We start from the raw sequence: 230686 nt of genomic DNA on the forward strand, positions 1-230686 counted from the left end.
CAAAACCGTCTGGCTGCGCCTTTACCGTTTGAACCTCAAAAGGCATAATACCAGACCAGGTCAAACGCTGCAGTCCATATTCTTCTTTTCCTGTAGACGACCACCCTCTTGAAGTCATACCTACAAGCATGCTGCCATCAGACCCCCAGTTCATCCTCAATATCCCTGACGAAAATCCTTCACGAAAAGGGAATACCATCCCTTGGTAAACACCCTTAACCTTCTCAAGGAATACCCTGCTTATTTTGCTCTGGGCCTGGTCACCTACAAACAGTTGCCCCTTAAAAGGCCCCATATCTCCATTATCTGAATAATTAAGGATTCCAGAAGTTGAATTACCCATGATAGAATGCGGGATCCACACAGAAGGAGTTTTTAATCCTGGTACTCTTTTGGCCACATCGTACTTGGGTTCACCTGTATCCGGAATGTCTTTTTTGCGAAGCTTTACCGGAGAGCCTGGCTGATCAGCCCAGATCAAGCCTGCAGGATTGCCTAAAAAATCACCCTCTTCAACATGCGTGATACTGCCAGAGCCTACCCAATCGCCCTGATTCTCTGCATAAAATATATCACCATTGTTATTCAGAGCGAAAGCCGCAGGTGAACGGAAACCAGTTGCGAAAGGCTTCATCGTAAAATCAGGAGTAAATTTGAGCATCCAGCCATGCCATTTGGACATACTTTCTCCAAAACCTATCCACCCTAGATTTAGGGTAACTACCATATTGCTATCCCTGTCGAGCATAGGGCCATAGGCATATTCATGATAATTGCCCGATAATGGCCAGGAATACATTGTTCGGTATTCATCGGCTTCACCATCACCGTCTAGGTCACGGAGACGTGTAAGTTCAGCGCGTTGAGTAAGGTAAATATCTCCCTTTACATAATTTAAGCCTAATACCTCATGCATGCCATGTGCAAACAGTCGATATTTAGGTTGTTGTCCGTTTTTCATATATGGATTTGTGATAATCCATACTTCGCCGCGGCGGGTGGCAACAGCCAACTCATCGTTGGGTAAAAATGTCATTCCACCAACTTCAAGTGCTATTTCTTTAGGAATAGGAACAGTAACGATTGGAAATATTTGACTTTCTGTTTGTGCATTTGAATTTACTATACCTGCACCTAGTAATAAAAGAGACAATAAGTATTTTGAATTTTTCATTCTTCGATTACCAGATTAGAGAATAGGTTAATGAATCAGTTCCATTGGCCAATGGAGCAAGCAGTTCCTGACCATTTTTTGTTTTTCTTATAAAAGCCTTTGTTTCAGGGGAAACTTTTATAGTATATGCTTTAGTTCCAACGCTATAAGTGTTTTCTTTCAGCGGATCGATAGTTTGCGCTGCAGCAATCCTGCAGTACAGAGGTCCCTTGCTATTGCTAATGCTTATTGTACGGTCTATCCCATTACCTCCGCTTTGAACTACTATTTTATCACTTATATCAGCGCCATTTGAGGAATATAAAAACGTAGGCATTTTGCTCTTATCTAATACATATCCCTTGTTTTGGAGATCATCAAAGCTTATCGAATCAGGCCACACTGCATTTTGATCGGCCAGTGCTGTAATGGCAGGAGCTGCAGAAAGAGGTAACACAGTACCTAAAGGTTTAGCAAGTTGAGGCTCTCCTCTATCCTTCCACATTTCAGTCACATCAAGAAACTGCCCACGCCATACCTGTAATAATGCTCCCTGTTTCAAATCATAAGAATAATTCACCTTCTCGGGAGTGCCCACAGAAATCACATGAGTATGCTTCTTTTCATCAAACATTAGATAACTACGCAATAAATAAGGTTTACTTCCTGCATTTAGGATATAAGGGTTGGCGCTTTGGGCCCAGGTATAAGTTGCACAGCAGGTGAAAAATGCTACACAACACATAACTCGTTTACAGATCGTCATACTTTTATTTGGTTATTAAACAACGAAACAATCGATTGCATAACAAATATAGAAAATTATTGTCTCGCAGAAATAGCTGCGAGACAATAAAATGATTATTTCAAACTCAATTCAATAACCGGAATTTGAAAATTTGGTTTTTTGATTGGTATTTTCAAGACGAGACCACCAGAAATTGATTTGTCTTTATCAGTTAGGAGCTCTGAATTATCATGTAAAAATTGTGCATAAATGACATCATCGCCATATCCATTGAGCATTATTTTGCCATCTTCGGGATATTCAAAAAGATGAACGTAAAGTTTTTTGGTGGTTTTGTTATAGGTAAGCTGGGTTCCCGGTGCAGGTTTAAATTGATCTGGTGCAAAAGTGCATCCGTAAATTGACTTAGAATTGGCATGCATCCAAAGCCCAAGACTATCCAGTGCAGTATTTGCGCGGTTATCAAATTCTCCTCTGGCTGTTGGACCAACGTTTAACAATAAATTACCGCCATTGGCTACTGAGCTAATTAATAAACTCAGCAATTGTTTACTGGTTTTCCAGGTATTTTCATCTCTGTAATAACCCCAGGAGCCTGAAAAAGTCTGGCATGTTTCCCATGTTTTGCCTTTAAATTTGGCTAAAGCTTCGGTACTTACCTGTTCTGGTGTTTCAAAATCTGCCCCGTCTGTATAGTCATCCAAATCCAGTCTGTTATCTACAATTATGCCGGGCTGTAATTTTCTGATTTGCTTTAACAGGTCCACAGAGGCCCAGTCTTCTTTGCCTTTGCCATGCTTACCTGGATATGAAAAATCAAGCCAGAGTATATCAATTTTTCCATACTTAGTTAAAATTTCGGTAACCTGATTGCTTAAATATTTACGGTAATTAACCATATTCCTACCTTTATTCAATGCCAAATATTGATTTTCGTCGTTATTTGCGGGTTTTAAAGGATGATATTCGTCGACTGTGAAATCTGGGTGATGCCAATCTATGAGTGAATAATAGAAACCAATTTTTAAGCCTTCCGCTCTAAAAGCATCAACAAATTCTTTTACTAAATCTCTTTTTGCCAAAGTATTGGTTGCTTTGTAATCGGTAAATTTGCTATCAAACAATGTAAATCCTTCGTGGTGTTTAGTGGTTAATACAACATATTTCATTCCTGCTGCTTTCGCTTTTTTTGCCCATAGTTTAGGCTGAAACTGATCAGGATTAAATTGATCGAAATATTTCTGGTAACCTTCGTTAGTAATGTGTTCATTACTTTTTACCCACTCGTGGCGAGCAGGCAAAGCATACAAGCCCCAATGGATAAACATCCCGAATCTGGCATCTTTCCACCATTCCATTCTTTTGGCTTTTTGCTCTGGAGTTTCATTGCCAATCTTCTTTTGCGCCTGTACGGTTGAGATGATGAGGAGGATTAACATCAAGCCCCACAATAGTTTTCTGTTCATGTTTTATCTGGTTTGTTCAGTTATGTGTATAACAAATTTAGAAGATAAACGGTAGCAGAAATAAATAATATTGGCAATTGATTAAGCTTTTTTGCATAGAAATAATTCACGGTAGTGTGTTAAGGCTATCTTGATTTGACCAACAAGATTTAAAACCTGCTGATTTGTCCAATTTTAAAACGCCGATTGTTATCATCATAAAACAATCAAAATTTAAAATTAATATATGAAAATTGTCGTAATCGGAGGCTCTGGCCTCATTGGAACAAAGTTGGTTAAAACCCTAAGTCAGGCCGGTCATCAGGTATTGGCGGCTTCGCCGGGAACTGGGGTAAACGCTGTTACCGGAGAAGGGCTGGCAGAAGCTTTAGCGGATGCAGAAGTAGTAGTTGATGTGGCTAATTCTCCATCATTTGAACAAAAGGCAGTATTGGATTTCTTCGAAACTTCCGGACGCAACCTGATCGCTGCAGAAAAAGTCGCTGGTGTAAAACACCACGTTGCTCTGTCGGTTGTTGGTACCGACCGACCGAACGCCAACACATATTTTCTAGCCAAACTTGCCCAAGAGAAACTAATTAAGGAGTCCGGAATTCCTTATTCTATCCTTCATGCCACACAATTCTTTGAATTTGTAGACGGGATTGCACAGGCTGGGGTTCACGGAGATCAGATCCATGTTTCGCCAGCGAAGTTCCAGCCCATCGCATCAGATGATGTTGTTGCGGCTTTGGCCGATATTACTGTTGGGGCTCCCTTAAATGGCGCAGCAGAAGTTGCGGGACCGGAAAAAATTGGGCTTGATGAAATCGTAAGGCAATACCTTAGCCTTAAAAATGACAACAGAGAAGTGATCTCAGACGTCCATGCTCCGTATTTTGGTGCAGAAATCAACGATCGGTCTCTTGTGCCCGGGGATAACGCCCGTATTGGCCAGCAAACTTATAGTGACTGGATTCGCAGAGCGGGTAATCTAAGGTAAGTCCAACAGAAATATTTCACAAAATGAGGGTGTCCGAAAAGGTAAGGTCGTCATGCTCACATCGTCGTCTCGAGGCAACGAGAGATGACGATCTTACTTTTTTTAGAAACCCTCTTGTATATTTTCTAAGAAAGCTTTTTTGTACATTTAGCCTAGCTTAAAATTAGCTGAATAACAAAGCATTAAAAATAAGGAATACATTGATGAAAAAATATACGGATACTGCCCAACTATTTCTGCGTATTGCATTAGGACTTGGTTTTCTTTCTGCAGTCCTGGACAGAATTGGCTGGTTGGGCGCCGCAGGACAAGCTAATATTGCCTGGGGCAACTGGGAGTCTTTCCTGCAATACACCCACACCCTACTCCCATTTTTATCCAAACCGATTTCAGATATAATGGGTTTTATTGCAACTGCAGGCGAAGCGCTATTTGGGCTACTGCTCATTATTGGTTTTAAAACCAGGCAATCCGCCATCGGAAGCTTCCTCTTGCTGTTGTCATTTGCATTCATGATGGCCATTACGCTAGGGTTAAAAGCGCCATTAAATTATTCCGTTTTCAGCGCAAGTGCGGGAGCATTTGTACTGGCTATCTTATCGCCCTATCGTTGGAGCGTTGACCATTATCTGGGGAAAGTACCCAAGAATTAAGCAGTCAAGTGTTGAATGTGTCTGGTGATGGTTGTCTTGTCGGCATTTGAATTGGCGAGCAGCAGTGCCTGTCTGTAATGTTGCAAAGCAACTGCATCATCAATATCTGTGTACAGGTTACCCAGCAGTGAATAATAAAAAAGATTTCCGGTAAGTTTCAACTTTTCTGCTTCCACAATAGCCACCGCCTTCCCATAAACCTTACCCAGGGCAAAGGTCCTGTTTAGGGCAACAATTGGCGAATATTTTATGATCAACAGGTTGTTGTAAAGCTGGAGAATTTGTAGCCATTTTTCTGGGGTATCCTCTTTATGGGTATGCCAGTATGCGATGCCAGCTTCCAAATGGTATTTGGTTAGTTGACCGCCATTGGCAGATAAACCTAAATAGTGCTTACCCTGATCAATCAATTCCTGATTCCACAGGCTTTCATCCTGATCGTGGTACAATATGGTTTCTCCATCCTGATTCGTGCGGGCATCAAAGCGAGAAACATGAAAACACATCAGTGAAAGCAATGCATTTACCTCGGGTAGATTGGTTCGCTCCTGCTCCGTTAACAAATAGGCCAGACGCATCGCTTCTGCACAAAAATCTCTTCGGAACGTTGTGTTCTGGGTAGTTGAATAATAACCCTCAGAAAACAACAGATATAAGGTGGTCAGCACGGTATCCATCCGTTCGCTTATTTCAGCAAAACCGGGCTGTTCAATCCTGACATTCACCTCCTTCAACTTCTCCTTCGCTCTTTGAAGTCTTTTATAAACCACTTCTTTACTGGTCAGATAAGCATCAGCGATCTCCTGAATACCAAATCCACAAAGTAAATTCAATGCCAGTGCTACCTGAGATTCGACGGATATCTTGGGGTTACATATCGCAAAGATCATGGCAAGCTGGCTATCCCCAATATTTTTGACAGACAGATCGAGCTCAAATTCTTCCGTTTTAGCGGCATGGTACTGAATCTCAGGAGATAGTTTCTGCTGGAACAGACTATCACGCTTTAAATAATTTTTAGTTTTATTTTTAGCAACAGTGTACAACCAGGCTGTTGGATTTTCAGGTATGCCCTTGGCGCTCCAGGTCTCTGTAGCAGCAAGGAAAGTGTCACTCACAATATCCTCAGCTGTTTCCATATGTGCAATACCAAACAAGCGGCAAAGCACCGAAACGATTTTTTGGTATTCACTCCTGAATAGGTGTGGTATCAGTTCTTGCTGCTCCATGTATCTATAATTACCCTTCAGGATCACTAGCCATCCTTACTTCTACATTTCCGCCGAGTTCGAGAATTGGGCAACTCTGTGCAATTTCGACCGCCTCTTCATAATTTTCTGCTTTAACAATAATTAGTCCGCCAATAGATTCTTTAATTTCCACAAAAGGACCATTGATCACATGCTTGTCTGACTTCACAACTTTCCCAGCGATATCCCAGCGTTGTAGTGGTCTGGCAAGTTTATTCTGCGCAGCAATGCCCCCAAACCAGTTTTGCCACGCTTTAATGGAATTTTGCAATTCCTCAGGAGAGGGCTGAGCTTCCTTGTTGGTAAAATCTCTTCTGAAAATCAATAAAAAATCATTCATATTTCTTTAATTTTGATGTACATACAAACCAATGACAACCCAGTAGGTAAAGTTGGACAATTTTCAGTGGATTAGGAATGTTTATACCCATATGACAAACGAAAATTGACAATTAGACAATGTGAAGGATATTTATATTTAAAAGCCTGTAGCGTTTGGCCATCATCGAACGTTTGTAATTAGACAAAGTAATATCAGATATATGAAACATATACCCCTCCTCCTGTCCACAGGTCTACTTCTTCTGGCCTCGTGCGGTGCGAGCAAAGAACAAAGTAACGGGACCACTTCAACCGCAGATACTATTAATAAAACAGGCACAGCTGCCAATACACAAATGACTGCCCGCATGAGCATGAAGCCGGTTATTAACGCTGGCGACTCTCTTGAGCTTAGGTTCACCGTATATAACCCCTCTGTCAAGCCACAATCGTTCTGTAAATGGCACACTCCTTTTGAACCACCAATGAGCAAATACCTAGATATTAAAGACGATCAGGGTGTAGAAGCCAGGTATCAAGGAGCCATGGCTAAACGCATCATGCCGCCCCCTGCAGATAGCTACATTGAAGTTAAACCCGGCGATAGTCTTGGTGTGAAGGTGAACATAAGCAAAGCTTATCTGGTGGATAAACCTGGTACCTATATCGTTAGCTACAACGCGCAGGGAATTAGTGGTCTTGTTGTTAAAGATTCAATCACTTTCGTCTACAATAAATAAAAATCTGGAAATTAGAGGGTGATCTTAATCAATATAAACAGGTAATGTAAAATAGAAACTTGATCCTTTACCCGGTTGACTTTTTACTTTGATATCACTGCCATGAAGTTTCAGGATTTCTGATACCAGATGAAGTCCAATTCCAAAACCCGAAACATTCTTTAACTGCTCATTTTTTACCCGATAAAAGCGCTCAAACAATCGAGGTTGGTCAAGTGGGTCAATACCTACCCCTTGATCAGTAAAAGTGATTGAAACATTATTTTTTTCACGTGTACATTCAATACACACAAAAGTTCCTGCCAGCGAGTATTTAACAGCGTTACTTAGTAAATTACTTAAAACCTGACTGATTTTCTCCCGGTCTGCATATATCTCCAGGTTAGTGCATCCCTGGTATGTTACGATATGATCGGGAGCGAGAATCCTAGCTTCGGCCATTAAATCATCCAGCAACTGAACTAGCGTGAATTTGGATAGGTTGAGTGACATTTTTCCATCCTCCAGTCTGGAAAGGTCTAAAAAATCATGGATCATTGTGACCATCCTTGTTGTTTGTACCTCTGCCCTGGAAAGTATATTTTCGGTAAATGCATCTGACGAATTCCTTGCCTTGGCAAGAGCCAGCTGTATATAAGACCGCACTGAAGTTAACGGGGTCTTAAGTTCATGGCTGGCAATGGCAATAAAGTCATTCTTACGCTGTTCTTCCAGCTTTTTATCGGTAATGTCACGGGCAATCTTAGATAAACCAATTATTTTTCCACTAGCATTTTTAACAGGTGATATGGTTAAGGAAACATCAATTAGCTTCCCCTGTTTAGTAACTCTTTGGGTTTCGAAATGATCTACACGCTGACCGCTTTTGAGTGTACTTAATATTTTCGGTTCTTCTTCCAACCTATCTTTCGGAATCAATTTCATAATCGACTCGCCAATCATTTCTTCAGCGCAATAACCAAAGATACGTTGGGCAGAAAGGTTCCAACTGGTTATAATCCCTTTAAGGTTTTTACTAACAATTGCATCATCAGAGGAGTCAACGATGGCAGCAAGCATCGCACTTCTTTCTTCGGCAATTTGCAACGCCGCCAGCAATGATTTCTGCTCTTGAATATTTGTATCCAATTCAGTTGAGTCAAGCTGATGCTCATTGGTGTTACTGTCCGCTGCCTTAAAGTTATGCATATTGATCCTTAATGTTCAAACATCCTGCCAATTTATAAAGGAACTTTGAGAGGCATTGAAACTTTCTATAAGGTATGAAAAAAATATTGGTCTATGAAAGGTTATACCCCGCAATAAATTCCTTTCGCAGAATCATGTGCAGATAAGGATAATTTCCAGATAGCTGCTGTCGTTGCTTGAGCTGGTAAAGGAAGTGCCCACCCAGATCAATAATAATGGGACATTTTGCCTGGTACCACACACGATGTGGATGTTTCCAGCAAAAGGAATAGTAGTGGCTGGTCAGTGGTATATTCTTCAGTTCAGGATGGTAGAAGTTTAAAATTTTAGGGGGGGATTTTCTTCCTAGCAAGTCAGACTTTCGGATCATAGAAAGATGATCGTTATTGCAAAACTCAAAGTTGATAAGTTTGGGATGATCCACATCTGGTAAATGCTTTAAAATACGGAAACCCTTGAATTTTTTTCCATTCACTACCCACACCAATTTCGGATAAAAAGTTTCCCTGCTTTCCAGTTCTTCAATACAAATAGGTGAATTCTGGAACTCAAGGGTTGTTCCGCAGGGGGTATATACATCAGCTCGATGCTGTTGTTCCGTAACCTCATCCCAAAAGCAGACTTCCCTGAATGAAGGAGGAAAAGCCATTTTCCAGCTCCTATGCCAAGGCGTTTCCCCGTAAGATCTCAATTGCTGTTTTTCCTGATGGATAATGACAGGTTGGGATGTAATTTTCTCGGGAAACACTAAAGCATTGAAATTCATAAAAAAAAATGCCTTAAATCTTAGCAGGCTCTCAAAATTAAACTAATAATATTAGTATTCAAAAAATTTGATAAAAAATCAGAAATTTTATAAAGCTCAAATAATCCTGACATTAAATATAGAGATGCCTGAATAAGTTATCCAAACACCTTTTTTGCATTGTTAATCGCGGCCGTCAAATCAATGCCTTTTCCCAAGGCACCCTTAAAGAGATCGCCAGTTTCTTTTACCCTATCCACTGCATTGAAGATTGTAAAATCATCCATGGTCATTCCAGGTTTAACTTCATCCCACGCCAGAGGCATGGAAACCGTTGCACCTGGTTTCGGCCTAAGCGAATACGGACATGCAATGGTGGCACCTGGTCTGTTCTGCAGAAAATCCAGATACATTTTTCCTTTACGGCTAGCGATCATTCTTTCTAATGTGGTGAACTCGGGAACCTGCTGGTGCACCAAATTGACAATAATCTTGGCAAACATTTGCGACTGATCATAGTTATACTTTGCTGCAAGAGGGATATAAATGTGCATACCCGTAGAGCCGGAGGTCTTTACATAACATGGTATGTCAATCTGATCCAAAACCTCCTTCACCATTTGCGCCACCTGAATCACCTGATCGAATGTGTTCTTATCAGGATCCAGATCGATCACACAATAGTCTGGATTGTCTGGAGACTGACTCCTGGAAAACCAGGGATTCATTTCTATACATCCTAACGATGCCATCCAAAGTAAGGCTGCTTCGTCGTTGCCCAACAAGTATTCCTTATGTTCACCATCAGCTGTGGTATAAGGAAATGTGTCGGCCCAATCAGGCGCAATCTCTCTAACATCTTTCTGGTAAAAACCTTTGCTATGAATTCCACCTGGAAAACGATTTAATGACATCGGTCTGTCTTTCAAATAAGGAAGAATATAATCAGCCACCTGATAATAGTAATTAAACATTTCTCTTTTGGATACCCCATCTTCAGGCCAATAAAGCTTGCTTAAATGTGTAAACTTCAATTCATGACCTTTTACTTTTCGTACCTGCGTTTCATCTTTAGGGCTAAGCAACGTTTTACGCCCTGTAGCCTTTGGAGGCTTGATCGTGTTATCTTTCATGTCTTTCTCTACTATAGCTTTAGTCTCTAACTCGGTTTCCCTGATCACCTCCTTAGCTTTTTTATCAACGCGCATGCCCTGGAAAGATGGATGGCGGAATACACCATCATCTGTCACCTCTGTAAAGGCGATCTCACAAACCAGTTCGGGTTTAAGCCAGGTGACTTTGATTTTGGATGGATTGGGCCTGAAGCGAGAAGGCTTATTGACATCAGGGATTTCCGAAAATGGACTTTTATTGGTAGTCAATGGCCGGAATTGAGCCATCATTTCTTTTTGCGCTTGATCATTGAAGCCTGTACCCACCTTGCCAACGTACTGCAAATGACCGTTTTCATACACTCCTAACAACAGGGAACTAAATTGCTTGGGCGTATTATCATTTTTTGTGAACCCGGCAACCACCACCTCCTGACGTTTATTGACTTTAATCTTTAACCAATCTTTAGAACGGTTATTTTTAGTGTACAGACTATCTGCTTTTTTAGCAATAATACCTTCCAAACCCATTTTAGTGGCCGCGTCAAAGAACTCGGTGCCGGTAGCCCTAAAGACCTGACTTAGCCTGATCCGATCGTCACCCCGAGGCAAGACTTCAGCTAGCACCGCCTGACGTGCACCGAGTGGAAGCTCAGTTAAATCCTTGCCCTCATACCATATCAAATCAAATACGTAATAGACCAGTTCACCATCGGCCTCACTACGCCAGTTTTGAAGCCTTCCGAAATTAGAAATTCCTTTGTCGTTAATCACCAGAATTTCCCCATCCACCACCATATCGCGTTTCCAGCTTTGTAGTATTTGGAAAATGGGATAAAACTTTTCATTGAACTGTTTATTATTTCTTGAAAGCAGTTGTGCATCGCCATTTTTCAGACAAAAGCCCAATGCCCTATAACCATCCCATTTAACCTCATATATCCAATCGGGATCATCAAAAGGTTCATCTACCAGGGTAGCAAGCATGGGCTTCATGCCTATGGGGATTTTTGATTTCCTGCCTTTTTTCAACAAAGCTTTAACCTCAGTTGAAATTTCAGTTGATATTACTTGTTCATGGCCATGTTGCCAAACCTTATTGCTCGTTTCTTCTATTTGCTCAATCGTCTTTTCCGAAAGCACTGATTTATCTTTCTTAGTAACATCGGTTGCCGAAGCATACTCATCCTTATGTTTGATTAGTAACCACCCATTCTCTCCCATGCCGCTTGTCTTCACCAGCGCATATTCTCCTTTTAATTTGCTGCCATGAAGCATTATTTTGAGTGAACCGGAATGTAATTGCTCCAGTAAATGTTTTTCCTGCGCTTTTTTGCCCCTGATCTTTTCTATAGGTTCGTAAGTTCCTTCATCCCAAACAATTACTGTGCCCCCTCCATACTCACCCTTAGGAATAATACCCTCGAAATTCATGTAATCGAAAGGATGATCCTCTACCATCATGGCAAGACGTTTGGTCTTTGGATCTGTTGAGGGGCCTTTAGGAACAGCCCAACTTTTTAGCACACCATTCATTTCCAGGCGGAAGTCGTAATGCAGACGGGTAGCGTCGTGTTTTTGAATTACAAACTGAAGTCTTCCTGACGCTTTCGCTTTACCTGATTTAGGCTCAGTTGTTTTATTAAAATCACGTTTTTTATGATATTCTTTTAAGCTCATGATCTAAGGTTTGCCAATATCTAACACTTATAACGAACCAAAGTTTTAATCAGGCGGATACAACTGTTTATGATTAATAATAAGGTGTTATCGAAACAGGACCAATAAGTCCAGAAGGCATAACTGTCCAGGTTGAAGCGTCAAAATCCTTGTAATTAATATTCACAAAATTAATCTCATGATAATTCTTCCATTTGATTTTCTTAATATCCATATCTCTGATACGGTTAGCCATCAAATTCACAACTTCGATTTTAATCGTATTTTCACCAGGAATCAGAAATTTTCCTATATGGGCCTGAAAGGGAATGCTCCATATGAGGCCAACTTCCTGTCCGTTTATCCATACCCGGGCACTTTCGTTTACCGTGCCCAAATCCAAGACATATTCCTTTGCAGACTTTGATTCTATATTAAAGGTAGATGAATATACCCCTGTCCCTGCAAATGCAATTGACTTTGGGTCGCCCGGATCAGTCCAGGAGCGTAAAGTGGTCAATGTTTGATCTGCAGGCAATTCAGGGCCTCCCTTAGTAAAATGGAGTATCCATTGCTTATTAAGGGCTATTGCCTTTTCTGGCTTGTCCAAATATACCCAAGAGGTAGCCGTTGTTTTAGGGCTCTTCTCAACTCTTAAAAAAAGAGTTTGGCCTGAACTTATCTGAATCCGTACTTTGTTTTCTTTTTTAGTTGCGGTCCCGATAACCTCTGTCTGTGGATCAAGGATAGTGACATGCCCTTTTTCATTGAGTGAAAGGGTTGTATCAATCAATTTCGAACTGTGATTTACCAAATAATAATATTTTCCGGATGCAATTTGCCTTCTGGTAAACTCCAGACCTGAATCGACAAGCGTTTCTCTTTTGATTTTATTGAAGTTTAAAATTCCTTCAATATTCTTTCCAAGAAAGATAATGCCTTTTCCAGTAACATATTGTTTAAAGCCGGGGGCTGAATTCTTGAATGTTAGTTTTGAAAGGCTTGCTTTCAACCGTCTTCTTCGCTCTTCCAAATCAGATAAACCGGGAACATCCTTGGGTAACTGCTGAAAAATTACCGTAGCTCCATTGTAAGCTAACCCGATAATTTTGTCCAGCGTCTCAGGATTTATCATTTCACATTCAGGAACGATTAATGTTTTATAATCTGCTCCATTTTCTGATGTACTGAGTAGTTTATTGTTGACCGTTGTGTTTCTTAACAACCTGTCTGAGGCAAAGTCAAATGAATAGCCGGCTTTTGAAAGCTGTTTAGATAATTTGTAAAATGAAGTTGAATGTAACCAATTATCTACATCATGAACTTTTAGGGCCATATCCATATCTTTTGAATTATTCCAGACATCATAAATGGGCCAATAGATAAGCAACTCATTGTCTGGTTTTCCACTTTGTAATATTGATTGACATCTGGCTATATAATCGTTCAAACCTTTGGCTTGCGGCCACAGGCTATTATTTGGGTTCATTTCCACTGAGGCATAGAATAACCATCCAGGCCATGGAATATCCGATGGTGAGTATGTTGTTCCATGATAAAATATATGGTTGACACCTGAAAGAAATAGTTGCTCAACTTCGGGCTTGCACTGCGAAAAAGAAGTTTTGAAATGCTCGGTAATCCACGTGAACGTTTCTGATGAAATTAGTGTTTTGCCACCTGTATGCGCTGCAGAAGAAGCAAATTTGCTCATTATTGGATCTGGGTCAACGTTTCTAATATCGCCAGAATCTCTGCGGAGGCCGGCGATAGGAAAATAGCTGGAGCCAAAGATCTCTGTTTCTGGAATATCAACGGCTCCATAAAGATCAAGCAGATTTCCAGGGGAACCATGAGATTGGTTTTTTGTTAAGGATTTGAGGTTATGGGCCCATTTTGTCCAATTTTGAGTGAAGTTTTCAAGTAAAAGTTCATCCATCGTTTCGCGGTAATCTGACTTCAGACGTGCAACGGTTTCTCTTGTATTCTCATTATTTCCACTATCTGCAAGTTCGCGAATGTAATTTTCCAGATTATATCCCCTGTTTTTTTTGAAATGAGCTAAGAATGCTGGCGTCCAGGTAGCACCATATACTTCATAGCTATCATTAAAAAAAGCCCTCACACCCTGGGGTCTTCTCCTAAAAGCATCCGTAAATCTTTTGAGGTAAACATTGACTGAATTGCTATCGAGATGATCTAAGGTGAATCCCTCGCCTCCTGGTGCTGCACGCTTAACTTTTTGATGTGTTTTACCTGCAAAAACGGCGTAAATTTCCCAACGTCCTGAGGCTGGAGACCAGTTTAGTACTTTGTTCACTTGTACAAGAGGAAGGAGATTCAGTACCTCTCCCCTGTCTCCATAGGCCGTTAAGGCCTGCAATTCTGCCAGAACCTGGTCATGTTCTTTAGCCGCAATTACCTCATTTAGCTTTTCTCCTGTATTCAAGATGAACTTACGGATAATGAGTTTTGTAGCCGCATTTTCAGGCTTTATCTGGGGCCCTCCGAAAGGCCAGCCAGTACCAGTATTCATATCTACTCCCATTCCCAGTGAATTTGCTTTAGCAACGGTGAAATGAAGTGCTGATATCCATTCAGGAGAAAGAAAATTGATATACTTGTTCTCAAATCCCACTGCTCCGTAAATCGGCGTAATTTCTACACCTCCAAGTCCTGCCTGACTGTACTGTAACAAAGCCAATTCGAGATCTTTATCGTTTACTGCATTGCCCATCCACCACCATCTTGTCCATGGTTTCATTTGATTTTCTATAATTGGCCAATCGGCGGGTTTTTCAATTCCAGAAGTTTGTGCCTCTGCAGGATTGAAACTCAGCGTACATAAAAAAGTAAAAAGAATAAATATTTTGGTTTGCATTTGATGGTAATTTGATTAAAAACTTGTTAAAAAAACAATTATTCTAAAACTCTTTATCTACGTCTCTAATAATAACACTTCGTTAAAGTAAAAAATTTACACAAAATCATCAAAATAACTGGTTTCTTTTGTCACATATCCATAAGTTTGGTTAACCAAATAATTATGCCTTGATGATGAGAACACAGATTAATGCAGTTACTATTGCAGCTCAGGACTTGCTTGAACTTAAAATCTTTTATATAAATACCTTTGGCTGGGAAATCCAGTCGGAAAGCGCGGATATTGTTATGTTTAGGCTCAAGCATGGTTTGTTGCTAAGCATTTACAAAGCCGATGACCATGCTCGTTATTTAGGTAATGAACCAATTACAACGGAAACCAGGCCTAAAATTTACCTTACCATTTATACGGGATCTTTAAAAGAAACTGATGAGTTGTTTATGGAGCTGGAAAGCAAACAAGTTAATATTGTTAAAAAACCAGCAAAAGTATTTTGGGGTGGTTATGCTGGGATTATAACCGATCCAGAACATAATTACTGGGAGATTTGCTTTAGTCCATTCATTTAATAACAGGTATGATTAACTTTAATGATATACTTAATATTTTATGGTTATTTGGAAAAAAAGGCTAAAAATATAGTTAATCTGTTCCTTTTACAATTTAGACACAAGTAATTGATATACATATTAATAAATATTATTAATGAAAGTAATTATCGATATGAATTCAAAAACCCTACTTCTTTGTATTTAGTCAGATTAAGGGATAAAAATTATCGTCAAGTGATATGTCTTATTTCAGGAAATAATGAAAAACCTGGCGGCGTAAAAAATAAAGATGAGATCCCAGATTTATTTCCCTGAAGACCTCGAAACCAAATTTTTGGAACCATTCCAGATTTCTTGATAAGTAAGTTTCCAGGTAAATTGGTTTTCTCCTGCGGTCGGCATCAGCTATAATCTCTTCCATCAGGTCTGTCCCAATTCCCATATTACTATATTTAGTGTCCACCCCAATGAACCAAATATAATAGCTGTTTTTAGGATGATATCTATTAATGACGTCCCTGCTGTTTAGCACCTCTAGAGCGCTTTTTAATCCAAGTTTTCCAAACAAGAGGTTTAGATCCAACAAGCAGCACCTTAAAGAAAATCTTTTCTTGCCTGGATACAGAACCAAAGCACATGCCTTGCCATCGTCTGAAATAAGTATTTTTCCAAAAAGGGAACAAATTTTGTAAGCATATTCCATTAAATGACTGATACTTACTAGTTTTTTAGCGTCATCCTTAACCATGTAATTAATGCCAGGATTTTGTTCAAATGCATGGGTGAGCATCTCAATAATGAGTTCTTTATCCTTATGTTTAGCTTTTATCATAACCGTACTATTTTAGATTTACTAATGTTATTGAGCCCAACTTAAAATTTATAATGATTAACAGTATCCATCGAGCATATTGATATGAAACTCCTGATACCATTTGTTTTCATGGAATGTAGAGACCTCATAAATGCTATCCCTAGTACTGATTAAGAAGAACTTAATTAAAATATTCAGTGTCATTTTGTTCTTGGATCCAGCAATTCAAGTAATTTATTCTGCAAATCAGCACCCCGTAAACCTTTGGCAACTATCCTTCCTGAGGGATCTATTAAAAAATTACCAGGTATAGATCTTACACCATATAATTTAGCGACATTATTATCCCAATACTTAAGATCTGAAACATGTGTCCATGTCAATTTATCATTTTCAATTGCTTTTAGCCAGGCATCCTTTTTACCTGGCTGATCTAATGAAACACCCAAGACAGTAAATCCTTTGTCTTTGAATTTTTCATAAGCTGCAACCACATTAGGGTTTTCGCGGCGGCAGGGCCCACACCATGAGGCCCAGAAATCTAATAAAACATATTTCCCTTTAAAGTCCGAGAGCTTCACTGGTTTATCATAAATATTATTCTGGATAAAGTCGGGGGCCTGTAAACCAATTTTAGTCCTTTTGGCAGCAGCAAATAGAATTGCAATTTGCTGTCCATTATAAGTTTGACGAATTCCAGATGAGAGGTTTTGATATGTTTTTTCCGCCTCATTCTGTAATATTTCATCGGAAGCCAGTTGTGAAAGCACCGTTAGACTAACAAATGAATTTGGATGTCTCTTTGCAAAGTCCAGATATATAGGGAATAACTCAGCAGAAGTATTGTCATAGCGCTTATAGAATCCGTCAAGCAAGGTTTCATTTTTTTTCTGTTCAACAGTGAACCTGGCATATTCTTCTCCAAGCGAAGTAAGTTTATCCTGCACCTTTTTTGACGCAGCTTTAAGTAAATAGTTATCTGCATTAACTTTTGATCCATTGATAAGGGAGTGCTTCAAAGAGTCAGTACCGGTAAGATTTATAGTTCCAGGTTCGATATAAAATGATAGTACATCTGCCCTATTTCCCTTAATCGCGTCTTTTCTGTAAAGCGTACTTCTTGATGGATCTTTAATACTTCCATTAAAGTTAAATTTTCCATCAGTAACTATTGCTGAGTCTGCTTTGCTTTTCCCGTCCACACTGTAAGTAAGAAAAAGTTTTTCTCCTGTTCGGAGTCCTTTAACCTCTCCATTAAAAGTAAATGGCTGCTGAGCAACAGCTATTAGAGGTAACGTGCCGACAATAAGTAATAATATTTTTTTCATATTAATTGTTCAAAAAGTTTAATACTAAACAAATATAAATAAATACTACTAAATTACTAGACTTTATTAAAACTTCTCTTTCAATAAGAAATTCTGGGTTTGAAGTACCTTAAACTATTTATCGTAATGCCGGAAAAGGTCTGTTTCATAATTTTCAGCCATTGGTTGATCAGGATTATACTTAGGGCTATTCTTTACCGCCTCTACCGAAACATCCACTTCAACCGATGAGTCTGCCCAACTAACCTCTTTTATCCATTTGGGTGAAAGCAGAACTTTTTTTCCCGGAAACCAGCTACCGGTATCTACAATAAGAAAACGGATTCTCCAATGTTCATCGACAATAATATCGGTTACATCGCCTATCTCTCCATCAGTGGCATGAATGTGATATCCTTTAACTTCGCTGATGCTACGCAAGTGAGGATCTCCGGGTTCTTTTTTATTACGCGCTGCGATGGATGCTTCTAAAGGTACTCTGGACTCAATCATTCCCGCCATACCCAGTTGGCCATAAAATCCTCCGCCTGTAGGATCGCCATATGGCCATTCATAGTGGCTGTATAAGGCGAGCTCCTGCTGGCGCGATACCGGCTTTTCCGTATCTATGTTGGGACTGTCTTTAATCTGTTGCTTGGTAAGTTTAATCGGGAAGGACTTGTTTTTCCAATCCGGGTTCTTTAAGGCTCCCGGCGAAATAAGTACTTTACGATCCATTAGCCAACCACCGGTTTTTACAATGAGGTAACGTATGGTCCAGGTTTCATCATCAAAATAGAATTCATCAACTTTTCCAATTTCTCCGTCGGTAGCACCCATAGTGAAGCCGATCAGACTTTTTATATTATGTAGCATAATTTTAATAATTAGGATTCAATAACCATCTCATTTTATAAAACAATTCAGGTTTGGATTTGTTCACCGGGTTTGAATCATAAAAATCTGTATCTTGAATAGATTTAAATAACCTGTTATGAAACTTCTCAAACCCCTGTCGATGCTTTTGTTAGGGCTATTAGCCCTGGGCTTTACCACCCAAAAAACTCCATCCTGGCAAACGCTTTTTAATGGAAGAGATCTGAAAGGATGGGACACTTACCTGGCTCCTGATTATGATGACGCAGGTAAACCTGTCACGGGCGTACCCGTTGGTTTAAATAATGACCCTAAGAAGGTGTTTACAGTTCTAAAACAAGATGAAGAAAATGTCATTCGCATCTCGGGCGAAAGCTGGGGTGCAATCTCTACCAAAAAAGAATATGAAAATTACCACCTACAACTACAATTTAAATGGGGGAATTTGAAATGGGGACAAAAAAAGAATTCGAATAAAGACAGCGGATTGCTATATCATTCGGTAGGTAAATATGGTGCTGATTACGGGTCCTGGATGCGTTCACAAGAATTTCAGATTGATGAGGGTAACTGTGGCGATTATTGGGGAGTTGCTGGTGGTGCAGCAGATATTCCAGCAATCAAAGAAGAAAACAACTATACTTACCGTCCAGAAGGAAAGCTTATTACCTTCCGAGAAGATAGCCAGATTGGTAGATTCTGTAAAAAAAAGAGTGATGCAGAAAGGCCATCAGGTGAATGGAATACAGTTGATTTATATTGTTATGGAGATACTAGTGTCCACGTAATGAATGGCAAAGTAATGATGGTCCTTTATCACAACAAGCAAATCGATAATGGAAAAGAATTACCACTAAGAAAAGGAAAAATTCAAATACAATCGGAAGGTGCAGAAGTATATTATAAAGGAATAAAGATTCAGCAAATAAGCAGTTTACCAGCAACACTCTTGAAATAAATAGGCACTATGGCTAAATTTTAAAACATAAAAGTGATTAACGAAGAACTATACCTATCGACATTTAAAACGACCATCGGGAATTACCATACCATTTCTGAAAAATCCTTTTCATTACTCGTATCGCTAATTCGCATACAGACAGTTAATAAAAATGAATTCTTATTAAAAGAAGGACAGATATCCAAGTCATTATACTTTGTCTGTAAAGGGGCTATTATCGCATATTTTAGTGATGCGCAGGCAAATACTTATAATAAAAACATTTTTCTGGAGCAGCAATTTGCAGGTTCGACCGTTTCTGCATTGCTAAAAATTCCCTCCCAATTTGCATTACAGGCTATAGAAGACAGTACGGTCATTACGATCAATCATGAAAAATACAAGGAGCTTATTGAGCAGCGGGACGATTTGAAAAATTTCTATATTGCTTATCTTGAAAAAAATTGGGTTATAGATAAAGAACGGCGAGAGATATCTATCGTAATGGAAACGGCCAGTGTCCGGTATTTAAAAATGCTGGCAAAACATCCTGGTATCGACAAAAGGATCCCATTACAGCATATTGCTTCACATTTAGGAATTACGCCAACGCAGCTAAGTAGAATTCGAAAGGAAATAAAAAATAAATAGACCAATCAACATATGTAAAGTGAAATTGAAAAACATCAATCTAATTTTGCCGTATGAATCAACAATTGGTCCCCATAGTCGCATTTTTGGGCGGTGTCTTTTTAGCTATTCAAGCAGGGTTTAATGCACATTTGGGCATTTTGCTTAAAAAACCGCTACTGGCTACTATAGCCACATCCTTCAGTAGTCTTCTGTTTGCTTCGGTTTTTGTTTTATTGATTTCAAGCGAAGTCCCAAACACTAGCCTTCTTAAAAAAGTTCCGTGGTATTTATGGTTTACCGGAGGCCTTTTTAGTGTGATCGGCATTAGCTTATATCTTTACAGTATCCCTAAATTGGGGCTTTCTAAAATGATCTCATTTGGTTTGTGCGGACAACTTATTTTTTCGGCCATAGCTACACACTTTGGTTGGCTGAATTTACCATTAGAACCAATAACTTTAAAAAAGATAATCGGAATTACGGCTATGATAGCTGGTATACTACTCATCAATTCAAAATAAGTACTATGAATAAACATGCCTTACTAAACATCAAAAACTTAATTACGCTCTGGGAAAAAGCCAGTAGCCCATTCGAAGGAGTTTTTACCGAAAAAAAAATTAATTATGTGCGCATTCCAAATTCAGACTGGCCAAATCGTGTCTGGCTGAAGCAACAATTAGATGAGCCAGCCTTAAAGGAAATTCTGGAAATTATCACCTCCTCTCCCATTACTTTATCATTTTCGTATTGGGATGATACAGAAAGTACCAGATGCAAATTAATTGAACAATACGGATTTGAGCAAAAATCAGCACAAATTGGAATGTCCATGCGGCTTGACCAAAAGTTTAAAGAAGAACAACGGTTAACTTTTGAGCAGGTGAATGAGTCTGGACAAGCAAAAATCTGGGCGGATTTATATCCTCAATCTTTTAAATACCATATTAGCCCAGAAATACTAATCAAAACATGTAATCATATAACCTATTATACCATTTATCTGGATAAAACTCCGATAGGTACAGTCCTTACCATGCAGACCGAAAATGCAATTGGTATACACGGGCTGGGAATTATTCCACAAATGAGAAAAAGAGGATTTGCTGAAGAAACCATGGTATACCTTTTAAATAAAGCCATAGATAATCAGTCCACATATGCCTACTTGCAAGCTTCAGAATTAGGTAAAAACATCTATCTGAACATGGGATTTATCGTAGATTTTACAATGAGAAATTACATTAAGCAATTGCCTGCAATCTGAATTTAGGTCTCCAAACTACTTCACGGCCTTAAAGCGCGCCAGTGGTGCCATTCTGGCTTTGTTTAAAGATAAATCATCGCCGTTAAGGGTATAATTATCAGCGGCGATTAAGGCTTTGCCCAGACCATTTTCAATCTCCATATTTTCACAAGCCATCATCGTGGACATTCCCTGCGAAAATTTTACCCTTCCATTGTCTTGTAATTTAAACTCACCACCCATTCCATTACAGCCTCCGGATGCAGAATAACGGCCATCACTTTTTTGAAGTAAGATAAATGGTTCTTTGCCATTTATCTTATCTGCAACCGGTTTGCCTGCAAGTTCAACTAACTTCCATTTACGATCTGTAATTTGACTGGTTTCCATAATGTCTTTACCTGTTTGTGGTGCAGATGATTTTTTAAAAGTATTACATGCAGCTAGAGACAGCAGGCACAATGCAAAGGTTAAGTATTGAGTTGGTTTCATACCGATCTGGATTTTAAAGGATAAACAAATAACGTTCAAAAATATCTATTTTAAAAGAGAATTATGCTAAAATATGTCTCTTGCTACCTCGATCCTGCTCTCGATTTTGCTGAATGACAGAAATGTTGTGACTGGGTTTTATGTCAATTTTGTTAACCTTTCACTAACATAACTGATATGTTCTATACCTTTGTACAAAGTTTTTGTATGACTATTCTTTATCAAAGCCAAAATATCCTTATTCGTGAATTCATACCTGAAGACAAGCAATTGTTTGCTCTGCTTTTTGAAGATGAAGAAGTTACCCGATACATTCCTCAACGCTCAACGGCACAATATCTCGAATTGTTTGATAGCACGATAGCCGATTACAGCAAAGGTCCGCTAGGTCGATGGGGAATATTCGATATCCATACCCGAGATTTTATAGGCATGTATCTTACACGACATTTTGAATACGTTGCAGATCAGGTTGAGATTGGATATGTTTTGGCTAAAAAGTACTGGGGGAAAGGTATAGCCAGTGAGGCCAGTAGCGTTTTAATTGACTATTGCTTTAGGCATACAGATACCAATCAGGTAGTTGCTGTAACAGATCTGGACAATACAGCTTCACAAAAAGTTCTTCAAAAAGCAGGCCTTAGGCGTTTAAATAACCTCAAGAGAGATGAACAAGAGTTGGCTTATTTCATGATCGAACGTACCTAGTAACACTGATTCTTGATAATCACTTGGGAGTATTTTGCCAGGATGATAAACCTGATTTATAAAAAAATCCCTGAAATTGATGGACAACTTGTATTGAGATTCTTATCTTGTAACTAGCAGTCCTATATTCACCAAAATCATCCCGATATGGAGAATATAAATGACCACGTGGAGCAAAACATAAAATGATACCTAGTACATCAAAATACTTATCCGAAATTATAAACAGGCTAACCGAAAAAAAGCCTTATGATAAAGTTTCCGGACATACAGATCTCAAAAGTTATATTGGAACCCAATATGAAGTCATTGGTCTTTCAGTACCTATGCAGCGGTCAGTACTAAAAACCGGCTACACTTTCAGCACCTTACCCCTTCCCGATCAGCTTCCTGTTTGGGATGCAATATGGAAAAATGCAGACGTTTACGAAGTACTAAGCCAATGCATCTACTTTATTGAAAGAAACTTGCTAAAACTCGATGTGAAAGGAGTCTGGGAGATCGTACGGTTATGGGTAAAAAAGATTGACAACTGGGCGCATTCTGACGGGCTATCCGATATCTATGCACATTTAATGGAAAAGATGCCAGAGGAGATATACAGTCAGTATGAGCGATGGAACAAATCGGAAAACCCCTGGGAGCGTAGACAGTCACTGGTTGGAATGCTGCTATATAGCAAGAAGCGTAAAACCCTCCTCCCTGCAGTAAAATTGCTGGATATGGTCGTGCCGTTAATTGCTGATAAAGATTACTTTGTTCAGAAGGGGTTGGGATGGGCGCTTAGGGAGATTGGTAATATTTACCCCGATGAAGCAATGGCTTTTCTAAACAAACATGGTACATTTCTTCATTCGGTAGCGTTTACTACCGCTATAGAGAAAATAGACGCTCAGATCAAAGAAACGCTGAAAGCCCGACGAAAAGAACAGAGACGTAAAGTTAAAATGTAACCAGGACTTTTCTGTGTACTGGACTATTCGAAAAAAATTATCATCTTTTTACTTTCAAAATCACGTTTTTAAAGATATTTTACAATTTAATTAATGAGATCAATATGGCTTCAGGTTTTTTTGCGATTTTAGATGATATCGCTGCTTTAATGGATGACGTCTCTGCGGCAGCTAAAATTGCAACGAGAAAAACTGCAGGTATCCTTGGTGATGATTTAGCTGTGAATGCGGAAAAGGCAACGGGATTTCTAGCCTCAAGAGAGATACCAGTGCTTTGGGCAATTACCAAAGGTTCATTTGTTAACAAAATTATTATTGTGCCAATTGCATTATTGCTCAATGCATTTTTTCCTGTCGTGATAAAAATCATTTTAATCCTGGGCGGTTTTTTCCTCGCTTATGAGGGCGTTGAAAAAATAATAGAATATTTTTTTCATCGCAAGAAGGCAGGTCATGAAGTAATTACAGAGGTGAAACAAGATGGTATCGAAGCAGAAAAAGCAAAAGTCAAGTCTGCTGTGATGACTGATTTCATCCTTTCCATAGAAATCGTAATTATTGCGTTGGGGAGTGTTTTGGAAGAAAACCTCCCGATCCAGATTTTAACCGTTTCGGCAGTTGCATTACTAGCTACCGTCGGTGTTTATGGCATCGTTGCCATCATAGTCAGAATGGATGATGCAGGGCACAAATTGATCAAACATTCCAGTGACAAGGGCTTCATTGCAGGAATTGGTCATTTACTTGTTAAATCACTCCCTATTATCATCAGAATTCTGGGCGTGGTAGGAACAATTGCATTGATCTTAGTTTCAGGTGGTATTTTCGTTCATAACATTGAATTTCTACACCATTTGTTACCAAATATAGCCTTGGTCATTAAAGAGTTCGGGATTGGGGTTGTCGCCGGATTGATCGTAGTAGCAGTTATAAAACTCGGTAAGGTAATTTTAGGTAGCTTAAAATCGCGCTGATAAGTAAGTATGTACACCTACAATTTCCCGATCAATATCAAATCAGTAATCATTAAACCATCCTTATCAGGAGAAGCAAAATGTTTTAAGTTGAGTACCTCAAAGTTATTCTCCCTGAAGGCTTGAGTTAAGTAATCTTCTTGATGATAATTTACCCACACCTGATCACCTGTGCTGGATATCTGATATCTCGATTTATTATTATCATCCTCCTCCATTGTGCTCAAATAAAACACACCGCCTGGCTTTAATAAGCCTGGAACATTGGCGATTAGCTCAATAGCTTCCGCACGCGTCAAATACGGTAGGCAAAAACCACAGGTGATTCCATCAAATTTCTCTTCGATCGTATCAATCTCCCGGCAATCCATGAGCTGAAATTTAGCTGCAGGGTTATTAGCCTGGGCGAGTTCGAGCATTTTCGAGGACAAGTCAATTCCCAGAACTTTATAGTCAGGTCTCCTGTTCAGTAAGTATTTTGTGATATTTCCAGGGCCGCAGGCAATGTCTAAAATGCTGGCATTATCAGCCATTACATTATCACAAAAAATACTGAGCAAGTCACCATATGAACTGACGTCCATAAACTTATCCTGATATATTTTTGCCGATTTGTTAAATGCATCAGCCGCCTTTAATATTTTCATATAGTTATCGTTTAAATTGATCTTTGCTCATTGGCAGTAATTCTTCATCTATAATTATAAACGCTTAAACTGTAAAACATATATAAAAAAGACCTCTAAAAGTAGTATATTTAATTGAGCTTTAATTAATTGTAAGATAGTCCTTATGAAAACAATACTGCTGCTTTTTATATGCTGGCTCTTCTTTTCTGGTGGTGATAAATATACCCAAAAGCCTTTGTATCTGCTGGATTATAGTAAGGCAAGTGTCGCAACATGTGGTTCTTTGTCTTCCACAGAAAATACTGATACTGCCGATAACGGTAAATTTATGATGCACCTTCCGGGCTGGGGGCACTATTCTTACCAAATATCAACAGTTAGCGACAGTGCACAGGTTTATTTTGATCAGGGGCTAACCATGTATTATAGTTACCATATGAAGGAGGCACTCGCTTCCTTTAAAGAAGCAGCCAGGTTTGATCCCAACAGTGCCATGGCCTATTGGGGACAAGCATTAGCAATGGGGCCTTACTATAATTCTGCCCACAATTATACCATCCCTAAAAACATATCAGAAGTTTTAAAACTGATGAACCAATCTGCAGACAAGGCATCTGCAAAAGAGCGCGACCTGCTAAAAGTAATGAACCTCAGGTATCCATCATCAGATGCCGATACTGTGAAAACGAAGCTGAACAAGACGTATGTACAAGGTATGAAAGCACTCATTTCCATATACCCCCAGGATGCAGACATTAAAACACTATTTATAGATGCGGTTATGTTGATCCATCCCTGGGACTTCTGGAATAACGACGGGTCAGCAAAAGAATGGACGCCTGAATTAGTGGGTTTATGTGAAAGTGTGTTACAGGAAAACCCCAGACATCCTGCTGCTTTACACTATTATATACATTTAACGGAAGCTTCGCGTAAACCTGAACGTGCCTTGGACAATGCACAGCTGCTTAAAGATCTTTTTCCCGGAGTTGCCCACATGGTTCACATGTCTAGTCACGTGTATCAAAGAAATGGTCTCTATGTATTGGGAGTAGAGGCCAATGACAGCGCAGATGTGAGCCTTGTGCGCTATGATTCGCTGGCCAGGCATCTTTCGCTTAACAAGCATTCGTCGCATTATTTTGCTGTACAGGCCTTTTGCGGGCTGACAGGTGGAATGTATGCTAAAGGAATGCAGGATGCCACAAGGTGCAGAAAAAGTGTTAGGCCAACTTATGAGGATACTTATGCCCAATATTTGTACATGATGCCGAAGTTTACCCTGATAAGGCTTGGTAAATGGGATGAACTATTAAAGGATACTGTGTTGCCCGATGCCCGCTGGACATATGCGGGAATACTGGATAATTTTGCTAAAGGGTTGGCATATGTGTATACAGGTAAACCAGATTTGGCAAGAGGGCAACTTGTTCAGTTGCGTAGTGGAATAACAGATCCCATTTTAAAAAAGAGGCGCATTCCTTTTAATACGACATTACAGGGCGCGCAGATTGCGGAGAATATTTTAAATGCCGTTATTCTATTTGATCAGGAAAAGAATGCTGCCGGCATTAGCAGTCTCAAAGAGGCTATAAAGATAGAAGACGAAATGATTTATGCTGAGCCAATGGATTGGCCGATTCCTGCAAGACAATTTTTAGGTGCTTACTTGTTAAAGCTAAGGAAGTCGGCCGATGCGGCGCAGGTTTACAAAATGGACCTGGAGCTAAACCCAGGAAATGGCTGGTCGTTAATTGGACTGTATCAAAGTTTAAGTGCCCTGAATAAAGTTGCGGGGATAACAACTGAATATAAAACCGCTTACCTTAAGGCATTCTCTGATGCAGAGCAAATTCCACCGGCCTCGGTTTATGGAAGATAGCAATTTATATTACATGGATTCCTCAATTGAACCGACTAAACAAGCAGATTAGGTATTAAATTAAAACCATTTGAATTTTTAAACTGTTTAACTCTTAAAATATAACCATGAATAAATTTTTTAGAGCAATTATAGCTGGCTGGGGAGCTAAAAAGTTAGGTGGGGGCTGTTTGTCCACCATAATCATATTTATTGTAATTTATTCGCTCCTGGGAAAATGCAATCAGAAAACACAGGCAAACTCGCAACCGAAAAAAGTGCAGACTGCTGCGCCTCGATTCAAATAAGAATTCAGGCGATCAAAAAAGTTTGCTGAAAACTTTAAAGTTTCTTAAACGATGAAACAAAGAGGAACCTTATGTTAATGGGTTATTTTTCAATGAAGGTTTTTTTGCATGTATTAAAAATATATGTAAACTTCTTGTTTTTTAATTTGTTGTCATCCATAGAATTAGTAAAATCCTGATGACCATTAAAAACAGTTAATTTAAAAGGAAGCATATGAAATTCACTATAGTCAACCCCACAGATCACACAGCCGTTAGACTCAGGACAGCACCTGAAGATTATAACGGGGAACAAGGACTCCGTATCATTTTCCCGGAAAACGATTCTTTAGTTATGGTCGAAAAAAACGGGCAATGGAATGTAATGGATGAAACGGATATCAATCCTAAACTTATTGAGGCGATAGCTAAAGAGTTGAAACCGATTGCCAGATACACTTGAAAAGAAGTTCTGCATTCATAGATCAGCAAATTGCATATTTGCGTATTCTACAATCTTGCTGGTTACCTCAAGGTTACCGGTTACCGTTTGTTAACCAATAATAAAAAGAAGATCAGTAATTTCTAGTTTTGATCTATTAATCATCAACCATCAAAAACATGAAAAAACTGGATTATTATGTGCTGGACGTTTTTACAGATCAACGGTTTAAGGGAAACCAATTATCAGTTGTTTATATAGAAAATGAGCTTAACCTTAGTCAGTACCACGATATATCAAGGGAATTCGGCTATTCTGAAACTTCCTTTGTCAATTACTCAGAGGAGGAAGGTGTTTTCAAAGTGCGGTCTTTCACCCCGGCAAAATTTGAGGTTGCAGGTGCAGGGCATAATCTTTTGGGTGCCGTCTGTCTGGCATTATTAAAAAAATGGGATATCTTTAAAAATCAACAAGGGACACCCTGGGTATTGATAAAGGATACCCCTATTCCTTTAAAAATCACTAAGGAATCAGAACTGCCTTATGTTGCGATGAAGCAAAGCCCGGCTAAAATAATCGGCAAAGTGCCGGCCAACCTCCTATCCAAGGCACTGGGATTAAAGACTACTGACTTTGACTTGAATGCCTGGGACATCAATATCGTGCAAACAGAAGTTCCTCATTTAATGGTTCCTGTGAAAGATTTGGAAACACTTAAAAATGCTGTTTCCAATAAATCCTTATTGAAAGGCCTATCTGAAAAACTTGATTTTGAAGGTTGTTATTTATTTACTGTAAATGGCATTGAAAATAATTATCTGGCAGAAACAAGATTCTTTAATCCCGGCATTGGAATTGATGAAGATCCTGCCACAGGGACAGCTGCAGGACCACTGGCAGGCTATCTGGAAACGCTTGGCTACATTGAAAAAAACAGAGACTATAAGATCCTGCAGGGGAAATATATAGAACATCCATCTACAATCCACGTAAATGTAGCTAATGACGGGATCTGGGTTAGCGGCTCTTCTGCGATTGTGATGGAAGGTCAGCTTTACTTATAATTGAATGTGGTATTAATCTATTACGCCTATCCTACTGAATGAATTAAAGCAATCGGCACACGCATCAGTAGTGCTCTAAAAAATAAAAGAATTTACTTTGAAATGCAAAGTGCTTTTTAGTATATTTATAGTATGTTTAAAAAGTGATCTGTATGAAAAATCATCAACATTCTCCAGCTCAGCCATCAGTACCAAGATTAACCAGATTCGTTTTGCTGGGTGCAATGATAGGCCTTGCAGTTATCTCCTTTTTTGTATTTGGTGTTGGTCAGCAGAATCCGGCATGGCCAGACAACTGGAGAATTAGACCTCTGCTGGTAGTACCATTAGCAGGTGCTGTTGCAGGGCTCTCCAGTTATTTTACAGTAAGATTTGGCACGAGACTCGGACTGAACAAGATTATTGTGTGGATCCTGGCAATACTGCTTTCTCTATTTGCACTTTGGATCGGCATTATATTGGGGCTGGACGGAACCATGTGGGATTAGCACCTGATCCTAGTCAAAGCAGAAGTAATACTGGTATTTGGTGGGTGAGTGCGATTGTCAACAGAAAAACGTAATTTGGAATATGAAATCGATCCTCGCACTTCTTCTTCTGACGCTCTGCAGTCCATTGATAGGCGCCGCTCAAAAACCTGTAGGCGAAACCAGAGAAGTTACTCTAGCATGGGTAAAACAAAACCTCAGAAATAACGGTCCGAGACTGATCCTTACTGCTGAAAGTTTAGCACAGATCAAAAAGGCTGTAGACAAGGATGAAACTACCAAAGCTTATTACGGATATCTTTATAAAAATGCAGTGGCTCTGTTGGATCTCGCGGTTCTGGAAAGAAAGCTGGAAGGCAGGAGATTGCTTGGAGTATCCAGACAAGCAATTGCACGGATCGGCACTCTCGCCGCCGTTTATGCCATATCAAAAGAAAAGCGATTCTTGGATCGTATAAATACCGAATTGCTAAACATCTGCAATTTTTCAGACTGGAATCCAAGCCATTTCCTGGATGTTGGAGAAATGGCCTATGGGGTCTCCATCGGGCTGGACTGGACACTCGGCGACCTGCCGGAATCTACGATCCAAATGGTAAGGGATGCCCTGATAAGTAAAGCCATAAAGCCCAGTTTGAATGAAAAATTCAATGGTTGGGTAAAAGTGGACAACAATTGGAACCAGGTGTGCCACGGCGGCATTACAGCGGCTGCTGTAATGATTGCAGATCAGGATCCTGCTTTAGCCGCACTATTGATTTCCAGAATGCTCCACAACATTCCAAGAGCACTGAAGGCATACGCACCAGACGGGGCTTATCCTGAAGGGGCATCTTACTGGTCCTATGGCACCAGTTATACATTAATTACAATTAATGTTCTTGAAAGTGCTTTTGGAACTGATTTTGGTATTTCCAATACACCTGGATTTGTGAATAGTGCGCTTTTTGTGAAGAAACTGGTGGGTTCAAGTGGGCTGTATTTCAATTATTTTGATTCTGGCAGCGGTGGAGATGACGGTCTGGAGAACCAGGAATTGCTATTGTGGTTTGCAAATAAGACAGGCAATGATGTCTATTTTGATAGGGGAAAATTTCAAGCGGCCCTAACAAAGTCTGCTACCAGTGGCTATAACAGTTCCAAATTTAACGGGATGGTTCTGATCTGGCTGGCAAAACATAAAAAATCCACAGTGAAATCATTACCTGCAAATTATAAAGGTGATGGAATCAATCCGATTGTTGTGTTTGGCGGAGGAAAGTCTGATCCTAATGGGTATTTTCTTGGGGCCAAAGGCGGTGCAGCAAGTTTAAACCATGGCAACATGGATGCTGGTTCCTTTGTGTTTGACCTATATGGTGTCAGGTGGGCTGCAGACTTGGGGATGCAGAACTACTTTCAGCTAGAGCAAGCTATAGGAGTTACCGGCTTATGGGACAGCAGTCAGCAAAGCAAGCGCTGGACCCTGCTGAGCAAGAACAATTTCGGACACAGTACGCTGACGGTCAATGATGAACTGCACGTGGCTAAGGGTTTTGCACCATTAAGCTACTATAAAGGTAAAGGCAACCGTCCTCAGGCAGGTTTTGACCTTTCTGCTGTATTCAAGGGACAGCTAAAGAGCGCTAAAAGAGATTTTAAGCGGACGGGAGACCAAAGCCTTGAAATCACCGATATACTGGAGTTTTCTGAACAGACAAAAAACGTAACCTGGGCGATGATGACCCAGGCAGATGTTGAAATCATAGCAGGTGGAGTTCTGCTAAAGCAAAAAGGAAAAATCCTAAACGTCATGATCAAGCAGCCCGAGGACGTCCTGATCATGGTGGTTTCCGAAAATCCTCCTCCATTAGACTATGACATGAAAGTAGACAATCTGAAAAGAGTTGAATTTAAGTTTCCTGCTGAACTATTTAAAAGCAAAGGACAAAAGATCGTTGTAGAACTAAAGGGGGAGTAGGTGGCATTACCCTTTAGTTATTTTTCAATTCAAAAGAATTAAAAATCGCTTTCTGACCAGAACCTTTAGCTACAATGCCGGCCCTATACCCCATTCCCCATGGTGCATATTTTGGCGCATCGAATGTTGCAGTATGAAAATTCACCCATTCTGACTGGGGTCTTTTATAAAAGAAATCAATTAGTTTTCCACCTCCGCTGATCTGCATTTTCAATTCAATCAGTCCCTGAGACTGCCCCTTGACTTGTTTGAGTACAAGGTATTTCCCTTCAAGATTATTATATACTGTTATACCTTCTTCAGTAGCTGTTATTCCAATTCCCCCTAACTCACCCGGCCATTTACTTTTGAAAATGGCCCCTGCAAAACAAACCCCGCTTTGTGCCTCAGTAATGACCACTTCTGCAGTAATGCTGAAATTCACGGTTTTAATATACTGCCCTAAAAATGTTCCCAGCTCATGGTTCTGGTTCGTAGATACCAGATGAAGCCCCTTATTGAAGTTCACATCCGGCTTTGGCAATTTCGATGGCCATTGCCAGGCTAGGTTCAGTTTATTGTCTTTTTTAAAATCGTCATAAAAATCCAGTTCTGCTTTTGGTCGGTTTGGAATGGTTGCATTGTGAAGAACCGGCCAGCCATCCGGCCCCATTTTTAATTCCTCAAGTATACCTTCTCTGCCAACAAATACATCATAGTTTTTATTGAACGCATGATAAAGCATAAAGAATCGGTGGTCTGCAGATTCCACCACAGTGCCGTGACCAGGGCAGTTCCATCGTTCATTGCTAACCATTACAGGGTTCTTATCATACTTCTGCCATTTTCCTCCTGCCAGATCTTTTGTACGGGCAATTCCGGTCTTATAGTTACACTTAGCATCACAACACCCTCCTACCGCATATAAACTATAAATGTATTCACCCATTCTGAAGAAACAAGCACCCTCTACCAGAGAGGTCTCCCAAGGTTGGCTGTTTGTGTATACTTTTCTTTTCTCACCCAGCAACTTGGTACGGCTTTCATTGATTTCCTGCACCCATATCCAGCTTTCCTTCCCGCAACCATTTCCATCATTTTTCCAGAAGGCGTAAATTTTTCCCTTGTCCTGAAATTCGAAAGCGTCAATTGCCCCACAATCATCTTCTATAATTACAGGACCATTGTCTGTGAATTTGCCCGTTTCGATTTTATTGGCATCTATCCAGGCTACACCACACTGCAAGCCTGGGTTTCCTTTGACTTTCCTGTTATGCGCGGTATAATAGGCATAAATTCTATGCTGCTTTGCATCATAGGCCAGTTCGGAAGCCCAGAAATTATTTTCCCCCCACTGATCCTTCATATCCTTAAACCCCTCTGGGAAAACATGGTTAACCAATACCCAGTTCTTCAGATCTATCGATTTATAGATGGTAAAATAAGGTGCCCATTCATTAGTAGTTGATGTAGCATAATAAACTTTGCCTATCCTTATAATCGAAGGATCCGGATTGTCACCAGGTAATGCAGGGTTTACCAATTGAACATCAGTAGGAGCAACACTTTTATTTGTATCTTTTCTGTTAACGCCGCATGATAGCAATCCACACATGAAAACAGCACATATTACTGCAGTCTTAATACACCTTATATCCATAAAACGACCATTTATCATTTCACAAATCTATAATTATTTTTCATTTTTTACCCAAATCTATCGTCCCCGGATAAAATGTAACTATTCCTGTGGTAATATCGTGAAGGCCCCCGATGATTCCGATTTGGCTTCCTTCTACCATTTCTTTGAGAATGGGACTGCGCTCCATTATCGATTTAACAGACCTATTAACATTTATAGCGGCTACCTTTTCAACAAATTCACTGTTTTCAGAATTGCGGTTCTCTTTTATGGTCAGCTCATCATCCACAGCGGGCCTGATTTTTGAGAGCAAAGAGGTAAGGTTGCCCATCTCCACATGATCGCAAGCACCTTTAATTGCTCCGCACCTGGTATGACCCAGAACAACGATAATTTTTGCGCCTGCCAGCCTGCAGCCAAATTCCATACTTCCTAAAACGTCCTCATTGATAATGTTACCCGCAATCCGGATACTGAAAATATCACCCAAACCCTGGTCAAAAATTAATTCCGCAGATGTGCGACTGTCTATGCAACTTAAAATTATCGCGAATGGATGTTGACCATCTGAGGTTTCATTCGCTTGCTGTAAGAGATTTCGGTTGATTTTCAGGTTGTTAACAAATCGTTTATTTCCCTCTTCCAATAAATTTAGCGCCATTATTGGTGTTATAGCTTCTTGATCTTCTTTTGTTAACGTTTTCATGCCTGACAATTTTTGTGGTACAATCTAAGAAAAAGTCAAGAAAAATGGGTCTTTACGGTATTTTTAGTTTCTATTTCCGCTTCTTGCCTGTCTAATCGATTGGCTATCTTTAAGATTAAAACGATAAACCCTAGATAAACGATAACGTGAAGCATTGTGGTTACTTATCTGATTATAAATATAATTATCGCCAGTGGTTAAAGTCTTAGTTTTGCGTGTATTGAGTACATTACTTCCATCTAGTGTGATTGTCATTTTATCTTTCAGGCCATTTCTACTTAGTCCGAAATCCAGATAGTGAACAGACCAGGTATGGCTTTGTGCATTGGTTGTTGCACCTGTATAATTGTAACGTAACTGTAAATTCATCATCGTTGATATTTTTGCTTGAGTACTAAACCTTTCTATTGTGGCATTTCCTTTAAAATTAAAATCCTGACCCAGATAAATCCGTTTTGCTGGAACTCATAACCATTTAATTCGGCATTCAGCTGTAACCATTTCCATGGGGTATAAAGTAAAGATAGCTCAAGCCCCTGTCTGATCTCACGGTCAATATTAACAAGAATGGTATAGAATATATCTGTATTCCGATAGGTGTACATCTGGATAATATCAGAGTTATTTTGGTAGTAGACAGAAGGATTAAAGGTTAAATAATTGGATGTTATTTTTTTAACGGTAAACGTTTCCTGTAGCTTAATTGACGCCAGATCCACTCAATTGGTCCATAATTATAGCGCGATAACCACCAATAGCTAAAATAAACCTGTAAGGTATAAATACCTATTGCAAGTGCCAGATAAAACCAGATTGGTTGAGTGTTCCAAATACCTAATCCAAAACCAGAGAAGATGAACATTCCTATCATATTTTGCATCATATAATTGGTTAAGGTCATTCTCCCTATCACCGCTAAACTTGCAAAAAAGTGTTTGCATTTGTCAGTAATGTACAACCAGCATATTATGCAGCAAATACATATCATTGTACTTAAAATTAGCCAGTACTGCATGTTGTAATACTTTTTAGTTGTCCATTTTAACTCTTTAGCAATCAGGAAAAAAGCCGTAAGCAACAAGGTAATTATCAATGAAATCCAGAAAGCTCGTATGATGTATTTTCTCTTGAATTTAAGATCAGCAAAGAAGTTATTTCTGTATAAGGTAAATCCCCATAAAAAACAACAGAACATCACTACATGGACAGTATACAGATAGGGCTTACTGATGATCAAAGCAAAATAGGTGCCTTTAAGGCCAAACCACAGCACATCTGCTAAATTATTGCTTTTATACAGGTAAAATAATGAGCCAAACTGTTTTGAACCCGCATCATTCAAAGAACTTACATAGGAATGAAGTGCTGGAATGGATAACAACAAAATAATGCTTGCGATAAAAGTGGTTTTGGCTGAACTTCGATAAAAGAGCAGCAGCAGCAGTCCTAAAATGGCATAATCTTTCAAGATATCACCAAAGAAGATGGCACTGTTAATTAATGCCAATAGCAAAAGCCAGAACATCCGCCCTGCAAAAAAGCCATATGGATTGTCCCCTTTCTTGCTAATATGGTTCATTAAAACAGCAAAACCATAGCCAAATAAGAGGCTGAGCATGGTCCATGATTTAGCGGCGAAAACGGTCTTTGCAGCATACATTAATATGCTCGTCAAAGTGTCTGGCTTAGGAGTTTCAAAATTTTTGTCAAGTGTAAAAAAATCGTAATAGTTCATTAAAACTACACCAAACAGTGCCCACCCCCGTAGTATATCTACTATTGGCGTGCGTTTATTGAGTTGTAGAGGCTGAGGGGATAGATCGTTCAAGAGCATGTCATTATGATTGTAACCTCACAAATTGTATATAATCCGTATTAACTGGGTTAATGTTGTGCAACTTCATTTCTTTAGCTATTTGCGCACGGTGATAGGTGCCATGATTAAAAACGTGCATCAAAATATCATTAACGGATGTTTCAAAATAGCCAGCTGTCGAGGTTGTGTATTTTATCATCGGGGAATCCTTCGCTTCCAGATATTCCATTTTTGACAAAGCATTTGAACTTTCTTCGAGCAGCATGCTGCATGTTTCAAGATCGTTTACTTGCCATACAGCAATATCTGGTGTAATACCACTAATTCTGCAAACCCATATCTTTTGCGCATTTACGATGTGACTGAACAATATAATACATGATTCTGGAAGCGAATGAGAATTTGTCTTTAAGGCATCTAGCAAAAGTGAATTTGCCCAATTGTTGTATTTGCAGAATTGCTTTAACATAGCAGCTGTTGTTTTATTTATGAATTTAAGATTTTTATGGGAATTTTTATTTTATACTTATTACCTAAATGAAACGGCACTATTGATAAGTTGAGCCTTACAGACAAGTAAATTGAGCCATATAGGAAATAGCAGGTGAATAAAAGTAATGATCTTTGATTCGTTAATACGTAAATTATCAGCTATGGAACAGATCACAAAAATAAACCTCGGCAAAAATGGTCCGCTAGTATCTAAACTCGGATTAGGCTGCATGCGCATGTCCTCGGTTTGGGGAGGCCCGGTAAATGACGAGAAGGAAAGCATCGCTACCATTCAGGAAGCATTAGACAAAGGCATCAATTTTTTAAATACTGGAGACTTTTATGGCAGCGGACACAACGAGCTGCTGATAGGGAAGGCCATCAAAAATAGAAGGAACGATGCGTTCATCAGTGTAAAGTTTGGTGCGATCTTTTACAATGGCCAGTGGATTGGCCTGGACCTGCGTCCAATAGCCATCAAGAATTTTATCAATTATTCTTTGGTACGTTTGGGGATCGATACGATTGATCTTTATCAGCCATGCAGAATTGACAATAGTGTGCCAGTTGAAGACATCATAGGAACTGTCGCAGACCTAATCACCGAAGGAAAGGTGCGCCACCTTGGCGTCTCTGAAATTACCTCAGCGCAATTGCGTGAGGCGAATAGCATATACCCTGTAACTGCATTGGAAATTGGGTATTCACTAGCCGATCGACAGATAGAAAGCGACCTGCTTCCTACAGCCAAAGAACTGGGGATTGGTGTAGTAGCGTTTGCCAATACCGCTGAAGGATTGCTTACCGGGGAGATGACCGCGCCACTTCCAGCTAATGACCACCATAATCACTTTACACGTTTTCAAGGAGACAATCTCATTAAAAATCTGGAAAAAGTTGAAGTATTAAGGCAAATCGCAAAAGAAAAAGGATACAGCCCGACACAACTGGCGATCGCTTGGGTCAACAATCAGGGAGAACACATCATGCCATTGGTAAGCATGAGCCGCAGATCAAGATTGCCAGAGAATATGCAAGCAATGGAGATCATTTTCAGTCCTGAAGAGCTTAACGCCCTTAACGCACAATTTTCGCCCGGGTCGATCCTTGGTGACACTTATCTGCAACGATAATGGCCGGGGCTGCAAAGCCCCGCCTATTTTAATATCTTTACATCATGACCAATCCAACTGAAATAATTCCTGGGGTGATCTTTTATTCCTATTTCTCGGCTCAGAGAAAAGAGAAAGTAGGATTTTTTGAGCATAGTACATTAGTGTTACAGGTTTCAGGGCAGTTTACCCTGGAGACTGCCAGCCAAAAGGTTTCGATGAAATGCGGCCAGATGCTGCTGATACGGAAAAATCAATTGGGAGAAATCACCAAAACACCGCTGGAAGGCCAGGACTATCAAACGATTATCATTTGCCTAAAGGAAGACTTGCTCCGGCAGGTTGCCCTGGAGAAGCAAATAGATACCAGGCACAAATATACTGGTCCGTCCAACGTTCTTATTCCGGAAAATGATTTTTTACATGGCTTTTTCCAATCCATAATACCCTATGTGCGTCATTCGGAAGAAAAGATCACCAGGGATATGGGGATGCTCAAGGTGAGAGAAGCAGTTCAGTTGCTTCTCCATACGCTTCCTGAACTCAAGGATTTTCTATTCGATTTCTCTGAGCCGTACAAGATGGATCTGGAAAAATTCATGCTTAGCAACTTTCACTTCAATGTTCCTGTTGAAAAATTTGCACAACTAACCGGAAGAAGCCTTGCAGGCTTTAAGCGTGATTTTCAAAAAGCATTCAATATGTCGCCCAGACACTGGCTACAGGAAAAACGGTTGACGGAGGCCCGACATCTTATTGAGAATAAGCAAAGGAAACCGTCTTCGATCTACCTTGAACTTGGATTTGAAAGCCTTTCTCATTTCTCTCATTCCTTTAAAAAGAAATTCGGCAAGGCACCTACTGAGGTAATATCTTGATTTTATAACCTCACTCCTACCACTTTTTCAGATAATCTATTTAAAGCTGCAAAGAAATGAAAGGCTGACTGTAACACATACGGGTATCAAACATCATAGTATAAATCAACTAATAACTATGAAAAATAAATTCCTCCTCATATGTGTTTCATTGCTAGTACTACTGGGCGATTCTGCAACAGTTTCGTCCCAAACAAACAAAACACTTTTAACTGACAATCCTCTAGAAGATCATTTGGATTCTGCAATCCAAAAAGCATCAGCCACTTACATGGCTAACCCTGGGACAGTAGGTCTTTCTATCGCCATCTATCAAAATGGACGCAGTTACCATTATAATTATGGAGAATCAAAAAAGGGAACGGGTCATCTTATCAAGACAGATCAATTCTTCAATCTGGGATCTGTAGCGAAAACCTTTATAGGCATAATACTGGCAGAAGCGGTTATTCAAAAAAAAGCAAATTTAAACGACGACATTCGAAAATATTTGCCTGGAGAATACCATAATCTACAATATGAAGGACACCCAGTTAGACTAGTTGACATCGCCAATCACACATCCGCCCTACCAAAATCATCAAGGAATTTCCCTTCAAAAGTAATGGACAGCATAAAAACCCTATCTCTTCCTGGACAACTCAATTTTTTTGAAAGATACAATCAGGACTCTCTGTTAAAAGATATGCATCACTTCCAACTAGATACCATTCCCGGCACCAAATATGATTATAACGGAAACGCAATGACCATCCTGATTCTTTTACTGGAGCGTATTTACCATCAGGCTTATGAGCAGCTAGTCACACAATATCTCAAAATGCATCTTCAGCTTTACGATACCCGAACAAAAATACCCGTAAATCAGTTGAACCGGTTTATACAAGGATATAAAGATGCCTCACGTTCCGTACAGTGGTATGATCTCAAGAATAACATCTCTGCCGAAATCAATACCAATTTATTCTATCCAGGTGGACCCAGCATGAATTCTACCATGGCGGATATGTTGAAATATGTAATTGCCAATGTGAAAGAAAAAGACCCTGCAATTAAGCTAGCCCATCAGCAAACCTTTCTTAAATCAGATGGCACAAGTGTAGCCTTGGGATGGATGTCCGGTGAATACAATGGCAAGCGTTTTCTCTATCATAGCGGACGTACAGGCATTGGATTCAGCACGTTATGTGTCATTTACCCTCACGAAGATCTTGGTATTATGATACTTGTTAATGATACCATTAATCAGGACAATGTATCTGATCTAGGTAATGCTATTAGAGATGCCTTAATGTAAATTTAATGAGGGTTACATCGAATCTTTATCCGCAAATTTTGGAGATTAAAGTTTGAGCTTCAATAGATAGATATCTGCCTCCAATTGATCGCTATCATTATCTTCGCACAAGAGGAATGATAGTTCGTTCTCCGAGTTATACTGTAAAGTAAGCCCCTCAAATTTATGCTGGTCAGAGATTTCTTTTGTGAATATTACTTCCATTGTTTTTACGTCAATACAGCCTATCAGGCTTCCTGAAATTTCACCATCATTATAGGTAGAATTCGTATTTTCCGCTGTCGCTAAAAAGTAAAGTTTATCCCCCACATCAACGACATCGGTAAAACCAGTGCGGATCCCTCTAATTGCTGGGAGCTTTAACTCAGCAAAGGTAATTTTAGCATTTCCGTCTAAATCCTTTCCATGAACAGTAAAAACAATATTCCGTCCAGAGTTTCCATTGCCCCGATTAAAGAAATACCAGGCATCTCCTTTATAAACTACCCCTTCTATATTAAAATTTTTTGCGTTCAATCCAGCTAATACCTGCATGCTTTTGTATAATGAAGATAAATCAAGAACGGAAGTCCTTTCCTTTGTAGCTGAATTAAGCTGAATCATTTTTGTTCGGTGTGCAGTAGATCCGGATCCAAAAAGATAAAATGAATCTCTATAAAAGGCAAGCGCCTCAAAATCTGGTTTGATCTCCTTTTTTATATTTTCAGCCGGGGACTCGCTTAGCGCATAACGCTTTAATGCGGATGATTTGAGCTCATATTCATAGAAATAAGAACTGTTGTCTCCAATGATATAAAGCGATTTGTCCTTTAAAAATAAACCAGATGCAGAACCTATTCCAATAATATGGAATAACAATTCAATTGTAAACCTATTCATTTAACGTTATCAAAGATAACGAATTTAGGTAAGTAAATATGGCCTGCTTCAGTCTTCACAATAATTATTTTAATTACGCTAATTTATCCTTAAATTACGTAAAGACGACAAGAATCTATCATGTCAAAAATTAATTACAATCCGGCGCTCAGGGCGCAGTATCAGGATCTTTTTGATACCTGCATCATTAAATCAGTGAAATACCTCACTGTAGATGCTGTGGTAAATAAGATTCTGACTGGGATGGGCCGTTATCAGGCGGTGGGTGTCCCGTTAAGTATACCATGGTATTTCATTGGCATCGTACATTATATGGAAGGTAACTGTAATTTCAAAACCCATCTTCACAACGGTGATCCCTTAACAGCCAGAACCATTCATGTTCCCCCAGGCAGGCCTATTGGTGGCACAGCACCTTTTACATGGGAATTTAGTGCGCAGGATGCGCTTAAGCTTAAAAAGCTGGAACAATGGCCTGATTGGGATATTCCTGGTATCCTTTATAAGCTGGAACAATACAATGGGTTTGGCTACAGAAATTTAAAGGAGCCCATTCCTAGTCCATATCTGTGGAGTTTCAGCAATCACTATAGTAAAGGAAAATATGTAGCAGATGGACACTATGATCCCAATGCGGTGTCTGCCCAATGCGGTGCGGCAGTTATCTTAAGACGCTTCACTGAAAAACAGTTGATCGATGGCGGTATTGACAGGATCAGTCTAACCAGGCAATTAGCACAAGAAGTGAGCTTTTCACCACTAAAATATGCTGTCAAAGCAGAACAGCTACAGCGGTGGCTGGTAAAATTAGGTGCAATTATAAAAATTGATGGTAAAGCGGGCCGTTTCACAAGTGATGCTTACAAAAATATAACAGGCGAATATCTTTCAGGGGATCCAAGATGATTGCTAAAGTCTATAAATATTGAAGATGCATCTTTAAAGGGACAGTCTGGTGTTTCAACACTGTCCCTCACTGATGATTCGAGAATGGCTATGCTGCTAGTTAACAATAACGCTAATGCTATAATCAATTACAACATTCTCAAAATAAGCCAAAGTGCTGCCATATTTAGAGGCCGAGCCACAATAGAAGCTATAATTGTAGGTATGATAAGGGGTATCATACGGAGCGGCGACTTCTACCCTAACATTATAAGTCCCCTGAGGCACATATAAGTTAGCATAACTATGTGGGCTGGCGGTTACAGAACTATAATAGCCTGAAGAATTACTAACCGTTACCGTTGAATTGTAATAAGTGCCATTTCCAAAGGACACGGTAACGTCAGAGAATGGTACTTTGGCGGTCTTGCTCGTCCATGAGCCACATAAAATAATGGTGCAAAAAATCAGGGATAATTGAATTGCTTTTTTCATAATGGTTTGAAATTTAAGGGTTAATGATTATTATAAAAGATCCTTTATAAAAATTAAGGTCATTGTGGAAAGTTCATCAACACACTTTACCAGCAGTTGTCAGGCTTTATTTTTTAATGCTTTTTAGCCCAATGTTGAGTTTCCGGAATTCATATCTTTGTTCTTGATGGTCGGTTATAGTTCGTTTCGGCATTACAAGTTAATTTTTATTGATGTATAATCCTTGTAACATGTTGCCTGATTATGACTATATTGTATCATCTCAATCCTCCATATACAATCAAAGGATTGTTCGGTTATGGCTTTTTATAAGCAGGCCCAACACTCAGATATCACGGCAGCTAAACTCAGGTTTAACTGGAGCACAGACCTGTTATACTCCTGTAAGGTACTTGTTGATATTATACCGTGACTGAACCATTTGTATACCCTGATGCTAGGAGAGCAAACATCCCGCTAAATTTTATAGCGGCAGTGAATTACCTGGACGCGCGGGACACACAGAGTGGTATCCCGCCGCTTACCCCAGGCACCGAGCGCTACACAATATTTTATTTATTTTTTCTGTTCGGTATAAATTGCTACCCCGTCAATAATGAGCGCGCTAACATACAGAGACATCTGAATATACGAAGTCTTGTCACTGGCCATAAAACTTTCGGCAACATTGCCGCTTATGCCCCCCTTAAAAGCTATTGTTCTGGGTGGCTTTCCCATCTCAGTGGCTTCCATACTTATTGATCCATCTGCCTGTTTAATTTCCCCGGCTATCCATTTTAAAAGAAATGGATCCATATCCTGCTTAAAATCGATACTAACGGTACAAGTACCTGGATCTTTGGCTAAACCTGTGTCCTGGGATTTTGTGTAGGAATACACTACATTATTCAGCAGATAGGTCTGAGCGGTTTTGGTTTCAGGATCAGTCAGCTTTAATTTGATCACCCTTTCTGTTTGCTGACCAAAGGTGTTAAGGGTAAATGCCAGGCATACCAGCATTAATAACCCGCATATTTTTATGTTTTTCATTAGTAGATGTTTACTTTATACAAAAGTATTTCTCTATCTGCCCTGAATCAAGAAATCCGGGACTACATACAGACTACTACATCTAATAGCTGCGTCTACAATACATCTACAAAAACCAGTGATCCTTCATTTAAACGTGTTTTATCTATATTATTCCTCAGACCGGATAAAATTGTCGAGATTATCTTCTTTATCAAGGCCAAACTTTTGCTTGATTCGGTAACGTGCCATACGGATACTTTTGGGTTCGATTCCCAGCCTTGTGGCCACCTCTTTATTGGACAAGCCCATCAGGATATAAGCACAATATTTCAAATCAAGACGGGTAAGTGATTGGTTCGCTTTCTTTTGAAGTCGGTCAAAGAAAACCGGATTGCTTTCAAAAAAATCAGTTTTGAGCTCCTCAAAGTCTTTGTCTATCCTTTTCTGCTGATGTATAATTCGCTTGATCTGTTCATCTAGTGTAAGGTGGCTATCAGTGCTAACCTTTCCCGACAGCAATTCGAGCAATTCATTTTTTTGTTCCATCTGCAGGTTACCTGCCAATACCTCTTTCTGCAAACGTCCCTGGCGTTCCTTAAGCAAAACCTGTTCTGTCTGGAGTTGCATGGCTTCTACTTCCTTCAGCTGCGCCCGTAATTCTGCGGCTCCTTTTTCTTTATCAATGAGTTCCTGTTTTCTGATTGATGCTTTCAGTTTATAATTATATGACCTCAATAAAAAGAGCAACGCTGTTATTCCTGTTAATGCCAATAGGATATAAAAAATATTGCGCTTTTTGGTAAAGGCAGCTTCTTGCTGTAAGTACGCAATTTTCTGTTCCTTTTTTTCAGATTGATATTGTGCTTCCACCTTTTGGATGATATTGATCTTCTCTTCATCAAAAGCCTCTTTATTAAACTCAACATACTGTTTTAAATAATTCAGGGCCGCCTGCTGATCTCCTTTTTTTTCAGCAATATGAGAAAGACCCAGAAACATTCTGGCTTTGGTTAATGGCATTTTTATCACACCATCTGCTACAGCGTTCAATCCTGTCAGCAACATCTTTTCAGCTTCATTATAATTTCCATCGCGTAAAGCGTATTCGCTTTTTAAGCCATAGCAGTTTACCAGGACTTCCTGCAAATTGGTGTTTGTTGCAATCCGGATTGCGATATCAGTATATTTCTCAGCACTGTCTCTGTAGGCATTGGGAAAATACTGGAAATAACTGTTGGCCGTATTTAGCGCAATCGCTGCAGTATTGCTACGGATAAGCAATCTGCCACTTTGTTTTTCAGCCAGTAAGAGTGATTTCTTATAAATGCTTAACGCCGAATCCAATAAATTTCGTTTGTTCGTGTCCAGCTTAAAACGATCAAAATAAGTTTGTCCAATGGTAAAATATGCTGTGTTTAACGCATCTATCTGTTTACTTTTCAGCGCCGTCTGATAACATAGCTCAGCATATTTTCTTTGCTTGTCCGGGTCATTTCCATATCCGTAAAAGCTTGCCAGGTAATGGTATACTGTACTTTCATATTCATAGGCCTGCTGCCCTTTAAAGAAATCAAGTGCTTTCAGGAATTTGGTGATCGCCTTATCATTTTCATCATTTATAAGATCCAGCCAGCCATTTCTAAGTGATACAAAACCCAAGGTTTGCGGGTCTTTTGTCTTTGCGGCATAATACAAGGCGCTATCGCGGCTTTGATAAGCGTGTTTCAGGTCTTTTTTCCAGACATAAAGATGGATCAATGTAGCAAAAGCCATGGCTTTGCCCCTGCCATCTTTCATTCCCGAGCCTATTTGAAGGGCCTTATCAGCGAGTGTAAATGACAGCGGCAGATCTTTCTCAAAATTAGCCTTTGCCAGTTTACAGAGCGTATTTACACGCTCGGACTCAGAAAGGCTGCTTTGTGCCAGCAGGTGATTCAGCGAATCGGTATATATTTTTTGTGCTATTGTCTCTTTCAGAAAAACAAGACAGAAAACTGTGCTGATCAGTAGTGGTTTCAGTGGTAGCCGCATATTCAAAAATATAAAAAGAAATCCTTCTGTGAAACCGGAAATAAGTCTAAATAACTGAATTAAAATCTTTTAAATGTTTTATGTAGTTGCATTGTAGACGCTGCTATCGAAAGCAGTAGTCGGTGTGTAGTCCCGGGTTTGTTGATTCAGGATAGACCGGGGCGTATTTTTGCAGTAAATAAGTATCTGTCAATTAAATTATATATCGATGAAAACTAAGACAATGGCCATTGTAGCCTATTTCACCATCATTGGATGGATCGTTTGTTACCTAGAGTTTAAAAAAGCTACCCAAAAGAGTCGCCTGGTTAATTATCATTTAGGGCAAGCTCTCGGAGTAATGATCACCTCTATTGCATTGAGTATCATTTGCAGCATTATCCTTGCAGTGATTCCCACTTTAGGAACTGTTTTTTACCTGATTATGCTCGTGCCACTGATCCTTCTGTTATTTGGTGCGATCGCGGCCTCCAACGAAGTTGAAAAACCTGTACCCCTGATCGGAAAAATATTTGAGGGAAAATTCAATTTCGCTTCTTAGAAGAAGCGATTTGAATTATTTTTTCAATAACGGTATAACTTTTTCGCCGATTAGCGCTATAGATCTCAATAACTGCTGATGGCTTAGCCCTGCATTATCCATCTGAAAAGTAAACCTGTCAACGCCTCCTAAGGATTCACTGTGCCGTAGCAGTTTTTGGACAACCTGCTCTGGATCACCCAATACCAGCACCCCTTTTGGGCCAGCCAAATGATCAAACTGTGTTCTGGTTACCGCGGGCCATCCACGTTCCCGGCCGAGTTTGGTCCACAGTTCTGCATATCCGGGATAATAATCTGCAATGGCCTGCTCGGTAGTTGCCCCAACATAGCCCGGGGAGTGCAGGCCGACTTTTAAATCCTCAGGGGCGAAGCCCGCGCGGTGTCCTGCTTCACGGTACAAGTCGATCAAGGGGCGGAATCGTTCGGTTTCCCCACCAATTATCGCCACCATAAGTGGTAAACCTAATGAACCCGCCCGTGCAAAGGATTCGGGTGTGCCCCCCACCCCCAGCCAAACCGGCAGTTTATCCTGAAAAGCGCGCGGATATACCGGCTGGTTCTGCAACGGGGGTCTGAATCTGCCAGACCAGCTCACAAATTCCTGATCCCGGATACCCAGCAACAGATCCAGTTTCTCTGCAAACAGCGTGTCATAATCCTTAAGATCAAATCCAAACAGCGGATAGGCATCTATTGCCGAGCCGCGGCCAACGACAAGCTCTGCCCGACCTTTGGAGATCAGATCCAGTGTGGCAAAATTTTGATAGACACGCACGGGGTCAGAAGTGCTTAACACCGTAACGGCACTGGTAAGGCGAATCTGTTTGGTCCTTGCTGCAGCTGCAGAGAGAATCACCGCCGGGGCAGAATCCAGAAACTCCTTTTTATGATGCTCGCCAATACCAAAAACGTCCAGTCCGGCCTGATCGGCCATGGATATCCTGTCCAACAATTGTTCCATTGCCGATGTGCTGCTTAGTGTTTTACTGCCGTACATTGCCGAAGCAAAGCTGTCTATTCCTATTTCCATGTTATCTGTCTGGTTTTAACTCACCCAAATTTACTGCTCCCGAAACTAATGGATATTAACCTATGATAAGAAAATTCATTTTATCAGCTATCTTTTAAAGGCTTTCCAAATCCTGTGTAGCTAGTCGCTGTGTCTGGATCACATTAATCAGATGTAAATAGAATATTATGAGTAATTTTTGCTGAGCCAATTGGTAACTGGGATCCGGGCTCAGTTCTCAGGAAACCGCCGGCGGCTTTAACCCAACTGAAGCCTGTCCGGTCTGAATATCAAAAGGGATTGAGTTGTGGGCGTGAACGATCAGCCATTTTCCGTTAATTTTCTGGTAACAGGTTGTTTCCCGCCAGAACATATCGAGCATTCCCCCCGCTTTCCTGGAGGCAATTACATGGTTCAAATTGTAACAGAAAGCAACATCCTCGCGCACCAAAAGAAAGGGCTCCGCGATTTCAAAGCCAATTGGACCTTCGGCAAACGAACTGAACCAGCTTTCCAGGCGCCTTCTGATTGCATCCAGGCCCGAAAGCTGAAGCGGGTCAGTAACATCAAATGAAATAATCTTGTGAGAATAAAAAGATAAGGTCAGTTCCAGGTTCTTTTGCCTGATTGCTTCAAGCCGTTTATTGATTGTCCATAAAATCTGGGCCTCTTGTGCAGCCAGTAGATTATTATTTGTCATAATATAATTGTTAAATCACAGGTCGTCATTTTTTAGAAAGCCTATTTATAACCCATTAGCAATGGAAATTGTTTTGTCTGTTTCTCTCCGGGATGATGATTATTCTTATTTTACCTGCTATTTGTAAAATTGTATTTATTGCAGTGTGGAGGAGAATATAAAAAAGATAAAAGAAACGGCCCATACAGTCCAGCAGATCGTTCGGTTGATTTGATTATTGAGCCGGTGATTTTTAAATTCCTGAAATATCAGCTCACTGTTGCCCTTTTTTATTAAATACCTTTGAAGGACAACCAGGATGATGACATTGCAGGCTATTATGAATAGTTTGGTCCAGGATCCCATTGTCGTGAATTCCGGATCACCTAATAACCACAGGCCCAATATCAGCCAGCAAATACTAATTTCTACCAGCAGCAGACTTCTGAAATCACCAGCCCGTCTTTTAGGCTTATTCCGGTAGTGATAAAGGAATGTGAAATAGTAGAATCTTAGCAGTTTCATCCTTGATTTTTATTGGTTATGCAAGTTAATAAGTATTCTTGAGATGCCAGTTTCAACTGTCCAAGATCTTTTTGACGGGGCAGTAAATGCAAGCCTAAGCTGACTACATTCGAACTTCAGGGAAAAATTATCTTCCTGTGGCTCGAAATCTTTAACCTATATATTATTATTCTAGACCGCTATTATAATCCTTATAAAATACAGGAATAGATTTCTCAATTGATTTAATCAGCTTAAAAGGCGCGTGTACAAAAATCCGGTCGTTTGTTTGTAGCTGTTTCATAATGCTAGTTAATAATTCATTAGCCTTTAAGAGTTCGAGCTCTTTGTTGATAGAAATCAAATTCGGATGTTTGTTATTTGTGATGAAGTAGATTCCAATATAATCGCTCACAAAATTTGATAATACTGGCATAAAATTGTATTTTTTGGCATTGAGCGTCGAGAAAAACCGCTTCCCGGACCAGAGTGTCCGTGTCGGGTAAGCTGCCTGCAATTCCGCTGAATCACCCCAAGAGGTGGTCATTCCCGGGCACACTTTAGCCGGAAAATTGCACAGAACTAAAAAATGCAGCCAGCAGGTTTTGCGGGAAATACGCATATTTAACTGTGAAATATGCGTATTTCCCGTATTGGGTGCTATCTGTCGAAGAATTATCTTCGTAAAACAGAGAAAAACCGGTTAAATGCTGCCCTGAACAGATGAAAATGAGCTCTGACAGTTGTTTTCTCCGATATATGTGGTTTTTTTTGGGATTCTTTGACCGTTTAAGCCTTAATTATCTATTAAAATTAACGAAAAACATGGAATACAATACCGGAGAGATCGTTGAACTGGCAATTCGGCGACAAGAGTTTAGCATCACTGAGCTATCCAGACATTTACGCGTGAACAGGCGCACCCTATATAACTGGTTTACCAGGAAAGACCTTCACCCGGATTTGATCTTACAAATCGGCAGGATCATAAACTATGATTTTTATCCCGACTTCGAAAATGGCTTCTTTGGCTTTGATCATGAGCATACCCAGAGTATTCCCACCCCTCCCACCCATCAGATGCCTCAGGATTTGACCTTTTACTGGATGGGTAAGTATATTGAGTTACTCGAGGAATATAAAGGATTATTACGAAAAGACAGATCCAGGAAATCCGAAGCCTGTACAGCTGAAGATCATTGAATTAAACCAGTTCAATATCGATTCTATACCCTGCCGGGCAGACAGGCTCGTTGCCCGCAGTCTGCCGCATTTTGTTATAGCCTGTACCGAAGTTTGATATTTCTTCCTATAGCTTTAAGCAGTCCAGGATGATCATTTACTGTCGCATCCACAGCATCCCAGTCCCCCTTTGAATTGCAGGAAAGCTGGTATTCCATATCATTAAAGTTAATCCGGATTGTAGTGGTTTGTCTTGTTATTCCTTTGGTTAAAACTACGTAGGTATAGTCTTTTTCATCAAAAGTGATGCGCATTTGTAGATTCATAATGCCATTATAGCGTAAGAATTGTGGTTTTATTGTGCACTTTATTATTTATTCCGGAAACATTTATGAACGAAGGAAAACAGTTTTTGATTGCCTGCTGGACTGATCTTTCCAGTTGGTTTTTATAAAAATGAAACCCCGGACTGCTATTGTGGCTGATCTGGTGGCTGTTGCAGGTAAATAATGACTCGGAATAGCGGGGTATTGCAAAGTGCCATACCCTACTGCTGCCTTATGTTGTAAAGAAACTCATTGCTATTTTACCCGGCGCGGTTGTTTATGCTGTTTTTAGTTTACCTGCGTAGCAAGACCGTGTACCTGAAACTTTAACAGACCTGTTTTACCCTCATGAGCAGTATACCCTGCTCATTAACCGGTTAGCGCCTGATGAATTTAACTCTGCGGGCAGTTAAACAAAAAAGGACCTGAAAAAGCAGGTCCCTTTATCCCAGATCATAGACTGTTTATTTTATCGACAGGATTTGATAAAATGTGTTTTAACATGTTTTGGGATGCGGAAAATGAACCTCATCCATTCTTTCTTTTACTGTGTTCTATTTTCTCAACGTTTTGAATGCAGCACGCAGTTCCCGGGCAAATAACTGCGGCTCTTCCCATTGAGCAAAGTGACCGCCTTTACTGACCTCATTAAAATAAATCAGCTTGTGATAGCTCTTTTCCGCCCAGCTTTTTGGTGCCTGATAGATCTCACCGGGAAAGACGCTGATGGCCGCAGGGATCCAGATGTCTACTGCGTTGAAATTGTTGGCATTGTTCTCCCAGTAAAGCTGTGCTGCCGATGTTGCCGTATTGGTCAGCCAGTATAAGGATATGTCATCCAGCATTTCCTCTTTAGTGAGCGATTTCTCAGGGTCACCACCGCTAAAGGTCCAGTCTGCAAATTTATCATAGAAGAAGGCAGCCAGCCCTACCGGTGAATCAGATAAGCTGTAACCAATAGTTTGCGGACGGGTCACCATGATACCGGCATAACCAGCTCCTTTGGTATACAGATGATTTAAGGAATTATATGCGGCTTTTTCTTTCCCGGAAAGGCCCTGTGGAGCAGGGCTGCCGCTGGCTAGTAACTTTGCTATATCGGCAGGAACGGTTGCTGGCATATTTACGTGAATACCTAACAAACCTTCGGGTTTTTGTGCTGCCATCCGGTTGGCCACTACAGATCCCCAGTCTCCGCCACTGGATACATAAGTTTTATAGCCCAGACGTTTCATCAAAACATCCCAGGCCCGGCCAATGCGGTCGGCGCCCCATCCGGTACCTGTGGGTTTGCCGGAAAATCCATATCCGGGCATCGAAGGAATCACCACATCAAAAGCATCTTCTGCTTTGCCCCCATAGGCTTGCGGGTCGGTCAGCGGGCCAATGATCTTGGTCAGTTCAAATACCGAACCCGGCCAGCCGTGGGTGATTACCATTGGCAGTGCTTTCGGGTTTTTAGAACGTACGTGGATGAAATGAATGTCTATCCCGTCGATATTGGTGATAAATTGGGGGAAAGCATTTAGCTTGGCTTCTGCCTTTCTCCAGTTGTAGCCAGCACCCCAATATTGAACCAGGTCCTGGATTTTTGCCAGCTGGGCACCTTGTGAACGGTCAGTAACCGTCTCTTTTTCCGCCCACCTGGTATTTAGCACACGCTGACGGAGATCAGCTACTGTCTTTTCAGGAACATTGACATGGTATGAACGTATCAAAGAGGATGCCTCATCGCCTGTGGTGGTCTGGGCAAAAACAGGCGCAGATGATAGCAGCAGCGCAGCAATAAATGTTTTACCCGTAAGGGTGGTCAGTTTCGTTTTCATTATTTTGTCGTTTAAATTTTTTATTTATTAACTCAAAGGTATTTCCGGCTGATGGGCTGGGCGATCTCTAAATGAGCAAAGCGGACGATCTGCCTGCCCAACCAGCCATATCAGACCGCCAGGGCGCGTATACTTATTGCGCTGACCAAGACTTCACCAGCGCGCTCAGATCCCGCTGAAAACTGCCGATCTGCTCATCCTGTGCTACCCTAAAACCCGCTTGTTTCCCGCTGATTATGACGAATCACCAGTAAATTGCTCAAATGCATTATCAGCGCAGTATTTTGTACACCTGACTGTGAGGTAACCGATTGGCTTCAAAGAAATAAGGGCCGGATAAGTAAGCAATCCTGATCCCCGGGGCGTCCTGTCTGATGAGCTGCCGGCCAGCCAGACCATATCATAATCGGATCTGTCTAACCCGCCCCCTGCTTTGTCCTGTTCAACCACTCTGTCATCGTTCCGGGCGGATGAGTGCAATACCTTTGCTGTACAAAAAAAATACAACAGATCAATTAAATGATTTTTTAATTAAGATAAATAAACAAGATGAAAACGATTTTCAGATTACCCGTAACAGCCCTTATATTGAGTCTGTCTGCATTTCTTACACCAGACCCTGCCTTTGCCCAGCAACAAGGCGTTACGCGCACAGAATTACAGCGACATGATATCAGCACCCCCGGTTGGGAGACCCTACAGGCCAGAATAGATTTTGATAAAGGAACAGCTTTTGGTATGCATACGCATCCAGGGGAAGAAGTAATCTATGTACTCAAAGGGACATTTATTTATCAGGTTGCCGGAAAAGGACAGGTAATACTTAAAGCAGGTGATACACTCTTTATTCCTGCCGGTGTGGCTCATTCGGCAAAAAATATAGGAAAAACAAAGGCAACAGAGCTGGCCACATATATTGTTGAAAAAGGAAAGCCCATTTTGGTGAAAAAGTAAACTCATTTGCTTGTTGTCAGCGATCTGAAAAGTTGGGCTGGTTTTATGAAAAATAACCTAAACAACAACTGAAAGCCCTGATGGTTGCTTATCCTAACATCATTGGCTGATTTCACCCGGCCAACCAAAAGGATAAAGCGAATTAGTTGCAGATGTTTAAGATTTAAGCACTGCCCCGACTTGTCAGCTTTTCCAGTGGTGTTTTAGCTCCAATTCCAGTAATTTCTCCCCGGGGATTTTAAGACCTGCCAGCAATTCAGTGCATTCCTTCCACTTAGCTTCATCAGCCAGTACTCTGGCCAGTTCAATTCTCATGATCAAAGCCTCTGCCAGTTCGGCCTTTCTGGCCCCTGTCAGGTACTTTTTCAGGGCCTGATCAAGCGTTTTTGCGGCCGCGGGATAGTCTTCTTTGAAATCCCTTAACCTGACAGCCAGAGCAACTGACTTATTCAGTTGAGTTAGCTTCAGGCTGTTTTCAGCTTGATAGCCGGCCTCGTCGCGGCCCCCATCCTGCAGCACAACTACCGAATTGCCTGAAGGATCGGTAATGGTAAAGCGTGTCTGCGTGGGTTTCATTCTCGAAATCCTTGGCAGACCGGCAGCAGAAACCTTTCCAAACTTAGCCCTAAGGGAATGGGAAAACTCCTGATAAACATTTTGAACATCTGATACCACCACCAGGCAGCCATAATAAACCTGTGAAACATCCATGCCCCTGGTATGTGCAAAATGTAGCTGGTGACCAGCTCTTTCAACAACCGCGTATTTATACGGGTGATCTTGCCGATAAGTAACTGTAAAGCCCAGTGTTTCCCAAAAAGTGAGCGTCGGCTCCGCAGCAAGGTATTTCAGTACAGGTATGGTCAGCCATTCTCTGTTTTTCATAATTTTTACATGGATAAAGCCCAAAGGTACCGCTTGGGGATGGCTTTATTCCTTTATATACTTTTTTCACAGTAAACGGGAAGGCGCCGCAGAAAACTGAAATAAATAAATAAATTTGTTTTATGCAGGAATTCATTCACGATAAAAAACTTTATTACAGCCCGATTGAATTTGCCCTTTCCCATCTGGGCGGCACCTGGAACATTCCGATTCTGCTGCACCTGAAAGATGGTCCGCTCCGATACCGGGAGTTAAAAGCGGGCATTCCGTACATCACAGATAAAATGCTCCATACGCAGCTCAGGACATTGGAAAATAAGCAAATGCTCCTGCGGAATGCTTTCCGAGAGAAGCCCCCGCGGGTAGAATATACCCTGACACAGCGGGCCGTAGCGGCACTCGATGTCATTGAGGCGCTGAGCAAATACGGTGAACTGTTAATGGATCTGGAAGCGGAACACATCAATTCAAAATTTCTTAGCTTTAAGTAAATCAAAGGCAGCTGTGAAAGATTTAATACATAAGCAACAAAAAGAAAACAAAAAACTTAGTGTTTTTGTAAACAAGTGGCACACCCGGGGAAGCGTCTGTGACGAAAAAGGAAACATTACTCGAAAAGTTGATGCTACTGACAGCAAGGTTGTGTTTAAAAGGAAAGAGCCACATCAGCATTACATCAATATTCAGATGCTCGCCAAAAATGGCACGAATGGATGGATATCATTTTATCGGAAACCCATGAGCCACCCAAAAAGAACACAAGTTGATCACAATAAAATTTAGTGTTATGAATCTCAAGACATTGTTTATTATGGCCGCCGTATATCTGGCATTTTCTGGCCTTGGTTTTATTCTGGCACCAAATGTATTCGGCAGAGGAGCCGTTCCCCGGGACGCTTCTGCTGCCCTGATTGCCTATCTGAGGGTTTTCGGAAGCCCCTTGCTGGGAATCGCTGTTTTGGACTGGATGGTGAGAAATGAACATCCATCCAGGGCAAGAAATGCGATTGTTCTTGGCAATATTGTTGGATTTGGGGTGATCGCAGCACTGGATCTCTGGGGACTTTTTCATCAGGCCAGGCCCGCAACCAAAGTGTTTGTGATTATACACCTGTTTTTTGCGATTTCTTTTATCCTGACCGGCTGGAGGAACAGATCCTCAAAACCAGACGGTTTGGAATAGCAAATAATAATTTACAGATTTAGTTATCGGTTGTACCGTACAACCCGAAGATATGGTTGCAATGATTGTTTCAATCATATACCCCGGCGCAACAGGTTTTCAGGGTAAAGGTATAGTTGATTTAAGTTATAATCTATTCATTTTAAATATGGCGCAAATTAAATTGTATGGAATCAGAGAAATAATGCATCCCCGAAGGATAAGGATTTCAGAAGTGTTACACAGCTGCATAGTGGACGCGTTTAAATACCCTGCAGATAAAAAAATACATAGGTTTATTTATTTAGAAAGGGACAGCTTTTTTTATCCCCAGGGCAGGACGGAAAATTATATTATTATCGAGGTCAGCATTTTCGAAGGGCGAACTCTAGAGGCCAAAAAAAGACTATTGCAACTTATCTTTGAGCGATTTGAAAGGGAACTGGAGATTTCGCCGATAGATGTAGAAATAACTATTTTTGAAACACCAATGTCCAACTGGGGCATTCGCGGTAAAAGTGCAGATGAATTGATTTTGGATTATAAAGTTAACATTTAATCCGTTTTTAACTTCTCAAATCACTCTTAGTCATCCCTCATAGCTTATCAAAATCCAGATTGGTTTGGGTTAAAAGCTCAGAAAATCCAGGTCGACCAGTTAATTGGCCACTGGGAACTGAAGGATCTGACAGGCAACAAACGGCAGGAATTACGGCCGCTGTCTAATCCTAATATAGCTTGTCTGTGGGTGAAGGTAATCTGTTCAACCAAATTGTGCATACCACCTTTTAAGCTTTAATATAGCGCCAGAATTCTATTTTTTATATTTATAGAAGTAAACATCTATTCTATCTAATTATATACTTTTTGTTATATAATTGAGAACTGAAGTTCATATTCCCCAGCAGTTCCGCGTAATTCTGACCACTTCAATGTTGCTACTCGTCGTAATTATGCAGTAATTATCATGGATTATTTTCCGATACAAAACTTACTAAATATATTCTCAAGGAGATCATCGGTAGTAACCTGACCGGTTATCTCTCCTAAATAATGTAATGCTTGTTTAATATCCATTGCTAAAAAGTCGGAAGTAACCGGATTATCCAAACCATTGGCCACGCTATTTAAAGCCGCCTGAGTTTTTTGTAGGGCCTCCACATGTCTGATATTGGTTACCATGGTATGACTGTCCGATAGCTTATCACCTACTGCAGTATCATAAAGCAATTGTTTCAATTGCTCAATATACTGATTTTCTTTAGCAGAAATTGCAATAAATTCTATATCTGAAGGAAGCTTAAGCTCCTTTAAACGGTCGCTGTAAGAAAGATCCATTTTATTAGCAACAGCCAGAAAAGGTATACCTGGCTTATGTAAACGGGCAATATCGTCATGAATTTCGGTGACCGATGTATTAACCACATCAAACAAATACACTAATAACGCCGACTGACGAATCTTTTGCATGGTTTTTTCAACCCCAATGGCTTCGATCGTGTCAGTGGCTTCGCGAATACCTGCGGTATCAATTAACCTGAAATTGATGCCATTTATATTCAGCAGTTCTTCAATCGTGTCACGTGTTGTCCCGGCAATCTCGCTGACAATCGCGCGGTCTTCATTTAAGAGCGCATTTAACAAAGTAGATTTACCCGCATTTGGCCTGCCTGCAATTACCGTATTAATTCCCTGTTTAATCACATTACCCAGTTCAAAGGAACGGATGAGTTTATTTAATACAACAGTGATTTTGGCAATCAGCTCCTGCAATTGATCTCTATTAGCAAACTCAACGTCTTCCTCAGCAAAGTCAAGCTCAAGTTCAATCATTGAAGCAAAGTGAATCAATTGCTCACGCAATACATTAAGTTCAGTACTAAAACCACCTCTTAGTTGATTCATAGCTACCTGATGAGCAGCAGCTGAATCTGAAGAAATCAAATCAGCAACAGCCTCTGCCTGAGATAAATCTAATCCCCCATTTAAAAATGCCCTTAAAGTAAATTCACCTGGTTTTGCCGCACTGGCACCTCTCTTTATCAAAAGCGTAATAATCTGCTGAATGATATAATTAGAACCATGGCAAGATATTTCGACAACGTTTTCCTTTGTATATGATTTTGGAGCGACAAATAAACTCACAAGAACCTCATCTATAACAACATTCCCATCTTTAATTAAACCAAAGTGTATAGTGTGAGATTCCTGAGCCAGCAAATCTTTACCACTGAAAACCGAGTTGGTAATAGCTATTGCATCTTTTCCTGAAAGACGTATAACACCTATTGCGCCCACTCCTGGCGGTGTAGATAAAGCAATTATGGTTTCGTTTGTGATCATTTGTTCTGTATGTGTATTGGTTTTATTAAAGGGTACTTTGTTGCAAAACTAGCCAAACATTTCATACCTTTCAGTGTTACTCATTGAAAAATCTAAATACTTTACCTATGACAGACATGCCTCTTACCGTAAAACGATCAATCGAATTATTGGGTCTGGTTTTATTAGTAGCGATCTTAGTAGTCGGCAACAACATTATCATGCCAGTTATTATGGCCTTTTTTATCAGCATTGTCGTGCTGCCAATCTATCGTTTTCTGATCAGAAGAAAACTTCCTGAGGCGGTGGCTATTATCCTCCCTATTTTATTACTGGTGATCCTGATCGGTCTGATCGTGTGGTTTTTCTCTTCCCAGATAGGCATTCTCGTAGATGATTTTCCGCAGATCAAGAACAATGTAAACATTCATCTGAAGTCTTTAAGTAATTGGGTAAGTAACATCAGTCACATCTCCACAACAGAGCAACTTAAATTCATTACCGAAAAAAGTGACGATCTTTTGGGAATGGCAGGTAAGGCTGCAAGCGGGGCTGCAGTTACCTTAAGTTCGGTATTCGTTTTTGTCGGTCTGCTGCCTATTTATATTTACCTGATGCTGTTCTACAAAGATATTTTGCTGCGCTTTATATTTATGTGGTTTAAACCGGAACACCATCCAAAGGTCAAAGAAGCCATTTTTGAGACAGAGGTCATTATCAAAAGTTACCTGGTGGGCTTGTTGATCCAGGTCAGCTATATGACCATATTATTAGGTGGTATTCTGTTTTTTGTAGGAATTAAGCATGCTCTGCTGATCGGGGTGATCTTTGCCATCCTGAATTTGATCCCTTATGTAGGTGCGTTGGTAGGTAATATTATCGGGGTTTTGTTAACTCTTACATCTTCTACCGAACTTTGGCCGGTGCTTACTGTACTGATTGTGATTGCGGTAGTTCAGTTTTTGGACAACAATATACTGATGCCTAGAATTGTGGGCTCAAAAGTGAAGATAAACGCCTTGTTTGCCATCTTAGGGGTGATCATTGGGGGAAGTATTGCCGGTGTATCGGGCATGTTCCTCTCCCTTCCGGTCATTGCAGTATTGAAGGTCATTTTCGACCGGACTGTGATGTTTAAACAATGGGGCGTACTATTGGGAGATGAACGTCCGGCTAAGAGTCCGATGAGTTTTGCGAGCTTCAGGAAAAAGAAACCGATAACGGTTAAAACAGGAACAGAAAAATAAAACTGTTCCCATTGTTTTGGCGCCAGGGCCCTACTGGGGTTTTGGGAGGGCTAATTGCCCTTCGAATGCCCCAGCAAGGCCCTAGCAAAGATCCGCCGCACTTAACTTACCATCAAATCTGAAGCAGCTTTGACTTCATTTCTATTTGGTACAGCCACATATTAATTTTTACATTCTTTCGGGTACAGTAATGCCCAGTATATTCATTCCTGCCTTAAGAATGCTGGCAGTAACAGAACTTAAATTCAGGCGATGTTGCTTAATTGCGCTATCTTCCTCTTTTACAATTGGTGGAACTTCATGATAGAATTTATTGAACATCTTTGCAACCTCATAAAGATAGTTCGCTAAAGTAGCCGGACTATAAGCCTTAGCAGCAGCCGAGATTTCAGATGGGTATTTAGATAATAACATAATCATCTCCAATTCTGTAGCAGTTATTTCAACCTCTGGAGCAATAACTTCTGTAGAATAAGCCCCCTTGCTTAGCAAGGATTTTATGCGTGCGTGAGTGTATTGAATAAATGGACCAGTGTTCCCTTGAAAATCAATAGATTCAGATGGATCAAACAACAAGCGTTTTTTGGGCTCCACTTTTAAAAGAAAATACTTTAATGCGCCTAACCCTATTTGGTTATATAAAGCTTCTTTTTCTTCCTCAGAAAAATTGTTCACCTTACCCAATACTTCAGTCTTTTGTTTGGCTGTAGCCACCATTTCGGCAATCAGGTCATCAGCGTCGACCACAGTTCCTTCTCTCGATTTCATCTTACCGCTGGGTAAATCAACCATCCCATACGATAAGTGGTGTAAGCCTTTAGCCCATGACTTTCCTAATTTTTCAAGTATTAAAAACAACACTTTGAAATGATAATCCTGCTCGTTACCCACTACGTAGATGGACTGATCCATTTTGAAATCATCGTATTTCATCTGCGCTGTGCCCAGATCCTGGGTAATGTAAACGGAAGTTCCATCTGCACGTAAAACCAACTTCTGATCTAAACCATCAGCAGTTAGATCAATCCATACAGAACCATCAGGTTTTTTAAAGAAAACACCTTTCTCAAGCCCTTCATCAACAGTATCTTTACCCAATAAATAAGTATTACTTTCGTAATAATATTTATCAAAATCAACACCCAGATTCTTGTAGGTTACATCAAAGCCTTCGTAAACCCAACCATTCATCTTTTTCCAAAGACCAATAACTTCCGCATCACCAGCTTCCCAATCCTGAAGCATTTTTTGAGCTGCTACAATTAATGGAGCATTCTTTTTAGCTTCTTCTTCAGTTTGTCCGGTAGCTTTTAATGTCTCTATTTCTTTCTTGTATTCCTTGTCAAAAATCACATAATATTTACCCACAAGATGATCTCCTTTTAGGAAAGAACTTTCAGGAGTTTCGCCGTTCCCCCATCTTTGCCATGCCAGCATCGACTTGCAGATATGGATACCTCTATCGTTTACCAGGTTTACTTTAATTACCTCATAACCATCGGCTTTAAGTAGCTCAGCTACAGAGTAACCTAACAGGTTGTTTCTTACGTGACCTAAGTGTAATGGTTTATTTGTGTTTGGTGAAGAATATTCTACCATCACCTTCTGACCATTAGGTTTTATAGATCCGAACTTAGGGCTTAGCAGTTCCTTGTTGAATATGCTTAGCCAATATGAATCAGTAATGGTTAGATTCAAGAAACCTTTAATTACATTAAATGCAGTAACGTCTTGTACATTTGCTACTAAATATTCACCCAGCTCATTCGCTGTCACCTCTGGCGATTTTTTAGAAAGCCTAACCACAGGAAACACCACTATTGTTATTTGTCCTTCAAACTCACTTCTTGTGTCTTGCAGATTGATCTGATTTTCAGGGATGTCCTGATCGTATAATTGCTTTACTGCTGCAATAGTTACAGTTACTATATGTTGTTCAATATTCATGTTCTTATCTTATTTCGGAGCGTTTTTATTCGTTTCTAAAGGCGTTAGTAGCTTTAATCAAAATCTCAAAAGCATGTTCAGCCATTTGATTTTCCTTATCTAATGTTGGATTTACCTCTACAATCTCGAAGCAGCAAACCTTTTGGTTAGTAATCAGCCTGGACATTAAATTACCTGCTTCCCGCTCTGTTAATCCCTGTGCAACGGGAGTTCCTGTTCCCCTGGATGCAGTAGGATCAAGTGAATCCACATCAAAGGAAACGTAGATCATATCGCAATGATCCAGATACTTAAGTGTTTCAATAACAATCCGCTCTACTCCTCTTTTTCTTAACTCGGCTGTAGTAAATATTTTGACTTTATTTTTTTTTAGCAGATATTCCTCAGGTTTCTCCATATCCCTTGCAGAAATCAATACCAAATCGCGGTAATTAATTTTCGGAGCAATATTACCCACATTCTTAAGCTGATACCAATAATTAATAGTTTCCTGATCAAGCGTGTTAACTTTCGACTCCGTATTGTCTTCATCAAGTGCCATGGCAAGCGGCATTCCATGCATGTTTCCAGATGGCGTAGTGTAAGGTGAATGAATATCAGCATGCGCATCAATCCAAATTACCCCTAGTTTAGACTTTGGAAAAGCAGCTTTTATACCCGAAATTGTGCCTGCAGCTGTACTATGATCACCCGCAAGTACTATCGGGAACTCGTTTTTATTTAGTGTAGCATTTACCTCATCGCTTACCCGCTCTACCATGGTCAAAATACCAGAGATCCGTTTCGCAAATGGGCTACCTGTAGTTTCAAGCAGTAAATGGTTCTCATTTGGAACCTCTACAGTTTTATGTTTTTTAAAGAAACGACTGCCAAAGTCCAGCGCTGCAATCTTGATTGCATCCACTCCCAAACTCGCTCCCCGCGTACCGGCGCCAATCTCTGATTTTACTTCAATAATTTTTAAAGTCTTAGTCATAAAAAAAATACGGGTGTATTTTATAAAGTGTTTATCTTTGGCAACAAAATTAACTCATTTTAATTTGCCAAACCCTATAAATAATAGTTCAAAAATATAAAAAATGCAGAGTTACTCCGAATTTCTTGATCTAAGTGTTGGTTTTCCTCAGGAAGGTTTCAGCGTTATAGACGACGAATTATATTTTCAAGATCTAAATCTAATGGAAATGATTGAAACCTATGGTACGCCATTGCGTTTTACTTACCTCCCTTTGATTAGTAAAAAGATCCAGCAAGCCAAGTTGTTGTTCCAAACGGCTATCATCAAGAACAACTATCGCGGAGATTATAAGTATTGTTATTGCACCAAAAGTTCTCACTTCCGTCACATTGTAGAAGAAGCACTTAAAAATGGCATTCACTTAGAAACTTCATCTGCTTTTGATATGCCAATGATTGAGGCATTGGAGAAAAAAGGCGCTTTAACAAAAGACATAACCGTAATATGTAACGGTTTTAAAACGTATCAATACAAGCAGTATATTATCGATATGTTGCATGATGGATATAAAAACATCATCCCCGTTTTAGATAATAAAGAAGAATTTAATCTTTTTGATGATGAGGTTGAATTAGATACGCCATGTAACCTTGGTATCCGGATTGCGGCTGAGGAACAACCGGATTCGCAATTTTATACTTCAAGATTAGGTGTTCGTCTAGAAGATGTAATCGAGTTTTACAACAACAAAATCTCCGCTAATCCAAATTTCAGAGTAAAACTGTTACACTTCTTTATCAATTCAGGTATTACCGATTCTCCTTATTACTGGAATGAATTAGAAAAATACGTTACCCTTTACTGTAAGTTCAAAAAAATTAATCCGGAACTGGATACATTAGATATTGGTGGTGGTATGCCATTTAAAGATTCATTGGTATTCGATTTCGATTACGAATACATGGTAAATGAGATTGTAAAAAGGATTAAAGAGATTTGTGCTGAGCATGATGTTGTTGAACCAGATATTATTACTGAATTTGGAAAGTACACTGTTGCAGAGGCTTCAGGTATTTTGTACAAGGTATTAGGTCGTAAACAACAAAATGATAGGGAAAAGTGGTTGATGCTTGATGGATCGTTCATTACCAATCTTCCTGATGTCTGGGCATTGAACCAGAAATATATTTTACTTCCGGTGAACAATTGGGACGCAGAATATGAAAGGGTAAATTTAGGTGGCATTACCTGCGACGGACAAGATTATTACAATCAGGAAGCGCACATGAATAGTGTGTTTATGCCTAAAACACGTAAAGTACAGTACCTGGGTTTCTTTAATACCGGAGCGTATCAGGAAGTGTTAAGTGGTTACGGTGGTATTCACCACTGTCTATTGCCTAGTCCCAAGCATGTTATTATTCGCAGAAATAGAGATGAAACATTCAACTTTGAAGTATTCGGAGAAGAGCAGAATAGTAAGCAGGTACTTAAGATCCTGGGGTATACCTAGGTTATTAAGTAATTGTTCTTACACTAGTAATCTGCCTGCACATTCATTTGTGCAGGCTTTTTTTACATATTGAAGTTAGTGGCTGAGCGGCCGATACACATAAAATCCCTCCTAATTATTCCCCTTGGGCATCGTCAGTCAAATCCTGTATATCGTTAATCATATCTGGGATTGCACCATGATAGGAATGATCCACACCTGACAAAACTCTCCAATGTCCCTTGGGAATTAACTTTCGGTAGGACTTAAATTGGTGATTAGGGATCACTTCATCGTCCACTGAGTGATAAAAATAAATATTATCCAGCGTACTGAGCTTACCCAATAGATCATCTTCTATTGCATATTCAGAAACATCCCAATTCTGATCTTTCCAATAGGGAACGCCAAATAGGATCATTCCTATTACTTTGTCGGGGACAGGCTGCCTGGTAAAATATTTCAATATAATGGAGGCTCCTAAGGAATGACCGAGGAGAATAACCTTACCCGATAGACTATTGAGATTAGTTGCTAAAATGGCTTCCCAATCCAGGAAGGCAGGATGATCAGTATCCGGCATGGATGGATATGTAATTGTAAACTTATCGCCAAGATTATTCCTCAGCGCATCTATGATTACTTGCTCCTGTCCTGTTGATACATTGCCTGCCCCCTGAATAAATAATATTTCATAACTCATAGACTCTCTTTTATGTAAATGGTTAAATTAAACATACGTTCCTTGCTCCTGTCCGGATTTTTCATACTTTAAGATACACATAAAGCCCTTCCTTGCAAGACATCAAGACTACTTTCGGCGTAACTTTTCAATCAGGACGTCTTTATAAGACACAATCGCTTTACCGCCTCCATGTATTTGAAGCCCTATAAAACCGGATTGGGGAATATTAGGGTCTGTCTCTTTATAATCTATCGTCAGATGTCCATTCAAAAAAATACGGATCCGGTTACCTTCGGCAAGAATCTCAAAATCATTCCAGTCATCTGGCTTAAGGGCTTTTGCTATCAGTGCCGAATCAGGCATAGCTAAGGTTATATTCCTACGGGATTCATCATATAGGCTGGCCCAATAACCCGGACCGATATCACCCTGGTAACCTTTCATTTCATTAGGCGGATTAGTTAATCTTTGACTTCTGAATTGCACTCCTGCATTCACAAATCCCTGGTTACCTGTTAACTTAAATTTCAGACGTAATTTAAAATCGCTATAACTGTCTGAAGTTACCAGGAAATCGTTTTCAGGGACCTCCTGTGATAACGACCCGCCAGTTATTGCACCATCCTTGATCTGCCAGGTTTTAAGGGTGTCGCCTTCCCAGCCATTAAAAGTTTTGCCATCAAAAAGGAGCGTAAAATGCTTTCCTGAAATGTTTTTGTTGGATAATTGGCATCCCGATAGCAAACTCAGTAACAATGCCAAACAAACTATTGAAGAAAAAATCGCAAGACGCATAGGTTGGAAGTGATTTATGAAATGAAAATTTGTAAACTGTCTTGCCCTAATATAGTTATAAAGGTTTATTCTGGGGGGGCTGCAGCGATTGGAATAGATTGAAATTATATCAAAATACCAGAAAACTGCTATTTGATTATCAGCGATGTGGCGTTATCTTTAGGCTTGAAACTAGTTTAACCTAAAACCATAATCATATGCAACGCAGGAAATTTCTCCAGTCATCACTCACAGTTGCTGCAGGCCTGGCGGTAAGCACCACGTCTGCAATAGCGGCTGATCAATATTCAACACAAAAGGAAGTATACCAATGGCGCGAATATGAAATGTGTTTCGGCGCGGATCAGTTGCAACTGGAAAACTATTTTAAGGCAGCTCTTATTCCCGCATTGAATAAATATGGCGTAAAAACAGTTGGCGTGTTTAAGGAATGGACTAAATCAGAACCTGCTAAATTTTATCTACTGACACCTTATTCTTCTGTTGAGAACTACGTATCTGTAGATGCAAAAGTAAAAGCGGATGCAGATTACATTAAAAATAGTACAGTATATAACAGCATACCGGCAAGTAAAGCCTTATATAGCCGTTTCACCTCTTCTTTGATGCTTGCTTTTGACGGTTTTCCTGCAATGGTTATCCCAGCGGCTACATCCCGGATATTTGAATTGAGAACTTATGAAGGCTATAGTGAAGATGCGGTCAAAAGAAAAATTAAAATGTTCAATGAGGGAGAGTTCCCTATTTTTAACAGGGCAGAATTGAATCCAGTATTCTGTGGGGAAGTGATTGCCGGTGATAAGCTACCTCGCCTCACTTACATGATCACATGCAACAGCATGGAACAACGCGACAAAGGATGGGCTGCTTTTGTAGCTGATCCGGAATGGAAAAAATTAGTGTCGGATCCCCAGTATGCAGATACCATTTCCAAGATCAGCAATACCTTTTTGGTACCTACATCATATTCACAGGTATAAGCAAAGCTATTTATATAAAGAGGAGCCACAGTATTTACAGAATAGAGCGTCACTATCATGTCCCTCTTTACTGCAGTTGGGACAGGATTCATATTTATGCTTTTTCTTTCTTGCTGCCAGCGCCAGGTCATGGGTAATTATACCTGTGGGCACTGCAATTATAGCGTAACCGGTAAGCATTACTATGGAAGCAACGAATTTCCCCATTGGCGTTACCGGGGAAATATCCCCATAGCCTACTGTTGTTATCGTTACTATAGCCCAATAAATACTTTCAGGGATATTCGAAAATCCGTTTTCACGTTTTTCGACTAGATACATGATGGAGCCCAGAATTATGGAAAGCGTAAGTACAGTTAGTAAAAAGATGCTGATTTTTCGGATACTATCCTTAAGTGCCTGAGTAAGAAAATTGATCTCTGTTAAGAAATGGCCGAGCTTAAATATCCTGAATACCCTAAGGAGCCGTAACGCCCTGAACACTAGTAAAGACTGGGCGCCGACAAAGAAAATACTTAAATAAGAGGGTAATAGCGCTATCAAATCTATGATACCCAGAAGGCTGAATACGTATTTTATGGGCTGCCTTATACTGATCAGACGCAAAATGTACTCAATGGTAAACAGCACGCAAAATACCCATTCTATGCGATTAAATAGCGTTCCGTACTGTTTGTGGATATGTGCTACACTATCGAGCATAACCACCATTATACTCGTAAAAATGGCGATTAACAATCCGATATCAAAGGCCTTACCGGCTGGCGTATTAGATTCGTAAATAATCTCATGGAGGCTGAAACGCCAGTCTTTTTTATCTTTTAGTGTCATATCTCCTTATTTTATCCTTCGACTGTTAATGGCTTTCACCCATTTTTTGCGTTGGCATTTTTTACATTGATGTATTGAAGTCACGGGAAGTTGTTCCACGTTACCGCAGTATGAACAGGCATATTTTCCGGCCTTTTGTATTTTAACGGTATTTTGTTCAAATAACACGGGCAGTATTGGTAGTCCGTATTTTACCTCTTCGTCCGGATAATAATAGATGCTAATATTGCCTGAGGTTTCTAATATAGCTGTTTCAACTTGTCCCAAATGAGAAATGCTTTGCTGCCTTAATTCTGAAAAAAACTCGTCGTAAGCAAGCCCTTCCCTACCGAATTCTTCAATTGAGAATTCACCATTCTTAATTAAGTGAACACATTTTCCTTCTATCAGGTCATCGAGTTTTTTACTTTTCGCCATTAAATAGGTGGTCAGTCTGTAGGCTCCAACAATTACAGCAAAAACGATTACCGGTACTAATAAGCCAATCTCCTTGTAAAACATCGGATCACCGGCAGCAGAGCCCAAACTTATTATTACCACCAGTTCAAAAACCGAAAGCTGTCGTACACCACGTTTTCCCAATAATCTCAATCCGAAAAGGATGATAAAATACATCACAAGTGTTCGGATGGATATCTCAATCATGAATTCCCAGTTCTCTTTGCCAATTAGGAATCCGGACCAATCTATGGATAATAGCATAATGAAAATTTAGATTTAATTATGCAGTGCAATAACTCTACCAAATAGTTTATTGCTGTTAACATTCCAGCGCCTGTTTTTTATCAAAAGAATCTCGATAAATGGCTAACTTGCTGTTTCATTAGAAATTTATATGGAAGGTAATAAACATTGCATTATCAAAATTTCAGGAGTAATTGTACTCTTAATCTGGTCAGTAACATTTTGCAAAGCACAGCGGTTTAGTGCAGTGGGTTCACATGGTGCTTTAAAAGTTCAGGACGGCAAAATTTTGGATAGCCACAATAAGCCGCCCCAGTTGAGAGGGATAAGTTTGTCGTGGAGTGTATGGGGAGGCAGAAAATACTATAATCCGGAGACAGTAAGCTGGCTAAAGGCAGATTTCAAGGTTAATCTATTGCGGGTCTCTATGGCTGTTGAGCCTGATAGCGGTTATTTGAAAGATCCAATTGGCCAGGAAAAGCTCATTACAGCAGTTATTGAGGCGGCATTAAAAGAAGGTATATATGTTTTAATAGACTGGCACGATCATCATGCCAATGTGAACATAAAGGAAGCAAAAACCTTTTTTAAAAAAATGTCGGCAAAATATTCAGGTGTTCCTAACATTATTTACGAAATATGGAATGAGCCTGAGCGTGTTGAATGGAAAGTGGTGAAGGAATATGCATTGGAAGTTATCGCCGAAATACGTAAAAATGATAAGGAAAACATCATTGTTGTTGGAAGTCCAGCCTGGGATCAGGATATTGATGTCGCTGCAAAAGACCCTATTGAGGGATTCAAAAATATTGCTTACTCCTTTCATTTCTATGCCTCTGACCCTGATCACCAGGAGAAACTGATGAACAAAGCAGATGCTGCCCTTAGTCTTGGACTACCTGTTATGGTGACCGAATGGGGCGTTGGAGAGGCCAATGGGAATGGGGTGTTTGACAGGCAAAAATGTGATAAATGGGTAAACTGGATGGAGCGGCATAAACTAAGTTCTGCCAACTGGAACTTGACTGATAAAAAAGAAACCACTGCGTTGCTTTTACCCTCTGCTTCGGTATCCGGAGGATGGCCCCGGGAAATGCTTACCCCGGCCGGGATTTATATCAGAGCGCTGCTCATTAAGTTAAATAAAAATTAAGCATGTTTTCACCTGCAATGAATTACCGGTGAGAATAAGGAGATAGCCTGATTTCATGATTGGTGCAACAGGAAGTCCATTGCAACACCTGCGCGAGCTTTTAGGAAAAAAAAGAAATATCTATGAGAATAAAAATCTGCCATAAATTGACTTAAATAAGTGTAAATAATACACTGCTCCGAAAGCACTGCCTCAGCGGAAATTCCGGGAATAATTATGCCTTTAAAAATCTTGCGGCCTGTGCATCAATAAAGTAATACCGAACTACCCTATTTTGCCAAACTTAAACCAACCACATCTTGGATAACTGATGATTGGATTGCAAAATAATGTTCCATTTGAGGGGTTAGAACAAATAGTCGTCTTAGAAAACAGTGCACAAAAAAAGCCAATGCGCTTTACATTGGCCCTAAATTATAGAGATGGTGATTTCCTTATCTTGTTATTTCTTGCTTTCCTCGTTATAACTCATCATCCAGTTTATCCCGAACTGATCGGTCAGCATCCCGAAATAGTCTCCCCAAAACGTATTTGCCAGTGACATGGTTATTTTTCCATTTGCGGCCAAAGCATTGAAAATTTGATCGGCTTCTTCTTTGCTATCTGCAGATACAGAAACAGAAAAGTTGTTCCCCTGCACAAATGCCGGTGCCCACTCCTCTGCGCAATCACTGCCCATCAGGATAGAGGCACCTATAGGTAAGGATACATGCATGACTTTGCCTTTATCGGCTTCAGGTACTTTGTATTCTGCGGTTTCGGGCATTTCGCCAAAGCGTCCGATGTAGGTAAATTCTCCGCCGAATACAGATTTGTAAAAGTTAAATGCTGACTCGCAATTTTCATTGAAGTTCAGATAGATGTTTGTTGTTGCCATAGTTTTCCCGTTTTTGGTTAAAATCTCAGTTCAAAATCACTAACAACTTTACATTAAAAACAAGAAATCACTAAAATATTTAGCTTTTTATGGCATGCCGGTAATTTATCATTGATAAAGAAGTTATTCCTGTTGAAACAAAAGTTATACCTTTTTCAGTTTTACACTGCTTTTCGAGCATGAGAGATCTCCGACCATAAGGTAGAACCAGAATAGAGGTTGAAATGCTTTTTTTGAAACCGCTGCGTCACATTCCCATGGCAATAAAGTCAATTTGGCCAGCTCACCTTTCCGGCGAATAAACGTATTTCCAGGGAGAGGGAAAACCGGCCTGACCGCCAAACTCTGGAGGAAGCACATTCGGTGAAAGCAGGTGGTCATGAACCTCTTTTTTTCCACGTAAGCTATGCAACATTTTGCAATCTGCGATGTCTTATAAAGGATTAACAGAGAACAATTATGATAAGAACAATTATTCTGGGCGCTATTTTGCTTCACAGTTATTTAGGTTTTAGTCAGCACTTATCTAAAACCGATTACCTGGAAGATCTGCAATATCTAAAAGATACGCTACCAAAAAGACACATCAATCTGTTTGCGAAGATCAGCAGAGCGGATTTTGATAAAAGTATAGCTACAATTGCATCACGACTGACTGCCCCGGATGATGAGACCTTTACTACGGAGCTTTTTAAACTTACTGTGGCCATTGGCGACGAGCACACCCGCGTGGAACGAGATTTCAGCAAAATAGTACCCATCAGATTTAATAAGTTCGCCGAGGGAATATATGTCACGGCAACCGATACCGCAAATGCCGACATTATGCTCTATCAGCTAACCGCTGTAAACGGACATGCAATCAATGAAGTGGCCTGTCGTTTCAAAGAGGTCATTCAAAGCACGAACCCATCCTATTTTGAGGTGGGATTTCTTCGTTTTATTAATAATCCGGTCATTTTGAAAGGCCTGGGGATCACAGGCAGCACCGATGAGACTACATTTGAATTAACTGCCCCTAATGGCAGAATAATTAAACGCCTCATCAGATCTGTAGCCGGTGAACACGCCGATAATCTACCCTTAGTACAGGTGAAGAACAAGCTGCTCTCCCAAAAAAGAAAGGAGAACTACTGGTATGAGTACAACGCGAAAACCGGCACTCTTTATTTTAATTACAACAAGTGTCAGGAACAGAATTCGTATCCGTTTTCCGCATTTAATGATGAGCTGTTTAGCGCTATTGCCAAAAACAAGCCCCAGCGCCTGGTTATTGATCTGCGTGACAACAGCGGAGGCAACTCCGGTATTTTAATGCCATTTATCCCCCTGATCCGGCAAAGCCATTTGAACAGCAAAGGAAAGTTGTTTGTACTCATTGGCAAGCGAACCTTCTCATCGGCGTTGATGAATGCGGTCACCCTAAAGCAGCAGACCTATGCGACATTGTTAGGAGAAGCAACCAGCGGCAGTGTGAACCATTACGGGGAAGTAAGAGGATTCAAGCTGCCGCATACCAAGATTGTCATCGGCTATTCGACCCGGTACTGGGAAACCTGGAAAGGACATGACGGGCCTTTGATGCCAGACATCCCCGTTAGTTACTCAGTAAAAAATTTTTTAAAGGGAATTGATGAAGCAATAGTTGCTGCTGATAACGCGCAATAAGGTTCTAAAAACTTGGAGAAGGCAAACAGACAACCACCCCATGGCCTAAAAAACGGCCTTTTACCCAATCGTTAAAAACTAACATATAAGCAATATCATCCCAAAAAAATGACAATAGTGAAATCCGCGAATGTTTCTCTGGGATTGCTTAAAACCAAAGCAGTGATCGGTAGGCAATTATTCGGTAATCAAATCAATCACTTTTTCAGGGTCAGCGCCGTTGTTAATACAGATGTCTTCTATAGTTCTTGCTTTCTCAATTAATATTCCGTTCTCTTTTAGTTTTTCAGAGGCCTTAACATAATTGATGTCCAATGCTTTGAAAGCATCTATAATGGGTGCTTTCACTATTTTACCTATCATGATTGTGTCCACCGGCGGGTACAATTTTTCTGAAATAATGAGTGTTACCGATAGCGTAAACGCACCCAGTAGCGCAGGAATAAAAACGCCGTTTTTGAAATGAATTCTTAAGGCTTTCCAATTGATAATGATATGAAAAATGGCACATATAATGAAAAACATATCTAAACATTCGTGCAGGACTTCCGTATAGCCGTCAAACAAATGGAAATACATCAGTAGGCCTGAAAGCCCCACCACAAGAAAAACCAAGGAAATAAAAGGGGTAATATAATTTCTTTTGAGTTTCATAATACCAGAGGCTATTTAGTTAATTTTGAAAATCTGTTTTCAAGATTGATTAACCAATTTTCTCTTTTTTGCTGACTTACAGATTTCACCGAAGTAAAACTTATCCAATTAAGATTTTTGTAACCCATAGTTTTAAAAACACTTCTTAACATTGCTTTACGGATTAAATTGCCAATGAGTAAAGCATACATTATCCTGGGTTTATTCATCGTGGTGATGATTGTTATACCTTTTAGGTTTTTTAATAGCGGAACTAATCCGAAACCTCTTGGATGATGGTCATATACAATTCCGGGACATAGCACCCGGTCAATAAATCCTTTGGTCATTGCAGGCATTAAATCCCACCAGATCGGGAAGATAAAAATCAAGTGGTCGGCTTTTTCCAAACGTTTATTATAATCTATTACTTGGGGGTCAACGGATTTGTGCTCAACAAAGGCTTTTAAGTCTGCCTCTGACATTACAGGATTAAAGCCGTCATTGTCCAGGTGCATAGGGTCAACTTCATGATTTGCATTTTTAAGCCCTTTTGTTACGGCACTTAATATGGCATTGTTATAACTTGTCTGGTAAGGATGATTAAATACGATTACTACTCTCATTTTTTATTTTGCCTGATTTTATATTGCAAAGTTGAGAAGTAGCAAGTGTGTGAACGATAACAATTGTTAAGAAATCCGAATGCGATTCAGGAACACAAAAGTAATCAAAAATTCTGTGGGCAAACTTTATCTCCTGTTTCGTATTCTGCTTAATGAGACAGCGGTAATACCTAAATAGGATGCGATATAATGTTGTGGAATGCGCTGAACAATATGGGGATGTTCTTCAATAAGCTCCTGATAGCGCTGTTGAGGGGTATTTTTAAGATAGGAATAGAAAAGCTTTTGAGAGTTTAAAAGCCGTCTGAATAAATGCGCTTCCAGATCTTTTTTTATTTCAGGCGAATTTTCCACAGCATTTAGAAAATCTGGTTGTGAAATCGTCTGTAAAATACAGGGTTCTAGACTTTCAATGCTGTATAAACTCGGCTGGTTGGTTCTAAAACTTTCAATAGAGGCAACCTTGTCACCTTCAAAGAAAAATTGCGTAGTAATTTCTTTACCATCACTATTAACCCAGGTCCTCAAACAGCCTTTATCAATAAAGAACATCGTTCTTGAAATTTGTCCCTCCTGTAAAAGAGTTGTTTTGGCAGGAACTTTACGCTGCTGAAAAAGATGGTAGAATTTATCCCACTCAGTTGTCATTGTTTACAGTCGATTTAGAATTGCTATTCATAAACAGTACAATTTTACGCAAATTTATCAAATGTTTTTTTTTGATCGCTTTACGTATTTTTAATCCTCCGACCTGTATCACCAGCCAGGAAATTGCCATGGACGGGGGATTGAGTGTATAAGCCTGAACGGCTATTGTAATCGCGGAGCGGGTTTACGTCCCTTTTTTAAAAGAACAAGATAGCACAAATAGGATCCCAAAAATATTCCTGCTACCGTTGCGTAAATATCATAAACGTCGAATGTAAGGCCGGTTCCCTTTTGTGTCATTTCGTGTACAAGAAATCCTGTTAAACCGGTGATGGCAAATGCGGATAACAATAATACCTTGGATTTCTTTGAAACGGGTTTATCAGATGAGCCTTCCACAAGAATAACGATTACTATTGCCATTGACATAAAACCTATCGGTGCGAGAAAATTGGGCAGCCATCCTAATGTTTCACTAAGCAATCCATATTTTCTTCGTCCATATATAGGCCTTAGAAAGGTCCGGATCAATTCATTCAGTATAAAAATCAAAGCCGGAAGAAAAAAAATCAGTCTGTTTTTTTGTCGTGTCATGTTTATTGAAACCTGCAGAATCCCTTCAGCGTGCTGTATCTGAAGGTCTGTTCAATAAAGTTAAGCTTATCACACCTTCTTCCAAAGAAAGTTAATGGTATTTTTATCAACCCGGCTGCACCAATAATAAGTGATGCTGCATTTTATTACCCAAAATCATTTTTTGCAGGTTTTCTGCCCAAAAAACCACCCGACAGGCCATGAAACTTGTTCCGCAGATATGGACTTTCAAACAAGCCGACCGGACAAAGGGATGCCTGCCGGTGTATTAAAATAGTTTAATGCCATTTATTAAAATAGTTTAACGGGGGACAGTTTCAGCAAAACGATCTTTATGGATAACTAAAAGAATAGAATGATAACTAACAAAACAGAAGCAAATGGAAATTTCACAAATTAAAATTACGCCTGACACCTATGCTCCTTTCCGTTTGGCTCAGGGACATCGTGTGGGAGACTTACTATTTATTTCGGGCCAGACCGCTATTGATGATGGGGGCAAGCTGATCGGTCTGGACGACTTTGATGCGCAGGCACAGAAAACCTTTGAAAACCTTGAAAAGGTACTGGTGGCCGGCGGCTCAAGCCTTAAGAACGTCGTCAAGGTAACCATACTGCTGCGTGACATGGCCAATTTCGGAAAGATAGTAGCGCTCCGTGGCAAATACTTCTGTGAACCATACCCCGCAGATACAATTATGGAAGTCTCTTCTCTGTTTTCCAAAGACGCCCTTATTGAAATAGAAGCTATCGCCGTTGCCGATAATGCCGCGGTATGGAAATAAGCAGGTAAGTGAACGGAGACGCTGTCTCCGTTCCTTTTATTTTTTAGCGATCTCTTTACGTATCTGGCTTAGAAAAACAGGCGTTATACCCAGAAATGAAGCGATATGCTTTTGAGCCAGCCGTTGTTCGATATGAGGATAAAGGTCCAACAGCGCGAGATATCGTTCTTTGCCCGACATGCTGATGGCATTCAGCAAACGCTGGTCCTGTGCCATGCTGGAACTTTCATTTAATATCCGCCAGAAGCGTTCCATTTTCGGCATGTTCTCCATCAATTTCTCCCGGCTCTCCAGGTCTATCTGCAGCAACACAGACCCCTCAAGGGTAATGATATTTCGACTTGCCGGCTGTTGCTTTAAAAAGCTGTTTAAATCCGATATCCACCAGTCTTCCATGGCAAAATGCAAGGTATGCTCATCGCCCCTGCCATCCACATAAAAAGACCGGAGAAAGCCTTCACAAACATAGCTTTCATAATGGCATAGCTCTCCTTGTGCAAGCAGATATTGTTTAGGCAGTAACTTTCGCAGCTTAAAGAACGAGCAAATATAATCCTTCTCCTGGCTGTCAAGAGAGATCCGGCGTTCAATGTGCCGTACAAGGCTATTGTAATGTTCTTTGGTGCTTTGCTCTTGCATACTGCTGCCAATTTACAAATTTAAATTAAACCGGTGTTGCCGGTCAAATACCAGGGCCGGTTGTGCTCATTTCTACGATCCGCATCAAATTTATCGTCAAAACCTTTTATTGAAAGCAACCAAACATGTGAGGGCTTGCAATTGTTAATCTTGTACTAAAAAAGGAGAAAAATGGAAAATTCGAGCAATAGTACAGACAAAGATCACCATGATAACACACACCCTAAACCAACAGAGGACGCTGGGGCGCAAATTGAAACGGTAACCCCGGACACAGAAAAGGAAGGCGCTCCTAATGACAGCAAAGTCACCTCCGGGGATACTAAGGGCAGCACTCAAACTGATCAAAAAGAAGAACCAGAAGATCCTCAGCAGAAAGATAAACCTGATAACCAGGGCAATGAAGGGGGTGACTCCGAAAATCCGGAACCTGACGAAGATCAAAATGAAGGGGATGGCCCGGAAATCGAAACGGTTGCCCCTTAATTGTTTCTAGGTTTTGTGGGCCCAATTGAATTTTACACTGGTGAGGCATGAGAAATTCCGTGTGTCACTTTGTAATTATCGAGTGACGAATGCCGGAATAGTTGGTAATTAATTTTGTAAAAGTTAAATTTAATTATGAGAACAAATGCCACGCACTCGGAGCTTTCGAGCACACAATCCAAGACCATATTCGGGTCCGGCCCACTTGCAGTGGAACTTTTTGACCGGCTTCCGGTTGCAGTATATACCTGCAACCTTTCCGGGTCCATTACCTCCTATAATCAGGCTGCAGCGACACTTTGGGGGAGGAAACCTGAACTTAACAAGGAGCTCTGGTGTGGATCGTGGAAGGTTTTTTATACTAATGGCGAACCCATGACACTTGACAGCTCTCCAATGGCGGCAGCACTAAGCGATGGAGGCTCGGATACCGGTACCGAAATAATCCTTGAACATCCTGATGGTTCCAGAAAAAATGTAATTGAGCATCCTGTTCTCTTATTTGACGATAACGGCTTGCTGTACGGAGCTGCTAACACGCTGATCTGTATAGCTGAACAAAAAGACAAGGAGATTCAGCTGCTGAAACTGCTTGAGCAGATAAATGAACTTAGTGTAAACGAGAATGAATTCAAAGGCCTGGCCAGCCAGGATTTTAAGACTATCCTGGCGAGTGTTTCCGGATATCTGGAATTGATCTTGCGGTCAGTCCGGCCAGATGACGCAAACTCAACATTGCTCATCAGGGCACAAAAGCAACTAACGGCATTACATAAGCTCGTCTGCCGACTGATTGAAACGGGCAAAAATGCAAAACTGCTTACTTATTTATTCTTTAGCGGACTTCCTGAGAGCCTGATTATTCTTTAACGCCTCCCGGAAGCGTTTGTGCAAATCAAGACATTCATGAGCTTGTCCGGCTCATTGTAGATTTGGTTGGGTTATTAATTTTAAATATCTTGGCGCACTGGCAAATCAGAGGCTGTTGCCGCATTAAGTTTAGCTGGTAGGATGTACATTAAATGGATACAAACAAAACCACCACCACAATTCTACAAACAAAACAGCACTTTGAAATTCTCGACGGGTTAAGGGGCATTGCTGCATGGGCCGTTCTAATATTTCATTTTATGGAGTGGGCTTACACCGATCCTGGCCAGAACTTTATCGGCCACGGCTTTTTAGCTGTCGATTTCTTCTTCTGCCTTTCGGGGTTTGTAATAGGATATGCTTACGACGATCGTATAGGAAAAATGGGTGTTCTTGAGTTTTTTAAATCAAGGGTTATCAGATTGCACCCGCTGGTTATAGCCGGATCGGTATTAGGCCTGCTGGCATTTTTGTTCGATCCATTTGGGGGTCATCCAGAATTGTACGGCATCGGTAAGATCATCCTTACATTTTTGTGTTCGTTACTGCTTATTCCATTGCCTATAATAGAAGATCGTGGATTTAACCTTTTTAGCTTTAATGCACCATCATGGTCTTTATTTTGGGAATATATAGCTAATATCGTTTACGCATTTGTGCTTTATAATATTAAACGCAGCTACCTGCTGCTGCTAACCATACTTGCAGCGGTTGCCATTTGCCTGGTAACTTATCGTTCAGGAAATTTATTGGGCGGTTGGAGCGGCCCAACCTTTTGGGACGGGGCTGCCCGGATATCATATTCTTTTTTAGCGGGATTGCTTATTTACCGTTCCAACTGGATCATCAAAAACAGGTTGGGATTTATCGGTCTGGCCATATTGTTGCTGCTGGCCTTTTTAGTTCCCTCCTCAAAATGGAATTGGCTATCCGAACCTTTCATCGTGCTATTTTACTTCCCGTTGCTGATCGCATTAGGCGCGGGGGCTGTATTGGCACCTGACTTGAAAAAGTTTTGCGTCTTTTCAGGAAAAATATCTTACCCGTTATACATGACACATTATGCAGTGTTATGGATGTTCGGCAATTACTACACAAGTCATAAAGTAGGCTCTATGCAACTGATGTTGATAATTATTGCCGGGTTAGTGATACTTACCGCGGCAGCCTACCTGGTAATGGTAATTTATGATATTCCCGTAAGGAAATATTTAAACGATAAACGCAGTGAAAGGCTTGTTAAACAGAAAGCTAGAGGTGTTTAAATTGGTTCTTGGAAGATATGGTAAAAAGAAAGGGTGCACCATCCGGCACACCCTTATCTACCTAAAAAAACCAAACTCTAACCTAATTATGAAACTTTAATTTCTTTGTTTTGAGATTTCACTTCGTCTTTTCCGATCGTGATGTTTAAAATCCCGTTCACATATTCAGCAGTAATGTTTTCTGCATTTACGCTTTCAGGTAATACGAAAGATCTGGCAAATGAGAAGTAATCAAACTCTCTGCGCGTGTAATCTTTTTTCTCTTCTGTTTCGCTTGTTTTTTTCTCGGCCCAAACAGAAAGGGTGTCTTTTTTTAAGTTGATTTGAAAATCTTCCTTAGTTAAACCCGGAGCAGCGATTTCAATTTTGTACTCGGTTTCAGTTTCTAAAATGTTTACGCCCGGCACTTTGTTAACCGTCAAGTTTTTATTTATGGCTTCACTAAACAAAGAGTCAAATACATTGTTAAAGTAAGGTGCGGTGTTCCTGGTTCTGTTGTTGAATTTTACTAGTGTCATCGTTTATGTTCTCCTATTTTTTAATTTAAATTTTATATTAACCCTATAATCAAGTCCTATACCAACCCCATTTTCTATGATTTTTAAGACATTTTGGCGCAATAAAACTACTAAGCAAGACAAAACGGCAGAAGTCGTAAACCAAATAGACAGTTTTAAGTATAAAACAACTATAGAAACGCGCTTTGCTGATTTTGATATGATGGGCCATGTAAACAACGCTACCTACTTTACCTTCATGGAAATTGCCCGGGCCAAATACTGGAAGCAAGCCATACAATGGGACTGGAAAAAAACAGGTGTAGTCATTGCCCATGCCTCGCTGGAATACATCATCCCCATTTTTCCGGAAGATAAAATTAGCATGTACGTACGTACCTCCAGAATTGGAAAGAGTAGTTTTGATCTGGAATATTTACTGATCAAAATGAAAAATGGTGAGGAAGTAGCCTGCAGTAAAGGGAAAACGGTATGTGTAGCCTTTGATTATCGCACCAAAACCTCAGTAGCGATTCCTGACGAAGAAAAAAATAAAATGATGATTTTTGAGCAACTCAATAATAATTAACTGAGTTGCTCTTATGCTTAAAATATCTTACCAGGATTAAGGATGCCGTTAGGATCAAATACACTTTTTATTCCTCGCATCAAGTTAAGATTGATCTCGCTGTATTTGATAGGCATAAATTCTTTTTGAACCAGTCCAATACCGTGTTCTCCGGAAATTGTACCTCCAAGGGCACTTGTTAATTCGAATATCTCTACGATACCGTCTTTGAGTTTGTTTTTCCAATCCTGGTCACTCATACCTGCTTTAATGATATTGATATGGAGGTTGCCGTCACCGGCATGACCATAACAAACACTTTCAAATCCATACCTGGATCCTATTTCTTTTATACCATTAATCAATTTTGGTAGAGCAGCTCTAGGTACAACGGTATCCTCCTCCTTATAAACAGAATTGGATTTAACAGATTCTGCCATAGTGCGGCGCATACGCCATAGATCTTCCTTTTGTTGGGCTGTATCCGCAAAGAGCACATTGCTGCACTCAAATTGTTCAAGAACAAGATTTACCTTTTCGCAATCTTTAAAAATGGAATCCATATCATCGCCATCGAATTCAATTAAAAGGAAGGCATTTACATCGTCTTTTAGATCGAATTTAATGTCATCAAATTTAATAACCCACTCCACTCCTTTTCTTTCCATAAACTCTAATGCTGATGGCACAATCCCTGCTCTAAATATTGCAGAAACCGCTGCGCAAGCCTTTTCGTTCTCTCCAAAAGAAGCAAGCATTAAAACGCTTTGCTGAGGCTTGGGGACAAGTTTTGTTACTATTTTAGTAACTACAGCCAATGTTCCTTCAGAACCGATCATCATTTGCGTAAGATTATAACCAGATGCATACTTTAATGTATTGGCGCCAGTCCAGATAATTTCGCCAGTAGGCAAAACAACTTCAAGATTTAAAATATATTCTCTTATTGTTCCATATTTAACAACTCTGGGGCCACCAGAACCGTGGGCCACATTTCCACCTATAAAACAAGATCCTTTGCTTGATGGATCTACAGGATACAGCAAGCCATGTTCGCCTACTGCATTTATAAAGTTTTCAGTAATAACGCCTGGTTCAACAGTTGCCTGCAGGTTTTCAGTGTCTATTTCAATTATGGCTTTAAACTTTTCCATAGACAACAGCACCCCTCCATATATGGGTAATGCTGCACCACTAAGTCCGGTACCACCTCCACGTGGTGTAACAGGAACGTGATGTTCATTACATAGCTTTAGTAAAGCTGAAATTGAATTTGCATCGGTTGGCTTAACTACAATCTCCGGATAATACCTAAGGTCTTCTGTTTCATCATGACTATATGTATTTAGCGATTCCTCATCAGTAAATACATTTGATACACCAATAATTGTTTTTATCTGGTCTAATAGGTCGTTTGTAATCTTATTAAATGCCATCTGTTGTTTTATTAGCTTTTAAAATCAGGATCGTGGTTTAGGAATTTGCAGAGCGATAGCTTAATTGGACAAATGAATGTCCAATTTCGCCAGGCATTGGCGGATTTAGTTTTTTAATACCAACTTCTGCTGTATGTACAAATGGATAATTGGTAACCACTCTATCTAAAATACTTTTCACTACCGTTTCGAGCATTTTTCGGGTGTTTTTCATTTCATCCAATATGATATTGTTCAATATTTCGTAGTTTACCGTACGCTCTAAATTCTCTGTATCTGTATTGGGCGTAAATGTAACCACAACATCTACAGAAAAATAGATGCCAGTAAGTTGTTCTTCAGGATAATAACCATGAAATGCATAACATTTAACATCTCTTAAAGCAACTGTCTGTATATAGTTTTGAACATCAATCATTTGACAAAATTAAATTTTTTATCCGTTATCACCAGCCCTTGTCCGAAATCATTACCTTTGGGCACAATAGCTGATTGTGTAACCAAATATAGTGGAAACAATGAATAAATCTGCCAAGAAAGACCTTTACGAAGCTCCCGATTATTATTTACTGGATGAATTGCTTTCTGAAGAACATAAACTAATCCGGGCAACTGCAAGAGATTGGGTTAAGAAAGAAGTGAGTCCCATTATTGAAGATTATGCTCAAAGGGCTGAATTCCCTAAACAAATCATCAAGGGATTGGGAGAAATAGGTGCTTTTGGTCCTACTATTCCTGTTGAATATGGTGGTGCCGGACTTGATTATACGGCTTATGGTGTCATTATGCAGGAATTAGAACGTGGCGATTCGGGCATCAGGTCTACCGCTTCTGTCCAGGGCTCCCTGGTAATGTATCCTATTTTTGCTTACGGAACTGAAGAACAACGCAAGAAGTATTTGCCTAAGCTTGCTACTGGTGAATTGATGGGCTGCTTTGGATTAACTGAGCCTGATCATGGATCTAATCCGGGTGGAATGGCAACCAATATTAAAGATAATGGAAGCCACTATTTACTTAATGGTGCAAAGATGTGGATCTCTAATGCTCCCTTTGCAGATATTGCTGTTGTTTGGGCTAAGGATGAATCAGGGAAGATCAGAGGATTGGTTGTGGAGCGCGGTATGGAAGGTTTTACAACTCCGGAAACACATGGAAAATGGAGTTTAAGGGCTTCAGCTACAGGTGAATTGGTGTTTGATAATGTTAAGATACCTAAAGAAAATATTTTCCCGGATATAAGTGGGCTTAAAGGACCTTTAGGTTGTCTAAATCAGGCGCGCTATGGTATTGCATGGGGAGCACTCGGTGCTGCTATGGATTGTTACGATACCGCTTTACGCTATGCTAAAGAACGAATTCAGTTTGGTAAACCCATTGCTGGTTTTCAATTGCAGCAAAAGAAGTTAGCTGAAATGATTACGGAGATTACTAAAGGCCAGTTACTTGTATGGCGCTTAGGGGTATTGAAAAGTGAAAACAGAGCGACTGCTGAGCAGATCTCTATGGCAAAAAGAAACAGTGTAGAGATTGCGCTGGATATCTCTCGGAATGCCAGACAAATGCTTGGCGGTATGGGGATTACCGGAGAATATTCAATTATGAGGCATATGATGAATCTGGAGTCGGTAGTGACATACGAGGGAACTCATGATATTCATTTACTAATTACAGGAATGGATGTAACGGGCATAAATGCCTTTAAGTAATTTTTAAACAGCGGAAATCAATAATTTATTAATGAAGACATTTAAGAAATATACCTATTTGCCTGCACCTCCGGAAGAGGTTTATTGGGCGTTAACAAAAGCACAAAGCATACAGCTGTGGACTGGAGCTGAGGTTGAATTTACTGAAGAGCCAGGCACAGAGTTCTCTTTCTGGGAAGGGGATATCACCGGTAAGAATGTTGAATTTGAATACGGAAAAAGGATAGTACAACAATGGTATTTTGGTGAGGACAATGAGCCCTCAATAGTAACCATTAAGCTGCACGAAGATAAAAAAGGCACATCACTGGAGTTTGTGCAAACCAATATTCCAGAAGAAGATTATAAGGATTTTACAGAGGGAATTGAAGAGTATTATTTGGGAGGTCTGGTTGACTTCTTTGAAGAATAAAATTTGATGAGTACAATCTGCCGTCGTTTCGACAGGAGAAATCTCTTGATTATATCAATTTGCTTTGCAGCTATTTTGTGTTCAAGGGGTCTCTCCTATCGTCGGGATGACTGCTTTAAAAAACAATCGATTATTACTAAATATCTGTATTGTAAACAGACACAATGTTTTCTCTTAAGTTGTAATGCGAAGCCATTACTTCTCCATAAGCTCCTGTGCTATTTAAAGCAATAAGATCTCCGCGAAGTGTGCCCGGTAATTCCACCTCTTTGCCAAAGCAATCGGTGCTTTCACAAATAGGCCCAACAACATCATACTTTACCGATTTTGATTCAGATAACCTTGATATATTCGATATTTTATGATAAGCTTGATAAAGCGCTGGCCTCATTAATTCAGTCATACCTGCATCAAGAATAATGAAGTTCTTTTTCTTCCCATTCTTTACGTACAGCACTTTGCTTATTAATGATGAGGATTGTCCCACCAATGCACGACCCAATTCAAAATGAACTTCCTGGTTTGACCTCACATTAAGGAATTCATTGAATATCTTAAAATAAGAGCTGAAATCAGGAATTTGTTGCTCTGGGTTATGGTAATCGATACCTAAACCACCTCCAACATTTAATACCTTTACGGTAAAACCTCTTTCTTCGAACCACTCGGCAAATTCATTTACGCGTACACAAAGATTTTTATATACATCAAGATTGGTTATTTGAGAGCCAATATGAAAGTGAATCCCAATAAACTCCAGGTTAGGCGATGTCTTTAAAGTTTCAGCACATAGTGGCAAGTCCCATGAGTTTATACCGAACTTATTTTCATCTAATCCGGTTGTAATGTTATGATGAGTATGTGCATCTACATTTGGATTAATACGTATGGCTACTCTGGCTTTTTTGTTTTTCTTACCTGCTAACTCGTTAATAACTCCAAGTTCCTGAATAGATTCTACGTTAAAGCAGAAAATATCATTATCTAAAGCACCATTAATTTCCTTATCAGATTTACCCACGCCAGCAAAAACTACCTGGTCTTTCGAGAAGCCAATTTCTATTGCTTTGCTTACCTCGCCCCCACTAACGCAATCGGCTCCAAAGCCTGTAGCCTTTATTTTTTCTAAAACCCGCTGATTGAAGTTTGCTTTCATGGCGTAGTGCACATGAAAATTATATAACTTAGCTGCATCAGCACAAGTACTAAGCGTTTTTTGCAGCAAAGTAAGATCGTAGAAGTAGAAAGGTGTTTCTAAACTTGCGAAGTGCGATATATCTTTATCAGAAAACATAATGTTTAAATATCTTTTTATAATTGTTATTGTTGTTTTGGGTCTGATCTACTTTGGTAATCATCTCGACTATAAAAAGCAGAAGATTAGTAGAAAAGAGTACGAAAGAAGAAATCGTCTCTTCATCGCACTCGTTTTCATTATAGCTGGTATTATCTTTTGGCTTAGAAGAAGATAATTACTCAAATAAGCGGTTATGTAAGCTTTTTAATGCCTCAGTTTTATCAGCTGTATTTATTAGTAACGAAATGTTATAGCTACTACCACCGTAAGAGATCATACGTACCGGAATGTGTTTAATTGAATCTAATACGCGGGCAGCATAACCATGCTTTTCTGCACTGAAATCGCCAACCACACAAACTATCGATTGATCATTGTCAACTTCTACACTTCCAAAATCATGTAGTTCTTCAATAATTTTCGAAAGGTTATCCGTAAAATCAACAGTCACCGAAACAGCTACTTCAGATGTAGTGATCATGTCTATTGGTGTTTTATAACGTTCAAATATCTCAAAAACACGTCTTAAGAAACCATACGCCAATAACATTCTGCTCGATTGGATTTTGATTGCAGTAATACCGTCTTTAGCTGCAATAGATTTTATTTTGCCTTTTTCACTGTCATTCGTAATCAGCGTACCAGAAGCTGAAGGCTCCATAGTGTTCAATAATCTTACAGGAATCTTGTATTTTTGAGCCGGAAAAACAGATTGTGGATGCAATATCTTTGCCCCGAAGTAAGCTAATTCAGCTGCTTCATCAAACGAAAGCTGAGAGATTGGTTTGGTGCCTTTAACTATCCTTGGATCGTTGTTGTGCATACCATCAATATCTGTCCATATCTGAACTTCTTCAGCTAGTATGGCAGCTCCTATTAAAGATGCAGTATAATCACTTCCACCACGTCTAAGGTTATCCACTTCGCCAAAACTGTTTCTGCAGATAAATCCTTGTGTAATGAATAGTTTATTTCCTTTATTCTGATCTAATATTGGTTGCAAGTGTTTAGTGGTATAAGGAACATCAGGTTCATTGTCCTCATCAATTTTCATGAAATCTAAAGCGGGCAACAATACAGATGGAACACCTATCGATTTAAGATAGATATGATATAATGTAGTTGATAACAATTCACCTTGTGCAAGCACTACTTTTTCCTCTATTGGGGTAAAAAGATCATTTACTAATGTTTCAAGGAAGTTAAAGTGATAGTTTACTACTTCTTGTCCCTGCTCTCGAAAATCACCTTCCGGTAAAAGCTCAATAACAAATTCATTATATTTCTGATGCAATGCGTTAATAAGACTTAACGCAGCCTGTTTGTCTTCCTTTAAAAGTTTGGCTGAAATTTCTACTAAACTGTTCGTTGTGCCCGACACCGCAGAAAGCACTACAATTTGTTCTTCTGCCGGATTAATAATATCCAGCAATTTTTTCATCCGCTCAGGGCTTCCTACAGAAGTTCCTCCAAACTTTAATATTCTCATAGTTTTATAAATTGTTTTTTGGTAATAACCCCATCAGCAAAATTCTGATGGTTTCATTATTAGTTATTTAAATTTTAAAGGTTAATATTATTTCAATCAAATTGGTTATATACTTATATTAGGGCGTGAAATTAAAGAAAAGGGCGCTAATAATCATGATATTGACGAAATAAAATTTGGAATATTATAAGAATTGGGCTTTTCTAACAAAACTTCACAGTTATATTACTGTTTTTCATTAAGATATCTTAAAAAACACATCATAAACTATGCAATTAGAAGCAGCTACATTAAATACCATAAACGAATGGCTTAATGGTAATTACGACGAAAAAACTAAGCAAGAAATACAACAATTGCTAGATAAAGAAGCTTTTACTGAGCTTACAGATTCTTTCTACAGAAGTCTGGAGTTTGGTACCGGAGGTTTACGCGGGATAATGGGTGCAGGATCTAACAGGATCAATAAGTATACAATTGGAACTGCTACACAGGGTTTATGTAATTATCTTCTTAAAAAATATCCGGGTGAAAAGGTTAAAGTTGCCATAGCGCACGATAGCCGCAACAATTCTGATTATTTTGCAAAGATCACCGCTGATGTGTTTTCTGCAAACGGCATACACGTTTATTTTTTTAAAGCACTAAGACCTACTCCGGAATTATCTTTTGCGATCCGTGAACTAGGCTGTCGCAGTGGTGTGATGCTTACTGCCTCTCATAATCCAAAAGAATATAACGGCTACAAGGCATATGGGGCTGATGGTGGGCAATTTACCGCTCCTGATGACATACTTGTTATGGATGAAGTGGCTAATATCAAAAGCATTGATGAAGTTAAATTTGATCGTATCGATAGTAATATTGAATTGATTGGGGAAGAAATTGATCAACTCTATTTGGATAAAATCACGGAATTGTCAGTATCTCCAGAGGCCATTGCGCGCCAAAAAGACCTTAAAATTGTATATTCTCCGATCCATGGAACCGGAATCACATTGGTACCTAAAGCGCTCGAGCAATTTGGTTTTATCAATTTAACTTTGGTTGAAGAACAAAGCACTCCTGATGGTAATTTTCCAACTGTAGTATATCCGAACCCTGAAGAAAAAGAAGCACTTACACTTGCTTTGAAAAAAGCTCAGGAAATAGATGCGGATCTTGTTCTGGCCACAGACCCGGATGCCGATAGAGTTGGTATTGCTGTTAAAAATAATGACGGTGAATTTGTGCTCTTAAACGGAAACCAAACTGGAAGTTTGCTAATCAATTACCTGTTAAGTGCCTGGGAAGAAAAGGGTAAACTTACAGGAGACCAGTATATTGTTAAAACAATAGTCACATCTAATCTAATTGAAACAATAGCTAAGGCTAAAAATGTTACTTATTACAATACCTTAACAGGCTTTAAGTGGATTGGTCATTTAATGACAAGCCTTGAAGGTAAGAAAACATTTATAGGTGGTGGTGAGGAGAGCTACGGTTATCTTATCGGAGAGCTTGTTAGAGATAAAGATGCTGTTGTATCTTGTGCTTTTATTGCAGAAATGACCGCTTTTTACAAAGATAAAGGTAGCAGTTTATATAACGCTATGCTTGATATGTATGTAGAATATGGTTTGTATAAAGAAGAATTGGTATCCATAACCAAAAAAGGAAAAACAGGCGCTGAGGAAATCAAAGCGATGATGGAGAAATTCAGAAGCAATCCTCCTGTTAAATTAGGTGGTTCTAAAGTTGCAACTTTAAAGGATTACGAATTGGGGATAGAAACTGATTTAATTGCGAATGAAAAGAAAGATCTGGGATTCCCTAAATCTGATGTTCTTCAGTTCATAACCGAAGATGGAAGCATTATCTCTGCCAGACCATCCGGAACTGAGCCTAAAATTAAATTCTATTGCAGTGTAAATGCACCACTTAAGGATAAAGACGGTTTTAAAGCTGCCGATGCTGAACTTAGTGCGAAAGTAAAAGCGATCATGAATGATTTAGAGGTTTAATAACCTCTAAATCATCTTTTTATAAACTTAGGTTGCAAAATTATTTTGCATGCCTCTCTTTTTACCAAAGTATTACTGGCCGAAGCAAGCTCATTTAAAAGTACATCAATGATCTTCTCGGCCATTTCTTCTATTGGCTGATCTACAACACTAATTGGAGGTGTATGTAATTTAAATACATCATGATCATCGTAAGCCACAATGCTGAAATCATCATTAATTTCCTTCTTAATCAGTTTTAAAACCAGCAGGCCTTTAATTGCAAGGTAGTTAGTAGAGAACAGTACCGCGTCAATTTGCGGATTCTTCTCGAACAATAGCATTAACTGGGCTGTTGTATTGTCATCTGTACTATCAAAAGGAATTTCAGTGTAAATATCTTTATCAAACTGGATACCACCGTCTTGAAGTGCTTTTTCATAACCCAGAAAACGGTTATTGATCTGGTCTACATGCAAATCCACAGTTACAAAAGCAATGTTCTTTTTACCGCTATCTATAAGGTGTTTTGTAGCGGTGTAAGTACCATTAAAATTGTCTACAACAACATAATTAACTTCCATATCCGGAAGATTCCTGTCAAATATAACTACAGGGATACGTTCTGTTAGCAACTGTTTAATTTCACCTTCGATCCCGGGTACAGGAGCAATAATATAGGCATCCACTTGTCTGGCCTTAAACATCTCAATAAGTTCCTTGGCTTTAACCGGATCATTTTCAGTACTTGAGTAACTGATTTTATAACCTTTTTTATATGCCTTATCTTCTATCTTTCTGGCAATACTGGCAAAGAATGGGTTAGAGATATCTTCTACTATCAGTCCTATGGTTTGGGTATTTCCGGTTCTTAAACTTCTGGCTACCTGATTCGGTTTAAAATCAAATTCTTTAATTATAGTGTTAACCTTTTCAATAACAGCTTTGCTAATACGCATTTGTTCAGCCTTGCCATTTAAAATAAAGGACACAGTTGTAATAGATACATTGGCCTTATTGGCGATGTCTTTTATTGATGCTGGTTTCATCTTACTTGTCCCTCACCTTTAACAATCCATTTTTCTGTAACTAGTTTCTCAAGGGCAAAAGGTCCCCTGGCGTGTAATTTCTGAGTAGATATGCCGATTTCCGCACCTAAGCCAAAAACCTGTCCATCAGTAAATCTTGTTGAAGCATTTAAGTATACCACAGCCGCATCAACCTGGTTCAGAAACAATTCAGTTTTAACCGGATTTTGAGTAATAATTGCTTCAGAGTGCTTTGACGAAAACTTTGCAATATGATCAAGCGCCTGGTCAGTGCTATCTACAATCTTTACAGAACATTTAAAATCAAGAAACTCTCTTCCAAAGTCTTCAGGTTCAGCTTTATTAATTAAAGGATAGTTCTGATCTTTTAAAATCTTATAAGAATCTTCATCGGCAAATATCTCAACATTATATCCCGCCAGCAGTGGCGCAAGCTTTTCAAGGAAAGGCTGTGCAACTGCTTTGTCCACTAAAACCGTGTCTAGCGCGTTACAAACTGACGGCCTTGAAACCTTTGCATTTACGACTATTTTTGCGGCATCATCCAGCTTTGCAGATTCCTCCACATAAGTATGGCACACACCAGCACCTGTCTCTATTACCGGTACTAAAGCGTTTTTGCGAACGAATTCAATGAGTTGATTAGAGCCTCTGGGAATAATTACGTCTATGTATTTTTCTGCAGTTAAAATATCTAAAATATACTTTCTTTCAGCAGGAAGCTGTTGTACGATATTTATATCGAGGTTACTTTCTGCAAGAACCTGTTGAATTAAAGACACAACAAATAAATTAGTATGATAAGCGTCCTGACCACCTCTAAGTAAACAAACATTTCCTGATCTAATGCATAAAGCGGCTACATCAAGGGTAACATTTGGTCTTGATTCATAAATTACGCCAACCACACCAAGTGGAACCGTTCTTTTTTGAATGAAAAGTCCGTTATCAATTGTTTTTTCTGAAAGGATCTTGCCCGTCGGATCTTCCAGATTTGAGACATCTACCAGGCTTTTGCTAAGCTCTACAATTCGTTCAGCATTTAACAGAAGACGATCCTTTTTGGGGTCATCGTCAGACATTTTTTCCAGGTCCTTTAAATTTTCAGCAATGATGTCTTCTTTTCTCTCAGAAATAATTTGTGCAATTCGGTTGATAACGCCTTGTTTGTCCTTATCACTGAGCGTTGATATGGATTTTTTGGCATTTTGTGCACTGATTAACTGGTCTTCTATCGATTCCATTATCATATTATAATATTACAATGTCACTGGCATTGGCTATCTCCAGGTTATGTTGTTTAGCGTTTTTACTAATTGTATTTGACGATACTTTAGCCTGTGCTACAGCTACAATGTTCTTCTGCTCGTCAATAATCTCAAATATTTCGCCGTTAGCGAAATCTACCTCAATAGATTTTACACCAACGGCAAGCAAGCTCTTTCTTTTTCTAATCGCTTCGCTTGCACCAGCATCAACCATGAGTCTGCCGGTTACTAAGCTACCACTTGCAAGCCACTTATTTCTTGCAGATATCGAGCAGTTTTTGGGAGCGCAAATTGTTCCTGACTCTCCTTTCGCTGCTTTTAGTATTCCGTCTGGTGTTCTAACGCCAAAAATAACAACCTTAATCCCCATTGTAGAGGCAAGGTTTGCGAAGGTTAGTTTGGAAATCATACCACCAAGCCCAACTTCAGATGTATTCTTGTTCGCTAAAGAGAAGACATCATTATTTATAGATTCAATTTTATCTATTACATTTCCTTCTTTGTCCAATACACCCGGAACGGACGTGCCCAAAAGGATAAGCGAAGCACCAAAACCGACACCTAATAAGGTTGCAAGTTCATCATTGTCTGAGAATTTTAGCTCTAAGTTACTAACTACATCATTTTCATTAGCAATTGGAATTACTCCATTTTTCCATAATTCTTCGTAAGTCTCTTTTAGCTGAAGAAATTGAGTTCTATGAGAAAAATGCTGTCTTTCGCATAAACTTTGTGCGATAGAAATATTGTAGGGTTTAAAATGTTTTGAATAAGTGCTTAACAATAGAGGATTACCAATTGAAGCGGCAGCTTTTCGCTCACTAATTTTACCTTTATAATTCTTTATGTATTTTTTTCCAGCTGCAACTGCACCTGAAGATACTAATATTAAATGGTGATTAAGAGCAAGTTCTGCTACTTGCCGGGTTATATCTGCAATTATAGCCTCATCAATTTCTCCTTTAGGGGTAGTGATAGAAGCAGAACCTAATTTCAAAACAAGTATAGACTTGGTCATTGTGGCTGTTATAGTTTATTTGGCGAGAAAATTCGAAAATAGATAAATTACTGCGTATCTCGTAACTATAGAATAAAAAAATCCTCCTATTTATTAACTAAAGAGGAGGATTTAGGGAATAAGTTTATCTAAAAGTTCATTAAATCAATGAAGCTTCTAAGCTAATCTCCACATTATAAGCTTTACTTACAGGGCATGTAGCTTTAGAACCAGCAGCAATTTCCTGGAATTTGGCATCATCAATTCCAGGTATGTCAGCTTTTAGCACAAGATGTGAAGTAGTAATCACTCCATTATCTAAAGTTACAGTTGCTTTGGTTTCCAGAGAAGTTGGGTTAAATCCGGCTTCCGTTAAGTCCAGGCTTAGTTTCATGGTGAAACAACCAGCATGAGCTGCAGCCATCAATTCTTCAGGATTGGTTCCAATTCCATCAGCAAAGCGGCTATTAAATGAATATTGTGTTTTATCAAGTACTTTGCTGTCAGTTGTAAGGTTTCCTGAACCTTCTTTAATAGTGCCATTCCAAACGGCAGTTGCATTACGTTTCATTTCAATGAATTAAGGTGGTTATTAATAGGTTGTTTATTTTGTTTTATCGTGATTTCTGTTCAATTTAATTTTGATTTTCCCATCTTCTCCATCAGTTGCTAGTAAATGTAACACAATTCCTTTCATCCTTCTCGCTCTTTTTTCATTTTTATCTGTAATCTCAGCATCCTTTTTAGGATTTCTTAAAGGTACATCCAAAGTAATGTTAGTCCCACTAGACATGGAGTATACGCCTGCAATGTCCATATTCAGTAAGGTCGAATTAATTTGCATTGGATTAATGGTGATTTTTTGTCCCCTTACATCAAACTTTCCATTCAAGTTGGTGAATGAAATATTGTCCAGATCCCTAAGTGGAAAAGCAAATTTGCCCACATTTTTAACCGGCTCGAAGCTTACCAGGGCTCCTTTTTTTAAATCAAAGGCGATGCTGCCATATAATGAATTGGGAAGGAGATTTCCTTTATCACTTATAACCCCCGATATATTGGTCTTAGAAAACAGATAGCCTCTTAAGTTTTTTGAGGTCAGTGTTTTCATTCCAAAGTTGTCAAAGGAATAAAAGAAATTTTTAATGTCCACATTTGTAATTGTGGCATTAAGTTTAAAATTATTGGTACTGCCTTTTTGAGCAACGATGCCATTTAAAGAAACTGCACCACCAGCATGCTTTACATTCACATTTTTAATAGCTATACCATTTTCTGAGAGCAACAGATCAGCATTTGCATTAGTAGCCAGAAATTTGTTGTAGTAAATCTTATCTACTTTCACATTCATATTTACCTGACTCTTTTCGAAAAGTTCATTCAGATTCTCAGAAAAATTAGATTTCTTAGTTCTCTTCTTTGCTTTTGGTTTTCTGGTACCAAGGAAGCCCATAAATTCACCTAAATGAATCTGTGGACTTCTAATTTTCCAGTTTAACAGTATTTTCTCTGGATTAGTATAATAAAGGTTTAAGAAATTACTTACAGAACCTTCCATAGATACAACGCTTTTACCGCTTTGTAAACGGATGTTCTTAATGTATAGGTCATGATCGGTAAAATTGAGTGAAATGGCTGTGTTTTTAAAATTCACCTTGCGGGGAACGTAGCTCACATCTGCATTCTGAATATCCACAACACCTTTAACAAAAGGTTTGGCCAGCATAAAATCTACAATATCTGCACGGTAAACCAGCTTTACATTTGCCGTGCCTTTACCGAATTTGAGCATCTCCTCTCCGATGATGTTGTTAAGCTTTGCAATATCAAATTGCGAGGTGAACAGTCCTGTGGCAATTGGTTTATCCAGGTTATTGATAAAGGCCGTGTCAATAGAAAATGGTATCTGTGCATAGCTTCCTTTAAAACTAAAGAGCTTAATGGCTGAGTTTTCGTCATTTATTCCTTTACCTTTAATATAGCTATTGGTAAAAAAACCGGTAAAATTGCAATCTTCAACTACCCCACCCGGCGTGGTTAGCACATTATCCTTTATGAGTGCCTTAACGTTGATAGCAGGATCCCCGCCAGGCCCCATATTACCAGCCAGGGTGCAATAAACATGTATAGGTTGCTTAAGGTCAAACATATTAAGCTTAGCGGTAATATTTGGAGCCAACAACGCGGAGGCATTGCGCCATAAAATATTTTTGGCTTCTATATTTATGGTAAAGTCTGTGTTTTCTTTAGAAATATCAAACTTAGCTCCTATTATAAATGGATCTTTTCCGATATTTAAGGTGTTAGGAGCTACCAGCACAATTCCGGAACCGTCGTTATAGGTAATTTTAAAAGGACCTTCCAAAAGTTTGTCCTTAATAAAACTACCTCTTCTGGTGTTAAATGCCAGGCTTTTGGCCAGTGCTTTAAGTTTAAGGTCGGCCTCCCAGCCACCAAGTAAAAGATAATCCATATTACCCTTTAAATCATAAATATCAAACTGAAAAAGTTTATGTCCTTTTTGATTGTCTACCACAAAACTAACATTGCTTAAAGTAAACTTTCCCAGTTCCGGACTTGAACTGTTGTCCTCTTTTGACTTCTTTGATTTATCTTTTTTTGGGAAAATAGCAGTATTACTATACCCATTACTGTCGGTAAACAGATAGATCGCTGCATCATTAATTCCTATTTTTTTTATTTCAATAGTTCCCTTAAGTAATGCTAAGGTATTTACAGATACTTCCAATTCTTTAGCATCTAAAAGCGTATGCTGATGGTTTTTCCATAAACTATCTTTCATTACTACATTGTTTAGTTTTATAGAAACCCCAGGAAATCCCCGTAAAAAGGTGGGCTCCATGCTTGCTATGGTAAGCGTGCCATTGAGGTTTTTATTTAGCTTTTGCGTTATGGTTTCCAGTAAACTTTTTTTATTTGAGTTTACGTATAAAGCAAGGGCCGAGAAAATTAAAAGTATCAACCCTATAAGGATACCTACTACTTTGAGTGTTATTTTAAACCAGCGTGGCATTTTTCTGTTTTATAGTCAAACGTTTACAATATAAAAATTGTTTTCGAGATAATGATTCTTGCTTTTTTAAACTGCAACCTATTGCATTAGGGCTGCCAGACTTGACCATTCTGGAAAAGACCAGAACTTGAAAAAATCTACAGGAAATTATTGAGTAATGCTTAAGAAATACTTGAGAAACACTTGAATGTTATGGGGATGTTTAAACAATGCTTAAGAGATGGTTGAAATATCCCCATATATATTTCAACCATCTCTCCACGATCTTCCAACCCAAGCATTTCTCGAGTGTTTTTTAAGGGTTATTCAAGTATTTTTGGTCGAGATTAGAGCAGGCTCCGTCCGACCAACGGAGAGATCTCTTGAATAAGCATAATGAAAGATATCTCCTAACGTCGAGGACGACGAATGAGGATAATGAACACTGCTTTTACAAATGCAGCATCCTGAATCGCTTTGGATGAAACCGTATTAGTACGCTAATTTATCAGCTTATAGAAGGTAACATTTTTAATAGAAGTCTTATTCTGTTAGGCAGTTTTCAGGCTCAGTGCATGAGTTGTTTGAACTCTGATTTCTTCCGTTAGCTGAGCATTTCCGTTTAGTGGCTGACCATAAGATGGGATCATACTTTTCAGTTTTTTCTGCCACTCTTCGGTTTTTATTTGATGAGCAAAGCAACGCTCCATTAAAGTAATCATAATAGAAACAGCTGTAGATGCGCCTGGGGATGCGCCAAGTAGTGCTGCAATTGATCCGTCAGCAGCAGTAACCACTTCAGTTCCAAACTCCAGTACACCGCCATGCTTTTCGTCCTTTTTAATTACCTGAACGCGCTGACCTGCAGTTTCAAGTTCCCAATCCTCCATTTTTGCAGTTGGCAGGTACTCTCTAAGTGCCGTCATGCGATCTTCCGGAGACTGGCGCACCTGGTCGATGAGATATTTGGTAAGTTGCAGGTTATCTAAACCTGCCGATATCATGGGTCTGATATTATTAATTTTTATTGAAAGAGGTAAATCAAGTAAAGAACCATGTTTCAAGAAACGTGTAGAGAAACCGGCATAGGGGCCAAATAACAAAGCTTTTTTACCATCAATCATTCTTGTATCAAGATGTGGAACCGACATTGGAGGAGCTCCAACTGATGCCTTTCCATAAACTTTTGCGTTATGACGTTCAATAACTTCTGGATTAACACATTTAAGCCATTGTCCACTTACAGGGAAACCACCAAACCCATCTCCTTCCGGAATTCCTGCTTTTTCAAGAAGCGGTAAAGAGCCCCCACCCGCACCTATAAATACAAATTTTGCTTTTACAACTCTTCTTTTACCGGTAGTTTCATTTTTAACCTTTACTTCCCATAAACCATCTTTTTGTTTTAGTTTACGAACTTCGTGGTCAAAATGCATGTTTACACTTTCCTTTTTTTGAAGGTAGTTAAACATCATTCTCGTTAAGGCACCAAAGTTTACATCGGTACCAAGCTCCATCTTTGTTCCGGCAACCTTCTCTGCCGAATCCCTGTCGTTCATTACTAAAGGCATCCATTCAGCAAGTTCTTTTGGATCCTCAGAAAAGGTCATCCCTTTAAAGAGGTCACTTTTCTGAAGGTTGTTATATCTTTCACGTAAAAACTCAACATTTTCTTTACCCCAAACAAAACTGATATGTGGTATGCTTTTGATAAAGGTTTCAGGAGCATCAACAATCTTATTTCTTACTAAAAAAGACCAAAATTGTTTAGATACTTCAAAAGATTCAGCAATTGAGACTGCTTTTTTTGTTTCTACAGTACCATCTGCAAGTTGCGGGGTGTAGTTTAATTCGCAAAAGGCCGAGTGTCCAGTTCCGGCATTATTCCATGCATCAGAACTTTCTGCAGCTGCCACGTCCAATCGCTCAAAAATTTCAATACTAAGATCTGGCTGCAATTCCTTAAGTAATACACCCAAAGTTGCGCTCATAATACCAGCGCCAATTAATACAACATCAACAGTACTATCTGATTTAGTTTTACCAGTCATTTTTGAAATTTTTTGCAAAAATACGATTCCTAATTAAATTTTCCTCCTAAACTCTAGTCTTGATTTTAATTATATTGCGTTTTATTTACATAACTGCTTGATTTTTTCAAGAAACCGGCTAAATCTTATTAAAACCATCACTATTCCTATTGCAAATACTTAGAAAGCTTAGGATATTTATTTTAAATAATACCAGAAATTTAACTGTTAGACACCTCAATAAGATGGCAAATGGGACAAGAGCAAGGTCAAACAACTTTTGATTACATCTGTTGATCAATTAGCGGGCGAATAAAATAAAAAGATATGAGCATTCAATCAGTTAATCCGGTTACTGGAAAAGTAATCAAAAGCTATAAAGAACATTCCTGGGAACAGATCGACAAAAAAATAGCGACCACACAGACTGCGTGGTTAAAATGGCAAAACACAAGTTTTGCTGAAAGAGCTTCTTTGTTAAAGAAAACATCTGCGTTGCTTATACAACGTAAGGAAAAACTGGCAGCTTTAATGGCCTTGGAAATGGGCAAACCGATTAGAGATGGTATAGCCGAAATTGAAAAATGTGCATCCGTTTGCGATTATTATGCAGATAATGGTGAGGTCTTTTTGAAAGATGAGTTAATTAAAACAGAGGCTGTTAAAAGTTATACAAGTTTCCGGCCTTTAGGAGTGGTATTCGCAATAATGCCCTGGAACTTTCCGTATTGGCAATTATTCAGGTTCCTGGCTCCTGCCTTAATGGCTGGTAATTGTGGTGTGTTAAAACATGCATCTAATGTTAGTGGCTGTGCATTAAGTATTGAACATATAATTAAAGATGCCGGATTCCCTGCAAATGTATTCCAGGTTTTGTTAATTAATAGTAAAGTTGTTAAACAGGTTATCGCACATCCGTACATCAAGGCGGTTACGTTAACAGGAAGTACAGAAGCAGGCATACAGGTTGCGCAACAAGCGGCTCAGCAACTAAAGAAAAGTGTACTGGAGCTTGGTGGTAGTGATCCGTATCTAATTTTAGAAGATGCAGATCTTGAACTGGCAGCCGATATCTGTGCGCAAAGCAGACTCATAAATAATGGCCAAAGCTGTATTGCTGCCAAAAGATTTATTGTAATAAAGAAAATTGAAAAGGAATTTGTAAGGCTGTTTAAAAATAAAATGGCAGCTAGAATAACAGGTGATCCTTTTGATGCTGAGACCAACCTGGGGCCAATGTCTAGATTAGATCTTAGGGATGATCTACATGAGCGAGTGAAAGAAAACATAAAGGCAGGTGCCAAATGTATTCTTGGAGGGCAAATCCCTGATTTTAAAGGCCGACATGCATTTTACACCCCAACAATTTTAACCGGTATAAAAAAAGGTATGCCTGCTTATGAAGAAGAAATTTTTGGTCCGGTAGCGCTAGTGATTTCAGCAAGGAATACGGATGAGGCGATAAAAATCGCAAATGACACCCCTTTTGGCTTAGGTGCTGCAGTATTTACGAAAGATGGCTCATTAGGCGAACAGATAGCAAAGACACAATTAAATGCCGGCTCTTGCTTTGTAAATTCATTAGTTAAGTCTGATCCCAGATTGCCTTTTGGTGGGATCAACCAATCCGGTTATGGTCGTGAACTGGGGGTGTTTGGTATCAGAGAGTTTGTGAACATTAAAACTGTTTACATTAAATAAGTGCTATCTTGGCTTTTATGGCAAGCCATATTTTATATTACTAAAGTTAAATTTGAATTACCTTAAGCAAATGCTATGAAAAACTTTGATTGGACCTCATTTACAATAAGAATTTTAGTGAGAGCGAGTCTAAGCGATATTTACAACGCCTGGACCAGAAGCGCTGAAATAGAAAAATGGTTTTTGAAAGAGGCCGTCTTCACCAACACTGATGGAAACAAAATAGGCAAAGATGATCCTTTACAGAAAGACAACTTTTACGAATGGCTCTGGTACTTATATGATGATAAGGCAACAGGTAAGATAACAGAAGCAAATGGTTCTGATTTTATCCAGTTTACCTTTGAGGGAGAATGCCTTGTTGATGTGAAGCTATCTGTTCAAAAGGACTATGTTTTAGTGGAGCTTACTCAAAAGAATATACCTACCGACGAAAATAGCATGCGGAATATTAGATTGGGATGCCATAATGGATGGTCATTTTATCTTGTTAATTTAAAATCTATTTATGAAGGAGGAATTGACTTAAGAGGTAAAGACCCTGACTTTAAGCCAATGCTTAATACCTAATCCCTTACTCAAATTATCATAAAAATCTCACATTGTGTATTTCTACATGAATATATGTAGTTAACTACGTACTTTAGAACATAAATTAAAAATGTATGAGTACCTCGATATCAATAGAACCCATTTACAACAACTACTGTGCACGAATAATTGACATTATTCTCCCAATTCAACAGATCGAATTTGGAGTGCCAATTACACTGGAAGGTCAGCCAGATCTTTTAGATATAGAAACGAATTACCACAAGGATGGTGGCGGATTTTGGGGCGCTTTAAATAATGAAGAACTAGTAGGCACAATAGCATTGATGAATGTTGGTCATCATACCGGGGTTATCAGAAAAATGTTTGTTAAAAAAGCTTACAGGGGAAAAGAACTCAACATTGCCCAAGGGTTGCTTGAATCACTTATTGATTACTGCACGCAGCACGATATAACTGATATATACCTTGGCACTGTAGACATACTGAAGGCTGCCTGCAGGTTTTACGAAAGAAATGGTTTTGTGAAGATCAATGTAGAAGCACTTCCATCCTACTTTCCAAGAATGATGGCTGACAACACGTTTTTTCACTTAGATTTGAGAAATTTAGCACTTAAATAAACCATTTGAAATATCAGCACATGAATGTAATTAATGAATCAGGTATTCTGGCTATATCAACAAGGCTACAGCGCTTAAGCGAGCAGTTTCGTAAGGATGGTTTTCTTCTATATAAGGCACACCATATAGATTTTGAACCCAAATGGTTTCCTGTTATCTATACGCTGCATTTTAAACCCGTGTTAAGTGTTGTTGAACTTGCTGCTGAAATTGGTTATACCCATCCCTCAACCATTAGCTTACTAAAAGAGCTGGAAAAGGAAAAGATCATACGTTCCAAAAAAGATAAACAGGATGAACGGAAAAGACTCATTTTACTAACTGAAAAAGGCAAAAAACTGCTTGAACAAATGAAACCTGTATGGGATATAATGGTTTTGGCTTTAACTGAAGTAACAAACACTACCAACAATATCATGAAAGCTATTGCCGAGGTCGAACAAAAACTGGAAGAGCAAAGTTTTTTGGAACGGGCAAAAAAAATATCACCACCTGCTAAATAGCTTTTAAGCTAGCTCTGGATTAGCTCTTTTAAAATACAAATGGGTTAATATCATTAACATACCTATCATTATGGATACATCTGCAATATTAAACACACCCGTTTGAAAGATTCCAAAATCTATATGCAAAAAGTCAGTAACTGATCCGTATAATAGTCTGTCGTATAGATTCCCTATACCACCACCAATTACAAAGCTAACACCAACAATTAGTAATTTATCCAATTCGGTTTTGCTCAAAATATAATAGATGCCAAAACCCAATACAAACAATGGTAATAAAGAAAGCAGCACAAACTTGATAGGTGCAGGCAGTGCCTCTCCTGAACTTAAAAAAGCACCCGAATTCTCAACCTTAGTTAACGTAAAATTGTTACTAATGATCTTTATGCTCTCATTATAATCTACATGCTTTCTTACAATACTTTTAGTAACCTGATCGCAACCAATGTTAAACAATACAAGTGATAGAACTAACACCCTTCTAAGAATCTTTCCTGTTATCATTTTCATGTGTTAAATACACGCTTAATATAGTTATATGTTGTGTATGATTAAAGGTAAATGATTTTTTTTACCTGTGTACTACCTTAAATCAGGTTGATAGGATTGTTCTGGTACAAAAAAAGGCATCCGCGTCCGGTTGCCTCCTTTTAATATATGATAGATTTAATTATTTTCTGTTTCCGAAATCACAAAACTGAACGTCTTTTTTAGGCCTGAAAATCATATAAAGCCCTACACCTATTAAAACCAATGCAGTCGTATATTGTGAAATATCAAAGAATACCAGATCCTTTAAAGTAAATACACCTCCAAGTATCACAAAAAATACCCAAACACCTGCTTTAAAGTTCTTCCTATAGCCTATTAATAATCCGAAAGCCAGGAAGAATGTATGCCAGCTCAACACCCAGAATGGAATATTAAGGCCGATGTTTCTTAATAAAAAGATGGCGCCAACTACAAGTAAAAAAATACCCATTCCGAAATGGCGATTTGATCTGGTTTTGTTATTTAAAGTTTCCATAGCTTTTTTTTCTTCAAAACTACTTGCAAAAACAACGCTCACCAATGCTGAAGGGCTGTATTACAGAAAACACTCGGTAAATAGCATTAAAAATTCGGTAAAATGTTTAAGGCTGTTCACTAAATGATCCTGACTTATTAAGCAATTGGAAATATTTATCCAGATTGGTACCTAAAGATTCTTCAAATGAAGCTTTTAAATCTTCTGGTTGGGGATGTTTATTCTTCCATTTATCAAAATAATGTTTAAAGGCGATATCCATTTTATCTCTTCCAACAGAATTTTCAAGGATATACAACCATAATGCAGTCTTTATGTAAGAAGTCATGCTGTAATCATCAGAAGAAGTAAATTTATCTGAAGGGGTTTCAATAGCCGATTTCATAGGGATGCTAGCCATTGCACCATAAGTGCGATCTAAAAATTCCTTTTCTGGTAAAGCTTTAACTTCTGCTGGGATAGCATCACCAAATATTGAATTGGCCCTGTATTTTTCAGCCTCATATCTGAACTGAAAATAAGTATTTAGGCCTTCATCTAACCAGGTATGTTGTCTTTCATTGCTACCAAGCATACTCATAAACCAATTATGACCAATCTCGTGCGCAATAACACCATCTAAGGATTCCTTTTTAGCATCAGGGCTTGTAATTAATGTAATGGTCGGGTATTCCATACCTCCGCTTGAATTATTTGCCGGCCCCTCAACTACCTGTACTACGGGGTACTCATACTCACCAACCCAGTTGCTGTATTTTCTTACAGCATCTTTTGTATAATCGATGCTATTACTCCATAACGTTTCTTTTTTATTGTGGTAGTAGTTAAAAGCATCAATTACTTTACCGGATGCTAGTTTAACTGTATCGTATTGTATTACGAAATCCTTGTCAGCAAACCAGGCGAAGTCCGGAACGCTGTCAATTTTATAGGTTAGCTTCTTGGTAGCACTTTTGTTTATAGGTTTGTAAACTACAGGATCTCCTGTTCTATTGGCAACGTTTTTTGCCCCAATGCTTTTATACAATGCAAGCTCATCTGTATTCTGCAATACTCCTGTTGCACCTACTACATAGTTAGATGGTACAGTTATATTTACTTTAAACGTGCCGTAGTCGCTGTAGAACTCTCCCATATCAAGATAAGGAAACTCGTGCCAGCCATTCTTATCAAACACGGCAGGCTTAGGATACCATTGGCAAACCATAAACTCGCCATCAGCAAAACCTGATCTGGAAAAATAAGAAGGTAGTTTTACTTTAAAATCAGTAGTTATTGTAACTGAATCACCAGATTTTAAGGGCGACTTTAACTTTAGCTTAATCACATCAATATATTGGGGATTAGGATGAGCCTCGGTTTCTGCCGTTTTTCCGTTTACTTTAAAATTCAAACCTTCAATGCTGCCATATGTGTATTTATCCAGTTTTTTAACGCGCGAAGTATCATTCTTTATCTGCTGGAACAATGCTGTAGATTCCTGTTTATAGGCATTTGGCCAAATATGGAACCAGATAAAGTCTAATTCTGATGGGGAATTGTTTTTATACACTATAGTTTCAAAGCCTTTTAAAGACTTATCTTGATCGTTAAGGGCAACATCAATATTATAATTCACATGCTGTTGCCAATATTTGTCTTGTGCGAATGTTGCAGATGCTAAGCATAACAATAAAATTATCAGGTATTTTCTCATCGGTATATAATCTCCTTTTTACTTAAGTTTTAAATATAGTACTCTGTTTTAATTTAGCAAGCACGCACACTCATATCAAAAGTTGCTCCAATTTATTCTATTCTGCCAACCAAACACAAATTCTATAAAACTTAAAGTGATAGGTTTTGTTCTAAATAGTAATTACCAATATATATAACGATATGAAAAATTATTTAACAATCGCCATTATAACAATAGTGGCATTATTTACTTCCTGCTCTCCTACTGCAGAAGTTGAAGTAGCACAAGCAAAACTAGCAACAACAGCTGATGCCAAAGACATAGGAATGGCAAAATTCTATCAATTAAAAGACGGGAAAATGAGAATGGATCTGGAACTTAATTTTCCGGCGAGGGCCGACAGTACTGTGGCTGTTCATTTTCATGAGCATGGGGATTGTGGGGACATGGGAAATAATACGCATGGACACTGGAACCCTACAAACGAGGCACATGGTAAATGGGGTTCTGCCGCATATCACTCTGGCGACATTGGAAATATTCAACTAGACAGCAAAGGACACGGTTCAATTTCAGTTACCACAGATAGGTGGAGCATTGAAGAAAATGACATCAAAAACATCATTGATAGAGGAATAATAGTTCACGGAGGTACTGATGACTATACTACCCAACCTACAGGAAATTCTGGACCTAGAGTGGGGTGTGGTGTAATTGTTAAACTATAATTTTAATAAGGTTCAATTGAGTAGGAACCAGTAACTGTACCTACTCAATTTCCAATTCATCCTACAGATTGATACAAATTAAATCACTAAAATTTTGCGCTAAATTCTTACAACCAAATGGGTTATGGATTGTTATAAGTATATATAAACTTATAAAACATGAAAAAATTATTGTTGCCCGGTGCAATAGGAATGGTTCTTCTATTTACCATTTTGTTAAATGCATGCAATAGTACGAAGATCATTTCATCATGGGCAGATCCTCAGGGGACAATAGAAAAATCTAATAAAGTGCTCGTAATTGGATTGATGGGTGCAAAAGACAGGAGTCTTAAAGAGAATGTGGAGAATGTGACAGTGCAAAATCTTAAGGCCCGTGGCATTAATGCAGGATCGGCATTGGCTGAGTATGGCCCAAAAGCCTTTGAAGGTCTGAGTGAATCTCAAGCGCTTAAGAAAATAAGAAATAAAGGGTATGATGGTACTTTTACTATTGCTTTGCTGGATAAAACAAAAGAAAAAAATTACAACCCTGGTTCGGTAAGCATCTGGCCCAGAACCTATCGTTTCTGGGGCTATTACCACACGATGTATGCGAGGGTTTATGAACCGGGATATTATACGGTAACCAATAAGTTTATACTTGAAGCGAATTTCTATAGCTTGAATACCGAGAAACTGATTTATTCCGTGCAGACCAAGTCATTGGATCCTTCCAGTCCCCAGGCCCTTGCTACAGACTTCAATAAAAGGTTGTTCGATGATATGAGTAGCAAAGGTGTAATTAAATAATAGGAGGATACAACATATGAGAACATTTCCAGTTAGATTCAGGAAAGCGAGCATGGAACTGGATGTCCTTGTAACTTCATCCGATAACTGCCTAAAATTTAAAGTAGAATTGGTTACAGGCGAACCAGACCCGATTGTACTGAGTCGGGCCAACGGAAAATGGACCATAGAGCATCCAGGATCAAGATGCTTTCCTCCTGAAGGATATGAAGACCTGGAAAAGGCTATTGATAACTATTTAGAGAAGAATCCATAAAAATTATCAACCTTTAGCTGCAAACTCATCCGTGTACATTTTAAGGTTCTTTTTTAAGATCCCCCTGGCCATGTGTATTCTTGTTTTTACTGTTCCGATCGGGACATGCAGCATTTCAGAGATTTCATGATACTTAAAGCCTTCAAAATACTTAATGAACGGGGTTAAATATTCAGGTTGAAGTTTCTTCATCGCATTATGAATATCTTCAAGCATAAATTTATTTTCCCCTGAATTCCCTGTAGCACTATTCTGTAATTGCGAGACAGGGATTTCTTCGTGCGTAGTAATGAATGACCTCGTCTTTACTCCTCTTCTATAGCTATTGATAAAAGTATTTTTCATGATGGTATACAACCATCCCCGGAAATTTGTGCCATCCCTGAATTTTCTGGAATAGCGCATCGCCTTTAATAAAGTATCCTGAACCAGATCATTGGCGTCCTCATAGTCTTGGGTAAACTTAAAGGCAAAAGTTTCTAGAGCGCTTTGATTTAGACTAAGTTGGTGGTTGAAATCAGTAGTGTTCATAGCGAGGAGGTTTAGGAGTGACTACTTTTTAATTCATTTTGTTCGACATTTCAATGGCATTGTTATCTGTCAAAAGACGTACCAAAATACATATAACGTTTTGATAACCTATGAAGAAAAAATCCCTATTCCTGATCCAGATATTCCATTCCCAAAGGGGTTATAGAAGCTGAATGCTGTACGCTATGTCTGTTGATTGTTATAAAACCCAACTCTTCAAGTTCTTCATACTGTTCTTCCATTCCGCCCAGTACTGAAGAACTTACTTGTTGGTCAATAATCTCTAATAATGATTTTATCTCCTCTTTTTCCATGGTATTAATACTTTAGTAGATTTCTTTAAACGTCTACTTAAAGTTAATAAAAACCATTTGTTTTTTAACTATGAAAGATTATTGCTTTTATAATGAATATCAGATAGGTTTCTTAAAGTTTCTGCAGCTGCTTCCGGTGTAATATCACGCTGAGGATTACCAAGCATTTCATATCCAACCATAAATTTTTTGATTGTTGCAGATCTTAAAAGTGGTGGATAAAAGTGCATATGCCAATGCCATTCAGCATGATCGCCATCGTTTACCGGCATTTGATGCATACCAGCCGAGTAAGGAAATGAAACCTGGAAAAGGTTGTCGTATCTTACGGTTATATTTTTCAGTGCTGCTGCAAGGTCTCCTTGTTCTTGCTCTGTAAACTCCAGCACGCTTCTTACATGTCTTTTGCTTATAATCATGGTTTCATAAGGCCATACCGCCCAAAAAGGTACCAGTACTACAAAACTATCGTTTTCAAATACTATTCTCTTTTGCTCTTTAAGCTCTACTTTAAGATAGTCTGTAAGTAAACTTCTGCCGTTTACCTGGAAATATTTCTTCTGATTTATTGTTTCTTTATGGATCTCAAGGGGGAGGCTGTTCTGTGCCCAAATCTGGCCATGAGGATGAGGATTACTGCATCCCATTAATTCACCTTTGTTCTCGAATATCTGAATATGCTTAATTGAAGGGTTATTACTTAAAGTCTTAAACTCTTCTGCCCATAACTTAATAATCCCTTTAATTGCTATCAGATCAAGTTCTGCCAATGTAAGATCGTGTCGTGGGGAAAAAGCAATAACTCTACAAATTCCTGACTGACTTTCTGCTTTCAGTAAACCGTCTATAGCTATTTCTCCTACTGGAGTATCCGGCAACAATGCTGAATAATCGTTTGTAAAAGCAAAATTGGTAGTGTAATCCGGATTTCTGCTTCCGTCTGCTCTTTCGTTACCTGCACATAGGTAACAAGTAGGATCATGCTGAGGTCGGTTGTCGGCAGGCAGTGATTCTAACTTTCCCTGCCATGGCCGTTTAGTTCTGTGCGGAGATACTAAAACCCACTCTCCTGTTAAAATATTCTGCCGCGTGTGCGGATGTTCATTCAAATCAAAATTGGTATCCATCTTGCGTTATCAGTTATTCTATTTTACTTCTTCGATCTTTAATATTACACTCGCTCTTGAAGAGTTCACATCAGGGTTAAATCCTACTTTCATCAAGAAATCTCCTGTGTATGATTTGCCGCCTTTTATAGTAGAAGTAGTGCCCGGATAAAGATTTATCTCTTCAATCTTGTATTTCCTGGCAGCATCCAATCCCTTTAATAAAATCGGCAGGCTACTGTTTACTCCATATCTGTAGTTTACAAGATAGTTAAATATCACTCCTGAGGATTTGTTTTCATCCATGTATAACATAGAAGCCACGCTAGATTCTTTTGGGTTTGATAAACGATATTGATTACCCTGCCAGATGATAGACTTTATTTCGTTATAAGTTTTAATTGCATCCTGACAGTATTTAAGGTCATTCTCTTTTAAATGACTAACCACAATGTCGAACCCTAATTTACCCATCATGGCCACATCAGTACGGAACTTAATTGGTTGTTTACCCCAATCGGTTACATGGTTAGAGCTTGCTATTGCAGGGTAGAAATAAGAATATTCCCACTGCATAAAAATACGTTCAAGCGGATCTGTATTGTCACTAGGCCAAAACTCTGTAAAATATTGCAATGCAGCATAATCTACCCTGCCGCCACCGCCAGAGCAAAGCATCATTGGAACTTTAGGATATTTAGCTCTTATTCTCTCCAATACTTTATATAATCCACGTACATATTCAATGTAAAAGTGCGACTGATTTTTAAGGGTAGCAGAGTGTGCATTATAGATGACCGCATTACAATCCCATTTAATGTAGGCTAAATCCGGATTTTTAGTGAATAGATCATCAACTACACCATATACAAAGTCTTGAACTTTAGGATTAGTTAAGTCAAGCACCAATTGGTTTCTAAAATAATACTCATCTCTCTTAGGTTGCTTAATTACCCAATCAGGGTGCTTTTCATACAATTGACTTTTAGGATTCACCATTTCAGGTTCTATCCAGATACCAAATTTCACACTATTATTCTGAGCTTCCTTAACTAACGACGAGATTCCGTTAGGTAACTTCTCTTTGTTTTCTTCCCAGTCACCTAAACCTGCAACGTCACCATTACGAGGGTATTTATTTGCAAACCATCCATCATCTAATAAAAATAAGTCAACACCTAGTTTCTTAGTATCCTTTAAAAGTCCTGCAAGTTTGCTTTCATTGAAATCAAAATAGGTTGCCTCCCAGTTGTTAAGCAAGGTTAATCTGGTACCCTTACCATCCAGAAGTTTGTAGTTTCTTGCCCAGCTTTGAAGATTTCTGCTCGCTACCCCCTTACCTTGCGTAGATAAGGTATACAGGAATACAGGAGTAACAAATTCTTCATTTGGTTTAAGTGTATACGGAGAAGCGTAATTGTTTATACCTGATATAATACGTAAGTTATCCTGATAATCCACTTCCAGATCTGTACGGAAGTTGCCGCTATATTCTAAAGCACCAAATAGTACAGTACCTTCATCCTCAGTTGCCGGCTTATTTAGAGATACCATAAATACAGATGGCTGAAAAAGATTAGCTCTTGTACCCAATTTAGTATCAAGCGTCTTTATGCCATGGGTAAGTTTTGATTCTTCCGACTGCATCTCTTTTGCCCAGTCGCCATGGTATTGGTTCAAATAATAACCTGCACTTTTTATGTGAAGATTAGCTGAGGCATATTTATGAAGTGTTACATTACCTTTTTCATTGTGTTTAATGGAAGACCATTGCTCTACAACATCTTCTTTATAGTATGTTTTATAATAAAGCGTAACTGTAAAATTATAAACCGGATCTTTCAAAACTATACTTAATAATGAAACATCATCATTAATCTTCTTTAAATCATGACTAACATACTTTAAATCCAATGAGTTATTGCCATCTGCATGTGTTACTGTTATTGCAGGCTCTAATAAATTCCGTGAGCCCGAAGCAGTGTAGGCTGAGTTTAGCATTCCTGTATAATCCGGAGTTTGCTTAAATACACCAGACACCTCACCGTATTCACTGCTATTCGATAATTTTTTTCCAAAATAAACTGTTCCCAGATCTTTATTCGTATCTGCCTGTAATATCAAAGCATTATTTTGCGTTTCTATTGGTATAATGGTTTGTGCGGCTAGCTTGCCCAGATTTAACATTATACTTGCAGAAAGCATAGCAAATGACGCATAGGCTGGAATTGAGTGTGTCTTAAATCTCATGTTAAAAAATATATTTGGTATTACGTTGTATAATTAAAATTTTGTTTAACCATGTCTAAATGAAGCCTTGCTCCCAGGTGCTCTGCATCAAGTTCCAGGGCTTTTAATAGCGCATCTATGGCATTTTCAAATTTTGCAAGGCCAAGATAGCCTAAACCTTGGAGAAAATAGCAATGAACTTTATTTCTAACGTTAAGGTCATCTTCAAATATTAATAAGTTTGGTAACGATACAGCAAAGTAATCAATCTTAACTTGATCATTAATGTGCTGATTCCCATAGCTTATTAGTTTATTGAATATCTGTTCAGCCTGCGCTGCATTTCCAAGTTTCTTCCAGGCCAGTCCCTGATAAAATATTTTGTCAGGTTGCTGGTCGTTGTAAAACATAGCCGCGGATGGTTCGTCAAGTCCCTTTGTTGCGATGTTAAAATACTTCCTTGAGTTCTCTTCGTCATTTAATCCTTCATACGCACAACCCAGCCAATAGAATATATCATTCTCCTGTGCTCCATATAACTTTCCTTCACCCAGATTATGCGGATAAGTTTGTGCATCATTAAGCAATGAGATGGCCTCTTGATACGATTGGTTCTGTATTTTTTCTTTGGCAAGCTCAATAAGACTACATACATATTGGCCTGAAGCCTTACCTTCTCCACCTTCCCAAGGGTGGAATTTACGTTGCATCAGCAATTGAAGTGCTTTCTTGTTCTCGCCAAGGAAATTATAAATTGATATCAAATCAAGGTATACGTCATCTCTTTGTAATGCGGTATCCAAATTCCTTTTCAGAAAGCTTAAACGTTCATTAGGGCTTCTGTTTAATCTTTTATAGAGTTGATGTAGCTCCATGCATAAACGATCATCCTGAGGGTCTAATTTAAAAGCCTTTTCAAAATAACCTAAAGCCTTATCCTGATCATTTTGTTTGTTAAAATAGGCAATGCCCAGATTTCTTAATACAGTTGGAAAATTACCATTTAGTTGCGCAGATGCCTCCCAGTAAGCAATTGCTTCGGGATACTGGCGTTTGTCATAAAACAAATTTCCAAGATAGTATGGTGCTTTTGAGTCATCCGGATTTAACTGCATGGCAGCTCGTAGAATTTTTATTTCCTGTAGCCGATTAGGAAAACACAAGTAAGAATCTGCTTCAGCGGCCGTTTGAAAATAATTACTTGCAAGCTCAGTCTGAGCCAGTTTGTGGTGAAAATATCCCAGGTAATAATAAACTAATGGATTTGTCTCTTTTCCTTTGATGGCATATGTAAGTAAATCAATTGCTTCGGAGAATAGATCAGATTCTGCATAATCTATAGCATATTCAATAAAGTTCTGTTCATATCCCCTGGCTAGTGTAACTAGCTCCTTCAAATATTTTTCTTCATTTAACGCATCGTTCAATGATCTGTAAACACATACTTTCTCAAACAATGCGCCTAAATTAAATACGTCTTTTTCCAGAGCCAGATCCGTGGTGCGAATTGATTGATCTGCCTGACGCAGCTTTCTGTAAGCCGCAGATTTTACAACATAAGCTTTACTATTATTGGCGTTGTTATCTATCGAGTGATTAATGTGGTCTAAAGAAAGTTCGTAATCTCCATTACTCATATCAATCTGTGCTACAGATAAATAGCCACTATCTTTGTAAGCTTTATTCCAGGTAGATTTGTAGAACACTTTATATGCCTCTTCCTGTTTGTCCTGGAATTTAAGAGATAAGCCCAGGTTATAATACGCCTCACAATCATAAGGATTGGGATTTCTTTGGATACTGGTTTCTATGGATTTGCGGAAATAAGGTTCACTTTTTTCAAATTGCCCTCTTCTTAAATACCAAAGGCCTAATGCATTGTTATTTCTTATATCTCCATGCTCTCTTTCTAAGGCCTTTTCATAGTATGGCACCGGACTATAAGTGGCGTGCCTATACTGTTCCAGATGTTGTCCTGTTAAAAATAATTGTTCATTGCTTTTAATCTCTTCTGGAGACAAAGCAGGTTTTGCCGGTTCCGGAATATCATTAATTCTATTCTTTAAAGGCTCATATCGCAATAGCTCGCGCCCATTAGTATTATTAATAACAAGCAATAATTCATTCTCATTAAAATCTGCTCCTACCGCTAGTTCTTTAACATATACCTCTTTAGGTGTAATACTTGCAAGCTCCTCAAAATAAGTCTTATTGCCATTGGTCAGCTTTATCAACAAGTTGTTTTGTACAGATGTTACATAAATTTTAAGTTCAACTTTTCCACCTATTTTATTAATAGCCAGCAGAATATCTTTACTCGCATTCTTAACTACGCCCAATGATCGGTAAGGCATAAAATATTGTGTGAAAGACTTTTCCTCATTTGGCATCAGCCAGGTAAAATCAGGTTGATTATCAGTAAACATACCTGTCATTAACTCAATATAAGGGCCGTCTTCATCTGTTAGGTTTCTATCCCAGGCCACACCGAAGTCGCTATACCCCCAGGTCCATTGTTTTTTACCAGGCGAAACATGATGATTTGCAACATGAAGTAAACCTGCTTCGGTATCGTGCTCATATCCTCCTACAAAATCATAATCAGAATTGATGGCCATATAAGAGGTTGGAACTGGAATATTCTTATACATTGATATATCAGTTCCTGGTGAGTAATCAACTTTGTAATAGGTTCCAGTTGCAATTGGAAAGGTAGAAACATCTCGTTTTCCATGATCAAAAACGGCATTTACATCAGGTGGAAAAACAGATTGGTAATGATCATTTACCTTTACAGCCGGATTTGCCCACCATAAAAAGGTTTGTGGTAGCTCTGATCTGTTTAACAGCTTAGCTTTAATTTCAATATATGCTTTATCCGGGTAAAGGGTAAAACCAGCCATTCCCTTGGTATGAAACATCTGCTCAACCTCATTAACCCAAATAGTTTTACTGCCATCACTATTTTCTTCGAGCTTATAATCAATAGCATTAAAGGTGGTTGGTCTGTGATGCTGAGGCCAGTTAAACTCTATACCTCCCGAAATCCAAGGACCTGTTAAACCCACTAATGCAGGTTTAATTACCTGATTATAGTAAATAAAATGCCTTTCCTTTATTTTGTCGTATGCCATCTGAATGCGTCCACCCAATTCAGGCAGAATCATCATTTTGATGTAGTCATTTTCCAGAAATAGCCCTGTATATTGTTTGTCGATCTTCTCGTCAAGTATCTTCTCTACAACAGGATTAGGATAAACAACGCCGCTGCTTCCCTGATAAATTCTCTTTTCAAAGAACATAGGGTTTTTATTGGGCTTACCGATGCCATAGGTGGGTATGGTAACCTGCTCTTCCCAGACGTTTACGCTCATGCTTTTCATTATAATAATATTTTAAATGCTTTAGTTTTACTTGGGGTGTTTAGGCGCTCGTTAGTGTCTTACAAAATTATCTTCAAGCTCTTCCAGTGTTTGTCCTTTTGTTTCTTTAACCCTGCTTTTAATAAACAGGAAGCCTAAAAAGCAGATGCCTGCGTATAGATAAAATGGCCCAAAAGTGCCTAGCTTTTTGGCAAGGATAGGAAAAGTGAAAACGAGGATGAAATATGCACCCCATAAAGATATGATGGCTACAGACGATGCTGCTCCGCGTATTTTATTGGGGAAAATCTCAGATATCAGCACCCATGTTACCGGGGCCAGCGAAATGGCATACATGCTAATGGCAAGAAGTACAAAAATGGAGACCAGACCCGCAGGAAATTGGTTCTGCAGCAGGAATGCCAGTACAATGTATACTATTGATAATCCGAGGGAGCCGATGAGCATAAGTGGTTTTCTACCCAGCTTATCTACCTGCCACATGGCCAATAGCGTAAAAATTAGGTTTACTGCTCCTATTGCTACTGTTTCGAACAGCTGCCTGTCCAGGTTTGCACCAACAGATTCAAATATCGTAGAGGTATAATTGAACACTACATTGATGCCGCATAGCTGTTGAAAAACAGCCAGTATAATACCAACTATTACTGCAGGGCGTACGCTCTTTTCAAACACTGCCTTGTAAGATTGTTTCTTAATCCCGACAAGTGATTTCTCTATATCGGCGAATGTTGAATTTACAAATGATTCGGAACCAAGTTTGAGTAATACCTCTTTTGCTTTTGCCTGCTGGCCTGCTTTTACAAGCCATCTTGGGCTTTCTGGCAGCCATAAGACTCCTATTAAAAATATAACTGAAGGAACTACTCCTAAACCAAACATCCAGCGCCAGGCGTCGGGTCCTGCATCGGCCAGGAAGTAATTTACAAGATTAGTGATCAGAATTCCTATTACTACGGTTAACTGGTTAATGGCTACATTTCGGCCCCTTACCTTAGCTGGCGAAATTTCTGCTATATACATCGGGCATAACATAGACGCCATACCCACTCCTATTCCGGCCATAAACCGCATCACAACAAATAGTGTTAAAGTCGATGAAAAGGCGATGCCAATTGATGAGAGTGCAAAAATAAGTGCGGCTATCATGAGCCCCGGCTTGCGTCCATAACGATCAGCAATGTTTCCTGCAACCAGGCATCCGGCAATACATCCTAATGCCAGCGATCCGGTTAAAAAGCCCTCCCACCATGCGTCCAGCATAAATTGAGTTCTTAAAAAAGGTAAAGCACCTGATATTACAGCAAAGTCGAAACCAAACAGATAACCGCCTAAGGCAGAAATGAAGGATATACCGATGATGTACTTATGATTAAAACTTATTTTCTCTATGCTCATTTAGGTTAATTATCTGGTAGGTTAAAATTGCTGGTTTTATTCTCTTTGTCAAATAGATTATTATTTCTTAAAGATGGACTTTTCTATCATTATTGCAGCACCTCCCCCCGAAGAAAGTTTAAGGTCTATCTTAGTGTTGCTGTTTACACTAATTGTTTTAAGATCATAGTGGGTTGCATTCACATCTGCATCCTCAGCATCAGTATAAATTTGGGCGGTATAATTTACTCCGGGCTTTAAAAAACTGAAGTCTAATTTAAGATTCCTTGCGGTCCAGTTGGTCATTGCACCAACATACCAGTTGTCTCCTTTTCTTTTAGCCATCACTGCATATTCAGCTAGTTTAGCATCTATTACTTTGGTTTCATCTGCTACAGTTGGTACAGCCGAAAGGTATTTCATAATGTCAGGAGCTTTTTCATATTCAGTTGGGGAGTCGGCGAGCATACCTAACGGCTGATCATAGATCACATACATGGCAAGTTCATGGCAGCGTGTTCCCTGCCCTGATGGCAGTCCTGGGTCAATGGGCTTAAATGCTGCCTTAGTTTTGTTACGCATTGCACCTGGAGTATAATCAAATGGGCCGGCAAGCATCCTTACAAAAGGAATAATCAGATGATGATCAGGATTGATGGTATAATCCCACTTATCAGACTCAGCTCCTCTTACGGCTTCATAATTTACAATATTCGGATAGGTCTTCTCTAAACCCGTCGGCTTGCTACAGCCATGAAAATCTATCATAAGTTTTCGTTTTGCTGCCTCTTTAGCAATGAGTTCCAGCCATTGAATAGCCTCCTGATCATCGCGATCAAAGAAATCGACTTTGATTCCCGCGGCGCCTATAGAACTCAGGAAATCCAGATTTTTATTGAGATCTTTTAATAATGTTGAAGCAACACACCATAAAAATATGCCGACTTTTTTTTCCCTGGCTCTTTTTATTACACCTTGAACATCTAATTTAGGATTAACCTTTGTAAGGTCATAGTTATTAGACCATCCTGCATCTATCATCATGTATTCCAGTTTATTTGCAGCGGCAAAGTCAACGTAATAGTTGTATAAATCCGTATTCCTGTTTGCCATCCCCGATGGAATACTTGCCCCGGGTAGCATGGCATCATGCCACCATTCCCATGCGGCTTTTCCTGGTTTAATCCATCTGGTATCTTTAATTTCTGATGGACGCGCAAGCCGGGTTATCAAATGATTATCCAGCAAATCTTTATCATTGTCGGTTGCGATAATCACCCGCCATGGAAAGGCCCTGTTTCCATCAGTTCTGGCTAAAAAATCGCCCCTTTCTTTTACTACAGAAACAAAATCACCCCAGCTCCCCATTACGGCCTTGGTTGGGTATCTTGCCCAATCACCAATACACTGTGCGCCTTGTTTCTGGATATACATGCCCGGATAGCCAAATAAATCAGACTCTGCAATAACTACTTTTATTCCGGTACTTTTATCATCAAAAAGTGCAGGAGTTGTAGCGCGTTTGCCACCCGATATTTCTGCAATCGATGAGTATCTAATATACTGGCCTTCCCAACTGGTATAATTGTCTGTTTCCTGCAGTATAGCTGCTGGTTTTCCATTGATGTTAAATGTAGCCTTTTCCGCAACTACCTGTATCGAATCCTTAAAGCTGGTCACAAAACGATAAGCAATACCTTCGTTATAAGCCCTAAAAATTAAGGAGTATCCCTGATCAGGCATTTCAATAGATAACTCATTGAAATCTTTGCCTCTTAAAGTTCTTGTCTTTTTCACTTGTGCAGCTTTACCTAATACTTTGTTTTGAAGCGTCATCGCTATGGCTGAAGGAAGAATAACTATTTTGTTTTTAAAAGATACGGAATAAGTGATGCTATCACCGATGTTTACTTTTACCTTAAGTGTATTATCGGGAGCGCTTAACTGGTAGATTTTATCTTTGGCAATGAGTTCTGCTGATAGGCAAAAAATGAAGAGGAAGATTACCAGAACTGGATTTGGTTTCATATGTAGCTAAGTTTCGATACTGAATTTATAGGTGATACTTTCCTGATACAAATGATCAGGCTCAAGTATTGTTGAAGGAAAGTTTGAGTGATTTGGGCTGTCGGGATAATATTGACATTCTAAACAGAGGCCATCCAACGGTTTATATGGCTTCCCTGAGTGTCCATTGTACTGGCTTTCCAGGTAATCGCCGGTATAAAGCATAAGCCCTGGGTAGCTGGTGAATATTTCTAATATGCGTCCTGAATCCGGATCTGTCAGCGTAGCAGCAGCGTTTTGGTCATTTAATACGTAACAAGTATTTATCTCTTTTAGATTGTTTATTTGAGTTGTTCTTGTTCTTAAGATTCTGCCTGTAGGAATATGATCTGTTCCAGCTTCTACCACACTTTCGGCATTGATTGTAAGCCGGTGCTTGAGAGAATTACTTCGGTCATCAGCGGATAAATTAAAGTAACAATGATTCGTAATATTGACCACTGTTTTCTTATCAGTCACCGCGGTATAAGTAATTAAAAGTGAATTGTCTGGAGTCCACTGATAACAGACTTCCAACGTAAGATTACCTGGATACCCTCCTTCTCCATCCTCACTTAATATTCTGAATATTAATAGGTCATAATCTATAATACAATCAAATACTTTACTATTGAATCCTGTTGATGCACTGTGATTTGAATTGCCGTTATCATTTGCTTCAAGCTCATAGTCGATGCCATCCAGATTAAAGCTTGCTTTTGCAATTCTGTTTGCAAATCGACCTACAGTTGAACCCAGATAACAAGTGTCGTCCAGATAACCTTGCAGCTCCGGAAATCCAAGAGTAACATTACCTAACCTATTATTTCTATCTGGTACTACAATTGACACAACTGTAGCACCATAGTTTGTTAGTTCTACAAAGGCACCGGTCTCATTCTCTATTCTAAAGAGATAGATGTCTTTGTTTTTATAGCTGCCCCAGGATTTCCGTGATATGCTGCTGCTCATTATCCCTAATTGTTTGAGTAGCCAGGGTTTTGGTCTGATTCAGCTATGTCGTCATTCTGTTTTATTTCCTGCAATGGAATTGGATAGCGATTATGATATTCCTGAATACTTCCTGACTCTTTAGTCCATTTATTTCTTTGTTTTGCAAGTTCAACCAATTTACCTGTTCTAATCAGGTCCATTCTTCTCCATCCTTCAAAACATAGCTCACGCATTCTTTCGTCCATGATATTAGTGCTGAAGTCTTGTTGAGACATGCCTGCATTCCATCTTTTATCTGAAGGTAAATTACCTCCCCATGCCCTTGTTCTGATGGTACTGTTAATTAGATCTACAGCTTGTGAGGTGGCACCAGTTTCATTTAATGTTTCAGCATAGCACAACAGAATGTCTGCATAACGAAGGTAAAAGATGTTCTTTCCTGATAACCAGAAGCTAAGCTTGCCTTCGGTTCTAGGATCTTCGAATTTCTTAACGTGAGGATCAAGTTCGTCGCCACCAAACGCTGGATTTAACGTTGGAACCTTACCTTTGTAGGTAAAATCATAACGAATACTTTCGCCCTTTCTAACATCCCCATCTTCCCATACACCACCATCTGATGTATTCTGATAACAGTACTTAGTAGGTACCATTAAATCATAACCCCCAAAATAGCAATACTGGTCAACTTCAGCTAATGAGCGCGATCCCATTTGCCACTGTGTTTGGTTATTGTCGGGATAAACATTGTTAAACTTAAATTCGTAAATAGATTCAGTTGTATTTTGTTTCGTTGGGTCCCATAGATCTGCATATTTAGGTACCAGACTGTAACCGCCGTTTTCTACTACCTGTTTAAACATATCTCTGGCTTTTGCATAATCTTTGGCACCAGAAGCTTCTGGTGCATAGAGGTATACTTTTCCAAGCAAAGCCTGGGCAGCGCCCTTAGTTGCTCTTCTTTTGTCAGTTTGACTTACCGGTAAATACTTAACTGCATTCTCCAGATCTGTAATAATGAAGCTGTAAACCATATTTAAAGGTTGGCGTTTGGTACCATACTCCTTGAATTTGGCCTGGTCGATAATAGGAATTTCACCCCAATATTGAGTCATTTCAAACGTAAGTGCAGCTCTGATGAAACTCGCCTCACCAAGGATAATGTTCTTACGTTCAGACTCCTCAGCATTCAAGCCCAAAGCGTATACCACTTTCGCAGCTGCCGAGATAACTGGCCATCTGCTATTCCATTGCTCTGCAAGCGCTGTGTTGCTGGCACTAAGGAAGCCATTATATCTGTCGATACCTGCCTGACGATCGTCTGTCCGAACCTGATATGCACCTTGTTGTGCTTCATCTGTTCCCATAGTAAAGATAAAACCACCTCTGTCTTTTTTAGTGTTACGCCAGCTGGTATATAGGCCTAAAACCAATGGCTCTATATTATCCAGACTTTTAAAAACCTCTTCTTCTGTTAAAGCCGTTTGCGGGTCCTCTGTGATGAATTTCTTGCAGGAACCACTAGTTAGCACTATCATAAATGCCAATACTATTAAACTATATTTCTTTTTCATCTTAGTAATATTAAAATCCAACATTTATACCGGCAACAAACATTTTTGATGTTGGGTATCCATCTCCACCTTCAGGATCGTATCCTTTGTACTTTGTAATCGTAAAAAGGTTTCTACCTGTTACATACACTCTCAGATTGCTCATTTTTGCTTTCTTAACAAATCCTCCAGTGAAGTTATACGATAACGAAAGTGCCGCCATCCTTAAAAAAGAGGTATTTTGAACCGCGTAATCAGTTTCTCCAACACCATAACGTCCACTGCCGGTGTAGGCTCTTGGAATGTTGGAATTGGTGTTTTCCGGTGTCCAGCGATCCAGCACATCCGTAATTCCAGCATACTCTCCTGAACCATTCAACAAACCTTCGTATAAACCGCTAATCGCTTTACCTCCGTAGTTATAGTTAAATACTGCATTTAGCGACAGGTTTTTGTAAGCAAAATTTGTAGAGAAACCACCATAAAATTTAGGGTCCTTTTTGCCAACCACAATTCTATCGGCATCGTCTATCTTATTATCCCCATTAACATCAACCGGAATAATGTCGCCCGGATGAATCGTACGACCTCCGTAATCAATATCTTTAATGCGCTCAAGATCTGATTGTTGAGCTATCTTTTCGAACTTGTAGGTATAGATGGAGTTTAGCGACTGATTTAAAAACAAGTTTCCTTCCCTCTGTATATCTACTCCTGTAAATCCTCCATAATTATAGATCGCGTCAACACTTCCATATAACTTTGTGATCTTATTTTTATAAGACGACAGGTTTACCCCAAAATCCCATTTGAAATCATCCTGATCAATAATCTTGGCATTAACGTTAAATTCAATTCCTTTGTTTAACAATGAGCCAACATTATCGATGGTATTTTTAAAACCTGAAGTGGTAGATAAAGTTCTCTCCATTAACAAGTCATCATTATGAATAATGAAATAGTCGGCACTAAATGTCAATCTATTATTTAATACAGTTACGTCCAGACCTAAGTTCAGCTGCTTTTGCTTTTCCCATACCAGGTTTGGATTCCCTAAACGGCCATCTGAAACGTAGGTTACAGAGTTGTCTGAGAAAACAGGTCTGTATAGCGAGCGATACGCGAAATTAGGGATGTTCTGATTACCCGCAATACCGTATCCTGCGCGTAATTTTAGTGCATCAACATTTATACCCTCAAAGAAACTCTCTTTAGAGATATCCCAAGCCAAGGCAAGTGAGGGGAATAAGCCCCATTTATTGCCATTGCCAAATCTCGAGGAACCATCATACCTGCCAGTTAAGGTTGCAAAATATTTATTATCGTAGTTGTAATTAAATCTTGCTACGTAGCTGATCAGGGAATTGGTTACGAAATCCGAACCTAATTGAAATTGTTCTTTTAGGTAGGCGCCTCCAAGATACTTGTAAGAGAAATCATCGGTAGCAAAGCCCGAAGCGTCGATCTGATTGTAATTGTAGTTGTTCTGAGATAAACCAAAACTCACTAAGCCAGAGAAATTATGTTTTCCGTAAGATTTGTCGTAAGACACAGAATTATCCCACTGCCAGTTCATCCAGCTTTCTTTCTTTTGTGTTGCCCTTCCATTATAGGAGTTGCGAAGCGATTGCCCAAGGTCTTTAGGAATATAATTAAAGTAATCTTGGGATCTTACGTCGAATGATACGCCTGTACGAATATTTAAGCCGGGAATTGGTGTCGCTACTGCATAATTTGAAGTAAGCAAGCGGTTTTGTTTTCCTTTACCATCTATAGTTAAGCTTCTTATCGGGTTATAAAGGTCTGTACTCTGAATTCCTTTCCAGCTTAAATAGGTTATTTTATCGTCAATAGGCAACAGAGGATTCGCATTAGCGGCTATGCCGAATACCCCACCATCTATGTATGACTCTTCAGTTCTCGAAAAACCAGTATTAGTTCCAATTTTAAACCATGGTTTAATTTTCTGATCGAGGTTGATCTGTCCACCATATCGTTTGTAATCTGAAGTTTTTAATAATCCGCCCTGATCCGTATAGTTAAAGCTCACATACATGGAACCATCTTCACCTCCCTTTGAAAACGTAGCGGTATGATTTTGCTGTACTCCTTTTTTAGTGATCTGATCCAACCAGTTATAAGATTCGCCTCTATTGTAAACGGCCAGCTCATCAGCACCAAACGCAATGGAGTTCGGCCCAAGTAGCGTATTGATGTATGCTTGCCTATTTGCAGTAGGATTTTCATCCATGTATTTGTTGGCGTAGGCATCTAACCTTAGGTCAACTATTTGTTGTGCATTTAAATAAGATAAGTTTCTTGTAAATGATTGTACGCCAACCCAGGCGCTATATTCAATTTTCCCTTCTCCACTCTTTCCTTTTTTGGTGGTGATCAAAATCACCCCATTGGCACCCCTTGATCCATACAAAGCCGTTGCCGACGCATCTTTTAACACATCAATACTAGCAATGTCATCAGGATTTATGGTGTTGAACGCTTGTTCTATTACCAAGCCATCTACTACGTAAATAGGGTCTGCACCAAATTTAATAGAGTTATTCCCTCTTACTTTTATAGATACACCACCTCCGGGTCTGGGGTCATTACTCTGTACCAGTACACCGGCAATACGGCCTTGCATAGCCTGGTTAACATTGGTTACAGGTAATTCACTAATGGTTTTGTCTGTTATGCCTGCAACCGATCCGGTAAGATCCTTTTTTCTGATGGTTACACCTACTACAGTTACCTCTTCCAGATTGTTGTCCTCTGGAACAAGAGATATATTCATGGTGGCCGAAGCAGGAAGTTCCTGAGTTATATAGCCCACAGAGGTAAAAACAATTGTTGAGTTTGCCGCGGTGCTTAGCGTAAACTTACCGTCCTTATCGGTTGATATACCGGTGCCCGTGCCCTTGACCTTCACTGAAACACCTGGAATGGGTAATTTGTCGTCCTTTCCGGTTATCCGGCCTGCGACATTAATTGAATTCTGAGCGAAAACTGTAAAACTACACTGTAAAATGAGAAATATGAGTAAAGCATACCATCTTACAGTTCCTTTAATCCTAAAGAAAGACATAGTGAATAATATTTGGTTAATCCCGTTTAATATTTGTTAGGATAAACTTACGGGGAAATTAGAAGCCAGAAATGGACTAACTAAGACAAATAATGGACAATATTATCATAACTGAAGTGTTACAAACTGTAAAATAAGTTACATTTATTATACCTTAGCGTTTAATATGACAGAGGAAAAAAAGAAAATCAAAGAGGGATTTTTGGGACAAAAAATGATTGTCCTTACGCCTAATATTAGGAAAAGCATTAAGAACAATCCTTTAATCAATTCTTTTTACCTTACGGCAATAGGCTACTATCCCCATGCCTTGGGGCATGATCGTGAGCGGAAAACAGGTTCTGCAGAATTTATTTTACTTTACTGTATTGATGGAGAAGGTACTGTTGAATTGGATAATAAGGTTTATGTTTTAAGAGCAAACACATTTTTTATCATCCCTAAAAATGTACCCCATAGATATTTTAGCTCCTTGAAAAACCCGTGGAGCATATACTGGATGCATTTTAGTGGTGTTAATTCAAGGATGATTTATGAGCGTTCTCTTGTTGAGGGACAACACGAGGTACATTCAATTCCTTTTGAGCAAGACCGAATAGATGTTTTTAACCAAATATATACCATGCTCGAGGAAAGTTTTGGTACAAAGGAAATGGAGATCATGAACTTCAGACTACTCTATCTTGTAACCTCCTTGATTTATTATAAGGAGATAAATCCTTCTGTTTATAATAAGGATGCTGTAAGCAGCTCCATTACATATATGAAAGAGAATCTTGATAAAAAACTTACAGTAAACCAACTTGCCGACCAACAGAAGATATCTCTATCACATTATTTAAGGATATTTAAGCAAAAAACAGGTATTTCACCAATTGCCTATTACAATCAGCTCAAAATACAGCACTCTTGCCAGTACCTTTACTTTACCGACAAAAGCATTAAAGAAATCTGTTCAGTACTTGGTATTGATGATCAATACTATTTTTCACGATTATTTAGCAAGCTTATTGGTACCTCTCCTTCAGAATACAGAAAGAAACATAAAAAATAGTTTTAGTTCTTCACCCTGTTCTTTTCACTTTCTGCTCCTGATTCACCATGTTTAGCTGGTGTACTAAAGGCTTTTCCAAAACGATAATTAAAGGAGAGCACTGCTGTTCTTGAATCACCTTTGTTGGTCCAGTTCGCTTCTGTTTGTGCAAGATTATTAATAACTCCCCTATTAATTCTACTGTAGAATAAATCATTGATTGCTAGCTTTAACGTAGTGCCAGGCGACAATTTCTTTTGAATGGCTGTACTGGCCTGCCATATACTTTTCAGTTCAAACTGAACATCTATAATCCGGTTTCTATAGTTACCGCTTAATTCGGCATCCCAACCACTTCCCAGGGCAAATTTTGCATTTGCACTTGTAAAATAGAAAGTGCCACTGGTATTTAATTTTCCTGTATAGAAATCACTTATTGTGGTGATATTAGTAAGCTCCTCATAAACATCAATACTAAGCCATTTTGCAACATCAAGTGTCCCGTTGAATGAAATGCTTTTAACCCTTTTTTTTCCAATATTACCAGGTCTGCTGTAGTAAGTACCGTTTAATATCTCTATAGTTTCATTAACTTCATCCCTGGATTTTGAATAGCTTATAGTAGTGGTATACTTGTTTTTATAGGTATGGGACAATTCTATCGATTGAGTGTATGACGGTCTTAGAAATGGATTTCCAACATAAAAGGTAAATTTGTCCAATGGGGAAATAAAAGGATTTAAATCCTGGTAATATGGACGATCAATTCTCCTTCCGTAATTAAGGCCAATTTGATTGTTAGCAGCTGTATCCAATTTATACAATACATATACAGTAGGAAAAAGCCCCGTATAATTTCTTTTAAATGCTGAATCAGGCTTCATTGCGTTACCTAGTTGATGACCATCAGAGATGGTATTCTCGAGCCTTAGCCCAAGTTGTATAGAGAATTTTTTCATTTCTCTGTTTAAGTTCAGGTACGCAGCGCTGATATGCTCTTTGTATATGAAATGGTTGCTCTTGTCAAAATCCGGTTTAGTAATTTCATTTATTGTATAGGCATAATCTGCGGTATTATCGGTTTTAGTATAGCTGGTCTTTATTCCGGATGCCAGCTTCCAATCAGACTTTAACCGCAACGAATAATCAGTTTTCACAGAATAGATATCAATATTTCCCGGAAGGTATCCTGTTAGGATATCTTCAGATTTTAATGATCCGTTCGCAAAAAAGCTTGAATTATAATAAGTTTGATCGGTTTTGTTCCTGTAAGCCAGATAATCAGCATCGGCTGTAATTCCATGTCCTTTTTTATCAAATTGATGTCGGTAGTTTAAATTAACACCGCCATTACTAAAATCAATTACATCAATATTTTTAGCCTTAATTACGGAATCGAGTTGTTGTAGTGAATTCAACAGATTACTTGAATTATTATTTATTTGTGTAGACGCTCTCGACATTCCGCTAACCAGGATACCCCATGTTGTATTGTCAGACTGATAATAATCAGCTCCCGCTTTCGCATTTAAAGAATTTCCATGTCTGTCAAAATAACTGTTCTGGTTGAAATACGATTTTGGACTGTTGTCAGCATTTTTATAGGTGCGGTTGATATCAAGATCCGAAAAGCCAGTATTATAGTTATAGCTGAAATTTAAAAAGTAATTAAACTTATTGTTCCTTAGGTTGAAGTTCAGACTATTTAGTGTTCTTGTTTTTTGGCCTTGATTAAGACTTAAGTTAAAACCGCCATTAAAACCTTTAAGCCTTCCTTTTTTGGTTCTTATATTAATTACCCCGGCGTTACCAGCTGCATCATACTTAGCAGGAGGATTTGTCATGATCTCTATTTGCTCTAGTGACGAGGACGGCAACGATTTCAAGTAGTTTTCCAGATCCGCCCCGGATAGGTATGTTGGTTTATCGTCAATGAGTACCAGCACCCCGTGCTTGCCTTTTAAGCTTATTACCCCATTCTGGTCAACCTGCACACCTGGTGATTTCTCCAGAACTTCTAATGCAGTAGAACCGGCATTGGATATCTGGGCATCTACATTTACAATCACCCGATCAATCTTACGTTCAATAAAAGATTTTTTACCGGTAATATTTACCTGATTAAGGCTGTTACTGGAAGGAATAAGTTTAATATTAGGGATAAAAAAGTTAGGCTGTGCTGCATTTAAAGTGATCACCTCACTCTTATAGCTGGTATAACCCATTGCAGAAACTTTTATTTGATAGTCTCCTGCTTTCAACTGATTGAAACTAAATTTACCATCGCCTTCAGTAAAGGTAGATTTCAGTAAAACTGAATCTTTAGCATTAAGCAAAGCAACTGTGGCCAGATCAAAGGCTTTATTTTCTGCATCCCTTATCTGTCCGGAAATACTTGCCTCAGTCTGTTGGGCGAAGGAAACAATTGGGGCAATACAAATCCCTATGGCTAAAATAGCCAATATCTTTTTTGTCATCATCAAAAATTAATTTTTAAAATCCGGGCACGGCAAGCCCTTATCGCTATTTTAATCCGTGCTTACTGTTGTAGTAATTGTTCCCTTACGATTTTTAAGATACTTTTTCATGTACTTCTGGTGAACGGCATCTGATTGTTTCCTTCCATTAATAATTAATTCATCCGCATCCAGCTTGTATTTAAAATTATTTGTTGGTTGTAATAAACCATCGTTTTGCAGTTCCTTAGTCATGTCATTTGGTTCTGCCGGATCCTGAATCACTACTCCTTCACCCACCCTTACTTTTGGAGTTACTGGCTGGGCAGGAACATATGGTTTTCTATACACAGGAGCTATCGGGGCTACTGGCACAGGGGGAACCGGATAATGTTCCGGATCCGCCGCGTATTTTGCCGCCTCGTCTGCATATTTTGCGGCATCCTTTTTATACTGCTGGCTTGCTGCAGCGTATTTTTCGGCCTCTTTTTGATACCGGGCAGCATCAAAAATCTTGTTGTTTAGGTCTTTCTGCCTTGCTATGTCAGGTGCTATTTTTGCCCTTTCGGCTTCCCCCCTTTTTTGTTCGGCAATAACCCTCACTCTTTCTCTTTCCTGTTCTGCAGTTTTGGCATAGCTAGCTTTCTTGTGTTTAACTGCCGGTGTCTTTTTAGCGATACGTTTGGTTGTGTTATGCTTTATAGTTGTATCCTGATATGGCTTTATACCAACCACTCCACGAATCGGACTTTTATCGGCAGCAACAGTTTTTGTACTTCTGGTAAAAGCTGCTGTAAAAACCAATGTTGATATTAAGGTAACGGTCAGAATAATCTTCTCCATTTTATTCAGCGAAGAACTTTTGTTGAAGACCATCCTGCTCACACGCTCCAAAAGCTGATGCTTTCTACCGGTAAGTGCCATAACATATTGGTTTGATTGAAATTCCTGGCAAGAAACAAGCGCTTGAATATAGTCTTGCTTATTTAAAGTACAAGTTAATGCAAGATCATCGCAGCAGTTCTCTCTTTCTTCTTTGATCAATTTAGACAGCCACAGTACAGCGGGATTAAAAAAGAATATGATTTCAATCAAGCTTTGAAGTATATTTACCAAATAATCACTACGCTTAATATGCGCTAGTTCATGACTGATTATCGCTTCAACTTCAGCGATCGACAGCCCATTTAACAAACCAAGTGGAATCAATATCACCGGCTTCAGGTGTCCTACAACAACAGGTACTTTCGTAATTCCAGATTGTAGTATCTGAATACTTTTGGGGATCTTTAATTTAATTGAAAGTTCGGTTACCTTATTTTCCCAGAAATTACCCACTGAATAGATCTGGGTATTCTTTAGATAGTAAATTGCATGCATTCCCATCATAAGCTGGATGCATTTAATGCAAATGATCAAAAACCAAATCATTACTATTTGAACGGAATAAGATGTCCATATATTCATCAAAGATCCCATTCCATCAATAAATCCAGAACTGCCCTGAGTTAAAGATTGAGAATTGATTGGAGTGATGGCTTCTTTGCTTATTTGGGGAGAGAAAAATGTCGCTCCCCCTGACTTAGCCAAACTTTGATGAATACTCCCTGAATTTAAGGTATCATAAAACACCAGGCTCATGATGATCACAAACAAAACCAACACAGCAGTAAGTAAATTATACCTTATTGCAGCACTATTTTTTCTTGTGGTAACTATAATCAGACTTGTTAATAAAGCAAGGATCATCCCTATCCATAATGAATGGAAAAAAGTGATACATAAAGCATATTGAAATTCCATAATTGTGGTTCTAAAATTATTCGAATTTTTATTATTTATCTAGTTTCTTTAACATCTGTTTAATAGCATCAAGATCTTCTTTAGAAGTCTTTTTGTTGCCTAATAATTGCATTACTAGTTTGGAAGCAGATCCTTTATACAAAGTATTTACAAAACGGTTCAACAGTTGATCCTTAGTTTTATTTTCGGCCTCTACGGGAATGTATATATGCTTCATCTGCCGCTCATCGCGTTTAAGGATCCCTTTATCTGCCATGATTTGCATTTGCTTAAGTGTCGAGGTGTAATTTACATCTCTTTGCTCATTCAATGTGTCATTAACAAATCGCACTGTTGAAGGGCCAAATTCCCATAAAACCTGTAAAATTTCAAGCTCTGCCCTTGTAGGCTCAGGAATAGCATCTATAGGTATATTTTGTTTCATAACATAAAGGTAGGATAACTTTCGTACGAAACAAATAATATGTGAAATATTTTTTTTTAAGCTTTCTTTTTAATATCGCTTATGATCTTAACAGCATGGTCTCTCGAGTTTTCTATAAACCATAAATGAGTATCCATACCTCCGCAAACTACACCAGCCAAATAAATACCTTTTTCATTGGTTTCCATTGTTTGTGAATTGTGTTCAGGCAAGCACTTGTCATCTTCACTAAGTTTCACGCCAAATTTCCTCAGGAGCTCAAAATTGGGCTGATAACCCGTTAAGGCCAGGACAAAATCATTAGGTATAGTAATTATTCCCTCTGGTGTAAGAATATCTGCGGTATCTTTAGTTATGCTAACCAATCGAGAATTGAAATAAGCTTTAATGCTTCCTTCCTCAATGCGATTAATAACATCCGGTCTAACCCAGTATTTAACGCGCTTACTTATCGATTCGTCGCGTACTATCATAGTTACATCAGCGCCTTTTCGATAAGTTTCCAATGCAGCATCCACCGATGAATTACTGGCTCCAATTACTATAACATTTTGCATTGCATAATAATGAGGGTCTTTATAATAGTGTGCAACTTTGGGAAGGTCCTCCCCAGGTATATCTATTTTGTTCGGAAGATCGTAAAACCCGGTAGAGATGATAATATTTCTGGTGAGATAGCTTGATTTTGAAGTCGTTACTATAAAACCAACATCTTGCTTCTCAACGTCATCAACCGATTCAAAAAGCTTTGTATTTAATTCAAATTTAAGTGCAACCCTGCGGTAATACTCTAATGCTTCGGCCCGCGTAGGTTTAGGATTATTTGAAACAAAAGGAACTCCCCCTATTTCCAGCTTCTCTGATGTGGAGAAGAAAGTCATATTCTGAGGGTAATTGTATAATGAATTTACCAGACATCCTTTTTCGATGATCACATAAGATAAGCCCGCTTTCTTAGCTTCAATGCCGCAGGCAATACCAATTGGGCCCGCTCCTATAATAAGTATATCTGTAACTTCCATTTTATTATTAACTCATTGAAGGAAAAGATATTCCCTTAATTTTCCTAAATAACTCAACAGCATAGATGTCTGTCATTCCTGAAACAAAATCCAATACACTTTGGATTTTAGAATAAACATCATCTTTCTCTGTTAAAAATTGCTTTGGTATCAATTCAACCAGCTTCTTATGGTATTTTGATTCGTTTTGCAGATAGGCCGGAATAAACTCTTCTAAAAGCCCTCCCATTACCTGATAACCTGCCACTTCAATCTGTACAACAGAAGAATAGTTATAGATTTTCTTAATCGAAATCTTTTCTATTTCTTTCATCACAGATAAGAACGGCGCTTCAATAGCATCCATCAAACTTATATTGAAATCACCGTTTAATATTGACTCCTGTTCCTGATAAAATACATTTGAACATTGCCATATCAATGTGCTTATCGATTTTGCCCTCATCAGCGTAATTTTGGCATCATCATCTTCCATTTCAGCTAATCTTGATGGCATTTTAGTATCATTACACAAGGGCAAAAGTAAAGTCTCAACTTCCTTGTACGAGAGGATTTTTAAACGATGAGCATCCTCCAGGTCAATAATATTATAACAAATATCATCTGCCGCTTCTACTAAATACACAAGTGGATGCCGCTTATAAATCAAAGGTGATTCCTGAACCTTAATAAGGTCCATCTCTGCAGCAATCTTTTCAAATCCGCTTTGCTCTGACTGGAAGAAACCGTATTTTTTAGTGTAAATATTCTTTTTATTATGCCCTGCTACAGATGCACATGGATATTTAGCTATCGCAGCAAGTGTAGAGTAAGTTAATGCAAATCCTCCTGTTCCTTTTCCTGCAAATGGATGGGTCAATATTCTTAATGCATTGGCATTTCCTTCAAAATGGATCAAATCTTCCCACTGCTCTTCGTTTACCTGCTCCTGATATACTTTTCCATCACCACTGTTAAAATAGTGCGATATGGCTGATTCACCAGAATGACCAAAGGCCGGATTACCCAGATCATGAGCCAGGCAAGCAGATGCAATAATGTTTCCTATTTCACATAGCAGCGGACAGGTTTCATCTATATTGATATCTGAATCTTTTATTCTGTTGTAAAAGATCGTACCCAATGAACGCCCAACACTTGCAACTTCCAGGCTATGTGTAAGTCGGTTATGAACAAACACGCTGCCTGGTAAAGGAAATACCTGGGTTTTGTTTTGTAATCTTCTAAAAGGCGATGAAAATATGATCCTGTCATAATCTCTTTGAAACTCAGAACGAGCTTCTTTTTGATTTCCAGTAAACCTGTCTTCATTTCCCCATCGTTTTGATGACAATAACTTTTCCCAATTCATAGCTTAAAAATAAGCACGAAGTTAAGGTATTAAATCAGTTTTCCATGAGCCATCTATCAACCTCAAAATACTCAGCGGGTTATTGTTTTGTAATGCCGCAGGAAGTAATTCATCTGGAATATCCTGATAAGATACCGGTCTTAAAAAACGATAAATTGCTGCAGTACCCACAGATGTTGATCTTCCATCGGTAGTTGATGGGAATGGTCCACCATGCTGCATCGAATGACAAACTTCTACACCTGTAGGAAAACCATTATAGATCACACGGCCAGCTTTTTGGGCGATTATATCAATTACAGGAATTAAATTACTTTTATCCTCAGGCTCGGCATGAACAGTAGCGGTAAGCTGCCCTTCCAGTTGATTTAAGACCAGCTGAAGCTGCGCTGTATCTTTAACCAATACAAAAAGTGTTACCGGACCAAAAACCTCGTCGTTTAACTGTTTATTCGAAAGAAAATCATCGGCTGAAACCGTAAAAGCAATTGGTCTGGCTTCATTTCTCTCGTCATTTGCTAATTTTGTTCCCTCAGCCAAAACACTAACTCCGCTAACTGTTTTAGTCATTTCAATACCTTTACTGTACGATTGGCAGATATTCTTGTTTAGCATTGTTGCAGGTTCAGTTGCTCCCAGATGTTGCACAAAGTGATTTAGAAAGCGCTTGCCCGCTTCACTTTCTATTAGCAATACCAATCCAGGATTAGTACAAAATTGGCCTGCCCCCATAGTTACTGAGCCAGCCAATCCTTTAGCAATTGCTTCTCCTTTTTCTTTTAATGCTTCTTCCATCAAAATAACCGGATTTATAGCACTCATTTCTGCATATACAGGTATGGGATCGGGTCTATTCGCAGCTGCGTTAAAAAGGGTCATGCCTACTTTTCTGGATCCTGTAAAACCTACTGCTTTTATCGCAGCGTGCTGTACAAGTCTTACCGACTGATCGTTAGTAAGGTTTAAGGCCGAAAATACACCCTCAGGCATGTCTGTTCTTTTAGCTGCCTGAATAATTGCAGAAGATATCAATTCGCTGGTGCCAGGATGAGATGGGTGTGTTTTAACAACTACGGGACATCCTGCAGCGAGTGCCGAAGCAGTATCACCTCCTGCCGTAGAGAAAGCCAATGGAAAATTACTGGCACCATAAACAGCAACAGGACCAATTGGAATAAGCATTCTTCTGATATCAGATTTTGGTAATGGTGTTCTTTCAGGTTGCGCAGTATCTATTCTTGCATCCACATACCAGCCATCGCGTAGTAACTGGGCAAACATTTTTAACTGACCACAGGTACGGCCTCTTTCACCTGTTATTCGTCCAATGGGCAAACCGGATTCTGTAACAGCTCTTTCTATCAATGTTTTTTCCAATGCCATTATTTCTTCAGCAATTGCTTCTAAAAACGCAGCACGCTCAATTGTTGAAGTATTCTTGTAGCTAACAAAAGCATCCTGAGCTAATGATAATGCCCTTTCAAGTTCTTCTTCTGTTGCGTAAGTAAACTTTTCTGATATTAAAACATTCTCAGTGGGATTGAAAGCCTGAAAGCTATCGGCTCCATTGCCGCTACGAATATTTCCAATAAAATTCTCACCTGTTGTAGACACCATACTTAGTAAAATTTAAAGCTATCCTTTATACACGAATAGCTATGTGATTTGTTAATGTTCCAATATTATCAATACTTATGCTAACCTCGTCCTTTTCATTCAAAGTAAAGTCATTAGGAGGTACAATACAAGTTCCGGTCATTAAAAAACATCCGTTTTTAAAGTCGCACTCAGCATACAAATAGATTACTAACTCATTCAGAGAGCGTTTCATTCTGCTAATAGAAACCGAATCACGAAAAACCTCACTATTGTTTCGTTTGATAACCATCTCTATCATTGTTTTATCTGATATGGGCTTTTCAGGTACATATAAACACGGACCCAGTGCAGCACTCCTTTCATAAATCTTTGCCTGCGGCAGATACAACGTATTTTCTCCTTCAATGCTTCTGGAACTCATGTCGTTTCCTATAGTATAAGCCTGTATGTTTCCAGAAGAATTGATAAACAAAGTTAATTCGGGTTCTGGCACGTTCCAGGTCGAATCTTTTCTAATGTTTACGTGTTGTTTATGGCCAGCTACACGATGAGGTAATGATTTGAAGAATAATTCAGGACGATCTGCATCATAAACTTTGTCGTACATGCTTGCTCCACCGGAATCTTGAGATTCCTCTTTTCTGGCATCCCGACTGCGCAGATAGGTTACTCCCGCTGCCCACACTTCCTGTTGTCCAATTGGTGCCTCAACATCGTTTTCTAATATTGCTAACGCTTTATTTTCCTGCAAGGATTCGGGGTGCTCAGTCAGTACATGAACTAAATATTGGTAGAGGTTGTCATTGTTAATCAATGTATCCCAATCAATATTCAGTAAATAATATCCCGCATCACTATGCAAAATAGCGCCTTGTTTAGTTTTATATAATTTCATAATTTATTTATTCGTTTTAATTTGAACTTGTCTGTCTGTTATAAGGATATCCCTCTTTTCCAGGGAATAAAATCGTTGTGACCTAACGCTTCAGCCTTAGCTTTAACCGCCCCGCTTGCGATCTCTATGATGTAATCGAGGATTCGTTCTCCTACCTGTTCAATGGTTTCTTCACCAGTTATTATTGTGCCTGCATCGATATCAATAATGTCATTCATCTTTTTGTACAGAGTTGTATTGGTTGATATTTTTACTACAGGTGCAATAGGATTGCCCGTCGGGGTGCCCAGTCCGGTTGTGAAAAATACAAGTGTAGCTCCCGCTCCAACCTCTGCCGTTGTCGACTCTATATCGCTACCTGGTGTACATAGCAACGTTAGTCCAGGTTTTGAAACCTGCTGAGGATAATCAAGAACATCAATAACCGGCGATGTGCCTGCTTTTTTAGCTGCACCAGCAGATTTAATGGCATCAGTAATTAAACCGTCACGAATATTGCCTGCCGATGGATTGGAATCAAAACCTGAACCAACAGCTTTAGCTCTTTCATGATAAGCAGTCATTAAGGTCATGAACTTCCGGGCAATGGACTCATCTATACAACGATCGCTTAGTTCCTGCTCCACGCCACAAAGTTCCGGAAATTCCGAAAGTATTACTGATGAGCCCAAAGCAACCAATAGATCTGAAGTATACCCCAAAGCGGGGTTGGCCGAAATTCCTGAAAAACCATCTGATCCTCCGCACTCCAGTCCAATACAAAGTTTGCTTAAAGGAGCGGGTTTGCGCTTAAGTTCATTGGCCTGCATCAAACCTGCAAAGGTTTGTTTTATAGCCAGTTTCATTAATTCAGATTCGGTTCCTACCTGTTGCTGTTCAAAACAATACAAAGGTTTAGAAAACCGAGGATCTCGTTTTGCAATCTGCTCTTTCAATAGCGGTATTTGCGCGTTCTGACAACCAAGACTTAACACAGTAGCTCCTGCAACATTGGGATGCGTTATATATCCGGCAAGCAAGCCACAAAGGTTAATGGTATCGTCTTTTGTGCCACCACAGCCTAACGAATGTGTTAAGAATTTAACGCCGTCAACATTCGGAAACACCCTGTTTTCTGCCTCTGCATCAATACCTAAAGTTTCTATGTCTATACTTAATATATCCTCAACAGCTATACCGGCCCTGTGCATCTTAACCAATTGCTGTACCTGCTTGTAATAAGATGAGTCATTGTCATGATACCCCAATCCTTTCATAAAGGCATCCTGAATAACCTGTACATTCTTGTTTTCACAAAATACCAAAGGGATAATCAACCAGTAATTGGCCACACCAACCTTGCCGTTATCTCTATGATACCCCATAAAAGTCTTATCGCTCCATGAAGATACTTCCGGCACTTCCCAGCCAGTTTTTCTTTCCTTAAGCTTATAGTTATTAGCCGCATGACTAACATTGCCCGTAGTAATTACTTCGCCTTTTTTAATCGGTTTAGTTGCCTTACCCACAAGCACCCCGTACATCAGAACATCATCTCCGGGCAGTAAGTCTATAGTCGCAAATTTATGCTTTGCCTGAACATCTGTAACCAGGTCATAAGTTCCCGCATCACTATTTATGGCATCACCGGCTTTTAAATCCGATAATGCTACCTCTATATTATCTGTACGATTTATTTTAAGTGTTTTTGAATTCATTAATCAAGTATTTATTTTTCTAGTATTCGTTTCATGGTCTGATCTATCCATTCTTCTTTCTTGGGGAAATAAGCGTAAGTTTTTATTTCAGATAGCATGGGATCATCCTGCTTAATACCGGCCGACTGCAGAATGGCATAGTCCTGAAGAGATTCTGCAAATACTTCCCATCTTATAGAATCGTATGGGCCATCTGGTCCAGGATAAACTACAAAAGGATCTCCAACAGCAATTCCAGGATAAGCACTTCCAGACGCATTGGTAAAAGGATCAATAGGTTCTTCTTTTTCCACTACGTTCCAATAGTTGTACCCCCAGTGTAAAAAGCCCTGGGCTTTCAAATGATAGAATAAAAAACCTGACATTCTGATTTTAGCAAGAGGAGTATCATAGAACCGATTAAGCCACTGATCTCTAGGTCCTGTGCAGTAATAAACCCAATGAGGAATATTCTCTTTAAGGTAATCACCAGCCGAACTAATGATCGGAATCGGTATATCAGTTAATCTCTCTCTTCCGTATCTAACATCACTTAATGCATCCATCACTTTCATCCAGGGAGCCAGTTCCTGCAATATCTTTCTAGCCCTCTTGTAATTTTGTATATGCTCCGATCCGGGCTCATCCGACAAATGGAAGTAGGAATCATCTAATACGTTTTCCTGCTTAAGGAAGCGATGAAACTCCGGTAGGTACTGTTTTAAAAAATTCAGGTAAACCGGAGATGTTGCTGAAAGATTTTCGTCCCAAAGCAGTTCGTATTTGTCACCTTTTTTTGTGTAAACATGCATTGCATTTTCAACGCCCCAGTAAAGAAAAAGATGGCCCCATTCAAATTTTTTGTAGCCCAATTCCTTGGTCATATCAAGGAACCGTTTGATACGCGACCAGTCAAAACTATATTTACCGGGACTAGTTTCATCGATAATCAGCATCTGACAAGGCTTTTTAAATACTGTTTTAAGTTCAAACAAATTTTGAATAAAGGCTACATCATTTCCATGATCAATTAAATTCTTCATCTGTGCTTTAGTAAGCTGCCACCACTTCTCATCATACATTTCAGTTTTATACTGAGCCCAGGTAGCTTCACCTCGCCACCAATGGGTTACATGAAAGTTCTTACGGGGCTGAACGATAAGTTTGCTAATGTTTAACTCAACCAGAAGTATTTTCTCCATATTTACCTTTCCTTCATTCCAGCTTACTTTTACTTTGCATTGGTGAATACCAGGTTCTATATTTTCCGGAATCCTTAGGGTAACCCAAAATGAACGGCTTGCGTATGGATTAGCATCTACGCGGGTAAGCGGATAAAGCGGATCTGGTAACATGCCCGGTAAGAAACCAATCCCATCCAGCTCTTCCTCCCGTACATCAGTATTAAAGTTTTGAAAGGGAACCAGACCTACATAACGGACTTCATGTTTCACTACACCAGCTTCCATAGTACAGGCAATCTGTACCCTGTCTTTCATATTGCTATGAAAGCCAACCTGAAAGGATACTCTACTGTTTCTAGCTACGATTAGGGTAAGATGATCATTGGCTTTACCTGGAGATTGAGGAAAGATTCGTTTCAGCGAGCTTTCCAGCCAAACGTCCATATTTTTATCTTTACCCAGGGCATCCTTATGCAACAGCAGGCCTAATAAAACAAATACAAATGCTATTTTTTGAACTCTTTTCATTTTTTCAAATCCTTTCTAACAGCAACCCGTCGGACCACAATAATCGTCTGACACCAATGGAATTAACCCCTTTTCCAATTCTTCTTCACTGGCATATCGAACCTTGTCTACAATAACCCTAATATGGAATTCATCATCTAAGCCTTCAAATCCGGTTTCCTTTGATAAAAAAAACTGTTTTTCTTCTCCTTCGTTTAAACCTTTAAGTTCAGCTTCCAAAGAAGGAAGAATTGTTCCATGACCATGTAAATAATTGATTGGTAACCCATCCAAAATATCCACAAGTATCTCTCCTTTACTATTTTCCATCTTATATCTAATGGATACAACAGTTTTATCATCAATTCTCATAAGCACCAATTCTTAATTTTTCAACTTCTGTATGCGTTTGTGGAATAAAGGTTTCAGCTAATAAAAATTTACAGACTACAACAGCCAGGGCGATGCTCACCGCAGGATTCATATGCGCACCTGAAATACTTCCAAAAGCGTAAATCATACTCATTACAATCAAACCAAAGGTGATTGCTATACCCATATGCGTTACTACTCCACCCGATTCCTGGTTAATGATAATTGCCCCTGTACCACAGAAAACCATTATAAATGTGCTTATAAATTCAGCGGTATATTTTCTTACTGGACTCTGCATTTTTATTCTTCTGATAGACCTAATCGATAATTCTGTGTGTTGGTTTCGGGTATCCCGGTTTAAATGAGGAAATATCTTTCGTAATAAATTTATACCCTGAACTTGCTTCAATTTTACTGATTGTATTAAACACCAACGCTTCAAGATGTTCAGGCTCTGTTTGCACTCTTGCATTAATCAGTATATCTGCCTTTGCCGAAACTGTTTTTTTTGTCTCATTGATAGAGGTTTGCACTCCCGATGTAAAGCTTATCTTCTTCTGTTGCACACCATCGTCAATAAAGAATTTTAAATGACCTATTGGTGATTTCTGTCCGGTTATTTCCCAATGAATTTCTTTTGCTAGCGCTACTCCTGCCTCAAACGCGTTATTTTCATCAGCAAACAGCTCCATTTCAATATCAAGCCAGGCAAGCTCTGCTTCTCCTGCTCCATAAATATCATAGTCGATTTCCAACGAGCTTCTCGCACCTGATTTAAAATTTTCCAAAGTAACTAACCACTGGTTTATACTCTCTTTATCAAGCGAGTTTTGAAACAGAATTGTTTTTTCAGGAAACTTACCATTTACCAAACATTCCATCTTGTTTAACTCATCGTCAGTTAAAGAATCGATCTTGTTGACAATAAGGATATCCGCCTCTTCAATTTGTTTCTTATAAATATAAGTTACACTATCCACAAATAACGGTGCAGACTGGAGCATTGTCGGCAACACATTTGCATCCACAAAAACAGAGATGACGGTTTCTATATCCTTGCGAAATTTTTGTAGTGGTTTTACCACTGTAGCAATCATATCTGCGCAGGAACCCACGGATTCGGCAAACACTATCTCTGCATAATGAGATTCTTTTAGCACCTCAATTAAGCTGTCTACTTTATCATAATTACAACAAAAACAGCCATCTGTAACTTCCATAACTGGAACATTTGAATTGCGCATGAATCTGGTGTCCACCAACTGCACCCCCTGGTCGTTTGTGATTACACCAACATTCACCTTTTCTTTCATTAATTGAGTGCAAGCATTTTGAATAGCTGTTGTTTTACCGCTACCCAGAAAACCGCCGATCAGATATAACTTCATCATTTCTATTTTAATTTATACGCTTTATGATTACGACAGTCGTGTTTCTTTACCTGCTATCAATACCTTTTTAACTGGTATTTTACCATAAGCAATGTTTAGTGATGCTTTATTATCTTTAAAACTTACCGTGCCGAAACCCGTAGCTGTTGATAGGAAACTGGTAAAATCTCCTACTTTGGAATCCACATGTAAGGCCTTCTCTACTGCATCATAACGTACTCCGGTAAGTCCTTGTATCATTCCATAGCTAGACATTGCCCTGGCGTACCAGTGTCCGCATTCATATTCATTGAAAGGATTACGTACTCGACCATCATAGCGGTCACGACAAGCTTTTACAATATCCAGGCCCTCATTTACTTGTCCCATTAGCATCAGATGGGATGCTACCTGGTACTCAATTCCTGTCCACACTTCATTGCTGTATACAAATGGCAGAGAGAGCATCCCGCCTTTAGGCCATGAGCAGAGTAGCAATCCACCTTCGTGTCCGGCGGCATACGATGGACGCTGAGGGTTTACGTGGTCACTTAAATCTGCCTTCAGGTTGTACTTGTGAACAGATAATAAATGGCTTTTGGTCTTTTCAACATCCAACGGTTCTTCAAGTCCACACATTCTGGAGATCCACCCACCAAGAATACCATCAGACAAGCAACCGGTTCCGTACTGGTATTTTGGTCCCTCTTTCTTTAATATTTCTAATGCTTCGGCGGTATATTGTGTAGCAAAAGATTTTTCATTTACCGGATTTGGCGCATTTAACCCGGTCCACTGTATTTTTTGATTAAAATATTCTCCATTATATAACTCACTTTCCATGAACTTTTTGCCAGCGGTGTAAAGCGTTTTATATTTTGAGATGTCTTTTTTAAGAAACTGCCCCATTTTAACAATTGCATTCAGCGCTCCCAGGTAAAAACTTGTACACATACCATCAGGTCCCCAAAACTCAATATCGTAGGTGTTATGATGTGGTTCTTCCACAATTCCCTTTCTTCTGGGATCCCAGGTGTTAATTGAATAATCCATGCTCGTTTTTACCATTGGGTACATTTTTTTCAGCCACGTAGCATCGCCACTAATCCTCCATTCTCGGTATACTTTCATGATTCCCCCAAGCTGGCCATCAGCAGCGGCATGAAAATCATGTTTGGCCGGGCTTATAGGCATATTTGCTCTAAATTGCTGATGCCCTTCAAAATTTTGATTTTCACAGAACTCTGTAGTTCTAAGGCTCCTTTCCAGGGATGGAAAAAGATGAGGAATTGCCTGTGCATAATTCCAAACGTGGGTACAACTACCATGACAGCACCCGCCATCATCACCGCACCCTTCCCAGCTCCATAGACGACCATCAAATTGTCTTAATACTGTTGGCGATTTAAGGATAGTAAGGTTTGCGGCAACCGCTTCAATAACTGCCGGAGGTAAAGTGCTGGAATAAAATGCATCACGGAATATTGCTGACTTTTTTTGCAGCTCCTCATAATTGTTTTTCCAATAAGCTGCTGCCTCTTCAATTCCCTTAAATTTACTGCTATACCACGGTTTGTAGTTCCGATCATTGTAAGTTGATTTCTCTTCCAGACCGATGGCAGATGGGGTTATGCAACAATCCGCCGATTCAGCCTTTTTTGGATCAGCAACCACATCTCCAATATGAAGATCTGAATCCGGAACATACCAGGTCATCATGAGTCTGATGGTTTTTTGTTCTCCTGCGTTTAATTTAAACGGCACAAATAACGATGCACCAGGTGCATCTGAGTCAGGCTCCTGAGCCTTAACTTTACCCTCTTTAATGGTATTCCAAACCATGGTTAAAGGGTCAAACCATCCGCCCCTGAACCAACAATAATCCACAGTTGCAGGCTCACTGGTAAAAATAGCAAAATCTGTTTTTAAATGTGGTTTTTCAGTTGTTCCTTCCTGCGACAGTATGAATCCATCTGATAACTTTTTAATGGCTCCTTTTTGGCCGCCCTGCAACACAAAATTTCTTGCATTATAAGAAAAGACCGCTTCAATAGCTTCTGAAGTATTGTTTGTAAATTTATATTCTAAAGCTCCTGCTGGTAAACTTGAGTTGTCTTCGTCAGTTGGAATAAACGGACTCCATCCAATGATCTGTGTTTTTAACGGTATGTCCTTTTCTTCGAGATCAATCGTTGCAAATGGAAAACGATCTGTAAAAACCGCACTGTTAAATCTGGGTAAACCGTAGTTACTCCCGCTAGCCCCATTACCTGTACCCCGTTGACCAAACATCTTCCACTCCTCAATTGGCCCTTCCAATACCCGTGCTACCGTCTGTTTGCCTTTTACAGCAATAGCGGCAAACATATTGGGCTCATGAAATATTTCAGGCCTGTTGCGGATGGACATATGAGATATGGCTCCGCTGCCTTCTAAACAGAACATCCCCGAACCCAAACCACCAATCGGAAACGCTATTCTTCTAAGGTTTTCGTTTTTATAGCTGGTATTATAAGCTCTTTTTATATTCTTTTCATCCTGTTTTAACGACGCCTGTAAGGTTTCATTTTCCTTATCAGGATGGTCGCTTCTGGTTTCGGCCATCATTACCGATGGTATCGCAGTGAGTCCAATACCACCGATGGTTATTTTTTTTATAAATGAACGTCTGTTATCATTATTTTTCATCAGTATCAATAATTAGTGATGGTTATAATTAAATAGTTGTTTCCAGATACTTTCCTAATCTTTCATATTTTTCGTACCTCAAGTCATACAAATGAGCTAGCCTGTCATCAGGATGGTAAGTTTTATCAAATCCTTTCCCTATTGAGTTCATTGCTTCATTCACATTAGAATAGATACCTGCAACGGTTGCGGCAAACATTACAGCTCCCAGCGCACAAGTCTGTTCAGACTGGTGGACACGGATAGGCATATTCATAACATTTGCTAGCGTTTGCATTACAAATGGTGATTTCTTTGCGATACCTCCCACACCAATTAAACCCTTTATGGCAATGCCCTCAGCTTTAAACCTATTGGATATACTTTTTGAGCCAAAGCAGGTAGCTTCTACAATTGATCGGTATATGGAAGGCGCATCGCTCCCCAGGTTTATACCTGTTATCGCACCTTTCAGTAATTGATTGGCATCGGGCGTTCTGCGGCCGTTAAACCAATCAACAGACAGTTCGCTCTGATCATTAAATTCCAATGCGGCGGCGCTTTTCTCCAACTCAGCCAATAGCTGCTGAGATATATTCTCAGAAATTGCTTTCTCATTTCCGGCATCAATTCCAGCTGAAGCCGAAACTAAATGCTGTAAAGGCCATGATAAAAGATTCTTAAACCAAGCAAATGCATCCCCAAAGGCTGACTGTCCAGCCTCCATGCCTATCATTCCTGGAATAATAGATCCATCTACCTGTCCGCATATTCCTTTAACTATGGTTTCATTTATATCATTTTTTGGGGCAACCAGCATGTCACAGGTAGATGTACCAATCACTTTGCTCAGGTAGTAGGGTTCTATTTGTCCACCAACAGCTCCCATATGTGCATCTATTGCGCCAATACCCACTAAAAGATCAGTACTCAATCCAAATCGCTCAGCCCATTCTCCACTTAACCTACCGGCTGCTTTATCTGAGGTATAAACTTCCTTACCTAAAGTAGCCGAATATCCTGTTAATAGTGGATCAAGCATAGAGAAGAAGTGATCGGGAGGAAAGCCACCATGCTCTTCGGCCCATAAACCTTTATGCCCGGCAGCGCATACACTTCGCTTTATTTCCATGGCTTTTTTACCTCCGGTTAGCAGAAACGGCATCCAGTCACAATGCTCAACCCAGGTATAAGCAGCATTTCTGATCCGCTCATTTTTTCGCAGGATATGTAATAGCTTCGACCAAAACCATTCTGAGGAATAAATACCTCCGGAATATACTGTGTAGTCAGGACTATGTTTTTTCGCATGTGCATTAATTTCGGCAGCCTCTTTAACGGCAGTATGGTCTTTCCAAAGAATAAACATTGCATCTGCATCTGATTCAAATTCAGGTAGCAATGCCAGTGGAATTCCTTTATCATTTACGGCTACTGGAGTCGAGCCTGTGGTAGCGATAGATATTGCTCTGATATTTGTGGCTACAAATGCTCCTGCTTGTTTTAAACACCTTTTTATAGTGTGTTCTATCCCTTCAATATAATCGAGCGGATGTTGCCTGAATTGATTCTGACTGGCATTGCAGTAAAGTCCGTCCTTCCATCTTGGGTAGATAAACGAAGACGAGGCAATTTCGTCACCATTATGCGCATTAACAATAATGGATCTGACAGAATCTGTTCCAAAATCAACTCCTATACAATAATCTTGATTTGTCATTTTAGGCTGCTTAATGGTGCTGCAATGAAATGTTTTTAGCGTCAATCTTTTTCCCTATTCCTTTTATAGCATACCAGGCAATAAAAGCGAAACATACCATTGGTATCACAAAGGCAATAGACATCCCGAAATGATCTCCTATCAGGCCCATTACTGGCGGACAAAATGCACCGCCTGCAACTGCCATTACCAAAAATGAAGCTCCTTTTTTGGTTAAAGGCCCTAAATCATATATACCTAAAGCAAAGATTGTTGGGAACATGATCGACATAAAGAAATAAGTAAAAAATAGGGCTACTACCGAAAACCATCCTATCTCTAACAAAACTATAAATACCAGTACGGTATTAACTACAGCATATATTCCAAGAAGTTTTTGCGGCGATAAATATTTCATCATGTATGACCCTGATAATCGCCCGATCCAGAAAAGCCCCATCCCTCCAATCGCAAGAATAAGAGATGCTGCCTGCTCAGGATTTTTTGGAGTAAACACTTCACCAAACCAGCCTAAGTGCTGCATGATATCTTGAACAGGCCCTGTTACATTAGGTATGGTCTCTGTTACATAGTTAATAAAGAATGAATTAACACCGGTTTGGGCAGCTACATAAAGAAATTGTGCAATTACAGCCAATACAAAAGCGGGGTGCTTCAATAGATTACGCATCGGCGGATCTTCAGCAGTTTCGGTATCACTGGCTTCTTTCACTTCAGGAAGCTTAATGAGCATAAATACGAATGCTACAACTACAACAATTCCGCCAACCATCATATATGGCTTAACCATGGAATCGAATTTATCTACACCCGGTGTATGTTCTGTTCCAAAGATGAACAATCCACCCATCAAAGGTCCCAATATCCACCCTAAACCGTTAAAAGATTGAGAAATATTGATCCGTCTGGCTGCATATTCTTTTGGCCCAAGAATAGTTGAGTAAGGATTGGCTGCAGTCTCCAGACAAGCCAGTCCGCATGCCAGCACAAATAGAGCGAGCAGAAATGGTATAAATGCCTGTAGTTTAGCTGCCGGGTAAAAAAGAAAGGCACCAATGGCAAATAAAACCAGACCTAAAATGATTCCTTTTTGATAACCGAATCGCTTCATAAACAGCCCTGCCGGAACGGCCATAGCCAGATAACCAATGTACAATGAAAATTGTATAAAACCCGATTGTGCTTTTGATACATGTAATATATTCTGAAAATGCTTATCCAGCACATCCAACAAACCATGTGCAAAACCCCACAAAAGGAATAGGCTGCATATGAAAATAAAGGGCACGAGGTAACTCTTGCCGGTTTCTGTTCTGAACAGTGAAGTTGATTTTTTATTCATCAGATATGTGCTTAGCTGTATAATGATCCGTAAACTTGGCATGCCCTGTAATCTGAGCCTTCGATATCCATTCCAAATGAAGACCATGCTGAAGGGCGAAAGACATCGCCTGAAGCTACATTATGCATGTTTACAGGAATTCTGAGCATTGAAGCAAGGGTGATCAGATCAGCTCCAATATGCCCATAACTTATTGCTCCATGATTGGCGCCCCAGTTTGCCATCACTGAATAAACATCTTTAAAAGCACCACTTCCGTTTAAACGCGGAACAAACCAGGTTGTTGGCCAGGTACGGTCAGTACGCTCATCCAGCGTTTTATGTACATTTTCAGGTAAATCTACTGTCCAACCTTCGGCAATTTGGAGTACCGGACCAAGGCCCTTAACCAAATTTAGTCGGCACATGGTTACCGGCATCTCTCCTTTAGTAAGAAAATTGGATGAGTATCCTCCCCCACGAAAATAGTCGAGATTTGCAGGATACCAGGTGGTTGCTTTCAGACATTCCTTGGCCTCTTGTTCACCAATGCTCCAGAATGGCTTCATCACAGGTTTGCCATCTATTGTTTGTCTTCCTGTGCCATCCAAAGTTGCTGAGCCTGAGTTTATCAAATGAATAAATCCTGCCTCTGCACGTTTATTCGGTTTCCAGCCCGACACTCGTTCTACAGCTTCGGGGCTCCAGTAAGTACGTACGTCAGCAAAAATCTGTGCAGTATGGGTCAGGAGATAGTTAAATAGCATAGAAACGCCATTTAATGCATCATTTTCTGTTGCAACCATATAAGGCGCCCTTATTCCATTCCAATCGAAAGAAGAATTCAGTATAGCTTCAGGAAAATCCCCGTTAGGTAAGAAATCTGTCCATTGGCGTTGCCCCTGGAAACCAGAAACAATTGCATTATGTCCCTGGGCTTCTTCAGCATAACCGATTTTAACAAGTGCATCATTCCCAATCATCAGATCGCGAATAATAAGTGTCATCTTTATTACGAATTCCCAATCTTTGTCTTTTTCTTCTCTGGATTTCACTTTCTCAGGCCGATTGAAATCTTCTCCTTCCAGGCAGTATTTTCTGGTCCATTCCAAAGCCTTCTCGTATTCTTTCTGATCAAATATATTCTGTTGTATACGTCTTAAAACTTCAGAGGAATCTACATATTCATTGCGCATGCCCAAATAGTCCTGAAAGAAATCAGCATCCACAATTGAACCTGCAATGCCCATAGAAACTGAACCTATAGCCAGATATGACTTGCCTTTCATAATTGCAACAGCTAAACCACTTTTCGCAAAGCGAAGTAGTTTTTCTTTAACATCAACAGGAATCACAGCGTCTCCCAGGTCCTGTACGTCTGTTCCATAAATTCCAAATGCAGGCAGCCCCTTCTGGGTGTGGCCCGCTAATGTTGCTGCTAGATATACTGCGCCCGGTCTTTCTGTACCATTAAATCCCCAGATTGCTTTAGGTAATAGCGGATCCATATCCATAGTTTCTGACCCATAACACCAGCATGGCGTAACCGATAATGATACGCCTACATTACTATCTCTGAATTTTTCTGCACATGCTGCTGCTTCTTTAACTCCACCAATACAGGAATCTGCGATAACACATTCCACAGGGCTGCCATCAGGATACTTCAATTCCTGCTTAAATAACACTGCTACTGCTTTGGCCATATTCATTGTGGTATCCTCCAGGGATTCACGAATGCCTCCCAAACGGCCGTCTATTATAGGTCGAATGCCTACCTTAGGGTATTTGTTCATATTCTGATCTTTACTTGGTTAAACTTCGGATAAAGGCTGGTGAGATATTAAAGCGCCCACCAGCTATCCGAATACATGATTTTAATCTTTAAACGCCCCGGCTATCTCGTCAAGAGATACACCAAGAACCTTTACTGCAATTTCATTTAGAGCGGTTTTGTCCCCTGTAAAATGAAACACACTATGCATGTGCGTATGCTTTTCTCCCGGTTTCAGGAATGTAGGTGGCGATACACTTTCTAATTCGTAAAAAGGTCCCATTTGTGAGCCATCAGCTAAAGGCCCATCATTATAGGCATTCATGGCATCGCCGGTAAATGGATCTTTGTCTGGTGTCCATTCCTGGTTTAAGTATTTTGCTTTGTTATTTATGTCAAACATCGTGATGGTAAGCACATTCTGGTCCGCTGCATAACTACCGGCAATATTTTTAACCCTACCAGGAGGAATACCGAGTTTGCCACGTGATTTACCATCGGCTTTGAACAACAGAATTCCATTCTTGTAAGTTATACGGTCTTTAGCAATCTCTCCAAAATAATCTGTAGTAGCTACTTTACCAGCGGCACTTTCGATATATGGAATCACAATTACTGTTTTAGGCGATGGGCTAAACATGTCTAAGCTCCAGATACAAGGTGCCCCTGTTTTCTCAGTCCATTCATTAGTACCACTATTAGTGATGGTATTTTGTGTTTTAAAGGCAACAGAGCTCACTTTACCAGCCAAACTAATATTTAAAATTTTCTCGATGTTATCCTTTTCCAGAATTTCTATATCTCTTTCCAGCTTTATCTTAAGATTGGTGCCCGCATAGTTCTGCAACTCCATTTCCTTATTTAACGACGCGCGCTTTCCATCAGATTTTACCAATGTCCAGCTTTCACTGTCAATTCCTGCAGGAGTGTGCCAATTGTCGAACACCATCGAATCACCCTTTTTAAAATAAAGGGAAAATTTCCCTCCCTCCGGGCCAAGCCACAAACGGTCTTCACCACCATAAGCGTTCATATGCGGGTCCAAAGGTTTGCCAAAGGCTTTATAGTTAACCCAGCCAAAACTTTTGCCATCAAGCCCTTCGGCAGTTGAAGTAAACACCTTTGCCTGATATTTTGGCGATAAAGCAAGCTGAGCGCTTCCGTCATCATTCTTTAAAACAACTATACTGTCATTTTCATTCAAAAAGTTTAAATCGTAGCCAAACGTCCCCTTTTCAAAAACCTTCATATCATCTTGTTTTTTTGTGGTCGACTGACAAGATATGATCATCATTCCTGCCAACAATAGAGATGGAATTTTCAGTAATTTCATGTTCTGAGTTTTAAGGATTAATTTACTTCCAGTTCGTCTCTTGAAGGGAATTTCGGAAAATTACCATGAGGTTCTGTTTGGTACCAATAAGCAACAGTCATGATATCCGATTTCTGTGCCAGATACCTGCCTCCATCTCTCCATCCCAGATCCTGGATGGTTACCTTAAGGTCTTTATCAAAACGTATCGGATCCATGATATGCCACCTGTACATTCCAAATCTTTGTTGGGCTTTATAGGTCCCGTCTGGCCTGATCACCTGATGTAAACCGGCATAGGGAGTGCTGTATTCTATATATTTACCGCCTCTGTCGAAATTATAAGATCCGCAGAAATAATCCTCCGTTCCTGTTCCGGCTATGGTTGGATATTCTTTATCACCATCTAAAAAGAACTTGATCTCACCTTCTCCCCACCATCCATTGTTGTTTACACCAAGCCCCATATATAGGCCTACAAACTGTCCTTTGCCTTTTACACCATCAATTATAGTATGTACAGATGTAGTGTTAGGGTTCGATCTTCTATATTGTGCATGAAAATAAGCTTCGTCATCTGCAACTGGGGTAAGTGTGTAATTTACCTGATAATATAACCTCATATCATCTTTTGGATTAATGTTTTCAAGAGTGATTTTGCATTTCTTTCTGAAAGGCATTTTCCAGTAGCAGTTAAAAGCACTTCCCGGATTAACACTTACAGGTAGGGAATTTAATGGAGCATATTCTCCCCATCCCATTCCAAAGAATGCACCTACAGGAGCTTCAATAGAAGGTTCTTTTTCATCGTCCCAGTAAAAGCGTAAAATAGAGAACTGCCAGTTTCCCGTTGGTGTCATCCAGATCTGCTGTATGGCACCAGGACCCTCCATTTCCGCTATAGTTACGGTTTCTCCGCTTTTAACAATTATAAAAGGATTCACTTTCCAGCCAATTCCCAGATCGCGGGCTTCGTTTGCTGCGTTGGCCACATTACGTTGCCCTTTACTTTTCACTGGGTCAGCCATTCCGCCTTTACCTTTTTCTCCGGTGAAGTTCTCCGGACTGATAGACCTGGTTTTTGCATCGGATAATCGAGACAGATTACCAAGATTCATATCAAGGCCATCAAATTTCTGTGGTTTTTGCGCAACTGCCGGTAGAACGAAAATGGTTGCGATGATTAGTAATAAAAGCTTTCTCATAATTTTAAATTGCGACGTGCCTCGGCTACTTAATCCGCTTTTCACTTGAAATTGTGTACTCCAAATAGCCGAGATTTGGATTTGCTTACACGTTTAAGCTAAAAAGGATAAAAAAAAATGCTGAGCACTTCGGTTTTAAATGGTTTATAATTTGATTGTGTAATCAAACTTAAGCTTAAACGTTTAAACGAACAAATATTTTTTTATTTTTTTTCAGGGGCTGATGTAACATTCTCGTTCTAGGATGCGCACAGGCCATTAAACTAATCCTTTTTAACTTTAGCGCTTGATTGTCTTACAATTAATTTCGACGGGATACTTATCTGCGTGTTGAGGCTTTTTTTATCAGTTATGTTTTTAATTAAGATCTGAACAGCCTTTTTACCCATTTCAAGTAGTGGCTGTTCTATATAGGTTAAAGGGGAATAAAAGAAATCAAAAGCTTCACTCTCATCAAAACATACGATAGCTACGTCATCTGGAACCCTATACTGCATCTTATTTAACGATTTCAATCCTTTTAAAGTAAGCGTATTTGTAGCAAAAAATAGTGCATCCATTGCAGGATTCTGAGCAAACAGTTCACGGATACCCGCTCCTATCTCTTCCTGGTTGGCATTGAAATCAACCGTTTTGATCAACGGGGTTTTAGCTTTTAACAGTTTATTGTCCTTAATTGCATCAAGGTAGCCGCGCTTTCTATCCAGCATATGAACTAAATCTGTTTTATAAGCGACCATGCCTATGTTTGTTCTGCCTGCTTCAATTAAATGGCTCACAGCATGATAAGAAGCGTCATAATTGTTAGTCATCACATAGTTAGTATCCAGGCCTTTAAAATACCTGTCGATAAGCACTACTGGAATATTGTTTTTTAAGAGCACTTCAATTTGTTCTTGTGAATTTTCGGCCGGTGCAATGATAAAACCATCAACCTGTCTTTCTGTTAAAATATTAATCAGGTTTTGGGATTTCTCTGCATTTTCGTCCGCACTTGCAAAAATCACGGTATAGTTAAATTTCTTCGCTTCGTCTTCAACGTTTCTGGCAAGATTAGCAAAGAACGGATTGGAAATATCTGCTACAATTAATCCAAAAGTATGCGATTTTCCTGTTTTAAGGCTTTTGGCAATCTGATTAGGCTGATACCCCATTTCCACAGCTGTATCTCTTATTACCTGGGCTATTTCTTTACCAACACGTGCTTCTTTTTCCTTATTATTTAGCACGTAAGAAACCAGCGCGGTAGAAACACCCACAGTTTGTGCAATATCTTTAATGGATACCTTCTTCTTCATTGCATAAAGGTATGCTTAATCGATTAACATAAAAATATTAATTGAAACATTTACTTAATTAATTTCAGGCTTTTATCTACCCTGCCTCTTAAAAACGAAATAGATCTGTATTTTTCTTCGCTATTGTAAAGAATTTATCACGGAGCAAGATATCCGTGAAGTAAAAAGTGTGTTTTTAGCCATTTAAATGCCACTTCCGTAAAACCATCCACTGCTTTCTAAGGGAATTGTTTCATGAAATGCAAAAAAATGCTTGTTTGTTTAAACGTTTAAGCTTAAGTTTGATATACACCAATTATAAATCATTTTTTGAACCGAGATCGCTTCGGAATTTTTTTGATCTTTTTGCTTAAACGTATAAGCAAGTGTCATGGGATGCGCGCTCCCTGGAATTTCTGCTTATAGTTTAGCTGATATCATTGAAACGAGGCACTCCTACTTTTCTAACTATGGAGAACACTTACCACGCTCAATTTTTTAACCATAAACCAAATTAAATTTTTATGAAAGGTTACCAGAACACTAAAACGAGTAATCGTTATGGTGGTAATGCCAGAGTAGTATTAAAGATTTTTTTCTTTTTCTTGCTCGCAAATTATCACCCGCTGAAAGCACACGCTTTTCAGGTAAATGCAACACAACAAGCCCGGGTTATTACAGGAACTGTTAAAGATGATGCAGGCATCCCTTTACAGGGCGTAAGTGTCACGATCAAGGGAGAAACCGCAAAAACACAAACTGATGTAAACGGAAAATACAGCATCGGCTTACAAAGCTCTGGTTCTCATCTCATCTTCTCTTACATTGGGATGGAAACCCGCGAAATTCCCATTGGCTCTGGAAATGTTTACAATGTTACCCTACAGGATGACAGTAAAACATTGGAAGAAGTATCTATCTCTACCGGATACATGACGCAAAAGAAGGCAGACCTAACCGGAGCCATCAGCGTAATCTCAAGAGACGACTTTGCTAAAAATCCAAGTGCTAATGTCATGAGATCTTTGCAGGGAAAGGTTCCTGGCGTTTTTATTACAACAGATGGGAATCCCGCAGAAAATGTTGGAATTCAGGTTCGTGGGGTTACCTCTATGAACTCCTCTCCTGCCCTGATTGTGTTGGATGGTCAGCCTGTTACCATTAATCTGAGAGACATTAATCCAAATGACATTGAATCAATGCAGGTATTAAAAGATGCAGCATCGGCTTCAATCTACGGTTCCCGTGCTGCAGGTGGTGTTATTCTCATCAATACAAAAAAAGGCAGAAAGGGTGATCAAACAAAAATAACACTCGACAGTTACGTTGGTGCTTCAAAAATAACGGGAGTTCCGGATATGCTTAATGCAGTGCAATATGGCCAGGGTTTATGGCAGGCAACCGTTAATGATGGCGACGATCCGGGTCCAGGTAACATACGTATTTATAACTACGACTGGAATCGGGATGCCAACGGAGTTCCTGTACTAAACAAGGTCACTCCCATAGAATGGTTAAATGCAGATCATACTATGCCTTCGTCGGATACGGATTGGTTTAAAGAAGGCACCAGAACTGGTTATCAGCAAAATCATCAGTTAACTATATCCAGCTCAAGCGAAAGATCAACCAGTCTTTTCTCTTTAAATTACTATGATAATAATGGCACACAGGTTACTTCAAATTTCAAACGTTATTCAGCGCGTTTCAATAATGATTATGACCTGTTAAAGGGCAAACTAACTATAGGCGAAAATTTTGCATTATCGAAACTTGCAATTCATGATGTGAACAGTACTTATGGATTTTTGGTGATGCCTCCAAACATTCCGGTTTATGATCTTAATGGAGGCTGGGGCGGCGTGGCCATGCCTCTTGGTATGGACGACTTTAATAACCCTGTTAGAGACCTGTTGATAAGAAAAGACAACAGGAACAACTATCTAAAAGCACTGGGAACTGTCTATGCAAATCTGAAGATCCTGCCTAATCTCGCACTTAAAACCCAATTTGGTGTAGACTATACGATGGAGTACGACAGAACCATTGATCCTAAATGGGTTGAGGCCGGAGGAAAAAGTAATACCATAAACAAGGTGTTTCAAAATAACACACATGACCTTGGAACTACCTGGACAAATACATTGACCTATAACCTTAAGCTTGGCGAACATACAGTGGATATGCTTGGCGGTTTGGAAGCGTACAAACTTTTACAGGAAAATTTTCAGGGTAACCGAGATGGACTGCTATTAGAAAATAGAGATTACGCTTACCTTGGTACAGCAACGGGTGATAGCAAAGGCCTGTTAGGCGGAGGTAATGAAAGAAAGCTCTTCTCTTACTTTGGAAAGATCAACTATGCATATGCGTCTAAATATTTGTTTTCCGCGACTATTCGCCGTGACGGTTCTTCTGTATTTGGAGAAAACAATAAATACGGTTTCTTTCCTGCCTTCTCCGCCGGCTGGAGAATCAAGAACGAATCCTTCTTAAAGGATGTTAACGCTATTTCAGATTTGAAACTAAGGGCAAGCTGGGGCCAAAACGGTAATTCTGCACCACTCGCCTCAGCATTACTGGTAAACATTTATGGTGTTAACGTTGATGGGACTTCTTATCCGATAGCCGGTAATCCAACCGGTGGTATCCCATCAGGATACCTCAGAAGAAGTCTGGGAAACCAGGATTTAAAATGGGAAACCACTACCCAAACAAACATAGGTGTTGATTTTGCTTTCTTAAACAATCGCCTTACAGGGTCCTTAGATTGGTTTAATAAGAAAACAACTGACATGCTCTTTCAACCACCATATATCGCAGCTTTGGGCGAAGGTGGATATCGATGGATCAATGCCGCAGATATGACCAACAAAGGTTTCGAATTGATACTTGGCTGGAATGACACTAAAGGCGATTTTTCTTATCACATCACCACTAATTTTTCGGCGTATAAAAACAAAATCACAGATCTGCCTTCAAGTGTAAGATTTGCCTATGGAGGTAACGGATTGTTAGACGACGTTATCGGACGGCCACTTAATTCATTTTATGGCTTAGTTGCAGACGGCATTTTTAAAACGCAGGAAGAAGTTGATAATTCCGCTCAACAGCCAGGAAAAGGTATTGGAAGGATCAGGTATAAAGATCTGGATGGAGACGGTGTAATTAATGAAGCCTATGACCGTACCTGGATAGGCGTTCGAGATCCCAATTTAATGGCTGGTCTAAATCTTCAGGCTTCCTATAAAAATTTCGATTTTACGGCCTTTTTTCAGGGTGTTTTTGGCAATGATGTTTATAACTCATGGAAAGAGCTTAGTGATTTCTGGAACATAGGTGTTCAGAACGACAGAAATCACCCACTCCGCGTGTTGGATGCCTGGACCCCTTTAAATCCTAATTCAGACATCCCAGCATTGTCACGTCGCGACTCAAATGGTGAAAAAAGATTATCTACTTACTTTATCGAGCCAGGATCTTACGTTAAGCTAAGAAGTGCTGATTTAGGCTATACATTTCCTTCCAAAATTACCCAGAAGATCAGCATAGAAAGATTAAGATTATACATTTCTGCTCAAAATCTTTTTACCGTTAAAAGTGGCAAGTTCACCGCAGGAGATCCTGAAAATCCAGGCACGGGCTATCCAATGCCACTTACTACTTATTTAGGTATTAACGTAACATTTTAAAACGTACGAAAATGAAAAAATATAAAATAATTATAGCACTCCTTGGAATGATCCTATTCTTTGGGTGCAAAAAGTACCTCGATGTATCAACTAAAGGTGCTTTAACTGAAGAACAGGTTTCCAATCCGGAACAACTGGAAAATTTTGTAACGGCAGCGTACGCCTATATGCCGAATCTGGGATATCCAGATACGCATGCCCCATGGATAGCAAGTCTTCGCTCAGACGATGCCTACAAAGGTGGCGGTGGTTTAAGTGATCAAACTCCATGGTACGAAATGGAGATTTTTTCAGCCGTAACGCCAAACGTCGGAAACAATGATGGGCCATGGTATCAGGGTTACTGTGCCATCAGCCGTGCCAATGGTGCGCTGCGCCTGTTAGGTAAATTTGACGAAACTCAGTTTACAGCCAAAGAACAACGTATTGCAGAAATGAAATTTCTAAGAGGCTGGATCTATCTGGGGATGAAATTAAGATGGAATTATGTACCATGGATAGATGAAACTGTACCAACAGATGCGGCAGTTGTTGCAGCAATTTCAAACCGGCCTAAAGGTTCTGTAAACGACCTTGAATTATGGGATAAGATCATCAAGGATCTGGAAGATGCCGCTAATGTATTACCCGAAACTCAGGCAGAAAAGGGCCGTCCTACTAAGTTTGCAGCTCATGCCCTTGCCGCTAAAGCTTTATTATTTAGAGCATATGAAAAAAATGACAGGCACGAGGTAACCAATATCAACAAAGAAACTTTAAACAAATCCTTGGCACATATTAATGAAATAACCGCAAGAGATGGATCACAGTATGATCTGACCCCGGATTTTGCAGAGAATTTTATGATTGAATATGATAACAATACCAAGGAGTCTCTTTGGGAAATTCAATATTCTTTAGACGATGGAACAACCAATGGAAGGGTAAACTGGGGCGATCAGCTGAATGCACCCTGGTGGTCTCCGTATTTTGGCTGCTGCGATTTTCATAAAATCTCTCACAACATGATAAATGCTTTTAAAACTGATGGAACCGGGTTACCTGACTTCGACAATTACAACAATACCGAATTGGGCGGACAGCTTTATAAACAGTATTTCAAGGATCATGCTTTTGACCCACGAATGGGCCATACTGTGGCGATACCCGGCTATCCCTGGAAATATGACAACAAACTTATGTTTGATGAATCAGGGTCACGTGCCCCATTTCAGTACGGATACTTCAACTCTATGAAGGAACAGGTCCGTCCTGATTGTAACTGCATGTTCAAGCCTTTTTATGTTCAAAATTCAATGAACAAGAAAGAAATCCGTTATGCAGAAGTATTACTTTGGAAAGCCGAAATCTTAATCCAACTGGATAGAGCTGATGAGGCCCTCCCCATCATAAACAGGATAAGGGCGCGTGCAGCAAATAGTCTTGGCCGTTTAAAGAAAGACGATGGGAGTTTGTGGATGAATTATAAAGTAGAGCAATATAAACCCGGGGTAAACTGTACCTGGACCAAAGATTTTGCATGGAAAGCTTTAATGTGGGAAGACAGGTTAGAGTTAGCTGGCGAAGGACGACGGTTTTACGACCTCATGCGTTGGGGACAGTTAAGTACAGTAATGAACACCTACATTGAAAAAGAGAAAAAACGGTTTGATTGGTTTAATCTGGCGCATTTTACTGCTGGCCGGGATGAATTCCTACCCATTCCTCAGCCTCAAATGAACTACTCTCAAGGAAGTTATGTACAGAATCCAGGATATTAAAATCTATACAGCGATGAAAAAAATTATTTATATGTGTTATCTCCCTTTGATTTTTCTGTTTACCGGCTGTAAGAAAGGGCCGGTTATTGAAAGCAAAGCTGGAGTGAGTTTACCTATGGTAACCAACCTTCAATTACAAAAAACAGCTGAAAAGGAAGTAAAGTTAACCTGGGGCATTCCGTCCTCGGTTTCAGATCAAATTGTTCAGCCTTTAAATATATTTGTTGAGGTAAACGAGGTGATAAGTGTTACAAAAACAGTTTCGGTATTCTCTACCACACTTGCTAATGCACCAACAGAGTTTGTATACCAATTGCCTGATGCAGCAAAAACCTACCACCTTACGGTAAAGCTGATGGGAAATACAAAAGTTGTTGACAAGAACTATTCAAGTCAGATTTATTCACTTGGACAGACGGTAGTTTATACAAAATAAACTAAAGAAGATTAACACCCGATACTGGTTTGGTACTATTTTGTTCAAATAAGTCTTCGTTTAGAGGCTGATTTTTAAAGAATGAACAAATGGTACCAAACCGCGTATCATCTCTAAAACAGTTAAACTAAACATACTTCTATTTCAATTGGGGCGTTTATTTTGATAAAATAATAACATTTTACGATATTAGATTAATCATTTATCGAAAAAAATAAAACACAATCGTTTAAAATTTACCAAAAACAGTACCTATTATGAAAAAAATCGCCCTATTACTTTCATTGTCGTGTGCCAGCATTGTTGGCTATGCGCAAGACACCCCCGCTACCGATACGACTAAAACCTGGACCATTCATGGGGAGAATACTTTCTTAATCAATCAGAGCTCATTTTCAAATTGGGCTGCAGGAGGTGTAAATTCGATTGCAGGAAATCTCGTTTTTAACTACGACTTTAACTATAAAAAGAATAAATGGAGCTGGGATAACAAAGCAATCGCCGGATTTGGTCTGAGTAAGCAAGACGATATTGGCGTTCGTAAAAATGACGACAGACTTATCCTGAACAGTTTGCTTGGTTATAAAGCATCCAAATATTGGATGTATACCTTTTATGCGAATTTCCAAACGCAATTTGCTAAAGGATACAGATATGAAGGAGATAAAAAAGAAGTCATCTCAGATTTATTTGCTCCGGCTTACCTAACTTTAGGACCTGGTTTCGCTTACAAACGCGATGATAATTTCAGGGTCAACATCTCTCCTTTTGCTTCCCGTTTTGTTTTTGTAAGGAACAGGAACTTAGCTGAATCCTTCGGAAATGATCCAATGAAAAGACTACGTTATGAGTTTGGTGCTTCATTAGATGCGTATTACAAAATAAATCTTGTAGAAAACATCAGTTTAGAGAATATCCTGAAATTATACTCTAACTACCTCGATAAACCACAAAACATTTATACAGATTATACTGCCAACCTTTTCATGAAGGTAAATAAGTTTGTAACCGTAAACGCCGGGGTGCAATTGCTTTATGACGACAAGACAGCAATACCTGTTTTCGATGATAATGGAGCAAAGCTTGATGGTCCAGGCAAAAGAGCTTTACAGGTTAAACAGATTTTTGGAGCTGGCTTTACCTATAAGTTCTAGATACCTCTTCACACATTCTATACACACCCTTCACACCAAACCCTTTTTTGAAGGATGTGTATAGAATGTGTGAACTTGGCATAAGCAACTAGTAAGATATTGGAGCAGGTTGCTTAGATTTAAGATCAATAATAGTCCTGTTAATGTATGGAATCAATGCTATTATAAGGATTACAAGAACCAATATACCACTTATAAATGTATAGTAATCTATTGCCGATCTCAATTGAGCCTGAGTTTCTATGGATCTGGCAAGCAATCCCTGAGCAATTTTAGAAGCCTGACCTGTAGAAACTCCCTTTGCAACTAATCCTCTTTTATACAATTCAAGTTTTTCCACCGCTACCGGATTTAAAAAAGTGATATGCTCCTGAAAACGGTTTATGTGATTGGTTTTATTATAAAGCTGGTAAAAGTTAATCAAGGCGATACTACTGCAAAAGCCTAAAAAGCGAAAGAACACTCCAACAGCTGAGGCCGTGCCACCCAAACGCTCAGGAACCGAGGAAACCGCAAAAACAATTACAGGAGTCATTAACATCCCTGCTCCCATTCCCTGAACAATTAATGGAATAATAAAAGTTGAAGCATCTGCCTGTGTGTTAAAAAGGAAGATCATCCAGATATGAAATATCAACAACAAGCCAAAACCGTACATCCAGATCAACCTCATTGGCCTTTTTAAGATTAAAAGTCTGGAAGAGATTAAAATGCTGACCACTATTCCCACAATATTGGCCGCCATGATATAGCCGATATGAATTGGATCCATCCCTAAAACAGTAGCAAAGTATAGGTTTGTAACGTTCAGTGCACCACGAACAATATAAAGCACAAAGATTAAAAACACCCCAACAACATAGTTTCTGTATTTAAACACTTCCATGTTCTGGCTAGGTCTCTTTAAATTGAGCTGCCTTAAAATATGGATGAGCAGCAGTACCAATATTGCGCCGCAACTTCTAACTATGCGCTTATCCTGCAGCCAATAGTATTGTTGTCCGTATGCCAGCACATAGCCAATAAGGCATAAGATTAGTGCATAGATCACAAAACTGGCCCAATCTACCTGATAAAGTGGAATCTTACGGTTTAAACGAACCGTATTCATGATAGACAGCAGCAAAATAGCGCCTGGTAAATAGCAAAATATGATCGCTTTATATAAGAAATTATAATCGTAGGCATCCACAATTGGTGCAGTAAGCAGCATAGATATCGGACTTATACACAGCAGCATTCCATAGAAAATAGAATAGCCGATTTCTCTTGTTCTTTCGCTCTGGATCCTGCTAAATATTAGCGTAATGCAGATACTTGTAGTACCGCAATTGGCCATTCCCTGTATAAACCTGAATATAAAAAGCGTATGTAAATTATGCGTGTTATAGCAAATGTATGAAGTAACAATTTGCAATATAATCCCTACAAGAAAATACTCTTTAGTGGCCAGGTACACAAAAAAACGTCTTTCTAAGGCAAAAAAACTGGCAACTGCTACATAAAATATGATCATTGAATATTGAACATCAGCAGGTTCAATGCCGTAATAACCGGCTGCAGCGTTTGGATTGGCCGTGGATAAACCAAAAAGTAGCAGACAGGGTAAAATAACAATGAATATAGTACCTCTGATCAACCATTCAGGAGCCCAGCTTTTAAATACCGGTTTTACCGCGATCATTGGTTTTTAGTAATTATAACAATAGCATTCATACCTGCCTTTAGCTTATCAGTTATATTCTTATCGTCGTCTAACTTAATTTTAACCGGGATACGCTGCACCACTTTTACAAAATTACCTGTAGAGTTATCGGGGGGCAGTAAAGAGAACCTTGCTCCTGTTGCCGGAGATAAGGAAACAATCGTCCCCTGAAATTCCTCACCCGGATAGGCATCAGTTTCAATAACCGCATGGCCATTTAGTTTCATGGTCGAAATTTGGGTTTCTTTAAAATTGGCAATAACCCATTTGCCCGCTTCCTGATCTACAATAAATGCCAGTGTTTGTCCGGCCTGGATCAGCTGACCTTCCTGTATGGTTCTTCTTCCCATCTTTCCATCGTACGGGGCCGTAATTACCGTATAGCCTACATCAAGCTTATTCCTATCCAATAATGCCTCTCTACGCTTTATTTCAGCCAGATATACGTCTCTTTGAGACCTAATGTCATTAACTTTCGATGCCGAAGTTTCATAGCCGTTTAGTGCCGATCTGTATTCTGCATCTGCTACATCCAGCGCAGCCTTGCTGTTTTCCAGTTGCTGAAGCGTTGCAGATTCTACTTTAAAAAGCTTTGAATAACGGTCATAATCCTGCTGTTGCTTTAAAAGTTTAGCTTTTGCAGAAGCGATCTGAGATTTCATAACACGTGCTGCTTTAGTTGTGGTTAGCTCATTGCTTTCCATTACTTTAATCTGAGCCTGTGCATTTAACAAAGCCGCTTCGGCTTCTTGCTGACCAAGTTTATACTCACTATTGTCGATAACAAGCAAGGTGTCGCCTTTCTTTACATCCTGATTTTCTTCGTATTTAATTGTCCTTATGTAGCCTGTTACTCTTGAAGTTATAGGGTTTATATATTCTTCTACTTGTGCATCATTGGTTTCTTCATATTTATAAAGGTCCAGTATGGAAATTGCTCCCCAGATCATTAAACCAAGAACAATAACGCCTGCAATCCAGGCCGTGATTTTGGTGATTAGCTGATCGGTACTCGTATAATTTTTCTTTTTTGTTCGCATTTTAAAGGTTGCCTATTGCTTTTTGTAATTGGAAATATTGTAATTGTGCCGCTATCTGTGATGCTGCAAGGTCAAATCTGGTTTGGAGCAATTGTGTATCAGCATCTAAAAGATCCGTTAGCAGTGATAACTGGTTAAAATAAGTGTTGTTAACGATCCTCAGGTTTTCTGTAGCCTGCTTTATGTTCTGTTTTGCCACATCAATCCGTGTAATGGCTTCTTTGTACCTTAAATAGGCTTCGTTAACTTCCTGTCTGACTTTATCTGTTGTTGCCTCATGTTCAACCTCTCTTCGTCGAAATGCTAGTTCAGCTGCCTTAGTTTTGTGCTTATTGTGGTAAAATGCTGAGATTGGGAAGCTTGCTTTTATACCACTCAGACCAACACCATACATTGCAATGGAATAAGGATAAAACTGAATTTGTGGGTAGGAATAAGTATAATTTGCAAACAGCCCCACTTTAAAAGATACGTTTGCTTTTACTTTTTTCAGTTCCAGCTTGTTCAATTCGGTTTCTTTCTCAGAGATCTTTAGCTCATAAGAATGTGTTATGGCCTCATCCAGATATTCAGGATAAGTTTTAATAGCTAAACTAGTGTTGCTTAGCGAGTCGGGTAATATCTTAAAATCATCCTGCTCACCAATCAGTATTGCCAGCTTTTGGTTGGCTATATTGATGTCGTTATCAATCTGTATCAGCGACATCTTTTGGCGCGACAACTTAAGCTCAGCTCTTAGCACATCGCTTTTTAAGATCACTCCATTTTTAAGGAGTTGTCTGATCTCTGCTAACTGCTTTTCCTGATCGCTTATATCCTTTAACAACAAGACTTTAAAGATTCTATTCCTTTGCAGATCAAGGTAATATGCAGCTGCTTTTAATTTAATTTCGGAGGTAGTTAGGTTTAACTGTTCTACTGAAAGGCTCTTTTTTTCCTTCTCTTCCCTAATCTTCAGATTGGTTTTATTCCCATTGTAAAGGTTAAGGTATGCGTTGCCACCAAAACTATACGCGGTATGAACTACTTCAAATTGTGAAGGGGTATGAAACAGACCATTATCGTAAATGGGCATGTTGCTAACCCTTGCATACTCCCCTTCGGCCTCAATATCAGGTAGTCGTTCTGCTTTTGCATCTTTTATAGCCTCTTCAGATTCGTTGAGTTTTAGGCCCTGCATCTTGATAGCCTTGCTATTTGTTTCTGCTTTACCCCAGACTTCAGTTAATGATAAATGACGTGCCGATGGTTCTTGTTGTGCTAACGTAGTGCTTGAAACGAGGATGGAGAGCAAGATAAGAGCATAATGTTTTTTATTGGAATACATATAGTTTAATAGAATGCACAAAGTTAGCCATATGATAAAGCTGTATTTTTATCTATATTGCCAATTATTTGTCCATTCCAGCCAATGAATGTTTTAAAAACTTCAGAATATTTAAGTGCAATTGACTTAAATCCAGATAGCATATTCGTTTTACATGAAAAAATAGAGCGCAAATTAATTGCGCATTCACACCGCAAAGGGCAATTAACGTACGTTCAGGGTGGCGTAGCCTACATACACATTAAAAATGTGAGCTATATTATTCCTGCCCGACATTATGTATGGGTGCCAGTTGGTTTAACGCACTATCTTGAAGTAAGGCACCAGGCCACCGTGATTAGAAACATCTATTTTTATGACCAGGATGATGCCAGTGAGCTGTTCTTTCAGCAATTGGGGATCTATCCAGTCAACAATCTTTTACTGGAAATGATCATCTTTACTGAGAAATGGAATGGTAATATTTCTGCGGATAATGTGGTGCCGTTCCAATTTTTATCTTCGTTAAAGAACCTGCTTCCTCAGCTTGGTGTAAAAGCATTCCCGATAGCCTTACCAACCACAAACAATGAACGTTTACTTCCAATTATTGCTTTTCTGGCAAGGCATTATAATGAACAGCTTACACTGGAGGATATAGCCAAAAGATTTGGTATGGCCGAAAGAACACTTTCCAGATTATTTCAATCTGTAATGAGTATCTCTTTTTTACAATATTTAAAACTCCTAAGGATGGTTAGGGCTATTGAAATGATTCTGCAAACCAATAAATCAACCAGCGAGATTGCTTATGCTACCGGCTATAATAGCCTTGCGGCATTTAGCAAGGCATTTTTTCAACTTACAAATATCCGTCCCTCCGATTTTGGGAAGCGCTAAAACATAAGTCAGGACGCTTTAAAAAGAAAGCGGGAATAATCATACCGACCATTCCCGCTTATCTAAATTAACGCTCTCAGTATAAAGACGTATATTTAACAGTAATATTGTGTTAGGTTTAAAATAAATATTCATCCCATGCCAGCAATAACAAGAAAGACTAAAATAGATGCCTCGGCTTTTTATGATACTGAAGAAAACCCTAAACAGCTTATTCACCTCCTTCATCATCATATATGTAAAACCGGTGAACTGGAAAAATTGATTCTGGATTATGAATACGGCAAAGGCAAAATAGAGAACATCGGGATTCTGAAAGATACCCTTGTTAGCGATCACAACTTAACTGGCAAATTTAAAGCAGGCTATCAGATCAGCGAATTTTCAATGTGTGCCGCAATAGATTATACTGATGATCACGCTATGGATATCGATTTTGTGATTGATAAAGTCACTAATGAATTGATATTAACTGGTGAAACTCGTTATGAAAGACTCGACGAACTTTAAATAAAGCTTACTTGAATAACTCAAAACCATAACGCGCATCGTTCCAGAACTCATCTAGCGCTATAATACGAGGCTTAAAAAAAGAAATTAACTTAGGCCAATCTTCTTTGTTAAATATGCTTACACCGGGTAAAACGGTATATATCTTACAAACTGTTTTGCTGTACTCATCTGTCGAATGTAGCTCCCACTGCCATTCTTCTCCTAAAATTCCGGTTAACAGTTTCTTATATTCTTCAAACTGCTCAAATAATAGCTGCTGTATGGTTAAATCAGGAATAGAGATCTCTATTCCTATCCATGCCGACTTTTTATCAACCTGCATTTTAAATGCCAAATGCTTGATGCCTGTCTTATAGTTAATCCAGTTAATTCGTAACCCTTCAGCAGAAGGTTGCAATGCCATATACTGCCCATATGCAGTCCAGAAAGCTTGCTTAATCTGCGAAGCCTGATCTTTTGAATACAATCTTTATTGTTTAATGGTTTATACCAAAGCAGTCCTTTTCTTAGCTCTGAAATGCAAAAATACAGCAATACCTGAAATGATTACCAGAATTAAAGAAGAAATCATTGATATCTTATCTCCAACAAGGTAAGATGCCGGTTCAAACTTAAATTCTAAATTGTGACTCCCTGCGGGTAGTTTGGCCGCTCTAAGGATGTAATTGGCTCTAAAATAAGGGATTTTGTTGCCATCTAAGTAAGCATTCCAGCCTTTATCGTACCAAACTTCAGCAAATACAGCTATAGCATCCTGTGCACTTTTGTACTTGTAAACCAGGTGATCCGGATGATATTCGGTCAGTTCAATCTTTGCAGTAGTATCAGTTAAAGGTTTTGCATCACCAATTTGAGATTTAAAAGTCTCATCAACTATTGCCGTTGTTTTGGGGTCAAAACTGGTAATGGCTTTCATCTCTTCGTCCGCATTTTTAACGTAGCTCACATTGCTGATGAACCATGCATTTCCCAAAGCGGTTTTTCTTTCTATGGCCTGAGGCGTCGGACTAGCCTTATCGGCCATGATCACGTATTTGGTATTTAGCATATCCAATACGGGCTCGTTTATCTTCTCGCTAAATTGTGCTGTAATCAGTTCGTCGTAGCGCTGGAGCCTTGCAGAGTGCCTTCCTCCTACCGATTTGTGGAAATACGAAGCAGACGCATCAAAGAAAGGATTACCTTTTGTAAAATCTATCACCCTAAAATCAAGTGCTTTATCATTTAAAATCTGAAGATCAGCTGCAGTAGCCTGATAATTTTGGTCGAGCACAGATTTATCATAGAAGTTGCTGTTGTTCAGGTATCTTCTGTCTACACCCCACATATCAACCAGTATCAGCACGCCTAAAACAATAAATGCGGTGTTTGCTTTAACTTTTCCTTTTAATATTGCCCATAACACACCAAAGCCCAGTAAAATAAAAATCAAAGATCTGAAAGCATCCGTACGGGCAAGCGATATCCTGTCTTCTATCAAAGCACTCCCTATGGAATTGGCAAAGCTAAGATCAGCTTTAAAAGCCTCCGCAAGGTGGTTCACCATTTCCTGATGCGATGAATCTCTAAAGTCAAGAAACAACGTTGGCGCAAGCATAAATAACACTAAGCCGCCACCGGTTATATACAGAGAATAAAGTAATTTTTTAGGTAAATCTTTTGCCTTATCTTTCTCGTCTACAAACTGCTTAAGCGCCACAAACGCCAGCAATGGTATAATTAATGCCGGTATAACCAATATAGATTCTACTGCCCGCATCTTGTTATACATCGGGAAGTAATCAAAAAACAGATCGGAGATTAATGGGAAATGCCTGCCAAACGATAGAAATACAAAAAGAAATGTGGAGGTTAAAATCCACCATTTCAATTTACCTTTAACTATAAATAGACCCAGAACATATAAAAAGATCACAATACAGCCAAAATACCATGGGCCATGAGTGCTCGATTTTTCTCCCCAATAAGTTCTTAATAAACCTTGCTCAAGCTGAGGGATGAGTTCTTTAACCTGATCTTCAGGAACGCCCTTTGCTACCAGTGCTTTGGCTACATTAGAATGCTCGTCTAGTTGTTTGATCTGAGTAGCACCTCCATACATGTTAGGGACAAGGAATGTAGAGATTTCGCCAACCCCCTGACTCCAGAGATAAGCATAATCACGCCCAAGTCCGCTATCCGATTTTGAAGTTGTTCTTGTTAAATTTGCCTTACCGCGAATAGATTCGTTACCGTACTCGTAGGTAGTCCATAATTGACCTGCATTTACACCAACGGCTAATACTACACCTATCAAAAGATATCCTACAGCCGTAAAAAAAGTCTTTAACTGCTTAGATGCCATTGCATAATACAGTTCAAAACCTGCCAGTATGAGCAGGCACATGAACAGATAATAAGTCATTTGTATGTGGTTGCACCTGATTTCAACAGCAAGGAAAAAAGCGGTTAACAAACCGCCTAATAAGTATCGACCTCTAAAAGTGAGTAAAATAGAACCCAGTACAGGTGCAAAGAACGAAATTGCCATGGCCTGATTGCTGTGGCCGGCTTCAATATAGATGAAATTATAAGAGGTAAAAGCAAAGGCCATGGCTCCTGCAGCAGCAAGCCAGGGCTTCATTTTTAATGTACTTAATAAAAAATAAGCCCCCAGCAAATAGCAAAGCACAATATCTATTGGATTCGGAAATACGGTTTTCAAGGTATTGATCACGTAGTTGGCTATACTGCCGCTGTTCGATACCCAGATCTGGAAACTAGGCATCCCGCCAAACATAGAATTGGTCCATAATGGCCCTTTTCCTGTTTCTGCCCTAACATCCATGATCTCCTTTGCCATTGCTTTGGCTTCAAGCACATCGCTCTGGTAAAGGTCTTTGCCCTGCATAGCAGGACTGAAATAAGCAAAACAGAGAATAAAGAATATCCCTACGATAATAAAATGTGTGCTGTTAGCTTGAAACCATTTCTTCATACAGTAAAGAAAGCAATAATATCAAACAAGAGCTAGAATTAATTAGTTTTTGATAAAATTACCGTCGGTTCATGACTTTTCAATTCAGTCTCATTTGTTAAATCAAGTCTTAACGGAGTTATAGATACCAAATCATTTTTAACCGCCCACCGGTCAGTCCCCTCTTCTGCCAGTTCAAGTGGCTTTACCGTAATCCAATAGTGCTTTCTGCCCATTGGGTCATGCCCCGGAACTACACTTCCATCGTATAACCTTACCGACTGCCTTGTCCACTGAAGCCCTTTTGGCTTACGCGGAAAATTCACATTATACAACCCAAGGTTCGCATTTTCTAATAATACAGTTAATGCCTGTTCAACAAAAGGATCCAGGCTTTCAAAATCCGGTTCCGATTTACCAACAGGAGTACTTAATGCTATTCCCTTAACTCCAAGTAAAACCGACTGTTTAGCGGCAGCCAGCGTCCCCGAATGCCACATAGAGTTGCCCAGGTTTGGCCCCATATTGATCCCTGAAAGCACAACTTCCGTGTCAGGATACATATGCAATCCAAGTGCAACGCAGTCTGCCGGTGTTCCATTTACCCTAAAAGCATCAATGTTTTCGAATGTTATTGGTGATTTTTTATAAGAAAGCGGGCGCGAATGTGTAATGGCGTGTCCCATTGAGGATTGTTCCACATCAGGAGCTACAATTCTAACAGTACCAAAGCGCAGTGCGATGTTTGCCAACGCTCTGATACCGGGGCTATAAATACCGTCGTCATTTGTGATCAGGATTTTCATGATAGCTATTTAAAATAATTACTACAATGAAAACCATAGTTATGCCAACATTGTTCAAACTATATGAAAAAAACCAGCAAACTAATCCGATTAATTCATAATCCAACCGCAGGTGATGGTGAATATTCGAAAAAGGAAATTGTTAAATTGATAGAATCAAACGGCTACAAGTGCGATTATACTTCCTCTAAAAAGAAATCAATCGGAAATATTAAACCTGAAACGGAATTTATTGCAATTGCCGGTGGGGACGGAACGATAAGAAAAATGATCATCACACTGCTAAATAAGAAGCTAAAATACAAAAGGCCAATTGCCCTGCTTCCCTTTGGCACTGCAAATAACATTGCCACTTCACTCCATATCAGCAACAACAACAATACAAATGTCAGTTCCTGGAATAACTATCATTTAAAAAAGTTTGATGTAGGCCAGGTAGTTGCCCCAGAGGATACTTTCTTTTTTATAGAGGCATTCGGATATGGCGTTTTCCCAAAGCTGATGAAGCAGTTAACCAAAATGAATACCGAGCACATCAAAACACCTGAAGATGAGTTTGAACTGGCGCTCAAAACTTTACATAAAATCTGCAGTATATATAAGCCTTTTAAAGCCACAATTGAATTAGACAATAAGGTTTTTGAAGGTAAATATCTGCTGGTTGAAGTCATGAACATCCCAAGTCTGGGGCCGAATTTAAAACTAAGTCCTGATGCCGACCCGGGTGATGGATATTTCGATGTACTGATGGTTGCCGAAAGCAAAAGAAAAGTACTATCAGATTATATCTCTGTAATTCATCAGGGTAAAGAAAGCGTATTCACCATTAAATCAATAAGATCAAAAAAGGCAGCTATTTTTACAGCATGTAAGGATGCGCACGTTGATGATCAAATTATAGAAGAAACACCAGGAAAAGTAAAAATAAAGAACATGGATAGCTTGCTTGAAATTGTGGTTAATAACAAAAAATCAGTCGCGATCGTCCCCTCTAAATGACATAGATCTCTTTTTCCAGATCACCATATATACAAGTGCCATAAATGCGACACCGGCAGTACAATATAGAATGGACGGGATCATAAAGATTACGTCCTGATATGCCCAGCCGGCAAATAACGCGCCCAAACCTATACCCGCTTCAAGAGCGATATACATGGTTGCCATAGCTTTACCTCTGTATTGCGGGTGACTAAGATCTATAGTCCATGCATTTAAAGCAGGAGATAAAACTCCTGCGCCTATGCCATAAACAACTGCTCCGGTAATTAGACCAGCTTCAGACGTACCATATCCTGTAATGACCAAAGAAGCACATAAAATGGTCAATCCGCAGATTGCCACATTCAAACGACCATATTTATCAGATACTTTTCCGGCAATAAATCGGATCAACAACGAGGATATAGTAAACACCATAAAGAATATCCCCTTGTTGGCCAGCCCTATATAGCCGCTCCAGTCAGGTATTAAGGTGAGTATTACCCCATAACCTACATACGATAACAAGGTTACAATAGCTGCAGGTAATACCCTAACATCAATAATATCCTTGCGGGATATTTTCAGAATAGATAAACTGAATTTCTTTTTATCCTTTAAGGTTTCTTTCATGTTCATCAATATGATGATCGAAAGCAACGCCAAAGCAGATGAGCTGTAAAACAGCACATTTATTGAATACAAGCCACTAATAAAACTACCAATAGCAGGGCCAATGGCCATTCCGGTACTAAAACACAAACCATGTATTCCTAAAGCCTCTCCCCAGCGCTCCCGCGGAATAATATCTGCAACATAAGCCGCAGTAGCAGTTGGCTTAAAACCGGTCGAAAAACCATGAATAAGACGCAGAAACAAAAATCCGGAAACAGTGCCCAGTATTGGATATAAGAATCCGCAAACAAAGCACACAATAGATCCTACTGCCATAACCGGAACCCTGCCAATGGTATCGGTTAGCTTTCCGCTAAATGGCCTCGATATACCTGCCGTAAGCGTAAACAATGCTATAATCAAACCCTTATATTCAGCACCACCCAAACCACTAAGGTAAGCTGGCAAATCAGGTATAAGCATATTAAAACTAGCAGAAAATAAAAGTGAACTCAGACAGAGTAATGCAAAAGGAAGGTTGTATATCGGATCTGATGTAGTGGAATTATTCATTGACCCTGCAAAGGTAGTAAACTATTTTTTTATACATTCGTTTAATGAAATTACCACATCAAAAGGGCATGGTGATATGGCTTATGGGCCTATCTGGAGCAGGGAAAAGTACAATATCGAATCTATTTGAAGAGCAATTAAATGAGTCCGGCTTCTTTTCTATGAAACTTGATGGGGATGAAATGAGAAAAGGCTTAAACTATAATTTGGGCTTTAGTATGGATGATAGGGCCGAAAATATCAGGCGGGCCGCCGAAACTGCAAAAATAATTGCATCCAACGGAGTAATTGTTATCTGTTCGTTTATTACGCCTTTAAATGGGCATAGAGCAATAGCCAAAAATATTCTGGGCGATATGTATTTCGAAGTATTTATCGATTGTCCGCTGGATATTTGCGAACAAAGAGACGTTAAAGGCTTATACGAACAAGCACACAACAACACCTTAAAAAACTTTACAGGCATAAGCTCAGCCTTTGAAAGACCAACAGCACCAGATTTAATTCTCCATACCGATAATTTTACCGCTCAACAATGTTGTGCTGAGTTATACCATGCAGTAAAAAACAAAATAGCGGATAACGCTTAACTTACTTTACAGTAAAACCCGGGATTTAGTAACGATGGTTTATTGTAAACAAATTCTTCAAAATCTGCATTAACCATAATGGCACCACTACTTACAGCTATGGCCTGTCCGGCGGCAGTATCCCATTCCATGGTTGGTCCTTTCCTGTAATAGATTTGAGCTTTACCCTCTGCAACTAAACAGAATTTTAATGAACTACCGATGGAAAGCTTACTAGTAACAGGATATTTTTTCAAGATATTCTCCTCATCCTCATCTGCATGAGAGCGGCTACCTATAGCAATCCATCCACTGGTTTTCTGATCTACACTGATGACTTCAGGGACTTCACCGGGTGTCATCTTCCAACTTCCTTTTCCTACAATTCCATAGTAAACCACGTTCAGTACGGGGCTATAAATTACACCAATTACAGGCTTATTATGCTCCATAAAAGCAATATTAACAGTAAACTGACCATTCCTGCTGATGAACTCTTTGGTGCCATCCAGTGGATCAACACACCAATATTGCCTCCATTCCTTTCTAACCTCATAGTCAATATCAGCACCTTCTTCAGATAATATTGGAATGTCAGGATAAAGCTTAGTTAAGCCTTCTACAATGAGGTCATGCGAAACACGATCGGCAATAGTCAACGGCGAATTGTCCTCTTTCCTGGTAATTCCAAAATCTTCCTGTGTTCCGTTATAAACCTCCAAAATAGCTTCTCCGGCTTTAATGGCGATATCAATTAATGGCTGTATATCTGTAATGTTCATTGTTTAAGGTAAAATGATTGCGACTCTTTCTTTAATTTCTTTAAGGATTTTGGCTTGTCCTTCTCTGTTATCTAAATCACTTTGTCTGGCAGTTAATAAAGCTTCTTTCTTTAAAACTGCATTTTCTTTATCATAAGCCGCAATATGATTGGCATCAATTAAACTTACGTCAACATTTTGGATAACCAGCTCGTAATCCAATTCCCTCAATACATCACCGGCAACCACTTCAAAGATCTCCAGATCATCCCCCTTAAACTCGTTTAAAAATTTACCGGTATTGTTACTAATGATGGGCTTTTCCAGATTGCTCCACATTTCACCTGCTGCTGCTGTAAGTTTAGAGGTTTTGGAATCATAAAACTTAAGCATATCAGGATGATAAGCGATATCCAGATAAAGGCATAATTTATTAATCTCTCTTTCTGGTTCAGTAATCAATGTTTCATAATTCAGAGAGAAAAAGCGCTCTGCCGGCAGACCTGCCCTTAACTTCAAACAAGCAGCCTGATCCTCGCTCCATTGCTTAGCAAGATGGTAAATATGTTTTTCGCCAACAATAGCTTTCTTAAACGAACAGGCTACATCTCTCCCATCCCTGTACAGATAAATGTATTTCAGGTTTAGGCCAAAATCTTCCATTTCTGTTGCGTAGTGAATGTTAGCCATGCTTTTGCAGCACCAATACTTGGCGCCTTTACTAATAGCAGCCTGTTCATATACCAACCTGTTTATCTCTAATAGATCATAACGTGTCGATTTTTCATAAATCTCATCTGCATTCAGTAGCACCCCTTCCCATGGTACCGGATTGGCATTTACATAAGCCACCACATCGTTAACAAGTATTTTGTAAGAATCGCTGTTAAGCTTGCCATACAGATGTAAAAGCGGCATAAAAACCACTAAAATATGAGGCGGATGTGGCGATGCTATTTCAGCCGACTGATCCAGAATTACCCTTAAAAGATTAGATCCGGAACGTTGTGTTCCTATAATTTGTATGCCGGTATTGGTCATTCTTGTTAGTTAAAATTAATTCAGCACCTATCCCATAAAGTGTACTGCAGTCCCTATTAATAAAGAAATAATGATTAAGTATACAGGATTAAATTTAAATCTGAAACTTAAAATAAATGCGATCACAAATAATGCAACATTAATTGGCGTGGAATGAACTGAGAAAAAGAGCTTTATGCCCGAAGCGATGATCATGCCCACTACTACAGGTTTTATTCCTGCTAATGCATTTTTCATTACAGTGGAGTCCGCATTGTTCTTAAATATCTTTGAAACAATGATCATTAAAATAGAAGAAGGTACAAAAATAGCGATTGTTGCCAATGCCGCTCCTGTCACACCGGCCAATTTATAACCTGTAAAAAACGCACTTACCAGAATTGGCCCTGGAGTTAGCTGGCTAAAAGCAATACTATCAATGAATTCCTGATTGCTCAGCCACTTCAATTCTGTTACAAAAAGCGACTGCATAATCGGGATCATCACATATCCTCCGCCAAACAGCGATAGACTGATGCCTGAAAATACTGAGGCAATTTTAAGAAGAATCAGATCTGTGTATCGGTATAATCCGGAAATAAAGGCAGCATATAGTAACAATAGCGATAACAACCCTATTTTGGCACCGTTGCTCAACCGCTCCCATGTAAATTTAGCTCCACCAGTATCGGGTAAATTGGCCAGTTTAAAATAAACACCAATCAACCCGCCAATCAGTATCAGCAATAGAATGATCAGGTAGCCTTTAATGAAATAAAGTAATATTACAGCAATTAAACACAGCGCTATTTTACCGTTATGCCCTTTTACTTCCTTTAAAAAGATATTTAAACCGGTAGTTAAGATGATAGCACTTACAGCTGCTACTGTATAGGCCATTATACCCGAAAGATCCTTAACATGAATGTAATTAAAATAACACCACGACAGTACAAACATCAATATACAAGCCGGAAGCAGAATTCCAAGCATGCTCACCAGCAAGCCATTTTTTTTGTGCAGATGGTAACCAATATACGACACCACATTCACAGCCAATGGGCCGGGCAACAAACTGGCAATACTAACCGCATTTAATAAATTTTCCTGACTCAGCGTTTTGTCCTTTTCAATCATTTCCTTTTGAACAACGGCGATTAAAGCCATATGCCCGCCAAAAGAAACACATCCAATTTTAAGAAAAGTAAGGAAAAGGTACTTTAAACCCACTTCCTTTTGCACTATGCTGATATCCTCCACGCTATTTCTTTGTTTTTACGGTTATCACCTCAGGAGAACTTCCACATCTGATTTAGAAAACTTTACGAAATTAATAAATTATTGATTAATCCTGCTTCATCAGCCTGTACATGTAGGCCGAGATCAACAACAAAATGGTAATCACTATCCAAAGCATGTTGTAACCGTACCTTTCGGCAATAAAAAAACCGGCTATAGGACCAATAACCTGCGCTATCGACCAGCAAAGCATGTACCCCGCAGCGTACTGGCCCCTATTAAACTCATTTGCCCTGCTCATTACAAACGTATTGATAAAAGGCAAAGCAAACATTTCACCAAAGGTGAAGAAAACTATGCACAGGGTGCCCAATACTATAGGGCTTCCAAAAGGAAGCAAAAGTACAGCGAATGAACATGCCACTAATAAAGCGCCTACTACTATAAAAAAAATAGGAGATCTTTTATTCTCAATCTTATGGATCATCACCATTTCAAACAGTGCAATAATAATCCCGTTGAGGCCTAATATCAAGCCTATCTCAAACTCGCCTATCTTCCAAATTTCTTTATAAAATACCGGAACAACCCTAAACATCAGAAAAGAGCAGATGATAAAAACAGCAGTTAACAGCAGGAATCTGATAAATACTGCATCTTGCCAGGGTTTACGCACCACAATTCCCTTAACTTTTTCCTTTAAAGCCTTTCTGTAGTCTTTAATTTTTGGCAAAAACCAAAAGATACCTAACCCCGCAATAATACTTACCGTGCCATCAACATAAAACAGCAATCTGTAATCGTAAGACGCAATCAAACCACCCATACTTACACCTACTGCCCATCCCATATTCACCGCAAGACGGTTTAAAGAATAAGAGCGGGTCTGTAATTCAGGCTTCGCATAGGCTGCTATGGCTACAAAATTCGCAGGGCGAAAGGCTTCCGAAAAGAAACTGATCACAACAGCAAGCACACAAAGGGCATGAAAATCAGTAATATTTGCAAAAAACAAAAAGAATATACCACTAACAATAGAGGCTACGATCTGAACTGGTCTAAACCCAATTACATCTGTAAGCTTACCGCCTGCTGCAGAGCCCATTATAGAGCCAATGCCAAAAAGTGTAATGATTAATCCTGCATCAGAAGCTGGTCTGTGGAGCGATTGGGTTACGAATAAGCCCATAAAAGGCACCGCCATGTATCCACTTCGATTGATGAGCATAACAATGCTCAATATCCAGGTTTCGCGGCTTAAGCCAGTAAAAGAAAGTTTATAAGTGCGCGCAATTTCTTTGAATAATAACATAAGTAGTGGAGCTGTGGCAAAGATAATAAAGCAATTAGTTTTTTCTATTTTAGCAAAATACTTTTACGTACATGCAGAAACTTAAAGCCATATTATTCGATTTAGATGGCACACTTATCGACTCAGAATACTTCCATTACCAATGCTGGATAGAAATCCTTGAAACCTACTCGCTATCTATGACTTATGAGGAATGGGTTAATACCTACGCAGGCTACCCACTCCCAATCAACAGCAAAACAATTAAAGAAAAATACAATCTCGATATTGATCTACCTGAACTAATCCTCTGGCGGGAACGCTTAAGCAAAACTGGCTTTTCAACAAGAGATATCAATTTAATGCCCTTTGCCTTGGAAACCATACAGTTTTTTAAGCAAAAAGGACTTAAATTAGCCGTTGTTACCGCTAGCCCAAGACCAGATGTTGATCTGATCTTTGCAAGAAATGGTTTGAGCAACTACTTTGATCTTATGGTTACCAGAACCGATGTTACTTTAACAAAGCCAGATCCTGAATGTTATAATTTCTGTTGCCAGCAACTTGGACTTAACAAGGATGAGTGCTTAGCTTTTGAGGATACAATTAATGGCCTAAAAGCTGCTAAAGCCGCCAATCTGGTTTGTTATGTTGTACAAAGTGATAGTTCGCAACATCCTAAGTTAGCCATTGCCGATAAAATATTTACAGACCTAAAACTTGCCGGTGAAAACGTTGCAAAGCAATTCACATTTTAAAAACAGACATATACTTAACGCATGCTTAAATTCAAACAACTCTTAATTCTATTTCTACTAGCCAGCACGGTAGCAGTGGCTCAGGTAAGACCAGAGAAAATAGCAGATAGTCTTTATAAAGCCAAAAGCTTTAAAGAAGCTGGCAAGTATTACCTAAAAGCAACACAACAAGCCGAATTTAGGGTGCTTAAAACAAATAATTACTATAATGCGGCATGTTGTTATGCCCTAAGTGGTCAAAAAGATAGTGCCCTGGTTTTACTTACAAACGCTGTAAATAGTGGCTATAAAAAAGTAGATCATATTAAAAAAGACACTGACCTTGAATCCTTACGTTCATTACCTGGCTGGTCAAAACTCCTAAATAGCATTAAGACAGTTAAAGACAGTACCACAGATCCATATAAGGCTAAACTGATTACCAGCGATGTAAAGAACTTTTGGAAGGCATATGACATGGCCAAAAAAGATACCGCCAATGCCATCAACCTTTATAAGAAATACTATGTAGAACCTGCCTCAAATGGACTTCAGGATTATCTGGGTTATAAAATCAGAAACCTTAAGAATTTTGTAAAATCTGTAAATACCAAGCCTCTGTTTTATGCTGCTGTACGTAAAAATACTTATGCTGTTGATCAGCAAAAGCCCCAAATGATCCAAAGCTTTGTTAAGTTCAAGCAAATTTACAACAAGGCCCAGTTTCCAGACATTTACTTCGTTATTGGCGCCTTTAATTCAGGCGGAACCAGTACTGATGCCGGATTGTTAATCGGGCTTGATCAATCTGCCCGCACAGAAGAAGTTCCCGTTAAAGAGCTAAACTTATGGCAGCAAAACAACTTCACAAACCTAAAATCCTTACCAAACCTGATTGCCCACGAGCTCATCCATTTTAACCAGGATGGCCTTGCTGGCGACACCACGCTTCTAGCTGGTGCGCTTACAGAGGGTATGGCCGATTTTATAGGCGAACTGATATCGGGTAAAACTGCTAATGAACGTCTGTTTGTTTGGGCTAAAGGTAAAGAAAAGCAGATCTGGGCAGATTTCGAGAAAGAGATGTATTTAGAAAAGTCTCGTAATTGGATCGCAAATTCCGATCAGGAAACTGCAGAGAAACCTGCTGATCTGGGCTATTGGGTTGGTTATCAGATCTGCAAAGCCTATTACGACAAAAGCACCGATAAAAACAAAGCCATAAACGACATGCTTAACATAAAAAACTATAAAGAATTTTATGAGAAAAGTGGCGCCGGGCAGCTGTTTAAGTAAAATTTTTACTTTCCGATTGTTTATTTATTACATTGCTATGTTCTAAAAATACGGGGTAAAAACCTTTATAAGGGTAACTTTGGCTGCTCAAAACAATTATCAATTGACAGCATCAAAACCATTAAAAGAACACAATAAGGGTATTTCAACAGTCCTTGCTTTTGCTCTGTTACCCTTATCCGGCTTCGCAACAGATATCTACATCCCTTCCTTACCTACCATGGCTACAACCATGAATGTAAGCAGCTTACAAGTACAATTAACACTTAGCTTATTCCTGATCAGTTATGGGATTTCACAACTCTTTATAGGCAGCGTGCTGGACAGTTTTGGCAGGTATAAACTTAGCCTTATCTGTTTACTGGTATTTGCCGCGGCAAGTATCGTGATTGCAAACACGCATAACATATACCTCATTTACCTTATGCGAATCATTCATGGATTTACTGTAGGAACTATCATTGTTGGTAAGCGCGCATTTTTTGTCGATATTTTTGAAGGAGATAAACTTAAACACTATTTAAGCCTATTCTCTATCATTTGGTCTACAGGCCCCATAGTAGCACCATTTTTGGGTGGCTATTTACAAACTGCATTCGGCTGGGAGTCTAACTTCTACTTCCTTGCCGGTTTAGCAATTATACTTGCCATACTCGAATTCATTTACAGTGGCGAAAGCCTAACCCGTTTTTCTAAATTCTCATTAAGCAACATAGGTAACATCTATCTCAAAATGATTAAAACCCCAAGCTTTAGTCTGGGTATAGTGATGCTGGGCCTTGCCTATTCAATGGTAATGATCTATAACATGACAGGTCCATTTATCATAGAACATCACCTTCACTTTTCACCTATAATAGCCGGTTACAGCTCCCTTATTCTAGGTTTTGCCTGGATGGTTGGCGGTTTTATAGGTAAAGCAACCATAAACAAGCCGTTTTTAAAGAAAATGATTGTGAACCTGGGGCTGCAAATACTGTTTGTATTGCTCATGTTTATCAGCATCCAATTCATATCCAGCATCTACTCACTCCTATTTTTCGCCTTTTTAATTCACGTTACTGCAGGCTATATCTTCAATAATTACTTTACTTTTTGTTTAGGCAGATTCCCTAAAAACGCAGGTATTGCTAGCGGATTAACTGGTGGGGTTACTTATGTGATCGTGTCGTTTCTAAGCTATAGCGTTATCTCCTTCTTACCAGCAAAAGACGAGCACAACTTAAATTCCAGCTACTTGTTACTTGCTGTTATTTCTGGAATAGTGATGTTTGTGATCTTTAAGCTCACCAGAAAAGAAGAGATTGCGGCAGCCTAATCAGGTTTTAAGAAAAGCCAAGATCTTTTAACAATTGATCTTTGTAGTTGCTGCCTATCGGAATCTCATTGTTTTTAATAAATATACGATTGCCCTCTATATGGCCGATCTTGGATTTATTAATAATAAATGAACGATGGGTTCTTAGAAAAAGCGCCTTGGGCAGTAGTTCTTCAAAGTTCGAGAAAGGCATTTTAGGCAACAGCAAATTACCCGTAGTTATGATTTTGGTATAGTTACCCTGCGCTTCGGCATAAAGCAACTCATCATACCCTATTTTATAGATCTTACCGTCTGTTTTAATAAATATAAAATCTTCTGTAGCAGAACCAGAAACTTCGTTTACCTGCACAGTTACTTTAGGTTCTAATTTCTCTAATGCTTTATCTACAGCAATAATAAAACGATCAAAGGAGAAGGGTTTTAACAGGTAATCGCAAGCTGCCAAATCAAATGCATCAACAGCAAACTCCTTATAGGCCGTTGTAAATATAACCTGAGGCTGATCTTTTAATGTTTTTACAAATGAAATTCCATCCATTATAGGCATATTAATATCCAGGAAAAGGATATCAATCTTTTGCCTCTGTAGCACTGCCTTCGCTTCAAGTGCATTCCCGCACAATGCTACAACACTCAGATAATCCAAATGGCTGCAATAGCTCTTTATAATATCTCTGGCAATCGGCTCGTCATCAACAATAAGGCAACTTACTTGGTCCATTACTTCATTTTTAGATGTAAGATAACATTGTAAAATGAATTATCCTTTTTAATGTTCAATTCATGTTCACCGGTATAAAGCAAGCTTAACCGCTTGCTTACATTATCCAAACCAAAACCGCTGTTTTTGTTAAGCGCAGGCTGAACATTTTCTTCCTGACCGTATGAATTCTTTACCGAAAAAAGAATAGAATTACCCCAGGTTTTTAGCTTTATATCTATATAAATTTTCTCATCAACCGTATTTTTAGAGTGCTTAAAGGCATTTTCTATAAATACAATTAAAAGCATCGGCGCAATTTTTATTTCAGGTACAATTACCTCTTCAATCTCTGTAGTTAGCACTAATCTATCGCCTATCCTTATCTTTTCAAAATCTATGTAATTGTTAATGTAGGCTACCTCATCCTTTAGCGGTACGTATATTTCTGTAGCATCATAAACCGAGTAGCGCAATAATTCTGATAGTTTAAGCAGCAAGGCAGGTATTTTCTCATGATCGGTAATAGAAAGCCCATACATGTTGTTTAATGTGTTAAACAGGAAATGAGGACTCAGTTGGGACTGCAACAAATGTAACTCACTTTTACTATGAGCAGCCATTGTTTTAGCATCTCTCAATTGATTTTCAGAAATAGCGTGAACGATCTTGATCAAGGCACCAAGTGCCAGACTAATCAGCATAAACGGAACCCACGACAGTAATAAATTAATTGCTGTTCTTCCTCGCAGCGGGAAATCAGCATGAAAAAACAACAGCCCTATGCAAACTATAATCAGGATAAATAATCCAAAAGAAATCGTCTGTGGAAGAACTTTTAACCGTCCAGTCCAGATCTGGGCAACATATCTACCCGTAAAAAGCCCGATAAAAAAGAATACCGTTCCGGCAAAAGCTACGGCTTCATCTTCATGTATCTCAATTGATTTCGCATATGTTTCTATCACCAAAAAAACCGGAATAGAAATAATAAGGGATAAGATGATATAAAGCGGCTGCCCAAAGAAACCAATCAGTGGTTTAAATTTTATCTCGTCCATAGTGTTCCTTGTATCAATCATATGCTACAAATTTGAGCAAGTTCATCGAGCCAATAAACAATTGCTGACGAACACCCCAAAATCATTGACAGAACCTGAAAAACAGGTTACAAAACTGTTCAACACCTTAAAATAGCATTCCATCAACTCACAGGCAAGTTACAACATATTTTTTTTCGGAGCTAGCACGAACAAGCAATATTTGATCAATCAACAACCTGATCAAATTAAAAACCACTTGTAATGAAAACATATATCATATTCTTTTTCGCTTCTCTGATCTCTCTTACTGCCCTGGCGCAGGTAAAGCAGGGACTCATTTCTTCAACTGTAAAAGATTCAAAGAATCAAGCAGTTGGCGGCGCTACCGTGCGCCTGCTTAAAGCCGCAGATACTGCAGTTATTGCCACACGAGCTACTGATGTTGATGGCAAATTTCAATTCAATAATATTGGTAAAGGTTCTTATTTATTAAAAATAACAGCCATAGGAATGAAAGAATTCAACTCATCGCCCCTACATCTCGAAGAGAACAAAAGCATTGCCCTTCCGGTAATTATATTACAACCAGCTAAAAGCACAGAACTTGCAGAGGTAGTAATAAAAGCCAAACGCCCGCTAATTCAAATGGAAATAGACAAAACAGTAGTAAACGTGGATGCTATGATTAGCAGCGCAAGCAGCAATACATTAGAGGTGCTCGAAAAAACGCCCGGCATAGTAGTAAATTCCAATGGGGATATCACATTAAACGGCCGATCTGGAGTAATGGTTTTAATTGATGGCCGTCCTACCTACATGTCGGGGCAGGACCTTTCTCTTTACCTGAAATCACTTCCCGGATCTCTTTTAGATAAGATAGAACTGATGGATAACCCTCCTGCTCGTTACGATGCATCAGGAAACGCAATTATCAATATTAAACTGAAAAAAAGCAGGATAGGTGGTTTTATAGGAAGTGTTTCTACAGGTTATTCTAAAGGAGAATATGCAAGAAACAACAACTCTTTGAATCTGAACTACAACTATAAAAAGATCAATTTGTTTGGTAGCATTGGCTACAATCGCGAGAAAAATTATAACATCGACAACATGACAAGGAGCTTCTTTGACACTAACAATGTGCCAACATCAACCGTAGAGCTGATAAATAATCAGGAGTTTAAAAGCAATGGTTTAAATGCAAACGCAGGATTAGATTATGCTGCCACTCCAAATACAACATACGGTTTCCAGGTGAATATAAACGACAATAAGAACAACGATCTGTTGAATTACAGTAGCGGCAATTACAACGCCGGACAACTGAACAACATTGGCATAGGAAACACCATTGGTGATAATAAAAGAACCAACTTAGGATCCAACCTCAACTTTCTGCATAAATTCGGATCAACCGGAAAGGAACTCTCTGCCGATATCAACTACTTAAATTACCGCAGTACCGGCAACCAATCACTCGTAAACTCACTTTATCAGCCAGATGGTACTGCTATCAGCGATAGCAAATTCTTTTACGATTTACCTTCTACCATAAACATATACACTGCTAAAGCAGATTATGTGCAAACCATGAAAAACAATGCAAAATTTGAAGCAGGCTTTAAATCGAGTTTCGTTTACAACAATAACAAATCTGATTATTACAACATTACAGATCAGGGATCGGTTATCGATAACAGGCAATCAAATCATTTTAAGTTCCGGGAAAACATAAATTCTGCATACGTTAATGCTCAAAAAGGATGGAAACACCTATCTATTCAATTAGGGTTGCGCTTGGAAAACACGCAATCTAAAGGCGAACAGTTAGGCAATGTGCAGGTTCAGGGAAGCAGCTTTAACAAGAACTATACACAGCTATTTCCAAGTCTATTCTTTAACTATAAGTTTGATACCGTTGGCAGAAACACCATAAACTTTAGCATCAGCAGAAGAATAAACAGGCCAAATTATCAGTATTTAAATCCATTTGTGTTCTTTAAAGATAAGTACTCTTACTCTTCAGGAAACCCACAATTAACCCCTCAATATCAGTTACGTTATGAGCTTAAGTATCAATACAAACAGTTGCTTAGATTTGGACTAAGCTATAACAGGTTTACAGATGTGATTTTCCAGACCACACGCGTAGAAAATGATGTTTTCATCAGGAAGCCTGAGAACGTAGCTTTTGGTTATATGCTGTTGCTCAATACCAGTGTCACATTAACGCCTGCAGAATGGTGGACACTCTACTTCGAACCTCAATTATCAAGAATGGGATTAGATGGCATGGCTTATGGTGAAAAACTAAATCCGAACACTTACGTGGCAAGAATTGGTATATACAACCAGTTTCAATTCAAAAAAGGCTGGAGTGCAGAACTGGGCAGCTATTACGCCAGCCGGGATTTAAATGGCCAGACTTATACTGCAGGCAGATACAGGGTAAACGCAGGCATTCAAAAAAAGATCTGGAAAAACAAAGGCAGCATCAGGTTCAATGTGGATGATATGTTCCACAGCTGGGTAGCCAGGGAACGTTCTGTAGCGCTGGCGCAGGCCTATTCATTTCAAACCAATGAATCTGATACGCAGCGATTCGGTATTGCACTAACTTATAGCTTTGGTAAAGATACTTTTACACGTAAAAGCAAGCACAAAAACAACGCGCTTGATGAGGAAAAAAATCGGATGTAATAGGAATCAAGGGCCCTGAAAAATCTCCGGATGCTTTCTTATAAAATAAACAGGCGTACAGCTCCAGGCATGACAATAGCTATTTATAGGAAAAAAGTTATATGGCGAAAGCTTGTCATTATCAGGATCATAAGCTTCCCAAAAAGTATCAGCGCCCTTGTTTACCATTCCACCCCAATAATCAATAACCGAGGCCTTGGCTTCTTGTGCTAACCCACATTTAATCAAAGCCTCAATATAATAATGATACAGATAAGGCGTGCCCGGCTTTACCACATTGGCATGGCCTGCAATAGCTTTCATAGCCTTCTGACCTTCAGTCTTACTGGCTACTCCACTCATTATCATCCATGCCTGCGAAGCGTAAGAAACCTGCTTAGATGCTCCACTTACAAAAAGCCCTGTTTTTTTATCATAAAGTTTGTTTCTAGCCGCCTTGGTCATTTTGTCAATTAAGCCATTCAATTGCGAAACCTCCTTATCCTTACCCAATAATTTAGCCAGCGTCAATGTTTCCTTCATGGCAAAAATCATTATGCCCTGCAAAGAAGCCTGTTTATCCAGCCCATCTCTCCAATCCACAAATATCCACCATCCATCCTTTTGAGCTGCATCAACGTTAAACAATCCGTTATCATCCAGATGTTTGCTAATGTTGTCCATTTGCCTTTTGGCTACAGGCCATAAGTCAAGTACAAATTTACTGTCCTTGGTTGCAATAAAATACTCCTTCAATGCGGCATTGAACAACAGCGAATATTCAAACAAAAATGGTGCGCCTGCCTGCGCATGGGGCTTAGGATTTTCAAATGCATTAGCGTTTAAATACCCGTCCGTACGACTCAATCCCGCAATTAAATACAGGCAGCGCTTGGTCAACTCATGATCTTTAAAAGAATAATTGTTCGCTAACGATTCCAGATACAAATCCCCTATCCATAACCTCCTGTCGCGTTTTGGGCCATCCTCATATACCGTTTGCATACATTCTTTTAGCGTAGCCTGGCCAACAGCATCAATCTTTTTAATCATGGGATCCGTATTTTCCGCCAATCGAACAGGCACGTTTGTAACAGCCGTAACCGCTTTAAAACTCATATCCGTTATCTTAAAATCAAAGTTCCCGGAGCCAGCTAAAAGATCAATCTTAAGGTATCTAAAGGCCATACGTCGTGGAATGGTGATTGTAGCAGGCAATTCCATTACGGTAACTATTTCGTCCTGCAGCCATGCCCTGGTTAAACCTCCTGTGTACGGATCAAAAGGCGTGGCAAGTTCACCAGGCACTTCAGCAAATGTGAGCTTAAAACGCAATGGGCCATCCAATACATTGGCACTTTCCTTCATGCTAAATGTAAAATACCCGGTTAAATGCTCCCCAAAATCAATTACTACACCAGACTGCTTTTTAAAAGCTTGCTGATAAAGCTGGTCAACCGAACCTGCAGGAGTAGCCTTCCAACCCTGAAATGCCTTATCATCAGCCTCTAGTTTAACCAATTGCACAGGTTTTTTTTCCTGCTCAATTAGTTTAGGCTTATTCGTTTCTGCTTTAGCCATCCATTTATCGCGCTGCTCCTGAGTATAAAAATCCTGAGCTGCTAAAAGCGATGGAATGCCAATGCCAAAAAATAGTAGTATCGTTCTTAATCTGTTCATCTGAAGTATAAAAAATTAGTGATCCTTTTTAGTATCAATCAACTGAGGGAACCAGGCTTTAAAATAAGTTGCATCCTTACCATTCCCAGCCGAGGCATAATCGCATAAATCAATAGTTACAGGCGCATCTCCCTGCTCTTTATATGATTCCGGAGAAAACTTAAGATTGAATTGCAACCACACATTTTCAGAAGTATGAGGTACGGAAACCAAATCAACATATCCGGTCTTACCTGCAAGGTTAACAATCGATCCCATGCTAAGCCCTTTTAATGCCTCATCGCGGGCAAGTAATATAGGACCATGCATTATCGCTGCATATTGAGGCTTGTCTCCAATAAATTCAACCCTACCTCTCATATCCAGCTCTAAAGCTATTTCATCACCATCTTTCCAGGTTCGTTTTACGGTGGCAAACTGCCCGCTTACCACCTCAACTGTAGCACCATTTACCGTTAATACATTCTTCTTGCTCCATTCAGGTATCCTAATGTTGATGCTAAAGTCTTCTGGTTTAGATACCTTAATGGTAAGATTAATCTTGCCCGTAGCCGGATAGTCTGTATGCTGTAAAACACTTACATTTTTACCAGATGGTGTAACCAAAGCATAACTCCCTTCAACAAAGTAATTGATAAATACACCATCTGCCACTTTCATTACCACATGAGCCGGAAGATTAAACAACCCCCTTGGGCCACTGGCCACACAGCAATTAAGGTCCATGCCACACTGCCCATTTCCAGGTAAGCGCAGTCCGCTTAAAGGTGTATACTTGGCCCAATGAAAACCATCGTGACTGGTAGAGCCCAGCAAAGCATTATAATAGCTCTGTTCAACTGCGTCGGCATATTTTGCTTCACCGGTAAGTCTAAAAAGCTGATGGCAAAGCTTTATCCAGGTTACCGTAACGCAGGTTTCCTGGTAATGAAAGATGGGATCAGCCTGTAAGGCCTTGCCTCCAAACCACATTTCGGCCGATGCACCTGATCCAGCCATATTGATCTCTTTGTCGCGTATATTTTGCCAGGTTTTTTCAACCGCAGCTTTATATGCCTGTTTACCTGTAAGCCTATATAATTCCAATAAACCTTCGTAGCACGACATCATTTCGTATGCCTTTTGCCCCTGTTCAAAAGAATACCAGTTTTCAGGTTTCGGAAAACGTTTAGACACATCAATATCAGCCTTAGAAATTAACTGAGGTCCCTCAGGAGTTTCCCATTGGCGAACAACCTCTTCCGCAAAATCAAGATATTTTTTATCCTTTGTTTGCGTATATAATAAGCAAATAGGCTCCAGTACCGATGATGCAGCCATCCCCCGGTAATTCCCCTTAGTCACAATTATGCCGTCGGCCTTTCTAATATCGTCTATTAAATTATCGGCAACAGCCTTAGCCGCTTTCAAGCTCTTTTTATCACCGGTTAGGCTATAATAATCCAGCAGACCCAGCATGCAATACTTTCGTCCCCAAATGTCCCACTGCTTTAATCTGCGTTCTTTAGTGTAATTACCGATGTAGCCATCAGCACTTTGTGTAGCAATTAACCCACTAACTGCGGCATCCAGCTTTTGCTTTAGTTCAGGTGTTCGTTTATACCTGTAGGCAAGCACTGCAGAAGTAAACCATTTCCCCCAAAACTCACTTTGCCATAAGCCGGTTTCTTTTCTATGCTTAAACGGCTCAATTAACGCATCTGCATCCTGCAATAAAACCCTGTTCTTATAAGAGTTAGATAGCCTTTCGCCAATAAACCCACCAATCGTTTGAGATTTTGCCCTGCTGAGCTTATCCTGAGCTACAGCAATAGCACTTACCAAAACAAATCCAGCAAGCAAGAGCACTCTGAACCTATTCATTTGGCGAAGGACTAATTGCACTCCAACCGCCATCAATCACCAAACTTTGTCCGGTGATGTGTTTTGCCCCATCCGAGACCAGAAACAAAGCCGCATTGGCAATATCAATCGTTTTAGCGGGACTACCCATTGGCGTAATTCTAGACCATACGGCCTCATAATTCGGATCATCCATGGTACGCTCCGTAAGCGTTGCACCCGGTGCAATGGTATTTACATTGATCTTAAAAGGAGAAAGTTCCAGCACCAGGTTTTTGGCCAGCATTTCAAGAGCAGCTTTAGTCATGCCATAGGCTGCCAGATCTTTATGCGCCTGATGTGCCGTAACCGATGAGGTAAACAATAAAGAACCACCTTTAGCCTGTGTTTTCATTTGATTGGCAGCGGCCTGCGCCAAAAAGAACGTACCACCAAGATTTGTATGCAAAACCTTATACAAAGAATCCTGAGGGTAAGTAAAGAAATCGCCAAATAAAGTAATCCCTGCATTGGCAATTACAACATCCAGACTGCCGGATGTTTTTACTGCCCGATCAACCATACTTTGTATAAAATCCTTATCACCCGAATCACCCGCACACGCAATGCAATTTCCACCTGCATTCTTAATTGTTTGTGCTGCGCCCTTGGCCAGCACCTCATCTATATCATTCAATAAAACTGTAGCGCCTCTAGCTGCCAACTGTTTACATATTTCAAATCCAATACCCTGTCCGGCACCGGTTACAATCGCCGTCTTATTTTCAAATGCTGTTGAAGTCATCATATTCGTCTTTCGTCTATTTATATATTAATGTGAATCGCGTAATACTTCACTACCTGAGTTACCCTTTAAAAAATCAAAATCAGCACCTAAATGTGCCTGTTCAACATGTTCTACATACAACCTTGCGTAGCCCCTCTTAAACTGATTTACAGGATCAGCAAGTAAAGACCTTCTCTGGTCCAGTTCCTCATCGGGCACCAATAAGCTTAACCTTCTGCCAGCTACATCCAGTTCAATCATATCCCCATCCTTAACCAATGCAATTGTTCCGTTTTCGGCCGTTTCTGGCGATACATGCAGTACCACAGTGCCAAATCCAGTTCCACTCATACGGCCATCAGATATGCGTACCATATCGGTAACCCCTAAATCGAGCATCTTTTTAGGTAAGCCCATATTCCCCACCTCTGGCATACCTGGATAACCTTTTGGGCCTGTATTTTTCAAAACCAATACACTATCCACATCTACTACCAGTTCCGGATCATCAATTCTAAGCTTATAATCTTCAATATTTTCAAATACCACAGCCTTACCTGTATGCTGCATTAAACGCGGATTAGCTGCCGAAGGCTTAATGATAGCACCCTCCGGACAAAGATTACCCTTTAACACCGCCACGCCAGAATCCAGTTTAAAAGGACTTTCTACAGATGCAATAACCTCCTGATTCAAAGTTTGCGCCCTTTCCAGATTCTGACCAATATTTCTGCCGTTTACAGTAATACATTCGGCATTTAAAAAGCTTTGCATTTCTTTCATTACCGCAGGCAAACCACCGGCATAATACAGATCCTCCATAAAATGCTCGCCCGAGGGCTGCAGATTAACAATCAACGGTATTCCTGCGGAGTATTTATCAAAATCATCAATTGTTAAGTCTATGCCCACCCTGCCTGCAATGGCCAACAGGTGTATCACAAAATTGGTAGAACCGCCAATGGCAGCATTTACCTTTATGGCGTTTTCAAAAGCTTTGCGCATCAGAATGTCAGACGGTTTCAGATCTTCCCTAACCATATCCACAATCCTTCGGCCCGAGAACTGTGCAAGCACCTTTCTTGAGGCATCAGCAGCCGGTATAGCCGCATTACCAGGCAAGGACAACCCAAGCGATTCAACCATACAAGCCATAGAAGATGCAGTACCCATAACCGCACAATGCCCCCTGCTACGGCACATTCCAGCTTCTGCCAGGTTCAACTCCTCTTCGGACATGATTCCGGATCTTACACTTTCAGAGAACCTCCAGATATCGCTTGTACCTATATTTTTACCCTGAAATTTACCAGTAAGCATTGCACCACCCGAAACCACAATGGAAGGAATATCAACACTGCAAGCACCCATAACAAGTGCCGGAGTAGTTTTATCGCATCCACACATCAACACCACGCCATCAATAGGGTTTGCCCTGATGGACTCTTCCACATCCATACTTACCAGGTTCCGGTAAAGCATGGCCGTAGGTTTAATCAAGGTTTCGCCTAAAGACATTACCGGAAATTCAACAGGGAAACCGCCCGCTTCAATTACCCCTCTTTTTACGGATTCGGCAAGCTCCCTAAAATGGGCATTGCAAGGGGTTAATTCCGACCACGTATTGCATATACCAATAACAGGTTTACCCTGAAACTCATCAGCCGGAATGCCCTGATTTTTCATCCAGGCCCTGTATATAAATCCATCCTTACCCTTTTTACCAAACCATTGCTGACTGCGAAGCTTTTTTTTCATATCAATTTTATTATAACGCACAATTAAAAATCGGAGCACCTGTTACACCCGGCTCTACTATAAATACATGACCACTTTCGGGAAATTCCTTAAGGTCATTTTCTGTCATTCCTTTTTTTGCTGTAGTGATGATCATCTGGTCAAGTGCCCTTCCAACAAAAGCACAGCTACTCACATTAGGTGCTGGAATATCAATAAAGCCGACCATTTCACCCGAATCAACATCAAAACGACCAACACCATATCCACCCCATAGTGCTGTCCACAGCTTACCTTCGGCATCCAAAGCAATCCCATCGGGCAAGCCCTTTTCCAAAGGAATCTGAATAACAATACGCTCAAATTCCAAATCACCGGTACGCTCATCGTACAGGTACGACTTAATTGCATTCGTAACACTATCAGTATGATAGAGCCGCTTATTGTCGGCCGTCCACGCCATGCCATTCGAGATAGAGAGCTTATCCAACTTTTCACTAACCTGCACATCCATATCAATACAATAAAGTGCACCCGCATCTTCTTTGTGGTTTAACTCAGTTGTGCTTATCCATAAACGCCCCATATTATCACAACCGCCATCATTGCAACGATAGTTTTTCCAGTCGACATTAAGCTCCGTAGCAAGCATAGACAAGGTTTCAGTAACCAGGTTAAACCTAGCTATGCCACCTTGCAAACCCACAATAAGTTCATCGGCGATACTGCCTTTAACCACTAAAGAAACGCGTTTAGATAACTGATATTTGCGACAGCTTTTATCGAGCAAACTGTATTCATAAATCATACAACCCTCAATATCCACCCAAAAGCAACTCTGTCGCTCATTGTGCCACATGGGGCTTTCGCCTAATATACAACCCGAAGGATACAGCACTGCCGTCCCTGTTTTGTTTACCATTTATAGATTCTTATCTGGTTAGTTCAATGTTAAAGGATAAATATATATAATACAATCCTGTAAATAAGGTAACAAATCAAATAGAAAGATAACTTACAAACTTGTATATTTAGCTAATTATTTTGCTGGGCTTTTAAATGTGGGTTAAAAAACCTTATCTCCTATTTCTAGTAGTAATCTTAATTAGCTTTAAAAAGGCTAATGGCACTAACGTTCCTCAATCCGCTCACTCAAAGGCTGTGATTGATTTGCGCAATCATTCTTTTGATAAAATTGTTGAACTCGGTGACCAGTGGGAATTTTACTGGAATCAGCTTCTGAAACCTCAGGACACCCTTTCTAAAGGCGGTAAACTTGTTAATTTTCCATATGAGTGGAAAGGATTCGGTTACGCTACCTATAAAGTAACCCTATTATTGCCTCACAAAAAAGAGACATTATTAGTGGCCATGCCAGAAACCTACTCGGCCTATCGGCTATATATAAATGGCAAGCTCGCAACATCGAACGGAAAGGTTGGCCCCGATAAAGAAAGTTTCACACCCTATTGGGAAAACCAAACTGTTCCAATACCTGCCAACATTGATACTTTAAACCTGTTGCTGCAAATCTCCAATTTCGCTCACAGCAAAGGCGGCATTAAAAAACCTATAGCAATTGGAGAAAGGGATCAAATAATTTTACGGGAGAGACAATCGACCTCCATTAACCTTATACTTACAGGATGTTTGCTCATGGGCGGTCTTTTCTTTATGGGACTATACCTACAAGGCAAAAACGACAAGGCCATTCTGTTTTTTGCCATCTTCTCTATAGTTTATTGTTATAGAACCATTGGTACAGACACCTATGTACTGCACAACATTATCCCAAACCTTAACTGGCAGTTAACCATCAGATTAGAGTATCTTTCCTTATTTGTAGGGATAGGTCTGTTCACGCTTTACACGCTGTATCTATACCCTAAAGACATTAACATGCCTGTAGCAAAAATAATATTTGCCATATGCGGTTTATTTAGTTTGGCCGTACTGATTTTGCCAGCAGTTTATTTTACTCAGTTAATTAATCCGTTTTTAGTTGTAATGCTATTCTGCTTGTTATACGTTCCATACATATATATAAGAGCATACAGAAGAAACAGAACCGGGGCACTATACACTTTATTGAGCTCTTTTGCCCTGTTTCCGGCATTTGCTATATCCTTGCTTCACTACTGGTTAATTACTCCTCCCTATCAATTGGCCAGCTTTATCTGTTACATCACTTTCTTTTTCCTTCAATCGCTAGCGCTATCGCACAGGGTTTCTTTTGCTTTAAAACAAGCCAAAGCGCAGGCCGAAGAAGGGCTAAGTGCTAAAAGCGAATTCCTTAGCAACATGAGTCATGAGATAAGGACGCCGTTAAATGCCGTAATTGGCATGAGCCATTTGCTGTTAAAAAGTAATCCGCGCGAAGATCAGATAGAGCAACTGGATGTATTGCGGTTTTCGGCAAATAATCTATTGGCTATTGTAAACGATATTCTTGATTACAATAAGATTGAATCAGGTAAAATCTCTATTGAACGCGTTGAAATGGATATTGCTTCTATTGTAGGTTATGTTGTTAAGGGGCTGGAAATGGCAGCGCTAGACAAAAGTATAGCCCTTAATTTATCGATAGATAAAGAAATGCAAAGCAAGGTAATGGGCGATCCGACCAGAACTACGCAGGTAATTACCAACTTGGTGCATAATGCCATCAAGTTTACAGATAAAGGTTCTGTAAATGTTTCCATAAACGTAGAATCTCAAAATAAAACCTCAATTACCCTTGCCATCGAGGTAAAGGATACGGGAATGGGCATATCCAAAGAGAAACTGGCCATTATTTTCGAGCGGTTTATGCAAGTTAATACTTCAGGATTTAAAGGTCCAAAAGGCACCGGACTTGGATTGGCCATATCAAAAAAAATCCTTGAGCTGCAAGATGCTACACTACACGTAAAAAGTATAGAAGGTAAAGGCTCTACCTTCTATTTTGAGCAAACTTTTGAAAAGGCCGGAAAAAGAAACGGAATTAATTACAACTCAGAAGCCATTAAAGAAAAATCAAAACCTTTTGAGGGTGTGCATATACTTTTGGTAGAAGATAACCCAATGAACGTTCTTGTTGCACAGCGATACCTTGAGGGCTGGGGAGCATCAATTGACGTGGCTTTAAATGGATTTGAAGCGCTTCATAAATTTGATAGCACCAAACATGAGTTGGTACTTATGGATTTGCAGATGCCTATTTTAGATGGTTACGAGGCTGCGAAAAAGATGCGTAAGTCTGGTGTTACGATACCGATAATTGCACTTACCGCAAACCTGGCAGCTGAAATACAAGATCAGATAAAAGATGCTGGTATAGATGATTACATTATTAAACCATTTTTACCAGAGGAATTGTTTAACAAAGTGTCTCATTACGCAATAGAGGATTAAGGGGTTAATAACTGCACCGTTCTTGTCTGTCAGGTCGCGATGACGGGCACACCACCTTACTACACTTCCTTTTTCCCTACATCAAATTATGCGTTTCCTTAATCACATCCATTACAAACACACTCTTAGTTTGCCCAATTCCTGGCACTTCTGTTAACTTATCTACAAAAAACGTATGATAGCTTTCCATATCCTCGGCTACAATTTTGAGCATAAAATCAAAATCACCTGAAATATTATAACATTCAATAACCTCCTTAAACCCCTGTATGGCATTCACAAAAATAGCCCCGGCTTTTTTATTGTGGTCCCTTAAAGTAACCATGCACAGCACAATCATCCTTTTACCAACCAAACGCTTATCTAATACCGCAGAATACTGCTTAATTACGCCGCTTTTCTCTAAGCGCTTAATTCTATCATGCGTTGGCGTGGGGCTTAAATGAATTTGCGAAGCAATTTCCCTCACAGTAAGTTTGCTATTCGACTCTATTAGTTTCAGTATTTCGAGGTCTTTACCATCTAAACTAATTTCGGGTAATTTCTGTTGTTCTGTTTTCGACATTTTTTGAAGCAGTTAAAACACTCTTGTTCTATAAAAATATAAATATCAACGCAATTGTTCTTATTATTTTTTATTTCTTCAATCAGAAATTCATTATTTATATTTTTGACAGGACAATGAGCCAACTTATGTTTTCAAAAAAGAATATCATTCTGATGATTGCTTCTATGGCCATTTTTGTAGAAGCCCTGGATATTGCCATCATCAACCTTACCATACCGTCTATACAAGCCCAGTTTAAAGTTGGCAACGATCAGGTGCAATGGCTGCAAACCTTATACGTATTGCTTTACGGAGGATTTCTGATTATTGGCGGTAAACTATCAGATGTAGCAGGTAAAAAGAAGATATTTATGATCGGCTCTGTGCTGTTTCTAATCACCTCGTTGGGTGCAGGTTTATCCTCATCGTTCGAAATACTAGCTGTTTTTAGAGCCATACAAGGTTTGGCTGCCGCATTGATCATGCCCTCGTCCCTATCTATAGTCATACACAATTTCACAGAAGAAAAAGAGCGAAGTAAAGCAATAGGTATTTTCAGTTCTTTTGCCGCAATAGGATCTGGAAGCGGCCTTTCCTTTGGGGGCATCATCAGCACCTTATGGGGATGGCACTGGGTTTTCCTGATCAACGTACCTATCCTATTCCTGGTAGTTATTATCGCTTATTTTTACCTGGAAGCTGATGTTCCGGAAAAAAACAAAAGAGCACCCGATGTTATTTCAGGCTTATTGCTGGCCGCGACACTGTTAATGATCAGCTACGCGGTGCATACCATTGGCGAGTTTCAAAGCCATTTGACATTGCTGATTTTCCTTGCTGTTGCCATTTTAATCTGTATTAAAATACTGTATAACAGACTAAATAGCCTATCGGAACCGCTAATAGACTTGTCTATATTTAATTCTACTTCTGTAGTTACAGCCAATTTGGTGTTTATTCTTTTAGGGGCATTTTTTACAGGTTTCCTGTTTATGGTTTCGTTGATTTTGCAAAAGGATATGAATTTAAGTGCAGCAAAATCTGGATTGTTGTTGGTTCCGTTTAGCTTATTGTCGGCTGTTGTGGCCAAATTAGGGATACCTATATTAACCAAAAGGCTTACGGTACCGCAATTGGGCATAGCCGGAATGTTGTGTATGCTTATTGGCGGGGTGTTTTTAACTAGTAGTGTGTTGTTTAACAATTCCCTGGTTCTGGTACTTTTATCGGCTACCTTTGTTACCGGACTAGGCATGACATTGAGTTATACCGCCCTATCGGTACTCTCTGTACAAGGCATCCCTAAGGCGCATTACGGCCTTGGATCTAGCATTGGTACAACATCGTACTTTTTAGGTGCTGGCATAGGGCTTTCTATATTAACGCTGTTCATGAAATCTAAAGACATAGCCGTTTCGGTCAATATAGCATCGCTGATTGTTTTGAGTATCTATGCGCTTATAGGATTAACCCTGATGATTAGGCATAAAACCTCCGCGCCTTTTGCAATTCTAAAAACCAATTAATTTCCCTTTCTTTTAGCGTCGGGGTATAGTGACGGGGCATTGATAGGACCTACGGAGCCCCCTCAAACCTATCTATAGTTAACCCGCAAAGATTATTAGCACAGGAAAAGAAATATCATATATAGTTTTGACTATCCCTTGCAGCATCAGATCATGTAAATGGTTCGGTCACGGCATAATTATGAAAGGAGTTATAAAGGTATTTCACAGGTGTACACCCCTATGAAACCTGAATGAAACGGATATGTTATCTGGATGTTACTATTATGCTTAAAGAACCTTGACCGAACCATTTGCAAGGTCTGACTAAAGCAAATAATTTCTTTAATTCTCTGAAATAATTGCCTGAATCTCTGCTTCAAGATCAGGTAATTAGATACTATTATATCCCAAACGATGTCATAGTCTGCTCCAAAATAATCGTGAATTAATCGGTTACGTGTATCGGACATTTTTCCCCATTCTACGTTGGGGTATATAGCTTTAAACTCATCATCAATTTTGGTACTAGCCTCACCAAACCTTCGGCGTTAAAGCCTAAATTAACCGCTATTACTTCCAGTAAAGTTGATTTACCCATTCCATTTTCACCAATTAAATAGGTCACTTTTGGATGAAATACTATTTTTTTAAAATACTTTAAGGTTGGAATGTTAAAAGGGTACTCTGTGGATGAACCCTCCAGAAAATCTAGTTGAACAATGTTGATGTATCCATAATTCCTTAATATTTCTTGCAATTATAAGAGAAAATGGGATTATAGATGCAATAATATATTCCTTCGGCTGAATTTATTTTGAGAATTACAAATACGGGATGTATTTGAGGATTATTTTAGTGTAAATTCCTGAGAATCTGTATATGGCTCCATTTTTGTAAGAAGTAAGCATATAGGAAATGGAGGTCTTCACCTTGATGGGACTTAATACTGCACGCTTTCAACTAGATGGAGAATGTATACATATAATTATTTTATTAACGATAGCGAAAGGGTGTTGCTGGACGACCTTTTTGTGGACGAAACGAATAAACAAATAATTACACGGTTAATACGTGAACATCGTTATTTTAAAGAGTTAAACGAATATGGTTTACCGATTGACAACAAGATATTGCTGAATGTAAGCCCAGGTTGTGGCAAAACTTTCACAGTTAAGGCTATTGCATCTGGTTTGGATAAAAATTTAATTGTATTAAATCTAAACAATGTTATCTCTGGTTCTATTAATGATATCATACACAACATTAAAACGGTTTTTAATATAGCAGCCAAAGAAAAAGCAGTATTATTTATTGACGAGTTTGATGAGGTAAGTAAAGTAAGAAGTACTGATATAAAAGATGGGGATAATATAGGCCTATTAGTCAACACAATGATTCATCTGATTGACTATTATCCGGATAACGCGTTACTGATCTGTGCTACAGACTATAGTGAGTTTATTGAACCATCGCTGCTCCGCTGTTTTGATCTTAGTGTTACGATCCGGAAACCCTCACCAGAACTTCTGGATGATTATTATGATAACCTATTGTCGCGTTTCCCCAAAAATTTACGTTCGATTGAACGCATGTACAGTATATCTTTTACCCAGGCAAGGGATCATGCTTTAGCCGCTATAAAGAAGGCCATGATAGACCAAATAGAATCGCGTTAAGTAGCCGAGACCTGTTTAATCCCCAACTTTTCAAGGAAGAGCAACACGTCATTGGCAGCGTCCCCCATGTGTGAATTTGTTATCGGGATTAGTGGGGTAACCATGGCCCCGAAAATCCACAACGATTAGATGATTGTGTTCTGAGCGCGCGGCGGTAAGGGATACCGGTTCTGTGTACAACCACCAAACCCATGCAAGAGCACCAACGGCTTTCTGACTCCATATTCTTGGTAGTATAACTCAATGTTGTTGATAGTTAATAACACAAAAGTATTAAAGTGTAGACATATTGTAGATACCTTTTGTTTGCAGCCTTTTTGTATGAAATGTAGCTTTATCAAAAAAAACATCGCTATGGGTTACGACCTTGATATCGACAACTTCGCAAGAATTATTAATTCAGATACCGTTCCTAATGGCAACAATGGACTGGATCTTGACAATACAGAAATCAACATAAGGAAACCCTATATTGGTACCGACGGCCAGAATATGGGCAATAGTATTTTATTGTACATGATAATGGTTTGAGCATCTATATGCGAATAGAAACTGGTTTTTTGTTTACTTTTTATCGGGAGAACGAGGGTGAAAGTTTTAAAAGTATGGAGACCACTAGCCCAGAACCCATTAGACAATTTGCATGGCAAACCTGGACTGCCGCCGCCATCTCGAGACAACGAGAGATCTCTTGAATAGCGCAGTCAAGAGATCCCCTATCGTCGAATGATGACAGATTTAAACGATCTGTCATGTATCATTTGCAACGATGCTAAACTACTTAAGGTTCTGCTTAAAGAACAATTCCAGCCTATCAAAAGGAATAATATCAACGTTATCGTATAAATCAACATGAACTGCATTTGGAATAATCATCAGTTCCTTAGGCTCTGCAGCCATCTTATATATGTCCTCACTGAAATAGCGTGAATGTGCATTTGCTCCTGCTATTAGTAGAATTGGTCGTGGGGAGATTTCTTTGATGTAAGATAATAATGGCATGTTCATAAATGACAATGGATTGGTGACAAGCCATGCGCCATTTGAATTGACCGAATTAGGATGAAAACCACGAGGATTACGGTAGTAATTGAAATAATCTACAACGAACTGAGGCTCATCTCCCTTCAATTTCTCTGGCAAATTACGAGGTCCATCAGCTGGCTCTCCTTTTTCGGCATCTTCCCAACGCTGTTGACTAATTTTTTCAAGCATTTGAGTACGTTGTTCAATGGTCATCGAGTCATTATAACCTTTCGACATCACTCTGGTCATATCATACATACTAGTTGTGGCTACAGCCTTCACGCGTTTATCAACAGCCACCGCATTTAGTGCCATCCCGCCAAAACCACAGATTCCAATAATTCCTATTTTATTCCTGTCAATAAATGGCTGTAATCCGAGATAGTCAACTGCTGCATTAAAATCTTCGGTATTAATATCCGGTGAGGCTACGTTTCTTGGTTCACCACCACTCTCGCCTGTGTAAGATGGGTCGAATGCGATGACAGCAAATCCACGTTCTGCCATTATATTGGCATATAGACCTGAAGATTGCTGCTTAACTGCACCAAATGGTCCGCTAATGGCAAGTGCAGCTAATTTTTTATCTCTATGGTTTTTGGGTAGATATAGATCGCCAGACAACGGAATTCCATAGCGGTTTTTAAAAGTAATTTTTTGACGTGTAACCTTTTCGCTTAATTTGAATGTATAATGTTCGGATTGTTCTGTAGTATTCATTTTCTTTAAATTTTTATTAGATGATCTTTTTTCCGCGGTTTGTGCGGTCAGTTGAGTAATAGCTACCAGCATTGCGACCATTGTTAGTGTTAAGTTTTTCATTGTCTTTTATTGTTATTTACTTCATTAAATTATATCTATTTCTTTGAGTATTTTTGCTGGAACACCACCTACTATGGTATTAGCAGGAACATCTTTTGAAACTACAGCACCTGCAGCAACAATTGAATTTTCGCCGATAGTTACTCCTGGAAGTATAGTTGCTCCAGCACCAATCCATGCATTTTGTTTAATTAGGATGGGTTGGCACAACATCCCACGCCTTTCGTTTGGCGATAAAGGATGGTTTTCAGTTACAAGGTTTACTCTTGGGCCGATGAGCACATGGTCTTCGAGCGTAATACCGCCCATATCTAAAAAAGAACAAGCATGATTGATAAAAACATGTCTGCCTATCTTGATGGATTTGCCAAAGTTCGTGTGGAACGGAACAAACACAGCTGTGCTCTTATCTAATGGATAACCAATAATCTCGCTCAGCTTCTCCCTGGCTTCATTATTACTTGTCGAATTGTTGAGCCCCGGAGCTAGCGCTAGTGTACGGTTAACTACTTCATCTACCTTGTAAAATTCTGGATCATGCAAATGGACAAGCTCACCGTTCGTTAGTCTGTGGAAGATATCTTTCATGCCACAAAGTTCGGTACCTGCCGCCCATGTGGTTAAAGATTATCAAACCGATGCTTAAGAATTTCAAACCAGTGCCTCACGAAAGGCAGTTGGATTGGTTCCAGTCATCCTTTTAAAGAAGTTGTTGAAATAGGTTGGGTATTCGAAACCCAGTGCATAGGCAATTTCGGAAATGTTCCATGCTGTGTGCTGCAGCAAGGCTTTTGCTTCTGAGATAATGCGTTCGGTAATGTGGGCGGTGGTTGGTTTACCTGTAATTTCCTTAACAGCCCTATTTAGGTAATTGGCATGTACGTTTAAGGCAAGAGCATAGTCTTGTGCCGTTTTGAACTGTAGTGGCCTATCGGTGGTTTCGACTGGAAATTGTCTTTCCAGCAGCTCAAAGAACACAGACGTTAAACGACCCGCGGCATTCTTGTGCTGGTCGAAGTCGGCAGACGGCTGTATTTTTAATGCTTCATGGATAATCAGGTTAATATAATTTCTGATCAGATCATCTTTATAGGCATAATCGCTCTTTTGTTCCTCGATCATTTGAAGGAATATGGAGTTCAAAAATTCTCTCTTACCTTCATCTATCTTGATTATCGGCGTACCTCCTATTTTGAACAAAGGAGAATGTTGTAAGCTCTCACTCCGTTCCGGAGCGCTAAAAAAGTCTTCTGAAAAAAGTACAGTATAACCCACATAGGTTGTAGAAAGCGTTTCCCATGAATATGGAACGTGCGGATTGCCAAAGAACAGAATTGTACCCTCATGTTCAAAGCTCCTGTCAGCATAATGTACAATGCTTTTTCCTGTAGTCAGACAGATTTTATAGAAGTCCTTGCGGTTATAGATTCGTGTAGCGTGGCTATCTGCCTCAAGTTGCCAAACATTGAAGCCTTTCAGTTTTAGTTCACTATTGAATTCTGATACCGGACGTTCGATTTTCGTACGCATTGTACAAAGTTAAGAAATTCAAATCAACTACCCGAATTCATTATTCCCTTCTCTGCTGCAGCTGAATACTTATTACTTCATAACCTTTAGGTAACTACTAATAAAATGTAACTAAATATAGTATAATTTTGCTGGCATCAAAAACGAATAAATAGTTAACGAATTGTAAACGACAACAAATATGGGACTAGAACAAATAATAGATTCTTCGATACTGGACATCTTTCCCCTTATGCCCTCAACGGGTGCCTGGCCATTTACGATGATCCGCATTGACCGCAACGAACTTTCTGGCCTTGAGATGGATAAGACCTTGTTTGCCCCTTTTCAGTTGCTTGTTCTTAAAAGGACTGATTTTAATGGTAAGGACCTACTTGACTACGCAACAAGATCTAAGGAGTATCAGACCATTCTCCCTCCTTTCAGATCTGATTTCCTTGAGAATTATAGCAACATGATAGACAGCGAAAAGGAATTATTGGAATGGGCCGATAAGACTACAAGTTTAGCAATTGGACTAGTCATCAATACCGCCCTGCTTAAGGGGATACAGTTCAGCCCAATTGGAACAGACCTTTCTGTCTTGGATTTGCGCATGGGACTTGGTCAAAAAAACCTTAAGGCATACCAATTATTCGACGCTTATCAGATCGATCCTTCATTTCTGGCCTAACGGGAACAGCATTATCGCACTCACAAAAAATAAAACTTTTACATATAAAATTAAAAAATCATGACATTAGAAATTTTAAAAATCAAAGAAGAATTAAGGGACTTAATAGATGCTTACGCCTATTTAAGTGATGAAAAAAAGATCTCGGAAGTAATGGACTTATTTACGCCAGATGCCACATATAAAGTCTATATGGGTGATTTTTTAGCAGCAAATGTTTCTGGAACAGAATCCATGGAAAAAGAATTTAACGGGCATGCATCGTTGGTAAAGACCTATTTTACTATGAACGGGCAGCATACGGTAAAAATCGATGGAGATAACGCTACAGGTCTTTCTTTTTCTCAACTTAAGATGATAAGAGAGGTTGAAGGCAAGAATGTAATTACTGATTATAGTGTTAAATACGATGACAAATATGTGTGTCTAAATGGAAAATGGCTAATAAAGGAACGCATCGGCTACTTTATAATTGTAGAGGAAAGACCACTGAGCAATTAGGGTTATTTCGAGGAAATGGGGCTTTTGAGGCCCCATTCTTTAATAAATACTAACGGTGGCGTTTAACCTTTTGAAGGTTTAGACGACCTTTCACTTTTTATTTTTTCCCGGTGCTGAATGCCCCATTCGGTCATTGCGCCCACAATCTTTTCAAGTGTATGGGAATAGGGAAGCAATTGATATTCGATTGTTACCGGATAACCCACAGCAACTTTTTTAACTATAAATCCGTTCATTTCCAGTTCTTTCAGTTCACTTGATAGCACCCTGGCAGAAATACCTTTGACCTGTCTCTGAAGCGCTGAAAATCTATTATTTCCCCTTGCCATTGCAATTATTATCATCAGCTTCCATTTGCCGCCTACGGCATATAGTGCGTCTGATACCGCGTTGAGTACCTTGGTACATTCTTCGGTAAATTCTTTATTTACTGGTTGCTCTTCTGTTTGCTCCATAAAACAATGTTGATGTTATCTGATAACCTTTAGGTAACAGCTAATAATTTATTAGCAAATATAAGGTAATTTTGGTAAGTATTATTGGCTTATAATGCTAAATCCAACCTTGCCACCACAGAGTCTTAGTCTGGAGGATAATTTTTGGGCTATTTTCGATGTTGAAACCAAATAAATATCTTCGCTTCCATGAAAATATTACGCTACTCGATTTTACTACTGGTTCTTTTTTCCGTACTGCTGGGCTGCAAAAAAAATGGGGAGAACTCTGATCCTTGTGATGGTATCCTGAATGAAAGTCCACCGTTAAGGGTTATGATTGTCCTTGCAGATAAGCAGACAGGAGACAACCTGATTCTTAAAGAAGGGCTTACCGCAACCGATTTGAAGATAACGTTGGAAGGAACAACTACGCCACTCACGAACTGGCGCATTGTAAATATCCCGGGTTCTCCGTTGATTGGGATGCTCGAACTAGCTGTTTTTCACGAAAAGGCGGGTGAATACCGGTACAAGATTGAAACGAAAGGCCTATCTGATGTTGAGTTTTCTTATACCATTAAGCAGGTAAAAAGCGATAATCCGTGTAAGCTGTATTATTATCCATTAGAAGGCCTTAAGGCAACAAATCAGGATTATACGAAGTTGGAAATTGGTGATAAAATCTATCCTAATGGGATCAAAGTGTTGTTAAAGTAAAGTGGAGTGGACGGCCCTCTTCACTCTTTAGAAAGATAGACGCTATCGCTCACGGCCTCCAGCCAAACAGTTTGTGAGTTCATAAAACCGCCACGCCTTACCTCGCCCGAATTGAACATACTTATACTTAATGTTGCAATTGCTTTAAACATGTTTTCCATATCACTATATATTGGATCGTTTTTAGCATTTTCAAAAAACGAGTTAGCAAACTTTAGTGAAAACATAGGTTTATCTGAGTGGAAAAACGGAGTGGGGTTTGTTATTGCTTTCATTTCTACAGTATTAGCAATGTTGTCTTACAAATGTTTTGAAAAACCTTTCTTAAAATTGAAGATCCGTTTTATTTTAATACCTTCAAGAAACTAGGAAAAAGCATATAGTAGAAAGATCTCTATCAGAAATTTACACTTTCGCAAATGCGATCGCTTCTTTAAAGGAGTTGATAATTTGCTGATTATCTCTTCTCAACAATGTTGGATTTACTTTAATTTTTACAAAACCATCTTCTCTTGGCTGGCCTAAAACAATGTTATGCTCCCCTCTTAGTCTTTTATTTAGTTTAACAGGGTCAATTCCGCTAGCTATTGATACATTAAATTGGTTTGTACCGTTCGGTACCTGATTAATTTTGATGCCTTTAAGGTATTCAAATTGTTTAAAAAGACTGGCCGATTTTATTTTAATTTTTTCCATTACCTCATCAATAGTGTTTAAATGATGTAAAGCGATAGATGCACTTGGCCAATTGGTAAAAATTCCACCTCCATGGATTTTAATAAGATGATGCATTTGGTCAATCAGAACTTTATCGCCACATAGAACAGCACCACCAGTTGCACCCAAATACTTATACAAACACATGTAAACTGTATCAAAATAGGCTGCATATTCTTTAACCGTTGCATTTGTAAATGCAGTTGCCATGTGTAATCTAGCCCCATCAAGATGCATTTTATAACCTTGCTCCTTACAATAGGCCGAAATCTTTTTTATTTCTTCTAAAGGAAAAGCCTGGTTGTCGCACCTTCTTACGGGTGTTTCTATAGATACTGTTCCAACTTCGCCAACAAATGCTTCTCCATCTTTATGGTATTTGATTGCATTTTTTAGTTCTTCTAATGTGAAATGTGCTGTTCCTTCTGCTAAGGGAATTAATCTTTTGTTAAACAGGGTCTGGGCAGCATCTCCTTCATCCCGATAAACATGACTGGTTTCTTGTACGAATGCTTTGGTATTGCTTCCACATAAAGTACTAATCGCGAGCTGGTTTGCTAATGTTCCTGTTGGCAAATAAACAGCAGCTTCTTTTCCGGTAATTTCTACAAATTTCTTTAAAAGCTTTTCGATGGTTCCACCATCAGCATAACTATCTCTTTCGATGGGATTAACAGTATTTATCTCTTGTAGCTTATTGATAAAATCTTCTGGCCGATAAAAAATCCCATCGTTAATAAAATAAACTGCTTCGCTATCTATTGATGGCTTTGGTTGTTCTGCCGCAAATGTGTTTACTGGCATAATTACCGACCCAATAAGCGGCAAGGCCGATAAAGAAGAGAATTTTAAGAAATCGCGACGCTTATATGCAGACATATTTGTATGGTTGTTTCAGGATTTAATAAAAATGGCTTTTCATCAAAGATACTAAATTTAGCTGCGCTGAACTCGCTGAAGGGCTCCGTTCTCCTAGCATCAAGATGACAAGAGTTTTCAAAATATTGAAGTTATAGCTCTAGAAGGAACAGCTTACTACTTATATGTATTAAAGGAATCGCAATACCCCGATGATTAAAAAAAGCAACCCACCGATTATAAGATAGTTTGAGTATTTTTTGACAGAACTCCAGCCGTCGTTGTTGGTTGAATACTTTGCCATTATACCGAGAGATATTAAACAAATTGAAGAAATTAAACTCAGCATAATTTAAATATTATTCGTATGTATGTTTTTTAACGCCCATTCCTGCACAGCAATAAGAACAGGTGTCAATGAAATTCCTTTTTCACTTAGTGCATACTCCACAGTTGGAGGAACTGTGGCATAGGCGGTCCTGATCAGAACTCCTGTTTTCTCCAATTGTTTGAGCTCTTTGACCAGCATACGTGTATTTATACCGGGGATTGATCTTTCCAGCACCTTAAACCTCATTTTACCAGCCATCAATGTATTGATGATCGTCATGGTCCATTTACCCGACATCAAATCCATCGCTTCCTGAAATGGACAGATCTCAATTTTATTTTCCTGCATTGAAAATTTAAAACACTGTAAATCAATAAAACTTTACTTTTATTACTATTGTACAAAGAGGTAACTACTTGCAAATGTAAAGTTAGCAGTAGACATTTACAATTTAACTACAACCATATTGATTATGACCATCGAGGAAATTACTGCATATATCTTATCTAATTTTAAAAACGTAAACATTACAGAAGCAAATGGTGATCTTTTCTTTATGTATGATCAGGAGAAGATGATGCCATTTGCAACTATAGTTACCAGCGACAACGATTTTGACAGTGTATCTCAGTTGAATAGAGAAGGTTTCTTTCGACTAAATATTGGCATTGACAAGACTTTATTTGTCAGTATCTTTCAGGGTATAAAGTTAAAAAAAGGCATTGGCGCGTATGTAGACTCAGGTGTAGATTTTACGGTCGAGAACATAGTGATGCCGCACCCCTTTTACGGAGCAATGTATTGGTTATGTATCGTGAATCCAGGCGAGGGTAGCTTACCTGGATTAAAAAGTTATCTTGATGTAGCGTATGGCTTAGCTGTTAAAAGGTATAAGAGTTAGCTTAGCCGTATTCCAATTCTACGCAAGCTTTTCCCGCAACCATTTGCGAACCGGCTCATCATACCATTTCAATGCGGCATATGCCAAAATAATGCTGCCCATTAAGATGAGTAACGCATAAGGCCAAGCCTGGGCTATCGTTATCCCTTTGTTATTACTGATCCAGGCCACGTAAAAGTAGACAATCGGATAATGCACCATGTAAAGCGGGTACGATATATCACCTAAAAATTTGCAGACCCGGTTCTCTCTTTGACTTTGCATCAGACCACTGGCGCCAAGGTATACGATAAGCGGGAATACAATGATAATGCAAACCGAGTCATAGACCCCGTTCATCCAAACCTGCTCAGCACCGCCAATGCGCGGCATATAAAGTACTATAGCTACTAAAAGGCTGCACCATAAAAAGGCATTTTTAATACGGGTCGGCTTGGCTACACGTGAAAGTAACAGACCGGCAAAGAAAGGATACATGACACGCGTTAGTCCAATGCGTACCTGTTCCACATTTAGCGTCCAGCCACCACTAACGTCGCCGTTTGTGATCGCCAGATGCATGAGTACGATAGCAGCGATGCCTACTAAAATACTTAATGCCGTTTTGGAGAATTTTCTGATCCAGACGGCATAAAGAATATTGGCAATGTATTCAAAGAACAATGACCATCCCACGCTATTAAGGGGGTGCATCTCTTGCCAGCCACGTATATCAAGCGATAATGGTATGGGCAGGATCGTATAACCGATCAGCAATACCAGCAGCATCTTCCAGATCGGAATAGTATGAATGAGCGGCCATAGCGTAGAATCTGTAAAATAGAATCCGATAGCACCGAGGGTCATCCCCAAAACCACCATTGGCTGAAGACGTACGATACGGCGTTTGAAAAAACTGCCCACTGTCATTTTATGCCAGCGATCGTCGTAGGCATAGCCCATCACGAAACCTGATAATAAAAAGAAAAAGTCTACAGCCAGATAACCGTGATTAACGAATTTATCTAAATTACTTGTTGAGAATGGTTCGGCCAGGTGAAACGTTACAACGATTATGGCTGCGACGCCGCGAAGGCCGTCTAATATGGGATAGTGTGGCTTGGTGGCCAGCTCGTTATTTAGGCTAATGCTCATTCAGTGTGTGTGAAACCGCAATTTGTAAAAAAAAGCTAACATACGACTGGCTACCTAATCGTTTTTATTTTTTCTACGAGCAAATCCAATACTGGCTGACAGGCAATCAAGTTGAAACTCCAGATATCGTCTGTAATAAAAATGTAGTTGCCACCAAAACTATAAATATAATCCCCGCCTTCAATTCCGATAATCCAATCTTCTTTTTTTAGATCAGAATAAGTTCGCAAAACCTGCCAGCAATATTCTCTGATCTCTCCCTCATCCCCAAAATCGTCCAGCATAGGCAGAATACTAGGCTCTTTAGCCAATCCGTATTTTAACAACATTTCATCGATTATATTTTTCATCATAAATTAGAGGTGCTTTCGATAAATCAAATCAATTTGTCAAGTGCCCATCGTTGCTAAAAAGTGCTATTTGCCAAGTTCAATATTCTATTAAGCTCCGGCAGTTCCGGTCTTGACTTCTCCAGCTCGCTTATAGCTGGCGATAATTACTCCACTTGGGGTAGCCAAACTCTCTACTAATGTAAACGCTGCCGGAATGGGACCATCGTCGAATAATTTTTTTCCTTTACCAAGCGTTAGTGGATAAATTTTTAAGCGGAGTTCGTCTACTAAATCATGCTCAAGCAAGAGCTGAACGAGCTGACTACTGCCCCAAACCTGAATATCAGGACCGTCTGAATTTTTGAGTTTTTTGATATCTGCCGCATTTTGGAGGAATAGGGAATTTTTCCAATCTGATTTTTCCATGGTCTGCGACAGGACGTATTTGGCACCATCATTAATACCTGGCCAAAAGTCACCATGATGAGGCCAGTACGACGCAAAAATCTCGTATGTTTTTCTGCCCAAAAGATATTCTGCCGGTTTCAACTCTTCCTGAATGATCTTGCCAAAAAGCTCATCACCATAAGATGCGGTCCAACCGCCATATTTGAAGCCACCTGATGTGTCTTCTCCGGGTCCACCTGGTGCTTGCATAACACCATCCAGTGAAATCATTGACAATACTGTTATTTTTCTCATTTTATTTGATGTTTTGTAAGTAAGTTAAAAGTTTATTTTAGGCTATTGCAATTTGTAGTATTGATTTAAGTAAATACGTGTTTACAATACAAAGATGGAGTGCATTTCAGGATCTAGTACGGTATAAAAACGACAACTTAAGGGTGAATTCCGTCAAAATATGCCAATTTGCTTGGCAGTTGCTTTGTGGTCAAGAAATCCCTCCTACCATCAGGATTGACGGGAGGTTTAAACAATCTGTCGTTAGTAATTTATTTTTCTTTAAATCTGGTTTCAATTTCGTAAATTAAGCATGAATAAAATTAACACCTTATTGATCAGTCTTGGGATTGTCTTTGCGCTGAGTTCCTGCAAAAAAGATAAGGCTGAGAAGGTTGACTGTGAAATGAAATTAACGCACCACATTTCTTCAATTATTACAGATTTTTCAGAGGAATTATTAAAATATCTTCGCCACATTAAGGGATTAAAGTAGATAGCTGTGCCATAAAATCTTTTCCTCTTAAATTTTTCGCTATTATCTTTCCCTCGGGGCTTATAAGGAAATTACGTGGAATTGAACGGATTCTGTAATTCTTTGATATTTCATTTTCCCACCCCTTTAGGTCAAAAATCTGCTTCCAGCTACTAATTCCATCTTTTTTAATGGCTTCTAACCAGGGATCACGTTTATCATCTAGTGAAACGCTAATTATTTCTAGCTGTTTACTGTATTTTTTTATTGCACTAATCAGATTAGGATGTTCAGCTCTGCAAGGAACGCACCAGGAGGCCCAAAAATCTATCCATACGTATTTTCCTTTAAACTGCGAAAGGGTAATTTTAATTCCACTAGTATCTGTCTGACTAAAGCCTGGTGCATTTTGTCCTATATATAGGTTTTCCGCAATAAATTTCAGTTCCTTTCCATATGAATTTGTTTTGACTACATCTGGAATTAATTTGTATAGCCTCCAAATTTCATCATCAGAAACATTATTAAGTAAGATGGCGTTTAAAATTAGGGTATTTAAAGACGAACTTGGATGATTCTCAATCCAGGATATCGCAAGCATATTCACCTCTGGTTGGGTGAACTTCCGTCTGTCCGTTATAGGAATTATTGATTCCTTAAATTCTTTATCGATATCGTTCCCACTTACCTTATATTTTTTTAGAAGTGTGTCTAAAAAGACAATATCTGTTGTTTTTGGTAAGAGAAGAAAAGTAGCGAAACGATTTTTATCATCGTCATCTTTAATCGAAATCATATAACGCTCTAGCGTATTTGCAGGGATAGTAAATGCAAATTTACCTTCCTTAATTTTACTTTCTATATAGATTTCAGGATTTGATAAATTACTACGATGGGGATAAATTGGTTTTAAGCATAACACCCTACCGTTCAAACCTTTATCAACTGTCCCATTTATTATTAAACTATCTTGCGCGTTTGCTATAAATGGAAACAGTAATAGTATAAAAAACAAGTATTTTTTCATGGCTAACGAGATAATGCAGCATATAACTAAAGATATAGTTTATATTTTAGACTTACAACTATTTCTTAAGTTATAAAAGCTAGGTAGAACGCATATTTTTGGTTACATTAGAAGTAGACGCCATTTGATGCAATGAAGAGACCACAGCGAAAGTTAGATAATAAATATTGGTTGAATCGTATAACCGAAAAAGAGGTTTTATGGGACACTTTATTCGATGGACTAAGGTGGCCCTTATATATTGTTATACTAACAGGGGTTCTAATTGTTTATTTTATCTTTTAAATACCTAGCTATTTCAGTTATTCTTTGGAGCATATATGCAAATAAAAACCTTTTCTCTTCTTCTCTTTTTCTTTATCTTTGTGTCCCTTCATGCTCAAACTACTACATCGAATGTAAACACTAACAAAGAGCAGATTCCCGACAACATATCTAAAGAAAGGTATTGGTGGAACTTATTACATTACACTATTGCAATAACTCCAGACATAAACAAGAACTTTATTTCAGGAACAAATAACGTGACCTTTACTGCTTTGCAGACTGGAAACATTATACAAATTGATTTACAAGATCCGATGCGCATAACCAGTATCACCTGGAAAAATTTGCCCCTTCCCTATACCAGGAAAAAAGATGCCTACTTGATCACTTTCCCAATACCAGTAAGGAAAGGCGAGAACCATGATATCCTTATTAAATTTGAAGGACACCCAAAAACAGCTACCAACCCTCCTTTTGACAATGGCTGGATATGGGCAAAGGATGAAAAAGGAAGGCCGTGGATAAGCATTGCTTGTGAGGGCTCGGGGGCCAGCATTTGGCTGCCATGTAAGGAGGTATTATATGATGAGCCCGATAAAGGTGTTGACTTCAGTATTACTGTGCCCGATACACTGACGGCAGTGGCAAATGGCAGATTGCAAAAAAAGGTTATCAACAAAGATAGTACAACCACCTACAATTGGAAAGTTGTGAACCCGATTAATAACTATAACATTGTTCCTTACATTGGAAAATATACAAACTGGCATAGTGAGTACAGGGGTTTAAAAGGGAAGCTTGATTGTAATTTCTGGGTATTAGACTATAACCTGGTGAAAGCAAAGAAACATTTCTTGCAAACAGATACTATGCTAAGAGCTTTTGAATATTGGATGGGCCCCTATCCATTTTATAAGGATGGTTATAAATTAGTAGAGGCACCTATGCCTGGCATGGAACATCAAAGTGGAATAGCGTACGGTAATGGATTCCGAAACGGTTATGGAGGAAAAGACAATATTTCTGGAACAGGTTGGGGGCTGAAATGGGACTTCATACTTGTGCATGAAAGCGGGCACGAATGGTTTGGCAACAGCCTTACTTCTAGTTCGCACCGCGATACCTGGATACATGAAGGCTTTGCAAAATACCTAGAGAGCCTTTACACAGCGCAGGTTTGGGGTAATGAAGCAGGCAACGATTATTCGCTGGGTACTTGGAAGCGTATAAAGAATGACAGGCCAATTTTAGGGACGAATACATCCGATAAATACTATAAAAGCGCGGCAATGCTTCACACTATCCGACAGATATTGGGAGACGAAGTTTTCCGTGGCTGGCTAATGGGGTTGAACCAGACATTTTCTCACCAAACTATTAATACCGAGCAGATTTTGGAGTTTCTTAACCAGTACACAAAAAAGGATTTTACCAGTGTATTCACTCAATACTTAAAAACCACCCAAGTGCCTGTATTGGAATATAATTTTAAGGACAGCGAACTACACTTTAGGTGGATCAATTGTGTGGAGGGGTTTGATATGCCCCTGAACATTGCAGCTGATGGCAAAACTTTTCAATTAATCTATCCAACAACACAGTGGCAAAAACTATCTACTTCTAAAGGTGATGCAAAGAGCTTCCTCGTTGATAAAAACTACTTTATTAAAGTAGCAGATTAAATTTAATTTTATCATAACAACTCTTTTTTCATCATAATATCAATCTGCTCATCGTTACCCATTTTGAATATATGCTTATCAAAAGCAATAAATCCATTCTTTTCGTAGAATCTTATTGCACGTGGATTTTTTTCCCAAACACCTAGCCATAAATAGGAATTATGCTGTCCCTGACCAACCTCTAGCGCCTTCTCATAAAGAAACTGACCAACCTTTTTACCATGATGGCTGCTTTTGACATATATGCGCTCAATTTCTAAAGCTTTTTGATCTTGTAATTCTGTTTGTGCAGTTCCGGTATTTACTTTTAGGTAACCAATAGGGTTTTCATCTTCCCAAGCAATATAGAACAATGAATCTGGATTGTTCAATTCGGCTGTCATTCGGCTATTATTAAAACTGTCTTCAAGATACTTTTCCATATCCTCCTTAGTGTTGCTATCGGCAAATGTTTCAAAGAAAGTTTCTCTACCAATGCGCTGAATTGCACTTAAATCATCAATAGTAGCCTTTTTAACCTGTATGTATTCCATTATTTAACTTATTTTAGCTTACAAATTTAATCAATTACTAAATAAACCTATATTTAGAATATCGCTCTAATTGATTGTAGGTAGGCAAGGCTTCGTCTGTTGAGCCATACCATACACTGGCTTTGATAAAGGCATCTATTGTGTTAGTAACAGGTAGCTTTTGGCATTTTACAACATGTGCTCATTATTTTCTTTAATTTGCAGTCAATCTTGTCATCATGGAGAAATTTCCCGTTATCAGTTCAATTCTTTCAGCAGATTATATTGGTTTGCTTGTACGGAAGATGTATAGTGTAGATGGCGATGTTTCCTGTAAGTTATTAAAAACAGGTATTAATCATAGTTATCTGGTTGCAGATGGAAAGCATAAATTTATCTTCAGGATTTACAGCCTAAACTGGCGAAGCGACTTAGAGATTAGTGAAGAAATCCGCTTGCTTAATCTGCTTCTGGCTAAGGATATTTGCATTTCTTATCCTTTAAAAGATGTTGAAGGCAATTATATCCAATATTTAGAAGCGCCTGAAGGCACGCGTCAGAGTGTGTTATTCTCGTTTGCTGAAGGTGACAAACAACTCAATTTATCTGCCGATTTGCATTTTAAAGTCGGCAAAACAATGGCCAATATTCACCAGAATACCCTCAATTTGAGTTTAAAAAGGGTTACTTACACTCCAAAACTTGTTTTGGAGCACCCATTTGCATATTTAAGCAAATTTCTTCCTGCTGATTCTGAAGAAATGGCCTGGATGTTATCTGCACAAACATATCTATTAAACGAGATTAATAAGGCCGACATAACTCAGTTGAGGCAAGGGGTGCTACATCTAGACATGTGGTTTGACAACATGAACATTACCAAAGACGGGCGTATAACGATCTTTGATTTCGATTTTTGTGGGAACGGCTGGCTTTGTTATGATATTGCCTATTATATTTTACAACTTCATAGCACTGAAAAAGATGTTGATGAACGTGATTTGAAGATAGAAAGCTTTTTGAATGGATACCAATTGGTAACTTCTATCTCTTATGAGGAAAAACGACTGTTGCCAATGCTTGGGGTGTGTCTTTATTTTTTCTACCTTGGAGTACAGTGCCAAAGATACGACAATTGGTCTAACGTGTTTCTGAATGAAATCTATTTGAAAAGGTTCATCAATCTTTTGGTAAGAAAGTATTTTGAAGAAAATATCGGTAAGGATTTATTGGGATACTAAAAATCTATGAAAGTTAAAAGAATCGTTATAGACATATCCACGCAAACCATTGATGCGGCCAGACAATTCTATCAAGTTATACTTGGACTTGATTTATTGATGGATCATGGCTGGATTAAGACCTATGGGTCTAATGAGAATCAACACATTCAGATCAATTTTGCTGCAGAAGGTGGTTCTGGTACACCGGTACCTGATTTATCTATCGAGGTTGATGATATTGATGAAGCACTTAAGCGAATGAAAGATTTTGGAATATCAATTGAATATGGTCCAATTGATGAGCCATGGGGTGTTCGTAGATTTTTTGTACGCGATCCTTTTAACAAATTAGTTAATATTTTGGCCCACATATAATTATTACACATAAATATGGAAATAACTGAATTATTAGCCAGTCACTGGGAAGATGTAAGAATGATTTATCTACATGGGATTGAAACTAAACAAGCTACTTTTCAGATAGAGGCACCAAGCTGGGAAGAATGGGACAAAGCACATCTCACAGCATTAAGATATGTAGCGATCGTTAATAATGCTATTGCTGGTTGGGCGGTGCTCTCCCCTGTTTCTTCACGATGTGTTTATTCTGGTGTAACTGAGGTTAGCGTTTACATCCATAAGGATTTCCGTGGAAAAGGTATAGGCAAGGCTTTATTACAAAAGCTCATCACCGAAAGTGAAGCAAACAACATATGGACGCTACAATCTGGTATATTTCCTGAAAACACTGCAAGCATCGTACTTCATGAAAAACTTGGTTTTAGAAAAATTGGTTATCGCGAAAAGGTTGGTAAGATGAATGGGATCTGGAGAGATACAGTGCTAATGGAAAGAAGAAGCAAAATTGCAGGACAAGATTAATAAAAAAAAGCTTATATTAATTCAGTTATCCAAAAATGTGAACAAATTTCGTTTTGTCATTATAACCTGTCTTGTTCATCTGATAACGCTGAGCGTGGTTGCAAGACAAGATATTTCTTTGAAGGAAGTAGTAAAGCTAAATCTCTCAGAGAGCCCTGGAGGCTTGTTCTATCCGGACGCTATAAAGAGGTTTGAGATTGTCAGTGAAAAGGGTATTTGGAAAAGCTACCAATTGAAAGATTCCTTAACAAGAATTTTTATCAAAAACATTTCTCAAAAGCAACTTATAGATCTGTTCCAGATCATCAACACTAAAGACACCAGTATTAAAATGGAGCGGTTCAATATTCAGCACCGGGAAATGGCAATAGCATTTGATAGCTTAATTAAAACCAATTTTTTAAAAGATGCGGGAATTACACCTCAACAAAAAATAGCATTTATAGACGCACTTCAGGATAAAAAATGAATTGAGATGATGTTGCGTAAGCAACTCATGCCACTATTTACGGATGACAGGACCAGTTATAAAATAACGATTACAACCAAATCTGGAAAGACAAAGATTATTTCAGCATTATCATTTGCCAATATTTATAATTTACCCTGGATCATCGATGACAAACAGTTGTATAACCCAAACATCAGCAGGATATATGCATCGCTAACCGGTGACGGGAGTTTTGATAAAGAGTATAAAAGATATATGTATGACAGGTTAATGCTGAATATCTTCTGGTCTGAATTTCGGACGCCTTTTGCTTGGGCGAATCTAAAAGAGAGTTTCCCCTCTGTTGTTGACAAGTTAGGAAGCACTCTTCATATGGATCGGTGTTTCAAAAACAACCACGGCTGGGGAATTACGTTCTCTTCTTCCCTACTGTCAGAGCATCTTTCAGTAGGAGGTGGTTTCAGACGGCCTGATGCCATTTTACCTAAAATGAAGCAAATGGAAAACAGACTGGTTAAACTTCGGGACCAAAACCACTACTTTTTCACACGCCTGCAGGAGATTCCTAATTTTAGGGCTCAGGCGATTGTTACCGAAAATTCCAGTGCCGAGGATCTTGACCCCATAGTATTGGAGCAATTAAAGACCAGATACAAAAAAATCGTTCCACTCCGGTTTGAACAGGTAACCTTCATAGAGGTTTATAGGGTAGCGAGTGTAGCAACCGGAACCTGGGCCGATAAATGGATGTTATTGCCAGACGATACATTGATTGTTATCCCTTACAAGAGGCCTGACGGGATTCTACATGGCACCGCCATTGTGTATGATAAAAAAGGAGATCAGCTGGAAACCCTTACTGATCTTAAACTTCCTTTTTAATTCTATAATAACAATTACCTCCATCTAACTACACCATCAGCGTGTAATTATGCCAAGGGCTTGATCTCGAAAGACAGCCTGTCGATAAAAAATTATAGCAAAAAATACAGGTAAACCATTAGAAAAAAATACAAAGATCCATCTATTGTTTGAAAAAGTAATAATTAGTCACTTTGGGTACATCTTAAAAATTACCGCTATGAAAAAATTTGGAATTATATGTTTCACCATGATGTTATTTGGTGCAGCATCTGTAAATGCACAAGGCATTTTAGACAAAATAGACCGCACGCTTGATAAAGCTGATAAAGCGGGGAAACAAGCTGATAGAGCCGGAAAAACCGGTGGTAAAATTAGTAGTTTCTTTGGCAAAAGGAAAAGTGCTGAAGAAGTTACCGCTGAAACCAAAACTATTGTAAATATTAGCGGTGTTGATTTTGCTACCCTAAAAAGCATTAATGAAAAGGCAGAGAATACTAAAGGTATAGTCAGTTCAAAAATGAAATTTAGTACATCCGGTTCAACCATTAGTTTGGAACATAGTGGTACAACCGAAGATTTGTTGATTGCTTTACAAAAAACCAATCCAACCATATTTACCGAAAAAAATATTGAAGCCTTGGAAGACGGACAAATATCAATTAAGGTTAAAAAGTAAAAGATAATACAGATGAAAAATACTTCAATTTTGATATTGGCAATAATATTTATCTCTTATCTTGCCTCCTGCAAGAAGGGTAAAGATGGGCCGTCAAACGAAGAAATTCTTAAAAATAAGATTGAGGATGTAATTCCACAGCAATATTTAGATACCCTGAAAACATTAAATTTTCCTGTAAACGAAGGTACAACACCACCTAATATGGAAGGCGCTTTTTATGTATCGCCATTAATTCTAAAGGTATCAAACATACCAGGAGACAAACCCGGCAATGCATTTCTGAGTTCAAAAGTGAAGTTTTTTGACCAGCACAATGATGATTTTGGTATAAGTTTAATTGGCGAGCATGTATTAACTTTAAGAGATACCAGCATTGTGACTGCTATATCTGGTTCAGGAAATAATTTTACCATTTACGGGAAGGTTAAATCTACTTATGGCTCCTACTCGGCCATATTTGCCACTATAATTTCGGGCGTAAAGGAAGGCAACAACATTAAAAATTATACTATTGGTATAATAAACATTGACAACACCAAAGGTGGTACAGGTATTTTTGTTCCTGAAGGAAAAGCCAGAGTTGCTTATGATTCTGACTTAATCACGGAGAGCGTTGAGTATGATGCAAAAGCAGCAAAAACTGGTAATGCAAGGACTTTAAATTTAGTAAAACCATTGGGAGGAGAGTAAATCTTTATATTTAGGCCGGGGGTTAACCACCCCCACCCGGGCCACCCGGCATCCCCTTTGGAGGACGACCCGCAAACTTCTGCACCCTTAGCGTAAAGGTGAGCAGGTAATAGCGTCCTAACCGGTTCACATTACTTTGAGTAATGGCATAAGCATTTTGCATTGAGGTAAAACCTGTATTTTCGTTAAATACATCGTACACGGAAAATCGCAGAGTGCCCACGTTATTCTTTAGAAAACGTCGCTCTATGTAAGTATTCAAGACATTGGGATTGGTTGCACCATTATAGCCTTCGTAAATCACCTTACTGTAGTTATAATTTAGCGTCCAATTTTTGAAGAAATAGAGGTTGCCATTGGTGCCAAGGGTGATGGTTTGAAAATTATTGTCTACGTTGGCCTCAGGAACCGAGTTTTTAGATTGATTAATACTATAATTGGCATTCGCCTCTGCATCTAAAACATTGGGAATATCTACCCTGAAACGTACTCCTTGCGAAAGCACGAGGTTTTTAGCCATGTTCTTTTGAATAGCTTGATTGATACCGAGAGAATCGATAACATCAGTGAGGTAAGAAATATTGTTGTTGTAAGTAACCTTACCATTAAAGAATAAGCTGTATTTGCGTTTGGCCCAAGGCTTAGCAAACGCATAATAGGCCGAAGTGTTATAAAACCCCGAAGCATTTTGATATTTTGTTAATATTGCCCCGGCAAGTCTTGGGTCCGCTGTATAATTGCGCGGATAAGTAACCGTGTTCGCTACAATCTTGTGATCAGTTTGAGTAAAACTTAGGTTCACAAAAAACGTTTTGCCCGTTCCGTCGCCGAATTTGTTATACCTGACCTGAAAACTGTTGTTGTATTCGGGCAGCAAATCTGGATTACCTTGAATCGGGTAGCTGGCCTCGGAAAAGTCGATAACCGGCTGCAATTGGTGATAAGCTGGCGAACTGCTTGCTCCCTGATAGTTGAAAGCCAGTGCCTGCAGCTCGGAGAAGTTGTACACATAATGCAGTACGGGCGAGAAATTGTATAAGGTTTTGTGTGTACGGGCAGTGACTGACGATGAGCCCTTCAGTAGCGTTGGTTGCGCCGTCAAACCGAATGTAAAGTTGTATTTCTGATCAATTATCTGGTAGTTTACCCTAAAATTATTGGTAATGAAATTAAAATTGTAATCGTTACTCAAGTCCGGATCGCGATTAACATCGCCAGCGTTAGTAACTGTATCGGTCAGCCTGCCGGCCCCTGTTTGTGCGTTGTGGTACTGGTAACTGAATTCAAGGTATGATTTTTTACTTATCGGCTCCAGGTACGACAATGAAAGACCGACACTATCAATACGGCTGTTGGTATTGATCATTTGATTCACGGGGGCATTGGCATTGCCTGCAAGATAACTGTACACAGGATTCTGGTACTGTTTATTTGTTGTTGTACCACTGGTTACCAATATACTGAGATTGCGCCCGCGCTTAGCGAACCGATGATTGTACAATGCGCTGAGGTCAAAGTTTGGCGCCTTAGCATGAGACAATAGACGTCTTGTATAATCTGAAATTAAAGTATTGTCGACATTTTGGGCTTGTAGCCTACTTGCAAAAGTTTGATCGGTGTGCACCCCGCTGTAAGAAAACGTTGGGATGAACTTAAAGTAAGTTACTGTATCTGGTTTGTATTCTATATTGAGTTTAATGCGGTGGTTAAGGTTCTGGGTATTGTCGGTAGTACTGCTGTTCTGGATTGAGGGTAACTGCCCTGAGATGTTATTTTGGAGTGTTTTTGAAGTGGTGTATACTGAGTTATCTGCAAGGCTATAGCTTCCGTAAACTTTTACTTTTTTGCTCCAATCATCACGATAGTTAAAGCCTAGCGAACGTGTGTTAGTAATACCCTTCGGGTCGGGACCAAACACGTTCGGGCGGTCTCCACCGGTAAAGGTGAACAGGCTTGTATTGGTATTGTTAAGGTCACCTGATAGGGTTATCTGACGCTTTCCCTGGAAACTGAATATATTGGTTGAAGCGACATAGCGGCCACCAGTCTTTGTCCCGCCTTTTCCTTGAATAGCATCACGCCCACCTCCCATCGTTCCCTGGCCAAAATAGCCATGATCTTTATCCTTCTTGATATTGATGTTTAATACCTTTTGTGGGTCGCCGATTTTGATGCCCGTAATATTGGCCTGATCGCCGTAATCGTTTATGACCTGTACATTCTGCACCAGATTTGCAGGCAAGTTGCGGGTAAGGCTTTTGACATCACCCGCCATATAATCTTTTCCATTGAGCCGTACTTTGTTTACTTGCTTACCCTGTGCGGTGATGTTACCATCATTGCTTACTTCTAAACCAGGCATTTTCTTGATGGCGTCTTCTATTACTGCACCTTCGCGCACTTTGTATGCTGCTGCATTGTATTCAATGGTATCCTCCTTTATTTTGACCGCATTCGCATTAGTGACCGTAATGCCCTGAAGTGTAATGGGGTCATTCTTTAAAATGATTGGATCTAATTCGGCAATAGCACTGCCAGGATCAATATTGTACCGCCGTTTAACACCCTGATAACCTAAAGAAGAAACCACCAGGCTGAACTGATTAACTGATAACAAAGAGAAAGTAAACCTACCGTTGGAATTAGTAGCCACAACTGAACTATCTTTATCTGTTAGTAATTTAACCGTTGCCCAAGGCAATGTTGCCCCTGTGGAATCCTTTACCAAGCCGGTTACCTGTCGACCGGTTTGTGCGCAAACCTGCATAGTGAAAAACAACGCAGCAGTGGAAAGAAAATGTAGAACTTTCATGATCCCTGATTTGTTGCGTTGCAGACTAAAACGGCTGTTGCAATTTTGTTGCCATCTGGATCTGATTCGTATGTGACTATTGTTACCCTGTTGCCTATTTTCAAATCGGATGCTAATATGACACCTACCGAGTTCCTGATGGTTGTCTGGTTGGTAAGCTTAATTATTATTTTGCCGCCATCACGTCGTTGAATAATAATGGCGCGATTTCCGGTACTTACAATCTGTCCGAGGCCACCGGTGCCACCACAGGGGTCGTTGTCTTGAGGAATTCCATCTTGGTCCCTATCAGCACGATCAGACCGTCGACGCTCTGGACCCGGTTCGAAACGCACCGGAAACTGACCCTTCTGATAAATGACAAGACCATAACAGGCAGTGCCAGCAACAACCATCATCATAATTGCAGCAATCCTAATATTTTTGGATTCCATCAAACGAACCTTCTTTGCCAGAATGGTAAATACCCAATAGCCTACCATAACGCCTAGCCCATTCAATATAACATCATCGATATCAAATATACCCACGCGCAATACCACCTGTAATCCCTCGATTGCAAAACCCGCGGCAACTGCAAGCATAGCCATTTTTTTCCATGTGATGTTCCGAAAGGCCAAAGGTCCCAGCAATCCTACTGGCACCAGTAGAATAATGTTTCCGACAAGATTAATGCCTCCGATAATCAGACCCTTCTCGCCTAGCAGATACACCAAAATGGTTTTGAACGGTACTAAGTTGGCGGGGCCTGTTTGCGATCCTCCAAAATAAATCATCAGTGAGCCTATCCTGATCATGGGCACGTCCTTAAAAACCATTACCTTGATCAGGATCGCGCTATAAGCAATGAGAATAAATGTTGATATTAAATGCTTCTTCATGGAGACAAAGCAAAAACATTATTTACACACCCCGAAATGTAATATACCGCGACCAGTCGAGCATAGACAGGGGTTTCTTTTTGTTCGATTAAGGACATTTTATCTATCATAAAAAACCGGTAATGCCCGCTAAAGGATGAAAAGTGGCTGTTCGTCGGCACAAAATGGCTCAATAGCGCTTGAATTTGCAGGAAACCAGCTAATAAGTGATATTGCACCGGTTTTTGTTGTGTTCCGGACAAATACTGAAACCAGTTTTATAAAATGAAACCATTACTGTCAAAAAGCAAGCTGATAACCATATTGATACATATCCTGGTTTGGAGTGTATTCGGTCTGGCCATTTTTTTTTATCTACCATTTTTTTCAGGGATTAATATTCATTACGCGTTCTGGATAAGACAGGTAATTACACTTGGCCTGCTGGTAGTCGCATTTTATATCAATGCTTTTGTTCTTGTGCCGAGGTTTTTATTAAAAAAACATCCTGGTTACTATTTTGCAATAATCATTGGGGTGATTATAGTTATCGTGCTTTTAGATGGCTGGAGTGAACCGGCGCTTAACTTTCATCAATGGTTGTTTGACGAATCTTTTCATAAGCGCTTGATGATGAAAATATTGGCACACCGCGGAGAAAATATATTGCAAGTGTTTACTTTAGTTATATCTGTTATGGTGCTTGGTATTAGTACCAGCCTGGCCACCATAAGGAAATGGCAAAAAGATAAGCAGAAACGTGAGGAGATGGAAAAAGACAAGATCACTTCAGAGTTGTCGTTCCTTAAGGCACAGATCAACCCGCATTTCTTCTTTAATACACTGAACAATATTTATGTGCTTACCCAGGTTGATGGAGATATGGCCGGCGAGGCCATTCATCAGCTCTCGCGCATGATGCGGTATTTACTTTATGAAACGCAACAGGGACAAACCCAGCTGAGCCAGGAAATTGCCTTTGTGGAGGATTACATTAGTCTGATGCAATTACGATTAACCGAGGCGGCGAAGGTAAACATTGATACTCCCCCGCACTTAAAGGATATGCCGATGGCACCAATGATTTTATTGCCTTTCCTTGAAAATGCCTTTAAGCATGGGGTAAGTGCGACAGCGCCAAGTCATATCGATATCATGATTACCCAACGGGATAGCGTGCTTGATATTACTGTAAAAAATTCGATAATGAAGGATAATAGTGTTAGCTTAGATACTAGCGGCGGCATTGGTTTGGTGAATACCCGCAGGAGGCTCGAGCTGCTTTACCCAGGTAAACATAAACTAGAGATCTGCGAGCTTAATGCCGATAATGAGTACACTGTTCACTTAATTCTGGATCTGTTATGATATTGAATTGCATCGCGGTTGATGATGAACCTCTGGCACTTAGTCAGGTGTGCAAATTCATTGAACAAACGCCTTTTTTAAAACTGGCAGGCAAATACGCAAATGCTGTGCACGCACTAAAAGCCATTCGCACGCAAAAGATTGACCTCATATTTCTGGATATACAAATGCCCGATCTGAATGGCATTGAGCTGGCACGCGTGCTGGACACGGGGCTGGACAAGCCACGCATTATATTTACTACCGCTTACAATCAGTTCGCTCTGGAGGGATACACGGTAGATGCTTTGGATTATCTGTTAAAGCCCTTTAATTACAAAGAATTCCACAGGACTGCCCAAAAGGCATTGAATTACGCTGAATTGCTAAACAGGCCTGCTGTAAACCCCTCCCCGGCAAATGAAACAGAAAGTGCGGACGACAATTATCTTTTTCTGAAAGTAGAATATCAACTTGTGCGCATCGCTCTGGATGATATTCTATATATTGAAGGTTTGAAGGATTATGTAAAGATTGAACTGAAGAACGCCGAGAAAGCAACCCTATCGCGCACCAGCCTGAAAGCATTGGAAGAAAAATTACCCCCGAAACGTTTCATGCGCGTGCATCGTTCGTTTATCGTTTCGCTGGATAAGATCACATCTATGACCAAAAGCTCGGTGCATATTGGCAAGATGATGATCAGCGTTGGCGACCAGCATAAAGATGCGTTCGCGCAGTTTGTTGGGAAATGGATTTGAAGTTTCGGAGACATGAAATTTTAATTTTCGTTTAAGGCACTTCGTTTCCTTTCTTCTTCTGCACTATTACTTTTCTTTGTATTTTTTATCGTGCCGCCAAAATTGTAACTCAGGTTCAGTTTCACCATTCTGGTTTCGAACTGGTTTCGCCATAATTGCTGTACAGTACCACTGTTTTGTTGGTAGTAATTTCGATATGATTTAAACAGATCAACAATACTAAGCTGGGCGGAGGCACGTTTATTTAAAAACTGCTGCCGCATACCCGCGGTTAAATAGGCAAAAGCCTGATTGGTAATCGAGCGGCTGATACTTTTACCCTGGTAATTGAAAAGAAACATCAAAGAGAAGTCCTTACTGAGCGAGAAACTATTGTACGAAGTTCCCGAGAGACTAAAAATACCATCGTTCTGCAAGAAAATACCATTAAATTCGCCTTTGAAAGATCGTTTCGATAAAACAGCATTGGTGCTGGTATACCACCATGGCAGTACCTGTTTGCCATACATGGCTTGCAGGGTAAAATAACCACTATAATCGGCATTACCAGGCAATGTAGTAATAACGCGGTCATTTAGCCGGACAGAGAGACTGGTAAAATCATTGGCACTGTAACTGTATGTCAGACCAAAGAAAAATGCGTTTTTATAGCCATACCACAGGTCGGCATTGTAGGCAACGGCAGGTAAAAGTGCGGGATTTCCCTGTTGTAAATTATTACTACTAATGATGCGTATCAGCGGGTTTAAACTTTCGTAACCCGGACGTTCTACCCTTTTGTTGAGCCCTAATGTAAGGTTATGGTTTTTAGTTAGTTTATAATCAAAATGCAGGGATGGAAATGGTTGAAAGTAACTCCTGGTAAAACGGCTTGATTCAAATTGCTGCTCGCCCTGTCCGCGGCTATACTCACCTCTTATACCTAACTGATATGAAAACTTTTGGCCAGTACGACCATAAGTTAAATAAAGTGCGGAAATACTTTCTTTGTAAGCGAATAAATCGGTTTGCTGACCATTCATATCCTGATAAAAATTAGAATTTCCAGAATTGACATAACTTGTTTTCATGCCCATTTCTAATTGACGGCCATTGCCTAATGGATGAGCGTAATCCATTTTTAATGCATAAACATCAAAAACACGGTTCTGCGCTATCACACTTGGCAGATCTGAAACGGGATTCAAAGTGATGGTTCGATTGTCCTGATCGTTATAGTTTCCATAACGGTAATAATCTAAATCGATGGTTAATTCCCGGCCTACAGTATCAAACTGATGTTGCAGGCGCAAACCTGAGGAGAAGTTGGTTGCACAAATATCCACCAGATTCACAAATTGGGACTGCGAAAAGACATTCCCTGCTTGATCAGTATTATCGGTCCTGGCAACACCATCCCGATTGAAGGTTTGAAATCCCGGTTTAACTGAAGCAGACAAGGTAGTGCGTTTAGAAAGGTAAAAATCTATACCCAAGTTGGGTGTATAATTGGCGTTGGTTCTGGTGCTTTTGATATCCGAGAGAGAGTGGCCAATTGATGTGCCATTAGCATTAAGGAAGGTCGAAGCAATGTTAATGTTGTAAAAATAATCATTGTGATTGTAGTCCATGTTTAATAACAGGTTATAAATTGCCCTTTTGTAATTAAGATTAATCCCCCCATTTGCTTTTCCAAACGTCCCTTTACCTCCACCAGCATAGATATTCCCGTTTAATCCGGCTTTGTAATTGCGTTTGCGGATAATGTTAATGATGGCACCGTTTCCCGCAGCATCGTATTTGGCTGAGGGCTGAGCAATGAGTTCAACTTTTTGAATAGCCGATGAAGACATACCTTTTAGCAAGCCGGCTAATGCTTCGCCAGAAAGCGCGGTGGCTTTGCCGTCGATATAAATCTGAACCGATTTCCCGTTTAAACTAATCCGGTCATCGGGTGTAACGGTTACCCCGGGAAGCTGGTTCATTACTTCCATTATTGGCGCACCAGAACCTAATCCATTCAGATTAACGATGAGTTTATCAGCTCTTGTTTCCACAAATGGAAGCGGTGCGGAAATGTTTACAGCAGCAAGTTGCGTTGCAACGGGTTTAAGTTGTATGGCGCCCAGGGATTCAGTTTGAGCATCAGCAATATCGAAAGCTTTAGCGTAACCTGTGGCGTAACCCATCATCCTGAGCTCGATCAAATATCTGCCTGCAGGAATCTCGAATACAAAGTGTCCTTTGTCATCAGCAAGCACAGCTTTAACAGTACTGGAATCCCGACTGTTTTTTAAAGTCACCTGTACAAATGGAAGTGCGGCGCTGTTTTCATCCACTACCTCGCCTGTAACTTTGCCAGGTTTTTGCCTGGCATTACCAGGCATTGTGCTGAACAGCAAAACCAGACCTAAACAGTAATAACATCGGGTGGATTTAAGAATTAAATATAGCATAGCGTTTGGGTAAATTTGAATAACCCAAACATATAACTATTTAATTAGTTAAACAACTAACAAATTAGATATAGCAACTAAATAATTAAATACACTACCTATTTACCTGATTATCAGCCCGAAAATTTATACCGATTTGATAAGCTGAACGTACTTTTTTCCCACTCTGTAAAGCTGACTCCCATTTCGGACTTAATTTTATTACCCTTAACGCTTCTTTATCACTTGCTTTATCTAAACCATTTTCAACTTTTTCATTGGTGATTTCTCCATTAGTTTCTACGATGAAACTAACCACAACCCTTCCATCTTTATCGGAAACTTTTCTCGCGGTTCTAATCAAATATTTGCTGAAAGCTTCAAATCCGCCTGGGAAATCAGCTGCCTGATCAATTTTATTTGTGCCGTAACCGCTAAAATCAGAAGTATTAAACGAGCACAACACCGTTACCAAAACAAGCAATGGTACGCATAATATATATTTCAATAAACGATAAGTATTAGATTTCTTACGTTGCAACATCTTGATCCGTGCTTCCAATAATGAAGGATTGTAAAACGTATTTGCCAAAATGGGTCCGGCTTTGAAATTTTGTAAAAACAGTGCCATCGCATATTGTTTTTTGCTCCCGGCGAAGTTCGCTGCATATTCATCAGCAAGGTATTCATGAATAGACTTTAAGCTCTTACGGTAGCAATAAATCAGTGGATTGAACCAAAAAAACACGCCAATAAGTTCGATCAGCAGCAGGTCTAGTGTATGAAACTGTTTTACATGTATACTTTCGTGCGCATCAATCGCAACAAAATTATCAAGTTCCCGGTCAATCACTTTTGTTCTCCAAAACGAAAAAGCACTCCCTTTTTCTGGTATTTGCATTTGCTTTTTTACGCCAAAAAATTTAATTAATAATAAACCCGATGCGAGGGCTACACCAATCCAGTAGCCGATAAACAACCAATCAAATTCCTGTTCAGCTACAATTACTGGTTTTCCGCTATCAATGACCGATAATATTGAAACCATCAATTCCATTTTTGGTAATCCAATTAAGTTGGAAAGATCAAGCACTGGAAGCACCATCGACAAACAAAGTGCTGATAACAAGTAAATTCTATTCAACAGAAAAAACGTTTCGCATTTGAACAGTACAAGATAAAAAAGGTAAAATATTGTCAGCAAGATGCTCGACCAGAAAAAGTAAAACTGGGCTTCCATATGTCTAGTCTCTAATTTTATCGATCATTTTCAGCAACTGTTCTGCATCCTTCAGGTCTATTTTTTTCTCACGAACGAAAAACGAAAACATATCCTGTACAGAATTTGAGAAATAATTGCCCAGAAACTTATCTGCCTCATGGCGCATGTATTCTTCCCTGGTAATAAGCGGATAATATCGATGGGTTTTACCAAAAGCTTCATAACCAATTACACCCTTATTTTCCAAAATTCTGATAATGGTAGAAACCGTGCTGTATGCTGGTTTGGGCTCAGGCAGCTCATTGATAATTTCTTTAACAAATGCTTTTTCTAATTTCCAAAGCACCTGCATCAACTGGCTTTCAACTTTTGTCAAATCTTTTATATCCATCAACGATTTTTTATGATCAAATATCAGCTAAAAAATTAGTTACTGCAACTAAGAATTATTTTTTCAGGTATCCCTTCCTTATAATCCGGGTAGCTGCCGTGTGTTAGGGCATTACAAGCATTAACGTTTCTATGTTTATATAGCAAATGGAACTTTAGCATTCCACCTTTTTTAGTAATTTGGATAAAAAAACAAATGAAAAACCTCAGGGCACTATTCTGTATGTTGCTTGTATTGGTTTGCAGTCAGAACAGCAAGGCAGTATCAGTTAGTACCGTTATAAGAACGGCAAACACTTTTATTGAATCTTTAAATGCCGATGAGCAAAAGGCAGCTGTAATTGGTTATACTAAAGAAAATGCGACAAAATGGACCAATCTCCCGTGTGGATTGCAATGTAGAGTTGGGGTGTTATTAGGCTCACTGACAGACATACAGTTTCAAAATGCTAAAGCGGTAGTTAAGGCTGCTATGGGGACGCTTCCTTCTAAAGGTTATGACCAGGCAATGCAGATTTTAGCTACTGATGGTTTTCTGGGAACCGGCCGTAAGGGATACTCCGAGGGAAATTATATAATTGCTTTTCTGGGTAAGCCAAGTATTACAGGCAAATGGCAACTTCAGTTAGGCGGCCACCATTTGGCAGTTAACTTAACGTTTGATAACGGTAAGGTTATTAGTGCTTCGCCACTCTTTATTGGCTTAGAGCCCAAAACCTGGACTGCAAATGGAGTTACCTACGCTCCTCTTAAAGCCAATCATGATCTTTTGATAGCGATCCTGGCTTCTTTGAGCCCTGAGCAATTAGAAAGTGCCAAATTAAACAGCGGTTTTGGCGATGTATCTGTTGGCCCGGGTGCTGATGGTAAATTCCCTGCTACAAAAGCTGGATTAAAAGTGGGCGTACTAAACAAACAGCAAAAGACGCTGGTAATTGATGCCATGAAGGTCTGGGTTCAAATTGCTGATGATGCTACTGCTAAAAAGCTAATGGCGTTTTACACAGCAGAACTAGACAATACATATATCGCATATTTTGGTGGACCTACGCTTACCAACAAGGGTGACTATATACGGATTGATGGCCCCTCTGTATGGATAGAGTTTATTTGCCAGCCAGGTGCAGTATTTCCGGCCGAGGTGCATTATCATACTGTGTATAGGGATCACATCCGTGATTACGGCGGTAGTTTTAGTTTTTTTAACTAACTTTATCGCGGCTTGTTGCTGATTAGCAAAGGGCATTTAATCTTTATTAGCAATCTTAAAAATGGCATTCCCTAACATCTTTAATAAATCTGTTTCTGATGAAATAATCGCAAGAATAAACAAGCTAACACCTGAAAGCCAACCTGAATGGGGGAAAATGGATGTTGCACGCATGCTTGCGCATTGTAATGTAACGTACGAATTGGTGTTTGATAATATTCATAAAAATCCAAATGCCTTTTTAAAGTTCATTTTAAAGATGATGATCAAGAATAAGGTTGTTAATGAAAAACCTTATTGTAAGAATGGTGCTACAGCACCGCAATTTCTAATTACTGATCCCAGGGTGTTTGAAACTGAAAAAGCACGTTTGATAAGTTATATTGAAAAAACGCAGCAGTTAGGCGAAGGTCATTTCGATAATAAAGAATCGCATTCATTTGGTGTACTCACTAAAGCAGAATGGAATAATATGTTTTACAAACACCTGAATCATCATTTGAATCAGTTTGGTGTTTAATTAAAGCGTCCACCTACAAGGCCAACGTCAATTCGTAATCGCTAATGGCAAAGAACAGATTCTGAATCTGGTGAACATACTCTACCCTTTTCAAAGTGTGCTCGTTATATTGTACGATCCAGATTTCATGATTATTCTCGTCAACTGAATTTAACAAATTAAACTCATTGCTTTGGCCTTGGCTATCTTCTACATAGGTAATGAATGAGCTTAGTTTGACCTGCAACCCCAGTGATGATGCCCAATATTCGTTTATGGGAACCCCCTGATAGGAACCATGAAATGACTCCCAAAATTTTGGTGTTTTAAAGTGCTCCTCGGTTACAACAAACCAGCTTCCATCTTTAAGGCCAACAATATTTCCAATTCTTAATTCATGTGCATCCATACAATTTATTTAAATAGCTATTACTAAATATACCAACTGGCAGGCTAATTTTTTAATTTCGTTTTTAAAAAGATTAATGGGTTGTAAAAACGTTGATCGAGCTGTTTTTGGTTCATAGTTAACCAGCTGGCACAGCCGTAATCGTCAAAATTTTTACGAATCTCCAGGTGAAGGTGATGGTAATCTCCTCCGTACTTTTTCGACTCCTGTTTAGTAAATAGACGAGCGAGCTTTGTTTGTTCGGTCACCTGTTGGCCCTGACTCACATACACCTCTTTTAAGTGCTTGTAAGAAGTAAACATCACTTTACCATCTGCAAGTTTGTGTTTTACTACTACTGTGCGCTGGTTTTCTGCTAAATGTACTGAACATACAACGCCTTTTGCGATTGGATAAACACTTATCAAAGTCGTTCTAGGTTTTAAAGGATTAATATCTATTGCGGTATGTATGTGTCCCTTATAGAAGCTATCCCGATGATCTCCAAATATGCTGATTACTTTGATTTGTTTTATGTCTTTTCTGCTGGATACATCGAATGGCAATACCCAATTGCTTGCTATAACTGCTGGGACAGCATCTACATAATAGGGTTTCCATCTATCTTTATCAGTATCGATTGTTGGTTTTTGAAAGTTCAACAATAAAAGGAAAGTAGTTAAGAGCGCTGTTTTCATCATTCTACTTTTTTAAGCTTTAACATTTCTTTTTTAGACAATACTACCGGTTTAAAGGTTACGGTTTCTAATGGAAGATCATTTTTGTCTGTTTTTACAGCATTTATGGCATCAGCAACATCCATTCCTTCTACTATTTCACCGAAAACGGTATAATCATTATCTAAATGGGGTATTCCCCCTATTGTTTTGTAAGTAGCTCGATGTGATTGCGAGAATTTAATACCTTTCTTTTTTTCCAGGGCATCCAGTTGCTCGTCTGTTTGTGGTTTACCAACGACCAGATATATTTGGGTAAGGTATGAGCTCTTTTCGGGATTGTCATTTCTGCCAGCTCCAAGAGCACCTTTTTTATGAAACAGTGTTGGGGTTATCTCTGCGGCTAAGCGTTGTATTGATACTTCGGGATGCAGTTTTTCTCTTTCAAGAATAGTTTCGTCTAGCTCCCCTCCCTGGCTTACAAAGGATTTAATGACACGATTAAATTGCGCGTTATTGTAAAGACCTTTTTTAATAGTTTGGAGAAACATGTCTCTATGTTTAGGCGTTTCATCGTACAATATCAAGGTAATGTTTCCCTTGTTGGTAATGAGTTTTACATAGGTAGACTGGGCGTTAGCAACCAACGCGAATAATAAAAGTAGCAAAGTTAGGACAGAAGGTCTCATGTGATTTTTCCAGTTTTAAGAATATCTAACGAATATAAAAGATTATTTGATTGATCCTGTCGATATATTCTTTCTTTCTGTCGGTAAATTAACAGATCTGGCAGATTGCGTGTGTTCCTTGATGGTCCGTGGCATAGGCATTGCACTATGGCTATCAAATAAAACACACGTAAAATGAAAAGAATACTTTTAGCTGTAGTTTTCGGAGTAGCTTCGTTAAGCAGCATAAACACTCAAGCGCAGGTAAGCGTAAATATAAATATAGGTTCTCAACCTCAATGGGGGCCGGCTGGCTATGATCATGTTGATTATTATTATCTTCCTGATATAGACACTTATTACAACGTACCTAATAAACAATACATTTACCTGAATAACGGAAATTGGGTGTTTAATAATAGTTTGCCCTCAAGGTATAGGAACTATGATTTGTATAATAGTTACAAAGTTGTGATTAACTCGCCTAAACCTTATTTGTCGCATAAAGTACATATTAAAGAATATAGCAAATACAAAGGTTACAAAGGAAAACAAAGAGTAATTAGAGATAGCAGAAGCATTAGACAAGCCAAACCTGCCAATAACAAAAACAAATACCGTGAGGCAAAAGGTAATAGCAAATCCCGTGAAGGTAAAGGCAATGACAAACATGGTAACAGGAATGGTAATAATGGGAAACATTAGAATTAAATAGATCAATAAAAAAAGCTGTACAATACCACGAATGGTCGGAAGATTAAATCTTCCGACTTTTTTATTTTCAGAGCATGGTTCTATTTTTTTAATTTGTTTTCATCATTAATTTCAGGTACACTAACCGCTGTAAATCAATGAGATATGGCCATATTTAAAGATCAAAGAGAACAAACAAGGCTATAAAACTTCCAAAAGACGATTTGGAATGGAAGTAAGGGGTTTAGCCATCGCCTTAATTGTTATACAATGTGGTGGCGATCCCGGGCTTTTTTTAAAAATATAGAAATGTCCGGAATTCCTTCCGACCATTCGTGGTATTGTACAGCCTTTTTTATTGATCTATTTAAACGAACCCTGCCCTTTTAATGCTTTAACGACCTGCTCAATTAAACCTGCCTCAACAAACGGTTTACTAACTATGCCAGAGAATCCTTTGGTCAGGATTTTATTCATTTCAAATTCTTCCGGGCTTGCGCTAATTACAATTACAGGTAGTTTGTTCAATGGATCCGGTAATTTCTTTATGGATTGAAGAAGCTCATATCCATTCATTTCAGGCATCTGAATATCAGTTAAAACGATTGTGATAGTCTCTTTAGCTAGAACATCCAAAGCTTGTTTCCCATTTGCCGCGCTATAGAATTTAACGTTCCATTTTTGCGTCATCATTTTCAAGAATTTCAGATTTAGCTCGTTGTCATCAACAGCAAGTATACTTATTCCATTAAATAATGATAAAGGGTCCTCAGTAGTTTGATTTACTGTAACCTCTCCGATGCTAATATTTTCCAGATAGGGGATGTAAAAACTAAAGGTACTCCCTCTGCCTTCTGTGCTCTTTACGTTTATTTTACCACCTTGAAGTTCTACAAACTGTTTACAGATATATAGTCCAAGGCCTGTACCGGTTTTACCTTTTGAAGAATTTGTTTGATAATATTTGGAAAACAGGTTAGTTTGCTGATCGGCACTGATTCCCATTCCCGTATCTGTTATGCCTACCTCTAATCTAGGTTTATCGCCCTCTTTAGTTAATATGGCATTTACGGTAATCTCTCCTTCTTTGGTATATTTTATGGCATTGCTTAACAGGTTAATCATAATTTGTTTTAACCTAAAACTATCACCGAGTAAAATGGCCTCTTTATCTCCTTCAAATTCATAGCTCAGTTTCAGCATTTTCTTAGTGGCACTGAATTCCATGTTTTCGATTAAACCTCTAAGTATAAAATCAGGGTTAAACGGATCGGTATTGAACTTGAACTCACTGTTCTCCATTTTTGCCGCATCGAGGGTGTCATTCAAAGTACCCAATAGCATATCCGATGATAATCGGATAGAATCTAACATATCGGATTGACGTTTTGATAACTCTGTTTGACTGAATATATATAAGAACCCCTTAATAGCGGTTAGCGGATTCCTTATTTCATGACTCATATGCAGTAAAAGATCCATTTTTTGCTGTGCAATGGTAACAGCTCTTTCGTTTTCCTTACGTAATTGTTTTTCAGAACCGTTAAGTTTTACTATAAATACAATTAGTAGCATGGCAAAGACCAGAACAAGAAAAAGAGCAGCCAAATACAGCCTGTTCAATAAATCTGTTGATTCCTGGTAACTTTTAAAGGCCATTGTTTTAAATTCATCGGCCATATTGTAGTTAAGCGTTTTAACCTCGTTAATTATGTTTTCCAGTTCAGTGCTAATGTGATCATTCAGGCTTATCAATTCGCGCTGCATGGCAAGCATCTTTACATTTCTTTCTTGCAGTTGCTGCAATTTATCCAAGTATATGGCCCTATCTCTGCCACCCCCCTTTCGGGTTGCTTGTGCTGAGTTCTCTGTTTCCTGGCGATGGTTAATTTCAACTACGGCTGTTGGTGAAGTAGCTGTTTTGTTAGAAATAGCATCCTTTAATCTCGAAAAGTGGCCTTTTTTCTGAACAATTACTTCTTTACGAACGGTATCTGTTTTACTTTTTACTTTGTTGCGTGATTTGATACTGGTAACCAGTTTTTCTTCGCCCTTACTGCCCTCAGCTTCAAAGGTGGCATAAACAGTTAGCAGGGAATCGAAATTATGCTTAAGAGAATACAGCTTGTCTGAAAGTTGCAGCTTTTTATTATACCAATCTTTCACTTTTATGCTTTGATCCGGCGTTATCTGAAGTGTATCTGTGGTTCTTTTTAATAAGGTGTCAATCTCATTAAAGGCTTTAGACAGCTTGGCTTTATAGTCGGCACTTTTTGTACTTTTAACATTTAGTAAGGACTCTTGAAAGTCATCTTCTGCCTGATGCAGCAACAACAGTATTTGCTGGGGTTTGGAGCCATCAACATCTACATTGTTGGCTTGCTTAACTATATTTTCTAATTTATGCGATATAGAGTTACGCACAAAAAGTGCGGCAACTGCTAGAACAATTACAATAGCCAAAAAAGCAAGAAGGATTTTCCTGGATTGAGTTCGTGTATATGTTACTTTCATTAAATTATGTTAAACAACGAGGATAAATTGTGACAAAAAATTGCGATCACGCTCTGCACATAGGCAAATAGCATACCAATGCCTTTAGCATCGTTTATCACTACTTTAGTCCGCCCTCCTTTTATTTATTACCCATTACAAGAAAATTTTTGCTCAACTTGTAGATAAAATAGTTTTAATCTAATGTGCTTTGCTCTGCTTGGTGACCAAGGTAAGCAAGATGATCAGCTATTTCGTCTGTTTTAACAAGGTCGGCTTGCTTGTTCATTTGTTCTTTTTTGATTGTACCAGCTTTATTTTGGGTAAATAAAACACCTACAACTATGCCAACTGCAAGTCCAGCTATAAATCCAAAGGAGGTTTTTGAGTGATCAGCTTTTTTGAATTTCATAATATAAGGTTTGTATTTAGAACATTTTGATTATGAAAGTGTTTTAAGAAATTTTGTTACCTTGTAAATACCAAATAGATAAGTAATGAAAATAGCGCTCCCAATTTCTTTATTACTCAGTATTTCTTCAATTACTTTTGCTCAGACAACAACTTTAGGAACAGTAACCATGAACGGTTCTGAATTAAATAAGATGATAGATCAAAGTAAGGATGTGTATGATGAGGAGGGAAACAAAGTTGATTCACTGAAAGTGGCTAACTTGCTTCAGGGAAAGGAATATCGAATTGTTTTGAAGAAAAAAGATTCGGACAGCCAGTTTAGAAAAATCATTGAAAAAAGGAACCTTAAAAAGGAGGCGGAAACATTTGAACTCATAAAGATATCCTTACGCCCGGCCAGCCCCAAGTTGAGGGTTGGGTCTGTATTGGATCTTGATCCGTTGGCTAAGAAAACGAATATTGATGCCCTGGAAAAAAAATCTATACTAATGATTTTTTGGCATCCAAACTGTTTTGAAACTGGAGATTATAATAAAGTGAACGAAGTTATAAGATCAGTAAAAAATCCAGAAAATCTGGAAGTTTTACTGATCACTTATGAAACGGTAGATAAAGTTGCTGAGGGATTAAAACAGACTCCTATCTTTTATACTAAACTACTTATAGATGCCTCTTCTATTACCAAAGCATATCAGACTAACAATATGCCATTATTGATAGTAACAGATCAGAATCATACCATTAATTTTGCTTCAATGGGATGTTCTGATGATGTTGTACTTGGTCTGAAACAAGCCATTTCGGAAGTCGACAAATAACGGTTTAATCAGTATGTACCTTGGTATAACAGATTTCTGACCGCCCATTGTTTTCTCTTACCCAGGCTACCAGCACCCCATTATTTGTAGAGGTAATTACTGCATGATGATCTGGCTGCTGCCCGTCAGTAATTGAGGTAGTTTTACCGCCTTTCGCTGGCGCTAAGATTCTCAATACTATTTTTGAATTTGCAGCCGGTCCATGGTTCATAGTCATACCTCCATGCGAGTGCCTCATTGCCATTGGTTTCGCTTCCGGTTCATCTTTCAATTCTTCACAAACCATTGCCAGTTCATCGTTTACTAGAGAGATTAACTGAGGATGCCTGCCCTGCGCGGTAATTAACCTGCGCTTATTGAAATCCGGAGCCTTGTTTAATGAGGCCTTATAGATACCTGATCCGCCCCCTGCGGTAAACCAAACAGCATTTACACCATCTCTTGTAACTGCAAGTGAGGGGCCCGAATGCGGACAGCCCTGGATCTGCCAATTGTCGTTACTAATGGTTTTCACAGCAGTAAACGTTTTTCCATTGTCGGTAGATAGCTTATAACCCATATCCCGAACCTGTTTGTCTGAAAGACCAGTTGGAAATGTGATATTTCTGTAAGCCAAATGAATATTCCCTGCTTTATCAGTAAGAATATCTGTTCTGCAGCACTCACACGTACCTTTTTCCAGGCAGGTATCTGCACCAAATCCTTTGCCTTTGGTTGTTCTGGTAAAGAATAAGGCCGAGCCTTTAATGCTTTTGCCAAAACGCCCATCAAGCCATACGGCAGCAAGTTCTCCGTCTTTTAAGGTAGTGATGTCAAAAAAACTGCGTCCATAACTGTGCGTTGTATCTGAGTGTAGAAATTTTGATGCAGACCAGGTTTTGCCATTATCCGTAGAGGAACTGTAGTAAATAGCGCCTGCATAAGGGCTTTTTTCATTAGCAAACCGCTTTGAGTACACAGCGATCACAGTGCCATCTGCCTTAAAGGCTACTTTCCCCATACTTTCGGCGGATGTACTGATCCCGCCGGAAGCGGGAACAGTAACTGGGTTGCCAAACGTATTGGCTTGTTCATTATAACTTGCATATCTTAACCGATAAAGAGAATCTTTACCCTCCTGTTCAGACCAGCAAAGAACCGGATTGCCTTTGCTATCCTGAATTAGGTAAGCCCCTACTGCTACCCCCTGGGTAGCTAAAGTGCCAATTGTAGCTTTGTCTTGGGTTTGCTTACATGCTGCAAGAAAAATAAATCCTGTAAGCAGTATTGTTATTATTCTGTTCATTTTAGTAATTGTTAGAATATGTATTTAACATTTAACCCGCCATAACCATTTCGTTTTGGCGAGGGATTAAAATATGCTGGCTGACCTCCGTTAAAGCTGGCTGCATTTAACGAAACAATGGAGCTGTAGCTTTTATCCAAAATATTATCCAGACCTGCGTAAACGTTTAATTCAAGGTGTTTAACTACTTGTTTCTTGTAACCCAATTTGGCATTTACAACATTATAAGATGGATTGTAGCTTGTATTCGCATCGTTTAGCGGCAGTTTATCACTATAAAAATAGCTTCCGTAGAAATACAATCCGCTTTTGGTTTCCAGATCTATCCCTGCATTTACCGTCCAAGGTGCAATACCTGTTAGTTCATTTCCATCGTATGTGGCTGTGACCTCATTTTGAACATTTAAAGTCTTATAGTCTTTAAATTTAAAATCTGAATAGGTTATTGCCGCAAATGGACGTAAGCTAAGAATCTGGCTATCGTCTTGCGCTTTAAATAACTGATAGGATAACGACAGTTCTACACCATTATGGCTTGTTTTACCTGAATTATTATAGATGGTGATGCCTTGCTGGATGGATTGGGCAATAAGCTCACCTTTCATGTCCATTTTAAATAACGCAAGATCATACTCCAGGCGAGATTTTAAGAGATTTCCTTTTGCATTAAACTCATAGTTCAAGCCTTTTTCTGCCTGCAAATTTGGATTGATAGCACCATCTACATTCTTTATTTCGGAACTTGAAGGCGGAGAAAACCCTGAACTAACACTTGCATGTAAGCTGATCGCATCACTGAAAGTGTGGCTAAGAGCAATGCGTGGTGTAGCTTGCGGGTCAAACTTTTTTACGCCGCTCTGGTTGGGTTTCAGGTAATCCCGAACATCGTAATTCAGCCTGTTATAGCTAATACCTAAAGTTAAGGTAGTCTTTGGTGCGAGCTCTGTTTCAGACTGATAAAACAACGAATATTGGGTGTTCCAATAATCAATATTAGAATTTATTGCTCCTTCTTTACCCTGATTGTTTACATATTGTGTTCCTTTGGTCAGACCACTGTTAAACTCAGCGCCAATAGTAAATTTGGTAGGTAAAAGACTAAAACCAGGATCGTAGGCAAAGCGGGTTCTGCCACCATAACTTTGGTATGTATTACGGATATATGCATAAGGAAGTGGGTGATTCAAATCGTAGAAATACGTAAAGACACTTGTGGTGTTAGAGAACTGATCGTTAAAACGATATTGCTGCCCCAGACCTACCCTCGTCCAGTTCTGATATCTTCCGGCCGCTTTATCTAGATTTGTAGCGTTTGCTTGCTTTGGGTTTGCAGCAACCTGATCCTGACTTAGTGAGCCGGGGATTTGCGAGTACTGTGTTGTTCTATTCAGCATTAAGGTAATAATGCGTTTATCGCTTGGAAAAAGCTGGAAATTCCCGGTTAAAAATCTACGCATATCTTTGCTATGCTCACGATAGCCATCGTATTCCTGCCAGCCATATGAAGCATAGCTATTCACTTTATCTCCACCGCTTTTGTAGGTGGTGGCTAAACGGTGTAAGCCATAAGAACCAACAAGTGCAGAAGCTTCTACGCTTTGTTCCTGGTATGGCGATCGCTGTAATTGAAAGTTAATAACTCCCGCTGTTCCTGCACCATAGATACTTGAAGCAGGGCCTTTTATCACCTCCGCCCTGCCGATACTGTTTACATCAAGTGCTTCAATTCTGGTAGTACCGTCGGCTTCTGTAACCGGGATTTCATTTACGTAAACCTTTACGTTACGAATGCCGTAAGACGCACGTACACCATTACCTCTTATTGAAATTCGGGCTTCTGAGAGTGTGCTTTGATCCATTCGAACACCGGGAATTGAGTTTAAAGCAGGCTGTAAGGAAACTGCACTTCCACGGCTGATGTCTCTTGAGGTGATCAACGATATTCCTCCTGCCGTTTCTTTGCTCGTTTTGTTTTCACTATAACCTGCAACCCTCACTTCATTGAGGCTTACTCCGTCTGCTTCTAACTGAACATTCAGCTCACTTTGATTGGGATTGATTTTAATGACCTGCGATTTGTAACCGGGTAAAGCCGCTTTTATTAGTCCGTCTGGCTGATCGCCATCGATTTCAAAGTATCCTCTGGCATCCGAGCGGCCTACTTGCCTTGCAGTATTTGTTGTTAAAATAACGTCCGCTAAGGGCTGACGTGTTTGAGAGTCGTAGATATGGCCTTTAATAGGCTGTTCTTGAGCTTGCGTATGACAAAACATCATAACCAGCCCCATAGATATATATAAGTATCTGAATAGGTGCATTATAAAAAATTAAAGTATAATTGTTATTCCATGAAATATCAGAATGTAACATTCTGTTGCAGGTATTGATTACGCCTGAGGTGGATGGAATATAGCAGCTGAATGCCTTGGAAGTGCAAAAGGCAGTTCTACAGGTTTAATTACTTTAGTTAGTTGGGGCAAAAAATTGAAGTTTGTTTTGCGGGTGATCAGAGCTTCCTGAAAGTGACTTTTTTGAGCAGCACGGCTTTGGTTCTTTTCTTTCTCCTGGGCCTGCTTAAGCTTTTTCATCAGGTAACACTTCCCGTTGCAATGCATCATGGGCTTGTCTCTGTTCTCACAAAGTTCCGATGCGATGTAATTCTTGTTCAGCTCAAATCCCGCATAGATGAAGAATCTGCTAAAATTAGCAGCCAACATCATGAAGATTAAGGAAAAAGCGATTAGGCCTCTGAACATAATTGCAGCAAAGGTAATGCTTATACGATATTAAACAACATATTTATTTCTTTGCACCGAAAGATAATGGGATATTGTATTTTACTCTTACGGGGCGACCATCTAATACCCCCGGAATCCAGGCTGGAGAATTTTGAATGGCCTTTACAGCAGCCTCATCGCAACCATCGCCAATTCCTTTTTCTACAACCACATTGGTTATTTTCCCATCCATTTCAACAACAAAGGAAAGTATAACTCTTCCTGAGGTGCCATTTTTTTTTGCTTTATCGGGATAAACCAAACTTTCTTTAAGATATGCTGCAAATCCCTGCATCCCTCCCTTAAATTGAGGTGGAGATTGAAGTTTATTAAATTTAATTACATTGATGGTATCCATTGTCCCAACCATTTTTTGGTAAACTTTACTGGAATCAACTTTCTTTGAATCGGTTTGCGAAAAGCCTAACAGTGGCAAGGCTAGAAATAGTAAAATAGAGCGTGTTTTCATACTTGAAACTAATATAAAAATTTTTTCTCAGATCGTTTAATCTGAATGGATCTAAAGTGTAACATTTCCCTT

217 protein-coding genes (1 of these 217 only partly in view) are annotated in these 230686 nt (G+C 39.3%); 82 read left to right on the top strand and 135 right to left on the bottom strand.

What is annotated here, in order from left to right:
- The 3 genes from AC6CH7_RS10860 to AC6CH7_RS10870 all read right to left on the bottom strand — a co-directional run.
- Positions 1-1174: the 5' portion of a plastocyanin/azurin family copper-binding protein gene (locus tag AC6CH7_RS10860; protein ID WP_498262717.1), read on the bottom strand. Its footprint begins 848 nt before the window's first position; the window shows 1174 of its 2022 coding nt (coding positions 1-1174); its start codon is at positions 1172-1174; its stop codon lies off the left edge, out of view.
- A gap of 7 nt (positions 1175-1181) precedes the next feature.
- A complete protein-coding gene (locus AC6CH7_RS10865; RefSeq protein ID WP_498262718.1) occupies positions 1182-1919 on the bottom strand; it encodes a hypothetical protein in 738 nt (245 codons plus the stop codon).
- A 95-nt stretch (positions 1920-2014) separates the two neighbouring features.
- Entirely contained in the window at positions 2015-3367 is a 1353-nt protein-coding gene (locus tag AC6CH7_RS10870; RefSeq protein WP_498262719.1) for an alpha-L-fucosidase, read from the bottom strand.
- A 226-nt stretch (positions 3368-3593) separates the two neighbouring features.
- Here AC6CH7_RS10870 and AC6CH7_RS10875 point away from each other — a divergent pair, with 226 nt between their 5' ends.
- On the top strand, positions 3594-4349 hold the full coding sequence (locus AC6CH7_RS10875) for an SDR family oxidoreductase (RefSeq protein ID WP_498262720.1): 756 nt from the start codon (positions 3594-3596) through the stop codon (positions 4347-4349).
- Positions 4350-4552: 203 nt separating this feature from the next.
- A complete protein-coding gene (locus AC6CH7_RS10880; RefSeq protein ID WP_498262721.1) occupies positions 4553-5002 on the top strand; it encodes a DoxX family protein in 450 nt (149 codons plus the stop codon).
- On the opposite strand, the gene AC6CH7_RS10885 is transcribed toward AC6CH7_RS10880, so the two are convergent.
- Both AC6CH7_RS10885 and AC6CH7_RS10890 read right to left on the bottom strand, forming a co-directional pair.
- The gene (locus tag AC6CH7_RS10885) at positions 4999-6231 is read right to left on the bottom strand and encodes an RNA polymerase sigma factor (protein ID WP_498262722.1); all 1233 of its coding nucleotides are present in this window, start codon (positions 6229-6231) and stop codon (positions 4999-5001) included. The genes AC6CH7_RS10880 and AC6CH7_RS10885 overlap by 4 nt on opposite strands.
- 10 nt (positions 6232-6241) lie before the next feature.
- Positions 6242-6592: a YciI family protein gene (locus AC6CH7_RS10890; protein ID WP_498262723.1), complete on the bottom strand. Its 351-nt coding sequence runs from the start codon at positions 6590-6592 to the stop codon at positions 6242-6244.
- 202 nt (positions 6593-6794) lie between these two features.
- Between AC6CH7_RS10890 and AC6CH7_RS10895 the strand changes: the two genes are divergently transcribed.
- Positions 6795-7313, top strand: a complete 519-nt coding sequence (locus tag AC6CH7_RS10895) for a protease (protein ID WP_498262724.1) — start codon at positions 6795-6797, stop codon at positions 7311-7313.
- Positions 7314-7337: 24 nt separating this feature from the next.
- Here AC6CH7_RS10895 and AC6CH7_RS10900 read toward each other — a convergent pair whose 3' ends face one another.
- The 4 genes from AC6CH7_RS10900 to AC6CH7_RS10915 form a co-directional block, all read right to left on the bottom strand.
- Positions 7338-8501 carry a PAS domain-containing sensor histidine kinase gene (locus AC6CH7_RS10900; RefSeq protein WP_498262725.1) on the bottom strand — a complete coding sequence of 388 codons (1164 nt, stop codon included), beginning with the start codon at positions 8499-8501 and terminating at the stop codon, positions 7338-7340.
- Positions 8502-8592: 91 nt separating this feature from the next.
- On the bottom strand, positions 8593-9267 hold the full coding sequence (locus tag AC6CH7_RS10905) for a competence protein CoiA family protein (protein WP_498262726.1): 675 nt from the start codon (positions 9265-9267) through the stop codon (positions 8593-8595).
- Positions 9268-9404: 137 nt separating this feature from the next.
- Positions 9405-12038, bottom strand: a complete 2634-nt coding sequence (gene ligD / locus AC6CH7_RS10910) for a DNA ligase D (protein ID WP_498262727.1) — start codon at positions 12036-12038, stop codon at positions 9405-9407.
- Positions 12039-12111: 73 nt separating this feature from the next.
- Complete coding sequence (locus AC6CH7_RS10915) at positions 12112-14898, bottom strand: glycosyl hydrolase (RefSeq protein ID WP_498262728.1); 2787 nt, start codon at positions 14896-14898, stop codon at positions 12112-12114.
- A gap of 173 nt (positions 14899-15071) precedes the next feature.
- Here AC6CH7_RS10915 and AC6CH7_RS10920 point away from each other — a divergent pair, with 173 nt between their 5' ends.
- The gene (locus AC6CH7_RS10920; RefSeq protein WP_498262729.1) at positions 15072-15470 is read left to right on the top strand and encodes a VOC family protein; all 399 of its coding nucleotides are present in this window, start codon (positions 15072-15074) and stop codon (positions 15468-15470) included.
- Positions 15471-15696: 226 nt separating this feature from the next.
- Here the strand turns inward: AC6CH7_RS10920 and AC6CH7_RS10925 are convergent, their stop codons facing one another.
- The 3 genes from AC6CH7_RS10925 to AC6CH7_RS10935 all read right to left on the bottom strand — a co-directional run bounded on the left by AC6CH7_RS10925 (position 15697) and on the right by AC6CH7_RS10935 (position 18449).
- Complete coding sequence (locus AC6CH7_RS10925) at positions 15697-16284, bottom strand: GNAT family N-acetyltransferase (protein ID WP_498262730.1); 588 nt, start codon at positions 16282-16284, stop codon at positions 15697-15699.
- Positions 16285-16466: 182 nt separating this feature from the next.
- Positions 16467-17594: a redoxin domain-containing protein gene (locus AC6CH7_RS10930; RefSeq protein ID WP_498262731.1), complete on the bottom strand. Its 1128-nt coding sequence runs from the start codon at positions 17592-17594 to the stop codon at positions 16467-16469.
- A gap of 114 nt (positions 17595-17708) precedes the next feature.
- Positions 17709-18449 carry a PRC-barrel domain-containing protein gene (locus AC6CH7_RS10935; RefSeq protein ID WP_498262732.1) on the bottom strand — a complete coding sequence of 247 codons (741 nt, stop codon included), beginning with the start codon at positions 18447-18449 and terminating at the stop codon, positions 17709-17711.
- A 118-nt stretch (positions 18450-18567) separates the two neighbouring features.
- Here AC6CH7_RS10935 and AC6CH7_RS10940 point away from each other — a divergent pair, with 118 nt between their 5' ends.
- From AC6CH7_RS10940 to AC6CH7_RS10955, 4 genes are read left to right on the top strand one after another with little or no spacing between them, the layout of a single operon-like run.
- On the top strand, positions 18568-19407 hold the full coding sequence (locus AC6CH7_RS10940; RefSeq protein WP_498262733.1) for a 3-keto-disaccharide hydrolase: 840 nt from the start codon (positions 18568-18570) through the stop codon (positions 19405-19407).
- A 33-nt stretch (positions 19408-19440) separates the two neighbouring features.
- The gene (locus tag AC6CH7_RS10945; RefSeq protein ID WP_498262734.1) at positions 19441-20040 is read left to right on the top strand and encodes a Crp/Fnr family transcriptional regulator; all 600 of its coding nucleotides are present in this window, start codon (positions 19441-19443) and stop codon (positions 20038-20040) included.
- Between the two features lie 53 nt (positions 20041-20093).
- Positions 20094-20543 (top strand): DMT family transporter, encoded by a 450-nt coding sequence (locus tag AC6CH7_RS10950; RefSeq protein WP_498262735.1) that lies wholly within the window; start codon positions 20094-20096, stop codon positions 20541-20543.
- A gap of 5 nt (positions 20544-20548) precedes the next feature.
- A complete protein-coding gene (locus AC6CH7_RS10955; RefSeq protein WP_498262736.1) occupies positions 20549-21289 on the top strand; it encodes a GNAT family N-acetyltransferase in 741 nt (246 codons plus the stop codon).
- A 15-nt stretch (positions 21290-21304) separates the two neighbouring features.
- Here AC6CH7_RS10955 and AC6CH7_RS10960 read toward each other — a convergent pair whose 3' ends face one another.
- Positions 21305-21760 (bottom strand): META domain-containing protein, encoded by a 456-nt coding sequence (locus tag AC6CH7_RS10960; RefSeq protein ID WP_498262737.1) that lies wholly within the window; start codon positions 21758-21760, stop codon positions 21305-21307.
- A 207-nt stretch (positions 21761-21967) separates the two neighbouring features.
- Here AC6CH7_RS10960 and AC6CH7_RS10965 point away from each other — a divergent pair, with 207 nt between their 5' ends.
- The 3 genes from AC6CH7_RS10965 to AC6CH7_RS10975 all read left to right on the top strand — a co-directional run bounded on the left by AC6CH7_RS10965 (position 21968) and on the right by AC6CH7_RS10975 (position 24395).
- Positions 21968-22468, top strand: coding sequence for a GNAT family N-acetyltransferase (locus AC6CH7_RS10965; RefSeq protein WP_498262738.1), 501 nt, complete (start codon positions 21968-21970; stop codon positions 22466-22468).
- 185 nt (positions 22469-22653) lie between these two features.
- Positions 22654-23421, top strand: coding sequence for a DNA alkylation repair protein (locus AC6CH7_RS10970; RefSeq protein ID WP_498262739.1), 768 nt, complete (start codon positions 22654-22656; stop codon positions 23419-23421).
- A gap of 104 nt (positions 23422-23525) precedes the next feature.
- On the top strand, positions 23526-24395 hold the full coding sequence (locus tag AC6CH7_RS10975) for a DUF808 domain-containing protein (RefSeq protein WP_498262740.1): 870 nt from the start codon (positions 23526-23528) through the stop codon (positions 24393-24395).
- A 17-nt stretch (positions 24396-24412) separates the two neighbouring features.
- Here AC6CH7_RS10975 and AC6CH7_RS10980 read toward each other — a convergent pair whose 3' ends face one another.
- Positions 24413-25042, bottom strand: coding sequence for a class I SAM-dependent DNA methyltransferase (locus AC6CH7_RS10980; protein ID WP_498262741.1), 630 nt, complete (start codon positions 25040-25042; stop codon positions 24413-24415).
- Between the two features lie 145 nt (positions 25043-25187).
- Between AC6CH7_RS10980 and AC6CH7_RS10985 the strand changes: the two genes are divergently transcribed.
- The 5 genes from AC6CH7_RS10985 (at position 25188) to AC6CH7_RS11005 (ending at position 31126) form a co-directional block, all read left to right on the top strand.
- On the top strand, positions 25188-26906 hold the full coding sequence (locus tag AC6CH7_RS10985) for a tetratricopeptide repeat protein (protein WP_498262742.1): 1719 nt from the start codon (positions 25188-25190) through the stop codon (positions 26904-26906).
- Between the two features lie 501 nt (positions 26907-27407).
- Positions 27408-27635 (top strand): hypothetical protein, encoded by a 228-nt coding sequence (locus tag AC6CH7_RS10990; protein ID WP_498262743.1) that lies wholly within the window; start codon positions 27408-27410, stop codon positions 27633-27635.
- A gap of 158 nt (positions 27636-27793) precedes the next feature.
- The gene (locus tag AC6CH7_RS10995; RefSeq protein WP_498262744.1) at positions 27794-28678 is read left to right on the top strand and encodes a PhzF family phenazine biosynthesis protein; all 885 of its coding nucleotides are present in this window, start codon (positions 27794-27796) and stop codon (positions 28676-28678) included.
- 152 nt (positions 28679-28830) lie between these two features.
- Positions 28831-29166: a hypothetical protein gene (locus AC6CH7_RS11000; protein ID WP_498262745.1), complete on the top strand. Its 336-nt coding sequence runs from the start codon at positions 28831-28833 to the stop codon at positions 29164-29166.
- Positions 29167-29248: 82 nt separating this feature from the next.
- The gene (locus AC6CH7_RS11005) at positions 29249-31126 is read left to right on the top strand and encodes a heparinase II/III domain-containing protein (protein ID WP_498262746.1); all 1878 of its coding nucleotides are present in this window, start codon (positions 29249-29251) and stop codon (positions 31124-31126) included.
- 13 nt (positions 31127-31139) lie between these two features.
- Here AC6CH7_RS11005 and AC6CH7_RS11010 read toward each other — a convergent pair whose 3' ends face one another.
- From AC6CH7_RS11010 to AC6CH7_RS11035, 6 genes are all read right to left on the bottom strand, one after another.
- A complete protein-coding gene (locus AC6CH7_RS11010; protein ID WP_498262747.1) occupies positions 31140-32765 on the bottom strand; it encodes a glycoside hydrolase family 43 protein in 1626 nt (541 codons plus the stop codon).
- Between the two features lie 40 nt (positions 32766-32805).
- Positions 32806-33453 (bottom strand): carbonic anhydrase family protein, encoded by a 648-nt coding sequence (locus AC6CH7_RS11015; RefSeq protein WP_498262748.1) that lies wholly within the window; start codon positions 33451-33453, stop codon positions 32806-32808.
- 63 nt (positions 33454-33516) lie between these two features.
- Positions 33517-33903: an outer membrane beta-barrel protein gene (locus AC6CH7_RS11020; RefSeq protein ID WP_498263095.1), complete on the bottom strand. Its 387-nt coding sequence runs from the start codon at positions 33901-33903 to the stop codon at positions 33517-33519.
- Positions 33858-34172: an outer membrane beta-barrel protein gene (locus tag AC6CH7_RS11025; RefSeq protein ID WP_498262749.1), complete on the bottom strand. Its 315-nt coding sequence runs from the start codon at positions 34170-34172 to the stop codon at positions 33858-33860. Before AC6CH7_RS11025 ends, AC6CH7_RS11020 begins: the two co-directional genes overlap by 46 nt.
- Positions 34121-35287, bottom strand: a complete 1167-nt coding sequence (locus AC6CH7_RS11030; RefSeq protein ID WP_498262750.1) for a DUF418 domain-containing protein — start codon at positions 35285-35287, stop codon at positions 34121-34123. Before AC6CH7_RS11030 ends, AC6CH7_RS11025 begins: the two co-directional genes overlap by 52 nt.
- Before the next feature lie 4 nt (positions 35288-35291).
- Positions 35292-35738, bottom strand: coding sequence for a DinB family protein (locus tag AC6CH7_RS11035; RefSeq protein WP_498262751.1), 447 nt, complete (start codon positions 35736-35738; stop codon positions 35292-35294).
- Positions 35739-35922: 184 nt separating this feature from the next.
- Here AC6CH7_RS11035 and AC6CH7_RS11040 point away from each other — a divergent pair, with 184 nt between their 5' ends.
- The 3 genes from AC6CH7_RS11040 to AC6CH7_RS11050 all read left to right on the top strand — a co-directional run bounded on the left by AC6CH7_RS11040 (position 35923) and on the right by AC6CH7_RS11050 (position 39048).
- The gene (locus AC6CH7_RS11040) at positions 35923-36894 is read left to right on the top strand and encodes an aldo/keto reductase (protein ID WP_498262752.1); all 972 of its coding nucleotides are present in this window, start codon (positions 35923-35925) and stop codon (positions 36892-36894) included.
- Positions 36895-36938: 44 nt separating this feature from the next.
- The gene (locus AC6CH7_RS11045; RefSeq protein WP_498262753.1) at positions 36939-37751 is read left to right on the top strand and encodes a helix-turn-helix domain-containing protein; all 813 of its coding nucleotides are present in this window, start codon (positions 36939-36941) and stop codon (positions 37749-37751) included.
- A 118-nt stretch (positions 37752-37869) separates the two neighbouring features.
- Entirely contained in the window at positions 37870-39048 is a 1179-nt protein-coding gene (locus AC6CH7_RS11050) for a serine hydrolase domain-containing protein (RefSeq protein WP_498262754.1), read from the top strand.
- 45 nt (positions 39049-39093) lie between these two features.
- Here AC6CH7_RS11050 and AC6CH7_RS11055 read toward each other — a convergent pair whose 3' ends face one another.
- Positions 39094-39927: a DUF6929 family protein gene (locus AC6CH7_RS11055; RefSeq protein WP_498262755.1), complete on the bottom strand. Its 834-nt coding sequence runs from the start codon at positions 39925-39927 to the stop codon at positions 39094-39096.
- Between the two features lie 120 nt (positions 39928-40047).
- Between AC6CH7_RS11055 and AC6CH7_RS11060 the strand changes: the two genes are divergently transcribed.
- Positions 40048-40833, top strand: coding sequence for a hypothetical protein (locus tag AC6CH7_RS11060; protein WP_498262756.1), 786 nt, complete (start codon positions 40048-40050; stop codon positions 40831-40833).
- A 96-nt stretch (positions 40834-40929) separates the two neighbouring features.
- Here the strand turns inward: AC6CH7_RS11060 and AC6CH7_RS11065 are convergent, their stop codons facing one another.
- The 3 genes from AC6CH7_RS11065 to AC6CH7_RS11075 form a co-directional block, all read right to left on the bottom strand.
- Positions 40930-41307 carry a hypothetical protein gene (locus AC6CH7_RS11065; protein WP_498262757.1) on the bottom strand — a complete coding sequence of 126 codons (378 nt, stop codon included), beginning with the start codon at positions 41305-41307 and terminating at the stop codon, positions 40930-40932.
- 555 nt (positions 41308-41862) lie between these two features.
- On the bottom strand, positions 41863-42336 hold the full coding sequence (tssD, locus tag AC6CH7_RS11070; protein ID WP_498262758.1) for a type VI secretion system tube protein TssD: 474 nt from the start codon (positions 42334-42336) through the stop codon (positions 41863-41865).
- 150 nt (positions 42337-42486) lie between these two features.
- On the bottom strand, positions 42487-44349 hold the full coding sequence (locus AC6CH7_RS11075) for a LuxR family transcriptional regulator (protein WP_498262759.1): 1863 nt from the start codon (positions 44347-44349) through the stop codon (positions 42487-42489).
- Positions 44350-44557: 208 nt separating this feature from the next.
- Between AC6CH7_RS11075 and AC6CH7_RS11080 the strand changes: the two genes are divergently transcribed.
- Positions 44558-44890, top strand: a complete 333-nt coding sequence (locus AC6CH7_RS11080) for a magnetosome magnetite crystal formation protein family (protein ID WP_498262760.1) — start codon at positions 44558-44560, stop codon at positions 44888-44890.
- A 15-nt stretch (positions 44891-44905) separates the two neighbouring features.
- Here AC6CH7_RS11080 and AC6CH7_RS11085 read toward each other — a convergent pair whose 3' ends face one another.
- The 4 genes from AC6CH7_RS11085 to AC6CH7_RS11100 all read right to left on the bottom strand — a co-directional run bounded on the left by AC6CH7_RS11085 (position 44906) and on the right by AC6CH7_RS11100 (position 47520).
- Positions 44906-45922, bottom strand: a complete 1017-nt coding sequence (locus AC6CH7_RS11085; RefSeq protein ID WP_498262761.1) for an LLM class flavin-dependent oxidoreductase — start codon at positions 45920-45922, stop codon at positions 44906-44908.
- 217 nt (positions 45923-46139) lie between these two features.
- On the bottom strand, positions 46140-46601 hold the full coding sequence (locus AC6CH7_RS11090) for a YybH family protein (protein WP_498262762.1): 462 nt from the start codon (positions 46599-46601) through the stop codon (positions 46140-46142).
- Between the two features lie 135 nt (positions 46602-46736).
- Positions 46737-47105 carry a hypothetical protein gene (locus tag AC6CH7_RS11095; RefSeq protein WP_498262763.1) on the bottom strand — a complete coding sequence of 123 codons (369 nt, stop codon included), beginning with the start codon at positions 47103-47105 and terminating at the stop codon, positions 46737-46739.
- Positions 47106-47271: 166 nt separating this feature from the next.
- Positions 47272-47520 (bottom strand): hypothetical protein, encoded by a 249-nt coding sequence (locus AC6CH7_RS11100; RefSeq protein ID WP_498262764.1) that lies wholly within the window; start codon positions 47518-47520, stop codon positions 47272-47274.
- Positions 47521-47909: 389 nt separating this feature from the next.
- On the opposite strand from AC6CH7_RS11100, the gene AC6CH7_RS11105 reads away from it, so the two are divergent.
- Positions 47910-48287 carry a helix-turn-helix domain-containing protein gene (locus tag AC6CH7_RS11105; protein ID WP_498262765.1) on the top strand — a complete coding sequence of 126 codons (378 nt, stop codon included), beginning with the start codon at positions 47910-47912 and terminating at the stop codon, positions 48285-48287.
- A 74-nt stretch (positions 48288-48361) separates the two neighbouring features.
- On the opposite strand, the gene AC6CH7_RS11110 is transcribed toward AC6CH7_RS11105, so the two are convergent.
- The 3 genes from AC6CH7_RS11110 to AC6CH7_RS11120 form a co-directional block, all read right to left on the bottom strand.
- On the bottom strand, positions 48362-48592 hold the full coding sequence (locus tag AC6CH7_RS11110; protein WP_498262766.1) for a hypothetical protein: 231 nt from the start codon (positions 48590-48592) through the stop codon (positions 48362-48364).
- A gap of 554 nt (positions 48593-49146) precedes the next feature.
- Entirely contained in the window at positions 49147-50418 is a 1272-nt protein-coding gene (locus tag AC6CH7_RS11115; RefSeq protein ID WP_498262767.1) for an epoxide hydrolase family protein, read from the bottom strand.
- Between the two features lie 234 nt (positions 50419-50652).
- Complete coding sequence (locus AC6CH7_RS11120; protein ID WP_498262768.1) at positions 50653-50925, bottom strand: hypothetical protein; 273 nt, start codon at positions 50923-50925, stop codon at positions 50653-50655.
- A 42-nt stretch (positions 50926-50967) separates the two neighbouring features.
- Here AC6CH7_RS11120 and AC6CH7_RS11125 point away from each other — a divergent pair, with 42 nt between their 5' ends.
- Positions 50968-51372: a cupin domain-containing protein gene (locus AC6CH7_RS11125; RefSeq protein ID WP_498262769.1), complete on the top strand. Its 405-nt coding sequence runs from the start codon at positions 50968-50970 to the stop codon at positions 51370-51372.
- Positions 51373-51555: 183 nt separating this feature from the next.
- Here the strand turns inward: AC6CH7_RS11125 and AC6CH7_RS11130 are convergent, their stop codons facing one another.
- Positions 51556-52257: a DUF8817 family protein gene (locus AC6CH7_RS11130; RefSeq protein WP_498262770.1), complete on the bottom strand. Its 702-nt coding sequence runs from the start codon at positions 52255-52257 to the stop codon at positions 51556-51558.
- A 122-nt stretch (positions 52258-52379) separates the two neighbouring features.
- Between AC6CH7_RS11130 and AC6CH7_RS11135 the strand changes: the two genes are divergently transcribed.
- Genes AC6CH7_RS11135 through AC6CH7_RS11150 form a run of 4 tightly spaced genes read left to right on the top strand, consistent with a single transcriptional unit; the run spans position 52380 to position 53978 of the window.
- Entirely contained in the window at positions 52380-52748 is a 369-nt protein-coding gene (locus AC6CH7_RS11135) for a winged helix-turn-helix transcriptional regulator (RefSeq protein ID WP_498262771.1), read from the top strand.
- Positions 52749-52761: 13 nt separating this feature from the next.
- Positions 52762-53040: a hypothetical protein gene (locus AC6CH7_RS11140; protein ID WP_498262772.1), complete on the top strand. Its 279-nt coding sequence runs from the start codon at positions 52762-52764 to the stop codon at positions 53038-53040.
- A gap of 4 nt (positions 53041-53044) precedes the next feature.
- Positions 53045-53440 carry a hypothetical protein gene (locus AC6CH7_RS11145; protein ID WP_498262773.1) on the top strand — a complete coding sequence of 132 codons (396 nt, stop codon included), beginning with the start codon at positions 53045-53047 and terminating at the stop codon, positions 53438-53440.
- Positions 53441-53492: 52 nt separating this feature from the next.
- On the top strand, positions 53493-53978 hold the full coding sequence (locus AC6CH7_RS11150; protein WP_498262774.1) for a tautomerase family protein: 486 nt from the start codon (positions 53493-53495) through the stop codon (positions 53976-53978).
- A 413-nt stretch (positions 53979-54391) separates the two neighbouring features.
- On the opposite strand, the gene mnmE is transcribed toward AC6CH7_RS11150, so the two are convergent.
- A complete protein-coding gene (gene mnmE, locus AC6CH7_RS11155; protein WP_498262775.1) occupies positions 54392-55762 on the bottom strand; it encodes a tRNA uridine-5-carboxymethylaminomethyl(34) synthesis GTPase MnmE in 1371 nt (456 codons plus the stop codon).
- A gap of 107 nt (positions 55763-55869) precedes the next feature.
- On the opposite strand from mnmE, the gene AC6CH7_RS11160 reads away from it, so the two are divergent.
- Positions 55870-56988, top strand: coding sequence for an AI-2E family transporter (locus tag AC6CH7_RS11160; protein WP_498262776.1), 1119 nt, complete (start codon positions 55870-55872; stop codon positions 56986-56988).
- A gap of 168 nt (positions 56989-57156) precedes the next feature.
- Here the strand turns inward: AC6CH7_RS11160 and argS are convergent, their stop codons facing one another.
- Positions 57157-58935, bottom strand: a complete 1779-nt coding sequence (argS, locus tag AC6CH7_RS11165) for an arginine--tRNA ligase (protein WP_498262777.1) — start codon at positions 58933-58935, stop codon at positions 57157-57159.
- Between the two features lie 25 nt (positions 58936-58960).
- A complete protein-coding gene (gene rocF, locus AC6CH7_RS11170; RefSeq protein ID WP_498262778.1) occupies positions 58961-59911 on the bottom strand; it encodes an arginase in 951 nt (316 codons plus the stop codon).
- Between the two features lie 103 nt (positions 59912-60014).
- Between rocF and AC6CH7_RS11175 the strand changes: the two genes are divergently transcribed.
- On the top strand, positions 60015-61406 hold the full coding sequence (locus AC6CH7_RS11175) for an arginine decarboxylase (protein ID WP_048905642.1): 1392 nt from the start codon (positions 60015-60017) through the stop codon (positions 61404-61406).
- A gap of 115 nt (positions 61407-61521) precedes the next feature.
- Here AC6CH7_RS11175 and AC6CH7_RS11180 read toward each other — a convergent pair whose 3' ends face one another.
- Together AC6CH7_RS11180 and AC6CH7_RS11185 are read right to left on the bottom strand one after the other, a co-directional pair.
- Positions 61522-62088, bottom strand: a complete 567-nt coding sequence (locus tag AC6CH7_RS11180) for an alpha/beta fold hydrolase (RefSeq protein ID WP_498262779.1) — start codon at positions 62086-62088, stop codon at positions 61522-61524.
- A 108-nt stretch (positions 62089-62196) separates the two neighbouring features.
- A complete protein-coding gene (locus AC6CH7_RS11185; RefSeq protein WP_498262780.1) occupies positions 62197-62865 on the bottom strand; it encodes a 3-keto-disaccharide hydrolase in 669 nt (222 codons plus the stop codon).
- 197 nt (positions 62866-63062) lie between these two features.
- On the opposite strand from AC6CH7_RS11185, the gene AC6CH7_RS11190 reads away from it, so the two are divergent.
- A complete protein-coding gene (locus tag AC6CH7_RS11190) occupies positions 63063-63845 on the top strand; it encodes an NIPSNAP family protein (RefSeq protein ID WP_498262781.1) in 783 nt (260 codons plus the stop codon).
- A 6-nt stretch (positions 63846-63851) separates the two neighbouring features.
- Here AC6CH7_RS11190 and AC6CH7_RS11195 read toward each other — a convergent pair whose 3' ends face one another.
- Both AC6CH7_RS11195 and AC6CH7_RS11200 read right to left on the bottom strand, forming a co-directional pair.
- Positions 63852-64676, bottom strand: a complete 825-nt coding sequence (locus tag AC6CH7_RS11195; RefSeq protein ID WP_498262782.1) for an ion transporter — start codon at positions 64674-64676, stop codon at positions 63852-63854.
- 6 nt (positions 64677-64682) lie between these two features.
- Positions 64683-65378 carry a DUF421 domain-containing protein gene (locus tag AC6CH7_RS11200; protein WP_498262783.1) on the bottom strand — a complete coding sequence of 232 codons (696 nt, stop codon included), beginning with the start codon at positions 65376-65378 and terminating at the stop codon, positions 64683-64685.
- 133 nt (positions 65379-65511) lie between these two features.
- On the opposite strand from AC6CH7_RS11200, the gene AC6CH7_RS11205 reads away from it, so the two are divergent.
- The gene (locus AC6CH7_RS11205; RefSeq protein WP_498262784.1) at positions 65512-66513 is read left to right on the top strand and encodes a glycoside hydrolase family 5 protein; all 1002 of its coding nucleotides are present in this window, start codon (positions 65512-65514) and stop codon (positions 66511-66513) included.
- Positions 66514-66955: 442 nt separating this feature from the next.
- On the opposite strand, the gene AC6CH7_RS11210 is transcribed toward AC6CH7_RS11205, so the two are convergent.
- Positions 66956-67390, bottom strand: coding sequence for a VOC family protein (locus AC6CH7_RS11210; RefSeq protein ID WP_498262785.1), 435 nt, complete (start codon positions 67388-67390; stop codon positions 66956-66958).
- A gap of 459 nt (positions 67391-67849) precedes the next feature.
- Here AC6CH7_RS11210 and AC6CH7_RS11215 point away from each other — a divergent pair, with 459 nt between their 5' ends.
- A complete protein-coding gene (locus AC6CH7_RS11215) occupies positions 67850-69058 on the top strand; it encodes a S41 family peptidase (protein ID WP_498262786.1) in 1209 nt (402 codons plus the stop codon).
- A 177-nt stretch (positions 69059-69235) separates the two neighbouring features.
- Here the strand turns inward: AC6CH7_RS11215 and AC6CH7_RS11220 are convergent, their stop codons facing one another.
- The 4 genes from AC6CH7_RS11220 to AC6CH7_RS11235 form a co-directional block, all read right to left on the bottom strand.
- The gene (locus tag AC6CH7_RS11220; protein ID WP_498262787.1) at positions 69236-69712 is read right to left on the bottom strand and encodes a DUF4405 domain-containing protein; all 477 of its coding nucleotides are present in this window, start codon (positions 69710-69712) and stop codon (positions 69236-69238) included.
- A gap of 11 nt (positions 69713-69723) precedes the next feature.
- Positions 69724-70317 (bottom strand): NAD(P)H-dependent oxidoreductase, encoded by a 594-nt coding sequence (locus AC6CH7_RS11225; RefSeq protein WP_498262788.1) that lies wholly within the window; start codon positions 70315-70317, stop codon positions 69724-69726.
- Between the two features lie 126 nt (positions 70318-70443).
- A complete protein-coding gene (locus tag AC6CH7_RS11230) occupies positions 70444-70965 on the bottom strand; it encodes a Crp/Fnr family transcriptional regulator (protein ID WP_498262789.1) in 522 nt (173 codons plus the stop codon).
- 162 nt (positions 70966-71127) lie between these two features.
- The gene (locus AC6CH7_RS11235) at positions 71128-71559 is read right to left on the bottom strand and encodes a hypothetical protein (RefSeq protein WP_498262790.1); all 432 of its coding nucleotides are present in this window, start codon (positions 71557-71559) and stop codon (positions 71128-71130) included.
- Between the two features lie 380 nt (positions 71560-71939).
- Here AC6CH7_RS11235 and AC6CH7_RS11240 point away from each other — a divergent pair, with 380 nt between their 5' ends.
- Positions 71940-72344, top strand: a complete 405-nt coding sequence (locus AC6CH7_RS11240) for a RidA family protein (protein WP_498262791.1) — start codon at positions 71940-71942, stop codon at positions 72342-72344.
- A gap of 36 nt (positions 72345-72380) precedes the next feature.
- Here the strand turns inward: AC6CH7_RS11240 and AC6CH7_RS11245 are convergent, their stop codons facing one another.
- A complete protein-coding gene (locus tag AC6CH7_RS11245; RefSeq protein WP_498262792.1) occupies positions 72381-72983 on the bottom strand; it encodes a Crp/Fnr family transcriptional regulator in 603 nt (200 codons plus the stop codon).
- Positions 72984-73154: 171 nt separating this feature from the next.
- On the opposite strand from AC6CH7_RS11245, the gene AC6CH7_RS11250 reads away from it, so the two are divergent.
- The 3 genes from AC6CH7_RS11250 (at position 73155) to AC6CH7_RS11260 (ending at position 75604) form a co-directional block, all read left to right on the top strand.
- Complete coding sequence (locus AC6CH7_RS11250) at positions 73155-73469, top strand: hypothetical protein (RefSeq protein ID WP_498262793.1); 315 nt, start codon at positions 73155-73157, stop codon at positions 73467-73469.
- 135 nt (positions 73470-73604) lie between these two features.
- On the top strand, positions 73605-74339 hold the full coding sequence (locus AC6CH7_RS11255; protein ID WP_498262794.1) for a hypothetical protein: 735 nt from the start codon (positions 73605-73607) through the stop codon (positions 74337-74339).
- Between the two features lie 152 nt (positions 74340-74491).
- Entirely contained in the window at positions 74492-75604 is a 1113-nt protein-coding gene (locus tag AC6CH7_RS11260) for an acyltransferase family protein (RefSeq protein WP_498262795.1), read from the top strand.
- Positions 75605-75690: 86 nt separating this feature from the next.
- Here the strand turns inward: AC6CH7_RS11260 and AC6CH7_RS11265 are convergent, their stop codons facing one another.
- Positions 75691-76122 carry an Hsp20/alpha crystallin family protein gene (locus AC6CH7_RS11265; RefSeq protein WP_498262796.1) on the bottom strand — a complete coding sequence of 144 codons (432 nt, stop codon included), beginning with the start codon at positions 76120-76122 and terminating at the stop codon, positions 75691-75693.
- A 76-nt stretch (positions 76123-76198) separates the two neighbouring features.
- Between AC6CH7_RS11265 and AC6CH7_RS11270 the strand changes: the two genes are divergently transcribed.
- On the top strand, positions 76199-76690 hold the full coding sequence (locus AC6CH7_RS11270) for an acyl-CoA thioesterase (RefSeq protein WP_498262797.1): 492 nt from the start codon (positions 76199-76201) through the stop codon (positions 76688-76690).
- A gap of 17 nt (positions 76691-76707) precedes the next feature.
- On the opposite strand, the gene AC6CH7_RS11275 is transcribed toward AC6CH7_RS11270, so the two are convergent.
- The gene (locus tag AC6CH7_RS11275) at positions 76708-78105 is read right to left on the bottom strand and encodes an FAD-binding oxidoreductase (RefSeq protein WP_498262798.1); all 1398 of its coding nucleotides are present in this window, start codon (positions 78103-78105) and stop codon (positions 76708-76710) included.
- A gap of 37 nt (positions 78106-78142) precedes the next feature.
- Entirely contained in the window at positions 78143-78523 is a 381-nt protein-coding gene (locus tag AC6CH7_RS11280) for a dihydroneopterin aldolase (RefSeq protein WP_498262799.1), read from the bottom strand.
- 100 nt (positions 78524-78623) lie between these two features.
- Here AC6CH7_RS11280 and AC6CH7_RS11285 point away from each other — a divergent pair, with 100 nt between their 5' ends.
- Together AC6CH7_RS11285 and AC6CH7_RS11290 are read left to right on the top strand one after the other, a co-directional pair.
- Positions 78624-79814 (top strand): acyl-CoA dehydrogenase family protein, encoded by a 1191-nt coding sequence (locus tag AC6CH7_RS11285; RefSeq protein ID WP_498262800.1) that lies wholly within the window; start codon positions 78624-78626, stop codon positions 79812-79814.
- Between the two features lie 31 nt (positions 79815-79845).
- Positions 79846-80226, top strand: a complete 381-nt coding sequence (locus AC6CH7_RS11290; RefSeq protein WP_498262801.1) for an SRPBCC domain-containing protein — start codon at positions 79846-79848, stop codon at positions 80224-80226.
- A gap of 136 nt (positions 80227-80362) precedes the next feature.
- On the opposite strand, the gene lysA is transcribed toward AC6CH7_RS11290, so the two are convergent.
- Positions 80363-81520, bottom strand: coding sequence for a diaminopimelate decarboxylase (lysA, locus tag AC6CH7_RS11295; RefSeq protein ID WP_498262802.1), 1158 nt, complete (start codon positions 81518-81520; stop codon positions 80363-80365).
- 178 nt (positions 81521-81698) lie between these two features.
- Positions 81699-83012, bottom strand: coding sequence for an aspartate kinase (locus AC6CH7_RS11300; RefSeq protein WP_498262803.1), 1314 nt, complete (start codon positions 83010-83012; stop codon positions 81699-81701).
- A 269-nt stretch (positions 83013-83281) separates the two neighbouring features.
- Between AC6CH7_RS11300 and AC6CH7_RS11305 the strand changes: the two genes are divergently transcribed.
- The gene (locus tag AC6CH7_RS11305) at positions 83282-85015 is read left to right on the top strand and encodes a phospho-sugar mutase (RefSeq protein ID WP_498262804.1); all 1734 of its coding nucleotides are present in this window, start codon (positions 83282-83284) and stop codon (positions 85013-85015) included.
- 11 nt (positions 85016-85026) lie between these two features.
- On the opposite strand, the gene AC6CH7_RS11310 is transcribed toward AC6CH7_RS11305, so the two are convergent.
- From AC6CH7_RS11310 to AC6CH7_RS11335, 6 genes are all read right to left on the bottom strand, one after another.
- Complete coding sequence (locus AC6CH7_RS11310; protein ID WP_498262805.1) at positions 85027-86043, bottom strand: LacI family DNA-binding transcriptional regulator; 1017 nt, start codon at positions 86041-86043, stop codon at positions 85027-85029.
- Positions 86040-87287 carry a glutamate-5-semialdehyde dehydrogenase gene (locus tag AC6CH7_RS11315; protein WP_498262806.1) on the bottom strand — a complete coding sequence of 416 codons (1248 nt, stop codon included), beginning with the start codon at positions 87285-87287 and terminating at the stop codon, positions 86040-86042. The genes AC6CH7_RS11310 and AC6CH7_RS11315 overlap by 4 nt, the downstream gene beginning before the upstream one ends.
- Before the next feature lie 7 nt (positions 87288-87294).
- Complete coding sequence (gene proB / locus AC6CH7_RS11320; protein WP_498262807.1) at positions 87295-88329, bottom strand: glutamate 5-kinase; 1035 nt, start codon at positions 88327-88329, stop codon at positions 87295-87297.
- Positions 88330-88468: 139 nt separating this feature from the next.
- A complete protein-coding gene (locus AC6CH7_RS11325; protein WP_048905664.1) occupies positions 88469-88879 on the bottom strand; it encodes an OsmC family protein in 411 nt (136 codons plus the stop codon).
- 33 nt (positions 88880-88912) lie between these two features.
- The gene (locus tag AC6CH7_RS11330; RefSeq protein ID WP_498262808.1) at positions 88913-91342 is read right to left on the bottom strand and encodes an AsmA family protein; all 2430 of its coding nucleotides are present in this window, start codon (positions 91340-91342) and stop codon (positions 88913-88915) included.
- 530 nt (positions 91343-91872) lie between these two features.
- Positions 91873-93372: a malate:quinone oxidoreductase gene (locus tag AC6CH7_RS11335; RefSeq protein ID WP_498262809.1), complete on the bottom strand. Its 1500-nt coding sequence runs from the start codon at positions 93370-93372 to the stop codon at positions 91873-91875.
- A 306-nt stretch (positions 93373-93678) separates the two neighbouring features.
- On the opposite strand from AC6CH7_RS11335, the gene AC6CH7_RS11340 reads away from it, so the two are divergent.
- The 4 genes from AC6CH7_RS11340 to AC6CH7_RS11355 all read left to right on the top strand — a co-directional run bounded on the left by AC6CH7_RS11340 (position 93679) and on the right by AC6CH7_RS11355 (position 96730).
- A complete protein-coding gene (locus tag AC6CH7_RS11340; RefSeq protein WP_498262810.1) occupies positions 93679-95052 on the top strand; it encodes an NAD-dependent succinate-semialdehyde dehydrogenase in 1374 nt (457 codons plus the stop codon).
- Positions 95053-95127: 75 nt separating this feature from the next.
- Positions 95128-95622, top strand: a complete 495-nt coding sequence (locus AC6CH7_RS11345; RefSeq protein WP_498262811.1) for an SRPBCC family protein — start codon at positions 95128-95130, stop codon at positions 95620-95622.
- 95 nt (positions 95623-95717) lie between these two features.
- Positions 95718-96227, top strand: coding sequence for a GNAT family N-acetyltransferase (locus tag AC6CH7_RS11350; protein WP_498262812.1), 510 nt, complete (start codon positions 95718-95720; stop codon positions 96225-96227).
- A 20-nt stretch (positions 96228-96247) separates the two neighbouring features.
- Positions 96248-96730, top strand: coding sequence for a MarR family winged helix-turn-helix transcriptional regulator (locus AC6CH7_RS11355; RefSeq protein WP_498262813.1), 483 nt, complete (start codon positions 96248-96250; stop codon positions 96728-96730).
- Between the two features lie 3 nt (positions 96731-96733).
- Here AC6CH7_RS11355 and lspA read toward each other — a convergent pair whose 3' ends face one another.
- The 3 genes from lspA to AC6CH7_RS11370 form a co-directional block, all read right to left on the bottom strand.
- Complete coding sequence (gene lspA, locus AC6CH7_RS11360; RefSeq protein ID WP_498262814.1) at positions 96734-97243, bottom strand: signal peptidase II; 510 nt, start codon at positions 97241-97243, stop codon at positions 96734-96736.
- A gap of 160 nt (positions 97244-97403) precedes the next feature.
- The gene (locus tag AC6CH7_RS11365) at positions 97404-97760 is read right to left on the bottom strand and encodes a LiaF transmembrane domain-containing protein (RefSeq protein ID WP_498262815.1); all 357 of its coding nucleotides are present in this window, start codon (positions 97758-97760) and stop codon (positions 97404-97406) included.
- Between the two features lie 106 nt (positions 97761-97866).
- Positions 97867-99456, bottom strand: coding sequence for a M1 family metallopeptidase (locus AC6CH7_RS11370; protein ID WP_498262816.1), 1590 nt, complete (start codon positions 99454-99456; stop codon positions 97867-97869).
- A 218-nt stretch (positions 99457-99674) separates the two neighbouring features.
- Here AC6CH7_RS11370 and AC6CH7_RS11375 point away from each other — a divergent pair, with 218 nt between their 5' ends.
- The 3 genes from AC6CH7_RS11375 to AC6CH7_RS11385 all read left to right on the top strand — a co-directional run bounded on the left by AC6CH7_RS11375 (position 99675) and on the right by AC6CH7_RS11385 (position 101214).
- Positions 99675-100166 (top strand): superoxide dismutase family protein, encoded by a 492-nt coding sequence (locus AC6CH7_RS11375; RefSeq protein WP_498262817.1) that lies wholly within the window; start codon positions 99675-99677, stop codon positions 100164-100166.
- Between the two features lie 159 nt (positions 100167-100325).
- Positions 100326-100958: a hypothetical protein gene (locus tag AC6CH7_RS11380; RefSeq protein WP_498262818.1), complete on the top strand. Its 633-nt coding sequence runs from the start codon at positions 100326-100328 to the stop codon at positions 100956-100958.
- Positions 100959-100974: 16 nt separating this feature from the next.
- On the top strand, positions 100975-101214 hold the full coding sequence (locus tag AC6CH7_RS11385) for a hypothetical protein (protein ID WP_498262819.1): 240 nt from the start codon (positions 100975-100977) through the stop codon (positions 101212-101214).
- A 6-nt stretch (positions 101215-101220) separates the two neighbouring features.
- Here the strand turns inward: AC6CH7_RS11385 and AC6CH7_RS11390 are convergent, their stop codons facing one another.
- From AC6CH7_RS11390 to AC6CH7_RS11435, 10 genes are all read right to left on the bottom strand, one after another.
- Positions 101221-101745, bottom strand: a complete 525-nt coding sequence (locus AC6CH7_RS11390; RefSeq protein WP_294874777.1) for an RNA polymerase sigma factor — start codon at positions 101743-101745, stop codon at positions 101221-101223.
- 125 nt (positions 101746-101870) lie between these two features.
- Positions 101871-102059, bottom strand: a complete 189-nt coding sequence (locus AC6CH7_RS11395; protein WP_498262820.1) for a hypothetical protein — start codon at positions 102057-102059, stop codon at positions 101871-101873.
- 68 nt (positions 102060-102127) lie between these two features.
- Entirely contained in the window at positions 102128-103186 is a 1059-nt protein-coding gene (locus AC6CH7_RS11400; protein ID WP_498262821.1) for a UDP-glucose--hexose-1-phosphate uridylyltransferase, read from the bottom strand.
- Positions 103187-103204: 18 nt separating this feature from the next.
- A complete protein-coding gene (locus AC6CH7_RS11405) occupies positions 103205-105415 on the bottom strand; it encodes an alpha-galactosidase (RefSeq protein ID WP_498262822.1) in 2211 nt (736 codons plus the stop codon).
- Positions 105416-105435: 20 nt separating this feature from the next.
- Complete coding sequence (locus AC6CH7_RS11410) at positions 105436-108777, bottom strand: DUF5107 domain-containing protein (protein ID WP_498262823.1); 3342 nt, start codon at positions 108775-108777, stop codon at positions 105436-105438.
- A 51-nt stretch (positions 108778-108828) separates the two neighbouring features.
- Positions 108829-110175: a sugar porter family MFS transporter gene (locus tag AC6CH7_RS11415; RefSeq protein WP_498262824.1), complete on the bottom strand. Its 1347-nt coding sequence runs from the start codon at positions 110173-110175 to the stop codon at positions 108829-108831.
- Positions 110176-110235: 60 nt separating this feature from the next.
- Complete coding sequence (locus tag AC6CH7_RS11420) at positions 110236-112182, bottom strand: glycoside hydrolase family 97 protein (RefSeq protein WP_498262825.1); 1947 nt, start codon at positions 112180-112182, stop codon at positions 110236-110238.
- Positions 112183-112188: 6 nt separating this feature from the next.
- Complete coding sequence (locus AC6CH7_RS11425) at positions 112189-113172, bottom strand: aldose epimerase family protein (protein ID WP_498262826.1); 984 nt, start codon at positions 113170-113172, stop codon at positions 112189-112191.
- Between the two features lie 5 nt (positions 113173-113177).
- The gene (locus AC6CH7_RS11430; RefSeq protein ID WP_498262827.1) at positions 113178-114728 is read right to left on the bottom strand and encodes a RagB/SusD family nutrient uptake outer membrane protein; all 1551 of its coding nucleotides are present in this window, start codon (positions 114726-114728) and stop codon (positions 113178-113180) included.
- 10 nt (positions 114729-114738) lie between these two features.
- Positions 114739-117792, bottom strand: coding sequence for a SusC/RagA family TonB-linked outer membrane protein (locus tag AC6CH7_RS11435; RefSeq protein ID WP_498262828.1), 3054 nt, complete (start codon positions 117790-117792; stop codon positions 114739-114741).
- Between the two features lie 166 nt (positions 117793-117958).
- Between AC6CH7_RS11435 and AC6CH7_RS11440 the strand changes: the two genes are divergently transcribed.
- A complete protein-coding gene (locus tag AC6CH7_RS11440; RefSeq protein ID WP_498262829.1) occupies positions 117959-118846 on the top strand; it encodes an AraC family transcriptional regulator in 888 nt (295 codons plus the stop codon).
- A gap of 2 nt (positions 118847-118848) precedes the next feature.
- Here AC6CH7_RS11440 and AC6CH7_RS11445 read toward each other — a convergent pair whose 3' ends face one another.
- The 19 genes from AC6CH7_RS11445 to AC6CH7_RS11535 all read right to left on the bottom strand — a co-directional run bounded on the left by AC6CH7_RS11445 (position 118849) and on the right by AC6CH7_RS11535 (position 144784).
- Entirely contained in the window at positions 118849-121305 is a 2457-nt protein-coding gene (locus AC6CH7_RS11445; RefSeq protein WP_498262830.1) for an outer membrane beta-barrel protein, read from the bottom strand.
- 48 nt (positions 121306-121353) lie between these two features.
- Positions 121354-123084, bottom strand: a complete 1731-nt coding sequence (locus tag AC6CH7_RS11450) for a M56 family metallopeptidase (RefSeq protein ID WP_498262831.1) — start codon at positions 123082-123084, stop codon at positions 121354-121356.
- Between the two features lie 31 nt (positions 123085-123115).
- Positions 123116-123508 (bottom strand): BlaI/MecI/CopY family transcriptional regulator, encoded by a 393-nt coding sequence (locus tag AC6CH7_RS11455; protein WP_498262832.1) that lies wholly within the window; start codon positions 123506-123508, stop codon positions 123116-123118.
- Between the two features lie 56 nt (positions 123509-123564).
- Positions 123565-124530 carry a YpdA family putative bacillithiol disulfide reductase gene (locus AC6CH7_RS11460; RefSeq protein ID WP_498262833.1) on the bottom strand — a complete coding sequence of 322 codons (966 nt, stop codon included), beginning with the start codon at positions 124528-124530 and terminating at the stop codon, positions 123565-123567.
- 7 nt (positions 124531-124537) lie between these two features.
- Entirely contained in the window at positions 124538-125881 is a 1344-nt protein-coding gene (locus tag AC6CH7_RS11465; RefSeq protein WP_498262834.1) for a deoxyguanosinetriphosphate triphosphohydrolase, read from the bottom strand.
- 21 nt (positions 125882-125902) lie between these two features.
- Positions 125903-127498 (bottom strand): aldehyde dehydrogenase (NADP(+)), encoded by a 1596-nt coding sequence (locus AC6CH7_RS11470; protein ID WP_498262835.1) that lies wholly within the window; start codon positions 127496-127498, stop codon positions 125903-125905.
- A gap of 25 nt (positions 127499-127523) precedes the next feature.
- A complete protein-coding gene (locus tag AC6CH7_RS11475; protein ID WP_498262836.1) occupies positions 127524-128375 on the bottom strand; it encodes a fumarylacetoacetate hydrolase family protein in 852 nt (283 codons plus the stop codon).
- Positions 128376-128413: 38 nt separating this feature from the next.
- The gene (locus tag AC6CH7_RS11480) at positions 128414-130072 is read right to left on the bottom strand and encodes a UxaA family hydrolase (protein ID WP_498262837.1); all 1659 of its coding nucleotides are present in this window, start codon (positions 130070-130072) and stop codon (positions 128414-128416) included.
- 11 nt (positions 130073-130083) lie between these two features.
- Complete coding sequence (locus AC6CH7_RS11485; RefSeq protein WP_498262838.1) at positions 130084-131763, bottom strand: DUF4091 domain-containing protein; 1680 nt, start codon at positions 131761-131763, stop codon at positions 130084-130086.
- 15 nt (positions 131764-131778) lie between these two features.
- Entirely contained in the window at positions 131779-132114 is a 336-nt protein-coding gene (locus tag AC6CH7_RS11490; RefSeq protein ID WP_498262839.1) for a peptidylprolyl isomerase, read from the bottom strand.
- Positions 132104-132415, bottom strand: coding sequence for an aquaporin (locus AC6CH7_RS11495; RefSeq protein WP_498262840.1), 312 nt, complete (start codon positions 132413-132415; stop codon positions 132104-132106). The genes AC6CH7_RS11490 and AC6CH7_RS11495 overlap by 11 nt, the downstream gene beginning before the upstream one ends.
- Positions 132416-132434: 19 nt before the next feature.
- Positions 132435-133508 carry a GTP-binding protein gene (locus AC6CH7_RS11500; RefSeq protein ID WP_498262841.1) on the bottom strand — a complete coding sequence of 358 codons (1074 nt, stop codon included), beginning with the start codon at positions 133506-133508 and terminating at the stop codon, positions 132435-132437.
- Between the two features lie 27 nt (positions 133509-133535).
- Positions 133536-136175, bottom strand: coding sequence for a GH116 family glycosyl hydrolase (locus AC6CH7_RS11505; RefSeq protein WP_498262842.1), 2640 nt, complete (start codon positions 136173-136175; stop codon positions 133536-133538).
- Positions 136176-136203: 28 nt separating this feature from the next.
- Positions 136204-137874, bottom strand: a complete 1671-nt coding sequence (locus AC6CH7_RS11510; protein ID WP_498262843.1) for a ribulokinase — start codon at positions 137872-137874, stop codon at positions 136204-136206.
- Between the two features lie 10 nt (positions 137875-137884).
- Positions 137885-139216 (bottom strand): L-fucose:H+ symporter permease, encoded by a 1332-nt coding sequence (gene fucP / locus AC6CH7_RS11515; protein ID WP_498262844.1) that lies wholly within the window; start codon positions 139214-139216, stop codon positions 137885-137887.
- 11 nt (positions 139217-139227) lie between these two features.
- Complete coding sequence (locus AC6CH7_RS11520) at positions 139228-140991, bottom strand: L-fucose isomerase (protein WP_498262845.1); 1764 nt, start codon at positions 140989-140991, stop codon at positions 139228-139230.
- 81 nt (positions 140992-141072) lie between these two features.
- Complete coding sequence (locus AC6CH7_RS11525) at positions 141073-142302, bottom strand: DUF6786 family protein (protein WP_498262846.1); 1230 nt, start codon at positions 142300-142302, stop codon at positions 141073-141075.
- A gap of 17 nt (positions 142303-142319) precedes the next feature.
- Positions 142320-143486, bottom strand: coding sequence for a glycoside hydrolase family 172 protein (locus tag AC6CH7_RS11530; RefSeq protein WP_498262847.1), 1167 nt, complete (start codon positions 143484-143486; stop codon positions 142320-142322).
- Between the two features lie 263 nt (positions 143487-143749).
- The gene (locus AC6CH7_RS11535) at positions 143750-144784 is read right to left on the bottom strand and encodes a LacI family DNA-binding transcriptional regulator (protein WP_498262848.1); all 1035 of its coding nucleotides are present in this window, start codon (positions 144782-144784) and stop codon (positions 143750-143752) included.
- 503 nt (positions 144785-145287) lie between these two features.
- On the opposite strand from AC6CH7_RS11535, the gene AC6CH7_RS11540 reads away from it, so the two are divergent.
- From AC6CH7_RS11540 to AC6CH7_RS11555, 4 genes are all read left to right on the top strand, one after another.
- Positions 145288-148455, top strand: a complete 3168-nt coding sequence (locus AC6CH7_RS11540) for a SusC/RagA family TonB-linked outer membrane protein (RefSeq protein WP_498262849.1) — start codon at positions 145288-145290, stop codon at positions 148453-148455.
- 11 nt (positions 148456-148466) lie between these two features.
- On the top strand, positions 148467-150215 hold the full coding sequence (locus tag AC6CH7_RS11545; RefSeq protein ID WP_498262850.1) for a RagB/SusD family nutrient uptake outer membrane protein: 1749 nt from the start codon (positions 148467-148469) through the stop codon (positions 150213-150215).
- Between the two features lie 13 nt (positions 150216-150228).
- A complete protein-coding gene (locus AC6CH7_RS11550; RefSeq protein WP_498262851.1) occupies positions 150229-150651 on the top strand; it encodes a DUF4945 domain-containing protein in 423 nt (140 codons plus the stop codon).
- 257 nt (positions 150652-150908) lie between these two features.
- Complete coding sequence (locus AC6CH7_RS11555; RefSeq protein ID WP_498262852.1) at positions 150909-151805, top strand: DUF3078 domain-containing protein; 897 nt, start codon at positions 150909-150911, stop codon at positions 151803-151805.
- An 88-nt stretch (positions 151806-151893) separates the two neighbouring features.
- Here AC6CH7_RS11555 and AC6CH7_RS11560 read toward each other — a convergent pair whose 3' ends face one another.
- Genes AC6CH7_RS11560 through AC6CH7_RS11570 form a run of 3 tightly spaced genes read right to left on the bottom strand, consistent with a single transcriptional unit; the run spans position 151894 to position 155877 of the window.
- Entirely contained in the window at positions 151894-153489 is a 1596-nt protein-coding gene (locus tag AC6CH7_RS11560) for an MFS transporter (RefSeq protein ID WP_498262853.1), read from the bottom strand.
- Positions 153486-154550 (bottom strand): HlyD family secretion protein, encoded by a 1065-nt coding sequence (locus AC6CH7_RS11565; protein WP_498262854.1) that lies wholly within the window; start codon positions 154548-154550, stop codon positions 153486-153488. The genes AC6CH7_RS11560 and AC6CH7_RS11565 overlap by 4 nt, the downstream gene beginning before the upstream one ends.
- Before the next feature lies 1 nt (position 154551).
- On the bottom strand, positions 154552-155877 hold the full coding sequence (locus tag AC6CH7_RS11570) for a TolC family protein (protein WP_498262855.1): 1326 nt from the start codon (positions 155875-155877) through the stop codon (positions 154552-154554).
- 84 nt (positions 155878-155961) lie between these two features.
- Between AC6CH7_RS11570 and AC6CH7_RS11575 the strand changes: the two genes are divergently transcribed.
- Complete coding sequence (locus AC6CH7_RS11575; protein WP_498262856.1) at positions 155962-156756, top strand: AraC family transcriptional regulator; 795 nt, start codon at positions 155962-155964, stop codon at positions 156754-156756.
- A gap of 138 nt (positions 156757-156894) precedes the next feature.
- Positions 156895-157266, top strand: coding sequence for a hypothetical protein (locus AC6CH7_RS11580; protein WP_498262857.1), 372 nt, complete (start codon positions 156895-156897; stop codon positions 157264-157266).
- 7 nt (positions 157267-157273) lie between these two features.
- Here AC6CH7_RS11580 and AC6CH7_RS11585 read toward each other — a convergent pair whose 3' ends face one another.
- The 3 genes from AC6CH7_RS11585 to surE are packed head-to-tail and all read right to left on the bottom strand — an operon-like array spanning position 157274 to position 161031.
- The gene (locus AC6CH7_RS11585; RefSeq protein ID WP_498262858.1) at positions 157274-157735 is read right to left on the bottom strand and encodes a DUF4268 domain-containing protein; all 462 of its coding nucleotides are present in this window, start codon (positions 157733-157735) and stop codon (positions 157274-157276) included.
- Between the two features lie 18 nt (positions 157736-157753).
- Positions 157754-160246: a YfhO family protein gene (locus AC6CH7_RS11590; protein WP_498262859.1), complete on the bottom strand. Its 2493-nt coding sequence runs from the start codon at positions 160244-160246 to the stop codon at positions 157754-157756.
- 38 nt (positions 160247-160284) lie between these two features.
- Positions 160285-161031, bottom strand: coding sequence for a 5'/3'-nucleotidase SurE (gene surE, locus AC6CH7_RS11595; protein ID WP_498262860.1), 747 nt, complete (start codon positions 161029-161031; stop codon positions 160285-160287).
- Between the two features lie 63 nt (positions 161032-161094).
- Between surE and AC6CH7_RS11600 the strand changes: the two genes are divergently transcribed.
- Positions 161095-162030 carry a diacylglycerol/lipid kinase family protein gene (locus AC6CH7_RS11600; protein WP_498262861.1) on the top strand — a complete coding sequence of 312 codons (936 nt, stop codon included), beginning with the start codon at positions 161095-161097 and terminating at the stop codon, positions 162028-162030.
- Here AC6CH7_RS11600 and AC6CH7_RS11605 read toward each other — a convergent pair.
- Positions 162004-163200 (bottom strand): MFS transporter, encoded by a 1197-nt coding sequence (locus tag AC6CH7_RS11605; protein WP_498262862.1) that lies wholly within the window; start codon positions 163198-163200, stop codon positions 162004-162006. The genes AC6CH7_RS11600 and AC6CH7_RS11605 overlap by 27 nt on opposite strands.
- A 44-nt stretch (positions 163201-163244) precedes the next feature.
- Between AC6CH7_RS11605 and cysC the strand changes: the two genes are divergently transcribed.
- Positions 163245-163790: an adenylyl-sulfate kinase gene (gene cysC / locus AC6CH7_RS11610; RefSeq protein WP_498262863.1), complete on the top strand. Its 546-nt coding sequence runs from the start codon at positions 163245-163247 to the stop codon at positions 163788-163790.
- Here cysC and cysQ read toward each other — a convergent pair.
- The 4 genes from cysQ to AC6CH7_RS11630 form a co-directional block, all read right to left on the bottom strand.
- Positions 163787-164551: a 3'(2'),5'-bisphosphate nucleotidase CysQ gene (gene cysQ, locus AC6CH7_RS11615; RefSeq protein WP_498262864.1), complete on the bottom strand. Its 765-nt coding sequence runs from the start codon at positions 164549-164551 to the stop codon at positions 163787-163789. The genes cysC and cysQ overlap by 4 nt on opposite strands.
- Before the next feature lie 3 nt (positions 164552-164554).
- Entirely contained in the window at positions 164555-165571 is a 1017-nt protein-coding gene (locus tag AC6CH7_RS11620; protein ID WP_498262865.1) for a sulfotransferase family protein, read from the bottom strand.
- Positions 165572-165598: 27 nt separating this feature from the next.
- A complete protein-coding gene (gene chrA, locus AC6CH7_RS11625; RefSeq protein WP_498262866.1) occupies positions 165599-166810 on the bottom strand; it encodes a chromate efflux transporter in 1212 nt (403 codons plus the stop codon).
- A gap of 85 nt (positions 166811-166895) precedes the next feature.
- Positions 166896-168101 (bottom strand): MFS transporter, encoded by a 1206-nt coding sequence (locus AC6CH7_RS11630; protein WP_498262867.1) that lies wholly within the window; start codon positions 168099-168101, stop codon positions 166896-166898.
- A gap of 71 nt (positions 168102-168172) precedes the next feature.
- On the opposite strand from AC6CH7_RS11630, the gene AC6CH7_RS11635 reads away from it, so the two are divergent.
- The 3 genes from AC6CH7_RS11635 (at position 168173) to AC6CH7_RS11645 (ending at position 171431) form a co-directional block, all read left to right on the top strand.
- A complete protein-coding gene (locus tag AC6CH7_RS11635; protein ID WP_498262868.1) occupies positions 168173-168838 on the top strand; it encodes an HAD family hydrolase in 666 nt (221 codons plus the stop codon).
- A 21-nt stretch (positions 168839-168859) separates the two neighbouring features.
- Positions 168860-170113 carry a gliding motility protein GldB-related protein gene (locus tag AC6CH7_RS11640; RefSeq protein ID WP_498262869.1) on the top strand — a complete coding sequence of 418 codons (1254 nt, stop codon included), beginning with the start codon at positions 168860-168862 and terminating at the stop codon, positions 170111-170113.
- 103 nt (positions 170114-170216) lie between these two features.
- Positions 170217-171431, top strand: a complete 1215-nt coding sequence (locus AC6CH7_RS11645) for an MFS transporter (protein WP_498262870.1) — start codon at positions 170217-170219, stop codon at positions 171429-171431.
- A 7-nt stretch (positions 171432-171438) separates the two neighbouring features.
- Here the strand turns inward: AC6CH7_RS11645 and AC6CH7_RS11650 are convergent, their stop codons facing one another.
- Both AC6CH7_RS11650 and AC6CH7_RS11655 read right to left on the bottom strand, forming a co-directional pair.
- A complete protein-coding gene (locus AC6CH7_RS11650; RefSeq protein WP_498262871.1) occupies positions 171439-172155 on the bottom strand; it encodes a LytR/AlgR family response regulator transcription factor in 717 nt (238 codons plus the stop codon).
- Complete coding sequence (locus tag AC6CH7_RS11655; protein WP_498262872.1) at positions 172155-173216, bottom strand: sensor histidine kinase; 1062 nt, start codon at positions 173214-173216, stop codon at positions 172155-172157. The genes AC6CH7_RS11650 and AC6CH7_RS11655 overlap by 1 nt, the downstream gene beginning before the upstream one ends.
- A 222-nt stretch (positions 173217-173438) precedes the next feature.
- Here AC6CH7_RS11655 and AC6CH7_RS11660 point away from each other — a divergent pair, with 222 nt between their 5' ends.
- A complete protein-coding gene (locus AC6CH7_RS11660; RefSeq protein WP_498262873.1) occupies positions 173439-175877 on the top strand; it encodes an outer membrane beta-barrel protein in 2439 nt (812 codons plus the stop codon).
- A 6-nt stretch (positions 175878-175883) separates the two neighbouring features.
- On the opposite strand, the gene AC6CH7_RS11665 is transcribed toward AC6CH7_RS11660, so the two are convergent.
- The 5 genes from AC6CH7_RS11665 to AC6CH7_RS11685 are packed head-to-tail and all read right to left on the bottom strand — an operon-like array spanning position 175884 to position 182803.
- A complete protein-coding gene (locus AC6CH7_RS11665; RefSeq protein WP_498262874.1) occupies positions 175884-177536 on the bottom strand; it encodes an alpha-L-rhamnosidase-related protein in 1653 nt (550 codons plus the stop codon).
- Between the two features lie 15 nt (positions 177537-177551).
- Positions 177552-179399 carry a glycoside hydrolase family 127 protein gene (locus AC6CH7_RS11670; RefSeq protein WP_498262875.1) on the bottom strand — a complete coding sequence of 616 codons (1848 nt, stop codon included), beginning with the start codon at positions 179397-179399 and terminating at the stop codon, positions 177552-177554.
- Positions 179392-180165 carry an SDR family NAD(P)-dependent oxidoreductase gene (locus AC6CH7_RS11675; protein ID WP_498262876.1) on the bottom strand — a complete coding sequence of 258 codons (774 nt, stop codon included), beginning with the start codon at positions 180163-180165 and terminating at the stop codon, positions 179392-179394. Before AC6CH7_RS11675 ends, AC6CH7_RS11670 begins: the two co-directional genes overlap by 8 nt.
- A gap of 24 nt (positions 180166-180189) precedes the next feature.
- Positions 180190-181902 carry an IlvD/Edd family dehydratase gene (locus AC6CH7_RS11680; RefSeq protein WP_498262877.1) on the bottom strand — a complete coding sequence of 571 codons (1713 nt, stop codon included), beginning with the start codon at positions 181900-181902 and terminating at the stop codon, positions 180190-180192.
- 10 nt (positions 181903-181912) lie between these two features.
- Positions 181913-182803 (bottom strand): SMP-30/gluconolactonase/LRE family protein, encoded by an 891-nt coding sequence (locus AC6CH7_RS11685; protein WP_498262878.1) that lies wholly within the window; start codon positions 182801-182803, stop codon positions 181913-181915.
- 137 nt (positions 182804-182940) lie between these two features.
- Here AC6CH7_RS11685 and AC6CH7_RS11690 point away from each other — a divergent pair, with 137 nt between their 5' ends.
- Positions 182941-185274, top strand: coding sequence for an ATP-binding protein (locus AC6CH7_RS11690; protein ID WP_498262879.1), 2334 nt, complete (start codon positions 182941-182943; stop codon positions 185272-185274).
- Positions 185275-185350: 76 nt separating this feature from the next.
- Here the strand turns inward: AC6CH7_RS11690 and AC6CH7_RS11695 are convergent, their stop codons facing one another.
- A complete protein-coding gene (locus AC6CH7_RS11695; RefSeq protein WP_498262880.1) occupies positions 185351-185839 on the bottom strand; it encodes an Lrp/AsnC family transcriptional regulator in 489 nt (162 codons plus the stop codon).
- 128 nt (positions 185840-185967) lie between these two features.
- On the opposite strand from AC6CH7_RS11695, the gene AC6CH7_RS11700 reads away from it, so the two are divergent.
- Positions 185968-187347 carry an MFS transporter gene (locus AC6CH7_RS11700; RefSeq protein ID WP_498262881.1) on the top strand — a complete coding sequence of 460 codons (1380 nt, stop codon included), beginning with the start codon at positions 185968-185970 and terminating at the stop codon, positions 187345-187347.
- Positions 187348-187538: 191 nt separating this feature from the next.
- Here the strand turns inward: AC6CH7_RS11700 and AC6CH7_RS11705 are convergent, their stop codons facing one another.
- Both AC6CH7_RS11705 and AC6CH7_RS11710 read right to left on the bottom strand, forming a co-directional pair.
- On the bottom strand, positions 187539-187847 hold the full coding sequence (locus AC6CH7_RS11705; protein WP_498263096.1) for a HepT-like ribonuclease domain-containing protein: 309 nt from the start codon (positions 187845-187847) through the stop codon (positions 187539-187541).
- Positions 187811-188086, bottom strand: a complete 276-nt coding sequence (locus AC6CH7_RS11710; protein ID WP_498262882.1) for an ATP-binding cassette domain-containing protein — start codon at positions 188084-188086, stop codon at positions 187811-187813. The genes AC6CH7_RS11705 and AC6CH7_RS11710 overlap by 37 nt, the downstream gene beginning before the upstream one ends.
- Positions 188087-188300: 214 nt before the next feature.
- Here AC6CH7_RS11710 and AC6CH7_RS11715 point away from each other — a divergent pair, with 214 nt between their 5' ends.
- Together AC6CH7_RS11715 and AC6CH7_RS11720 are read left to right on the top strand one after the other, a co-directional pair.
- Positions 188301-189005: an AAA family ATPase gene (locus AC6CH7_RS11715; protein ID WP_498262883.1), complete on the top strand. Its 705-nt coding sequence runs from the start codon at positions 188301-188303 to the stop codon at positions 189003-189005.
- Between the two features lie 354 nt (positions 189006-189359).
- On the top strand, positions 189360-189536 hold the full coding sequence (locus tag AC6CH7_RS11720) for a hypothetical protein (RefSeq protein WP_498262884.1): 177 nt from the start codon (positions 189360-189362) through the stop codon (positions 189534-189536).
- Positions 189537-189782: 246 nt separating this feature from the next.
- On the opposite strand, the gene AC6CH7_RS11725 is transcribed toward AC6CH7_RS11720, so the two are convergent.
- The 3 genes from AC6CH7_RS11725 to AC6CH7_RS11735 form a co-directional block, all read right to left on the bottom strand.
- Complete coding sequence (locus AC6CH7_RS11725) at positions 189783-190853, bottom strand: alpha/beta hydrolase (RefSeq protein ID WP_498262885.1); 1071 nt, start codon at positions 190851-190853, stop codon at positions 189783-189785.
- A 24-nt stretch (positions 190854-190877) separates the two neighbouring features.
- Positions 190878-191441: a DapH/DapD/GlmU-related protein gene (locus AC6CH7_RS11730; protein ID WP_498262886.1), complete on the bottom strand. Its 564-nt coding sequence runs from the start codon at positions 191439-191441 to the stop codon at positions 190878-190880.
- A 63-nt stretch (positions 191442-191504) separates the two neighbouring features.
- Positions 191505-192383, bottom strand: coding sequence for a helix-turn-helix domain-containing protein (locus AC6CH7_RS11735; protein WP_498262887.1), 879 nt, complete (start codon positions 192381-192383; stop codon positions 191505-191507).
- Positions 192384-192564: 181 nt separating this feature from the next.
- Between AC6CH7_RS11735 and AC6CH7_RS11740 the strand changes: the two genes are divergently transcribed.
- Together AC6CH7_RS11740 and AC6CH7_RS11745 are read left to right on the top strand one after the other, a co-directional pair.
- Positions 192565-193056 carry a hypothetical protein gene (locus AC6CH7_RS11740; protein WP_498262888.1) on the top strand — a complete coding sequence of 164 codons (492 nt, stop codon included), beginning with the start codon at positions 192565-192567 and terminating at the stop codon, positions 193054-193056.
- A gap of 60 nt (positions 193057-193116) precedes the next feature.
- Positions 193117-193557 carry a nuclear transport factor 2 family protein gene (locus tag AC6CH7_RS11745; RefSeq protein WP_498262889.1) on the top strand — a complete coding sequence of 147 codons (441 nt, stop codon included), beginning with the start codon at positions 193117-193119 and terminating at the stop codon, positions 193555-193557.
- A gap of 62 nt (positions 193558-193619) precedes the next feature.
- Here the strand turns inward: AC6CH7_RS11745 and AC6CH7_RS11750 are convergent, their stop codons facing one another.
- Positions 193620-194012 carry a winged helix-turn-helix transcriptional regulator gene (locus tag AC6CH7_RS11750; protein ID WP_498262890.1) on the bottom strand — a complete coding sequence of 131 codons (393 nt, stop codon included), beginning with the start codon at positions 194010-194012 and terminating at the stop codon, positions 193620-193622.
- A 189-nt stretch (positions 194013-194201) separates the two neighbouring features.
- Between AC6CH7_RS11750 and AC6CH7_RS11755 the strand changes: the two genes are divergently transcribed.
- Positions 194202-194711, top strand: a complete 510-nt coding sequence (locus AC6CH7_RS11755; protein WP_498262891.1) for a hypothetical protein — start codon at positions 194202-194204, stop codon at positions 194709-194711.
- A gap of 20 nt (positions 194712-194731) precedes the next feature.
- Here AC6CH7_RS11755 and AC6CH7_RS11760 read toward each other — a convergent pair whose 3' ends face one another.
- The 3 genes from AC6CH7_RS11760 to AC6CH7_RS11770 all read right to left on the bottom strand — a co-directional run bounded on the left by AC6CH7_RS11760 (position 194732) and on the right by AC6CH7_RS11770 (position 196965).
- The gene (locus AC6CH7_RS11760) at positions 194732-194986 is read right to left on the bottom strand and encodes a hypothetical protein (protein ID WP_498262892.1); all 255 of its coding nucleotides are present in this window, start codon (positions 194984-194986) and stop codon (positions 194732-194734) included.
- A gap of 130 nt (positions 194987-195116) precedes the next feature.
- Complete coding sequence (locus tag AC6CH7_RS11765; protein ID WP_498262893.1) at positions 195117-196307, bottom strand: threonine aldolase family protein; 1191 nt, start codon at positions 196305-196307, stop codon at positions 195117-195119.
- 331 nt (positions 196308-196638) lie between these two features.
- Entirely contained in the window at positions 196639-196965 is a 327-nt protein-coding gene (locus tag AC6CH7_RS11770) for a winged helix-turn-helix transcriptional regulator (protein WP_498262894.1), read from the bottom strand.
- Positions 196966-197089: 124 nt separating this feature from the next.
- Here AC6CH7_RS11770 and AC6CH7_RS11775 point away from each other — a divergent pair, with 124 nt between their 5' ends.
- Positions 197090-197518: a DUF6194 family protein gene (locus AC6CH7_RS11775; RefSeq protein WP_498262895.1), complete on the top strand. Its 429-nt coding sequence runs from the start codon at positions 197090-197092 to the stop codon at positions 197516-197518.
- 18 nt (positions 197519-197536) lie between these two features.
- On the opposite strand, the gene AC6CH7_RS11780 is transcribed toward AC6CH7_RS11775, so the two are convergent.
- From AC6CH7_RS11780 to AC6CH7_RS11795, 4 genes are all read right to left on the bottom strand, one after another.
- Positions 197537-198652 (bottom strand): acyltransferase family protein, encoded by a 1116-nt coding sequence (locus AC6CH7_RS11780; protein ID WP_498262896.1) that lies wholly within the window; start codon positions 198650-198652, stop codon positions 197537-197539.
- Positions 198653-198702: 50 nt separating this feature from the next.
- Positions 198703-199005: a hypothetical protein gene (locus tag AC6CH7_RS11785; protein ID WP_498262897.1), complete on the bottom strand. Its 303-nt coding sequence runs from the start codon at positions 199003-199005 to the stop codon at positions 198703-198705.
- Between the two features lie 87 nt (positions 199006-199092).
- A complete protein-coding gene (locus AC6CH7_RS11790) occupies positions 199093-199686 on the bottom strand; it encodes a dihydrofolate reductase family protein (protein WP_498262898.1) in 594 nt (197 codons plus the stop codon).
- A 458-nt stretch (positions 199687-200144) separates the two neighbouring features.
- Positions 200145-201167 carry a redoxin domain-containing protein gene (locus AC6CH7_RS11795; protein WP_498262899.1) on the bottom strand — a complete coding sequence of 341 codons (1023 nt, stop codon included), beginning with the start codon at positions 201165-201167 and terminating at the stop codon, positions 200145-200147.
- A 320-nt stretch (positions 201168-201487) separates the two neighbouring features.
- Between AC6CH7_RS11795 and AC6CH7_RS11800 the strand changes: the two genes are divergently transcribed.
- Positions 201488-203116, top strand: a complete 1629-nt coding sequence (locus AC6CH7_RS11800; protein ID WP_498262900.1) for a M1 family metallopeptidase — start codon at positions 201488-201490, stop codon at positions 203114-203116.
- An 11-nt stretch (positions 203117-203127) separates the two neighbouring features.
- On the opposite strand, the gene AC6CH7_RS11805 is transcribed toward AC6CH7_RS11800, so the two are convergent.
- Positions 203128-203649 carry a GNAT family N-acetyltransferase gene (locus AC6CH7_RS11805; protein ID WP_498262901.1) on the bottom strand — a complete coding sequence of 174 codons (522 nt, stop codon included), beginning with the start codon at positions 203647-203649 and terminating at the stop codon, positions 203128-203130.
- Positions 203650-203867: 218 nt separating this feature from the next.
- Between AC6CH7_RS11805 and AC6CH7_RS11810 the strand changes: the two genes are divergently transcribed.
- From AC6CH7_RS11810 to AC6CH7_RS11840, 7 genes are all read left to right on the top strand, one after another.
- Positions 203868-204869, top strand: coding sequence for a phosphotransferase enzyme family protein (locus AC6CH7_RS11810; protein ID WP_498262902.1), 1002 nt, complete (start codon positions 203868-203870; stop codon positions 204867-204869).
- Between the two features lie 6 nt (positions 204870-204875).
- Positions 204876-205226, top strand: a complete 351-nt coding sequence (locus AC6CH7_RS11815; RefSeq protein WP_498262903.1) for a VOC family protein — start codon at positions 204876-204878, stop codon at positions 205224-205226.
- A gap of 15 nt (positions 205227-205241) precedes the next feature.
- The gene (locus AC6CH7_RS11820) at positions 205242-205733 is read left to right on the top strand and encodes a GNAT family N-acetyltransferase (protein WP_498262904.1); all 492 of its coding nucleotides are present in this window, start codon (positions 205242-205244) and stop codon (positions 205731-205733) included.
- A gap of 37 nt (positions 205734-205770) precedes the next feature.
- Complete coding sequence (locus tag AC6CH7_RS11825) at positions 205771-206202, top strand: hypothetical protein (RefSeq protein WP_498262905.1); 432 nt, start codon at positions 205771-205773, stop codon at positions 206200-206202.
- Positions 206203-206208: 6 nt separating this feature from the next.
- On the top strand, positions 206209-207066 hold the full coding sequence (locus tag AC6CH7_RS11830) for a hypothetical protein (RefSeq protein ID WP_498262906.1): 858 nt from the start codon (positions 206209-206211) through the stop codon (positions 207064-207066).
- Between the two features lie 199 nt (positions 207067-207265).
- A complete protein-coding gene (locus tag AC6CH7_RS11835) occupies positions 207266-207724 on the top strand; it encodes a hypothetical protein (protein WP_498262907.1) in 459 nt (152 codons plus the stop codon).
- A 12-nt stretch (positions 207725-207736) separates the two neighbouring features.
- Positions 207737-208417: a hypothetical protein gene (locus AC6CH7_RS11840; RefSeq protein WP_498262908.1), complete on the top strand. Its 681-nt coding sequence runs from the start codon at positions 207737-207739 to the stop codon at positions 208415-208417.
- A gap of 22 nt (positions 208418-208439) precedes the next feature.
- Here AC6CH7_RS11840 and AC6CH7_RS11845 read toward each other — a convergent pair whose 3' ends face one another.
- Both AC6CH7_RS11845 and AC6CH7_RS11850 read right to left on the bottom strand, forming a co-directional pair.
- Complete coding sequence (locus AC6CH7_RS11845; protein ID WP_498262909.1) at positions 208440-211229, bottom strand: TonB-dependent receptor; 2790 nt, start codon at positions 211227-211229, stop codon at positions 208440-208442.
- Complete coding sequence (locus tag AC6CH7_RS11850) at positions 211226-212110, bottom strand: VanZ family protein (RefSeq protein WP_498262910.1); 885 nt, start codon at positions 212108-212110, stop codon at positions 211226-211228. Before AC6CH7_RS11850 ends, AC6CH7_RS11845 begins: the two co-directional genes overlap by 4 nt.
- 264 nt (positions 212111-212374) lie before the next feature.
- On the opposite strand from AC6CH7_RS11850, the gene AC6CH7_RS11855 reads away from it, so the two are divergent.
- Positions 212375-213457 (top strand): sensor histidine kinase, encoded by a 1083-nt coding sequence (locus AC6CH7_RS11855; RefSeq protein ID WP_498262911.1) that lies wholly within the window; start codon positions 212375-212377, stop codon positions 213455-213457.
- A complete protein-coding gene (locus tag AC6CH7_RS11860; protein WP_498262912.1) occupies positions 213454-214197 on the top strand; it encodes a LytR/AlgR family response regulator transcription factor in 744 nt (247 codons plus the stop codon). The genes AC6CH7_RS11855 and AC6CH7_RS11860 overlap by 4 nt, the downstream gene beginning before the upstream one ends.
- A 20-nt stretch (positions 214198-214217) precedes the next feature.
- On the opposite strand, the gene AC6CH7_RS11865 is transcribed toward AC6CH7_RS11860, so the two are convergent.
- From AC6CH7_RS11865 to AC6CH7_RS11875, 3 genes are all read right to left on the bottom strand, one after another.
- Positions 214218-216632: an outer membrane beta-barrel protein gene (locus tag AC6CH7_RS11865; protein WP_498262913.1), complete on the bottom strand. Its 2415-nt coding sequence runs from the start codon at positions 216630-216632 to the stop codon at positions 214218-214220.
- Positions 216633-216726: 94 nt separating this feature from the next.
- Positions 216727-217659: an energy transducer TonB gene (locus AC6CH7_RS11870; protein WP_498262914.1), complete on the bottom strand. Its 933-nt coding sequence runs from the start codon at positions 217657-217659 to the stop codon at positions 216727-216729.
- A gap of 196 nt (positions 217660-217855) precedes the next feature.
- The gene (locus AC6CH7_RS11875; protein WP_498262915.1) at positions 217856-218224 is read right to left on the bottom strand and encodes a BlaI/MecI/CopY family transcriptional regulator; all 369 of its coding nucleotides are present in this window, start codon (positions 218222-218224) and stop codon (positions 217856-217858) included.
- Positions 218225-218419: 195 nt separating this feature from the next.
- Here AC6CH7_RS11875 and AC6CH7_RS11880 point away from each other — a divergent pair, with 195 nt between their 5' ends.
- Both AC6CH7_RS11880 and AC6CH7_RS11885 read left to right on the top strand, forming a co-directional pair.
- On the top strand, positions 218420-219433 hold the full coding sequence (locus AC6CH7_RS11880; protein WP_498262916.1) for a DUF3500 domain-containing protein: 1014 nt from the start codon (positions 218420-218422) through the stop codon (positions 219431-219433).
- Between the two features lie 61 nt (positions 219434-219494).
- Positions 219495-219953, top strand: coding sequence for a DUF1569 domain-containing protein (locus AC6CH7_RS11885; RefSeq protein ID WP_498262917.1), 459 nt, complete (start codon positions 219495-219497; stop codon positions 219951-219953).
- A gap of 13 nt (positions 219954-219966) precedes the next feature.
- Here the strand turns inward: AC6CH7_RS11885 and AC6CH7_RS11890 are convergent, their stop codons facing one another.
- The 3 genes from AC6CH7_RS11890 to AC6CH7_RS11900 are packed head-to-tail and all read right to left on the bottom strand — an operon-like array spanning position 219967 to position 221686.
- The gene (locus AC6CH7_RS11890) at positions 219967-220341 is read right to left on the bottom strand and encodes a hypothetical protein (protein WP_498262918.1); all 375 of its coding nucleotides are present in this window, start codon (positions 220339-220341) and stop codon (positions 219967-219969) included.
- A gap of 44 nt (positions 220342-220385) precedes the next feature.
- The gene (locus tag AC6CH7_RS11895; RefSeq protein ID WP_498262919.1) at positions 220386-221021 is read right to left on the bottom strand and encodes a M23 family metallopeptidase; all 636 of its coding nucleotides are present in this window, start codon (positions 221019-221021) and stop codon (positions 220386-220388) included.
- Entirely contained in the window at positions 221018-221686 is a 669-nt protein-coding gene (locus AC6CH7_RS11900; RefSeq protein WP_498262920.1) for a peptidylprolyl isomerase, read from the bottom strand. The genes AC6CH7_RS11895 and AC6CH7_RS11900 overlap by 4 nt, the downstream gene beginning before the upstream one ends.
- 174 nt (positions 221687-221860) lie before the next feature.
- Here AC6CH7_RS11900 and AC6CH7_RS11905 point away from each other — a divergent pair, with 174 nt between their 5' ends.
- Positions 221861-222370 (top strand): hypothetical protein, encoded by a 510-nt coding sequence (locus AC6CH7_RS11905; protein WP_498262921.1) that lies wholly within the window; start codon positions 221861-221863, stop codon positions 222368-222370.
- 351 nt (positions 222371-222721) lie between these two features.
- On the opposite strand, the gene AC6CH7_RS11910 is transcribed toward AC6CH7_RS11905, so the two are convergent.
- Both AC6CH7_RS11910 and AC6CH7_RS11915 read right to left on the bottom strand, forming a co-directional pair.
- Positions 222722-224872, bottom strand: a complete 2151-nt coding sequence (locus AC6CH7_RS11910; protein ID WP_498262922.1) for a hybrid sensor histidine kinase/response regulator — start codon at positions 224870-224872, stop codon at positions 222722-222724.
- A 175-nt stretch (positions 224873-225047) separates the two neighbouring features.
- Positions 225048-225263 carry a hypothetical protein gene (locus AC6CH7_RS11915; RefSeq protein WP_498262923.1) on the bottom strand — a complete coding sequence of 72 codons (216 nt, stop codon included), beginning with the start codon at positions 225261-225263 and terminating at the stop codon, positions 225048-225050.
- A gap of 85 nt (positions 225264-225348) precedes the next feature.
- Here AC6CH7_RS11915 and AC6CH7_RS11920 point away from each other — a divergent pair, with 85 nt between their 5' ends.
- Positions 225349-226083 (top strand): hypothetical protein, encoded by a 735-nt coding sequence (locus AC6CH7_RS11920; protein ID WP_498262924.1) that lies wholly within the window; start codon positions 225349-225351, stop codon positions 226081-226083.
- 4 nt (positions 226084-226087) lie between these two features.
- Here the strand turns inward: AC6CH7_RS11920 and AC6CH7_RS11925 are convergent, their stop codons facing one another.
- The 4 genes from AC6CH7_RS11925 to AC6CH7_RS11940 all read right to left on the bottom strand — a co-directional run bounded on the left by AC6CH7_RS11925 (position 226088) and on the right by AC6CH7_RS11940 (position 230614).
- Positions 226088-227368, bottom strand: coding sequence for a sialidase family protein (locus tag AC6CH7_RS11925; RefSeq protein WP_498262925.1), 1281 nt, complete (start codon positions 227366-227368; stop codon positions 226088-226090).
- Between the two features lie 11 nt (positions 227369-227379).
- Positions 227380-229686: a TonB-dependent receptor gene (locus AC6CH7_RS11930; protein ID WP_498262926.1), complete on the bottom strand. Its 2307-nt coding sequence runs from the start codon at positions 229684-229686 to the stop codon at positions 227380-227382.
- Positions 229687-229755: 69 nt separating this feature from the next.
- Positions 229756-230124 carry a hypothetical protein gene (locus tag AC6CH7_RS11935; RefSeq protein WP_498262927.1) on the bottom strand — a complete coding sequence of 123 codons (369 nt, stop codon included), beginning with the start codon at positions 230122-230124 and terminating at the stop codon, positions 229756-229758.
- A 43-nt stretch (positions 230125-230167) separates the two neighbouring features.
- Positions 230168-230614: an energy transducer TonB gene (locus AC6CH7_RS11940; protein WP_498262928.1), complete on the bottom strand. Its 447-nt coding sequence runs from the start codon at positions 230612-230614 to the stop codon at positions 230168-230170.
- Positions 230615-230686: the final 72 nt, after the last annotated feature.

It is taken from the genome of Pedobacter sp. GQ55, assembly GCF_059758925.1.

Bases quoted from the DNA above. Each gene is read 5' to 3' on its own strand.
- AC6CH7_RS11000 (WP_498262745.1), top strand. From the start codon at position 28,831: ATGAAAAATCATCAACATTCTCCAGCTCAGCCATCAGTACCAAGATTA.
- AC6CH7_RS11430 (WP_498262827.1), bottom strand. From the start codon at position 114,728: ATGAAAAAGAAATATAGTTTAATAGTATTGGCATTTATGATAGTGCTA.
- AC6CH7_RS11300 (WP_498262803.1), bottom strand. From the start codon at position 83,012: ATGAGAATATTAAAGTTTGGAGGAACTTCTGTAGGAAGCCCTGAGCGG.
- AC6CH7_RS11720 (WP_498262884.1), top strand. From the start codon at position 189,360: ATGGGTTACGACCTTGATATCGACAACTTCGCAAGAATTATTAATTCA.
- AC6CH7_RS11805 (WP_498262901.1), bottom strand. From the start codon at position 203,649: ATGGAATACATACAGGTTAAAAAGGCTACTATTGATGATTTAAGTGCA.
- AC6CH7_RS11580 (WP_498262857.1), top strand. From the start codon at position 156,895: ATGCCAGCAATAACAAGAAAGACTAAAATAGATGCCTCGGCTTTTTAT.
- AC6CH7_RS11905 (WP_498262921.1), top strand. From the start codon at position 221,861: ATGAAAAGAATACTTTTAGCTGTAGTTTTCGGAGTAGCTTCGTTAAGC.
- AC6CH7_RS11160 (WP_498262776.1), top strand. From the start codon at position 55,870: ATGACAGACATGCCTCTTACCGTAAAACGATCAATCGAATTATTGGGT.
- AC6CH7_RS11650 (WP_498262871.1), bottom strand. From the start codon at position 172,155: ATGGACCAAGTAAGTTGCCTTATTGTTGATGACGAGCCGATTGCCAGA.
- AC6CH7_RS11520 (WP_498262845.1), bottom strand. From the start codon at position 140,991: ATGAACAAATACCCTAAGGTAGGCATTCGACCTATAATAGACGGCCGT.
- AC6CH7_RS11780 (WP_498262896.1), bottom strand. From the start codon at position 198,652: ATGAGCATTAGCCTAAATAACGAGCTGGCCACCAAGCCACACTATCCC.
- AC6CH7_RS11930 (WP_498262926.1), bottom strand. From the start codon at position 229,686: ATGCACCTATTCAGATACTTATATATATCTATGGGGCTGGTTATGATG.
- mnmE (WP_498262775.1), bottom strand. From the start codon at position 55,762: ATGATCACAAACGAAACCATAATTGCTTTATCTACACCGCCAGGAGTG.
- AC6CH7_RS11325 (WP_048905664.1), bottom strand. From the start codon at position 88,879: ATGAAACGTAATGCAACTGCCGTTTGGAATGGCACTATTAAAGAAGGT.
- AC6CH7_RS11215 (WP_498262786.1), top strand. From the start codon at position 67,850: ATGATAAGAACAATTATTCTGGGCGCTATTTTGCTTCACAGTTATTTA.
- AC6CH7_RS11665 (WP_498262874.1), bottom strand. From the start codon at position 177,536: ATGAACAGATTAAGAACGATACTACTATTTTTTGGCATTGGCATTCCA.
- AC6CH7_RS11865 (WP_498262913.1), bottom strand. From the start codon at position 216,632: ATGCTATATTTAATTCTTAAATCCACCCGATGTTATTACTGTTTAGGT.
- AC6CH7_RS11525 (WP_498262846.1), bottom strand. From the start codon at position 142,302: ATGAAATTACTGAAAATTCCATCTCTATTGTTGGCAGGAATGATGATC.
- AC6CH7_RS11055 (WP_498262755.1), bottom strand. From the start codon at position 39,927: ATGAATAGGTTTACAATTGAATTGTTATTCCATATTATTGGAATAGGT.
- AC6CH7_RS11485 (WP_498262838.1), bottom strand. From the start codon at position 131,763: ATGAAAAGAGTTCAAAAAATAGCATTTGTATTTGTTTTATTAGGCCTG.
- AC6CH7_RS11685 (WP_498262878.1), bottom strand. From the start codon at position 182,803: ATGGTAAACAAAACAGGGACGGCAGTGCTGTATCCTTCGGGTTGTATA.
- AC6CH7_RS11835 (WP_498262907.1), top strand. From the start codon at position 207,266: ATGAAAAAATTTGGAATTATATGTTTCACCATGATGTTATTTGGTGCA.
- AC6CH7_RS10920 (WP_498262729.1), top strand. From the start codon at position 15,072: ATGATGAGAACACAGATTAATGCAGTTACTATTGCAGCTCAGGACTTG.
- AC6CH7_RS11415 (WP_498262824.1), bottom strand. From the start codon at position 110,175: ATGAGCATAGAGAAAATAAGTTTTAATCATAAGTACATCATCGGTATA.
- AC6CH7_RS11670 (WP_498262875.1), bottom strand. From the start codon at position 179,399: ATGAATAGGTTCAGAGTGCTCTTGCTTGCTGGATTTGTTTTGGTAAGT.
- proB (WP_498262807.1), bottom strand. From the start codon at position 88,329: ATGACCAAGTCTATACTTGTTTTGAAATTAGGTTCTGCTTCTATCACT.
- AC6CH7_RS10980 (WP_498262741.1), bottom strand. From the start codon at position 25,042: ATGAAAATATTAAAGGCGGCTGATGCATTTAACAAATCGGCAAAAATA.
- AC6CH7_RS11150 (WP_498262774.1), top strand. From the start codon at position 53,493: ATGGTTGCAATGATTGTTTCAATCATATACCCCGGCGCAACAGGTTTT.
- AC6CH7_RS11050 (WP_498262754.1), top strand. From the start codon at position 37,870: ATGAAAAATAAATTCCTCCTCATATGTGTTTCATTGCTAGTACTACTG.
- AC6CH7_RS11470 (WP_498262835.1), bottom strand. From the start codon at position 127,498: ATGGTGTCTACAACAGGTGAGAATTTTATTGGAAATATTCGTAGCGGC.
- AC6CH7_RS10895 (WP_498262724.1), top strand. From the start codon at position 6,795: ATGAAACATATACCCCTCCTCCTGTCCACAGGTCTACTTCTTCTGGCC.
- AC6CH7_RS11145 (WP_498262773.1), top strand. From the start codon at position 53,045: ATGAATCTCAAGACATTGTTTATTATGGCCGCCGTATATCTGGCATTT.
- AC6CH7_RS11330 (WP_498262808.1), bottom strand. From the start codon at position 91,342: ATGCCACGCTGGTTTAAAATAACACTCAAAGTAGTAGGTATCCTTATA.
- AC6CH7_RS11530 (WP_498262847.1), bottom strand. From the start codon at position 143,486: ATGAGAAAGCTTTTATTACTAATCATCGCAACCATTTTCGTTCTACCG.
- AC6CH7_RS11480 (WP_498262837.1), bottom strand. From the start codon at position 130,072: ATGAATTCAAAAACACTTAAAATAAATCGTACAGATAATATAGAGGTA.
- AC6CH7_RS11370 (WP_498262816.1), bottom strand. From the start codon at position 99,456: ATGAGAAAATACCTGATAATTTTATTGTTATGCTTAGCATCTGCAACA.
- AC6CH7_RS11815 (WP_498262903.1), top strand. From the start codon at position 204,876: ATGAAAGTTAAAAGAATCGTTATAGACATATCCACGCAAACCATTGAT.
- AC6CH7_RS11310 (WP_498262805.1), bottom strand. From the start codon at position 86,043: ATGAAACCAGCATCAATAAAAGACATCGCCAATAAGGCCAATGTATCT.
- AC6CH7_RS11060 (WP_498262756.1), top strand. From the start codon at position 40,048: ATGTCAAAAATTAATTACAATCCGGCGCTCAGGGCGCAGTATCAGGAT.
- AC6CH7_RS11195 (WP_498262782.1), bottom strand. From the start codon at position 64,676: ATGACACTAAAAGATAAAAAAGACTGGCGTTTCAGCCTCCATGAGATT.
- AC6CH7_RS11445 (WP_498262830.1), bottom strand. From the start codon at position 121,305: ATGATGACAAAAAAGATATTGGCTATTTTAGCCATAGGGATTTGTATT.
- AC6CH7_RS11495 (WP_498262840.1), bottom strand. From the start codon at position 132,415: ATGCAGAGTCCAGTAAGAAAATATACCGCTGAATTTATAAGCACATTT.
- tssD (WP_498262758.1), bottom strand. From the start codon at position 42,336: ATGAAAAACATAAAAATATGCGGGTTATTAATGCTGGTATGCCTGGCA.
- AC6CH7_RS10875 (WP_498262720.1), top strand. From the start codon at position 3,594: ATGAAAATTGTCGTAATCGGAGGCTCTGGCCTCATTGGAACAAAGTTG.
- AC6CH7_RS10925 (WP_498262730.1), bottom strand. From the start codon at position 16,284: ATGATAAAAGCTAAACATAAGGATAAAGAACTCATTATTGAGATGCTC.
- lspA (WP_498262814.1), bottom strand. From the start codon at position 97,243: ATGAAAATGATAACAGGAAAGATTCTTAGAAGGGTGTTAGTTCTATCA.
- AC6CH7_RS11900 (WP_498262920.1), bottom strand. From the start codon at position 221,686: ATGAGACCTTCTGTCCTAACTTTGCTACTTTTATTATTCGCGTTGGTT.
- AC6CH7_RS11245 (WP_498262792.1), bottom strand. From the start codon at position 72,983: ATGCAAGAGCAAAGCACCAAAGAACATTACAATAGCCTTGTACGGCAC.
- AC6CH7_RS11395 (WP_498262820.1), bottom strand. From the start codon at position 102,059: ATGGAAAAAGAGGAGATAAAATCATTATTAGAGATTATTGACCAACAA.
- AC6CH7_RS11500 (WP_498262841.1), bottom strand. From the start codon at position 133,508: ATGATGAAGTTATATCTGATCGGCGGTTTTCTGGGTAGCGGTAAAACA.
- AC6CH7_RS11175 (WP_048905642.1), top strand. From the start codon at position 60,015: ATGCAGAGTTACTCCGAATTTCTTGATCTAAGTGTTGGTTTTCCTCAG.
- AC6CH7_RS11130 (WP_498262770.1), bottom strand. From the start codon at position 52,257: ATGAAAAACAGAGAATGGCTGACCATACCTGTACTGAAATACCTTGCT.
- AC6CH7_RS10905 (WP_498262726.1), bottom strand. From the start codon at position 9,267: ATGAATTTCAATGCTTTAGTGTTTCCCGAGAAAATTACATCCCAACCT.
- AC6CH7_RS11850 (WP_498262910.1), bottom strand. From the start codon at position 212,110: ATGAAGAAGCATTTAATATCAACATTTATTCTCATTGCTTATAGCGCG.
- AC6CH7_RS11420 (WP_498262825.1), bottom strand. From the start codon at position 112,182: ATGAAACCAAATCCAGTTCTGGTAATCTTCCTCTTCATTTTTTGCCTA.
- fucP (WP_498262844.1), bottom strand. From the start codon at position 139,216: ATGAATAAAAAATCAACTTCACTGTTCAGAACAGAAACCGGCAAGAGT.
- AC6CH7_RS11755 (WP_498262891.1), top strand. From the start codon at position 194,202: ATGAAAATATTACGCTACTCGATTTTACTACTGGTTCTTTTTTCCGTA.
- AC6CH7_RS11465 (WP_498262834.1), bottom strand. From the start codon at position 125,881: ATGAATTGGGAAAAGTTATTGTCATCAAAACGATGGGGAAATGAAGAC.
- AC6CH7_RS11700 (WP_498262881.1), top strand. From the start codon at position 185,968: ATGTTTTCAAAAAAGAATATCATTCTGATGATTGCTTCTATGGCCATT.
- AC6CH7_RS11280 (WP_498262799.1), bottom strand. From the start codon at position 78,523: ATGATTGATGTTCAAAACTATATACAGACAGTTGCTTTAAGAGATGTT.
- AC6CH7_RS11735 (WP_498262887.1), bottom strand. From the start codon at position 192,383: ATGCGTACGAAAATCGAACGTCCGGTATCAGAATTCAATAGTGAACTA.
- AC6CH7_RS11335 (WP_498262809.1), bottom strand. From the start codon at position 93,372: ATGACTGGTAAAACTAAATCAGATAGTACTGTTGATGTTGTATTAATT.
- AC6CH7_RS11225 (WP_498262788.1), bottom strand. From the start codon at position 70,317: ATGAGAGTAGTAATCGTATTTAATCATCCTTACCAGACAAGTTATAAC.
- AC6CH7_RS11760 (WP_498262892.1), bottom strand. From the start codon at position 194,986: ATGAAAGCAATAACAAACCCCACTCCGTTTTTCCACTCAGATAAACCT.
- AC6CH7_RS11620 (WP_498262865.1), bottom strand. From the start codon at position 165,571: ATGACCAATACCGGCATACAAATTATAGGAACACAACGTTCCGGATCT.
- AC6CH7_RS11380 (WP_498262818.1), top strand. From the start codon at position 100,326: ATGAAAAAATTATTGTTGCCCGGTGCAATAGGAATGGTTCTTCTATTT.
- AC6CH7_RS11440 (WP_498262829.1), top strand. From the start codon at position 117,959: ATGACAGAGGAAAAAAAGAAAATCAAAGAGGGATTTTTGGGACAAAAA.
- AC6CH7_RS11765 (WP_498262893.1), bottom strand. From the start codon at position 196,307: ATGTCTGCATATAAGCGTCGCGATTTCTTAAAATTCTCTTCTTTATCG.
- AC6CH7_RS11810 (WP_498262902.1), top strand. From the start codon at position 203,868: ATGGAGAAATTTCCCGTTATCAGTTCAATTCTTTCAGCAGATTATATT.
- AC6CH7_RS11775 (WP_498262895.1), top strand. From the start codon at position 197,090: ATGACCATCGAGGAAATTACTGCATATATCTTATCTAATTTTAAAAAC.
- AC6CH7_RS11390 (WP_294874777.1), bottom strand. From the start codon at position 101,745: ATGAACACTACTGATTTCAACCACCAACTTAGTCTAAATCAAAGCGCT.
- AC6CH7_RS11890 (WP_498262918.1), bottom strand. From the start codon at position 220,341: ATGGATGCACATGAATTAAGAATTGGAAATATTGTTGGCCTTAAAGAT.
- AC6CH7_RS11345 (WP_498262811.1), top strand. From the start codon at position 95,128: ATGAAAAACTTTGATTGGACCTCATTTACAATAAGAATTTTAGTGAGA.
- AC6CH7_RS11895 (WP_498262919.1), bottom strand. From the start codon at position 221,021: ATGATGAAAACAGCGCTCTTAACTACTTTCCTTTTATTGTTGAACTTT.
- cysQ (WP_498262864.1), bottom strand. From the start codon at position 164,551: ATGAACATTACAGATATACAGCCATTAATTGATATCGCCATTAAAGCC.
- AC6CH7_RS11795 (WP_498262899.1), bottom strand. From the start codon at position 201,167: ATGAAAAAATACTTGTTTTTTATACTATTACTGTTTCCATTTATAGCA.
- AC6CH7_RS11505 (WP_498262842.1), bottom strand. From the start codon at position 136,175: ATGAAAAATAATGATAACAGACGTTCATTTATAAAAAAAATAACCATC.
- AC6CH7_RS11275 (WP_498262798.1), bottom strand. From the start codon at position 78,105: ATGGCATTTAATAAGATTACAAACGACCTATTAGACCAGATAAAAACA.
- AC6CH7_RS11860 (WP_498262912.1), top strand. From the start codon at position 213,454: ATGATATTGAATTGCATCGCGGTTGATGATGAACCTCTGGCACTTAGT.
- AC6CH7_RS11220 (WP_498262787.1), bottom strand. From the start codon at position 69,712: ATGAAACTCAAAAGAAATTATATTACCCCTTTTATTTCCTTGGTTTTT.
- rocF (WP_498262778.1), bottom strand. From the start codon at position 59,911: ATGACTAAGACTTTAAAAATTATTGAAGTAAAATCAGAGATTGGCGCC.
- AC6CH7_RS11675 (WP_498262876.1), bottom strand. From the start codon at position 180,165: ATGATGACTTCAACAGCATTTGAAAATAAGACGGCGATTGTAACCGGT.
- AC6CH7_RS10965 (WP_498262738.1), top strand. From the start codon at position 21,968: ATGACTATTCTTTATCAAAGCCAAAATATCCTTATTCGTGAATTCATA.
- AC6CH7_RS10880 (WP_498262721.1), top strand. From the start codon at position 4,553: ATGAAAAAATATACGGATACTGCCCAACTATTTCTGCGTATTGCATTA.
- AC6CH7_RS11240 (WP_498262791.1), top strand. From the start codon at position 71,940: ATGGAAATTTCACAAATTAAAATTACGCCTGACACCTATGCTCCTTTC.
- AC6CH7_RS11400 (WP_498262821.1), bottom strand. From the start codon at position 103,186: ATGGATACCAATTTTGATTTGAATGAACATCCGCACACGCGGCAGAAT.
- AC6CH7_RS11355 (WP_498262813.1), top strand. From the start codon at position 96,248: ATGAATGTAATTAATGAATCAGGTATTCTGGCTATATCAACAAGGCTA.
- AC6CH7_RS11840 (WP_498262908.1), top strand. From the start codon at position 207,737: ATGAAAAATACTTCAATTTTGATATTGGCAATAATATTTATCTCTTAT.
- AC6CH7_RS11830 (WP_498262906.1), top strand. From the start codon at position 206,209: ATGATGTTGCGTAAGCAACTCATGCCACTATTTACGGATGACAGGACC.
- AC6CH7_RS11490 (WP_498262839.1), bottom strand. From the start codon at position 132,114: ATGAGAATTGATGATAAAACTGTTGTATCCATTAGATATAAGATGGAA.
- AC6CH7_RS11790 (WP_498262898.1), bottom strand. From the start codon at position 199,686: ATGAGAAAAATAACAGTATTGTCAATGATTTCACTGGATGGTGTTATG.
- AC6CH7_RS11110 (WP_498262766.1), bottom strand. From the start codon at position 48,592: ATGAATCTACAAATGCGCATCACTTTTGATGAAAAAGACTATACCTAC.
- AC6CH7_RS11075 (WP_498262759.1), bottom strand. From the start codon at position 44,349: ATGCGGCTACCACTGAAACCACTACTGATCAGCACAGTTTTCTGTCTT.
- AC6CH7_RS11180 (WP_498262779.1), bottom strand. From the start codon at position 62,088: ATGAGTTATGAAATATTATTTATTCAGGGGGCAGGCAATGTATCAACA.
- AC6CH7_RS10960 (WP_498262737.1), bottom strand. From the start codon at position 21,760: ATGAAACCAACTCAATACTTAACCTTTGCATTGTGCCTGCTGTCTCTA.
- AC6CH7_RS11740 (WP_498262888.1), top strand. From the start codon at position 192,565: ATGGGACTAGAACAAATAATAGATTCTTCGATACTGGACATCTTTCCC.
- AC6CH7_RS10970 (WP_498262739.1), top strand. From the start codon at position 22,654: ATGATACCTAGTACATCAAAATACTTATCCGAAATTATAAACAGGCTA.
- AC6CH7_RS10865 (WP_498262718.1), bottom strand. From the start codon at position 1,919: ATGACGATCTGTAAACGAGTTATGTGTTGTGTAGCATTTTTCACCTGC.
- AC6CH7_RS11235 (WP_498262790.1), bottom strand. From the start codon at position 71,559: ATGACACGACAAAAAAACAGACTGATTTTTTTTCTTCCGGCTTTGATT.
- AC6CH7_RS11695 (WP_498262880.1), bottom strand. From the start codon at position 185,839: ATGTCGAAAACAGAACAACAGAAATTACCCGAAATTAGTTTAGATGGT.
- AC6CH7_RS11305 (WP_498262804.1), top strand. From the start codon at position 83,282: ATGCAATTAGAAGCAGCTACATTAAATACCATAAACGAATGGCTTAAT.
- AC6CH7_RS11910 (WP_498262922.1), bottom strand. From the start codon at position 224,872: ATGAAAGTAACATATACACGAACTCAATCCAGGAAAATCCTTCTTGCT.
- AC6CH7_RS11555 (WP_498262852.1), top strand. From the start codon at position 150,909: ATGAAAAAAATCGCCCTATTACTTTCATTGTCGTGTGCCAGCATTGTT.
- AC6CH7_RS11010 (WP_498262747.1), bottom strand. From the start codon at position 32,765: ATGGATATAAGGTGTATTAAGACTGCAGTAATATGTGCTGTTTTCATG.
- AC6CH7_RS11045 (WP_498262753.1), top strand. From the start codon at position 36,939: ATGACCAATCCAACTGAAATAATTCCTGGGGTGATCTTTTATTCCTAT.
- AC6CH7_RS11255 (WP_498262794.1), top strand. From the start codon at position 73,605: ATGAGAACAAATGCCACGCACTCGGAGCTTTCGAGCACACAATCCAAG.
- AC6CH7_RS11410 (WP_498262823.1), bottom strand. From the start codon at position 108,777: ATGAAAAGCATGAGCGTAAACGTCTGGGAAGAGCAGGTTACCATACCC.
- AC6CH7_RS10990 (WP_498262743.1), top strand. From the start codon at position 27,408: ATGAAATTCACTATAGTCAACCCCACAGATCACACAGCCGTTAGACTC.
- AC6CH7_RS11095 (WP_498262763.1), bottom strand. From the start codon at position 47,105: ATGAAACTGCTAAGATTCTACTATTTCACATTCCTTTATCACTACCGG.
- AC6CH7_RS11560 (WP_498262853.1), bottom strand. From the start codon at position 153,489: ATGATCGCGGTAAAACCGGTATTTAAAAGCTGGGCTCCTGAATGGTTG.
- AC6CH7_RS11090 (WP_498262762.1), bottom strand. From the start codon at position 46,601: ATGACAAATAATAATCTACTGGCTGCACAAGAGGCCCAGATTTTATGG.
- cysC (WP_498262863.1), top strand. From the start codon at position 163,245: ATGAAATTACCACATCAAAAGGGCATGGTGATATGGCTTATGGGCCTA.
- AC6CH7_RS11085 (WP_498262761.1), bottom strand. From the start codon at position 45,922: ATGGAAATAGGAATAGACAGCTTTGCTTCGGCAATGTACGGCAGTAAA.
- AC6CH7_RS11455 (WP_498262832.1), bottom strand. From the start codon at position 123,508: ATGAAACAAAATATACCTATAGATGCTATTCCTGAGCCTACAAGGGCA.
- AC6CH7_RS11315 (WP_498262806.1), bottom strand. From the start codon at position 87,287: ATGGAATCGATAGAAGACCAGTTAATCAGTGCACAAAATGCCAAAAAA.
- AC6CH7_RS10935 (WP_498262732.1), bottom strand. From the start codon at position 18,449: ATGCTACATAATATAAAAAGTCTGATCGGCTTCACTATGGGTGCTACC.
- AC6CH7_RS10950 (WP_498262735.1), top strand. From the start codon at position 20,094: ATGAATCAACAATTGGTCCCCATAGTCGCATTTTTGGGCGGTGTCTTT.
- AC6CH7_RS11200 (WP_498262783.1), bottom strand. From the start codon at position 65,378: ATGCTATTATCCATAGATTGGTCCGGATTCCTAATTGGCAAAGAGAAC.
- AC6CH7_RS11265 (WP_498262796.1), bottom strand. From the start codon at position 76,122: ATGACACTAGTAAAATTCAACAACAGAACCAGGAACACCGCACCTTAC.
- AC6CH7_RS10870 (WP_498262719.1), bottom strand. From the start codon at position 3,367: ATGAACAGAAAACTATTGTGGGGCTTGATGTTAATCCTCCTCATCATC.
- AC6CH7_RS11030 (WP_498262750.1), bottom strand. From the start codon at position 35,287: ATGCTCTTGAACGATCTATCCCCTCAGCCTCTACAACTCAATAAACGC.
- AC6CH7_RS11435 (WP_498262828.1), bottom strand. From the start codon at position 117,792: ATGTCTTTCTTTAGGATTAAAGGAACTGTAAGATGGTATGCTTTACTC.
- AC6CH7_RS10930 (WP_498262731.1), bottom strand. From the start codon at position 17,594: ATGAAAAAAATATTATTACTTATTGTCGGCACGTTACCTCTAATAGCT.
- AC6CH7_RS11725 (WP_498262885.1), bottom strand. From the start codon at position 190,853: ATGAAAAACTTAACACTAACAATGGTCGCAATGCTGGTAGCTATTACT.
- AC6CH7_RS11260 (WP_498262795.1), top strand. From the start codon at position 74,492: ATGGATACAAACAAAACCACCACCACAATTCTACAAACAAAACAGCAC.
- AC6CH7_RS11005 (WP_498262746.1), top strand. From the start codon at position 29,249: ATGAAATCGATCCTCGCACTTCTTCTTCTGACGCTCTGCAGTCCATTG.
- AC6CH7_RS11750 (WP_498262890.1), bottom strand. From the start codon at position 194,012: ATGGAGCAAACAGAAGAGCAACCAGTAAATAAAGAATTTACCGAAGAA.
- AC6CH7_RS11885 (WP_498262917.1), top strand. From the start codon at position 219,495: ATGGCATTCCCTAACATCTTTAATAAATCTGTTTCTGATGAAATAATC.
- AC6CH7_RS10885 (WP_498262722.1), bottom strand. From the start codon at position 6,231: ATGGAGCAGCAAGAACTGATACCACACCTATTCAGGAGTGAATACCAA.
- AC6CH7_RS11715 (WP_498262883.1), top strand. From the start codon at position 188,301: ATGTATACATATAATTATTTTATTAACGATAGCGAAAGGGTGTTGCTG.
- AC6CH7_RS11570 (WP_498262855.1), bottom strand. From the start codon at position 155,877: ATGTATTCCAATAAAAAACATTATGCTCTTATCTTGCTCTCCATCCTC.
- AC6CH7_RS11655 (WP_498262872.1), bottom strand. From the start codon at position 173,216: ATGATTGATACAAGGAACACTATGGACGAGATAAAATTTAAACCACTG.
- AC6CH7_RS10985 (WP_498262742.1), top strand. From the start codon at position 25,188: ATGAAAACAATACTGCTGCTTTTTATATGCTGGCTCTTCTTTTCTGGT.
- AC6CH7_RS11605 (WP_498262862.1), bottom strand. From the start codon at position 163,200: ATGAATAATTCCACTACATCAGATCCGATATACAACCTTCCTTTTGCA.
- AC6CH7_RS11800 (WP_498262900.1), top strand. From the start codon at position 201,488: ATGCAAATAAAAACCTTTTCTCTTCTTCTCTTTTTCTTTATCTTTGTG.
- AC6CH7_RS11540 (WP_498262849.1), top strand. From the start codon at position 145,288: ATGAAAGGTTACCAGAACACTAAAACGAGTAATCGTTATGGTGGTAAT.
- AC6CH7_RS11510 (WP_498262843.1), bottom strand. From the start codon at position 137,874: ATGACAAATCAAGATTATTGTATAGGAGTTGATTTTGGAACAGATTCT.
- AC6CH7_RS11065 (WP_498262757.1), bottom strand. From the start codon at position 41,307: ATGAAAAAAGCAATTCAATTATCCCTGATTTTTTGCACCATTATTTTA.
- AC6CH7_RS11135 (WP_498262771.1), top strand. From the start codon at position 52,380: ATGCAGGAATTCATTCACGATAAAAAACTTTATTACAGCCCGATTGAA.
- AC6CH7_RS10955 (WP_498262736.1), top strand. From the start codon at position 20,549: ATGAATAAACATGCCTTACTAAACATCAAAAACTTAATTACGCTCTGG.
- AC6CH7_RS11125 (WP_498262769.1), top strand. From the start codon at position 50,968: ATGAAAACGATTTTCAGATTACCCGTAACAGCCCTTATATTGAGTCTG.
- AC6CH7_RS11880 (WP_498262916.1), top strand. From the start codon at position 218,420: ATGAAAAACCTCAGGGCACTATTCTGTATGTTGCTTGTATTGGTTTGC.
- AC6CH7_RS10975 (WP_498262740.1), top strand. From the start codon at position 23,526: ATGGCTTCAGGTTTTTTTGCGATTTTAGATGATATCGCTGCTTTAATG.
- AC6CH7_RS11535 (WP_498262848.1), bottom strand. From the start codon at position 144,784: ATGAAGAAGAAGGTATCCATTAAAGATATTGCACAAACTGTGGGTGTT.
- AC6CH7_RS11460 (WP_498262833.1), bottom strand. From the start codon at position 124,530: ATGGAAGTTACAGATATACTTATTATAGGAGCGGGCCCAATTGGTATT.
- AC6CH7_RS11770 (WP_498262894.1), bottom strand. From the start codon at position 196,965: ATGCAGGAAAATAAAATTGAGATCTGTCCATTTCAGGAAGCGATGGAT.
- AC6CH7_RS10915 (WP_498262728.1), bottom strand. From the start codon at position 14,898: ATGCAAACCAAAATATTTATTCTTTTTACTTTTTTATGTACGCTGAGT.
- AC6CH7_RS10940 (WP_498262733.1), top strand. From the start codon at position 18,568: ATGAAACTTCTCAAACCCCTGTCGATGCTTTTGTTAGGGCTATTAGCC.
- AC6CH7_RS11640 (WP_498262869.1), top strand. From the start codon at position 168,860: ATGCTTAAATTCAAACAACTCTTAATTCTATTTCTACTAGCCAGCACG.
- AC6CH7_RS11920 (WP_498262924.1), top strand. From the start codon at position 225,349: ATGAAAATAGCGCTCCCAATTTCTTTATTACTCAGTATTTCTTCAATT.
- AC6CH7_RS11590 (WP_498262859.1), bottom strand. From the start codon at position 160,246: ATGAAGAAATGGTTTCAAGCTAACAGCACACATTTTATTATCGTAGGG.
- AC6CH7_RS11405 (WP_498262822.1), bottom strand. From the start codon at position 105,415: ATGAGATTTAAGACACACTCAATTCCAGCCTATGCGTCATTTGCTATG.
- AC6CH7_RS11350 (WP_498262812.1), top strand. From the start codon at position 95,718: ATGAGTACCTCGATATCAATAGAACCCATTTACAACAACTACTGTGCA.
- AC6CH7_RS11820 (WP_498262904.1), top strand. From the start codon at position 205,242: ATGGAAATAACTGAATTATTAGCCAGTCACTGGGAAGATGTAAGAATG.
- AC6CH7_RS10995 (WP_498262744.1), top strand. From the start codon at position 27,794: ATGAAAAAACTGGATTATTATGTGCTGGACGTTTTTACAGATCAACGG.
- AC6CH7_RS11015 (WP_498262748.1), bottom strand. From the start codon at position 33,453: ATGAAAACGTTAACAAAAGAAGATCAAGAAGCTATAACACCAATAATG.
- AC6CH7_RS11385 (WP_498262819.1), top strand. From the start codon at position 100,975: ATGAGAACATTTCCAGTTAGATTCAGGAAAGCGAGCATGGAACTGGAT.
- surE (WP_498262860.1), bottom strand. From the start codon at position 161,031: ATGAAAATCCTGATCACAAATGACGACGGTATTTATAGCCCCGGTATC.
- AC6CH7_RS11855 (WP_498262911.1), top strand. From the start codon at position 212,375: ATGAAACCATTACTGTCAAAAAGCAAGCTGATAACCATATTGATACAT.
- lysA (WP_498262802.1), bottom strand. From the start codon at position 81,520: ATGTTTTCTGATAAAGATATATCGCACTTCGCAAGTTTAGAAACACCT.
- AC6CH7_RS11105 (WP_498262765.1), top strand. From the start codon at position 47,910: ATGGAATACAATACCGGAGAGATCGTTGAACTGGCAATTCGGCGACAA.
- AC6CH7_RS11190 (WP_498262781.1), top strand. From the start codon at position 63,063: ATGCAACGCAGGAAATTTCTCCAGTCATCACTCACAGTTGCTGCAGGC.
- AC6CH7_RS11100 (WP_498262764.1), bottom strand. From the start codon at position 47,520: ATGCCAGTATTATCAAATTTTGTGAGCGATTATATTGGAATCTACTTC.
- AC6CH7_RS11925 (WP_498262925.1), bottom strand. From the start codon at position 227,368: ATGAACAGAATAATAACAATACTGCTTACAGGATTTATTTTTCTTGCA.
- AC6CH7_RS11870 (WP_498262914.1), bottom strand. From the start codon at position 217,659: ATGGTTTCAATATTATCGGTCATTGATAGCGGAAAACCAGTAATTGTA.
- AC6CH7_RS11915 (WP_498262923.1), bottom strand. From the start codon at position 225,263: ATGAAATTCAAAAAAGCTGATCACTCAAAAACCTCCTTTGGATTTATA.
- AC6CH7_RS11635 (WP_498262868.1), top strand. From the start codon at position 168,173: ATGCAGAAACTTAAAGCCATATTATTCGATTTAGATGGCACACTTATC.
- AC6CH7_RS11115 (WP_498262767.1), bottom strand. From the start codon at position 50,418: ATGAAAACGAAACTGACCACCCTTACGGGTAAAACATTTATTGCTGCG.
- ligD (WP_498262727.1), bottom strand. From the start codon at position 12,038: ATGAGCTTAAAAGAATATCATAAAAAACGTGATTTTAATAAAACAACT.
- AC6CH7_RS11035 (WP_498262751.1), bottom strand. From the start codon at position 35,738: ATGTTAAAGCAATTCTGCAAATACAACAATTGGGCAAATTCACTTTTG.
- AC6CH7_RS11745 (WP_498262889.1), top strand. From the start codon at position 193,117: ATGACATTAGAAATTTTAAAAATCAAAGAAGAATTAAGGGACTTAATA.
- AC6CH7_RS11575 (WP_498262856.1), top strand. From the start codon at position 155,962: ATGAATGTTTTAAAAACTTCAGAATATTTAAGTGCAATTGACTTAAAT.
- AC6CH7_RS11630 (WP_498262867.1), bottom strand. From the start codon at position 168,101: ATGTTATTATTCAAAGAAATTGCGCGCACTTATAAACTTTCTTTTACT.
- AC6CH7_RS11365 (WP_498262815.1), bottom strand. From the start codon at position 97,760: ATGGAAACTTTAAATAACAAAACCAGATCAAATCGCCATTTCGGAATG.
- AC6CH7_RS11340 (WP_498262810.1), top strand. From the start codon at position 93,679: ATGAGCATTCAATCAGTTAATCCGGTTACTGGAAAAGTAATCAAAAGC.
- AC6CH7_RS11565 (WP_498262854.1), bottom strand. From the start codon at position 154,550: ATGCGAACAAAAAAGAAAAATTATACGAGTACCGATCAGCTAATCACC.
- AC6CH7_RS11230 (WP_498262789.1), bottom strand. From the start codon at position 70,965: ATGACAACTGAGTGGGATAAATTCTACCATCTTTTTCAGCAGCGTAAA.
- AC6CH7_RS11270 (WP_498262797.1), top strand. From the start codon at position 76,199: ATGATTTTTAAGACATTTTGGCGCAATAAAACTACTAAGCAAGACAAA.
- AC6CH7_RS11940 (WP_498262928.1), bottom strand. From the start codon at position 230,614: ATGAAAACACGCTCTATTTTACTATTTCTAGCCTTGCCACTGTTAGGC.
- AC6CH7_RS11205 (WP_498262784.1), top strand. From the start codon at position 65,512: ATGGAAGGTAATAAACATTGCATTATCAAAATTTCAGGAGTAATTGTA.
- AC6CH7_RS11690 (WP_498262879.1), top strand. From the start codon at position 182,941: ATGTGGGTTAAAAAACCTTATCTCCTATTTCTAGTAGTAATCTTAATT.
- AC6CH7_RS11285 (WP_498262800.1), top strand. From the start codon at position 78,624: ATGAATAAATCTGCCAAGAAAGACCTTTACGAAGCTCCCGATTATTAT.
- AC6CH7_RS11040 (WP_498262752.1), top strand. From the start codon at position 35,923: ATGGAACAGATCACAAAAATAAACCTCGGCAAAAATGGTCCGCTAGTA.
- AC6CH7_RS11475 (WP_498262836.1), bottom strand. From the start codon at position 128,375: ATGAAATTATATAAAACTAAACAAGGCGCTATTTTGCATAGTGATGCG.
- AC6CH7_RS11425 (WP_498262826.1), bottom strand. From the start codon at position 113,172: ATGAGCAGCAGCATATCACGGAAATCCTGGGGCAGCTATAAAAACAAA.
- AC6CH7_RS11250 (WP_498262793.1), top strand. From the start codon at position 73,155: ATGGAAAATTCGAGCAATAGTACAGACAAAGATCACCATGATAACACA.
- AC6CH7_RS11680 (WP_498262877.1), bottom strand. From the start codon at position 181,902: ATGAAAAAAAAGCTTCGCAGTCAGCAATGGTTTGGTAAAAAGGGTAAG.
- AC6CH7_RS11210 (WP_498262785.1), bottom strand. From the start codon at position 67,390: ATGGCAACAACAAACATCTATCTGAACTTCAATGAAAATTGCGAGTCA.
- AC6CH7_RS11185 (WP_498262780.1), bottom strand. From the start codon at position 62,865: ATGCGTCTTGCGATTTTTTCTTCAATAGTTTGTTTGGCATTGTTACTG.
- AC6CH7_RS11290 (WP_498262801.1), top strand. From the start codon at position 79,846: ATGAAGACATTTAAGAAATATACCTATTTGCCTGCACCTCCGGAAGAG.
- argS (WP_498262777.1), bottom strand. From the start codon at position 58,935: ATGAATATTGAACAACATATAGTAACTGTAACTATTGCAGCAGTAAAG.
- AC6CH7_RS11550 (WP_498262851.1), top strand. From the start codon at position 150,229: ATGAAAAAAATTATTTATATGTGTTATCTCCCTTTGATTTTTCTGTTT.
- AC6CH7_RS11730 (WP_498262886.1), bottom strand. From the start codon at position 191,441: ATGAAAGATATCTTCCACAGACTAACGAACGGTGAGCTTGTCCATTTG.
- AC6CH7_RS11875 (WP_498262915.1), bottom strand. From the start codon at position 218,224: ATGGATATAAAAGATTTGACAAAAGTTGAAAGCCAGTTGATGCAGGTG.
- AC6CH7_RS10900 (WP_498262725.1), bottom strand. From the start codon at position 8,501: ATGCATAACTTTAAGGCAGCGGACAGTAACACCAATGAGCATCAGCTT.
- AC6CH7_RS11845 (WP_498262909.1), bottom strand. From the start codon at position 211,229: ATGAAAGTTCTACATTTTCTTTCCACTGCTGCGTTGTTTTTCACTATG.
- AC6CH7_RS11600 (WP_498262861.1), top strand. From the start codon at position 161,095: ATGAAAAAAACCAGCAAACTAATCCGATTAATTCATAATCCAACCGCA.
- AC6CH7_RS11545 (WP_498262850.1), top strand. From the start codon at position 148,467: ATGAAAAAATATAAAATAATTATAGCACTCCTTGGAATGATCCTATTC.
- AC6CH7_RS10890 (WP_498262723.1), bottom strand. From the start codon at position 6,592: ATGAATGATTTTTTATTGATTTTCAGAAGAGATTTTACCAACAAGGAA.
- AC6CH7_RS11450 (WP_498262831.1), bottom strand. From the start codon at position 123,084: ATGGAATTTCAATATGCTTTATGTATCACTTTTTTCCATTCATTATGG.
- AC6CH7_RS11785 (WP_498262897.1), bottom strand. From the start codon at position 199,005: ATGATGAAAAATATAATCGATGAAATGTTGTTAAAATACGGATTGGCT.
- AC6CH7_RS11080 (WP_498262760.1), top strand. From the start codon at position 44,558: ATGAAAACTAAGACAATGGCCATTGTAGCCTATTTCACCATCATTGGA.
- AC6CH7_RS11935 (WP_498262927.1), bottom strand. From the start codon at position 230,124: ATGTTCAGAGGCCTAATCGCTTTTTCCTTAATCTTCATGATGTTGGCT.
- AC6CH7_RS11660 (WP_498262873.1), top strand. From the start codon at position 173,439: ATGAAAACATATATCATATTCTTTTTCGCTTCTCTGATCTCTCTTACT.